We start from the raw sequence: 230,686 nt of genomic DNA on the forward strand, positions 1-230,686 counted from the left end.
AAAACACCGTCAACAGGAATTATTGTAATCGGTTTCATTTCATTACTTGGTATTGCGCTGACACTCGACCAAGTCATTAAGTTTATTAACTTTGGAGCACTTATTGCCTTTGCGTCCGTTAACTTGTCTGTCATTGCTCATTATTTTATTCGGAATCGTAAGTGGTCCACTTTCACCGAATACATGCGTTATCTGGTTATGCCACTAATTGGAGCAGGATTTACGCTTTGGCTATGGTCTCACTTAGAGTTGGATGCATTGATTCTTGGAGGCATCTGGATGGCAATTGGCATGGGGTATTTAATTTATATGACAAAGTTTTTCAGACAGGGATTGCCTGAATTCAGTTTCGATAAGGAGATTATTCCTGAAAATGTTCTTATAGAAGACATAAAAATGTAAAGGCTTACATGGAATGATTATCGTGTTATTTCGCAGGTAGGAAAGGCAATTGAAAGGGGTGAGGCGATTCGAAAAGGCTGAATTTGGAAAATGGGTACAGCTTTTTTGGAAAAAAGAAAGATCGTAAGCTTTGAAAATGATATGACGAAACGATTATTTTGGGGAATGTAGTTCTTTGACAATTAATCGGAATAGAGACGTCATGCAATTCCTCCCACTTATAGGTGAGGCTAAATATGAATTTAATAAAATATGGATAATAAATTAGGGGGTTTTTAGAATGCTAAACTTGAAAATGTTAGATTTGAAAATGTTTATTAATGGTAAATGGTCGGATTCTGTGAACATGGAAAAACGTAATATTATCAATCCAGCGAATAACGAAGTGATTGCAGAGGCTCCGAGAGCAAGTGTAGAAGAAACGCGAAATGCCATTGATGCAGCGCGAAATGCATTTGATTCAGGAATTTGGTCAAACTTGCCGGCTTCAGAAAGAGCCTCCTATTTATTCAAAATTGCAGATAAACTTGAGGAAAAAGCATCAGAGCTGGGTGAACTTGAAATGTTGAATACAGGAAAGCCCCTTAAAGAAGCAGAGTTCGATATTGGGGATGCTGTGAGTTGCTTCCGTTATTATGGTGGCCTTGTCACAAAACCAAACGGTCAAACATATCCAGTTGCCGATCCAGTACAGGGGCTTATTGTTCGTGAGCCTGTAGGTGTATGTGGTCTGATCGCACCTTGGAATTTCCCATTATTGACAGGAGCGTGGAAAATTGCGCCTGCACTTGCAGCAGGAAATACGATTGTGTTCAAGCCATCGGAGTTAACACCAATTACTACTTTTAAGCTCTTCGAAATTCTTGAAGAAGTAGGGGTTCCAGCGGGCGTTGCGAATTTGGTAACCGGAGGAGGTTCGACTGTCGGTAATGAATTGGCTGAAAGCGATAAAGTCGATATGGTTTCCTTCACTGGCAGTACAACAGTAGGTAGATCAATTATGAAAGCAGCATCAGGAAATATTAAGAAAATTGCACTCGAATTAGGTGGTAAATCGCCGAATATCGTCTTCGCTGATGCAGATTTTGAAACAGCAGTCGACTATGCGCTTTTTGGAATATTTATGAACGCGGGTCAAGTATGTAATTCAGGTTCACGTTTACTTCTTGAAGAAAGTATTCATGACAAGTTCGTTGAAAGCCTGATTAGTAAAGCGAAAAAAATTCGTGTAGGTCGTGGTGATGATCCGTCAACTCAAATGGGTGCCCTTGTCGGTGAAGATCATATGAACTCAGTGCTAGATTATATTCAAATCGGCATCGATGAAGGAGCAAAATTAGTTTGTGGCGGTAAACGGATTACAAGTGGTGGGCTTGAACATGGCTGTTTTGTTGAGCCGACAATCTTTGTAGATACAACGCCTGACATGAGAATTGTTCAAGAAGAAATATTCGGCCCTGTGCTAGTTGTCCAAAAGTTCAAAGATGAAGCGGAGGCTATCGAGCTTGCAAATGATACGCCGTACGGTCTTGCAGCTGGAGTATTCTCTCAAGATGGGGCTAAAGCTTTACGCGTTATTAAAAAAATTAGAGCAGGTATTACTTCAATTAATGCATACAATCTTGCTTACAACGAAGCTCCATGGGGAGGATACAAGCAAAGTGGACTCGGTCGTGGGTTAGGCACGTTCGGTTTGGATGAATTTTCGGAAGTGAAGCAAATCAATATCAATTTAGAAGTTAGTCCGACGAATTGGTTTGAAAATTAACATCTCGTGAAAGAAGTTCGCTGAGGTAAGATCATGAAAAAAGGAAAGGGGAAATGATTTATGATTTGGGATTTCAATTTCAATTTACCGACTTCTATTGAGTTTGGTAACGGGACAGTAAACAATGTAGGGAAAAGAGCGAAAGAGTTGGGCGGCAATAAAGTACTAATCATTACGGATAAAGGGCTGGCACAAACAGGGATTATAAAAAGGGTAACAGATTCATTGGAACAAGAAGGGGTTTCTTTCCTTGTTTATGATGAAATTACTCCGAATCCGAAAGATGTAGACTGCGTAAAAGCCTACGAAAAATTCAAAGACGAAAATATCGACTTGTTATTGGGCCTTGGTGGTGGAAGTTCAATGGACACTGCTAAAGCAATTGGGGTACTTTTTACACATGAAGGGGAGCTTAAAGATCGCTATGGTTTCAATCTGCTGGAGCGCGATATTACACCTCTTATTTGTATCCCTACCACATCGGGTACAGGTAGTGAGGTGACGACGGGATCTGTCATCACAGATACAATCACTAAACAGAAAGAAGCAATCCTTGATATAAAATTAGCGCCGAAACTAGCAATAGTAGATCCTGAATTGACCCTAACTTTGCCTAAATCGATTACGGCTGCTACTGGAATGGATGCATTGACGCATGCAATCGAAGCTTATACGAGCAATATTGCTGAACCGATTTCTGATGCACTCAGTCTTTATGCTATTGAAATTATTGCTAAGTATCTTCCACTCGCTGTAGAAAACGGCAACAATTTAGAAGCAAGACAAAATATGCTTGTAGGAAGTTTGATTGCAGGTATGGCATTTACGCACGCCGACCTGGGTGCGGTGCATGCAATGGCTGAACCGCTTGGAGGGCTATATGACACACCACATGGAGTGGCAAATTCCATCTTCCTTCCTCATGTATTTGAATATAATATTCCTTCCAATCCGGAAAAACATGCGACGGTTGCTGTGAAGCTTGGCGCGAAAGCGGAAGGGAAGACAGTAGAGGAAATTGCTCAAGAAGGTGTTGTATTGCTACATGAACTCGCAAGTAAAATTGGCATTCCAAAATTCCGAGATTTAGATAATGTTGACCCTGAAGATTTTGAATTCCTTGCTGAAGGGGCATTCAAACATTTATGTACAATTACAAATTCTCGTAAATTATCGAAAGATGACTACTTGAAATTGTTTCAAATTACTTATGAGATGAAAATGCAACATTCATCTTAATCACCTCACGATACACTGGGGGCTCCCGTGTACATAACGTGAGGATCAAGAATAGTAGGGGGAAATAATATGGTTAGTCGCGATGAGAAACAATTTTTGAATTTACCATTTACAGGGATATGTACGTTTGGGAAATATCCGATTTGCTCAGATTTGGACCAGCTGGATGCGGATGTAGCGGTTATTGGGGTTCCGAATGACATGGGTACCCAATGGAAATCAGGTGCCAGAATGGGACCGCGGGGAATCAGGGAAGGTTCAACACTTTACAGTTTTGGATTAGATGGTGCGTATGACATCGAAAATGATATTACGTATCTCGGCCCAGATTGGAAAGTAGTGGATTGCGGCGATGTCGACATGGTACATGGAGACCTCATGCAATGTCATGAAAATACAGAAGAGGCAATCCGCAAAATTGTTTCTAAAGGAGCTATGCCAGTAGTGCTAGGTGGAGATCATTCTATCACGGCTGCAGTAGGAAAAGGACTGGAAGAATTGGGTCCATTTCATGTTATTCAGATTGATGCGCATCTAGATTGGGCGGATCACCGCTCAGGAATGCGGTATGGCCATGGGAACTGTATCCGCCGTTTATCGGAGCTAGATCATGTACAGCAAATATTCCAATTAGGTATTCGTGGTATTAGCAGTAGTAAGAAAGAGGATGTTGATGCAGCAAGAGATTATGGTAGCGTCATTTTATCCCCACGCCAAATGAGAAAAATGGGAATTGAAGAAGTGCTAGAACAAATCCCAGCAGGAGAAAGATATTATGTGACGATTGATATTGATGGATTGGATCCATCAATCGCACCAGGGACTGGTACTCCTTCCCCAGGCGGCCTTCTTTATGATGAAGTAAACGAATTATTGGAAGGTATCGCAAAACGGGGAGATGTGATTGGATTCGACTTAGTCGAAGTGGCGCCTCCTTATGATCCTACCGGTATAACACAGCAAGTAGCGGCTCGCATCATGCTAGATTTGCTCAGCTATGTTTTAAAGGAGAAAGAGACTAGAGGACTAGCAAAAAAGGAAAATAGTACGCAAAACACGATGGTTGCTGAATTGAAGTAAAGTATAGCTGTTTAACCGTTTGGAAGCGCTTCTGAGTATTGAAAGAACTTCCATGAAAACGTGAAAGCTTTACTTGGGCTTTTATCTAATAGCGGAGATGGGGATCGGAATTGTACTTGACAAATAGTCAGAAAAGATTGCATATTTTGAATTAGGGACTCGCTGAAAATTCAATCCACCTGTAAAAGGGTTCTATGAGGTTTTGCAGGAATTGAATTAGACAGGAAAATAATTGAGGATACAACTTATCACTTGTTTTTTGAAGTTTATTGTATGTATGCCAACTTTAGATTGGGTGAGTTTTTAAATTCCTACTATAAACAAATGTAGCAGTCCTTAAATTTTGTAGGAGGTATGCTGATTGAAAGAAAAACTGACAATCGGTGAAATGGCAAAACTGCGAGGGGTGACTTCGGAGACATTACGCCACTATGACCGGATCGACTTGTTCAAGCCACAATTTATCGATCCTCATTCAGGGTATCGATACTATTCCATTTTCCAATATGAAATTCTAGGTACCATAAAAGAACTAAGGCAACTTAGGATGACTACAGATGAAATAAAGGAATATCTTAATGAACGTAATTTCAGTAAATCATTGGATATTATGAGAACCAAACACGAAGAACTCGTTTCAAATCTGAAAGAATTGAATGAGATGGAAGAAAATATCAGGGAAAAGATCGCCTACTTGGAACAGGTGGAAAAAGAAAATGAACTTCAGAAAGTCATATTCCGTGAAATGAAAAGTAGGCGATTACTTACTCTGCATGAGAAAATTAATGATAACTTTGAACTCTGTTATGGTGTGTTGAATTTAGAGAATATGCTTACAGATAAGACACCTATTCTAGCTACCAATAGACTGGGCATTATTATCGAAGAGACGAATCTTAAATTGGAACGTTTTGAAGAACCTTCTACAATTTTTATTGTCGCAAAGAATAAGGATGTTATTCCAAATACATATCAATTGACGATTCCAGGGGGATTATTCGCCTGTATCAGATACAATGGAGAATTGTTGTCGAGTCGCAGCGAAAGTTTAAAAAAAATACTTCATCATCTTAAAACAAACAACTATGAAATTACTGGTGATGCATTGCAAATCATGCATCTAGATATCACGATTTCGGATAAACCAAATGAGATCACCTTTGAAATTCAAGTTCCCGTTCGAAAACAGTGATTTAAGCCATTTTGGTTTTGGATTTTTTTGATTGGAGGAGTGTCCTTCAGTTCGTTAAGAGGATGTTATATCGAGGGGAGTAAAATTTATTAACACGTAAACGATCGTAAGTGGCCTAACAGCAAGTCTTACCATAGCGCAAATTTCCAATTGTTATAAAAGGGACAGGGGTGTCTAGGGGATTGCTACCAGATAATTGCCACGGTGACAGTAAAATCGGGTGGACCATTTCCTTTATTTTGAAAAGATAGGAGAAAGAAGACGGTAGTTAAACTGTTTTCCTATTGTTACCATGAAAGCAATGAACCCCAGTACGAGAATTACCTCAATACTGGGGGTTGCGTTCAAGTCCAGTTTTAGTCAGCCTGTATCTCTTCGACCGTTTGCTCAACCTCTGCACGTGACATTTTTTCACGACCATCTTGCATTGCTTTTAATGTTTTATGAGCAAGTGCAAGTGGAAGTCTGCAAAATAATAGTACAGTACGCTTATTAATATCTTTCATATAAAGATCAGCTTTCGCAAGGTTTTCCTCCGCGTAAGCAAATAAATCCTCACGTGTCCAGCCGTCTGGTACAAAACTCACACCACGTTCATCCATATCCTCATGTTGATTACGTAAAATATTAACTGCTTGGAGACCTCGACCATAGCCAATAGCTAAATCACGATCAGTTTGAATATCTGCACCCCACGCCCAAAGCTCGGACAGCATTGTCCCAACAAGCCCTGCCACATAGTATGTATAATCATCTAAATCCTCACGTGTATGCACTTGCCAATTTGCCTTAGCCCACTTGCCCATTCCATAAGCCATTTCACTCGTTGAAGATTGGACAATTTTACGTGAACCTTCAGGGCAAAATGTTAACCAATCTGCTAAGCGAAGTGAAACCTCAGGTAGCTGATCTGCATAAGGAGCTAATAATGCTTCGTATGCTTCAACATTAAATGTATCTTTTAATAATTCGCTTGTTGCATTTAGTAAATCATATTTTACATCGTTTGAAAGCTCTTCATGATCTTCAATTTCATCTATAGCACGCATTGCTAAATATGCGGCTGCCACTGACAATTTTAAATCATTTTTTAAAAAAGTAATCGGTATATAAAAAGTGCGGCTTGTTTCCTTTAAAACTTGCATCGCTTCTTTATAAAGTTTCTTTTGATCTCTCACTTGTATTCCTCCGTTCAAATGGTAACACATCTATAGTATATCGTATCGTAAAAGTGCCGAAAGATAAAATAGATTGTTCAATTTTAAATCATATTATTTGAAAGTGTGTAAATAAAAGATTATAGTTTAATAGTAAACTATTTAAAGCTATACTATTTTAGGTGTAGTATTTGTAAAGAGAAGGAGTTTTTTTGATGGGACGTTTAAGTAACAAGATTGCAATTATTACAGGTGGTGCATCCGGGATGGGCGCAGCTATGGCAAAAGTGTTTGCGAAAGAAGGGGCTACTGTAATTGCGGCTGACATTAACGAAGAAAACCTAGCAAAAATTTCTGAGCTAGAAAATGTTGAGGGAATGAAATTAGATGTTTCTTCGGATGACAACTGGGCGGTAGTAACGAAAGCAGTGGCTGATAAGTATGGGCGGATTGATATATTAATAAATAATGCAGGTATTTCATCTGAAAAAGATCCAGACCAAATTTCTCTAGCGGATTGGACAATTATGCATAATATCAATGCTTTTGGTCCATTCTTAGGCATTAAACATACTTCAAAATATATGAAAGAAGCTGGAAAAGGCTCAATTGTTAATACGTCTTCATATACAGCTATCATTGGTGCGGGCTTAAATGCTTATACAGCTTCGAAAGGATCATTACGCGCAATCGCTCGAGCAGCCGCTACTGAATTAGGAGCTTACAATATCCGTGTAAATACCGTCTTCCCAGGTGTTATCGAAACGCCAATGACAGCAAAATTGTCCGAAGCAAAAGAAACAATGAATAGGCTAGTACGAGCTACACCAATGGGAAGACTTGGGCAACCAGAAGAAGTTGCAAATGCTATATTGTTCTTAGCATCAGATGAAGCTTCTTATATTACTGGTGCTGAACTAGTGATCGATGGTGGTTATTCAGCTCGTTAATTGATAAAGAAGTGAAAATGCATTGAATGTCAGTGCATTTCACTTCTTTTGTTTTTTTAGTAGAATAATGTTAAAGTTATAAAAATGCGTTGATAATCGTGTGAATAATAGAAAAATTTTGATATTTTTTGCGTTTTTTTCATGAAAGTTTGCTAAGTTATTGCACAATCATTTCAACAGCGGTAAAGTTTAGGAAGAGCAAATATACAACTACATTTTTCGAGTAATTGTAGCCGACGCTTCGCTTTCGCGCAGAAAATATTTGTAGCTGTTGATTAGCTTTTAGTACTAAATACAATATGTCGGATTTAGGCACAATAACTCCTTGCAAAATCCGTGACATCTGTGGAGACATGAACTTTATTCAACTGGTATTTAAACGCCTCTTGAATAAAGCAAAATCTAGTATATATCTCATCATCAGAAAATAGAGATTGTACGTTAATTCAAAGGAGAATGGTATGCCAAAGGCTATAGGTATTGATGCAGGCGGCACATTGACAAAAATTGCTTATTTAGATGAGCATAATGAGCTTATTTTAACAACTTTTCCGTCAAATGATTTGCTGGCTGTTAAAAATTGGATTATTAATCATCCAGATATTGAGGACATTGGTGTTACGGGGGGGCGTACAGAACAATTACTGGATGTCATTAAAACAATGAAATCGATTCATTATATAGTAGAATTTGAAGCTACATTGAAGGGCGTTCGATTTTTGTTGCATAAAGAAGGATACTTTTTCGAACGTAGTATGATTACGAACATTGGTACGGGTACTTCGATTCATTATATGGAAGGTAATACGAATATTCGTGTTGGTGGGACAGGCGTTGGTGGTGGAACATTGATTGGATTGTCAGCGCTTACAACGGGAATTACGGATTATAATGAAATACGAGACATGGCTTCTAAGGGCAATCGAGAGGGTATTGATTTACTGGTTAGGGATATTTACCAAGGAATGGATACACCGATTGATGGACATTTGACTGCCAGTAATTTTGGGAAAGTCGGTATTACGGAGTTTGTCAAACACCCAGCTGAAGATATTATTGCCACTGTACAAGGGCTTGTCGGTGAGGTTATTACTACACTTAGTATTCAATATGCTGAGGAAAAAAATGCCCAACATATCGTGTATATCGGCTCAACCTTAAGCAATAATGATCATCTTGCACGGGTGATTGCTAATTACACACGCACAAAAAAACATACACCGATCTTTATTAATGACCACGGTTTTTCAGGTGCAGTTGGTGCATTACTTAATATAACTGAATATACAATTGTCTAAAGGACAAATAAAAATGTACATTACTAATTTTATTGGTGATGTACATTTTTTTGGTAATGTCTGCCCTAATCTCCAAAGCATAAATCGTTCTATCCTGAGCACATTACAATTAGGAGGTGAATATCCGTGGGCAATAGAAACACCAATAAAAACAACAAAAATAACAATAAAACAATGAATGTTAGAACGCATAATCCTTTTGATACCTACAAAAAAATAGACCTCGATCAATCAAATAGCAATAACAATAACCCGAATGACAATCTAAATGAAGAATTCGCTGCAGAATTTGATGCGAAAGCGAAAAATAAAGATAATAAAACGAACCATGCGAAAAATCAGCAGTCCAATAAAAAGAATTAATCTAAATTTTGGAGGTGTCGATAATGGCTAAGAAAGGGAAAACAAGTTTCAAAAAGAAAAAGAAAAAAGATACACATAAAAGAAATGATCGTGAAGAATACTCAGCAGAGTTTAATCAAGTGATTCATAATAATCCTCAACAACCAAAACAATAATGACGAAAACTGCTTCTGAAGTAAAGAATACTTAGGGAGCACTTATTATTTGTTGTTTTGACGACTTTATGCAAAAAGAGTGCGAGAGGTGGATACATTTGCAAAAATTTTTTGTAATACTAGGAACTTTTCTCGTATTTCTTACTGCGCTGTTACATGTACCAACAATTACTTATGCTCAACAAGAAGTGCCTGCGTATGCTAAATGGGGAAAGTTAGCGGTAAAAGAGACACAGGCCAAATATCCTGAAGCAAAAATTCTAGATTATTTGCATGTGGGAAGCGAGGTTCATGAAGAGTCCACTATTGAAAAATTTAAGCTTTGGCTAAAACAAAGTGATAAAGAATTCGGTCTACATGTAAGAATCAAATATGTAACGAATACGAACAAAGTGGTAAATATTGAATTTAAAGAAACAAGTTCATAATAGAAGAGGATGCCTAATCTATGGCATCCTCTTTCTGTTAGCTCTCTAACTTCTGAATAAATTCGCGCATTAATCCAGGTAAGTCTGGCCATGCATGACCACTAATTAAATTGTCATCTGTATGAAGATTAGCATCAATATACGTTGCTCCTGCTACTTGAACTTCTGGCTTGCAGGCAATATAGGCCGTTAGCTCACGTCCATTAAGTACCTCAGGAATGGTCGCGAAAATTTGAGCTGCGTGACATACAGCAGCAATTGGTTTATTTGTTTCAAAGAAATGGCTCACTAGTGTTGGAACATGCTCATTTAAACGAATGTATTCCGGCGCTCGCCCACCAGGAATCATGAGTCCGTCAAATTGTGCTGGATCTACATCTGCAAATGAAGAGTGTGCTTCTAAGCCATATGCTGTTCGTTCGATATATGTATCGACTCCATCAACAAAATCGTGTAGTACCGTTTGTAATTTCTTTGCTGATGGTGCTGCAATCGTCACATCATAGCCCGCCTCTAGACAACGGTAATAAGGATAAAAAATTTCTAAAGCCTCAACGGCATCTCCTGCAAGTATTAAAACCTTTTTCCCCATGATTCCATCTCCCTTTTATTGTAATCTAGTAGCTTAATTCGACACTTTCAAAAAATTTCCTTCTGATATTTTTGAAAAGCTGATAGAAGTAGAGAAATCGCTGATAGACTCAGGAGGATCGCTGATAAAAGTGAAGAAATCGCTGATAAAGCCAGGAGAATCGCTGATAAAAGTGAAGAAATCGCTGATAAAGCCAGGAGGATCGCTGATAAAAGTGAAGAAATCGCTGATAAAGCCAGGAGAATCGCTGATAAAAGTGAAGAAATCGCTGATAAAGCCAGGAGGATCGCTGATAAAAGTGAAGAAATCGCTGATAAAGCCAGGAGGATCGCTGATAAAAGTGAAGAAATCGCTGATAAAGCCAAGAAAATAGCTGATAACCGCATGAAGATTGCTGATAGCCTGACGACTTTGAATAATCGCCACTAAATGCTTCATCAAAACTTCAAACAACGTACTTTACATTGAAAAAAATGAAGCGTATAGTAATTATTTAACTAGGTAAATAAATTTGAGGAGAGATAAAATGAATCCTATATTTCATGCTTTATTCCAAAAAAGTCGTTATTTAACGAATTCTTTAAATGAAGTACTGAAACAGCATAATTTGTATAGCTCACAATGGGCTATTTTATACTGCTTACATAAGCACGGTCCAATGACGTTAACGCAAATCTGGAAGTATTTAAATGTGGAGGCACCAAGTATAACAAGAGCAATTACTCGACTCGAGTCTTTAGGATGGGTACTAAGAATGGATGGTGAAGATAAGAGGGAAAAAATTGTTGCCTTATCTCTATATGCAGAGGAACAATTGCCAACTATTACTGAAACCATTTTCGCTTTTGAAGAAGAAATGGTAGGGACATTGACTGTCGAGGAACAGCAGCAATTTATGATTTTACTGGAAAAAATGAAAGGTTGATTACATGCAACAAGAAGAAAATACAAAAATTTGGACGAAACGGTTTATGAGTCTCTTTTTAACAAATATTTCGGTATTTTTTGTTTTCTATGGGTTGGTAACGACTTTACCACTATATGCGATAGGTGAGCTGCACCAAACAGATAAGGAAGCTGGATTGTTACTGTCGGTATTTTTATTATCAGCCATTATCGTTCGTCCGTTTTCAGGTAAACTATTAGATGTCTTTGGGAAGAAAAAACTTCTAGTTATTTCGATTGCCGGCTATTTTTTATGTACGGTTTTATATTTATTCATTCATCCTTTTGGATTTTTACTAGGCTTACGTTTTATTCAGGGGATCTTCTTTAGTATTATTACAACAGCAGCTGGCTCTTTAGCTGCAGATATTGTGCCAGCAAACCGTAAAGGTGCCGGCCTTGGTTATTTTACAATGTCTACTAACTTAGCAGTAGTTATTGGGCCATTTATAGGCTTACTGCTTATTCAATATAGTAGCTTCAATGTACTTTTTATTGTTATGAGTATTTGTATATTAGCAGGAGGTATACTAGCTGTAACGGTGAATACCGATGATTTGCCCAAGCCAGCATATCAAGGGAAATTGACCTTTAAATTTGATGATTTATTGGAACGTAAAGCACTTCCAGTAGCTGCTATCGCTAGTTTAGTAGCTTTTTCATATGCGAGTGTATTATCGTTTTTATCAGTGTACGCACAGCAAAAAGATCTAATGGCTGTAGCGAGTCTATTTTATGCAGTTTTTGCAGCAGCTATGCTTATTACACGTCCATATACAGGCAAACTTTATGATACAAGAGGACCGCAATTTGTTATTATTCCTGGTATTATTTCCTTTGCCATTGGGCTTGTTATGCTCGCATTTGTCTCAGGCCCGGCATTATTTTTATTTGCCGCCATTTTTATTGGATTTGGCTATGGAGCAGTGACGACAAGCTTACAAGCACTAGCTGTACAATCTACTGTACACACGCGCAGTGGTTATGCAACTGCAACGTACTTTACGATGTTTGATCTTGGGATTGCTCTCGGTTCTTATTTGTTAGGGATAGTGGCAGTGAAAGCGGGCTATTCTGCTGTTTATCTAACGGGTGCAGGTTTACTGATCGTTGTTTTCTTCATTTATTTAGCACGATTAGCCAAAATAAAAACAAAAAAAGTAGTACACGTTTAAGCATAAAAAAACAGTTGGGTCAGATCAGATTGATCAAAACGCCAACTGTTTTTTCTTTCACTATATACGACCATACCCAACAAAGTGCTTCTTCCAATAAGAGCTATTGATGCTGGCGATATTAACACCACTATTACTCGCATTAATCATTTGATTATTTCCAATATAAATGCCTACATGTGAGATACCTGCTTTATATGTATTGGCAAAAAACACTAAATCACCCACTTTAGGTGTGCTAACTTTTTTAGATGTATTGTAAAAACCTGCTGCTGTTTTACGAGCTGTCGGAATACCGGCTTTATTAAAAACGTAAGTGACATAGCCTGAACAATCAAAACCTGTGCCCGGTGTATTTCCACCGAATGTGTATTTAACACCTACATATTGTTTAGCAATTTGTACTAGGTTAGTTGTTGGTTTAGGTGTAGACACCGGGGTATTGAGGTTTAACTTTTGTCCAACGTGAATTGTTGGAGAAGATAAGTTATTCCATTTCATCAATGTTTGATAAGAAACACCCTGTTGATTAGCAATCTTCCATAAAGAATCACCAGATTTTACTGTGTAAGTTGCCGCTGATGCTGTTTCAATCGTTGAAAAAAGTACAGATGTACTTAATGCCAATGTAGCTAATTTCAAACCCCATCGGTACTTTTTATTTTTTTTCATTATATGTATCCTCCTAAAAACTTTAAAGATTATCAATTGGTATATAAATGATATTAACATTGTAATATTACAGTTATATGTCAATAAAATAACATTAAGGATACAATTTATACGGATAATAATTAGAAAATTACTACACATTATAGCATTCATTGGTTGAATACATTTTTTTGAAATTACTCGTTCATATAAAAAAATAGAGTTAAAAATAACATATTGGGGGATAGTAAGTATCTGAACGGATTGAAGGGACTGACACTTGATGTAGGCAAGGGACAGTCCTCATAAGGTGGTTTATTTTTTTCCTTTTTGAATTGCGTTACGTGCAAGTGCATCTGCAGCTTTATTTTGCGTATCTGGAACCCATTTGATGAAAAATAAATCGAAGCTACGTGCAAGTGTAAGTGCCTGCTCAAGATAAGGTTTAAATTCCTCATTTTTGACATATTCTTTTTCCATAGAGGCTACAACAATTTTTGAATCAGAACGTACTGAGACAATGTTTGAACCGATTTTTTGTGCTTCTTCAAGACCACGTACTAAGGCAGTAAACTCAGCAATATGGTTATTGGTTTGCCCTATATACTCACTGATTTGTATATGTTGGCCTTCTCCTTTAATAAATATTCCAATACCACTAGGGCCTGGATTTCCTGCACTGGCGGCATCTATGTTTACTTCTAACATAAAATCCCTACTTTTTAATTTAGATTTTACTTTAATTGTACATCAATAGTGTTTTTACACAATATCTTAATGAGATGAAGATCAACAAAAAAAATAGTTGCTTGATCAAAACGTTCACTTCATAATAGTAAGAAGTGAAATTTGGACGTGAAAGGAGCAAGAGTTCAAAATGGATAAAGTGACGGTTATGAAAGATATTGATGAACTGCATGATACGTATTGCGCTGATTGCCTAGTGATAAAGCAATTACGAAAAGAGCGTGGTAAGCCTGGAGCTCATCGTTTCTGTATTGAAGCTTGCTCAGTAGGGGAGAGACTACAGTTTCTAGGAGAAGAGCTTCTAAAGGTTTATAGTAGGTAAATGTCTGCGGATTTTAAAGGCTTTAACAAAGTAATCATAAGTACTAAATCGAGTACGTTAAAATAATAGTGATAAAAGTTTTATTTTTGCATAAAAAATAATCATATTTACTAAATACAATGCATAAATAACAATATGTTCGGAAATAATGGAATTGGTTGGTTACCATAGAAAAAGCTACTTTGTGATAGGTCCTTACTTATTACAAAAGTAGCTTTTTTCTGTTTATACACAAAGAGCCGTACACTTTAAGTAAAAAGGTGTACGGCGTCTTTTTATTTTTATGCATTATTTAGTTGCAACATAGTTACTTAAGTCTTGGTAATATTTTGTCAGAGAGGAAGCTGAAATATCAAACGTTGCTGCGATTTCTTTTACTGTCATTGATAGCGACTCGAACAACTCTTTTTCCTGACCATATCGAATCGCACCAGCAGCAATGGCAGCCTCTTTACGCGCAGCTGGTTGTCCTTCAATTAAATAGTCCTCTAAAAGCTCTAACATAGGAGCTGTTTCACGATCATTTTGCTCAAGGAAATCTTTAACTTGTGTAAGTACATTGCTCTCAAAGTTAGTGAATTCCTCGCCTTTATAACCATTTGTAACAAGTAACTCCCAGAAGGATAAATGTTCTTCTTTTAAGAACGCTCCAACCTTCTTGTCAGAAGCCTCAAAATTTTTCTTGAATTGCTCAAATACTTTTGCATGATCTTCTGGGAAGAAAATCAGCGTTGAAACAGCTAAATAGTACTCTGATTTTTTTGTACCATCTGGTAAAATGAATGCAAAAACATGCATGCCTTCAGGAATTGGCTTGTCATTTTCTCGACGAATATAAATTTCTTCATTTGTTAACACATGAATAGCCTTGAAATATTTTTCTTCTACAACTGACACCGAACCAATAAATAAATTCGGTTGTGACCAGCCTTCTAGTACTTTTAACGTAGAAGGTCTTACCGCTTTTTTCTTCGTTTTCTTTAAGTAACCTTTCCAAATAGATGGCTCTTGATGGAAGAAGAAGTCGTCTAACGCGATTGCCTCAATTAGCTCTCTTTGTAGTACGCTCTCTAATTTAGGCTGCCATGTGCCTACATGTTCGATATAGGCACGAACATCTTTGCGTTCAGGGTATTCTAAGTAAAATGTTTGTAGTACACGCTCTAATTCTTCGATTGCTACAGTTTCTACTGTAACCTGCTGTTTACCTTCACAACATTTTTTATATTTTTTGCCGCTACCGCATGGGCATGGATCATTACGTTTTACCATAATTAGAAACACTTCCTTTGAAAATTGTTAGTCGAATTTTGCTAAATAAATTGCTTACACTTAATAATAACGGTACATTTGTACGAAGAAAAATGATAGTCTATTTAGAAATATCTAAAAAAGGTAGAGGGACGCCCTGATTCTAGTATATGTACATATTTTCTAACTTAGAACTAAAAAAAGAAACCATCTACGCCTTGAAAGCGTTGGATGGTTCTTGTTAAGTAGAGTAGGGTTGATTATCCTTTAATAGCTTCAATTCCCATTGTTAATCGTTCAAGCTCATCAACGAGGTGACCGATATAAGAAATCGTATCTCGAAGCGGCTGCTCTGTTGTAATATCAACACCTGCCATTTGAGCTAGCTCTACAGGTGATTTCGTGCCACCAGCTTGGAGGACAGCTAACCATTCATCTACCGCTGTACTGCCTTCCTTTAGTATACGCTGAGATACTTGTGTAGAAATCGTTAAGCCTGCACTATATGTGTAAGGGTATAAGCCCATATAATAGTGTGGTTGACGCATCCAAGTAAGCTCTGCACCTTCAGAAATATCGACAGTATCGCCCCAGAAATCTTCAAGGACAGAACGTTTTAATTGATTTAAAACGGTAGCATTAACAGCTTCACCAGCGTCAATTAATTCATATACTTTTCGTTGATAGGCTGCTTCTAGTAAGTGTGTCACGAAGTTATGGTAATACGTTTTGGACACAATATTAGAAATAACCCAGCGTTTGAAACGAAGGTCATCGTTATGAGTTAATAAATAATTAGCTAGTAGCATTTCATTCATTGTGGATGGTGCCTCAATAAAGTATAACGAAGGACGACTGTTAAAATAAGATTGATGTGCATGCGCATTTGCAAAATGACCTGCGTGTCCTAACTCGTGGATCAGAGTGAATACCTCATTCATACGTTCATTCCATGACATTAAAATATATGGATGACTGCCATATGGACTCGAACAGAACGCACCCGTAGATTTTCCTTTGTTTGGTGCATAATCAATCCAACGCTCGTTAAAAGCCTTCTCAATTAAGTTCTTGTATTCTTCACCCATAACTGCTAACGATTTTTCTACATAACCCTTTGCTTCAGCCATTGTTATTTTAGGATCGTAATCTGGATCAAGTGCTATCTTTAAGTCAGCAAATGTCATTTTCTCGATGCCATTCGCTTGTTGAATAAGCTTTGCGTAACGGCGCATATGAGGCGCAAGCTCTTTTGTAATAAGATCTATTTGACGATTATATAGCGATCGATCAACATCCTGATCAAACAGTAAATAGTCAATGACAGAGTCAAAGCCTCGTAAATCAGCCATTGTTTTTTCTTGTTGGATATGTGTGTTATAGATTTTGGCAGTTGTGTGCTGATAATCGCGTAATTTACTAGAAAATGCTTCAAATGCAGCGCGGCGTACATTTGTATTAGCCTCAAACTCCCAGTTATTTTCGAATAATACAAAGCTTAGTGGATGCGTTTCACCATTTGCCTCAAACTGTCCAAAATGCATATCAACTAGCTTTGCCGTATTATACGTTTCATATGGTGCCTTAAAAGTTGAACTGAATGAAGCTAATGCTTTTTCCACTTCTGGATGTAGCTGATGAGGCTTTTGCTTTAACAATTCTTCTAAGTAAATCTTGTAAATAGGGCTAGACTTCGCAGCTTCTTGTAAAATCACTTCATCTAATGCTAGTAATTCACTGCGTACAAATGATAGTGCACTACTAATTTTTCCGACGGCTGTACTGAATTTTGCAGAACGCATTTGGGCTACATCATCCGTACGATCTGCTTGAATATTTAAGTTTGCATAAGCGCCAATAGGAACAATGCTTGCTTGTAATGCTTCAAAAGCTGTTAATACAGCAATCACCTGTTGGGCATCTGTAATCGTACCTTGATACTTGCGTTCAAAGTTTAGTGCATCCTCTACAAGCTGAGCTAAAGCAGGCTCAAAATCCGCATCATTTTCAAGTAAACCCTTTAAATCCCAAGTTTCTTCTACTGGTACATCTTTTCGTAATGGTAAATCCATCAATTAACACCCCTTTTTATGTAACTGTCTCCATTATAACGAAACTATTTCGGAAAGTGAAATAATTATAGAGAATAGTTTTAATATTCTTAAATAAAAAACAATAAGATTGTAGAAACTTATGTTCGTGTTAGCTATAATGGTTTTAAGATACGAGGGGGAATGAAATGATAATGCCATTAGTTTTGGAGAAACCAGACGTGTATAAGGTTAACCAGTTGAATCAAGATAATCTATGGAAAAAAATAATTGCGGATTTGTTTGAAGATTTTTTGTTGTTCTTTTTGCCAGAGTTACATGCAGAATAAGCGAGTGGAATTTTTACAGCAGGAGCTTTTCAAAGAAATTATTGAGTATCGTCAAGGACGCAAAATAGCCGATCAAATAGCGAAGGTCCATCTCAAAGATGGAAAAGAGCAATGGATCCTCGTTCATACGGAAGTACAAGCTATAGATGAAGTACATTTTGCGAAGCGCATGTTTGAGTACTTCTATCGTATAAATGATCGGTATGGTAAGAAGGTTGTTGCTATTGCAATTTTTACCAATAAGAGTACTAAAAGCACGAACCAGTACCATGATAAATAGTACGGTACGGAAATAAAGTACACTTTAACTTCTTTCAGCGAATGTTCAAACATTTGCTGAAAGAAGTTAAAGCCTCCGGCGGATGTCACGGAATCGGAAAGGAGTTCTTTGTGCACAAAGCCGATTCCGGACGCAATTATGCCGAGGCATAATTGATTCAGTTTGCTGTGTCAGATTTTGATGAAGAAGCATTGAAAAAATCACCTAAGCTGTTTAGTAAAGCGTTACTAGCTTCTATTTATTTGAATCGTACTAAAAATAAAATGAGCTTGCGTACTGCATATAAAAGAGCTCTCCTAAGAGAAGTGTGGTTATTAAATAATATTGAACGAACAGAAATAAGAGCGCTTCTTTACTTTATTGATTACTTATTGAAACTACCAAAATCTATGTCAGAGCAGCTTGTAAAAGATATTAAAGATGAGATTAGTGGGGAGGAAGAAATGTTGAATCTATATAAAGAGGATTTACCACCAACACTTGCTGGTGTTTTAGAATTAGAGAGACAGGAAGGCTTTAAGCAAGGTATCGAACAAGGCATTAAACAAATAATTATTGGTTTGATTGGAAAGGGTGCTGAAGATGAGTGGATTGCTGAAGTTGCAAAGCTTCCACTAGCAAAAGTACAAGAAATTCGTAAGGAGCTTAAATCCTGTTAATGAAAAAAATGTGCGTATAGCCAACATGCATTGTTACACATACTAAGAGTGACATAATTGGAGGAGAAATAATGACGCAAAACTTAAACAAACAATTGAATAAACTTGTCGCTACATGCTCGGTACTTTATACAAAATTGCACAATTATCATTGGTATGTAACAGGTAACGCCTTCTTTACACTACATGCAAAATTTGAAGAATTATATAATGAAACAACATTAAATCTAGATGAAATTGCAGAGCGCATTCTTTCGAAAGATGGCAGGCCTGTAGCGACTTTAAAAGAGCATCTTGAACTATCATATGTTGAGGAAGCGACAGGAAATGAGACAACCGAGGAAATGGTAGTTACAACTATTTCAGATTTCCAAAAGCTAATGAAAGCTTTAAACTCAACAATGGAGCTTGCGGCTGAAGAAGGAGACGACCGTACAGAGGATTTACTTAATGCTATGTTTCAGTCCCTTGAAAAGCATACTTGGATGTTAAAAGCATTCCTAGGTGGCTAATAACCAAAAAGTAAATAGTAAAAGAGGCAATCACTTTTGAGTAAGTCATTGCCTCTTTTTTCATTTAATAAAAACGCCAAACCATTGTAACAAGACGTGAATAGGTAGCAAAATGTTTTTTTCTTGAAAAATAGGGTAAATACCTAGTAAGCCATATAAATTAGGAGGAATTGAACATGATGAATGAACAAAACTCACAAATTGAAGTGGCCCATTCAAGGGAAGAAATGCTTCATATTTTAGAAAGTATGCGATTAAAAGCATTTCAAATAGAGGACATTCACATTATTGCCAAGGATCCATGCAAATTAGAGGATGTAAAATGGGATACTGACGTTAAAACACATGAGGTAGGGAATTGGGTGGATCAATTTAAATCATGGTTTACTGGTGAATCAGCTGTAACAGAAGGATTAAAGAGATTTGATCTTACTGAGGGACAAACAGCATACTATGCTCAACTCGTAGAACTAGGTGCTATTGTATTATTAACTGAGTGTGGGACTTAACTGAGTCTATGATGACATCAACTATTTCGAAAGATAATCATTATCATCATGATTCGCTTAGTCCTCGTCGAACTGTACCAGAATCTACTTTTGATAATGTAGAAACTCCTGAATATTACGAGGAGCGTATGTATGAATGAGGCTGAACAAATTTGAAGATATCTATAAATACAAAAAACAGAGTGAATGTACAGCATCACTCTGTTTTTTGTATTGTGTGGATTCAATTCAATATTAATGTATAGCTTTCTCATGTTCTTGTTTTTTAATAAAGCGTAAAACATGAAGATGCTCTAATTGTGCAACAAGGTTACCGATTAGAATAAAGCTACCACCAATTAATAATTTTATCGTTATTCCTTCGCCGATAAACATCATAGCAAACATCGCTGCAAAAATCGGCTCTAAAGAAAAAATAAGTCCTGTATGTGTAGCAGAAGTATACTGTTGTGCAACAGTTTGCCCTACGAAGCAAAATGCACTACAAATGACACCTAGCCCGATAATGGCAATCCATGCAGTCGTGGTACTTGGAAGTGTTGGTGTTTCAAAAATGAATGTTAAGATAAGTGCATAAAGTCCAGCAAAACCGAGCTGGTAAATGCCATAGGAGATTGATTCAACGTTTTTTGTAAATGAACTATTTAATAATAAGTAAATTGAATAACACAGTGCTGCGATGGCTACTACAATATCCCCTTTTTGAAAGGAAACTGAGCCATGAGTAGTTAAAATTGTAATGCCAATCATTGTGCAAACGATCGCAAAGCTAACTGCTTTTGAAGGTAATTTTTTTTCAATAAAACTGCTGAAAATAGGTACTAAGACAACTGTTAAACTTAAAATAAATCCAGCATTGGATACAGAAGTTGTTTCTAGTCCGATTAAGCTAAGAGCGAACACAATAAATAACAGAAACCCTTGAATAGCTGCATACTTTAATGTTTTTGCATCGACCTTAATTATTCGTTTATAAAAGATAATACCTGCTGCCAAAAATGCGATGATACAACGCAATGCCACCACATTATAAACTGCCATTGTTTCAAGTCCCATTACCATAAAGGTATAAGATAATCCCCAAAACATTGTCACAATAACCATCAATAAATTTGCTTTCCCCTGAATCCCCATTGTGCTCACCTACAATCTGTGTACTAAAACAGTTTTCATTCTAAAAATTACTATATATCTTGTATTGTGATTAGTAAAACGAATGTTTATAATGATTAGTATTAAAAAAATTCATGTATATAGAGGGACAGACAATGAGTTTAGTGAAATATGAGATTTTGAATAAAGTGGCTGAGGTAGCAAGCTTTACAAAAGCAGCAGATGCTTTAGGTTTAACTCAATCCGCTGTAAGCCATGCTGTTTCGAGTTTAGAAAAGGAGTTCGGCTTTGCACTCATTCATAGAAGCCGCGCGGGTGTCACGTTAACGAGCGAAGGGGATACAATGTTAAGAGCAATGAGACATGTCCTTGATGCAGAGGAATTACTACAACAGGAAGCTGCACACATACTTGGTGTTACTCGTGGAAAAGTGCGAATTGGCGTTATTTCAAGTATTTCCTCAAACTGGATGCCTGAAATTGTTCGTATTATGGACAATCAATTTCCTGGCATACAAGTCGAATTGCGAGAGGGAGACTATTATGAAATTGAACAATGGCTTCTGAGTGGGGAGGTTGATGCTGGATTTTTAAATGGTCAAAAGTCTGGGCAATTTCAATATATCGAACTCCAGCAGGATCCATTGTTGTGTATTGTCTCCGATAAAAGTCTACTTTATGATAAAACAGAAATTGATATAGTGGAACTAGAAGACATGCCATTTATCATGACTTCTTATAAAGGGACAAATGATGTAAAAGTACTTTTAGAGCAATATCACGTAAAGCCAAATATTCGTTTTGAACTATCAGAAGAGGTAGGGATAATTTCGATGATATCTCACCAGCTTGGCATTAGTATTTTACCGAAATTAGTTACGAATAACTTGCCTACTACGATAAAAGCTATACCTTTAAAACAAGGTGGCTATCGTACAATTGGAATAGCGATGAAACACCAGGCATCACCAGTGACTAAAAAATTTGCGGAAATATTAAAAACCTGGTTGAAAGAACAAAATATGGAATAATTTTAGCTCATCACCGAAAGTTGTACCCAGTCGGAACGGAAATCAACTACATGTTATGGTGATGATCCAAAAATTTTGAGCTAACTTATAGAGAAGAGCAATATGCCCTATAAAAACAACATTGAAGCTTAACATAGCATTACGTTAAAATAGTATTTGTATATTTATCTTCATTCAACAGATGTTTTTTGTAGCGGAAGCAGAGCGTCAGCTACACATGTTTTCTGCGAGAAAGCGAAGCGTCAGCGGCAATTATGCCAGGCGAAATTGATTAGAAAAAGGTGAGTGTATGGGGACATTACGAGGTAAGACCGTACTCATTACAAGTGGGGGAACGCTTGAAAAATGGGATCGTGTGCGAGGGCATACGAATTTATCAAAAGGCTCGATGGGCTGTTATTTAGCTGAGGCGGCACTAGCGGCTGGAGCTAACGTCTTATATTTGCATGGTTATTTCGCACAACTTCCGACAAACAAAGATAAAATGCGTACCATTCGATTTGAAGGTATAGAGGATTTAGGCGAGAAAGTTCGACACGCTGTTCAACAAGAACAGGTGGATATCGTTATTATGGCGGCAGCTGGTTCAGATTGGCTCATTGACAAAGTATATGACCAATCCGGAAATTTAATGGAGGAAGCAGGTAAAATGCCATCTGACGAGCCACCTATCATTCACTTTAAAAAGGCACCTAAAGTATTAGGTCAGATAAAAGAGTGGCAACCGAATGTTACTTTAGTGGGCTTTAAGCTCGAGGCAACAGATGATGAGGAATTTTTACTATCCCGCGCACGTCTACGGATGGAATCGGCTAACGCTCAGTTTATGGTAGCAAATAGCTCGCAGTCATTATATGGTGGAGATGAGCCACATTGGATTGTACCGGCTAAAGGCGAACCAACAAAGGTAATGGGCAAGCAACAAACAGCGAAAGCATTAATAGATTTTTTACAAAATACGTAAAGTGAAAACTGTGTAGAGAAAAAGTGATCTGCACAGTTTTTTTGTTTTGTTTAAATTACTATTTAGTGAATATTTAAAAAGTAGTTGTATGCGTTAGGTTTGTGAAAATGCATTTCATTCTGTAATAAGTGAATGGTGGGAGTAATACTGCCTTTTAATACCGAATAAAATAACTTGTGTATGTTTAGCTTCAAGGAAAATAAACGTCTTCACTAAAATATTCGAACTTTACGTAATCCTTTTTACTTAATTACAAAGTATTCAACTAGGATTTGTAATGTTTATGTTGACAATAGTTTTTCTGAATTATAGAATTATTCCCAAGAAACATAATACTCTTATCAAGAGAGGTGGAGGGACTTGGCCCTATGAAGCCTCGGCAACCAATAGTGTAGGTGCCAAATCCAACAGGGCTATCTGAGAGATAAGGGGGCTATAAATCAATTTGATGCGTTGGCCTCTTATGTACAAAAAGTATGTAAAAAGAAGGGGTGTATCGGATGACTCAACAGGCAAAGATCGATGACAAAAAGCTAGAGGCAATTGCAAAGGCCATTCAGAATTTAGAATATGGAGAAGTGAACATTACGATTCAAGACGGTGTCATTGTTCAGATTAACAGACTCGAAAAGCAGAGATTTCCACAGAAAAAGTAAATAATAGGATGATAGTTGGCTAGATATTTGAAAGTCACAAAGAAAGCAGGGATTATTTTCTTTGCTTATTTGTGGCTTTTTTTTAGAAGTTAGCCAAAGGTGCTGGATTTAGAGGTTCTGCTGTGCTGGATTTCCGTTAAAATTGAACAATCTTCTTTTAAGACATTGACGTTAATAGCGTTTCAGAATATGGCTCAATCTTCTTACAAAAAACAGGATGGATCACGATGAACCAGCCTGTTTTCGGATGTAGTCAATTCTAATTGCTTATGAAGATAGTATCTTAGCTATAAAAACTTTTAGGGATTTCCCCAATATGTCTACGATGATAGAGTAGGGGCTCCTTTTGTGCATGATCAATTGCTAGGACCTGGCCAATAAATATCGTATGGTCTCCTGCATCGATTTGTCGAAAGGTTGTGCATTGTAAAGTGGCCACAGTATCGTGTAAAATCGGTAGACCGTGAACGGAAGTTGACCACTGTGCCTGAGCAAAACGATCTGGGATTTTACTTGAGAATAGTGTACATAAATGTTCTTGATTGCTCGCTAAAATATTCACAGCGAACTTTTCAGCTGCTGTAAAATATGGATGAAGCTGTGATTTTTTGTCGAGCGACCATAAAATAAGCAGTGGATCTATGGAAACTGACGCAAAGGAATTGACAGTTAAGCCAATAGGTTCATCAGCGTCATTACAAGCTGTGACAACCGTAACGCCTGTTGGATAATTACCCAATGCTAGTTTAAAAGCAGCTACTTTGTCTGTCATTCTAATCACCTCTTGTTATTTTATGTGAATATAACATCGATTTACCTAAAATGAAAAACTTTTTTCTTTGATGCTCAGCAAATAGTAATTTCCTTACTGAGCATCTTGAAATAGTTAGCATAAAATATAGCAACTTCTTAACAAATTGAATATTCTTAATTTTATTTTAAACCAACAAAACTAACAGGTAAAGTATATAATAGTGGGAGAAAAAAGGGGGGTAGTCATGACTTTATATTTTGACCATCTAGTTCATCAAGTTCCATCACCAGACAATGCAAAGGTTTTTTTAAACAAACGTAATATCCATACAGTTAACGGCGGTCAACACACAATGTGGGGGACATATAATGCGCTAAGCTACTTTGGATTAAACTATATTGAGCAAATAGCAATTTATGATCGTCATTTATTTGAAAATGCAGCGAAATTGCCTTATTCCCTACACTATACGTTTAAGCGGGCGCAGGAGCATTATGGATTTTCACGAATTGCATTACGTACAAAAAATATTGAAGAAGAGGGACAACGTTTGCGTGCACTTGGTTTTGAGGTGTATGGTCCTGATGCTTGCAGTCGAACAAGACCAGATGGCTCCGTCGTAGAATGGAAGCTATTGCATTTTGGGAAGTCAGGGCAGGCAATTGATTTTCCTTTTTTAATCGAGTGGGCTGCTGATGATGAGGACCGTTTTGCACAATTACAGGCAAGTGGAGCAATCCATCCAAAACAATCGATCACAATGGAATCGGTGCAATTTTATGTAAAGGATGTGCGAGCTACCGTGAAATTATGGCAGGAGGTATTGCAATTACCAGAGCCTGAGCAACATTCACAGTATATGTCCTTGCGCTTTCCGAATATTCGTTTAGATTTTTATGAAAAAGATGCTGCAACAGCGATGACACTTGGTCATTTAAGTGAGGGACCATTTGGGGTGACGCTTCAAGATCCTCATAAAATGAAAGAAACATTAGTATTTCCAGGAGCTTTTTATTGGATTAATCGTTGAAGTAGAAGTCAATAGATAACAAAACATCCAACATTAAAAAAGGAGCTGTTCAACAATCGAACAGCTCCTTTACGCTTATAATTTCACAACATTTGACGCCTGTGGTCCACGATTTCCTTCCACTACATCAAATGTTACCTTTTGACCTTCATCAAGTGTACGGAAGCCTTCCTCTTGGATCCCCGTAAAATGTACAAATACATCTTCTCCATCATCACATTCAATAAAGCCATAACCTTTTTCATTGTTGAACCACTTTACGATTCCTTGCTGCATAAGCATTCGCCTCCATTGCGCTTGAATGTAAAACCCATCAATCAAGTCGTGATATAATTGAGAAAATGTGAAAAAATGCATTTTCACTTAGAACATACATGAATTGAGCAAAGTTGTCAATTGATTGTCGAAATGCTTGTATAACTAATTATGATTTCTTGTACAATAAAGTCTATAATGGAATTTAACAACATAGAAAGTAGGTATGCCATATGACAACGAAAAATCAACCGTTAACAGATTTAGAAATTGCTAGTCAGGCGGTTATGAAGCCTATTACTGAAATTGCAAAAGCAGCAGGTATTTCAGAGGATGCACTTGAACAGTATGGTCGCTACAAAGCGAAAATTGATCCTTCAAAAATAACAGCACGTGGTGATGATGCGAAGGTTGTTTTAGTAACAGCCATTAGCCCAACTCCAGCAGGTGAAGGGAAATCAACTGTAACTGTCGGACTTGCTGATGCACTTCATCAATGTAATAAAAATGTTGTTGTAGCTTTACGTGAGCCGTCACTCGGTCCTGTAATGGGTGTAAAAGGTGGCGCAACTGGTGGTGGATATGCACAAGTTGTACCAATGGAAGATATTAATTTGCATTTCACTGGAGATCTTCATGCAATTACGACGGCGAATAATGCATTATCAGCCTTTATTGATAATCATATCCACCAAGGAAATGCTTTAAACATTGACCCTCGTCGTATCATTTGGAAGCGTGTAATGGATTTAAATGATCGTGCTCTTCGTAAAGTAGTTGTAGGTCTCGGTGGTCCTGTGCAAGGGATGCCACGCGAGGACGGCTTTGACATTACCGTTGCATCAGAAATAATGGCAGTCTTTTGTTTAGCGACAAGCATGGATGATTTACGTGAACGTATAGCAAACATTGTGTTCGGTTATACATTTGATCGTGAGCCTGTATTCGTACGTGATCTTCAAGTAGAAGGGGCATTAACATTATTATTAAAAGATGCCTTTAAACCAAATTTAGTACAAACACTTGAAGGGACGCCTGCTATTATTCACGGTGGACCATTTGCCAATATCGCACACGGCTGTAACTCCATAATGGCGACACAAACGGCTCGTAAGCTAGCGGATATCGTTGTGACAGAAGCGGGCTTTGGTTCAGATTTAGGTGCTGAAAAATTTATGAACATTAAAGCTCGCAAAGCAGGCTTTAAACCTAGTGCAGTTGTGATCGTCGCAACAATTCGTGCGTTAAAAATGCATGGCGGTGTAGCGAAAACAGCACTAGTTGGCGAAAATGTAGATGCACTTTTACAAGGAATTGAAAACCTAGAGAAGCACGTTGAAACAGTTCGTACATTTGGGGTTGAACCAATTATCGCGTTAAATCGCTTTATTACAGATACAGAGGCTGAACTTGAAGCGGTATTAAACTGGTGTCAAGAGAAACATGTACGTATTGCTCGAACAAATGTCTGGGAAGAAGGCGGAAAAGGTGGCCTAGCCCTAGCAGAACAGGTGCTAACTGTACTTGAGGAAGAAAATAATTTCTTACCATTATATGAAGTAACAGAATCCATTGAAGAAAAGGTACGTACGATCGTGCAAAAAGTGTATGGTGGGAAAGATGTTCAATTTACCGACCAAGCGAAAAAGCAAATCGCTCAAATCGAAAAATTCGGCTGGGACTCTATGCCGATTTGTATGGCCAAAACGCAATATTCGTTATCTGACCAACCAAGTTTACTTGGTCGTCCAGAAGGATTTACAATCACAATCCGTGAAGTCATTCCAAAACTAGGTGCCGGCTTCTTAGTTTGCTTAACTGGTGACATTATGACGATGCCAGGTTTACCAAAAGCACCAGCAGCATTGCGTATGGATGTTGATCATGAAGGACATGCGGTAGGATTGTTCTAAATAGAGTTTGAATTTATCATTAATTAATAGAAGATATTGAAAATAAATGTACGAAAGCTGCTCTTTTTATCTGAGAAAGGGCAGCTTTTAGCTTATTTTAGCAGAATTCTCCCACTGAAACACATTATTTTGAAGAAATTTCACTTTTGCACTAGACATTTACGATTTTGCATTATATAATAAATGTAATAAAATCGTTTACAAAGAAAACAATGAATTCACATATTACAAAGAGTAATCGTGTTTTATTAGATGCTTTTTGTAATATGTGAATTTTTTTTCTTGTAAAAATGATATTTATTTAATACAATTAATGGAGGTCATTAAAATGACACAAGGTACAGTAAAATGGTTTAACTCAGAAAAAGGTTTTGGATTCATCGAAGTAGAAGGCGGAAACGACGTATTCGCTCACTTCTCAGCTATCCAAGGTGACGGCTTCAAAACACTTGAAGAAGGTCAAAAAGTTGAATTCTCGGTAGAAGAAGGCCCACGTGGACCACAAGCTACAAACATCGTAAAACTTTAATTTTAATGATGTACCCATAATAAAGAGGCATCCTTATATGAGGATGCCTCTTTTATAGTGTCGACAAAGCCGTTTTTAGACTTTGTCGACATTTTTTATATGTGTAGTAGCTTTTTTGTAAATAAAGAGTTCAGCTTTTTGGTCACGAAGGCGTTATTACAGGACGTGATGCTCTTAGCCTTCACTCCAATCAACTTATATACCAACCATATAAGATGGTCAAGTAAATTATGCACCATAAGAAATAAGTAGAAAACTAGCTAACCATAAAAAAATCGCAATTCGAATGATTAAATACATTGTATATTCAAAGGAAGAAAGTTTTCTTTCACGCTTTAAATTTCTTAGAAGTCTAACGGAAATAACAGAACACATGAGTAGGACTGCCATAGATAATTGATATACGTTTTCTAATAGGTCTTTCACATAATCATCCTCCCATACTGAAGATATGAGCTGTCATTTCTTATTATGCTGGCCCTTTAGTTGATTGAGAGAGGACTGTTGCCGATTTTAAGTTAGTTGCAAGCTCTTTCGTTTTAGGACTGTGGTGAATAGCCAGAGTCTATTTTTATGCTCTTATAAAGAAAAAGGAAGAACTTCAATACAAGGAGTTTTATTGAAAGTACTTGTCGTGGATATCCACCTGGAGTTAGTTTCTTGAATTTACATGAACAGATGGGCAGCTTTTACAGTTTCTTCGGCAGGGGGATTACAAATTCATTCCTATAATACCTCAACAGCAGCATTGTGTATTAACGTGGATAACGATGGTCATGTATTAGGGCTATTAGAATTATTTTTAATAAACTACAGAAGGCTTGTTTTTTATTTCTTGAAGTTGGTCCTACAATTGAAGCATGTTAAAATAATATAAAATATGAAGATGTATGACCAAACTTTAATTGAATGGGGTGATAGTTGTGATTGAAAAGGCTTTACGTAGAATTCCGCTAACGAAATTGATGGATTTGAAAGTAGACTATGCATTTAAACAAATGTTTGGTAGTGAAAAAAATAAACATATAACCGTTGTTTTTCTGAATGCGATTTTAAATCGAACTGGTCGAAATACCATCCAAGAAGTGGCTTTTATGAAACAAGAATTTGGTGGCGAATATAAGGATGATAAGCAGTCAAGATTAGATATTTTGGTGAAAACGCAGGATCAGCAAATGATTAATATTGAAATTCAATTGTCTAATCAGCACGATATGTTTAAGCGTACATTATTTTACTGGGCTCAACTATATACATCACAATTGCAAAAAGGTATGGGTTATCATAAATTGCTAACGACTATTACCATTAATATATGTAATTTCACCGTATTTCCTCAAAGTGCATATTATCACAGTACCTTCTATTTATATGAGGATAAAACATTAAAGCGTTTAGTTATACAGGATGATGCTTTGGAAGTGCACTTTATTGAAATGAATAAATTCCTTGAACAATGGCATAGGGGAGTTCTTAAGCCACTGGATGATATTTTAGCACGTTGGTTATTGTTATTAGGAATGGTCGATGCACGAAAGAAAAAGGTTTATGAAAAAATTTATCATGAATTGGAGGAACTAGCGATGAAGGACGAGCATCTATTACAGGCATTCAATGTCTGGGAAGAGCTAAGTTTATCACAGGAGGATGTGATTGCCTATCAATCACGCTTAAAGTATATCCTTGATGAAGAGGCGAAGCTAGACGATGTGAAGCATATGGCAGAGCAAAAGGGTATGCAAAAGGGTATGCAAAAAGGTATGCAAAAAGGTATGCAAAAAGGTATGCAAAAGGGTAGAGAAGAAGGGAAAAAAGAAGGAAAAAAAGAAGGAAAAAATGAAGCAAAAGAAGAAATTGCCAACGATCTTTTAAGGAATAATATGGATATTGATTTTATAAGTAAAATAACAGGCTTATCAATGGAGCGTATTGAAGAAATTAAGAAAGGGCTAATCCAAAATAATGACGATCAACTACGATAAGGTAAACAAGGCTGTGAATTTCTGGATGGAACTAAATTTATCACAGGAAGAAGTGATTGCCTATTTGTCACGCATAAAGTATATCCTTGATGAAGAGGCGAAGCTAGATGATGTGAAGCATATGGCAGAGCAAAAGGGTAAAGAAGAAGCAAAAGAAGAAATTGTCAACAATCTTTTAGTGAATAATATGGATATTGATTTTATTAGTAAGATAACAGGCTTATCAATGGAGCGTATTGAAGAAATTAAGGAAGGGTTAATCCAAAATAATGACGATCAACTACGATAAGGTAAACAAGGCTGTGAATTTCTGGATGGAACTAAATTTATCACAGGAAGAAATGATTGCCTATCTGTCACGCATAAAGTATATCCTTGATGAAGAGGCGAAGCTAGACGATGTGAAGCATATGGCAGAGCAAAAAGGTATGCAAAAAGGTATGCAAAAGGCTATAGAAGAAAGGAAAAAAGAAGGGAAGAATGAAGAAAGGGAAGAAATTGCTAACAAACTTTTGGTAAATAATATGGATATTGATTTTATTAGTAAAATAACAGGCTTATCAATGGAGCGTATTGAAGAAATTAAGGAAGGGTTAATCCAAAATAATGACAATCAACAACGTTAGGGTTAACGAAGTTATAATTTCTGAGAAGAGCTAATGCATGGAATGTAGAGTGGTAAGAGCAACAGGAGAATCTGCTTTAATTAACAAGCTTATTACCACGAGAGTTATTAACTTCTAGGCGAATATATCATGGTCTACTTAGGAACATGTGAAAAAAAGAAACAGAGAAAAGTGAGATTGGATAAGTGTCTTTAAAATGGAAATTGAAGAAACAATAAAAGCTGCCATCATCTACATTTAGTAAATGGGCAGCTTTTATTGTTTCTTCAGCGGGTGGGTATTACATAACATAACGATCGTTCCTACTTCCTTCATAACTTATTACTTCATTTACGGCTTAAATGAAATTCGGAAAAAATGTTGCCTAAAAAAGAATGATCTAGTTTTGTTAGCACGACTCTGATGATTCAGCTTTTCGCACTATGTTAGCAAATTGGTGTTCTCTTTGCCATTAATGGGAGGAGTTACGTTCACATTATACTCAAAGTAATAGAAGAAGGTAACATCAATTAATGATAAAAAATGACACGCTTGCAACAGTTGGTCAAAGCATTTTTGGTCGTGAAAACTGGCTAACTGTTTGTTCACTCATCTCATCATGTACATTTACTATGCGGGTTAAAACAAAGAATTTATTAAGGGAAAGTGTTCACTTTTATTTGTTTTCTTAGATGATTGATTTACACTATACGAACGTCATCTTTCAACAAAATATTCAATTGTAAGCCCGCTGAAGTTGTTTAATCTGTCAAAGCATAGTTCTTGTACACTAATGAAATAGTGAGCTTACAGAACATAATTAGCTGTTCTGTATGTTTATCTTACAATATTCAGAAAAATTAGTCAATTGAAATATGCTTATAATTTTAATTTTTTTCTAAAAGTGAGGTTACTTCGTTACCAACTCCTTTAAGCTATACAGTATAATCGTAAAGGAAAGGACTGACTTAAAAATATGAACAATTTAATGAATAAAGTACGTGGGATTTATGAACAGTTTGATGCTAGCCATGATTTTCAACATATTGAACGTGTTTATCAAAATGCTTTAGCGATTTTACATACAGAGCCAAAAGCTGATGCAGAGGTCGTGAAAATTGCTGTGCTTTTGCATGATGTAAGTGATAAAAAGTATACCGATAGTAAAGAGCAAGAAAATAAGTTAATTGCTGAGCTGTCTTTAAACGAGGAGAAAAAGCAACATATCCGAGATTGCATTGCACAAGTATCGTTTAATGGTGGGAATGAGCTAGAGGCAACTTCTCTTGAAGCAAAAATAGTAAGAGATGCAGATCGCTTAGATGCTATAGGAGCGATTGGTATTGCACGCACATTTGCTTACGGCGGTGCGAAAGGTCGAAAGCTTTACGATGAAACGGAAGAAGCACGTATGAATATGACAGAGGAGGCATATCGCAATAAAAATACTGCCTCTGTCACACACTTCTATGAGAAGCTTTTATTATTAAAAGATTTAATGGTAACAGAGAAAGGCAAGCAAATGGCTAAAGAACGCCATCAATTTATGGTACTGTTTTTAGAGCAATTAAAAAATGAAATAGGAAAGTAAATGTACATTCCTCTAAGTAGCTGTAAATGCAATCTTTAAAACTTTAACTTCTTTCAACAAGATAAAAAGGTATAAGCGCCGCTGGTTTAATAGCGAGCTTATACCTTTCTTTATATTGTCCTTCTTTGTACTTGATACCTAAAAAAATTCTTTACTCTTCGAACGTAGTTTCAATCAGAATAGATGGCCTTCACTAAGAGGTTGTTCCACGTTTTGTATGGTAGTGCCTATATAATATATCTATTTCTTTTATTCTCCAATGGCTAAAGGCAGCAAGTTAATGGGGAAGAGCGTATTTTTTGATAGGGAAGCTCAGTTTGTTGTCCTTTGTTTACCTGTCATTTGATGTTATGATAAAAATGGATATCAATAATAAACTACATATTAAAAGTAGTACGGACACTAACAACACCTAAATGAAAGAGATGGACAAGTGTAATGAGTCATTTAATAGTACAAAATTTAACGAAAACAGTGGGCGATAAAACGCTCTTTCAAAATATTGAATTTACCATTTATGAGGGAGAGCGTGCGGGGCTAATTGGTATTAATGGTACTGGTAAATCCACGCTGCTTTCTATTATAGCAGGTGAAATCGAAGCGGATTCAATGAATGTTGACCGCCCAAATAAATACCGTGTAGCATATTTACCACAGGAGCCTACTTTTGAAAGCGGAGAAACGGTGTTACAGGCAGTGTTTGCAGGGGATTCACCGATTTTAAAACTTAATCGTGAATATGAGGAAACGGTTGCTGCGCTTGCGTTAAATCCAACTTCAGAAAGTTTACAAAAAACGTTATTTAGCATACAGCATCGCATGGATGAGGAGCAGGCATGGGATGTTAATGCACTTGCTAAGACAGCACTTACAAAGCTTGGCATTGAAATGTTTGATAAAGAAGTATTAACACTGTCAGGTGGTCAACAAAAGCGCGTCGCATTAGCTAAAGTATTAATAGAGCCAGCAGATCTTTATTTATTGGACGAGCCGACCAACCATTTAGACGTGCAGTCAACGGAGTGGTTGCAAGAAATGGTGTTACGATTAAAGGGAGCCGTTATATTTATTACCCATGATCGTTATTTCTTAGATGAGCTGTCTACTCATATTTACGAGCTAGCTGATCAAACATTATACCGACATACTGGGAATTATGGGGATTATTTAGAAGCACGTGCGATTCGTGAGGAAATGAAAGCAGCCTCTGCACAAAAAGACCGCAACCGCTATCGCTCAGAGTTAAAATGGATTCGTCGTGGAGCGAAGGCGCGTTCGACGAAGCAAAAGGCACGTATCCAACGCTTCGAACAGCTAGAGGATAACCTAGAGCGTAAATCAGAGGATGTTTCGCTTGAAATGGGGCTAGCTACAACGCGTCTCGGTCGAAAGGTTTTAGAGTCAGAAAATATTTCAAAGGCTTTTGGCCAACAAAAAATCCTTGAAGACTTTTCATTTTTACTACAACAGGGCGATCGTATTGGTATTATCGGAGCTAATGGTGTAGGAAAATCAACATTATTGAACATGCTAGCAGGTGAACTTACACCGGATATAGGTGAAATTCATGTTGGCTCGACAGTGAAATTAGCGCATTTCAAACAAACATTACCGAAAATGAATGAAAATGAGCGTATGATTGAATATATTCGAGAAGCTTCAAATGATATAACAGATGCAGAGGGTGTGCGCTATTCGGCGGCTCAAATGCTGGAGCGTTTCTTATTCCCACTTCATGGACATGGTACACCGATCGGTAAATTATCGGGTGGCGAGCGTAAACGTCTACATTTATTACGTTTATTAATGGAGCAACCAAACGTATTGTTACTAGATGAGCCTACGAATGATTTAGATATTGAAACATTAGGTGTGCTGGAAGATTTCATTGAGCATTTCCCTGGGGTCGTTATGACGATATCCCACGATCGCTTTTTCTTAGATCGTATTGCGAAAAAGTTATGGATTTTAGATGGTCTTGGACATGTTGAGGAGACGCTTGATATTTACAGTGATTATTTACAAAAGCGTGAACAGGAAGCTACTGTAAAGGTAGAGGCGCCAAAGGTAGAAAAACCGAAAACCGAAAAGCCTAAGTCGGACAAGAAAAAATTATCCTTTAAAGAGCAAAAAGAATGGGAAACAATTGCTGACGAAATAGAAAAGACAGAGACAGCAATTATGGAGACAGAAGAAGGTATTGCTCACGCGGGTGCTGATTTTACAAAATTACAGGAATTAACGGCGAAGCTTGATGAGCTGAATGCACATTATGAACATCTTATTGAGAGATGGTCGTATTTAGATGAAATTGTAAACGGGTAAGGAGCGATATGCGTGAAGATTATTACAATTGAACCGACACCAAGTCCTAATTCAATGAAAATTGTCGTCGATACAGAGTTACCTTTTGGCAAAAGCTATAATTTTACAAAGGATAATAAAGATCAAGCAACTGGTGAAGCTGCAGCGATTTTAGCAATTGAAGGTGTCAAGGGAGTTTATCATGTAGCAGATTTCTTCGCTGTAGAGCGTAACGCAAAATATGCATGGGAAGGTATTTTAGCAAGTATTCGTCAAGTATTAGGTGAAGAAGTACAAGAAGAAAATGAAACGCAAGTTGCCAGTGAATTTTATGGTGAAGTGTACGTTCATGTGCAGTTTTATAAGCAGGTGCCACTACAAGTAAAAGTATTTGATAATCAACGTGAGCACCGTGTGAGCTGTGGCGAGCGATTTGTGGAGACTTTCAATAAAATTATTGATACAGCAGTTGATGAAAATTATATTTTCCAACGTAAGTGGATTGACTATGGCGTTCGTTATGGAGAGCTTGAGGAAATTGCGGAAGCCGTGAAGCAGGAAATCAATGTGACATATTCTGAGGAGCGTTTAGCAGAAATTGTCTCAATGACTAATGATTCTGAGAAAACAATAGTGAAACCTGCTAAGCTAAAAGTGACTGTTGAACAGTTCACACAACCTGAATGGGAAAAGCGTTTCCAATTACTTGACCAAATGGCGGATCCAGAATTAGATGATTTACCACTTTTAGATTTAGCGTTACAAGATGAACAAATGTCTATCCGCCGACTGGCAACAGTGTATTTAGGAATGATTGAAGATGTTGCAGTTGTTCCCTATTTAGAAAAGGCATTACAAGACAAAAGTGCAGCTGTACGACGAACTGCTGGCGATTGTATGAGTGACCTTGGCTTAGTGGAATTTGAAGAAGCGATGCAGCGAGCATTACAGGATAAGAATAAGCTTGTTCGATGGCGTGCAGCTATGTACTTATATGAAGTCGGTACTGAAAAGTCATTAGTGGCATTAAAGGCTGCTGAAGAAGATAAAGAATTCGAAGTGAAACTACAAGTAAAAATGGCGGTTGCCCGCATCGAACAGGGTGAAGAAGCAAAAGGCTCTGTTTGGAAGCAAATGACAGAATCACGCAAGCAATAAAATGAATAAACCAGCATCTATTTTAGCTATTTAAAATGGATGCTGGTTTTTTATCTTCATTCAGCAAATTTTTTTGAAAGCGCCCAATCAGAACGGAAATCAGCCCCACATTTTAGTAATAATCCAATCTTTTTTTATCGAAAATTAACATAAAATAGATTGTTTTGTTCTTTTCTAACTTTTTACTACTAAACAAAAAGTTAATAGCATTATATGTTTTATTAACAAATTGTCTAATGCTTATCTAAAAGGACAATGTTAAAATAATCTGAATTCGGAATATTCTATTAAATCAAGGGGGCCTTTAGATGACAGTAATAAATTTAAAGACAACAGAATCTTATTTGCGTGACCGAGAAGTAGTTATTGAGCTTACTCAAAAGCTAGTTCGTATTGAGAGTGTTTATCGAGAAAATGATCCAAATGGCAATGAACAAGAAGTGGCAAATTTTGTTGCTCAATATTTACGTGATATCGGGATTGAAACATATGTGGAGGAAGTTGTGCCAGGCAGACCGAATGTGGTTGGTATTATTGATTCGGGTAAACCAGGGAAAACGCTACTCTTTGAAGGACATACAGATGTTGTGACTGAAGGTAATCGTGAAGCATGGACGTACGATCCATTCGGTGCAGAAATTATTGATGGTCGAATGTATGGCCGTGGTACAAATGATACAAAAGGAAATCTTGCATGTATGATTACAGCTTGCCAGTCGTTGTTACTGGATCAGGAGGAATTTACAGGCAAGATTATTTTATGTATTCCTTGTGATGAAGAAGGATTGATGCTTGGTATTAAACATTTTATAAAAAATGGTTGGGCAGATGGTGTAGATGGGGCCATTATATGCGAACCGCAGGAAAATAATGTCAGTATTGCGCAGCGTGGAGCGATACGTTTGAAGGTAGATATTTTTGGTAAGATGGCGCACGGTGCAATTTCTTGGAGCGGCATTAACCCGAACTGGCGTATGGCCCGTTTTATCGTGGAGCTAGAAAAATTAGAAAAAGAAGAGCAAGCACGTTTGGGACGAGATCCCATGCTTAATTGGCCATCTATTACACCGACTATTTTGCAAGCACCAGTCAAAGGGGATGCACAAATTAATGTGATTCCGGATCATTGTATGACGACGCTTGATATTCGTACGGTACCTGCTCAGGATCATGATGAGCTTCTCGGCAAAATTGATGCGATTATTAAACGTCTGCAAGCAGATGACCCTGATTTTAAGGTAGAACTAACGGTGCTTGACAACCGACCAGCCACAGCTACTGCAAAGGAGGATCCTGTAGTACAAGCCATTTATGAGGCAGTTGCTGAAGTAACGGAGAAAGAGCCAAAATATAACGGTGTCCCAGGGGCTACAGATGGAACATTCCTTCATGTGCACGGTGTCCCAATTGTGACGATTGGTGCAGGTGATCGTGATATTCCCCACCAAATTGACGAATATGTCGATATCGAAGAATTGGCAGAAACAACAGCTATATATCGTTTGGCAGCACTTAAGTTTTTAGCAGGTGATACTCAATGACTCACACAAAAATCGCAGTCATTCCAGGTGATGGTATTGGAAAGGAAGTTATGGAGGAAGCGCTAAAGGTACTAAATTTTCTTCAGGAACATGATTCGTCTTTCCGAATAGAAACAACCATTTTTCCTTGGAGCTCCGATTATTATCTCAAGCACGGTCGTATGATGCCTGAAAATGCACTAGACATTTTAAAAGAGTTTGATGCGATTTTATTCGGGGCTATTGGAGATGCTCGCGTTCCAGACGACGTTACGGTATGGGAATTAATTATGCCGATACGAAAAAACTTCCAGCAATATGTGAATTTCCGTCCGATTAAATCGCTACCTGGCATAGCCTCACCGCTTGCCAACGAGCGTGATATTGATTTCGTTATCTTTCGAGAAAATGCGGAGGGGGAATATTCCGATAGTGGTGGTCGAATGTATCATAATCAGCTACAGGAAATGACGATTCAAAATACGATTATGACACGGATCGGTATTGAAAAAATTGTACAAGCCGCCTGTGAATATGCCTATAAATATGGCAAAACAAAAATTACGAGTGCAACAAAATCGAATGCTATTATCCATTCGATGAAGTTCTGGGATGAGCATACGAAAAGAATTCTTGCTCAAAGTTTACCAACGCTAGAACTAGAATCTATTTATATCGACGCATTAGTAGCTTACTTTGTGGAGCGACCACAGAATTTCCAAGTTATTGTTGCCTCCAATTTATTCGGGGACATTTTGTCTGATTTAGGGTCAGCTATTGTCGGCGGTCTAGGATTATCACCATCAGCCAATTTGAATCCAGAAAAGGAATTCCCCTCTATGTTTGAGCCTGTGCATGGTTCAGCGCCAGATATTGCAGGAAAGGGAATCGCAAATCCAATCGCTCAAATTTGGTCACTCGCTTTATTGCTTGGACATATTGGAAGACCTGATTTAGAGGAGCTCATAGTTCATGCGATTGAGGCGGTGCTACGAGAAGGAATTGTGAAAACGGCTGATATTGGTGGACAGGCGTCAACAGCGCAAATGGGTGATGCTATTTGTCAGGAGATTGTCAAAATGAAATTAGCAGCAGGGGGTGTATAGCATGGCAGCAGAACGACAGGTCATTATTGTCACAGGTGCTGGCGGCGGTATGGGGAAAGCCATTATTCAGGAGCAGCTTGAGAGGGGCAATATTGTAGTAGGGCTCGATCTTTCGGTAGCATCACTAACAGACTTAGCACAGGATACCTTGCAATGTTTTGAAGTCAATGTTTTACAGGAGGAACGTGTGAACGACATATGCAAACAGGTTTTTGAAAAGTATGGCCGGATTGATGGACTTGTCAATGCACTTGGTATAGCGCAGGCCGCAACACCGATTGAGCAAGTCACGATGGATGAGTGGAATCGGTTAATGGATGTCAATGTGAAAACTTTATTTATAACAACAAAGGCGGTCGTTTCTTATATGAAGGAACGGCAAAAGGGCTCAATTGTAACAATCGCCTCGATTTCTGCTGTCCGCCCGAGACCTGGTTTACAAGCGTATATTGCTTCTAAAGGGGCGGCAGAGAGCTTTGCACGTGGAATGGCTATTGAATTAGCGCCGTTCCAAATACGTGTCAATACGATTCATCCAGGACCAGCGGATACACAGATGCTAGGGCAGTTTGCCGCACAAGGAGCAGATATCGAGCAAACAAAGCAAAGTGTCTTTGTTCAATCAGTCCCCCTTGGGCGTTTAGTGAATCCGTCAGACATTGCAGGTGCAGTAAGTTATTTACTTTCAAATGAAGCGAGTATGGTGACAGGAACGACATTACATGTAGACGGTGGTCGCGGACTTTAGGAGGGATCAGGTGAAAAAAATTCCAATGTTTATAAATGGTGAATGGGTTCATACTGGTTCGGAGGAATTATTGGATGTCATGAATCCCTCTACCGGTGAAATGATTGCCCAAATTACGAATGCGAATAAAGCGCATGTCGATGAAGCTGTTCGTGCTGCAAGAATAGCGTTTGAAAGTGAAGAATGGCGGAAAATAAAGGCGCATGAACGGGGACAACTACTTGTTGAATTCGCACACTATATCCGCAAGCATGCAGAGGAATGGAGCTTATTAGAATGTCGTGATGTTGGCAAGCCGTTATCCCAGGCAAGAGCAGATATTGAGGCGGCAGCTCGCTATTTTGAGTTTTACGGGGGAGCAGCTGATAAAGTGATGGGGGATACAATTCCAATTGAAGATGGTATTTTAAATGCGGTAGTGTTAGAGCCTGTTGGGATTACCGTACATATCGTGCCCTGGAATTATCCTATTCAAATAACGGCGAGAAGTGTAGCAGCTGCCATTGCAACGGGCAATGCAGTGATTGTCAAAAGTGCTGAAGATACACCATTGACAACACATGCCATAACTGAATGGTTTGCAGATAAACTGCCAAAAGGTATTTTTCAGCATATTACAGGTTTAGGTCGTGAAGTCGGTCCATATTTAACAGCACATCCTGATATCAATCACATTACGTTTACGGGCTCTGTCCCAACAGGCATAGCTGTTATGAAATCTGCAGCTGAAAATGTAGTACCTGTGACATTAGAGCTTGGTGGGAAATCGCCTAATATTGTTTTTTCGGATGCAAACATGGAGCAAGCGCTTGATGGAGTAGTTCGTGCGATTATTCAGAATGCAGGACAAACATGCTCGGCTGGGGCAAGATTGCTGGTAGAAGAGTGTGTGAAGGAAACATTTATCGCGCAACTAGTACGAAAATTCCAAGCATTAAAAGTTGGTCCAGGTGAAGCAGATGTTGATATGGGTCCATTGTTAAATGAACGACAATATACGAAGATCTCAACACTATTGCATAAAGCGAAGGAAGATGGCTATGTGGTCACGGGTGGCGAAACATTGACGATTGAAGGCTATGAAAAAGGCTATTATATACAACCGACCATACTAGATGGCGTAGATGTGAACGATCCGCTAGCACAAGAGGAAATTTTCGGACCAGTGTTGACTGTTTTTACGTTTACAACTGTCGAAGAAGCGATTGCCTTAGCGAATAGTACAGACTACGGTTTAGTTGCAGGCGTTTGGTCAAAGGATATAGATACTGCTCATTATGTCGCAAGCCGAGTACAGGCCGGGCAAGTGTTTGTCAATAACTACGGGGCAGCAGGTGGTATACAAATGCCTTTTGGTGGCTATAAAAAGAGCGGCATTGGGCGAGAAAAAGGCTTTGTCGCGTTAAGGAATTATACGCAAATGAAAAATATCGCCATACGCTATGCACCACCTAATCAGTAAGATGGAGGGATGCATTTGGAAGAAAATCAAGTGCTACTAGAGGTAAATCATTTAAAAATAAGTTTTCATTTAAAAAATGGCAAACAGGCAAAAGTTGTTGATGATGTGAGCTTTACGATTCGTAAAGGCGAAACAGTTGCACTTGTAGGTGAATCTGGTAGCGGAAAAAGCATTACATCGTTATCCATTATGCGTTTACTACCAATACCACCAGGAGAAATTACAGCGGGTACCATTAAATTGAATGGCAAAAATCTACTAGACTATAAAAATAAAGAGATGAGCCATATAAGAGGCAATGAAATTAGTATGATCTTTCAAGAGCCCATGACCTCTTTAGATCCTGTTTTTACAATCGGCAATCAAATGATGGAAGGAATACGCAGGCACCAAAAGATGTCTAAAAAAGAGGCGTGGGAGAAATCTTTACAGTTATTAAAAGAAGTCGGTATTGCTAATGCAGAAAAGGTTATGACAGAATATCCGCATCAATTATCAGGCGGTATGCGGCAGCGTGTCATGATTGCGATCGTCATGTCCAATAATCCTCAGTTGTTAATTGCAGATGAGCCAACAACAGCACTTGATGTAACCGTACAGGCACAAATATTAAAGCTCATGATGAAGATGAAGGAAGAGCATCATTCGGCTATATTATTTATTACGCACGATATGAGCGTTGTTGCACAAACGGCAGATCGTGTCATGGTCATGTATGCAGGGCAAATCGTAGAGGAAGCCCCAGTGCAGGAGCTTTTTCTAAATCCAAAGCATCCGTATACGACTGCCCTTTTAAAAACAATGCCGAGTCTTGAGACGGATGTTAAAAGATTACCTTCCATTCCAGGCACCGTCCCGCCAGCTTATGCGTTACCAGAAGGCTGCCGATTTGCACCACGCTGTCCATTTGCGATGGAACAATGCCGTGTCACTCAGCCAGAGGTCATCCATATTCAAGGTGAGCATAAAGTGTCCTGCCATCTATTCACAGAGGAAGGGGAGCCTGTTTATGACGAAAAAAGAAGTTTTGCTTGAAATTAATCATTTAAAAGCCTACTTCCCTGTGAAACGTAAGTCGATGAAGGAAGAGAAAAAAGTCATTAAAGCAGTCGACGATATTTCCATTGAGATTTTCCGTGGCGAGACGCTTGGCATAGTAGGCGAATCTGGCTCTGGGAAATCAACGTTTGGACGGACAATTTTGAAGCTTGTTGAACCGACTTCGGGAGAAATTTTGTATAAAGGTCAGCCTATCCAGCAATTAAAAGGCAACAAGCTACAAACCTATCGCAATCAAATGCAAATGATTTTTCAGGATCCTTTTGCATCTCTGAATCCTCGTATGCGAATAGGTGCCATTATTGAAGAACCGATGAAGCTGCAATTAACATTAACGAAGGAGCAACGCAAAGAACGGGTGAAGGAGCTTTTACACAAGGTAGGTCTATCAGAGGATGCGATGCAAAAATTTCCGCATGAATTTTCTGGAGGTCAACGGCAACGAATCGGTATTGCACGGGCTCTTGCTATTCATCCAGAGTTCATCATTGCGGACGAGCCTGTATCTGCACTAGATGTATCAGTGCAGTCACAAGTCTTGAACTTAATGATGGATTTACAGGATGAATTTCATTTGACCTATTTATTTATCTCACATGATTTAAGTGTTGTGAAACATATAAGTGATCGAGTGGCGGTGCTGTATTTAGGGAGAGTGGTGGAAATTGGCACGAAGAAAGAATTATTTGCTAATCCTCTACATCCATATACACAAGCATTACTGTCAGCGATTCCAGTAGTAAATTTTGATAAGCCGAAACAGGAAATACCGTTACAAGGTGAATTGCCGAACCCGATGAATCCACCTATTGGCTGTGTGTTCCATACACGTTGTCCTTTTGTGATGGAAAGGTGTCATCAGGAACGACCTGTACTTCAAGAGAAAAATAAAGATCAACGAGTAGCCTGCTTATTATATGATTAATAATCTGAATATTAAGTCTTTTCAAAAGTGAGGTGTATAGTATGTTTGGCAATATTACAGATGTGCCCGGAGTTAAGGTTGGGCATGCAGAAAATAATGAAGGCATTACAGGCTGTACAGTAATCTTAGTCGAAAATGGTGCAGTTTGCGGTGTCGACGTAAGAGGTTCTGCACCGGGCACTCGAGAGACTGATGCACTTGATCCTATAAATGAAATAGATCGAGTACATGGGATTTGCTTGTCTGGAGGAAGTGCATTTGGATTAGATGCAGCAACAGGGGTTATGCAATATTTAGAGGAGCAGGGTGTTGGTGTGGATGCGGGTGTTACGACAATACCAATTGTCCCTAGTGCTGTGCTTTTTGATTTATTTATCGGTGATCCAAAGACTAGACCTACAGCTAAAATGGGTTATGAAGCGGCCCAAAGTGCGATTGTTGGGCCATTCGCAAATGGTAATACAGGTGCTGGTTATGGTGCGACTGTAGGCAAATTGGCAGGACCTCAATTTTGTATGAAAGGGGGGCTTGGTAGCGCCGCTATCGCTGGCAAAAATGATCTTGTTGTTGGTGCAATTGTTGCTGTCAATGCTGTTGGGGATATAAAAGACCCAAATACAAGACAAATACTAGCAGGTGCGAGGAATCCAAAAACAGGGGAATGGTTGGATTGTTGTGCTTATTTAGAGGAACATGTGCAATCAGAAGCGCTGCCTGGTACGAATACGACAATTGGTGTCATTGCAGTAAATGCCAAACTAACAAAAGCAGAGGCGAAAAAAATAGCGCAGCTGACACAAAATGCCCTCGCACGCACTATTTATCCTGTTCACACAATGCTAGATGGAGATACGGTTTTCGTGCTAGGTACAGGAGATAAAACATATTCAGTCGACTATTTGGGACATTTGGCTACAGCGGTTATGGAGGAAGCGATAGTAGTGGGTGTGAAAGAGGCTGAAAGATTAGCAGAAGTAGAGAGCTATAAAAGCATTCAAATAAAGAGCATTGAGGGAACAGGGGGGAATTGTCATGAGGCTGAATAAAAATTGGTTGATGCTGTTGTTGGTATTGATAGTAGGCTTACTAATAAGTGCATGCTCAAGTGATGATGGGAAAGAAGCCAGTTCAGGTGAAAAGTCAGTAGAAGAGTTACCTCAAGAAATTGTAGTCCGTATAAATGATGACCCAGACTTTTTAGATCCACATAAAGCAACTGCATCGATATCATTCCAAATGATTCTCAATATTTTTGAAGGACTAATGGCACCAGAAACCGATGGATCTTTAAAAGAAGGGCTAGCAGAAAGTTATGAAATATCTAAGGATGGCTTAACATATACCTTCAAAATTCGCCCAGGTGTGAAGTTTCATAATGGTGAGGATTTAACGATTGAGGATATTCAGTATTCATTTGATCGTTTAATGGGGAAAAACGGTGGAGAAAAGATGTCAAACAGCTTTGATAATGTTGCGTCAACAGAAGCACCAGATGCTAATACATTTGTTATAAAGCTGAAAGAGCCAAATTCTAATTTCCTCTATTCATTAACTGCTCGACAATCAGCGATCGTACCAAAAAGCAATGATGGCAAGCATAATGAAAATCCAATAGGTACTGGACCATTTGCTTATGTAAAATATTCTCCTGGTACAAATTTAGAGCTAAAGAAAAACGAAAACTACTGGAAGGAAGGTCTTCCATACTTAAATAAAGTGACGTTTACATTCCAATCAGATGATCAAGCAGCAATAATGAGTTTAATGGCCAATGAAGTAGACTTAACAAGTGTTCCTTGGCATCGTGTAAGTGAAGTGAAGGGGAACTATAATGTATCGCATCAAAATAATAACTCATCGTTAATCATTACATTTAACGAAACAAAAGCACCATTTGATAATGTCAAGGTCCGTCAGGCAATTAACTACGCAATAAGTAAGTCCGATATTATTGACTCCGTGTTTGCTGGCTATGCTGTACCACTTGGTTCAAATATGAGTCCTGCGATGGGAGACTATCAAAAGAAAGGCCTAGAAAGCATGTATACGCGAGATGTGAAAAAGGCAAAAGCATTATTAGCGGAAGCGGGTTACCCTGATGGCTTTAAAACAAAAATTACAGTGTCTTCGCATAACGATATGTATTCGAATATCGCTCAAATCGTTGTAGATAATTTAAAGGAAATCGGTATTGACGTGGAAATTGAAGTTGTAGAATGGGGAATTTGGCTAGACCGAGTTTATTTTGGCCGCGACTATCAAATGACAACGATTGATTTAACAGGTCGAGCATCTGCCTACGAAGTATTAAATGATTACATTTCAACGAATGAGAGTGAAAACTTCTTTTTATTTAAAAATGATGAGTATGACAAAATGATGACAGATGTTTTGAAGGAAGCAGATCAGGCAAAGCAAATGGACTATTACCATCGTGCACAGGAAATTTTAGCTGAGCAGGCAGCAGCGGTTTACATCGCGGATTACCAAATTGTTTGGGGCTCCGACAAGCAAGTTACAGGATTAAAGAACTACCCATTCTGGTTCCACGACATGTCTGAAGTGAAATTTTCTAACTAGAAAGGGATGAGTGTCCAATGATGTATATGATACGTCGATTCATTCTGTTAATAACAACCATCCTTTTAGTGTCGATTATTACATTTGCTGTTTTTCAAATTTTACCCGGTGATCCGGTTCGGACAATGTTGGGGACTGAAGCTGACCCCACACAAATTGAAAATTTGCGATCAGAGCTTGGCTTGAATCGCCCCCTTTATGAGCAATACACGGATTGGATGAAGGGATTATTGACAGGGGAATTAGGAAATTCTATTCGTTTTTCAATGCCAGTAAAAGACTTATTATTTGAACGACTTCCTGTAACGATGTCATTGGCTGGGCTCACACTCATAATTGTGTTATGCATTTCCTTACCACTAGGGATGTTTGCGGCGAGAAGACAAAATAAGTTAAGTGATGTGTCATTATCGACAGTGACACAAGTGGGTATGGCCGTTCCCTCTTTCTGGCTTGGCATGATGCTTATTTTATATATTGGCATGCAATTTAGCTTTTTTAAAATTAGTGGATATATTCCGTGGACGCAAAGTGTAACAGGAGCGCTAAGCACGCTTGTTCTCCCTGCATTAACCATTGCGATTCCGCAAATTGCGGTTAATTTTCGCTATGTTCGTACTGCTATTTTAGAGCAAGTTCAGCTCGATTACGTGCGTACGATTCGCAGTAAAGGGATGTCAGAGCACAATGTTATGTATAAACATGTTTTAAAAAATTCGATGATTCCAATATTAACGGTCTTTGGACTGATTATGGCAGAGGTCGTGGCTGGAACAATTATTGTGGAACAAGTATTTTCATTGCCAGGTGTTGGTCAACTGCTAATCACAGCTATTAGCAATCGAGATTTTCCATTAGTGCAAGGAATCGTCATGTATATTACTGTAGCGGTTGTTATGATTAATTTTATGGTCGATATTTTATATTCTGTGATAGATCCTAGAATCCGATTACGATGAGGGGTGGATACGATGAAAAATATACAAAGGTACACGAAAAATATCAATTTAATCATTGGTCTACTAGTCATTGTCGGTTTTCTAATCGTGATGATTGTCAGCTTTTTTTATACGCCACATGATGTGAACGCTATGAATATACCTCAAAAGTTACGCAGCCCAAGTAGTAATTATCTTTTTGGTACGGATGAATTTGGTCGTGATATTTTTAGCCGTATTATGAAAGGAACACAAACTGCCTTTGCCGTCGGTTTACTGACAGTATGTATAGGAACAATTTTTGGTATTTTAATTGGAGGTATAGCGGGCTATGTAGGTGGCTGGATCGATGAAATTTTTATGCGCATGATGGATGCATTAATGGCCTTTCCAGGAATTATTTTAGCTTTAATGCTCGTTGCCGTATTTGGACCAGGGATCGTCAATACTGCTATAGCATTAGGAATTATTGCCATACCGGCCATTGCCAGAATTGCACGTAGTGGCTTTGTTCAACATCGTGACGCAGAATATGTATTAGCTGCAAAGTTAATTGGCGTAAAGCCCTATAGCATCATGTTCCGCCATATATTACCGAATATTTCATCACAGATTATTGTCGCAGCAACTGTGACCTTTGCAACGGCAATGCTTGCAGAGGCGGCACTGAGTTACTTAGGGCTTGGCGTGCAGCCACCAAACCCTAGTTGGGGGCGAATGTTAAAAGACTCACAAGCCTATTTAGTTGGGGCCCCTTGGTATACTTATGCGCCAGGTGGAGCTATTACAGTACTTGTGCTAGGCTTATATATGCTTAGCAATGCGTTACGTGATTTTATGGACCCACGTTCAAAAGCGTAGGATATCGGGTGCAGTTTTTTCACTGCTATTTCTATATTTTAAAGGTGGTCCTACCGGCGGAAAAGGCGGTATTAGCGGCGGAACAAAGGATCTTGCCGGTGGAAAAGGTGGTATTAGCGGCGGAAAAAGAGATCTTACCGGCGCAAACGACGATTTTAGCGGCGGAAACAAAGTTTTACTGGTGAGACTTTTTATAGAGGCGCAAAAAGTTTAGAGGGAATAGCTCCTGATCAATAGCAAACTAGGTAAGAGGCTAGTTTGCTATTTTATTTTACTGTAATAGCTCTTTGATTTTTTCCCATAATGGTTTAATTTCTTCTTGATCTGGCGCGTTGTCGAATATCCAACTTGATTCATAGTGGAAAGCGTTCACTAATTTCTTTACGGCTATCCCATGTGTTAAAAGGCTCGTATAATTCATAATATCGACGATCTCATTTAATGGGTTAGGAGGTAACGAATGATGTAACGTTTTAAGTCCAAGTGATGCCCGTTCAGGACAATATTTATGGAGTAGTACTTTGGCGAAATGTTCTAAACTATGCCGCAGTAATTGAACGCACCAAATGTCATTTCCACGCGAAGCACTCTTATAATATTGATACAAATACCAAACCGTATCATCTACAGCATCTTGAAATTCAAGTGGATTTAATGACAAAGTTGTATTTCTCTGTTTAGATGTAAGAATTTCATTTGGATCAAATAATACTTTTATTGCATCTTTATTACTTATTCCATTAGGGGTTACAGTGAATAAATCGATATGAACCATATCTTCATATACGACTAAGAGCTGAGGTGCGATTATATAGATGTCATCAACAAATAATGTTTTCTTATAAGCATTAATATGTTTAATCCGATTGGGCAAAAATGCCTCGATATGTTCTTCCTTCACAACACAATACATATCAATATCTGAAAATTCATCATGCTCATCTCTAGCGATTGACCCTCTTAAAAATACAGCTTCGATATATTCATCATCTTTTAAACTCTTAAGTAAAACATTAACAACATGATCCAATTTCAATTGTAAATTTCCTCCCTAATTGCTCAATATATTAAAACAGGCTACTCAAAAATGATCTTTGAGCAGCCTTATTTTCTAGACTTCCTTTACAACTGTACCTGAAAAGTTGTCGTGAGGAAGAAGTTGACCGTTTTGTTGTGCAAACGCTTTGGGATTTTTTAAGTAATCAAAGGTGCTAACTGTATCTCGATAAGCCATCCGTTTAATAATTTGAGGGGTTGTTAGCTTTGACCCATTTTCATTTGCAAGTTCGAGTCCCATTGTTTTATAGCCAACGGTTTGTCCATTTTTACGTAATTGTGCAAATTCAAGAGACCACATAACGACTGTTGGTGTGATCATTGCATGGATTGCCTCGTTTTTCACTTTTTTTCGCAGGACATATTCTACACCAGCTCCGACAACTGTTGATATTGCCAAATCAATGAAAAATGCTTTCGTACGCTTTTTCGTAATAGATTTCACCTGAGCTCCTCCTCTTATTCAACGTGTCTCTACCTAATACGAATGACAATAGAATAAGTTCCGAAATATTCAAAAAATAATATCGTTTTTAAGTGACAGTTCATGCTTGGTAAGATAAGATGCAATGGCACCATGTTTTTCTGTCGATGCTCCTGCATAATGGTTCGCGAATGTCAGGAGAGGGATAGCCTGCTGTTTACAAAAGTCGATTAGATTGATGGCTGTAATCTGCTTGCTAAGGAGAATGGTTAACACAGCTCCAATAAAGGCATCGCCCGCTCCAGTTGTATCCATCGCATGAACCTTGTCAGCTGGCACTTTCATATGGTGCTTAGTAGTATAAAGACTTGCTCCTTCTGCTCCACGTGTAATGATGAGTACTTGCACTTTCCCCTGAAACAATGATTGGACTGCTGATTCTTCATCCTCAATCGCCGTTAAAAACAAAAGCTCTTCCTCAGACAATTTAACGAGATGGGCTTTTGGTAAAAATTCTAAAATGGTTTGACGACAGGCCTTCTCATCGTTCCATAGAGGCAATCGAACATTAGGGTCAAAAGATACAAGACTACCTGCCTGATGAGCCTGTTCGATCAAAGCTATATGTGCATGCTTCATTGGACTTTCCACTAAATTAACTGAACAAAAATGAAGAATATCATTACCTGTTAATATATTTGGTGGTAGTTGCTCTTTGTTGTAAAGTAAATCTGCTGCGTGGCGACGATAAAATAAGAAATCACGGTCCGCGTCATTTGTCAGTGACACAAAGGCTAAGCTTGTTTCACCTTGATCCGTTTGACTAATATAGCTCGTATCGACACCAGCCTGCCATAACGTGTCTACAAGAAAATCTCCAAAAGCATCCTGACCTACTTGTGTGATGAGAGCTGATTGTTGCCCAAGCTTTGCACAAACAGCTGCAACATTGGCAGGGGCCCCACCAGCATTTTTAGTAAATTGCTCTACTGTAGCAAGGGAGGCATTTTGTTCAGTAGGCGTAAAATCAATTAATAATTCACCAATTGCATAAAGTTTACTCACGGAATAATCTCCTTTACATCAGTCTGAGGCACACGCTTTTTCTTTGGAACGTAAATTGTGTAAAAAATGCCACCGAAAATTAATACAATACCAAGTGTTTGCATGAAGCTTGGCATAAAATCAAGTAATAGCATATCGAGCAATATAGCAACAACAGGGTCAACAAATACTAATACTGAAACTAGAATTGTAGAGAGACTACGAATGCTATCAAAAAATAAATAGTAAACAAATCCTGTATGAATAAAACCTGTCCCTAAAATATAAAGCCAGTTTGTGGTCGTTAAGCCTTCAAATAGTGAAAAATCAACAAATGGTAATAGTATGACAATTCCAACTGTTGTTTGGATATATGTTAATGCATAGGAGCTAAGGTTTGTGATCGTTTTACTTGTGAGCATCGTAAATGCATAAAATAGTGCAGACAGTAATGCCCAAATAAAACCTGATTTCATAAATTCAGAGAGTGTCAAAAAATTATTTAAGCCGATAATGAACATACTACCGATAAAACAAGTTACTGTTGCTAGCAATGCTTGAATAGTCATCTTCTCTTTTAAGAACAATGCGCCAAAAATTAATACAAATATAGGGGCTAAATTATAGATAGAAATAGCAATGGAAATCGACATTTCTTCAAAGGCTTTAAATAAAAATACCCAGTTTAAGACAATAAAGACACCACAAAGAAGTGTTTGTAATATTTCTTTTTTATCCCATTTCTCTGTTTTATGCCCGCCTGTAATGAGCCACATTCCTCCTAGAAAGAGGGTAGCGCAAATACATCTGACAAATACTAGCTCGATAGCAGGTACGCCCGTATGAACAGTAAAAAAACCAATGGAGCCGAAAAGAGCCATGGAAACCGTTAATTTTATGATCGCTGAAATGTTCATTCTAAACCTTCTTTCTATTAAAAGTATTTTGAATTTTAGTTCTAAAATAGGACAGACGATGATGTATACTAAAACCGCTCAACCAGCAGCTCAAGACACTCTACTCAAACCACTATAATCCATCTGTCCGCTTTAAAAAGTAAAGAAAGCCGACAGAGGAGTAAGACAACAACTGCCGGCTTTTACTTAATAGTTCTACCTTTATTCTCGGATTTGTCCGTTACCGTGAATGAAATACTTTGTAGATGTTAATGCAGGTAAACCCATTGGTCCACGAGCGTGTAATTTTTGCGTACTAATACCAATTTCTGCACCGTAGCCAAATTCAAAGCCGTCCGTAAAACGAGTTGAAGCATTATGATAAACAGCTGCAGCATCCACGCTATTTAAGAAGATGTCCGCTACTAGTTGATCTTCTGTAATAATGGCTTCAGAGTGGTTCGTACCATATTTATTAATATGTTCGATCGCTTCATAAACGTTTTCCACAATTTTAACACTGATCTTTAAATCTAAATATTCAGTGGCATAATCTTCTTCGGCTGCTGGATGAGCAAAATCAAGTTTTTGACAAACGATTTCATCACCGATAATTGTCACACCTGCCTGATGCAAAGCACTTAGTAGCTGTTTGCCATGCTCATTAAACCAATCAGGATGAATAAGTAAGCTTTCTGCCGCATTACAAACAGAAGGGCGCTGTGTTTTCGCATTTAGACAAATTTTTTCTGACTTTATGTAATCAGCAGTCTGGTCCACATAAATATGGCAGTTGCCAGCACCTGTTTCTAGTACTGGAACAGTGGCCTCATTTACGACTAAGTCAATAAGTGCCTTTCCACCGCGAGGGATTAAGACATCTAAGTAATCTTTTAAATGGAATAATTCTTTTGCTGTTTCTCGATTCGTATCCTCAATTAATTGAATCGCGTCTACAGGGATTGCTGTTTTTTCAAGTGCCCGATGGATAGTTGCTACAAGGGCTACGTTTGAAAATTTTGCTGAAGAACTACCACGTAAAATAACAGCATTTCCTGTTTTTAATGATAATGTTGCAGCATCTACTGTTACATTAGGACGCGCCTCGTAAATCATCCCAATCACACCTATTGGCACCATCCGCTTTTCAATCAATAATCCATTATCTTTTTCAATTCGCTCTAGAAGGCTGCCGACTGGGTCATCTAATTTTACGAGTAAATGAATGGCATTTGCCATAGCCTCTACTCGTTCTTTGTTGAGCATGATACGATCAAGTGTAGAAGCAGGCATTCCTTGTTGCTCACCATGAGCTAAATCTTTTGCATTTTCAGCAATAATAGTATCTTGGTCGATTATCAACTGCTCAGCAATTTTTGTAAGTGCATTATTTTTTTCACAAGTCGTTTTAATGTTTAAAATATAGCTTGCGGCTTTTGCCAGTTTTCCTTTTTGTTGAACTTCACTTGTCATGTAAATTCCTCCTTAATTTGTTTGAATTTTTAGCCATTTATCTCGGTGAATAACCTCAATTGGATAGTTCGCTAACTCATTTGTACGTTTTCCCATTGCATGTGCTAACTCAAGGGAAGAATATAAGACCTCACCCCGGCCAAGTAGCCTATTGTCACTATAGACCTCGACTACGTCGCCATTTACGAAATCACCTTCGACACGACATACACCAGCAGGCAACAAGCTTTTTCCATTTGCCAATAGCGCATGTTCAGCACCGCTATCTATAAAAATTTTACCAGATACTTCCGTGAGTGCAATCCACTGTTTATTATTTGTTAAAACAGCAAGAGCCTCATGCTCAACATAGGTACCATCACCGCGTCCTTCCATAATATCGACAAGCTTATTCGCGCCGTGACCAGTTCCGATAAATACCTTAACGCCTGCATTTAAAGCTGCTCGAGCTGCCAGCAATTTGGATTCCATACCACCTGTACCTACCTTAGAGCCTGCACCATCTGCAAAACCAAGCATTTCATCGGTTACCTCTGTTAAACGATCAATACGTTTGGCATGTGGGTCTTTATTTGGATTTGCGTTATAAAGCCCATTTATATCTGTTAAAATAATGAGCTGATCTGCATGAACAAGTCCACTTACAAGTGCCGATAGCATGTCGTTATCCCCAAACGTTAATTCGCTGACAGATACCGTATCATTTTCGTTAATAATTGGAAGCATAGAGCGCTCTAGTAATTCCTCAAATGTAGCGTATGCGTTTTTATAGCGCTCCTTTTTTGAGAAATCAGTACGTGTTAGTAAAATTTGTGCAGGCACAATATCATAAATGCTAAATAAAGCGTTGTAGATTTGGATAAGTAAGCTTTGCCCAACAGCTGCCGCAGCCTGTTTACCTTTGACCGTGATTGGACGAGTAGGGTAGCCTAGCTGCTTAAAACCTGCTGCAACTGCACCTGATGAAACAAGTAACACTTCATGGCCACATTTTTTTAATTCAGCAATCGCTTGAACATGGTCCATTAAACGTATTTTATCAATTTCACCTTTTGCATTTGTTAAGGAGCTACTTCCAATTTTAACGACGATTCTTTTTCTTTCCATCACAATTCCTCCAATTCGTCATTTCATTAGCATTATTAGTTACACTTTAGCAGCCGCTAAGATTTCGCTACTAGATTTTTTCAAAATAAAAAACCTTTTCATCCTAACAATTAGGACGAAAAGGTTTGCTTTCCGTGGTACCACCTACATTGAACGTCATTGACATTCCACTTTGCTCATAACGCTTGAGACTGCGCCTAGTTTAGCTAGGACGTTTTACGAAGTAGGTTCTTTAGTCTTTCTTGTACAATGCCTTACAGCCGATGGGCATCGCTCTCTGCTCAAGCAGTTTCTAGGTACTAGTCTTCGTACGTTTTTATTGTATAATTCAACATCATTTTTATAGGGGCTCTTTAGGTTGATGCCTCAAACCTTAAAAAGTAATTGAATAAAGAATGCACTACTTCAGCGTGTCTGTCAAGCTGATTAGAAAAGTTGATAGAAAGTTTTGAGTAAATAAGTAGGTAATGCCGAACACACGAGGGGAAAGAGTGAAGGGGAACAAATCATTGTTTACTTGAACCACCAAATTGCCATTACTAGTGGGAGCATCGCCATGACAATGACGAAGAAACCCCATATTATTTGTTTTCCAGAAGACATATTTTTAGGTTTGATACTCATTTGTTCATATAGTTTGTTAATGGCACCTTGTTCTTTCGAATAAAGCATGGCTTGAAATTCATCGTAATCTTGAATATAACTTGAGGGCGGACGTGGACTGAAACGCAAATTTCGAATATCGTCCGTAATCTCTTTTTCACCCATCCAATAAGTAATAACAGGCGCTAAACCGGATGTTTGCGTAGCCTGTACTTCGATATCATGTGTTTTCATTTTATAATAGACATTTCCTTGCTCGTCTTCATATTGCTTGACAATATCACTTACTGCCATCGACAAACACCTCTTTCTCCAAAACTATACGACTTACATTTATTATAAGGTATTAAAAGAGAAAAGTATTGTAATTACGAGCATAATTGGTTGGTGAATTTTTCTAGCAAAGTTCAGGGGAACATATGGTCATGTAGTATAATAGGACTAAAATCATTTTATAATGGTTCTTTTTTAAAGAAGTGGCTCCTTACCAAACCGTGTGCCCAAGTAGTCGCCCAGCCGGAACGGAAATCAACTACACGTTATGGTGATGAATAAACCTCTTAAAATTTCCTAAAACGATTTAAACATATAACAAAAGCGAGTAGCAATTACGTAGAAGTAAAATTGTTACTCGCTTTTTCATTAGTTCAACAGGAGCTCTCAATTATTTTTTTTCGTAAAAGTCGAATACAAACTGCTGAAATTGTCTTGCTGATGGTGGAAGATATCGATTTTCTATCCAAGCCATACCTATTATACGTTCACAAACCATATCCTCCACACGAATTTTAGCCAATTTATTTGGATTCAAGTCTTCGTCAACAGGCAGTATCGATACGCCAAGTCCAGCACCTACAAAACCAGCAACTGTTGATACCTCATCACCTTCAAAGGTAATCTTCGGCTTGATTCCTGCAGCATTCAATAATCGATCAGCGGTCCGTCGCAATGCGTAACCTTTTTTCATCAGAACAAAATTTTCATGTTCAAGTTCCTTCATTTTAATACTTTTACGTGTGGCGAGGGGATGGTCGATCGGCACCATAATATAAAGCTCATCACGCCATAGCTCCTTCCAGCAAACAGGGGGCTCCGTGTCAATCGCTGCAAGTAAACAAAGGTCTAACTCTCCCGCGAGCAATTGCTTCAGCTGGGAGTGTGAGTAATTTTGTGTAAAGTGAAAGCGTATATGCGGATGGTTCTGACGGAAAGCGCGGATTAAATCAGGTACGATGCTAGTCCCCAGAGTATGTAAAAAGCCGAGTGACACATCACCAAGCTCTGGGTTATTCAGCTCCTGTAATTCAATAACTGCTTTTTCATATTCCTTGCGCATGCGTAGGACACGATACAAAAAAAGCTCGCCATATCGGTTGAGCATAATCGAACGTCCTTGTCTGTCGAACAAGGGTACTCCTAATTCCTCTTCAAGCTTTGAAATCGAGCGACTTAATGCTGGCTGAGAAATCGCTAATGCTTCTGCAGCACGTGTCATATGCTCAAGCTTTGCGACCGTGACAAAATATTCTAATTGCTGCCACTCCATGTTCTCACCCCCGTTTCTATTAATTTTGAGTTATCTGCATTATAACGATAAAAGGGTAGGAAGTATAGACGCCATAAAAAATTTTTAAAAGACGGAGAACTAAAAAGAAGAATTCAAAAATTAAAGTCGCAGAAAGTGTGATATGACAGCTATTAACCTCACATCATTCATGCATGAAATACATTAATATGATAAAAACTATAAATTGTACATTATGAATAAAGGGTGTTAAGATAGACACATAAAATACACAATTACGAAATTTCCGTGAAGGGGATATTATAAAATGAAGTTTGCAAAGCCACAACCTCTAACAATCGAGGGAGGCAATAAAGCCGTACTATTACTGCATGGATTTACAGGAAGCACAAAAGATGTGAAAAAGCTAGGAGAATTTCTAGCTCAACGAGGATATACTGTTCATGCACCGATTTATAGTGGGCACGGCGTAGAACCAGAAGCATTACTTGAAACAAAACCAGAAGATTGGTGGAACGATGTCGTGGAAGGTTATAACTTCCTGCAGAGTAAGGGTTATGAAGAAATCGCTGTAGTTGGGATTTCACTTGGCGGCGTATTCTCGCTAAAAGTAGCAGAGAAGTTTCCTGTTAAAGCATGTGTTGCAATGTGTGCACCAATCACACGAGACAATTCTAAAGGCTTATTTACTCGCTTATATCACTATGCTCGTTTATATAAACACTTTGAAAATAAATCAAAAGATCAAATTATTTCAGAGTTACATGAACTTCGTATTACACCAAAGGATTCATTAGATGGTGTTACACGTTTAACTACAGAAACACGCGATGAATTATCAACAATTAAAGCACCTACTTTAGTAATGCAAGGTTCTCTAGATGACGATCTTTATCAAGAAAGTGCTCCTTTCATTCTAAATACTGTAGAAACAGATGATAAAGAGATTATCTGGTATGAAAACTCTGGTCATATTATTACATTAGACAAAGAACGTGAAAAAGTGTATGAGGACGTATACAAATTTTTAGATCATATAGAGTGGTCTGTAGCAAACTAAGAGCTGTCTGCTGACAGCTCTTTTCTTTTTGCCTAGGTTTAGGCGATTAAAGCTTGGAACGGAACAATTAACAATTTTCAAAGAAAAAACTATTGTTTTTATAATAAATGCCTGATACCATAGTGGAATTGTAGTGAGAAAATCCATTCGATTTAAACTATTTGCAAAAGTTAAATACATCTAAGGAGTACATCAAAATGCAACAAAAAATACCTTTTTCAACATATGCAGTCATTGGCACGATGCTTTTCGGACTGTTTTTTGGAGCAGGGAATCTTATTTTTCCAATTCAGCTTGGACAATTAGCAGGGACCAATTTTTGGTTTGGACTAATTGGATTTTTAATAACAGCTATCGGTTTACCGTTTCTAGGTATTTTAGCTATTGGTTTATCAGGTAGTAACGGTTTGCGTGACTTAGCGAGCCGTGTTCATCCATTATTCGGCGTCATCTTTTCATTAGCGCTCTATTTAACGATCGGTCCTTTTTTTGCGATTCCTCGTACAGCGACAGTTCCGTTTGTTGTTGGCTTTGAACCATATATTCAAGCAGAGCATACAACACTTCTACTTGCTTTATTTAGCTTTGTATTTTTTGCCATCGTTTATTATTTCTCATTGAATCCTGCGAAAATTATGGATTATATCGGTAAATATTTAACACCAGCTTTTTTGATTATGTTATTTATTTTAATTATTATTAGTATTTTAAAGCCGATGGGACATTTCCAGCAGCCAATGGGAGACTATATTGATTCAGCATTTATGACGGGCTTTAAAGAAGGCTATAACACAATGGATGCGCTAGCGTCATTAGCTTTTGGTATTGTCGTTATTAACGCGATTAAAAGCGCAGGAATTTCTGATAGAAAAGAAATTGCTAAGGCAACGTGGAAATCTGGTATTTTTGCCATGGCATTAATGATGCTAATATATGGTTTAATAACATATATGGGGGCATCGAGTATTGAGGCTGTTGGTACATTTGATAACGGTGGTTTAATATTTGCTGCTGTTGCTGAACACTATTTCGGATCCTTTGGTGCAATTTTATTGGCATTTATTATTGTCCTTGCTTGTTTAAAGACAAGTATTGGCTTAATCACATCTTGTAGTGAATTTTTCCACGAAGTGTTCCCGAAAATAAGCTATAAGTGGTTTGTATTTATATTGTGTCTTGTGTCATTTACAATTGCGAACTTCGGATTAAATAATATCATTAAATTCGCCATTCCAGTACTAATGTTCTTATATCCTCTAGCGATTGTTTTAATTCTACTGGCTTTAAGCTCATCGCTATTTAACAATAAGCAATCGGTTTATGTAATAGCGATGATTTTTACATTTTTTATTAGTTTAATTGATGGCTATAAAGCATTAGTGAGTAGCATTCCAGCGGCGAAATTAAGTATTTTTGATGCGGTTGAGAAAGTTTATTCAGACTTTTTACCTTTCTATGACATAGGTTTAGGATGGATACTACCAGCGTTAATTGGTGCTATTATAGGATGCATATTCCCCGCGAAAAAGGCGTAATATAATTAATTTATTAGAAAAATAAGCACGCACATGAAATTATATTCTGTGCGTGCTTATTTATTTTTAGTAAGCCGTCCAGCCTCCATCAACAGCAATGACTTGGCCGTTGACAAAGCTTGCTTCATCTGAGCCAAGGAAAATAGCTAGTTGAGCGATTTCCTCTGGTTGTCCAGCACGTGGATTAATGGACATACCTAGTGCTTGGCGAGCTGCACCTGTTTGACTCATATTTGTCATGGAAGAAGCAATGTTTGTCATAACTGCCCCTGGAGCAATACCGTTACATCGAATATTTTTATCTGCATACATAAACGCTGTGTTTTTTGTTAAACCAACGACAGCATGCTTAGAAGCAGTATAGGCAGCCCCAGCACGAGCACCATATAGACCGCCAGCGGAAATGTTGTTAACAAAGACACCGTGACCTTGAGCAAGGAAAATCTCTGTCGCCATACGCATCGAACGCATAACAGCAGTCGTGTTTACCGCAAATACTTTATCCCAACGTTCATCAGAAATTTCACCAACTGGCTCCATACCATCCATAATGCCAGCATTATTGACTAAAATATCTAATTGACTATAAGCATTTTTTGTCTCATCAAATAAGCGTTGTAAGTCTTCTGTTGATGCGACATTTGTTTGAATTGCGATCGCTGAGCCACCAGCTGCTTTTATACCCTCAACAACAGCTTGTGCACCTTCTAAATTCAAATCAGAAACTACAACCTTTGCGCCTTCTTTTGCATAACCTTCTGCAATTGCTTTTCCCATACCTGACGCTGCACCTGTTACGATTGCTACTTTACCTTCTAATCTCATCACAAGGACCTCCTATTATTTATGTTGTTTCACCGTGTAGAACATTTCACGGATATATTAAGTAAGATATTGAACATGTGTTCATTAAAATCTTATAATAATAGTGTAAGCGATTTCAATATGCAAAAAACTAAGAACTGTTCAGTAATCAACACATATACAAAATCTGTTTAGTAAGGGGATGAAAAGTTTGTGTGCGAACGATTTAAGAATTGTCAAAACAAAGCAAGCATTACATAATGCGCTGTTAACTTTATTGAGTGAGAAACCTTTAGAGAATATTTCGATTGCAGAAATTTGTCGGGTGGCAAAGGTGAACAGAGGTACCTTCTACTTGCATTATGAGCAAAAAGAAGGGCTATTTGAGGAGTACTTTCAGGAAATTATGGAGGATTTATATAATTCCTATGAGGAACCATATCGTGCAGTAACAACATTGGATAAGAATCAATTAGATCCAAATACGATTCGTATTTTTCATCATATAGAGCGTTTTAAAATGTTTTATCGCATTGTATTTTCAAAAAATGTGCCTTTGACCTACTATTACATGTTATTTGATGGAATTCATGCGCTGATGAAAAGAGACCTAACCACTCACTATAATATGCATGATGAAATATCTATTGAATATTATAGTGCTTATCAAGCAAACGCAATCATCGGTCTAATCATCCAATGGTATCGCCAGGATTTTGAGGATAGCGTTAATACATTGAATAAGCAACTTGCGGCTATTTTGCGAATTGGCGAAAAGTAATGAAGAAGCGGATAGAAGAGTGGAACAAAATAGGCGAATTAATGAGCGATGCACTAACTTGTCATTAGTACATCGCTTTTTTGACCATATTATTGAACAGAAGCAGTGACGATTTGCTTGCTTTCGCTTTTTACTTTTTCTCTTTTTAAAGCAACGACCATAGTAGAAATGGCCAAAGTTACAGCAATGATAATTCCTAACGAGCTACTATTGCTTATTAGATTGTCAGCGCTTCCTCCAAAAATAATTGTGTAATAGCCATCTGCCCCATACGTTGCTGGAAGAAGAGAAGCTAGTTTATTGTAAAAATCAGATAGCATTGCTTGTGGAACAAGAACGCCTGATGTAACAAGCTGTATCGAAAGGGCACAAATATTAAAAATCATACCGAGATTACCAAACATGATGACAAAGGATTGTGCCAAGCAGAGGAAAGCCCAGAACATTAATGCTTGAAAAAGATAGATGGAGAAAAAGCTTTGTTCACTTGAAATATTAAAAAGATGCATTAAACCAATTGTTAATAATGGGAGCGTAAAGGCTACACCAACATTAATAATCTGCCTTGCCAGGAACAGTTGCCATTTTGAAATGGTATCTTGCACTAGATGTGCAGCCTGTTGATGTTGCATAATCATGACCATTGCACCAACAAACGACGAAATAATGATCATTAATGGCACAAAATTTGCAGCAAACTCGTCAACATTATTCGTTTTAACAATAGTAGAATCTATTGCACGATCCTTTACACTCATAATCGTAGTAGCGACGGTTTCATTAATTTGTTGTGCCGTATTTGGTTCCATTGGGAGCTGTGAGAACTTTTGAGAAAATACCTCAACGGTCTTGCCCTGTTGTTTAGGATAAATATTGTGGTTAACTTCCTCTGTTAGTTGTTTGGCTACTCCTTCCATCATATTTTTTGTGATGCTTGCACTTGCTTGATTAATAGAGTAAATGATTTCTGCTTCTTGCCCTGCTTGTAATTGACTCGTAAAGTCGTTTGGAATATGAAGAATCATTTGGATCTCACGCTCATTTAACTTCTGTTCGGCTTCGTTTAGTGAGGTGAATTTTTCTATTGTAAAAGGTAATGTTGCTTGTATTTCGTTTGCTACTTGTTGCCCGATCTCCGTATCTTCACTAATTAGTCCAATCTTTAAATGGTCTGCTCTGTCATTTACACCATCATACGCAGTCATCCATACGGAGAAGAAGATTAGTTGAAATGCAACTGTGACGGCGATGCCGATATATGTTTCTCGGATTTTAAATAAAGCTTGTAAACCTTTCATATATAAACCTCCTATATAAGTAAGTACTTACTTGCATTGAAAGGAAAAATTTTTTCTAGGGAGCTAATCCCCTAGAAAAAATTGAAACACTCGTTTTTAACAATTCTTCATTTGGCATATTTGAGACAAATGTTCCTAAGCGAGCTCGTGACATAAAATGCCCAAAATTAATAGCAATTAGTGATAACGCGGCTGCTTCCATATCAATTTCTCTAATTTTCCCTCTATCATGCATTTCCTGAAAATAATGTATTAGCTCAGTTTTAATATGAAGTGGGATATTGGCAATCTCTTCATTAATTTCAGGAAACTGCATCGCTTCTTTAAAGCCAATCATGACAAAATCCTTAATAGACATTAAAAAGTTAAAATGCTTAATAGAGAAATTTAATAAATCTGTTTCCAAATCCCATGTTACGTTTTTATTGAGCTCTTGCTGTAAAAGAGGATAATAGGAAAATTGCTCAATAATAGCTTTCAAAATCCCACGTTTGTTGCCAAAATGGCGAAAAATTGTTACTTCATTGACTCCTGCTAATTCAGCAATTGCTTTAGTTGTTGCCGCAGTATAACCTTTCTCGCTGACAAGATGTAAAGCTGCTTCAATGATCTTTTCTGCAGTTCCTTTCGATGACAAAACAATACTTCCTTTCATGCAAGTAATTACTTACATGCTAGCATAGAGTAATTTCTTGTGCAACAAAAAATATTGGCGAACAGGTGAGACGGATGGCCCTATGAACTGCTCATGTGCGGTCACGAACAGCTTGGGTATCAGTTGAAGCCGTTGCATAGTCTTATAGGTAGATACATTGGTATCATTCGAAAAATAAACAAAGATTCTTGTTTAAATAAAGAAGCCTTTTGAAAAGCTTGTAATGTGAAGAACAGAATTGACAACTATATCGACTGTTGATATATTTTATATATATCGTTGGTCGATATATTGTTAGGCGATATAGAGGGGGATGTTGTATGACACAGGAGCACCCGCCGTTAACAGAGGGCGTTTATTATATTTTATTGGCATTATTTGAGGCAAGGCATGGTTATGGCATTATGCAATTTGTAGAGGAAATGAGCAATGGCCGAGTTCGACTTGGAGCGGGAACAATTTATGGGGCGATCAAAACATTACTCGAGCGAGGGTGGATTGAGGCACTAGATGATGATGGGCGAAAAAAGGAATACATTATAACAGCGAGTGGAAAAAAAGTTATGGAATACGAAATTTTGAGATTAAGGGAACTTTTTGACAATGGCATCCGTATAACAAAGGAGGATGGAACAAATGCATAAATATCGATTAGTCGTCAACCCGTATGATATTGAGAAATGGGTTAATGAAATGGCTAGCCAAGGCTGGTATTTGCAAAAATTCACTTGGATTCGTTTTACATTCGAACGTGGTGAACCAGGTAGCTATATTTACCGCCATGATGAATTGGAGAGATTTGGTGCCTCCTATGAAGACGAATACTTAGAATTTCTGAAGTCCTCGGGAATAGAGCAGGTAGACCGATCTGGCAATTTTGTGTTTTTTAGAAAGCCAGCATACGAAGGGCCATTTGAACTTTACACGGATAAAAAAACAAAAATCAGTAATCTTTCCAAAAAAGTAACGGTACTATTTTGGGTTATCTTACTTAACTTAATGGTCGGCATCATTGGGCTCAGTGGGGATTTTTCAGAGTACGAAGTAGACTGGTTTGGATTGTCCCTAAATATAGCGAACCTCTTAGTAGTTTTGATATTTTCTATACCATTGTTCAAACTCATTCGTTTACGGAAACATTTAAAAAGAGACTTAGATGTATTTACAGATTAAAAGGAAAGATACATTTAAGAATAATCGACCGCAATTATGCGTTTAGAAAATTCTGTTTTTTAATATTGTAGTTTTGGTGAATCTATTTATTACAAAGAAATTGTGTTAAAACGAAAGAATATTAAAATATTTTTGGTGTAGGGATACTTTAAGAAAAGAAGGAAATACCAATAATTTATTTTCCGGGAAATTAGAAAATTTAAAATATTTTAAAAATAAAATTATCTTTATGTGAAGTTAAATGTTTGTTCACCCGTTTAACCAACTATGTCGATAAATTTTCTGGAGTTATTTCTGAAAATCTTAAATTCATTTCTTTCAGACTAAGTGAGGAGATTACATGAAAAAAAGAGTCTATCGCATTTTTCTAGATTATGAAAAAGAAGAGGCATGGGTCAACGACATGGCGGCACATGGATGGAATCTTAAGAAAACAATTTTAGGTTACTTTGTATTTGAAAAAGGGGAACCTGGTCAATACATTTATCGCAACGAATTAGTAAAAGGTAAGAACAAAGATTATTTTAAATTTTTAGATATGATGAATATAGAGTGTGTTTCCAAGTTTGCAGGCTGGGCCTATTATCGTAAAAAGGCATCAGAAGGACCGTTTGAGTTATTTTCAGACAATTCTTCAAAAATACATTATTTACAATCACTAAACCGACTCTTTATTCCTCTAGCATTATTCAATCTTGTTATGAGCATTACTAATTTTTCACTTGGATTAACAGTTAATCTCTTAAATTCAGCGATGGGATTTATAAACTTTTTAGTAGCGATAACGATGTGCATACTTATTTTGAAAATTGAAAAGAGAAAAAAAGGATTACAACATGAATTACATATATTTGAAGGGTAGGGAGGAAATAAGATGACATTACAATTACAACATGTCACGAAGAAGTATAAAGATTTTACAGCAGTCAATGATTTAAATTTCACCATTGAGAAAGGTGAAATTTTTGGATTGATTGGACAAAATGGTGCGGGTAAAACAACAACGTTCCGCATGATTTTAGATTTACAGGAAACAACAGCCGGCACAATTACATGGGATGGCAAGTCGGTGAATGCTATAAATCGTGATGTACTCGGTTATTTACCAGAGGAACGAGGGATTTTCCCAACTATGAAGGTAGAAGATCAGCTTTACTTTTTTGGCGAGCTGCGCGGCATGAAAAAAGCTGAGCTGAAAAAAGAAATTGATTTTTGGATCAGTCGTTTCGAGCTAGAAGAAAAGCGAAAAGATAAAGCCGAGACATTATCAAAAGGAAATCAACAAAAAGTACAATTAATAGCAAGCTTTATTCATAAGCCGCAATTCTTGATTTTAGACGAGCCGTTTAGTGGTCTTGATCCGGTAAATAAAGATTTACTAAAGGATGCAATTCTACTGTTAAAGGAACAAGGTACTACCATTTTGTTCTCTAGTCACCAAATGGATAATGTTGAAGAGCTTTGTGATCATCTTTGTTTACTAAAACGCGGTGTTTCTCTTTTTTCAGGTAGTTTACTAGATTTAAAGAAACAATACGGCAAAATTAAGCTAGCGGTACGTACAGACTGGTCGACAACACAATTGCTGGCACTTGAAGGAGTTAAAGATGTTCGTGTAGAGAAAGAGCAAACGGTGCTGACTTTAGAAGACGAAAGTTTTGCACAGAGCATTTTTGATCAGCTTGCAAATGGGAAGTACATTGAAAAATTCAGCTTAGATTATTTAACACTAGATGAAATCTTTAAAGATAAGGTAGGTGGCAACGTTGTCGAAGTTTAATTTATTAATGACACAATTATACAAATCAAAAATAAAATCTAGATCCTTTGTCTTAATGACATTACTGTACGTGGCCATTATGTCCGTCGCCGTTTTTTGGTCGGATATTAAGGAGCTTTTTACAGGCGATGAAGAGGCACAGAAAATCGCCATTGTGAATGAAACATCAGCGGATTTTAGTGAGATCTTTGTGTCAAACGGGGACATGGAGTTTATTCAGGACGAAACGAATAATAAAGTATTAGAGCAAAAGGTTAAAGATGAGAAGCTCGCAGCAACTATTACAATAAGTGATGAAAATGGTCAATTACATGCTGAAATTGCAACTTTTACTCCTTTAAAATTAAATGATCAAACAACGATTTCTTCATTATTGCAATATGCAGGTAAAAATTATGCTGTTCAGCAGCTGTCGTTATCATCAGAGCAGGCTGCGCAAATTATGGATACACAAACCGTTATTTCGAATAAAAATTTAAATGAAGAAACAGTAGGCGGTAAAAGTGAGGAAGAAAAACAATCAGGGTTAGTAGTATCATATGCTGTCGGAATTTTAATCTACTTCTTTATTTCTACTTTCCTATCAATGATTACAACTGAAATTGCCTCTGAAAAAGGTTCTCGAGCAATGGAAATGCTTCTAGTAAGTGTCAAGCCAGCAACCCATTTTAAAGCAAAAATTGCGGGAGTATTACTACTCGCTTTAACACAGATGGGCTTTATTGCAGTGGTATTCCTTGTCTACGCGAAATTTGTGAAAGGTGGAGCTGTTTGGGATATGGCAGCCGGTATTGTTAAAGAACTTTCGGTTGGCTATGTCATATATGCTATAGTATTCCTACTGTTAACAATTATCCTTTATTTAATTATTGGCGCATTATTCGGCTCGTTAGTTTCAAAAGTAGAGGAAGCTGGTCAAGTTTTAATGCCTGCCATTATTATTACAATGATGGGATTCTATGTAATGCTTTCAGGAATGGGCAATCCAGATACGATTTTAATCAAAGTTTTCTCTTATATACCGTTAACTTCTGGTATGATCATGCCGATGCGAATTGGTGCAACAGATGTTGGCGTGATGGTACCACTTATATCTTTAGGTATTTTAGTGGCGACAATTATCGTGGCTTACGTATTTAGTTTATCGTTCTATAAACGCAGCGTGCTAACATATAGTACAGGTGGCGTTATTCAGAAAATAAAAACCGTGTTAAAAGTAACAACATGATATTAAAGCAGCTACATAGGTGGCTGCTTTTTTGTCCAAATAAGGCTCATCAGGCATACATCTTCATAAATGTCTCCCACATTTTTGCTGATTGGGCCCAAATATGCTAAAACTAGAAAACAAAGCATAGTAATTCGCGTATTCAGTCGAATTTTCTAATGAAACAAGCTATAATTTATAAATGGGATTGAAGCTATGTGATCTCAAGCAAAGATTGAAGCTTTGAGTGAAGAATTGCTAGAAATCTTAAATAGCCGTGAGCGCATAACACTTTTTGTCGATAGATTTGATCCAGCTCATTATTGCTTTCAACTACAGAATCATGAGAGTGCATATTTAGTAAGTGACTCTTATTTTACAATGCTTGAATAAACGAAACTTTTTCGACTTGAAATCGTATGTAATAGAAGAGATAAATCGCAGGGGGTAAAACTTTATGTCTGAATTCGACAACGACCTATTAAAATCAAAAGATCCATTTGCATCAGAAAATCCATTATTACAGCCTAATCCATTATTACAGGTGGAGCAAGAGCAAAAACAAAAACCTGTACTTGTTTCTGAGCAAGAGCTATCACAAATTGCTCAAAATCAACGTGCATTAAAGCAAAATCCTGAAATCCATGCACTAGCACAAAAAATTGATGTAAAAGACCAAATTGCCATGTTAGAGCTTGGAAAAGAAACAGCGAATGGTATTTCTACTTTTTCAGATAAAATGCTAGCAACGATGAAAACAAGTAAACTTGAGGAATCGAGTGTATTATTAAATAATTTAAATAGAATTATGGATAAATTTGATCCTCAAGATTTTGCAGAGGATAAAAAAGGTGGCTTCCTGACAAAGCTGTTTAGCAAAGGGAAAGAACAATTAGAAAGGTTCTTATCCAAATATGATAGTATGAATAAGGAAGTAGATGTTATTCACCGTGAGATTCAAAAGTACGAAGGTGAAATGAAACGTAATACAATCGATCTTGAAAACCTATATGATCAAAACTTACATTACTTCCAAACTTTAAGTAAGTTTATTGCGGCAATTGAAGTGAAAACAGATGAGGTTCGAGCGTCATTACCAGCACTTGAACAAAAAGCACAAACTGGTGATCAATTAGCGGCAATGGAATATGAAACGATGCTACGTGCAGTGGATTTATTGGAACAACGTCGTTATGATTTGGAAATGGCGCAGCAAGTTTCGTTCCAGTCTGCACCACAAATTCGTTTAATGCAGCAAGGCAACAACCATTTAATTGCAAAAATTAACTCTGCGTTTGTTACGACAATTCCTATATTTAAGCAAGGACTTATTCATGCAGTAACGTTAAAACGCCAAAAGCTTATTTCTGATTCCATGAGTGAACTAGACCGTCGTACGAATGAAATGCTTGTACGAAATGCAGAAAATATTAGTAAAAATAGTGTTAATATTGCACGTGTGGCAGGTAGTCCAAGCATTAAAATTGAAACAATTGAAACGACATGGCAAACAATTATGACCGGTATTCAAGAAACGAAGCAAATTCAAGCAGAAACGGCGAGAAACCGTGAGGAAGGACGTAAACGCATAGAACGTTTGCAGCTTGAATACGAAAAACTGAAAAAGATGTAATCGTGAAGCTTCTTGCATTCTCTCTTACGCAAGAAGCTTTTTTTGAGCTCTATATTATTTATAGGTCCCGAAAAACCGCCTAAAGTGATGTGTTTCGGGAAGAATCACAGCATACTTAACCCGAACATCGGAATAGGAGCTTATTTATTTTGACAAAATAATAAATACTCATTATGATGATTTAAATGAGAATGGTTATCAAACGTAAAGGAAGAAGAACGATGTTAAAGAAAGCAATACCATTACACGAATTACTTAGTAATGGAGTGGAGAAAAGACGATGAAGAAAATGAATTTAACTACATTATCGTGTGAGCATTTAAAAGATGGAACGCTTGCCATAGATATGACAGAAACGCTTATGCTAGTATCGCAAAGTCGCTATCAGGAATTAATGCATATCGAAGAACTTTACAATGCTATGCATAAAGATTTAGATGAAAAGCATCATGTTTTGGAGCAGGAGCGAAAAACTTTAAAGAAACAAAATGTCCAGCTTGTAGAAGAAATGCAAAAAATGAAGCAGCAAAATGCGATCTTGCAAAAAAAGCTAACGGAATATAATTGTGTTGTAAATGAACTAAAGGAGCTTCGTCAACAAAATACAGAGCTATTAATTGAACTAAGTAAACATACAGCTTTGTCGAGGGAGTCATTATCGGGGCCGTTAAAATCTATGATACGCGATATGCGAGAACAGGGTGTAGGTATTAAGGAAATTCATATTCGAATAAAACGTCAAATTAATCCAGATATTAGTTATAGTATGGTGCGTAAATATATTTCTGAGCTAGAATCTGAAAACAAAGAGTAACGACATTGTTGCCTTAATTCAAATTTGGCATTTACAGTTACAAAGCAAAGTCCTATAATTAGTCTATTCTTTAAGATGTAAATTGTTAAAATTATGCATAGTCGTAATGGATACAAACAAGAGTAGGAGAGTTAAAGGCAATGTCAAATGAGAAAAAAGGTGTTTTGTCAGCATTTTTAGCCTATGCTTTTTGGGGTGCATTTCCTCTTTATTGGAAATTACTTGAGCATGTGCCGAGCATGGAAATTTTATTATCACGTGTCATTTGGTCCTTTGTCTTTACAGTACTAGCAGTAATAGTATTTGGAATGCGTAAGGATCTAATCGCAGATTTAAAATATTTATGGTCACACCAAAAGCATTTCTGGCAGCTTGCTGGAGCTTCATTCGTTATTTCGATGAACTGGTATTTATATATTTGGGCAGTTAACCATAACCACTTAATTGAAACGAGCTTAGGTTATTATATTAATCCTTTGCTGTCAGTTATTTTGGGGGTTATTTTCTTTAAGGAAACGCTTAGCCGAGCACAATGGATAGCTACTGGAATTGCCTTTATCGCTGTAATTATTTTAACGGTTAATTATGGTTCAGTCCCATGGGTAGCTTTACTAATTGCCGTATCATTCGCAATTTACGGTGTACTAAAAAAGAAAATTTCACTTGATGCGACAAGAGGTCTAGCCATAGAAACGTTATTTATTCTACCGTTTGCTTTAGGCTATTATGTTTACCTCTTTACAACGAATCATGCCTCATTTTTACATGTTGATGTCAAAACAGACATCCTCATGATTGTAAGTGGTATCGTGACAGCAGTACCGTTAATTTTATTTGCGAAAGGTGCACAAAATATTCCACTCTATTTATTAGGCTTTATTCAATACGTATCGCCAACGATTACGTTAGTTATAGGAATCGTGCTTTACAAAGAACCATTTAGTCAAGTAGAGCTATTGGCATTCAGCATTATTTGGGCAGCCTTACTACTGTTTTCAGGCTCGAAAATCATTGAAACGAGAAGGGCCCATCATAAATCAGCTTAAAGTTATTATTAATAATGTTGATAAAAAATCCTGTTAATGCAGGATTTTTTCATTTATCAATATAATTAAAGGCTAACGAAATAGGGTTCTATAATATTTGTTGGGGTATCCATACAATTTGAAGATGGAGGTGTAGTCGCCGAAATGTTTGTGAAAGCACCCCATTATGGCTCACCTCAATATTGAGTAGGAAACTTTACTTTTCTTCCAGCATATAGTAATATGGTGGCAGTCAATTAGATAACAATGATTATACATTATAATAAATGAGAGGTGCTTTTTGTGAGTGCGGTAGGTTCTAAATAGGAACAACTTAATGAAATAAATTTAATGACGATAGGGGATTTTTGTCATAAAGTCACCCCTTATTTAGTCGTGGATTTATTTCAACACCTATGAAGATACCTACAATACTTTATAAAGCGTGTAATGCACTGACTAAACTTCATGTAGATGAAGTCTTTTTCACGATGCTTTTTACACATGCCTTGTAATGTAAAAGCTGTGGGATCCCCACAGCTTTTTTGTTTTATTTTTGAAAATAAAGGTTCCATACTATTTGTTGAGGTGCCCCAATAAAGGGGAGGGCAATCGCCGTAGCCTTTGTGAAACTTCACATAGTGCTTCACTCTAACCTTTGATGTAGAGCCAATAAAAAATCATTGCTATCTAATAAGTAGGTATCTTCATGAATGATGATGAAAAAATCATAGTGAGGAGAATCAATAATAATGAATCAAGCTACTCTTGAGAAGTTACAATACAATGAATTAAAGGATATCGTAAAATCATACTGTGTCAGTGGATTAGGTAAACAGTTATTAGATAAATTAACACCGAGCCCCAATTTAACAGTTGTTAAAAATCGTTTGAATGAAACGACAGAGGCACGAGCAATTTTAGATGCGGAAGGCCATGTCCCATTTTTAGGCGTTTCGAATATTGACAATACGATTAAAAAGCTAGAGAAGGGTATCATCTTAGACCCAAATGAATTGGTGAGCATCTCAGACTTTTTACGAGGCTGTAGAATAATTAAAAAATTTATGCTGGAAAAGGAATTTTTTGCGCCAGTACTTGCATCCTATGCCAATTCGATGGCTGAATTTAAAAGTGTAGAAGAGGAAATCAATTTTGCTATTAAAGCAAATCGAGTTGATTCGGCAGCTAGTAGAGAACTAAAACGTATCCGAAATCATATCGAAACAACTGAGGGAAAAATTAAAGACCGTTTAACTAAATTTTTAAATAGTAGTGTCAATAAAACATATATCCAGGAATTCTTTATTAGTAAAAAGGATGATCGATACACAATCCCTATTAAGGCTTCTTATAAAAATCATGTGCAAGGGACGGTAGTAGAGGTTTCATCTAAAGGTGCAACGGTCTTTATGGAACCAAGTGCAGTAGCTAAATTAAATGTAGAGTTGAGTATTCTAAAAGCAGAGGAAGCGGTCGAGGAATATCAAATTTTGGCGACATTATCAGGGCTCTTGATGGAAAATATCCGTGAAATCAACATTAACATGGAGTTGATTAGTCAATATGATATGGTGTTTGCCAAAGCCAAGTTTAGCAAGCATATTGGAGGCGTCGAACCGAGCTTAAATGATGTTGGCTATATTAAGCTCGTCAATTGTAAGCATCCATTGTTAACAGGTGAGGCAGTGCCACTTTATTTTGAAATTGGCCAAGATTATCGCAGCTTAATCATTACAGGGCCTAATGCTGGCGGAAAAACCGTTGTGTTAAAAACAATTGGCCTGCTATCATTGGCGACAATGTCGGGCTTCCATATTGTTGCGGATAAAGGTACTGAAATAGCTGTATTTACGAATGTTTTTGTCGACATTGGTGATAATCAAAGTATCGAAAATGCACTTAGTACATTTTCATCGCATATAAAAAATCTTTCAGATATTATGAGGGCATCCAATAATAATACGCTTTTACTATTTGATGAAATCGGCAGTGGTACTGAACCAAATGAAGGGGCTGCATTAGCCATTTCCATTCTAGAGGAATTCTATCATATGGGTTGCATAACAGTGGCAACTACTCATTATGGTGAAATTAAACGTTTTTCTGAAATGCATAGTGATTTTATGAATGCGGCTATGCGCTTTAATAGTGACACATTAGAACCGTTGTATCAATTAATCATCGGAACGTCTGGGGAAAGTAATGCGCTGTGGATTTCCAAAAAGATGAATATACACGACACAGTTTTACAAAGAGCGAAAGGCTATATTGACAATAAGGATTATCATCTTGAACGAGTAAATGACAGTAAAATCAGGAAGCCAAAAATTGAGCAAGAGAAAACAAAAGTAAAGTATGAATTTAAAAAGGGCGACCGTGTGAGGCTGTTGGATCATGATGACGTTGGAATTGTTTATGAAGAAATGGATAATTTCTATAATGTTGTCGTGTTCTATGAGAGAGAATTCATAAAGGTAAATGTTAGGCGACTAGCATTAGAGCTACCAGCAACTGAATTATACCCAGAAGGATATGACGTAGAGACATTGTTTGTGGACTATAAAGAACGAAAGCTACAGCATGATATTGAGCGTGGTTCAAAAAAAGCACTACGAAAAATTCAGAAGGAAATAAGAAAAGATAAATTGAGCTAAAAACAGGGATTGCACATAAGTGTTAAATGTGCAATCCCTTTAATTTATTGAAGCGAATTAATTTGTGCTTTAATGGCAAAATACGTTTCCTCAATTTTTTGTTTATAAGGAAGATCGATTAAATCCTGAGAATCCAAATAGGCCATTTTGGCAATTTCATAGGCAGTTGTTAACTCACCGAAATGTGCATAGCAAAGTGCTTTATAGGAAAAGCACTCATTTAAACTTAATATGTCAAATGGATGTAAGATGAACGGAGGAGCGTTTGTAAAATGTTCAAATGCTTCTTTCGCTTCTTCATATCGACCGAGCAAATATAAGGATTTCCCTTTTTCTGAATAATAAAGGTTTTTTTCGAGTGTAATCGAGTCGTCATGCTTAATCGCAGCAAAACGTTCTATTTCCACTATTGCTTGCTGATAATCGTGAGTGTAATTGTTATAATAATGCGCTCTTAATACGAAAGTAAAAGCATCCACACTCACTTGTTCGGCAAAAATCCGATACTGCTCAAGCTTCTTCAACATATGCTCTACTTGCTCGAAATCATGGTCAATCATGGCACAAAACGCCCCAATACGGTACATATCATCTATATAAGAGTAAAATTGATTTTTATGTGCATTGGTAATGGTCTCGTTAATGAGCTGTTTACCTGCTTCAAGTTCGCCAATTGCTACCTGAAAAACGCAAATATAATAAGCCATTTTCACTTCATCCCGCGAATCTAATTGAAAATTTTCCTGCTCTGCCTCTTCTTTCGCCTGTGAAATACAGGCATAAGCCGTTTTGTATTTTCGATTTTCTGATAATATACCCAACTGTAATATATAGGTTTCAAACCAGTGGCTTAGTAAATTAATTTCTTTAAACATCATACGTGACTCTTGAAGCGGTGACTCCCATGTCGTTAATCCCGCAAAATATTGTGCTGCAGCGTATATATACAGTAAACGACCTCCTTCATAACTAAGGGGAAGCTCTTCTACATAAGGTTTAATCATCTCGACGATTTGCTGCGCATTATCCGTATCACTAGGTTTTAATTCCGCATACAAAATTTCTAACTGCTCTAATAGTTGACGTAGCGAAGAGGGTGTTACTTGTTCTAGTAATTCACTGGCCTTTACGCCTAAACGTTCTGCTATATATTCAAGACTTTCCATCGAGGGCTTGGCCTTATCATTTTCAATTTGACTTAGCATACCTTTTGTTAGACGATCACCGGCAAGTGCCTCTAATGTTAATTTTCGTTCTTTTCTTAATTTGCGAATTCGTGTGCCTAAAGAGTCCACTGCCTCGTCTCCTTTTTATTATAAGTAAATACAACTATTTTGTTTAATTATATTAAACTTTTTCTTGCGTGAAAAGTGGGAGCTGTGTTATATTTTGTTTAATATAATTAAACTTTTTAATTTAGTTAAAAATACGGAGGGGTTTTGGATGACTGAAGCGGAAAAATATAAAAAGGCGACGTATCATTTATGGACATTTACAGCTAGTAAAATGATTTCTATGCTTGGGGCACATGTGCTGGCATTTGGGTTCAGTTTGTATATTTTAGCTATGACGGGGACAGCAACGAGCTTTGCGACGAATATGATTTGTTCTATTTTACCACGAGCACTGCTAGCACCAGTGGCTGGTTATGTAGCGGATCATTATTCGAAAAAGCGTACGATTCTAATGGCACAAGCTGGTACCATTTTGACAGTAGGGGGCTTACTTCTTTATACAGAAACAGTTGGAATGTCAGTTTATGCTATTTATGTGACAACAATATTCAATACGATTTGCTCTGCCTTTTCAGGTGTAACGTTTTCATCTTCCATTGCAACTTTGGTTAACCCAGAACGGTTACAAAAAGCAATGTCATTTAATCAATTGTCTACGTCTGTGGCTATGATTGGTGGACCGGTAATTGGGGGAATGTTGTACGGATTTTTCCCAATGGAAGTATTTTTAATCATTAATATGGTAGCATACGCGCTTGCTTTTTGCTTAGAATCGACAATGAATTTTAATCTGTATAGTACAAGAGGGGAAGAGGTGGAAAAGGAAAAAATTTGGGCAGGGCTTGTTAGTGGTTTTCATTATATTAAGCAACAAAAAGTCATTAAAACAGTCATGTGGATTTCACTATGGATTAATTTGTTTTTCTCCGCCATCGTTGTTGGAGGGACGTATATTATTATTGAATTACTAAAAGTAAAATCAACTCATTTTGGTTTTATTGAGGCATCAGGTGCAGTTGGTATGTTAGTTGCCTCCCTTTACTTCTCTACACGGGCAGAGGTTAAAGTGCCACTACGTTTCTCTAAAATCAGCTTAATACTGTTGGCTAGTAGTTTAGGTTTGGCTGTTGTTCCATTGGTTTCAAATTTTTCTTATTTAGGAGTTGTTACTTTTTACATTGTGATTTATTTTATATTCGCTATTTTTGAAATGGGGATTAACATGCCTATTGGCGTTTATATGCAAAAGCTGATCACAGAAGAATATCGTGGACGTGTATTTGGACTGATGGAAACAATGGCAATGTCCATGATGCCGATTGGTATGATGATTTTTGGCTTCTTGTACGATACATTACCAGCAACGGTTATTTTACTTGTCACGAGTGCAATTATCGTGACGATAGCGTTAGTTATGCTGCGAACATCTGTCTTAAAAGAAGCTCATCCAGAATTTTATGAACAAAAGATAGGAACGGAGAGTGTAGCAAATTAATATCCTGCGTTGAAGGTAAAGGGGGTCACCACGTTTGTGAGGCTTTTCAGCGATTATTGAAAGTTTATCAGCGATTCGGAACCATCCATCAACGAGATGATTCGTTTTTATCTTATTAAGATAACGAAACCAGGCATTTCTTCAACGTGAAGTATGCCTGGTTTATCTTCATTTAGTAAAACTTCCACCTCTGAAAAGGGTAAGATCAATGCAAATATGGTTCCTATTGGTGTGTGCTCAATGCTGAAATAGAGGATAAGAACGCCGAGTCCTGTGGCAATTTACCTGAGCGACAGGGGTAATGACGCCAAGGCGAAATTGATTTACCGATCCTCAATCACAATATAAGTTGCTTTAATTGGTCCATGTACACCTATGACTGGAATCATTTCGATATCCGCCGAGTTACTTGGACCTGTTATAAAGTTGATGCAGGAGGCAATTTGCTCGCCATTTCTTATTTTTTCACTAATGAACCGAGCGGCTTGGGTCATTCGTGGAACAATTGTACTTTTCGGAATCAAAATAATAGAGTTTTCTGGTAAAAAGCTGACTGATCTACCTTTATCCTTGCTACTAAACAGTACAGCAGTTCCTGATTCTGCTAATGTTATTTCACTAATCGTGATGCCAATGTTAGCTTTTTCAGCCTGGCGGATATTTTCCTCTGGTTGGGCAGAGTCCCATTCGTACAGTTGAATATTCGCTTGTGGCCACTGCTCAGTCATTAATGATGAAAGTCCATAGCTTTGAAAACGCTCGTCCTTCCACGTTATAACAGAATGACCCCCATAATTTTTAACTACTTTTTGTAATGCATCTGAAAGATTAGCTGTATTTGTTTTAAGGATTTCCGTATCAATGTATTGGCATTGATTAACTAACACCTTTACTAATTCATCTTGTGTTGCACCTTTTAGGACGCGATCTTGTGGTTGATATTGCCATGTTGGTCGTGTAAGTTCTGTTTTTGGGGCGTGCCCAAGCTGTTGCGCGATTTTTGATAAAAATAGATCTCTATTTTGAATGCTACCTGCCATTATTCCTCGCCTCCTTTTTCACGGTGTTTAAACCAGTCACGGAAACGATCTTTATTTGGAGCGGGAAAATCTCTTGCTTCCGTCCATGCTTTTAGTGGACCTGGACCATTTGAAATTTTATGATCTTTTGTAAATGGGGACATTGCTGGTGATGCCATTTTTGTCGCCATTTTATATAAGGTAGGGGAGGAAGCACCTAAACCAAAGGCCTTCATTAATAGCTTTTCCGATATAGGCGCTTTTCCTTCGTTTTCAACAATTACTTGGCGATGTCTAAGTATAAGCTGATGTAATGGAATTTTGACAGGACAAGCATCGGTACAAGCTCCACATAAAGTGGAAGCATACGGAAGCTCCTTAAAATCATCATAGCCCCCTAATAACGGTGAAAGAACGATACCTACTGGCCCTGAATAGATAGAGCCATACGTATGCCCGCCAATATGACGATAAACAGGACAGACGTTGACACAAGCTGCGCAGCGAATACATTGTAAAATAGGCTGGAATTCACTGCCTAAAATATCCGAGCGTCCATTGTCAACGATTACTAAATGGAATTCCTCTGGTCCATCAGTGTCACCTTCATCTCTGATTCCTGTTAATGTTGTAATATAGCTTGTTAGCTTTTGCCCCACGGCGCTTCTTGTTAATAAACCTACTAGCACTTCCATCTCTTCGAAGGTGGGAACGATTCTTTCCATTCCCATTACGGTAATTTGTGTTTTAGGCAAAGCTGTTACTAAATCTGCGTTCCCTTCATTGGTAACGAGTGTAATTGAGCCGCTTTCTGCAATAGCAAAGTTACAACCTGTAACGCCAATATCTGCTGTTAAATATTCGTTCCTTAATTTTTCACGTACATAAAGGGCTAGTTCCTCAGGTTTTTCTGTTTTCTCATAACCTTGCTTTTCTTTAAAAACGTCACGAATCTGCTCCTTATTTTTATGCAATGCCGGAACAACGATATGAGATGGCGGCTCGTGATCGTCTACTTGCAAAATGTATTCACCAAGATCTGTTTCAATGACTTCACACCCTAGCTGTTGTAAAGCGGCGTTTAAATTAATTTCCTCCGTGACCATGGATTTCGATTTCACGATTTTAGTAGCATTTTTCTTTTTTGCGATACGTTGAATATAGTCTGTCGCTTCTTTCGCTGTTTGCGCAAAGTAAACATGCCCACCTCTTTTAGAGACATTTTCACTCAACTGATATAAGTAATAATCTAAGTTGGCAAGCACATGCTTTCGAATTTCCTCTCCATGTGATCGCCATTCTTCCCAATGACCTAGCTCTTCAGCTTGTTTTAGCCTACGTGTTTGAAAGCGTTCTTGTGCGCTTGACACAGCTCCACGCATAAAGGTATTTTCTAATTCTTTCGTTAATCGATGTTGAAAGTCTTCATCACTTGTTTTCATTGACAACTCTTTTACCCCCTTTTAGCGGCAGTTTAATACTTCCGCAATATGCATGACTCTAATAGGCTTTCCTAGTCGATTCAGTCGCCCACCAATATTGATTAAGCAGCCAGCGTCAGCACCGATTAGAATGTCTGCCCCTGTTTCGTCAACATTCTGTACTTTTTCATTGACCATTTCTCCTGAGATATCGCCCATTTTTACCGAAAATGTTCCACCAAATCCACAGCATCGTTCTTTCCCTGGAAGTTCTACATACTGTAATCCTTCGACATGATTTAATAGTTTAAATGGTGCTTCCGTAACACCGAGCAGTCGTGTCATATGACAGGAGGTATGATAAGTAGCTTTGCCCTCTAAACGCGCGCCTACATCCTCGATCTTTAATACATCTACAATAAACTCTGTAAACTCATATGTTTTATCCGCTAATGCTTGGGCTTTCGGCTCCCAAACAGGATCTCCCTTAAATACTTCTGCATATTCCTTAAACATAAAAGCACAGGAACCAGAAGGGGAGACAACATATTCGGCATGTTCAAAGGCTGTGATCATTTTTTTCATGGCGTTTTTAGATTCTTTTACATAGCCACTATTGTAGGCAGGCTGTCCACAGCAAATTTGATTTTCTGGAAAGTCAAGGTCACAGCCGAGTCTTTCAAGAACTTTGACAACAGCTTTTCCTACATCTCCTTGAAACATATCAACTAAACAAGTTGCAAATAGAGTTACTTTCATAATAATCGCTCCTTCGTGTTTCCATTTCCGTTATAAACAACGAATCAACAGGTCATCAGATGACTTAGTGGGTAATATATTGCTACTACATCTTATGAATTTCATAAAAGGCAATGCTCCTATTATAAAAACTAGGCAGTTGCTGTAATTTTATCCTGTAAAAAATCAGTGGGAATGAAGTAACCCCACTGATTAAAGCTTCACTTTATAGATTCGGTCGTTTCAAAAACCTTCTCCATTACATAAATGCGAAGCCATCGCATGCTTTGCTAGCTCCTCATTTTGCTGTTTAATTGCGAGGAAAATTTGTCGATGTTCATCATACAGTTTTGCACTTGTTGTATTTTTAGAGTATAACCAAATTCGGCGTGTTTCTTTCATTGTTTCGATCATGAAGTTAGAGACCTGGTCTACTATTGTTGAATTCGGATGAGTATGAAAAATGGTTAAACGTCAGTGTGTACTATTCAACTAAAAGCTACAAAAAACCTTACTGCATGAACGGTGGGAGTAGTCACATAAAATGATATGTAGAATTATGGTGAATTTTGTTGACAGATAATACGAGGGGGGCGCATAATGCATAAGTACATTAACAAATACACCTTGGTGTAATGGCGTTTGAAAATTATATTGGGTATGATAGTATGCTGGAACTTCACTTTTTCAACACCTTTTTGTCAAGAAACGTTCACAAACAGAGAGGGAGCAATTTACAGTGATTTTTGGTACGATGAAGGCAGTAACTGTAAGGAGCGAATGAAAAATATGGAAACTGATATTAACGTATTTTTAGCTTTCGGTGCAGGGTTTTTAAGCTTTATTTCACCGTGTACCCTTCCACTGTATCCAGCATTTTTATCATACATAACAGGTATGACATTAGATGAGCTAAAATCGGAACGAGGCATGATGCAAAAGCGTGCTATTTTGCATACATTATTCTTTTTATTAGGATTTTCAATTATTTTTATAATAATTGGACTAGGTGCATCATATGCAGCAGAGTTTTTCCTAAATTATCAAACATTATTACGTCAGGTTGGTGCCATTTTAATCGTTGTATTTGGTTTAATGATTGTGGGATTACTACAAATTGACTTTTTAATGAAGGATCGAAAATTCCAATTTAAAAATAGACCATCTGGTTATTTTGGATCAATATTAATCGGTATAGCTTTTGCGGCGGGCTGGACACCATGTACAGGTCCAATATTAGCGTCGATTATTTCTTTAGCAAGTGCAAATCCAAGCTCAGGCTTTAGCTATATGTTAGCTTACTATCTAGGCTTTGCGATTCCATTCTTCGTGTTATCTTTCTTTATTTCACGAATGACGTGGATTCGTACACACAGCCAAAAAATTGTGAAAATCGGCGGTTATATTATGATTGTCGTTGGGGTATTGTTATTCTTTGATGGATTAACGTATATAACACGCGTTTTACAGCCTATTTTTGGTGGATTCTCGGGCTTTTAATCTACTAAACTAAAGAGACATACCGTACTTTAACGTGGAGGGAGATGAACATGTGCCTACAGTTCTAGTAGTAGATGATACGCTATTTATGCGTGTTGCAATAAGTAATATGTTAACCGAATGGGGTTATGAGGTAGTCGGTCAGGCTGCCAATGGTAAAGAAGCTGTAGCTATGTATCGTGAGTTACAACCAGATCTTGTAACGATGGATGTAACAATGCCCGTTATGACAGGTATCGCAGCAGTAAAAGAAATCATCCCTGAATTTCCAAATGCAAAAATAATTATGATTACGGCTTTAGGACAACAGAAGTTAATCGTGGAAGCGATTGAAAGTGGTGCGAAGGATTTTATCACAAAGCCTTTCGAGCCAGCAAGATTAAAAGCTGTAGTTGATCAATTAATTGGATAAAATTATTAATTTGACATTAGAGGAGGAATTTTTATGTTTAGCAATATCCCTTCTCAATATTATGTTATAGGTTCAACTATAATGGCTATTGTTATGGGTAGCTTTGTCATGGTTTTACGTATGCGCGCATCCAAGAAACCAACAAATGAGAAGAAAATTATCATTCCACCTATTGCAATGTCTTCAGGTGCGGTAATGTTTTTATTTGAACAATTTCGAGTGTCGCCTATGGAGATTCTGGAGGCGTCAGCAGTCGGTATTTTGTTCTCGACAATCTTAATTGCCACTTCTAAATTTGAAGTAAAAGGGCAAGACATTTATTTAAAACGTTCAAAAGCATTCGCTTTTATCCTAATAGGGTTATTAATATTCCGTATTATTGCAAAAATGATATTAAGTAGCTCCATTGACGTTGGCGAATTAGCAGGAATGTTCTGGATTTTGGCATTTGCCATGTTAGTCCCTTGGCGAATCGCAATGCTGATCCAGTTTAAAAGAATTAAAAAGACCATTCCACTGAAGGATTGATAATAGAAAACTACACTAGAGGTTTAGTCTAGTGTAGTTTTTTTGTTTAGAGTTAGTTTTTTATTAGAATCGCGTGAAAGAAAGGGGCTAAACTCTTAACTATCCAATTCTATCAGGATGAATATTGAAAAACTTTTTGTATGATGAAACTTCACGAAGGATAGTAAAAACGCTGCACAGATTTTTGTGCAGCGTTCCCTTAATTAAATAGATGTTCATATGGAGCGATGTCAATTTGCATTTCATCTAATTTTTTACGTAAAAATTTATGGTCGCGCTTAGGCGTTGCTTGAATATAGCCACGAATAATCAAATCATGATTAATGGCAGATGCTTTTTCTTCTAAAGCAAGCTCGCCAATTTTTCCTGCTATTTTTTCCTTTGCTACTTGTCTAAATAGCTCAGGTACAGGGCTTACAAGTTCATATAAAAGCTCTTTCTCAGGTTGTCCCCATAAATGAATGGTCTTATCTAAATAATACTCTTGCCAATCTAAATCAGATTTACCGTCTTGCTTCGGTAAAGCCTTTAAAAATTTGCGGAACATAAAAAATCCGCCTATCCCCATAAACGTAATGAGCACAACTACCCAAAATAGGATAAACCATAAAAACCAACCTTCTAACAAATCGTTCACCTCTTTGTCTTCTCTCACTCTATTATAAAAGCTTAAATAAAAAAATTCATCCTTAATGTCCCTTTTTTAGCAATAAGTCTGTATATATTGTGTAAGAAAGGAGGTGATCCTCATGGCAAATGTCAATTTCTTAGGTGCAACTTTTCGTTTAAAGTATGTCACTGGACACAATGATCAAAATGAGCCAATGTTCACAACTCAAACGTACCGTAATTTAAACGGCTCGCATACGGCAGAGGAATTAGTAGCGGTAGCTTCTGGAATTGCTAGTCTTTCCTCGTACACACTAGATAGTATTGTAAAACAAGAAACAACAGATTTATCCTAAAGGAGGGAAAAGCTATGACACAAGTTTTAGAGCTGCAATTTGAAACAGCAACAGGGAAGACAGCAACGATAGTGATTGATGCACCGAAACCGAAAGTAACAGCGGCAGAAATTCAAAAGGTAATGCAAACGATCATTACTAAAAATGTTTTTGGTGGACAAGCTGGTGCTCTGGTTGCCATAAGCCGGGCACGAATCGTTGATCGACAAGTGACGGAATTTAAATTAGAAGTAGAATAATCAAGAATGGTCTTTGCAGAATGTTCTGCGGAGACCATTTTTAGCAAAAGTAGAGGAGGAATTCACATGGAACAGTGGTTAAACATGATATCGGATGTCGGCTTTCCTATCTTAGTGTCGTTTTATCTACTACACCGGGTAGAAGTTAAACTGGATGCTATTCATGATGCACTTGTCTCCTTAAAGTGATATGGATTTGTGGAGGACAAAGCGCATAGAGAACGTCCCGTGCATTTCTATAATTGGATAAATGAGCGTGATGGCCTTCCACAATCAATAGGTAGTAGACCATCAATTTGATAACTGGTTGGAATGGTGATTTTTTATATACCTGATTGAATGCTGGATGAGACCAGGAACAGGAACAGGATGAAAGTGAGGTGAAAACGATGGCATTTGAATACTTAGCAACTTATAAAACATTTGAAACAGTAGCAGATATGGATAAGAGTGTGGAGGACCATATGGCGGCACATTATTATGACCTTACAGAATCAGAACGTGCCATCGTTTTCAAGTTAGCTTCACACAGTTTGGAACATCCAGGAGTGTGCCACTTAAAAGCAAGTACCATTGCTACAGCATTAGAGATCAGTACAAAGACAGTTTATCGAGCTATTTCAAAATTGGAATCGCTAGGCATCGTAAAAAAAGAAACGACTGTAAGAAGTAAAGGTGGTCAAGGTGCAAGCATTTATATCATTTTGCCTTACAATGTCTCACCGTCAATGTCCGACCATGAAAATGCTGAAAACCCTTGTGAGAGTAACGTTTGTCCTTCACAATCTGAAAACCAATCTTTAAACTCTTTTAATCTTTTAAGTTCTAAACAAGCAAATAATAATGTATGTGAATTAGAAAATGAATTGGCTTTGCAAGCTGAAAAGAAAAAAGAATACATGAACGAGTACCAGGAGATGCTATTTGATTTCATGAATAGCTTGCCATTAGCGGATAACTTAAAAGATGAATTGTATAAATGCGTATTGGCTACTCAGGTTCAAAGTGCAACTGACTTCATTCAAGCTAAAAATGTTCTATTCAAAATCGCTATGGATATTAAAGAGGGTGTACTAACTGTTTCTAGTACATTAAGAGCCGTGTTTGTAGGGGCTTACTGTAAGGCTGTAAAGCGTTTAAATAGTAAGACGATTAATCCATTAGCCGGGGAGGACAAAGTGCATAGAGAACGTCCAGTGCCATTCTATAATTGGTTAAATGAACGTGATAGCCTTCCACAATCAATGAATATTAGACCAACGATAGATAATTGGTTGGAATGGTAGAAAGGGGAATAATTTATGAGTCATTTTGAATACATGAAACAACAGGAGCAACTAACTATATTTGATTTTCTTTCTTCCGTGAATCGGACCATGGACTGATTGTGGACCGAAAGCCTTCCACATTTGTTAGTAAAGCTGTTGAAAAGAAGAAGACTAAAGGAGCAAGTAAGAGGGGTTACATTGTACGAAAAATATCATTACGAGCCTCTATCATATGGAGAATAATTATATTTTTTGAAACAATTTCAAATCATTTACGTATAAATAGGTAATACATAATGAAAGGTTTGATAGATTTTATGTTAGTTGAAATAAAAGAGGCTTTCCTTTTCATATTGGACATCTATAAAGGAAATTTACCTCAACCTGATTTATATTTACTTGGAGTAACTATGGTTATTCTGTCTCTTGCTGAAATTATTCAAGAAATAAGAACAAAACCAAGTGAAAGTAAAAAATGGGGTATTGTATATTTAAAATGGATTCCCATCTCATTCTTAATTTGTTCTATCTATTTATCTGGTTTTTATTTTATTGTAAATATGTTTAATAATGTATTTTCGACACCTGAAGTTTTTCATCAGCAACAAAGTTTACGCTCAATTGCGATAATGTCTTTAACTATGGCGAGCGTTGCTTCTTTAATTGTTTCCGTTTGGAAATTAAACACCTGGTTTAAAGCTAAAAATGTCTTATTTCCCTTTATTATTAATTCATTGTTTATAGTTATCGGTATGTACATAATAAATATTACTTGGTATGAAATTATTAAATTACCATTATGGTGTTATGGATTAATTGGAGTGATAAATACAATATTTATGTACTTTTTATTATGGGAAGAGGAAGAAGAATTGGAGCAAATGCAAAGTAACAATATACAATAATTCGCATAATCAAACTGTGTATATGATAACCATAAAATGACCACTCCGTGTGCTGGGATAAGAAAGGGGTTAATCCCTAATCATTGTTTAATGACTTTTAGGATAACCCCCAATTTTTACTGGTTAATGCTGTGGAAGATAGTCTTGGCCGTTTATCGTTACTTTAGAAGCTGATATAAGAATTTCTTTATTTGCTTCAAAATATGGGTCTAAAATATTGTAAAATGCTTCCCATTTTGCTTCAGTTTTTTCTTGTTCTTTTTCATCAAGAGCTAAGATTTCTTCATAAAGCTGTTTTAATTGCTTGCTATCAACTTCACTCACTTCAAATTCAAAGTCAGCCATGTATTCTTCAAATGTTTGAGGCTTTTCGAATTGTTTTAAAAGTCCATAGAATTCTTCGTGTAGTTTATCATACATCTCATCATTTTCAACTTTTAATGCTTTTTGTAAATCCTCATGAAGAGTTTTTAGTTTGGCTAAAGTTTCAGCGGGGATATCTAATAATTCCGTGACTTCCATATAGCTATCCATAAATTCTTCAAATGTTTCTGGCGGATTTAGTTCTTCTAAATATGGTTGTAGGATTTTATAAAATTCATCAAGTTTTTCATTAGCTTTTTCTTCATCACCATTTTTTTCAAGCTTTACCCATTCGGTATAAATAGCTTTAAGCTGTGTAGTATCGTTTTCTTTAATAACGATATTTTTCTCATTAAATCCGTAATCCTGTATAAATTCTTCGAAAGATTGTGGTTGCCAAGCAGCTAAATAATATGGCTTTGTAATTTTATACATTTCTTCGTGAATTGTTTCTATTTCTTCATATTTCTTTTCAATCTCTTCTTCAGTCGCTTCTTTTTCTATTTCAGCTGACACCTCTTTTTTTAGCTGTTTGATTTCATTAAACATTTTTTCTAATTTTGTTAAATCTTCTTCTGTTACCTCTTTAGGTAAGCCTTTTTTAAATACGTCAAACGTGTAAAAGTCGGAATAATTCTCTACTAAGCTACCTTCTATAGAAATTTCTTGTCCTTCTACTAAATTCATTTTTTCTAATTGCTCATCTGAAAATTTAAATAAACTGATGAAGTAATTTTTACCATCTCTCCCCTTAAGGATCATTCCATCGCTCTCGCTGTAGATGTCTTTAATAGTTCCTGTAATTTTTTGTTCAAGTTGAACGGTAATACTGCTATGATCTGTTGTTTCTACTGATGCAGCTCCTGCTTGAAGTGGTGTCAGAACAGCCATTCCTATTGTAAGTGCAGAGGCAACCATCCAAGTTTTTTTAATCGGTTTTTTCATATGTATTTCTCCTTTTTTAAAAAAAAATAGTTTTTACCAATAAATGGACGATTTGCCATCTAAAAAGTTCGTAGTTTTATAAATAAATTAGTTTTTTTAATTAAATAACCAGAAAAAAGACCACTCCGAATGGGTGGTCAAAAGAATAAAACACTAAATAGCAGCCTTAGTTATAACGAAGTTGATTTACTTTTTTTCGCATTTCTAACGTCTCCAGGTGGGCGAGTGGGTTCAGTATGTTCATCACGCACATTAGGTTTTTTAATATTTGATTGTTTTGTTGACTCGTCTGTTGCAAATTCTGTATCTTTTTTATCCCTTTTCATTTCGACACCTCCTAAAGATATTATTTAACTTAACTAATAAAATATACTTTGTTTATGAGTGGTCTAAAAACGAGGTAAACAAAAGGTATATAGTCATAAACCGTTGATATATCAATGTTTTAGTATGTCCTCCTGAGACGGATCAAGGTTCAAATAGAACAAGTTTGAACCAACTGAAAAGCGCTTCAAATCCTTTAATATCAAGGATTTGGGGTACTTTTCCTTTTTTGAGAATACGTAAATAGGGTTCCTAGAAAGGGCAGTTTCACGATGAAAATTCATAATGTAGGTTTATATAAAAGTTTGATTAAAATCATCTCACCTCTTGTATACGGATAATAAAGTTGTTTAATTTACAATAAAGTCGTTTGAAAAATAATAAATGGATTTAAAAATGTGAGTTAATTAATTCAACAAACGGGACATATTCTTGAATAAAGGTTAAAATAAGCAGGTCTTAGGGGGTGTTAATATCCTAAAACATTAAAAAATTTAATTTAAAATTAAAGACCCGATTTAGATATTGAATATTTAAAACTGAATATTCATACTAAAAAAAGACAGTTACTATTACTAATAACGTAGGTTGTAAATTATAGTATTACAAGGTGGGGCAACAACCAATTTAATAAGCCCGGAGGAATAGAATATGAAACAATTGGGGACTCTATACTTTTTCTGTGGAAAAATGGGAGCAGGAAAATCAACTAAATCAAAACAATTGGCTATAGAAAAACATGCGGTACTGTTATCTGAGGATGAATGGCTTTCATCTCTTTATCCCAATCAAATCACATCATTTGAGGATTATCTAAAATTTTCAGCGCAGCTCAAGCCGATGGTGAAAAAGCTTGTCCAAAACATATTAAGTGTTGGTACAGATGTAGTGATGGATTTTCCAGGTAACACTCAAAAACAGCGAAAGTGGTTTTTGGATATAGCATCAGAGGTCAATGCAAACCATCAACTAATTTTCCTTAATATAAATAACGAGCAATGCTTAAGTCAAATTGCACAAAGGCGTAACGAACAACCCGAAAGAGCAGCTTTTGACACGGAGGCGATGTTTATTCATGTTACTAAATTTTTTGAAGCACCAGAAGCATCCGAGGGTTTAAATGTTTTAGAGTTTAATAGAAAAGAATAACAAGGAGTTCAACATAGCGTTATAGTACCAGAAAAATAATTTGCTGAACTAACCCGCCAATAGAAACCCCTTTGGAATTCGACAATCAGCTAATAGAAGCTAACTGTTATTTAGTTATCGGGCGCGTTTATTTAGGAACGCGTCTTTTTCTTTTAAAGGGCCATATTATTTGAATAATACATGTTAATGAAATACGGTTAGTGTTTATACTTGAAACCGTTCCCACAATTTTTTATATTTGAAAAATATAATGCAATGGACTCTACTAATCTTTATTGGAATTTAACACTACATACTTCGAAATAAAGTATCTACTGTAATAAAATTAATATTGTATTATACTATTTTAAATAGGTTAACAATGTTAATTTATGTTTTATTCAAAGATCTCTAGAACGATCAGTAAAAAAATAGTACGAGGAGTCCTAAAATGAAAAAGAAAATAAACTATTTAATCTTACTTTTAACTGCCATCTTTACAGTTGGTTGTACTAACGTAGAAGATGTATCGAATACTGATGGGAAAGCTGATTCACAAGAAGTAACTACAAAAAATAGTGAAAAAGAAAAAACTACGACTGAAAAACAAGTAGTAGAGGAAACATCAACTCAATCAAAAGATCAACTGTTCAAAGGTTACAAACTAATTGAAGTTGATGGTGGTGATTTGTCTGGACATCGCGAACCTAACGTCGTCGTTGACATTGGTTTTGGGGACCGAGAGTATTGGTCCTTTACGAATGAACACGGGCAATTAGTCCGTGTCATTGCTAACGAAATCGTTCTACAAGATGATCGTACCGAACCTGTAACATCGTCTGGCAGATACTACGCTGATGAAGCAAAAGTTCCTGGTGTCGAAAGAGCAGATTTAGATGAAGGACATATTATTGCAGATTCTCTTGGTGGGGTATCAAATGCTTATAATATTACGCCACAAGATAGTACGCTTAACCGACATGGTGATCAAGCGTATATGGAAGACGCTATTCGTAAAGCTGGTGGAGCTACTAATTTTGAAGCAATAATCACATATCCTAATACGGAAACGCAGATTCCTTCTCATTACAAGTACACTTACACTTTAAAAGGGAATAAAATTGTAGATGAGTATGATAACGGCAACCCTGATGAAATAAATAAATCTCTAGGATTAACTGAAAGTAAATCAACTAACTCAAATAAGTCAACAAGTTCTAATAAGTCCAATGCTTTGAATGGCACTGAAGATATTTCTAGCGTGGATACAGATGGAAATGGTCAAGTAACGATTAAAGAAGCAAAAGCAGCAGGTTATAGCATGCCAATATCGAGTGATCACTGGTTATACCCATATATGCAAGATAATGATAACGACGGTATGGTAGGGGAATAAGCACCTAGAACTCCAGGCAAAGTAAATGAATGAAATAAACGGATGACTTTAAAGAAACAATCCGGCGCGATTGTGGTAGAACCATGATGAGTGGCACAGATGAATCTTTACGCCCCCAAAAAAGTCGTATTACGATTTTTGATGAGCCTATTATTTGTAATTTTTGTACACATGATGTGTTTATTCCTTATGAAATATATGTAAATGTTGAACAGCCAGGTATTGGTGTACGTCATGTTCGATACATAGCAATTTGTCAGCATTGTGGTCAAGCGAAAAATTTTAGCGACCCTAGCTATTACGATGCCGAAAATGATACTTTCATTTGGGCATTGAATCAGTATTTAATTTCCGTTAGAGAATATAAGATTAAAATTATATTTTATATCGGGAAAAGAAGTGATGATAAATTAACGGCTTTTCTAAATAAGCTTATTGAACAAAATATAGAGGTAGAAAATGTTCATCGAGTAAAAACTGAAGTAATAGTACTAGCAACAATATCTAGCCTAAATGAAATACAAACGGTTAGATCTACAATAATGAATTCTGCGATGCGATTAAATGTAACGATTAAGAACTTAATCATTAAATAAGATTCTAATAGGTCTTGATAAATTATAGAAACTTATAAGGTAATTATACAATTCAATTCAAAATAACCTCCCATTCAAAATTGAATGAGGGGGTTATTTTGGCTACTAATGATTGTTATGTTCCCTAATGAAGCTTGGGAACAACTCAAACAGCGACAAACACTGTTAAATCACTGTTTGTCGCTGTTTTTTATAGAAAATAACACTCTGAGACGCTGCGAAAAATAATTTTAAAGAAGACTGTTCGATCCACTTGTTCTGAATGGCGATAACCTATAAATAGAATCTCAATGAAATGTACCCAAAGGACGCTTTTGGAATGTTAAACTTTAATTACACGAGGGGGCGAAAAAATGGATTATACTAAAATCTATAATGAGGAACTGATTGCCTTAGTAAAAGAGAAAATAAAGTCAGTCGGTGAAATTAAAGCTGTGAAATTTTTGAGAGAGCAAACAGGTATGTCCTTAATACAGGCAAAAAAATTTGTAGATTTTTGTAAAGAATAGACATAAAAATTAGAGTCATACAATTGGGCGCAATTCTTGAAGGTGAATTGTGCCTTTTCAGCAACTGGTCCAGATTCTTGAACAACTAAAGGAGGGAAAATAATGTCCTATGAAGTAGGAACAAGAAAAATAATTTTAGATTTAGCTGTTTCCCTAGACGGATTTATTGAAGGGAAAAATGGTGAAGTTGATTGGTGCATAATGGACCCTGAAATGGAGTTTACTAATTTCCTAAATCAAATTGATACAATTTTGTATGGAAGAAAAAGTTACGATTTATGGGGACAATATACTCCAACAACTGGGGCTCCTGATGACGAAAAAGAAATGTGGGAGTTGGTTCACGGCAAGGAAAAATATGTGTTTTCTAGAACGCAAAAAGGGTCTGACAGTAAAGCAATATTTGTAAATAAAAATATTCCCGAGGAAGTAAATAAATTAAAGAATAATCCTGGTAAAGACATATGGTTATACGGTGGGGCAAGTCTCATCACGACTTTTATTGATTTAGGGCTTGTCGATGAGTTTAGATTATCTGTTCATCCTGTAGTATTGGGAGAGGGAAGACCGTTATTTGTTGATATAAAACAAAGATTGAATTTAAATTTGATGAATACAAGGACTTTTTCCTCCGGAGTTGTTCAACTAATCTACCATTCAAACAGAATTTAAATATCATTTGGGGATACCAGACTATAAATTTCATTACTACAGCAAACGGGCGCAATTCTTGAAGATGAATTGTGCCTTTTCAGCAATAGGGCCATTTTCTAGGGATACTTTCGCTATTCGGCATTGTATTTGCCGTACTATCAAAGAAATGGTTGTCAGGAATATTGGGTGTTTTATTAAATGGCGGAGTCTTAGTTTTTGTATATTTCCTAGTACTAGCTAGGGGAATTGCTGGTTAGATTCTCCATGGATGTATTCAACAAAAAGAGTATTAATCCAACAAGGATTTATAAAGTATACAAAATAAACCTAATAAACGTTTCCAAATAAAAGCTTGGTCACATTTCAAACAGCGACAAACACTGATTTAACAGTGTTTGTCGCTGTTTTTATTAGAAAATAACACTCTAAGGCGCTGCGAAAAATAATTTTAAAGAAGACTGTTCGATCCACTTGTTCTGAATGGCGGAAACAATCTCAATGAAATGTTACCAAAGGACGCTTTGGGAGCTTTATTTATTAAAAGTTGTAACTTAAACTATTTTAAAAAAGGCAATTTCAATAAGAGGGGAGATTTATGAAAAAACTACTTGGTTTAGCAATTGCATTGAGTTTCCTAATAGTTGGTTGTGGACAAGAAGAAACAAATTTGGAACATCAAGAAGGCATTATTGTGGGTATAAAAGAGATAGAGAATCAAGATGGGTGGAGCCAAATATTGGTCGTACCAAATATCAGTGAAGGAGATATTTCCAATAAGAAGGATGTTGAGTTAATAAAAATAGCTCAAGAAAAAGAAGGAGCATATTATGGTTTCGAAACTGGTAAGCACGAAGATTTAGAAGTAGGAGCCCACGTAATTGTATATTGGAATGGGCAACAATTAGATTCGAATCCCCCTCAACGTAGAATAGAAAAGGTAGATATAATATCAAAATAACCTACATTTCTATTTTTATTAAATTTAAAAGCACCTTAGCTCGCTTAAGATTATATAGTATGCAAACAAATTTTAAATAACGTTCCCAAATGAAAGTTAGGAAACATACCAAAAAGCCATGAATGTTGTTACATCAACCTTTCGTTGCTTTTCTTATGAAGATTATTTATACAGCTTTTTATGCATTTTTGTTAAAAGTCAGTCATAGCAGTGGTGTGCGGGCATTTAGCATAAGGTTGCACTATCGGCTTTGATGAATAAAATTGTGCATATTCTTAACGTTGTAAATCCGCATTTTTCTGACAAGACCCCCAACCATTTTGGAGGGCACTGAAAAAGTCCAAAATTTAATTTAAGCAGTGAAAAGTTCGATTGTATCGAACTTTCCACTGCTTTTTGTTTTATACTAAGGTTATCAATGTATGTAGGTGGTATTTAAAATGATTTCAAACCAAGAAACGCTGAAACTCAGCCCTTTTATGGCGATCTATGATATCGTCGTACCCAAAAATAATATGCTTCGCCAAATCAATGAACTTGTCGATTTCTCATTTATTTTAGATGAGTTGAAAACTAAATATTGTCTCGATAATGGTCGCAATGCTGTGCCTCCTATTCGTATGTTCAAATATTTATTATTAAAAGCGATTTATGATGTATCCGATGAAGATCTTGTTGAACGCTCGAAATACGACATGTCCTTCAAATACTTCTTAGATATGACGCCTGAAGAAGATGTCATTCATTCAAGTTCATTAACGAAATTTCGCCGACTCCGTCTTCAAGATATGGGTTTATTAGATTTGTTGATTGGAAAAACGGTAGAGATTGCGTTAGAGAAGAACATCATTTCGAGTAAAACAATTATTGTTGATGCCACACATACAAATGCACGTTACAATCAAAAATCACCAAAGGAATTTTTACAGGAAAAATCAAAAAACGTCCGTAAAGCTGTCCCAAAACCACTTCTAATGAAGTAAAGGATGAACTCGATTATTGCCGTCAAGTTGTAGAAATCGTGGAAGCACAACACAAAATAGCGAGTATCCCTGCTGTCACAGAAAAATTAAATGTTTTAAAAGAAGTAGTCGAAGATTTTGAAGTACAACTTAGTTATTCCGCAGACCCAGACGCACGTGTTGGTCACAAATCAGTGGACTCTTCTTTCTTTGGCTTTAAAACGCATATTGCTATGAGCGACGAACGCATCATTACAGCCGCTGTCGTGACAACAGGTGAGAAAATTGATGGAAAATACTTAAAAGAATTAATAGAAAAAAGTAAAACAACGGGTATAGAAATTGACACAGTAATCGGTGATGCAGCTTATTCAGAGAAAGATAATCTCCAATTAGCTAAAACAGAAGAATTTCAACTTGTATCAAAACTAAATCCGCAGATTACACAAGATGGACGTACGAAAGAAGAAGAATTTGAGTTTAATAAAGATGCTGGTATGTATGTGTGTAAAGCAGGACATATGGCAATTCGCACAGCACGTACGAATAAAAAGAATGTCGGAAAGAATCAACGTCAAACCTATTATTTTGACATAGAAAAATGTAAAGTGTGTCCTTTGCGTGAAGGTTGTTATAAAGAAGATGCTAAAAGTAAGACCTATTCGGTGACCATAAAATCGATGGAACACGCAGAACAGGAAGTCTTTCAGAACACAGATGATTTCAAAGGACTGGCGCGTTCACGTTATAAAATTGAAGCCAAAAACAGTGAGTTAAAGAACGGACACGGGTATGATGTAGCATCATCTGCGGGTCTATTTGGCATGGAAATGCAAGGAGCCACAACTATATTCGTCGTCAATTTGAAACGGATACTCACGTTATTGAAAGAAAAAGAGTAAAATAACCGAAAGAAATAGGCGACTTCCTGTTCAAAGTTGAACAAGAAGTCGCCTATTTTTATCTGAAATGAACCTACAAATTTAAAAACGTAAGTTTTTCAGTACCCTCGAAATATTCTAGAGGCTTTTACTCCTTTTCAATATTGTTCCAAAACCCAAAGGAAATACAATATTTTTGAACTGAGAGTAAGGTAATTATTTTTAAGAAGAAACAGCAAAGGTAACCTTAGTTGATCCATTAACGGCGCGATTGTTTAATAAGTGTCGCTGTTATTCTTCAACTAAACGGGTACTTTACTTGAAGAAATAAATTTGAATTGGGGTGGAATATGAAGTACATTGTCATTTTGTTCTCAATAATAGTACTTATGCTAACTTTAATAAGTTGTAATGAGGAAGATAATGATTTGGTAGGTCCTAGTGTGACAGCTGATGAAGCTGAGAAAATAGCTAAGGAAAACTTTAATATAACCACAATCAATAGTGTTGCGTTAAGGCACTTAAGCGATGAGGAACTTGACGCTATACCCTATGAAGAAGCAAAAGATATAACACCAGTTTATTTTATAATTAAAGGGATTGATAAAAACCAAGAAGAGATAATTGTATTCGTAAATTCAAATGAAAAAAGATTTAATTATATCAACCATTAAGTGGGTAGTTTTACGAACGAGTGCTTTACTCTAATAAGGAGTAGACCATTTTCTTCTTAGACTAACGGTGCAGGTTAGTTGAATAGCGTTGTTTAACTTGTGTTCAACAATCGGACCATATTGTGGAGTAAATAAATAATTTATGTAATGCAATTGAGAGTGAAGGATTAAACTTAAACAAAATGGGCTGGTTAACTGAATAAATAGACTAAGGTATAAATGATGTTTGTAATAAAAAACTGATTATTGCTAAAATTATTAAATTAAAATACAATAATAATAGTTATACAGGTGACATAAGTGAGATAACTTGTGTTGGTGTCCTTAATGGTTAAAAACAGTAATGTTGCACAGTGCCTCCAATCATATTGGGGGCATTTTTTATTTTCTAAGGAGAGTGAAAAAATTGATTTTAAAGAACGAGAATAATTATACAAACTTATTTGAAGATGTACGTACTCATGTAATGGAAAGTGCTGAAAAGTTGGGTTCTAGTGGTGGTGCAATTTTTATTATCCGTAACGACAAAATCCTAACAGAGTCGTATTTTGGTAAACAGTCTAATGCAAAACACGCTCGAGATGTTCAAGTAGACACTCAATTCCACATTGCCTCTGTAAGAAAGGCTTATATAGGTTTTGCTGCGGCTTACACTATATACAATGGCTACTTTTCTATTGATGATCCAGTTCAACAGTTTGTAGAAGATTCACATCTGTCCGCGTATGAAGGGGTAACCATTCGTCACTTATTAACTCACACGCATGGGCTAAAAATTAATGATGTTAATAAACTAGTAAGTGAATATAAACCTGGTGAATCATGGGCATATAGAGGTCCAAGTATTGATCTGTTAACAATGATTATCAAAAAAACAACGGGACTGTCTGTTGCTGAAATTATTAAATCGCAAGTTATTGAACCACTAGGCTTTCAATCGACAGAATGGATTAGGATGAGTAAGCCTCATTCAAAAATTGCAGACGCTATTCGAGATGCAGATAACCCTTTTTGGACTGAGACGGATGTAGTAGATGGTTCTGGAATGAATATGTATGTGTCTGCAAAAGAGCTTGCTTTATTGGGTTACATTCATTTAACAGAAGGGAAATGGGGAGGAAAACAGCTAATTCCTAGAGAAATCATTCAAATGGCTACATCCATTCAAACTCCTAACCCAACACTTCCTATTCAGAAGAATGGATTTTTATGGTTTGTAAAAGATACAAACCATAGTTTTAACCAAATAGGCGATACAGTTCCAAAAGGTTCCTATCAATTACTAGGCTACACCAATGTAGCTCTGCTCGTCATTCCAGAGGAAAACCTAGTAGCAGTAAGAATGCTCAACCGTTATGGTTCATCTGAAGGATACGCTTATCTAAGCGACATTCGATCTTTTGGAGATACTGTTTATAAATGTTCTATAAAATCAACAATACAATAACAGTAATGTTTGAAAGGTGTTGCAGAGCTACTCAAATGCATATGTTATTCAACAATCGGGCGCGATTGTTTAATAAGTGTCGCTGTTCTTATTCAACTAACGGAGTGCTATACTTGAAGATCATTGAGCTGTTTTAGACAGCTCTTTTTTCTTATTGTACTCCCATGAAAGAACGTAATAATCTTTCATTTTCTGTGGTGTAGCGTTGATTTTACGCGACATGGATGGCTAACGGTGCAGATTAGTGGAAGAGCGTTGTTTAACTTTTGTTCAACAATCGGGCCGTATTGTTGAATAATATTGTTGAATAACATTCTTTTTTGGAATTGGATATTTATGTTAAGATTTTACAGAAGTAATGTTTCAAAGGGGGATTTTCAGAAAAAAATAGAAAGCAATTTCAAACGGAGTTTAAAAAACATTCACTTACTTATATAAAAATGACAGAGAATGGCTTGAAGTCAATTTTCCTACACAACGTGATACCTTGCGCACACAAAGGCATCCAATTGTTACTGTAAATGATGCAAGATAAATTTGAAATTTAGAGAGGGGGATGTTACTTGAAAAGAAGCGTGTTATATATTGAAGATAATGAGAAAATAGGCAGTTGGGTAAAAGGAGAATTGGAACAGCGAGGATTTTCAGTTCAGTGGCTGCTTTCTGGCGAAGGAGCTGAAAAAGAAGTAAATCAGCATGAAATAGTTATCTTAGATATCATGTTACCCGGTTTAGACGGATTTACTGTGGGAAAACGTTTAAAAAAGGCAGCTCCTGCTGTTCCAATATTGCTGTTATCTGCTAGAACATCAATAGATGATAAGGTAGATGGTTTACAATTTGCTGATGACTATTTAACGAAACCATTCCATACGGATGAATTAGTTGCAAGATTAGAAGTATTAATCCGTCGAAGTGGTGGTATACATTCCGAACGAATTGCATTAGGAAATCATATTGAAGTAGATCCAGAAGTCCAAATGGTATATGACAAGTACACAGGAGAAGAAATTATATTGACAGGGAAGCAACATCAAATTTTAATGTATTTCTTACGCCACCCTAATCAAGTGTTACCAAAAGAGCAAATTTATGAAGCGATATGGAACGAAACTTACATAACTGGTGATAAAACAATAATGGTGCATATCCATCGATTGCGTCAAAAGTTGGAACGTCATCCAGATTCCCCAGAAATTATTGAAACGTTGAAGGGAATAGGTTATCGGGTGAAACTATGAAACAGAATCGATCATTATTTCGTCGTTTTCTAAAAGTGCATTTTCTATTTATCTTTTTTCCTCTTCTTGTGCTTATTTTCTTCACTGCGTTCGTTCCTGTTAGCAATGAAAAAGAAATGAATATGTTAAATCTGTTTTACTTTACCGTACTTTTGTTTGGTTTTATTATTGTCGCATTTGTTGTAATATCTTGGCTGTTCTTCTTGAGACTTCGTAAACGTCTCACCCGCTTACAGGAAGTCATGTCATTTTCAGCTAATAATAATTCATTTCCCAAACCAATATCTGTTCAAACGGATCGTATGGATGAAATAGACCAGTTAGGAAGTTCTTTTAATTGGATGATTCAGCAGCTTGAAGACAGTCGCAAGCGAGAATATGAAGAGGAATTATTACGCCATCGACTCATTGCGAATTTATCTCACGACTTACGAACGCCACTTACCATTTTGAGCGGACATATCACCAGATTAAATAAAGGATCAATGAGTTTTGAAGGGCAAGACTCATTAGCAGAAATGAACCATACGATTACAAGAGTCGGAGATCTAATGGATGATTTACTTTCCTATACATTGCTTACATCAGGGAAACATCCTTTTCATCCCACTTCAACAGATATTGTACGATTAGTAAGAGCATCTGTCGCTGAGTGGTATCCTGCATTTGAAGAAAAAGAAATTCAGTTAGATGTTGATTTACCGACAGAGAAGACTTTTTATTGGGAAGCAGATCCTAAATGGATGACACGAGTTCTGGATAATTTATTTCAGAATATTCTTCGCCATGCAGCAGAGGGAAAATATACAAACATTGTGGTTGATGTAGAAAAAGAACTGATCATTGTTGCAGACAGAGGTCCAGGTATGGATAACTTTTCCTATGAGGGTGGGGCGGGGATTGGTTTAACGGCTTCAAATTATATGTTGAAAAAAATGAAGCTGAAAGCTAACTTTACATCAAATAAAAATGGTACAAGAGTAGCGATTGGTAGAGCTTAACCTAAAGTTAACCCAGAAGTAAACAGCAAGATAACCGAGATTTAACTTTGCTTTTTTATAATTAGAACCATAACAGAAAGGGAGTGTTGTGGTTGCTTACGATTAATAACTTAGTCAAACATCGCGGAACTCAAGAAATCTTATCAGGTATCAGTTTTAAAGCTAGACCAGGTAGAGTAACTGGTTTTTTAGGTCCGAATGGCGCAGGTAAAAGTTCTACACTTCGCATCCTGCTTGGATTAGATCGTGCCACCTCAGGGAGTGCACTAATTAATGGAAAGCCATTCGCAGAATTACATAATCCTCTAGCAACAGTGGGTGCCGCACTTGATGGATTTGGAGCTCATCGTATGCGAACAGGACGAGCACATTTGCGTTGGATTGCTCGTGCCTCAGGATTATCTCGCTCACGTGTCGAGGAAGTTCTGGAAATAGTAGGTCTTACGAATGTAGCTGGTAAAAGAATTGGAAATTATTCCTTGGGTATGGGGAGAAGACTTGGAATGGCAGCTGCACTAATTGGTGATCCAAAAATATTGGTTTTAGATGAACCTGTAAACGGGCTCGACCCAGAAGGAATTCGTTGGATTCGGACATTTTTACGTGAACGCGCTGAGTCTGGAAACACGGTGTTACTATCCAGTCATCTAATGGTAGAGCTTGAAGAGACTGTTGATGATGTGGTGATTATTAATCATGGAAAAATCGTTGCAAATGGAACATTGAAAGAAGTAATAGGTAATCATTCCACGCTGGAGGAAGCCTTTTTTGCCCTGACATCTGAAAATGCAGGTGATGTTGTATGAGAGCATTTAACGCGGAACTATCTAAATTGTTCTCCCTGCCGGGTATTTGGCTTGCCTTTCTTATTGGAGCATTTGCCCCAGCGGTCATTGCTGCCTTGGACAGTACAGCACAAAAAGAGAAAATTATAGCTGGAGTTAGCACACGTCTATCGGAAGTTGGCTATATTGGTTTAGGTCTTGGTGTGCAAGGTGTCATTATTCTTGGTGTGCTTGCTGTCAGCAGTGAGTATTTGACAGAGAGCAGTGAATCTGGTGGAGGGAATCAGATTACAACGAGTTTAACCGTTGTTTCATCCCGTTTCCACTTTTTGCTGGCAAAAGCAAGTGCAGTGACAGTGATCAGCATACTGCTTTCCGTTGTTGCTATTCTAACAACTGTGTCAGCAACAAATCTTATTCTTGGTGAATACGCCCCTGCATTTGAAGCATCTAGACTGATCGGCGCGGTTTGTTACTGGATATTTACTGCTCTTTTAGCATTTGGGATTACGGTTCTAACTAAGAATGGCATTATCCCGCTTGCTGTGCTCATGATAAATTCATCTGTTGTGACTGTCTCTTACCTCCTTACTAAGGTTACAAAATTAGCGTTTTACTTACCAGATAAGGCTGGCTTTGATATGTTTATGTTTACGAGCGACAGTTTTCACACCCCATTCACAGGTGGTTTAATCATGTTTGCTTGGGTAGCTGTTCTTTTCATTGTCGCAGCCATTGTATTCCATAGGAGGGACGTTACATCATGAGTGTCTTTTCTAGTAGAAAGATAACACTAATCCTTGGTGCTGAACTGGAAAAATTAGTTACATTACCATTGGTATGGCTCACTCTTATGGGGACATTCATTCTAAATTTAGCTTTAGCAGCAGCTTTTACTTCTGCTGGTCTACAAGGGGCAGCAGGAACGCAAAGTATACTGAAAATAGGACTTGCTTCTATGGGATATCTTCAAGCAGGGTTCATTATTCTAGGTATCTTAGCTACTTGTTCAGAGTATACGGATGGACAGATTCGAACTACTTTAACTACGATCCCTTGGCGAGGGTTTCAACTATCCACGAAGCATTTAGCTTTGGCAATTGTAACTATTCCTATGGCGTTTATTATTGCTGCATCAGGTGTACTATATGCTTTTATTATGATGAGAGACACAGCATTAGTGATTGAATTAGACGCTATGATAAAAACTTTAGTAGGTGCAACCGGCTATCTAACATTAACCACCCTTCTCAGTGCAGCTATAGGTGTTCTACTCAGACGAACCACTCCTGCTTTAGTGGTACTGCTTGGTCATTATTTCATTGTCAGTCCATTATTGAGAGATTTTTTACCCAGTATTAAAAATTATTTTCCGGATACGGCAGGATATTATATGTATATGCCGCCTTCCTCTGATGAAATAAATTTCCTTACACCAATGCAAGGGACAGGTGTTTCAATGTTATGGACACTGATCTTTATTACAGTAGCTATTGTATTTTACCGTAAACGAGATGCCTAAGTTTAGGTTTTACCATTTATACAAAATAAGGAAATTGATTTATAGAGATGGAGAAAGAATCATTCCTTCATTACCTGTTGTTGAGTAATAATATAGTTCTTTAATTATAACGTTCCTAAATGCAAGCTTGGTAAATATTCAAAAATAGGGAATAACTCATTAATGGAGGTAGAAATGGAATCGCAATTAAGTGTTGAAAGTAAAGTGAAAAATAATGATGTAAAAACAATGATAGGGTTTCTACTCATATTTTATTTGGTATGGACAATTAAAGAATTATGGTTAATTGACTACATTTATTCGTTCGGTGAAATAATCTCCCCATTATTAGAGGCGTTGGTTAAGGGGTTCGTATGGATTGTTCCAACTTGGTTATACATAAAATATTATTTACATACTAACCCATTTGACTACTTAAGAGTGAACGTTAATGTTAAAAAAGGTTTATTTTGGGGAGTAGTTCTTTCACTGTTAGTTGGCTTATATTTTGCTTTTGAAACATATATCATTAATCAGCAATCATTTCAATTTTCATTATCCATTGATGATTACCTTAATGGTTTTCTTATGGCAGGGCTAGCCGAAGAAATTGTTTTCAGGGGATTAATTTTACAAGAAATCAATAAAAAAATGGCTTTTTGGAAAGCAAATATTGTAACTGCTTTACTATTTTTGGTCATTCACTACCCAATTTGGATTTACAATGCTGGATTCTATGATTTCTTTATAGATGGGACCCATATATATGTTTTTGCAATAGGTTTACTTTTTGGTTTTGTCTATAAAAAGACTGGTTCATTATGGTCGGTTGTGTTGTTGCACGCATTTCATAATTTTTTCGTTACTATTATTTAGTGAAAAAATATATTATTAATTAACTAAAGTGGTGCTTTAGTGCAACAAGGATTTATAATGTATACATCCGTTCCCAAACGCAAGTAGGGAATACCCCCCATTCAATTGAATGAGGGGGTATTTTGGCTGCTAATGATTGTTATGTTCCCTAATGAGACTTTGGTGACTCTACAAAGAAAGCTTTCCAAACGACGCTTTGGGGACTTTATTATTTACAAAAAAGAGAGAATAAATTAAAATTAAACCAAATATTGTAAACTTTGATTAGGAGTAGTAAGGAACAATTATTGTTTAGAGAGCTGTTGGTTGGTGCAAAACAGTCAATAAATTCCCTAACTCGTCCAGGAGTATGTATACTGAACTTAAGTAAGTATGAACGGCAGCTACCGTTATAGTCTAAGTGGATTAATGTAGAATTAATCAATTAGAGTGGTACTGCGAATCGAACTTCGTTTCTTTATCGAGACGGAGTTTTTTTATTTTAGGAGGAGAAAATATATGGAATTAAAAAATGATAAATCTATTTACAAGGTCGGTATCTATGCTTTGCTAGGTTCAGCAGTTTAACATTTGTTAGTCAAGTGTGGGACTACATCAAGCCTTTCGACTTACACCTCGTATCCGAGACTGGAATTTAAAAGAGAAAAGCATTTTATGGGTGGTCTTAAAATTTGTAATTATGGAGTCATTTAATTGGCTGGAATAGAAAAGAAATCAATGTACCAATAAATGTTAATTTAAGTTAATATTAATCTGAAAGAAGTAGGTGATAGTGTTTGAAGTAGATTTAAAGGGGGCTATATTTTGAATAAGAAAATTAGTTTGATAATTACATTTCTACTATGTTGCGGTTTATTAATTACATGTAACTCAAATAGGAAAGTTGAAGCAACTTTTATAGGGGTGATTGAAGAAATGATAAATGATCGGGAAGCTTTTGTTTATGTAACTAAAACTGAAGGTAGTCCAGTTTATGGAATAATTAATATAAACATTTCAGGTTGGTAATAAGGTAAAAGTTGGTTATAATGGTACAGTTCAAGATACAGCACCACTTACGATTACTACACTTACTGTAGAATTAGTTGAGTAATTTCTAATATAGTAGTTGTATAATGTAGAGTTGCTCTTTGGATAAAAAAGATCACTCCCTGATGGGCTATTTTTTTGTCTAAGGGAAGATAAATATAATAGAAGAAAGACCACCTATATGGGCGGTCTTTTGTTGTTTTCTGTACACTATAATTCTCATGGGTTTGCAGCAGAGGAATTAGTAGCAGTAGCTTCTGGAATTGTAAGTCTTTCCTCACACACACTAGATAGTATTGTAAAACAAGAAACAACAGATTTATCCTAAAGGAGGAAAAAGCTATGACACACGCTTTTTAGCTGCAATTTGAAACAGCAACAGGGAAAACAGCAACCATAGCGATTGATGCACCGAAACCGAAAGTAACAGCGGCAGAAATTGTGTCAGCTTTCCTATCTTAGTATCGTTTTATTTACTACACCGAGTAGTGGTTAAACTAGATGATATTCATGATGCACTTGTCTACTTAAAGTGAAATGGATTTCACAAAGATGTACGAAAGATGTCACGTAGGTTCCTTGTCAACGTTGATATCGTGCGATAGGATGAGGGTAGTGTATGTAGGTTGTAGGGAGAGTGTTTAAAATGAGAAATAAAATAATTGGGCTTGTTTTACTTTTTGCACTAACAGCTGTGCTCAGTGCATGTGGAAATACAAAGTTTAAAGCAGATTATAATTTGGAATTACCAGATTTTGAACATGTCAATCAACGCGGAGAAAAGGTTTCTTTAGAGAGTTTAAAAGGAAAACCTTGGATTGGGATGTATATTTTCACGAATTGTAACTCAATTTGCCCACCAATGTCCTTTAATATGACACAAGTTCAAGAAAAGCTAAAGAAAAAAGGTGTCGAAGATTATAACATTGTTGCGTTTTCAATTGACCCTGATGTTGATAAGCCTGAAGTATTAGCTGATTATTTAAGCAAATATAATGTTCCTGATGAATCTAAATGGAATCTTCTTACGGGCTATTCACAAAAATATATTGAGCAGTTTGCTGTAAAATCAACAAAAATAATGGTAAAAGATGATCCGAACAGCGACCAAGTGATACACGGAAACCAATTTTTCTTAGTTGATAAAGATGGCGTTTTAGTAAAAATGTATAGTGGCTATGCTGCGAATGCTGAAGATGTACCGATCGATACAATTGCTTCAGATATAGAAACATACATTGATGAAAATTTATAATGGATACAAGGGAACCGTCTCGACAATCAAGAGACGGTTTATTATATTGGCAAAAATAATCTTAAGCACTATTAGCCTGGTTTATAGTATAGAAGGACAGAGAAATTTTGTCTGATGCTTATATTTTTTAAATAATTAAGAGTTAAAATTAGATTAAATGATTTAAAAGGTGCAATAAATCCATTGGTTAGGATTTATTGCCCTTTATTTTTTTGAAACTATTACTTAATATGGAAAGTGTGTTGAAGATATATTACATAGTCAATTTGAAAGAAATACACCACATCTTATTTATCCGATAAATAGCACGAAATATGATGGCGATACACGAGAATATTGGAATATAAAAAATACTTTCTAGAAGAGGTAGAAAGAATATGCATGATGTGAATATTTTGCGAAATAAATATAGAACTTTATACGATATTGATGGTATTTCTAAAGAGTACTTGGATAGAATTGAACAAGAACTTCAAATAAAACTACCTAATGACTTTCGTGAAATATCTAGTTTCTACAGTGGAGGAGATGTTGGGGGGATAGATATTCATTCTTTTTTATTATCTGATCCGACTAATTTTATAGGTGAAACTTTAAGAATCCGAGAGGCGGTTGGTTTACCGAATAGATTTGTTGTTATTGCTGAACAATCTGAAAGTATTATTGTTATGGATACTGAAAACAAACCATCGATGATATGGCTTGATTCTGTAGAAGTCACTAAATTAGAAAAGCAAGATTTTATTTCGAAGCCAGATGTATGGGAGGATTTTTCTGACTTTCTTAATTACTTACTAGATGAAGAAGAGGAAGAACGTAAATATTAAAATAAAGAAATAGTATTTCTTATAGTCAATTCCATAAGGATTACAATGTTTTGATTGGATGATTTTAGATGGGACCAAGCAATTGAGAACTTGTAACTAGAAATAACATAGAGCACCAGAACAAGTACAATCAAACCTTCATCTACCCAACAGGATGGATTTAAAAAACTCAATAAAGGATGTTTTGGATGAATATAAATATGAATTTAGTTAGTATTAGGGATGTTTTGCTGTTTCCAGAAAAAAATCCTGATACGTGGTTTTATCTCCCACCCAATCGAGCTGAATGGAGTTTGGATACAGAAGGAGTATTCTCACTAGATAGTTCTGATTTTTCACCTGATTCAGATGCTTATTTGCCAGAACAGGTTAGAGAAAATGGCTGGATAGAAACATTAGATGGTGCAAGTATTGAAGATGTATTAGAAAATGTAAGGGCTCAGTTGGGCAAACCATCATTAGACCAGTTGCTAAGTGCATTTATTTTTTACTATGAAAATGATGCGTTTCTAGAATTTTAATACAGGCTTCTTCATGATTTATCGTAGGTGATGTTTTAACTCAGGAAGTGTGAAGATAGAAGGAATAATATAAGGTAAGAAAGGAGTGAAAAAATGGGGTTAAATTCAAATGCAAAAAATAACATTGAAGATATTCAATTAGAAGAATTAACCTTCTTAAGGGAGCAGTTTAATTTATATAAAAAAATGTATAACCATTTGAAAGTTAATTATGAAACTCAAGAATTACAGTGGGAATGGTCGAAGGGAGGATTTTATTATAATTTTACTCCTTTTGAAATTGAAAGTTCAGGATATAAAAAAAGGAAGTTATTGAAAAAAGAACCTAAAAAAAGGACCGAATTATAGCATATGGTAAGTTAGATAATGATATTGTTAACATTAAATTATATTCAAATGATGAGTATATATATTCTGAAAATTTCCTTCTTAAAGAAGGAAATTCATTAATTGAAGTTAGATATTCTGATGGAATTGAAATGAAAAGCCTCGATAAAATATCAATTTTAGTTTTGAATAATGAAGGATATCCACAAAAATATATAACTTACGAACATGAAATAGACAATGATGAAGAGGGTAATGAAGAAGAGTATACGCTCGCTAAGGAACTATATAAATATAAAGACTCGAAGATAATAAAAATAAGTGTTAGAGGCTATATTCAAAATAGTATAAGTCAAATAGTAATTGATAGGGACTATAACATGGTATACGATTTGTCTGATCACTTATCAGAAATTTTTTGCCAAGATAATAATCTTGCAGGCAGTCAACTATCGATTACAAAAATATTTTCTGAGTCGGATTAATTTCATGTGTAAGTATTATTAGACAAACATTCTAAGACAAAAAATAATAGTTTAAATCGAGCAAATATGGATATTTCGTTCGATTATTCAAACAAATGTAAAGAAGAAGTAATAAGCCCTTTTTTTACATTTGTTTTTTAGTTAATAACGGAACTATTTTTGTATTTATTTTCCATCTTCGTTGGGAGAGGATTTTTTGACACAAAAAACCTAATCTGCAAGTAATTTTGATATTAAAAATGTTTATGGATCACTATTGAAAATGATTGTAAATGTAAATAAAAATGGGGAAATGATATGTCTAAAGTAAATTATGAAGTGGAAATTTTAAGGATAATTAAAGATTTAGAGGCATTACCAGAAAATGCGCTTTCGTTAGTAAAAAAAGTGTATAAGGAAACATGTGCTGAAATCGGTGTTGATAGTATAACTTTTTTTTCTAATCCTGCTGTATTGGAAAAATTAATAGAAATTGCATACAAATATGAAACGGATGAAAAAATTTTAGAATTGTTTGTTAGAACGCTAGTGATGATTTCTGAGAGGTTCAAGGTAAATACTCAAAGTTTGTATAGCTTTTTAATGAGACATGCTGGGTCTAAAAATAAATGGATTAAATTTGTCGTAGCCTCACGAGTTGCCTTTTTACCGCAATTCGATAATTATGAAAATAAATGGGTATATATTCTTTCGATTCCAAAGATACCGCCTAAAAAGGATTCTATGCGTATATTTCGTCTAGTTATCAAACAAAGAATTGATGAAGTACCAGATGATTTAAAAGAAGAAGTAATTAATATAATGAGAAAATTTATTGATAAAGAAAATTTAGTTGAAGATACCCACAATCTATTTCTAGATATTATAGAACAATTGAATAACAGTAAGAAGAATTAGAAATAGACTCCACAACTTGGTAGTCCGGATACAAATCTAACTGATTTTTAGAAAGTCAAACAAAGTTGGATATCGGGTCGTAGCAAATAGTCCGCAAATCAAAAACTTAGTAGCAGGTTAGCGAGGTTGATTGTTAATGAACGAGGATATTAAAAAAATGGTTGATTGCTTAAAAGAAAGTTTAAAAGAAGATCCTTCAAATATTGTTTTTGGAAAATTAAATGATGGTATCGAGGGAGATCATGAAGTTAATTCTTTAAAGTTGGGAAAATATTTCGACTTATTAAATTTAACAAACGGAGCACGTTGTGGTGATATTGATTTATGGAGTTATAGTGAATTAGAAAGAAATCAATATGTCCTCTCAAATATACAAGATGAAAAAGAATCATGGTTATCAATAGGCCAAATTCTTTATGAACCATTGATAATGAACAAGTTTGATGGGAATGTTTATAGATTCATCACGGATGAAGATGATACTCTGATGAATTGTTTTGGAGAATTAGATTTCTTTTTAAAAAATTATGTTTTTGGATCTGGATATTGTAAAGCTATCCCGAATTTTGAAGAGGATGATTGGTTCTTGTTCTTGAAAAAGAAAGGAATTATTTCTGATTAACTTAATGTTCTTTCATTCTAACAGCTAAGAAGGTTGAAGAACATAAGAGTAGGGTCAGTCTAGGAAAGCAACTAGTAATTTCATAAGCAACTTTCAATGCTTTACAGGGAGCAAGTACTAAGCGAGAGGCAAGAAAAATAATAATAGGGCAGTATTATAGAAAATATATGAAAGTGAGTTGTAAAAAGTAATGGATATGTCTAAAGTGCATGTTTGGGTAGGGATAAATAATGTTGATGATGAAACTTTTGAGAAGTACTTCGAATTAGACTATGACGATCCAGATCTGGATATGGATGATCCTCTTTATAAAGTGTGTCGATTCTGCCTTGATATAAATGAAAAATGGTACGATGAAGACTGTATTGGCGTTTATAAGGAAGATAATATTGTAGATGTTCGTGTTTTATTGGAAGAGTTATCGGTATCACAGGATACACTGATGGAAATACAGAACATTTGTGAAAAAAAGGGATTAGAAAATGTTAATTCTATGTTTTTTTATATAGATTCAGAAATAGTTGTAGCAGATCTAAACAAACTTTATAACGAATTAACTTACATCGGAAAATTCGATACGAATTTACATCAATAAATTTTGTATTATAAACACTTACATATCGGCAGCACTGATTATTAAAAAAGATACAGGTTTTTAAATCCCTCTGAAGCTAAAAAAAGAATTAAATATAAAGGAAAAGGAGGATGTGAAGCTGAAATGAATATCAATTCTAAAGATAATACTAATAAATTTCTGAATAGCGATACTTTATTTGAGAATTCTTGGAAGAAAATTTCGGTTTCCAAAATAAATGACATTGTATCGGATGAGTTTCCAGGAAAAAAAGATTTTATAGAGTTTTACCTAGCTAATAATGGAGGGGTATTTACTAAAGGGGCATATATTTACCCTGGTAACTTTTATGAAATAACAAATAAGGATTATTTCTCGATTGAAATCGGGAGTTTTTTTCATATTCAGTTAATAGAAGATGAGGATGATTCTTATTACACAATGTCTATTGAAAGAGCCAAAGATAGAAGGATAGATTATTCTGAGGACTTCGAGAACTTTGTATTATTTCATATCCCTTTTGCTGATAATCATGCGGATAATGATTTTTGGATTGATATCCAAACTGGGGAAATAAAATATATGGATTACGAAGAAAGTTACGACCCTGATGATGCAATCGTTATAGCACCTTCATTCTTAGAAATTTGCAAGCATATTCAGGCAAAACTTAAGTAGACTGTAATGTAAAAAAGAAAATTGGCACTTACAAGTGAATTTATTCCTAATCTAATATTGGGAAGGTGATATTTTGAATTATGAAAGTAAAACTATAAAACTTGCTATGAATGAAGGAAAAATATTTGATGGTATTTTGAAACTATATGAGGAATCTCCAGATGATGAAGAAATGGTTTTAATAGAACTATTAATATTAGGTGACACAATAAGTTTCAAACATGAAAACTTTTTCCTAGCACTTCAAAGACTGAGACAACATCTAGAGGATAAACATATACAGGTTATGTGTAATGGGGCTGCGTTAAATGTTTATCCATCTACAATGCAGCTATCGATGGGTACCGGACGTTTAGCATATAAAGTAAAATTTGGAGAACCAGCGAAATTAAAAGATGTAGTTGACATATTTGAGTTTGACAATAGTTTGAGGTTCGTAAAAATCGAAGAACAGTTCAACTACCATATTAGGTGGTCAAAAAGTTTAAAAGGTTAGGTTTATTAGTTAAAGTAGAATTTTGTATCTCTAAATAACGGATATTTCTTTCTATAAAGTAACTGAGAAATATTGTTGTTTCTGATTTAACTTTCGTTTGGGGTGTGGAACGTACGATTTAAGATAAGGTTACTGGTGTCAAAATAGATCTTAAAAAGCAATTTTCTCATTGCTGAATGGACTCGGAAAGGAGTGGAAGAATGCGTACTAATAAATATTGGAAGTACTTTAATCGAGTGATGAAAGAGTACAAAAAAAGAGTAATTTCAGATGAAGAAGTGAAAGAAATACTAGATGATCGAATGAAAGAAATGAAGGACTTAATTCAAAAAAATGAACGAAATTGTTTAGCTGAGAGCTTAGGTTTATTAATAGGTGTACATCTTGAAATGAATGCAAAAAATAGAATACTAAATGGGGAACCAACGGCATGGATATTATTAGAGCAGCAACTTTTTTGGTTGAATCAAATGATCAAAAGCAATCCAAGAGAAAGAAATGTATCGGATAGGGAGATAGGAGGACTGATTGGGCTTTCTTTATTATGGGGTTATGAAGATATTGCTGAGCTAACATACAAATATGCAACTAATATGTTCATGAAAGATCGAGATTTTTATTCTGAGAATAAGACTCATCATGTTTTTATGACATGCCTATATCATTATTGGAAAACTGGCGAAATGCCTGAATTGTTTAATATTTTACCAGAAGATCATGTCTACCGAAAATTAATGCGTAGTTGGAACGATACAAATAATTTTGGAGAGCATCTTTATGAGCTATGTGATTTTCACATCTATAGTTTAAGCGACACGCCAGATAAATCAAGTGAAATTCTATCGTTCGACTGTATACCCTACGATTATTATTGTATTCAGTTAATAAGAGAAAAAGAGGGACTAGCCACACCTAATTTAGAGCATCCGTTGCTTCAAACACCTCTGGCTGAAATGCCAAAGGATAAACCAGGGTATAAACTTGATGAGGATGAGATATTGCAATTCGTCATTCAAAATGAAAAAGTGCCGGATGCACAACGCCTTATACGTTAAAGTCACTTTTGTGAAAATTAAAAGAATGAGATACCTTCGACGGTTAGGTTGAATTAGATAACAATTGATTTGAATTTAAATGCGGCAATAAATCCATTATTTAGGGTTGATTGCTTTTTTTATAACCTTGTTAATGATTTACTTAATATGGAAAGTGTTCTAGGAGGGTGTTGTCTGTGGATGCAAGTCTTATTAGAAGAATTGAATTTTTTTTGAACAAAAGTGAGTTTGAAGGGCTAAAAGGAGAACCAGCGACTGACGAAGACATTTTGAATGCTGAACAAGTTTTGAATGTAAAATTTAACGAAGAGTATATTCAATTCATTAAATTATTTGGGGGTGCTTTTGGAGGGTTTGCTATACATGCATTTAAAAACGGAAGTTCATTGGGAAAAGCCACTGTAGTTGAGCTTACTCATCGGTTTAGAAAAGGTGGAGAAGATATGATTTCACAAGAATTGAAAGAGGCTTATGTGATTTCAGATGATGGTTCAGGGAATCCTGTTTTAATGAATAAAGAAGGAAAGATATTTATTTTTTGGCATGATTCATGGGAAGTAGAATTACTACACAACTCGCTACAGGAAATGTTATTGGAGTATTTTCCGCAATCAGGAGGTTATTACGTATAATCGGCGATAGAAGTAATATTACATTTTATATGAGAAAAATTAATACAAGGTGTTTATACATACAACAACCTTTTCAAATGATTTCATTGAACTAACAGGGATATTGAGTGGGTTCATATGGAATAGGCTAAGGGGGATGCTTGTAAATTAATAGATTTTATAGATAAAAATATGTGAAGAATCTAAAAAGTAAGATATAATAAAAATTGGATGAAATTATGAAAATGTTTAGTGCAGCACCAGAGGGTAACGAAGCTGCAGAGCTAGAAAGCATGCTGTAAATTGAACTGGGTAATCATGTAATTTAAAGTGTTATGAGAATGTACCATGTATTCAGTGATAGCGTGACGTTACGATGTGTAAAAAAATTTTATTTTGCAGGAGGATTAAGATGAATATTATAGATGATAAACAGAAAATAGCTCCGTTTTTTTGGGTGGATCATGATGGAGGTTCTGCGTCCTTGTGTTTAAATGTTGGTGACTATAAGCACGAGCTTTTTGATACGCGATCGGATGAGGGATTTGAAGGGAATGGCTATGATTGGAATTCTTTGGCAATAGTTTTTCTTGAAGAAAAAATGCCCGAATTAAAAAGTATTGTCAATTTTGATCCCGAAGCCGATATGTTTTGTGCATATTCTTCTGATAAAAAAGCATTAGAGAAGTTTGCTATTTCATTTAAAAATACATGTGAAGATGATTCTACCATCAAGGATTTATTTTCTCGGGCCGAATTGGACTGAATTTAATATTAAAATTTCACTCAGGCGAAATATTGGTATCAAGAGGATTATACGCCAGTACAAATAGATAAATATATATTCATTTCAGTAGAGGTAGCATGTGAGATGACTTGTCTTAGAGTTCTAAAATATTTAATACTTGCAACAAATCTTTATATTCTTCAAATGATTTGAAGTTTGATTTGAAACGGCAATAAATCCATGAATTATGGTTTATTGCCGTTTTTTAACTTTGTTACTGATCTACTAGTATAGATTTAAAAATTGATTTTCATGAATAATTGTCCTAGAAGAGTTGATATATAGAGTTGTAACCAGTTTCGTATTATTCCCTTATTAAAATTAAATTTAAAACGGCAATAAATCTATGAATTAGGGAGAAAGATCAGTCAAAATATCATAAAATTTATCATCCGGACGACTTAGGCGAAAGAAACGAATGAGGAGGTGGAACATTATGTCGGAGAAAATAAATAGAGAGCCAATATTACCAATTAGACAGATAGGGGAAGACAATTGGATTGAAAAGCTGTCATCCTTTCTTAAGGATCATGATGTAGAAGTGATTTCATTAGAAGGTGAAAAAATTTTTCAAAAGACAGAGCAATATCTAGATTGGATAATTCCGTCTCAAACAAAAGACTATTTCTTAAATTTTGGTGGTATTGAAAGTTCTGATTTCATGTACAACCTTAAAAAAATTGATGAGTGGGAAGTATTGACAAATTCTATTTGGGAGTTTGTATCATTAAATTTTAAACAGGAAGAAACAGATGAATATATTGTTTTTTCTGAAAGTCCTAGCAATGATCCTATTTGCTTTAAAAGGGACACTGGGCAGGTATATTTGTTTTCTCATGATCCCATTAAAAGAGCTAAAGTATATAAAGATTTCAATGACTATTTATTAAATGAAATGATTGATATCCAAAAATTGTACACAGAAGTTACTTTTGATTGTTCTAAGGAAGAAATAGAGTATAAAGCAAATTTGCTGGATGGCGATGGTATTGATTTTAATTTCCGTTATTTAAAACTTTAAGTTCAAATAGCAACAGAGAAAATGTTATTTAATACACATATTAAGAAGCTGTTTTACATGTTTTTTTGTATTTACTACTCAGCTTCATCCGATACTAGATTTTTTAAATACGAGAAACGAAAATAGCTGGAAGTCTTGATATTAGGGTATTTGTGGCTCATTGTTGAATTGAAACACTGTCGCTCCACACACAGAAAAAAAGCTATTTTATGCAATTTTCATTAATAATAATAATTGTTAAATAAGAAACTAAATTTGAGACCTCCTAAAAGACTAGATCTTTCAAAGGTCAAATTGCCACCAGAAGGGACTGCAAAACAGCCTAAAGTTGTATGAGTTGTATGTCAAAAATGATCGTAATAGTAAATAAGGAGTTTAAAAATTGTGGGGGGTGTAAGTTATGGAAGAAGTAAAAAAATTAAAATTGATGTTATTTGCTCCCGGGTTAGTAATGTTCGATCCTTTAACTTTAAATAACTTCTTAGAGAAAAATAACATTGTTGAAACCGATTTGTTAAAATTCTTTAGTAACAATGAAAAAATAGACCAGGAGGTTATTTCTCAAGGTTGCATTATTCCGATTTACGAGATTCCTGAACTTGATGATTACTATCAAATAATAATTAATCCTGAACAGGGTAATGCTTTGATACCTGAAGAAAATCACATCTTTATTACAAATCCTTTTCCTCTACACGTTTCTAGTGGAAATCTTATTATCTCGGATATCTCGGCTATAATTGATTGGGATAAAAAATATTACTTACACTATGAAGGTATAAAAGATAATAGTTACGACAATTGTAGCAGTGTGCAGATGTCAAAGAACAATTACTCAGTTAGAATAACAGGTTACTGTGGGGAAAATGTGAAATCTAATATAGAGTTTGGCTATATTTTTAATTTTAGTGCTACTGAAAAACTACCAAGCTTTGATTTTACAAAGCGTATCGATGAGTATAATTTTGTAGTTGATCCTGAAAATCGAAGGAATGAATGATACTACCTTTTTGATTAGAACAAAACAGTAACATATACGAAGACGACATAAGTCTTTCTTTATATGTGTTTTTTTGTATTCAAATGGTATTATATGGTATAACTAATTATTATCCTCATTTGGGACAATTTTTTTATATGTTTTTCTTTTATATTGAAATACGAAAATCTAATCGCATCATAAGAATTTAGTTGTGAAAGAAGTGATTGTCATAATAAAGAAAAGAAACTTTGATGAAATTATTGATAGCTTGGTACATCGAAATAGAATTCCTAATATTAGTGAGTTTACGAGGGAGGATTGTTTATTCTTATATGAGAAACTTGCCGAAAATAAAATTGAGGCAGATCACGTTTTTTTATCTTATGAAAAAGCAAGAAACTATAATAAAGAGTATCACGAAGATTTTAGTGAATTTAAAGAAAGCCATTGGATATTCGCCGAAACTGGTAGAGGTGATTTTTGGATAATTGATCTTGATGATATTAAATCATCGCCAACTATATTTTTTTATGATCATGATCTTGAGGATTTTAGTCCTGAAAATATGTTGAATATGTCAATGAATATATTAGAGTGGTTTGAGTTAGCGGATTTAATTTCTCAACTTCATAACAAAAATTATTATGATGAACATTTTAGATTAAAGGAGCATTGGAAACAAAAAGCCATTGAAGAAATTGAAAAGATTAAAAAAGGACTTTCAAAAACATCCCCTTTTCAATTATTTTGAACAAAATATTCTTGTAAAGGAAAATCAGATCTGTTGAAAGTTAAAAGGGGGCTAAATATCAGTGAAACAGTATGTAGAATCCGAGAGTAGCTTAATATACTACAAATGTAATAATGTTGATTTTGCAAAAGATAACGGACAATTATTTACAGAATTTGAAAATGGAATTGCAACTAGGCAAATTAACATAATCAATAATGATGTGTATATTTCTTCATCGTTGAAAGATTGGAACGAAAATATTGGATTTTTATTGTACGATGGACATGTTGATAGTTTAGATTTAAGCGATAGTGTACCTATTACTAGAGTAGAATTTGAAAGTAAGTGGAAGAAGGCTATATTAGATCCTGTTAACAAATCTCAAATAAACTACTTAAAAGGTGATGCTTCTCTTCCCTTAGAAGAAAATACACTAATCATTCATGTTGTTAACATATTAGGATTATGGGGAAAAGGTTTTGTTCTATCTCTATCAAAGCAATTCCCTGTTGCAAAGAAGGAATATTTAACATGGTCTAAAGACAAAGATGCATTTAGGTTAGGAGAAGTTCAGTTTGTATGTCTTGGGCAACAGAAAAATACTTTTATTGCAAATATGCTTGCACAAAAAGGTGTAAGGAAAAATTACAAAGATAGTACAAAGTATATTGATTATGATGCACTTCGTTTATGTTTAAAAAAAGTTGCAAGATTTTCATTGAAAAATAGATTATCGATACAGATGCCCAAAATTGGTTCAGGATTAGCAGGTGGGGACTGGACAGAGATTGAAAAAATAATAAATGAGGAATTGATTTATTATAAAATTAAATGTAGTGTTCTTGAATTATGAAAACAGTAAATAAAGAGTAGGATAGTGGTAATGAACAATTAAAAGGGATTATGATGATTTATTTTTTGTATTTTAGTAATAATTAACTAAATTTTTAGCGGAAAAATTCGATAAATTCTACCTCATCGACCATCATTACATGTAGTGGGTGGAGTTTTTACATAGATAGTTTATTGATTTGTAAAATAAAGGGATTTTATCTCCTGTTTATCATTATTGTAGAAAATAAGTATGACAAAGGAGTTAATAATGGCTGAGAGAAAATTGAATAGAGAAGAGCTTATCGTGCTTGTAACTCGAATAATGAATGCTGAAATTAAGACCGAGGCGGAGGATGACCAGTTATTAGAAGAATTTCTTGATAACGTAATTGATCCAGAAGCTGTTAATTACATTTTTTATGATAATTTACTCCCTGAGGAAGTGGTTGATAAAGCTTTGAGCTATAAACCCGTCCGACTATAATAACTATCTGACAAACGTTATCGTGATTTAAGTTAGGGAAGTGGCTGTAAATTACCAACAGCCCAAATCATATGTTAAATGCGTAAGTATTAGGAGAACATTATGAGAAAAATAAAATTCATTAATAGATATCATAAACGAGCAGTGTTAGAGGATGATTTTGTTAAGTTAGAAAAAGCTCTAGAAAAAAAGTTGCCAGATTCTTATATCGAATTTTATAAATTATCAAATGGTGGGGTACCAGAAGAAAATACTATCTATGACGAGGATGAGGAAGTATTTAATATCAGCTTTTTATATCCATTATTGGCAAAAGAAACAGAAAGTACAATTTCGGAAAATGTATTTTTTATGATTAAGCAGCATGTTTTAGGAAATAGGTTATATCTTCCTTTTGGAGAGGATGGATCAGGTAACATATTATATTTGGATTTTAATTTCAATGAACCCACAGTTTGTGCATGTTTTTTTGATGAGCCGGATGAAGAAACTGGTTTGCCATATACTCACATTGAGATTGCTGAAAATCTATTCGAGTTTCTTGAAATACTAGAAGAATACAGGGAAGAGTAGTATAAATTTAAACGGTTGCACGGGATTTTCTTTTCATCCAGAGAAGAGGCATTACTCTCATAAAAGAGACACTATAAACAATCTCCTAAAAAACAAGAGCTAAGCCAAAAAGATTTTAACATGTTCCAAATACTTATTTGATATAAAGGAAGTAAGAGGCAAAAGATTTATAAAAAACAATACAAGGCCAATTACGAGGTGGAAGTTTATGGTGAATGAAGTTGAGGATTATATTTATGAATTAGAAAAATTAATAGCTCTAGCTGATCAGGAAAAAGATAAATATTTATTCATAGACCCAGCATATGAAATAATCGATGAGATTGAAGAGTTAGGTAATGCATTTGATTTTGTAGAGCCTATATTCTTATTAGTTGAAAGAAGCCCTGATATTGATTTTGGTGGTCCAGGGCCATTGGGTAGTTTTTTAGAAAAGTTTTATCACAATGGTTATGAGGATATATTAGTAAAATCATTACAACGTAAACCTAAAGAATATACGATTTATTTATTAGAACGTCTTTGTAATGATGAAAATAATCCAAAAAGAAAAGAATATTGCACCTTACTAGATTCGTTAAAATAGAAAAGTTATCGTAGACTCAAAAAATTTAATGATGAACCATGAGGTGAGTAAAGTGGAATTTGAAATAATAATCAACCCCAATTTTAGGATTGGAATACGTGATCCAGAAGATACAACGATATCCGAAGCACTAGATAATAGGCATGTTAATAGCCAATATTTTACAATGAATTGGTGTGATATGTCATTAAGAATTAACTATGGATTACAAATAGCTGATGGCATAAGCGATGTTATTAAAATGTTAGAGGCAATAAAAAAAAGAGAGGAACGGTTTGTCGTCACTTTCCCAAGTCAAGCATTTTTCGAGACATGGATATGTAAAATTGAAAAATGTGATATTAAAATTAATTGGGATAGTCGTGATAACTATCGAAGTATCACGATGAATATTGAATTATTTATAAAAGAGTGGCTCAAGCTATTGCATCAACTACGACAGGTCTTGGTGGAAACTGGATATAATGATGCAAATCTAATGGATTTTTATTTACTTAAAAACCTTGAAAGATTTCATTCTTAATAAAATAAAATTTAGTATTTAACGTTCTAGGAGAAGGTTCATTGCGAGTACCGCAAACAATATAGATAGATCATTTAGCTGGTGAGATTATTATCCACTCTCTAAGTTTATGGGGAAAATTTTTATTAATTTTTGACTAGCCCTTATTATAAAACAACTGTGCGTCATTGGAGGTATTAAAAACGCTATGCCATTATGGAATGATTTTATAGCTGCCGAAATTCCAAATGCAGGAAGCGGTAAATGGTTACAAATAATAAACAATTCAAAGCAGTATTGTGTTGGAATAAAAAATGAAGAATTAGTGATTTCCAGATATCATGAAAAGCACAGTATACAATATGAATATCTTGATTTAAAAATAATTGGCACAGATTATGGAGAATGGGGAGGAGAATTAAAAGTAATTAATGCTGACTCGACTGAAATATTATTAAAAAAATGCAATGTAAAATCAATATTTGAGTATAAAGGGGATCTATATTTTCTAGAAGGGTTAGAACATATGTTTCTGAATGAAGGTAGTTTGTATAAATTAGTTTACGATGGTACTAGCATTTCTTTTGGAAAGTGCCTTGATTTAAAAGAGTGTCCAATTGCTTTATATATATTCAATGAAAACTTATATGTAATATCTAGCGAAAATTTATTTACAATATCTAATGAAGATGGAACATATAAAAAAAATATTGTATTCAAACACTTTCCATTTAGTGCATTTGTACCGAACTCACTAGTTGTGTATAAAGGAGATTTTATTATAGGGATGAGAGGAGGATTAGGGCGAATAGAATATTCAAATACTGATAATGTGCAGTATATGCGATTGAAAAAATGAAGAGGAACACAGACAAAAATACATATTGTATGAGTATGTCATGATCCGTTTGGATTAACGAGAGGTCATGGTCATAGTCAATCATTCACTGAGAATAAAGGTCAATAATCAGAGGCTCAACTCATTACACAAAAACGATTGCTATAAGGAAGAAAATGGATATTACCTTAGAAGCATTACTGGAGCATCAGCAAATAGTGCAAAAGAACTTAGGTAAGAATCCGAAAGTAAAAAATGTAGAATATAAGGATGGAGTCGAAAAAATGTCAGTTGAAATTATTTTTAAAGATGTTGAAAATGAATCTATTAAACCTCGACTTGGCGGATATAGCTTTTTGCCTGAAAATATTGATTGGCCATTAAATCCAAATGGCGATAAATTAACACTTGTACTAAGTTTACCAACGAATTTTCTTAATAAAACGCTGAATTTAAACTTACCACAAGAACACGTGCTATCCGTTTTTACTACGTATAAAAAAGATGATTATTTTTTAGATTTAATTACTTTTCATGGAGATAAAGAAGAATTAAAAAACATAAAAAATGGATTTACAAAAGTTTTATTACACGAAGCTGGTAATATTCGAAATGAATCAGATTACTTAATACCAGCACAAGAGTTCGTTTTTGGGGAGGAATTGAATTTAGATTTAGAAGCGGTAGATGATGAAGATTTGGATGAAATAGAGATTTACTGCGGTTCATTGATTGGCAATATACCATCTCTGTTACAAATAGAAAACTTGGGTTTGGATGATTATCAATTTTGTCTACAAATTTATGGCGGTGATTTTCCTGAAGGATTTCATGATTTATTTAGCCTAAGTGACTCGATCGGATATTTGTTTATAAATAAAAATTATGATCATGATGCAGGTGTTTTTTTTACACAATGTACATAGAAAAATGACTTTCAACACACCAGGTGAAATAATAATCTGAAAATGAATGGGAAGATAATAATAATTTATTTAAAAGTAGGAATGCTCAATGAAGTTTTCATATATTAAAGATAATCCTCGTTTTCAGTTTGGCCCAATAAAAAGTGGTGAAGTTGAACAAGTGGAAGATGAACTAGGCATTGTTTTTCCAAAAGAATTAAAGCTTTTTTTCACGGAAATCGGTTATGGGTCTTTTATTGGCGAGGATGCACTAGACGAAAATTGTGTGTTAAGTCCAGCATACATTAGAGATTTTCGATTAAGACAAGGTTTTTTTGATGCTTACCCTAACTACGATGAAGAAAATAAATTAGTCTTCTTTATTGGATGGGAATCAGTACCTTTTTTAATTGAATTAACAGATGGAGAACAAAATGCTGTCTATGATAACGAAAAGAAGATTGCAAACTCTCTTGAAGAATTTTTATTGAAGATCATCGAAGATCCTGAATACTTTCAGCAGGATTAGTCCGTGAGGTATCAAGGTCAGAATGAGATGATTACATATGATACGGACAGTGATTACCATTAAATGGGATTAACGAAAAATGAGAGGCTGTAATGGAAATAATAGAGGAGTTGATTTTTCCTTAATATTGGTGTTAGTTGTCTTTTTTTCTGATATTTAATCGTTCAGGAGTAATACAGTGAATAATAGAAAAAGATTTTAACGTTTCTTTCCCTTCGAAAATAAAGAAGACGATATATAGCAGAAGGTCAAGAAAACAGATATAATTATTGAACTTATTTATAGATATAATGATTCTAGTGAACTTTTATTTCATGAAATGAGGGGGCGTTTACGTATGAACATTGGGGAGACTTATTTAGAAATTGTTCAAAAAAGATTTAAAAGTGTGAAAGAGTTAGGGGATCAAACACTCTCACAATTGGATAATGAACAACTGCACTGGGCTATTAATGAAGAATCCAATAGCATTGCCGTTATTGTAAAACATGTTAGTGGAAATATGATATCGAGATGGACAGACTTTTTGACGACGGATGGTGAAAAAGCAACTAGAAATCGTGATGATGAATTTACTGATAGCCTGCAAACAAAAGAAGAGATCATGACAGTATGGGAACAGGGCTGGCAAGTATTTTTACATGCTTTACAAGGATTAACGGAAGCTGATTTACAAGGGTTTGTAACGATAAGGGGAGAACAGCATTCCGTGATAGATGCTATTGAAAGACAAATGTCCCATTACTCACTGCATGTTGGACAGATCGTGTATATTGCTAAGCAACTAAAGGGCACAGAGTGGCAAACTTTAAGTATTGCAAGGGGACAATCTCAGGCTTTTACAGAGTCAATGATAAAAAAACATCACCAATAATAAGAAAATCGTAGCACATGGGTTGCTACGATTTTTTGCTGATTTGTCTTCTATGCAAAATAAAGTTGATACATTGAGGTTACTGGTGGCGTCTGATACAGAGCCTCTACAGATTTGGCAAAAATGGCGATTGACTTATAGGAAACGATTTAGATAAATAGAACCCCTTTGCATCATGGCTAAAGTATGATACATAGGGGTTCTATGTTTAGTTTCATGACAGAAGAACGAAAATAGAAAAATTATGATTCGAAGATCAAAAAAATGAAAAAATAGGTTTGAATTTATCTATTTCGTCCGATAAAAGAAGGGTAGGGAAGCGGCATTCTTTTCGAGTTTTTATCATCGAGTATAGTGCAAGTAAAAGAAAACACAAATTTATACAAAAACACACATCTTAAGAATTAATGTAGACAAGAGGGGAAATGTTGCATGAAAAAATTATTTGGAAGTTTTAAGGGCAAGCTTTACACATTATTTGCTCTTATCTTGTTAGTTCCAGTTATTACTGTTGGAAGTATTGCGTATCTTTCAGCAAAAGATTCGATAAAAGAAGAAATATTATTTAGTGCAAATGAAAGTGTCAATATGTTAAATACGGTTATCGATAAAACCATAAGTGAAAAAGTAAACGACATTAAGGTTCTTGGCGATGAAATAGATGCTTCTATGTATGAACAGAAGAAGGCTGCAATATTAAGAGAATTCCATGAATATATGGAGATGAATCCAAATGTTTTAAGCGTTTATATTGGAACGAATGATGGAGAAGTAATTTTAGAACCACAATCGAATAGCGCGGATTACAATGTTTTAGAAAGAGATTGGTATAAAGAGGCTACGGCTTTAAAGGGCGAAACTTTAATAACAAATCCTTATGTTGATGCAGGAACTGGAGATATGGTCGTTACCATAGCTCGCCAAGTAAAAGATCAATCTGGCGTAGTGGCTATTGATATTAAATTAACAGATATTCAAAAAGTCGCAGATTCAATTAGTATCGGAAAAAATGGATATCCTTCTATTTTTGATAAAAATAGAATGGTCATTTCACATCCTACTTTAGAAGTAGGTACGGAATTAAAAGACAACTTCATCGATAAGATGTACGAAAGTGAATCTGGCACGTATGAATATGTCTTTGACGGTGATGACCGTATTCTGTTCTTTGCAACGAATGAATTGACGAATTGGAAACTTACAGGAACGATTTTTGCGGAGGAAATTGATAAATCAGCATCTCCGATTTTATATACTACGTTGCTTGTCCTAATTGCTGCGATTGTCATAAGTTCCATTGTTATTTACTTTGTCATGAAGAGTATCATAAAACCGATTCAATCACTAAAGGATAGTGCTGTTACTATTAGTAAAGGTGATTTAACAGAGAAAGTGACAATTACCTCTAAAGATGAGATTGGACAGCTTGGCGAAGCCTTTAACGATATGCAAGACAGTTTAAGAACGCTTATTCAAAAAATAGAACAAAATGCTGAGGAGGTAGCATCGTCGGCAGAGGAGCTTACAGCCAATGCCAATCACACGAGCATTGCCACAGAGAAGGTTGCGATTTCGATTCAAGATGTTGCGACGAGTGCAGACACGCAAACGATGAGTGCCAACAAGAATGCAGAATCTTTACATGAACTGTCTAAGGCCATTCTTCATATAGCGGAAATCTCTTCTACTGTGACGGATCTTTCGCAGCACGCGACGTTACAAGCGGATGAAGGTGGAAAGGCAGTACAAGATACAAAGAATCAAATGCAATCGATCCATTTATCAGTAACAGATTCAAACATTAAAATTCAAACATTACACGAACGCTCACAGCAAATTACGTCCATTTTAGATGTCATTACAAGCATTGCAGATCAAACAAACTTACTGGCTCTGAATGCAGCGATTGAGGCGGCAAGAGCAGGGGAGCATGGAAAAGGCTTTGCAGTTGTAGCCGATGAAGTAAGAAAGTTGGCGGAGCAATCACAGGAATCTGCTAAACAAATTTTTGAACTAATCCATGGCATCCAGATAGAAACAGAACAATCTGTCAACATCATGGCTAAAGTAACAGAGGATGTTCAAAATGGTCTACATGTATCTGATGAAGCGATCTCGAAATTCCAAGTGATTAAGGCAAGCATGGATAAAATTACTCCTCAAATGGAAGAGGTATCCTCTGCCTCTGAAGAAATGTCAGCGGGTGTACAAGAGGTAGCAGCTATTACGGAGGATTTGGCATTCTCAGCGAAAGGAAATTCAGCTGCTTCAGAGGACGTAGCGGCGTCTACAGAGGAACAATTAGCTTCGATGGAAGAAATTAATGCTTCAGCACAAGCTCTAGCACATATGGCAGATGAGTTAAAACAGCTAATTAGTCAATTTAAATATTAGGAGAATAAGACATACGAATAAACGAGGCTAGGACATAACTAGCTGATATGAAAGAAAAAGAGAAATCGAACAGTATCGATTTCTCTTTTTTCTTGTTTGACCAAGTCGTTTTATTTTCTTTACCTTATTTCTCTGTTAATAATGTCAGTGTATTTGTGGAGATTTAATACCATCAATGCAAAGCCCATTTCGTTTTCAATTTTTGATGATCCATGGACAGAAAATAGGGTGAAACGCAAATGGGCCTTCTAGAATCCAAAACAGGTTCTATATCGATTTTTCATTGGTCGATAGATGGCACCTTTTTTTCTTCCCATTTTTATGTTTTCTGGACGAAAGCGAAGCGACAGCAATCATCATATCTAAAGAGATATACTATGTTGTTTAGTTAGACGATGAAAAAGTGCGAAATATTTATGTTAGTTAAACAAAAAAATGAAAAAAGGGGTTTGAAATGAATTATTTCTTCCGATAAAAGCCTAGGGTGAAATTTCATCGATAAAAGAAGGGTAGGTTGTGAGTAGAGAAGGGAAGCGGCATTCTTTTTGAGTCTAAATCATTGAGTATAGTGCCAGTAAAATAGAATACAAAAATACATATCTTAAGAACTAATTGAGACAAAAGGAGAACTGATGCATGAAAAAATTATTTGGAAGCTTTAAGGGCAAGCTTTATACATTATTTGCTCTTATCTTGCTAGTTCCAGTTATTAGTGTTGGGAGTTTTTCGTATCTTTCGGCGAAAAATTCGATAAAAGAAGAAATATTATTTAGTGCAAATGAAAGTGTAACTATGTTAAATTCAACTATTGATAAAACCATTAGTGAAAAAATAAACGACATTAATGTTTTTAGCGAGGAAATAGAGTCTTCTAAGTATAAACAGAATGGCGCAGCAATTTTAACGAATTTTCAACAATATATGAAGATGAATCCAAATGTTTTAAGTATTTATCTTGGAACAAATGAGGGAGCATTATTTCTAGAACCAAAAATGGATCTTAAGGATTACAACGTTTTAGAAAGGGAATGGTATAAAAAGGCTACTGCTTTAAAGGGTGAAACTTTAATTACGAATCCTTATATTGATGCATTTACTGGAGAGATGGTTGTAACAGTGGCTCGTCAGCTAAAGGATAAATCTGGGGTAGTAGCAGTTGATTTAAAATTAGGAGAGCTTCAAAAAACCGCAAGCTCAATTAAAATTGGAAAAAATGGATATCCTTCTATTTTTGATGAAAATAAACTGGTTATCTCACATCCTACTTTAGAAGCAGGTAGCGAATTAACAGAGAGCTTCGCAGATAAGATGTATGAAAGCAAATCTGGCACGTATGAATATGTCTTTGACGGTAATGACCGCATTATGTTCTTTACTACAAATGAATTAACGAATTGGAAAATTACTGGCACAATTTTTTCGAAGGAAATTGATAAATCAGCATCATCCATTTTAAAACACACGTTAATCGTGCTAATTATTGCGATTGTCATAAGTACGATTGTGTTTTATTTTGTCATGAAGGGAATTATAAAACCAATTAGATTGCTTAAGGATAGTGCCGTAACCATTAGTAAAGGTGATTTAACTGAGAAAGTGACAATTACCTCTAAAGATGAGATTGGACAGCTCGGCGAAGCCTTTAACGAGATGCAAGACAGTTTAAGAACTTTAATTCAAAAAATAGAACAAAATGCTGAGGAGGTAGCATCGTCGGCAGAGGAGCTTACAGCCAATGCCAATCAAACGAGCATTGCCACGGAGAAGGTTGCGATTTCGATTCAAGATGTTGCGACGAGTGCAGACACGCAAACGACGAGTGCTAATAAGAATGCAGAATCGTTACATGAACTTTCAAAGGCAATTATGCATATCGCGGACATCTCTTCTGCTGTGACGGATCTTTCACAGCACGCGACGCTACAAGCAAATGAAGGTGGACAGGTAGTACAAGAGACGAAGAATCAAATGCAATCGATCCATTCATCAGTAACGGATTCAAATATGAAAATTCAGACATTACATGAACGCTCACAGCAAATTACGTCCATTTTAGATGTTATTACAAGCATTGCAGATCAAACAAACTTACTGGCTCTGAATGCAGCGATTGAGGCAGCAAGAGCAGGGGAGCATGGAAAAGGCTTTGCTGTGGTAGCCGATGAAGTAAGAAAGTTGGCGGAGCAATCTCAGGAATCTGCCAAACAAATTTTCGAGCTCATTCGTGGAATCCAAACAGAAACAGAACAATCTGTCAACATTATGGCAAAAGTTTCAGATGATGTTCAAAATGGTTTACGAGTAACAGATGAAGCGATTGCTAAGTTCCAAGTAATTATGACAAGCATGAATGAAATTACACCAAGGATGGAAGAGGTGTCTTCCGCTTCTGAGCAAATGTCAGCGAGTGTACAAGAAGTGACAGCTGTGACGGAGGATTTAGCTTTCTCAGCAAAAGGCAATGCAGCTGCTTCCGAGGATGTAGCGGCATCTACAGAGGAACAATTAGCTTCGATGGAAGAAATCAATGCTTCAGCACAAGCTCTAGCACATATGGCAGATGAGCTAAAACAACTAGTTAGTCAATTTAAATATTAAAAGAATCTAACGTAAAAAAACGCCATTCCTCTTTTGAGGATGGCGTTTTTGTATCATTATCGATCTTCTTCCCAACAATCGGTATTTTTCAATGTTGGAATTGATTTTGCATAAAATACAGGGTTTTTGCCTGCATTCCGTTGCTCTGTAAAGTCGTCTAAAACAAGGAACGCTATTTTGCCAAGTAACATGATGATGGCAATATTGATCAAAGCCATTAGTCCCATGAACAGATCTGCTAAGTTCCAGACAAGTTGTACTTGCGCGACAGAACCAAACATCACCATAGCAAGCACTAAAATACGGTAGCCGAACATCCAACCTTTATGAGCATTGATAAACTCTATGTTAGATTCACCGTAATAGTAATTTCCGACAATGGAACTAAATGCAAAGAAAATAATAGCAATAGCAATAAAGTAAGGAGCCCAATCACCTACATGTACAGCTAAGGAATTTTGTGTAAGAATAATTCCATTACTTTCACCAGTATTATATAGATCCGCTAAAATAATGATAAACGCTGTTGCTGAACAAATCATGATTGTATCAAAAAAGACCCCTAAACTTTGCACAAGCCCTTGCTTAGCAGGGTGTGAAGTATTAGCTGTAGCGGCAGCGTTAGGCACACTACCCATCCCAGCCTCATTGGAGAATAGGCCACGTCGAACACCTTGACTAATTGCAGCACCAATCGCGCCACCTGCAGCTTCCTGAAGACCAAACGCTTGAGTGATAATCAGCTCGAAAACAGCAGGAATTTCAGATAGATTCGTCACGACAACGTAAAATGCCACAGCTAAATAGAAAACAGCCATTACAGGTACAAGTACTTGCGTAACTTTTACAATTCTATGTACGCCACCAAAAATAATCAAAGCCGTTAACACAACGAGAATAATCCCAATGACTGCAGGTTTTATATCAAATGCTTCACCTACAGAAGTAGCAATCGTATTAGATTGTACAGCGTTAAAAATAAAGCCAAAACTTAACGTTAAAAGAATACTAAAAATGATTCCTAATTTTCGTTGACCTAACGCTTTTTCCATATAATAGGCTGGTCCACCACGAAACGTATCGCCATCCTTGACCTTGTACACCTGTGCAAGTGTACTTTCAATAAAGGCAGTCGCCATTCCTAATATGGCAATCATCCACATCCAAAATACAGCTCCAGGTCCACCTACTCCGATTGCTAATGCAACACCTGTAATATTTCCAGTACCTACACGTGAGGCTGCGCTAATCGTAAAAGCTTGGAACGGGGAAACACCTGACTCCCCTTCTCTTTTTTCAACTATTAAACGGAACATTTCAGGAAAAAGACGAATTTGTACAAACTTTGTGCCAAATGAAAAATATAATCCTGCAACTAATAACAATGCAATAAGGATATATGTCCATAAAATATTATTCATATCATTTACAATATTCGATATCCATTCCATCAGCTTTCCTCCTTTCACAACTCGTTTTAGTCTACACTTTTTTTTTATAAAAAAGCAACTTTTAGAAAATAAAAATTATTAAAAATATGTTTTGTTCACTTATTGTTTGTTTTTTTGAAATATTTTTACTATTATAATGTCCATTTTAGGATATTATAAACATTTATTTTGAATAAATTTCCATAAAGTTCTCTGCTAAATTAGTTTCAATCAAATAATTCCCCTTATCCAATATAAAGTTAAATTTTGAAAATTCTCTTATTTAAGGTAAATTAATAGTAGAGTAAAAGGAGGAGATTTTATGGATACGATTGGCATGATTGGTGGAATGAGTTGGGAGTCTTCTGCGGAGTATTACCGGCTTATGAATGAAGAAGTAAAACGACAACTAGGAGGCTTGCATTCAGCAAAATGTATTTTGTATAGTGTTGATTTTCAAGAAATCGAGCATGATCAGGCAAGGGGAGATTGGGATAAGGCTGGACAAGTACTTGGCGAAGCGGCGCGATCTTTAGAGAAAGCAGGGGCAGATTTTATTATTATCTGCACTAATACGATGCATAAGGTTATTGATATCATTCAGGAGAAGATTTCAATCCCAATTCTACATATAGCAGACGCCACAGCACATCAAATCACGGAGGCTGGTTTACAAAAAATTGCTCTTCTTGGGACAAAGTATACGATGGAGCAGGATTTCTATAAAGCTAGAATAGAAGGATTTGGCATTGATGTCCTTGTGCCGCAGACTGAGGAGCGTACGGAGATCAATCGTATCATCTATGAAGAATTATGCTTGGGTCAAATTGAGACAACATCGAAAGAATATTATGTGCAGGTCATTGAGGATCTTGTCAATTCAGGAGCACAAGGAATTATACTAGGCTGTACAGAGATTGGATTACTCATTAAGCAGGAAGATGTTCACGTACCTGTTTTTGATACAACTGCGATACATGCACGAGCTGCCGTAAATAAGGCGATTCGTAAGGGGGAGTAACATGCCGGGAAAAGTACGAGAAAAGGGAATCTTCATCGGAACGTTATCGACGGGTGAGAAAAATTGTATTACCGATGTAGCTGGAGTGCGTGTAGGCCATGTAACGCTTGATGAGAAAATTAATCAAGAAGGTGCTTATGCATGCACAGGCGTAACAGCAATTTTGCCACATGAGGGCAATTTGTTTCAGCACAAGGTTACGGCTGCAAGCTATGTCTTAAATGGCTTTGGTAAAACGACAGGGCTTGTGCAGGTGAATGAACTCGGGGTTATTGAATCACCCATTATGCTAACGAATACATTTGCTGTTCCAGCTGTAACACAGGGGACGCTGCAATATATGCTCGATACGAATAGTGAGATAGGTCAATCGACAGGAACGATTAATATTGTTGTTGGGGAATGTAATGATAGCTTTTTAAATTCCATTCGAGAATGTCCTGTCACACCAGAGCATGCGAATGAGGCGATTCGTAAGGCGTCAAATGAAACTGCAGAGGAAGGAGCAGTTGGGGCAGGTAAAGGGATGATGTGCTTTGGCTACAAAGGTGGAATTGGCTCATCTTCCCGACTTGTGACACATGAATCAACGAACTATACGATAGGATGTATGGTCCTTAGTAATTTCGGGCATAGCTCAGAGTTTTTAGCACATCGATATCTTGTTTCAAAAGATCAACATGAATCGACAATATCACCTACAGATGGCTCCATTATCATTATACTTGCCACAGATGCGCCACTTAGCAGTCGTCAACTAACACGGGTCATTAAACGCTGTGGTATTGGACTAGGGCGTACTGGCAGTCATTTTTCACATGGTAGTGGAGATATTGTTATTGGTTTCACAACAGCACATCGTATTGCCCATACATCTGATCAGCTTGTCGAAACACGCACGCAGCTACGAGAGGATCATCCTATCATGAATCAATTATTTGCAGCAGCTGCAGAAGCAACTGAGGAAGCCATTGTAAATTCACTATCACAAGCGCAGACTACAATTGGTCGAAATGGACATAAGGTTGAAGCTTATCAATTTTAATAGGGATGTGAAAATATCATTACAGATAAATTATTAGATGAAATGGCAGAGCATATTAATTTTAGCCCTTTATTACCGAATGATAAACAAATGCAAAATAGCTATAATTTTTCATTGCGTACAGAAACAAAAGATCATCGTAGTTCAATTTACTTCTATGCAAAACTTCAGAATGGAATTATTCGAGTAAAACAATTTTTTTATGATTGGGCATTCCCTTTTATTTATGCAGATACCAATCTAATTGAGCAAGGCCGCCCTTTTATAATAAATAATAGGGTTGGCTTTATTGGCGTGGATTACAAAAATAATAAGGCTTTAAGCTATTCTGTAGGATTTACAACTGTGGAGATATCCGTTTTTGATGGAGATGTGACGGATGATGAGTTCATTGCATATCTTTCAAGTTTAAAAAGCATCAACCCTGATTTGTCCAAAAAATCATTTGCTACCGTAAGTTATACAGCTAGATATGATCAAGGAAAATGGGGAGAAGATGAAGTAACTAGAGTAAAATGGTTTAAACCAGAAACAATTGATTTGAATAATATTTTCTCAGAGACATTATTAGATTATAAGCTAGATTCTGTTGGGATTGGAAAAGAAACGAATGAAGTTCAATTACTATATCGACAAAAAGAAAACCTTACAGATGGCTGTTGGATTTCAATAGCACCGCATACTTTAGAGCAAGATTTACCAAAAGTTTTAGGAAGAAACATTGGAACTCGTCAAAAATGGAGATTTAGGTTATTGAAAATTTCATATAAAACTAGAAAAATTGAAGTATATTATGGAGTTCAAGAAACAAAATATCCTGCAAGATGGGTTTGGTTTAGTTTTGATGAAAAAATTGTCCAATGCCATATCCGCTCTTCTGTGAATGAAACGTCATCATTAGTACGGGAAATATTAATAAAAATATTATCTAGTTAGCCTGTTTGATGGAATAAATAGGAGTGTTTGCCTTCGTTATAGTTAATATCAAAATGGAGTTTTTTAATCTAAGTAAAGAAGGGGATCTTCTATCTGAATAACATCAACAACTGGAGTTTTATAAAAAAGATTGATCATGAATCCTGTATCAAAGCAGGATTTTTTCTTATTCCACGAACGGGCGGGTTAGTTAATGAAGACATACTTACAATTACACTCATTTCATTGTTTATCGGATATGTAGCTTCTTGGTATTATACGAGTTTACTCATTGAAACAGTCGCTTTTGAGCGCATTTTTCAAAGTGTAGTGATCTACAGCATATGGTTAGTTTTTGTTGTTACATTGACGCTCTTTTTTAGTACGATAATGAAAGGAAATGGCAGTGTCGCTTTTGTTACAATTTTTGTGGTCTTTGCCATTTCGACGGTTACATCCATTCTAGGAAAGTATATGAAATGGAGTCCGGCTACGATGGCTGAGCACACAGGACAAGTCTTGTTGTCAGGGGAACTAGATTCTAGTTTCTTGCTAGCATTTATTACAACTATTGCTAGTATCATTGTCGTTCTCATCTCGTCCATACAAATCTTCAAGAAAAAAGAGTTATTGGAATAAAAAGGTATACTACCGTGTGATTCTTTTATATAATGTTTATGAAACACTGATAGCCTTAAATCCATTCTTTATGGAAAAGCGACGAAATCAATACGGCTTCTACAAAAAAGTTTATAAACATAAGTATTACAAGAGATAAAAATTGTGGAGCTCCACTCATTTCATATGGTACTGACGAAAGGCAGCTTCCACAAATTTTACCATCTGTTTACTTTATTTTTTCTTTGATTTGGTTTTGTTTATGTATACTGCTAAACAAGGACCACAATAAGCAATGAAATCGATCACTTATCTAAGGGGGCAGTACTTTTATGAAAAATAAACTATCTGCGGTATTAGCCGCTACATTAGCGTTAACGATGAGCCTACCAACAGGGGCTATGGCGCTTTCTAGCAGTCAAACTACGGTTGTGGCTAGCCAAGAATTAGCTAGTCAAGAACTGAAAAAAATCGCGGCAGAGAAAGCTACTTTACTCACAAAATCCTATGAGACGACTAGCGTGCAGTATGCGCTAATTGATAATGGTAAACTTATTTTATCGGGTCAGACAGGCAAGAACGATATGAAAGGGAAACAGCCGCTAACCAAAGATACCCTATACGGGATTGGTTCAGTCAGTAAAATGTATGCAACGGCGGCTGTGATGAAATTGGTCGACGAAGGAAAAGTAGATTTGGATACTCCTGTTGTCCACTATGTTCCTGATTTCAAAATGAAAGACGAACGTTACAAAAGCATTACGCCACGTATGCTGTTGAACCACTCCTCCGGCTTACAAGGTAGTACGCTTAGTAATTCATTTTTATTTAATGATAATGATACCTATGCCCATGATAACTTGTTGCAGCAATTGGCCAACCAGCGATTGAAGGCAGATCCTGGTGCGTTCTCTGTATACTGCAACGACGGTTTTACGCTAGCCGAGATTATGGTGGAAAGAGTCAGCGGTATGAGCTTTACCGAATTTATACATCAACGGTTTACAAAACCCTTAAAGCTAAGTCATACGAAAACGCCGCAGGACAAATGGGCAGACGATAAGCGAGCTGGTCTTTATTTTCCAACGTTCCAAGGGCAGCTTCCTACTGAATCGGTGAATGTGATTGGTACGGGAGGGATCTCTTCCACAGCAGAAGATATGGTGCGATTCTCACAAATATTTATGGGGCAGGAAAAAGGAATCCTCTCTGATAAGGCAGTCAAGGCGATGGAGCAAGAGGAATATAAAAAAGGAATGTGGCCAGGGGATGGAGATAATATAGTCAACTATGGTCTTGGCTGGGATAGTGTGAAACTATATCCATTCAGTGAATATGGGATAAAGGGCTTGGCTAAAGGCGGCGACACGGCACTGCAACATGCTTCACTGGTCGTACTTCCTGAACAGAAGATGGCAGTGGCTGTGTTGTCCTCCGGCGGTAGCAGCACTACAAATCAACTGATGGCGACTGATATACTGCTCGCCGCGCTTAAAGAGAAGGGCATAATTAAGGATATCAAGCCGAACAAATCCTTTGGCAAGCCGGTCAAGGCCAAGATGCCTCAAGATGTAGTAAAGCAAGCAGGTTTTTACGGCAATAGTTTCAGTCAATACAAAATAGAAATTACGAAGAATGGAGAACTGTTCTTACCATCTAATCCAGAAGAAAAATATGTATATACTGCGGATGGAAGCTTTATTAATGCGGAAGGTACCTCCAAGTTCAACTTCGTCACAGAGAAGAATAGACGAACATATTTGAGGCAGAGCACATTTATATCGCTGCCAGGCTTAGGGCAAGCAGTGATTACTCAATATGCAGCCGAGAAACTAGAAGACAATGTGCTATCGAAGGAAACCACTGCCGCATGGGCAAAGCGGGAAGGCGTCAACTTCTATCTTGTGAGCGAGAAATTTAGTTCTATGCAATATTTAATGATGCCTATCAACCAAATTAATAGCAAGGAAGGCATGGAGGGCTATTGGGAAAGCAGAAAAATTACAGGCCCTAACACGGCGATGCATCAGTTCCAAATACCTGTGATGGGTGGCCGGGATATGTCGGAAGCCCGTTTCTATACAGAAGGCGGCGATGAATATTTAGAGATGTCCGGATATTTATACGTAAGTGAATCCAACGTAAAACCGCTGGATGCAGGCCAATCATCCAAAGTTACGCTGCAAGCAAATGGGCATGCGAAATGGTTTACGATCCCGCAAGAGGCGACAGGGAAAACGATGACCGTGGCGTTGCCATCAAAGAGTTCGTTCGCGGTGTATGATGAGGAGGGGGTATGCGTCAATTTTACTGTTGTGAGCGGCAATAACAAAGTAAAACTGCCGAAGAACGGAACAGTTGTATTTGCTGGCGCGCCGAATTCGGAATTTGCAATCAAGTTGAACTAACGACATTTGAAGATGTACTTCAACTAAACCAGTACGACACCGAAAAGGTGTTTTGCTGGTTTTGTTTGTATTTACGCATGATCTTTACGAAGAGGCTTACCGAACTCTTAGCATTTCCCCCATAAACAAAACGGCTTTGCTTTAAACTGTATTAAAACAAACAATTAATTCGTTCAATTTATTTATGCATGTTTTTTACTTTTTTATGCCAAGCAAGTGCTTTTTTCTCCATTGCTGAAACAAATGCTTTTTTAGCAGGGCTATAATCACGAGTTGACTCATATTTATTCGCTAAAGCTTCTTTAAATTGACTATATCTACTAGCTTCTTCTGGATTTGTAAGAAGATAATCTCGAAAAACTATGTGACGCTTAATCTGTGGGTTATCAGATTGATAAAAATGAATATGGTGTGTCCTGTTTTCTCCACCTTTACGGAATAACCTTCTCCCCTCAATTCCCCATTCACCAGCAACATCATACTGCATTAATTTCATTTGTTCGTTGTATGAATCTATTTTTTCGATTTCATTTACTATACACATCATATCTATTACAGGCTTTGCTTTCATACCCGGAATGGAAGTGCTACCAAAATGCTCAAAAGATGTTATTTCATTACCAAAAATAGCTTTTAATATTTTTACTTCTTCTTCAAACATCACTTTCCAATCTCCAGTGTAATCTGATAATCTAACTTTCATTAAGCATTCTCCTCAACTTCTATTTAGAATTATTGGTTTTTTAATCTTTTCACCAAATCCAATGCTTGTTTAGTAGAATCAATTAAAGCAGGATCACCTTTAAATTCTCTTAGCTTGAATGCTTGTATAAAGCATTTTTCAGCTTCAATAAACTTTCCCAATTCCATCAGAGATTTTCCCTTATGTTGTAAAGCAAAATCTAAGTACGCGTCAATCTTATTGGCTTTACATTTATCGAGAGCTTCATCAAAACACTCTAACGCTTCATTATGTTTCATATCATATTTTAACGCTTCTCCAAGTCGTATTAATGTAACGATTTCATTTCGTATGTTTCCTTTTTCTAATGCGTAACTCAGGCAATGGTTTAAATAATAAATTCCTTTTTGAGGCTCCCCGCAAATTCTATACAAATTACCTATTGTTCCATAAAGAAAATATTTATCTTCTTCATTATTAATTTTTAATAAATTTTCAGCTTCTGCGATAACTTGTTTTAACTTCAAAGGATTCGAGGTCTTTTCTCGTAGATAATCGTTATTATCAAAATAAATAAACTTGCTTAAGTCAGAAATCCTTTTTTTAAAATCTACAATGCTCATCTCTTACCACCTCATATTATAGATTATCATCTTCAACAAACCTACTCTGATGTTTCAATAAAAAATTCAATTTTAATTATTTACCAATTAAATATAAGGGACTACTTTTATAAGGTCTAGAAAAATTTAAAGTGGTATATTGAACGCTTCGAATGACTCGTCTAAATTGGCAGCTATTATATCAGCAAAGCTCCTGCTTTTCCAAACAGGTAGTGAAAGTGGATAGCCTTCTTCGTCTTCAAATAGCAACAAGTCCCCATTTTCGTCTTGTAGTAACAAACCGTGTTTTAAAATAATCTAATACAAAAAGTTCACCTCCATTTTGATTGATGTTTTTCAAAATGGAGGTTTTAGTTTTTTATATAGAATTTTAGAACTACGTGAGGATGGACCAAGCATCATTCGTCATTTTTTGTGCTATTTCAGTAATCTTCGATTCGATCCATGAATAAAATTCTTAAATAAGTGGAAAAACAACGCTTTTCGACTTTAATGACTTACTTTGTAAAAAAAGAAGAAAATAGCCATTGTTTTGTAATATTTCTTTTTTTATCTAGTCAATAAATTTAAGGTGTGATACATTCAATGAAAACTGAATTATCTAAAAATTTTATCGAAACCTGAAATTGGAGGTGGGTACTATATATGACGCCGTTTTTCGACCTATTGAGGAAAATATAACTTCAATGAGGGAATCAACGCCAGCAATTTATGAAAATGGCGAGCCATTAATTCAAATTGGAGAAGAACATTCTAGGATTTTTATTGAACCAATTTACTATCATCAAAAAATACCAAACAGTTTACAAGCGATTTATTTACGTAAGAGTGTGTATGAACGATTAACACAAGCGCTGTTATTATTGTCTAAAAATTATAGCCTGATCTTATATGATGGCTATCGTCCGTTCCAAGTGCAGCAATATTTGTTTACGAGTTTTTCAAAGCAAATTGCAAAACGATCTCCACATTTTACTGAACAAGAGATTGTTAGAGAAACGCGGAAGTATGTTGCGTTTCCTAGCATTGATCATGCTCATCTTGCTCCCCATTTAACAGGTGGAGCGATTGATGTGACGCTAGGCGATTTAGATGGCAATGCTTTAAATTTAGGTACAGCATTTGATGAAATCAGTGAAAAGTCTGCGACACGCTATTTTGAACAACATCCAGAGGAAGATTGGGAAGCTTGTGTACATCGACGTCTTCTGTATAACTGTTTGACAATGGTTGGTTTTTCGAATTATTCAGAGGAATGGTGGCATTTTGATTTCAATAATGCTTCATGGGCAAGGCGTGTAGGGTCGCAAGAAGCTAGTTATGGAGCTGTGGAGGCAATTATCCAAGACAATAAAGTAAAGGAGTTTCGATTTCTATGAAGGTCTATATTAGTGCAGATATTGAAGGAATTACAGGGACAACAGCTTGGAGTGAAACGGAGCTAAATGCGCCAGATTATCAATTTTTCCAAAAGCAAATGACAAAGGAAGTAGAAGCAGCTATAGAGGGGGCTATTCTTGGCGGAGCAACTGAAATTTTATTAAAGGATGCTCATGATTCGGCACGTAATCTAGATATTTCTAATTTGCCAGTAAACTGCAAGGTCATTCGGGGTTGGACGTATGATCCGATGTGTATGGTTGCGGGACTTGATAAGAGCTTTGATCGCGCCATTTTTATTGGCTATCACAGTAAAGGTGGAAGTGCAAGGAATCCATTAGCACATACGCTTTGTGTTTTTGCTGATGTGAAAATTAATGGTGAGTATGCGAGTGAATTTTTAATTAATACGTACGCGGCTGCCTTACATGGTGTACCAGTGTCATTTGTAAGTGGGGATGTGGGGTTAACTGAAGAAATTCACTCCATCAATGACAGCATTATTACATTTGCTACAAAAGAAGGGATAGGAAATGCGACGATTAGCGTCAGTCCACAGCTGACAATTATGGAAACGAAACGACTTGTTGAGGATTCGATGAAGGTGTCACGTGAAGATTTACAAGTGACATTGCCTGAGCGCTTTGTAGTGGAAATCATTTATCGGGATCATACGCGAGCATATCGAAATTCATTCTATCCGAACGCTACGTTTAAACCACATAATACTGTGGAATTCGTAACGGATGATTTTTATGAGGTGCTTCGACTTTTACAGTTCTTAACATAAGTAAACAAACGGTAGGTGAATGGATGAAAATAAAACAGATTGTTGTCGGGAAGGTAGAGGCACCGCTTATAACACCGTTTAAAACAGCACTAAGAACCGTGCATAGCATTCACAATATTGGCGTCTATGTCCACACGGATGATGGGCATATAGGTATCGGTGAAGCAGCACCAACTGCAGCTATTACTGGTGAAACATTGGGGTCTATTTCACACGCTATAGAAGCGTATATAAAGCCAGCCATTATCGGGATGGATATTGAGGACATGACAGAAATTATGACGCGAATCGACAACAGTATTTATCAAAACACCAGTGCTAAAGCCGCTGTAGATATGGCGATTTATGATTTATTTGCGAAACACTATCAAACACCTCTGTATAAATTATTAGGGGGCTATCGCAAAGAATTAGTAACGGATATTACGATTAGTGTCAATGATACTGAAGAAATGGTGAAGGATAGTATAGCCGCGGTGCAGCGGGGGTTTCACATTTTAAAAATCAAGGTTGGGAAAGATCCAGTAGGTGATGTGGCACGAGTTGTGGCCATTCGTGATGCAGTTGGACACGCCATCACATTGCGAGTTGATGCGAATCAGGGCTGGACACCGAAGCAAGCTGTACAAATTATTCGTGCACTTGAAGATGCAGGTGCGAATGTCGAATTGGTTGAGCAGCCTGTTCATTGTCATGATCTTGCAGGAATGCAATTCGTGACGGCCCATACTTTGACAAATATTTTGGCAGATGAAAGTGTGTTCTCCGCAAAAGACGCCTATACCATTATTGAAAAGCGAGCTGCGGATTTGATTAATATTAAACTCATGAAAACAGGGGGCATTTATCAAGCGCAGAAAATTTGTCACATTGCAGAAGCAAACGACATACCTTGCATGATTGGCTGTATGCTAGAGTCCAAAATTAGTGTCAGTGCCGCTGCACATTTTGCCGCATCGCAGAAAAATATCACGATGGTAGATTTAGACGGACCAAGTTTATGTTTGAAAGATCCTATTGCAGGGGGTCCAATATTTGAAAATGATCGAATTAGGATGACGGATGCAGTTGGAATAGGATTTTCATAATAAAGTGAAACTACAATCTATTGGGTTTCCTTATCCCCGTAGATTGTTAGTCTTCATCAATCGGGCATTTACGGGCAGTTGATCGCCCATCTATATTTTTTGCTTCTGAAAGGCGTTTTTTGTACCTGACGCTTCGCTTTTGGTACAGATAAATACTGCCCGTTAATGCTGGATAAAAAGATTACTAGGGGGGTTGTTTATTATGAAAAAGTATTGGTTGCTTTTCGTGTGTCTTGTTGTAATGCTTTGTGCAGCATGTAGTGATGATTCTTCAAATGAAAAAAAATCAGAGTATCGCGTTGTTTATTCGGGGGAAATAAAAACGTTAAATTACTTAAAGACCTCTGAAACGAATGAGTTTGCTGTGGCTGCAAACTTAGTCGATGGATTGATTGAATATGATCAGTATGGTGTCGTACAACCAGGCTTAGCCAAAGAATGGTCATCAAATGACGATGCTACAGTTTGGACATTCAAGCTTCGTGAAGATGCAAAATGGGTTACCCATGATGGTAAAGAGTACGCAGATGTTGTCGCTCAAGATTTCGTAGATGGCTTACATTATGTGCTGGATGCCAAGAATGAATCATCGACAGCTTGGATTGCTACAGTTGTAAAAAATGGGAATGCCTTCTTTAACGGTGAGATGACAGACTTTACGAAGGTCGGCATAAAGGCGATTGATAAACATACGGTAGAATATACTTTAGAAACGCCTACACCTTATTTTCTTTCTATGTTGAACTATGTCTGTTTCTTCCCGGTTAATGGTCAGTTTATAGAAGAAAAAGGAGATAGCTTTGGTACAACTCGTGAAAATTTCCTTTATAACGGATCCTTTATTTTAGATAAATTTGAACCGCAAAATGAGCGCGTACTTGTGAAAAATGATAAGTATTGGGATAAAGACAATGTACTGATTGATCGTATTCGCTATAAATACAATAAAGAAGCGGCTACAGTGGCACCAGAACTATTTTTACGAGGAGAAATCGATTCAGCGAGTATTCCAACATCGATCATTGATGAGTGGTTTAAAGATGAAAAGAAAAAATCTCAAATTCGTCAAACACAAAATAACTTCTATACGTATTTCTATGCACTAAACTTTAACCCGCAATTTGATGCAGAATACGAGCCTGAAAATTGGAAAGTCGCGGTCAACAATAAAGATTTCCGAAAATCACTATTCCATGCGCTTGACCGTGAATCTGCCATGCTAACTTTAGAACCTTATAATCCAAAAGATTTGCTGAGCAACACAATCACGCCTAAAAACTTTGTGAATGTAGAGGGGGTTGACTATACACAATTAGCGCCATTCGCTGATATTTCAAATAATGACACCTTTAACAAGGATATGGCATTACAATACAAGGAAAAAGCGAAGACAGCTTTAGCAGGAAAAGCAACTTTCCCAGTAAAAGTGTTAATGCCTTATAATTCTGGCAGTCCAGATTGGGCAAATCGTTCACAAGTAGTTGAACAGCAGATTGAAAAATTATTAGGTACTGATTATGTAGACATTATTATTGAGGCAGGACCATCAACAGGCTTTTTATCAGAAGTTCGTAAACCTGGTAAATTTGCATTACTTGAAGCAAACTGGGGTCCAGACTATGCCGATCCATCAACCTATACGGATCCATTCACTGTCGATGGTACTTATAATAAACCAGAGCTAGCTGAAGGTTATGCAGAAGCAAATGGACAATCAAAATATCAAAACCTAGTGGACGAAGCAAAGGCAACGATTGATCCAGCAAAACGTTACGAGCTGTTTGCCAAAGCAGAAGCCTTCTTAATTGAAGAGGCATTTGTCATTCCTTATTCAGTAGGGGGTAGCGGCTATGTTGCTTCTAAATTAAATCCATTTGAGGCTCAATACTCTCCATTTGGTGTGACTGCGGAGAAATTTAAAGGGCAACGTATTTTAGAAAAACCAATGAGTAATGAAGAGTTTAAAGAAGCTTTAGCGAAGTGGGAGCAGGAACGTGCGGATGCATTAGCTAAAGCAGCGAAATAATGGGAACATAGATCATTGCTACATTCAAGATAAAGCGGTGTAAGTAATTATCTTCATTCAGCAAATGTTTTCTGTAGCGAAAGCAAAGCGGCAGCTACCATTACGCCAAGGCGAAATTGATTCGAGGAGATACCGAAATAGAATAATCGGCATCTCCTTTAGTCTTTCTGAGAAACGGAGGGATGATAGGATGCTGTGGTATATAGGAAAACGATTATTACAATCCATTTTCACACTTTTTATTATAATCACGATTGTTTTTTCTTTATTACGTTTAATGCCAGAAGAAGGTTATTTAGGGTCAGCAGCGGATAAAATGTCACCTGCACAACAAGAGGTATATTTAACGAATTTAGGTTTACGTGATCCTTTGCTTGTGCAATTGGGAAATTTTTATACTGATCTGTTTCAAGGTGATTTAGGTAAATCCGTTACATATCGGACAGATGTACCAGTCGTCACGATTATTGCAGATAAGATGATGTATTCGGTGTTATTTGGTTTAGGTGCAGTTGCGCTATCTCTTCTTATCGGGGTCCCGCTTGGCATACTAATGGCTCAGATGAAGGGACGTTGGTTGGACCGCTTAGGGACGGGCTATATAGTCGTTGTTGTTGCAGTGCCAGCTGCCGTTTACTATTTAGTCATTCAAATGTATATTACAGAAATTTTTCATTTACCAATGCTTTTTGATGAGTATAATCCCGTTACTTGGATTTTACCGCTATTTTCAATGGCGTTAGCACCGACTGCCTCCTATGCCATGTGGATGCGACGTTACATGGTAGATGAACTAAACAAAGATTATATTAAGCTTGCACGAGCAAAAGGAGTGAAAGAACGTACATTAATGTTTAAACATGTACTTCGAAACGCTTTTATTCCGATGGCACAATATTTACCCGCAACTATTCTTTTTACCATTACAGGTTCCATCTACATTGAATCCTTATATTCCATTCCTGGGATGGGGGGCTTACTCGTAGATGCTATACAGCGACAGGATAATACGATTGTACAAGGCTTAGTGCTTGTGTTCTCTTCGCTTGGAATTATCGGACTCATTTTAGGTGATATAGCAATGGCCGTTGTTGATCCAAGGATTAAATTAGGGAAAGGGGAGAGTGTACGTTAATGGGGATGTATTCAGAAGAAATTAACAATATTTCAAACAAATCACGTGAAGCATTGTTCGAATTTGCGGAAGTAGATGAACGTCAAGCTGAAGAAACTGCCTATTCGAATTACTCCTATTGGCGTTCAACATGGAAATCCTTTTTAAAAAATCGCATCGCTGTCTTTTTATTAGTAGGCGTGCTTATTATCGTTACCTTTACCATTTTACAGCCGTATTTACCAGCACAAAAATCGCCTACTGAAATATATATTGATGAGCAGACAGGTCTCCAAGCACGTAATATTGCACCGAACGCTGAATTTTGGTTTGGGACAAACTCTATTGGACAAGATTTATGGTCACGTATTTGGGCAGGGACAAGGACCTCGTTATTTATTGGCTGTGTCGTTGCTTTAGTAGAAGCTATCGTTGGTATTACAATCGGTACACTTTGGGGCTTTTCACGCAAATTAGAGGTGCCTATCACACAGCTATATAACGTCGTGGATAATATACCGACAACCATTGTACTTATTTTAATGTCCTATATTTTGAGACCGAGTATTTCAACCATTATTATTGCCATGTGTATTACTGGTTGGGTAGAAATGGCAAGGTTTATCCGCAATCAAATTGTTATTTTACGTGATCGTGAATATAACTTAGCTTCAAAATGTTTAGGGACACCTGATTACCGCATTATTTTAAAAAATCTATTACCCTATTTAATTTCTGTCATTATGTTACGAATGAGTCTGGCTATACCATTTGCAATAGGCGCCGAAGTTTTTTTAACATATATCGGATTAGGACTACCGATTAGTGAACCGTCTTTAGGGAATTTAATTAATGAAGGGCGGGTACTCATGATGTCTCCCGATTTACGATATCAGCTCATTTTCCCAAGTATTGTATTAAGTGTCATTACGATTGCATTTTATATTATAGGAAATTCATTTGCAGATGCAGCAGATCCGAAAAATCACGTATAAGGGGGATGTTGGATGTGATACAAACTAAATCACATATTTTAACGATTCAAAACCTAGTCATTAAATTCACACTTCGTGGCAGAGTGCTAACGGCCATTCGTACTATTTCCCTTGATTTATACAAAGGTGAAAGCCTTGCTATCGTTGGCGAATCGGGTTCAGGAAAGTCTGTGCTGATGAAATCAATCATGGGCTTACTCGATAAAAATGGCTACATTGATCAGGGGAAAATCATCTACAACGACCGGGATTTAGCACAGTTTAAAACCGAGCAGGAGTGGCTGAGCATTCGTGGAAAAGAAGTGGCAATGGTTACACAGGATCCAATGACATCCTTAAATCCACTTAAAACGATTGGCAAGCAAATTGAGGAATGTGTTGTTTTACATCAGAATGTAAAGGGCAAAGCCGCATACGAAGAAACGTTGAAATTGTTAAAAGATGTTGGTATTCACGATGTGGAAAAGCGCTATAAGCAATATCCTCACGAATTTTCGGGTGGCATGCGTCAACGAATTGTGATAGCTATTGCACTAGCTTGTAAGCCTAAAATTTTAATTTGTGATGAGCCAACAACTGCATTAGACGTAACTATCCAAGCGCAAATTTTGCAGCTTTTAAAAAATCTCCAGCAAAAATATGGACTAACAACTGTTTATATAACGCATGATTTAGGCGTTGTAGCGAAGGTTGCTGACCGTATTGCTGTCATGTATGCAGGTGATGTCATTGAAGTAGGAAAGACGCATGAAATTTTCTTTAATGGCAAGCATCCCTATACATGGGCACTCATTTCTTCATTACCGCAACTAGGCTCAAAAGGAGAGCAGCTTTATTCGATCAAGGGTACTCCACCAAATCTTTTTCAGGAAATTAAAGGGGATGCTTTTGCACCTCGCAATCAATATGCATTAAAGATTGATTTTGTAGAACGTCCGCCATTTTTCCAGGTGAGTGACACACATTATGCTCGGACATGGCTATTAGATCCACTCGCTCCTAAAGTAGAGCCTCCTGAAGCGCTACAAGCATTTTTCGAAGAAGGGAGACGATACGCATATGAGCCATAAAGAAGTGTTACTTGAGGTAAAAAATTTAAAGGTCGTTTTTGGTAAAGGCAAAAATAAATTTATAGCGATTGATGATGTCAGCTTCGATATTTTTAAAGGTGAAACATTTGGCTTAGTCGGTGAATCAGGCTCAGGAAAAACAACGATTGGCAGAGCTATTATGCGTATCAATGAAGTGACTGAAGGCCAAATACTGTATCACGGTAAGAAAGTAAATGGCAAAATCTCGAAAGAGTGGGATCGAGAAATTACACAGAAGATCCAAATGATTTTTCAAGATCCTATGGCATCTCTAAATGAACGCGCCAAGGTTGACTATATTATTTCTGAGGGGCTTATGAATACTAAAAATTTCAAAAATGAGGCTGATCGCGAACAGAAGGTACGTAATGCCCTATTAAATGTAGGATTATTACCGGAGTTTTCTAGTCGCTTTCCGCATGAATTTTCAGGAGGACAGCGACAGCGTATTGGCATTGCACGAGCATTAGTAATGGAGCCAGAATTTATTATTGCGGATGAACCGATTTCAGCATTAGACGTTTCTATTCGTGCACAAGTATTAAACTTACTAGCAAATCTCCAACAGCAAAATGATTTAACCTATTTATTCATTGCACATGACTTATCTGTAGTACGTTTCATTACTGATCGAACAGCTGTTATTTATAAAGGTAAAATTGTCGAGCTAGCAGAGACTGAAAAACTGTTTTCTAATCCGATCCATCCATATACAAGGGCATTATTATCGGCAGTACCGGAGCCGAATCCTTATAAGGAACGTGATAAAGTCGTAGAATTCTATGATCCGTCACAGCACCGTTATGACATTCAGCCACCGTCATTTATCGAAATGGAGGAAGGTCATTTTGTATTAGCCAATGAAGAGGAATTGGAAAGATACCGAACTTCACTAAAAATGGAGGTAAGCAAATGATTCGTCCAAAGGCATTGAAAAAAGGTGACACAATTGGTCTTATAAGTGCTTCGGGTGCCACGCCGCCTGATAAATTTCTTCCTGCTATAGAAAGTATCGAGAAGCTAGGCTTTAAAGTTGTTGCAGGGGAGACGTGTCGAGCAAGGCATGGCTACTTAGCGGGCTCTGATGAACTACGTGCCTCTGAAGTGAATGAGATGTTTAGGGATTCCAATATTGACGGCATCTTCTGTATACGTGGAGGGTACGGAGCAACGAAAATTTTACCCCTTTTGGATTTCGAGATGATCAAGGCAAATCCCAAAGTATTTGCTGGCTATAGCGATGTGACAGCACTACATATCGCCTTTAACCAACAATGTGGCTTTGTTACGTATCATACACCAATGCCTTCTACAGAGTTTATTCAGGAAAAGATGGATGAATATACATGGAATTCTTTTCTTGAGAGCGTGACAGCCACAGACCGAAGTGATTACTATCTTGAAAATGCACCTGGCTGTAATATGACAACCCTTGCAGCTGGCAACGCAACAGGTCAGCTGATTGGAGGGAATTTGACACTCGTTACAGCATCTCTTGGGACACCTTATGAAATTGATACAAAAGGAAAAATATTATTTTTGGAGGATATAGACGAGAATGAGCAGCGAGTAGACCGGATGCTTACCCAATTAAAATTGGCAGGTAAGCTAGATGATGTAGCCGGTTTACTATTAGGGGCTTGGACAAATTGTGGTCCTGAAAATCCTAAGCGTCCTGAACATAGTCTATCCCTACGAACAGTTTTTCAAGAAATAATGGGTTCACTTAAAAAACCTATTATCATGGATATCACTTGCGGTCACTGTTTACCTACGATGTCACTGCCTTTAGGGCGAACAATAACAATGGACACGGTAAATCAGACGATTAAAGTTGTAGAGTAGGTGAAATATGGAGCGGACAATCAAACAAATGCTACAAGAAACTACTTATAAAGTGCATATGTTTGTGAAAGAACCGAAGACAGAACAATTTTTCATGAACGAAAGGCTAGAAGAGGTGTTCCAAAGTGCTAGCTTAATAAAGGTACCCATACTGCTTGCTGTGCTGAACAATTTAGAAAGCAATAATAAATCCTTAGAGCAAGAAATGAAGATAGCACCAGAAGAATGGGTTGACTTTAGTGTTATTAGTGAGCAGCACCTAGAGCAAAGCACCATCTATGAGCTTTTAGTGTGGATGATTATTACAAGTGATAATACAGCAACAAATGTCCTGATTGATTTTCTAGGGATGGATGTACTCAATCAATATTTTCGTGAAATTGGGCTTCTGCATACAACAATCCAACGCAAGATGATGGATTTTGAAAGGCTTGCAAAAGGCTTTGATAATACGACATCTGCACGTGATATGGCACATCTATTTTTGCGAATTTATCGCAGAGATCTGTTATCACCAGCATTTAGTGAGCTTACGCTAGATATTTTAAGCCGTCAACGTGTACACGAATCATTAAAGCGTTATTTAGTAGATGATGTGAAACTTGCTCATAAAACAGGAGGTCTTGATACGGTAGATCATGATGTTGGGATTGTATACAGCAACTTTGGAGATTATCTTATCGGTGTATTCATTACCGAGGTTACGAATAATGATCAGGCAAGACAGTTAATCGGTCGGATTTCCAAAGTTGTTTATGATGATGTGGTGAAGCGGAAGGGGATGATTAAATGAATGCCATTGTGACGTCGATGCTTGCAAATTTACATGCAAAGCCAGATGTAGCTTCAGAATTAGTGGATGAGGTACTATACGGAATGACGGTTCAAATCATGGAAGACATTGATGAGAGCTGGGTTCGTATACAAACCGCTTATCGCTATGAAGGGTATTGCCAGAAGGCTAACTTACTAGTGGATGAAGCAAAAATGGATACTTGGCTACAAGAAGCAAACCATTTTATTTCCCAAAGCTTCGCCGATGTTTTGCAGCAGCCTCGAATTCAAAGCACGAAAATGATGACGCTTGTTAAAGGCTCAATCATCTGTTCTTCTGCTGTTGAAGAGCTAGATCCAGAATGGGCAGCAGTGCAATTAGTGTCAGGTGAGATCGGTTATGTACGTAGGAAATGGCTACAAGAAAAAATACTAGTAAACAGCTTATTCGACCAACAATTACGAGAAAATGTTATAAAAACAGCGCTTAGCTATTTAGCAACACCCTATCGTTGGGGAGGAAAATCACCACTAGGAATTGACTGCTCAGGTCTATGTTCTATGGCATATATGCTAAACGGGGTATATATTTATCGCGATGCCAAAATCGTTGAAGGTTTTCCTATCAAGGAAATCTCTCTAAAGCACATACAAAAGGGAGACTTATTATACTTCCCAGGACATATTGCTTTATATATAGGAGATAACCTTTATGTACACTCTTCGCTTGGTGGGAACGAGGTTACTATAAATAGTCTGGACGACCAGCATCCGCAATATCGAAAAGATTTGGCAACATCTATTACCGCTGTTGGTAGTTTATTTAAATAAGAAGTAATGAAAAAACCTCCATGTTGAAAATTGTACATGGAGATTTTTTCCGTTAATATTTATAAATGTTTAATTGTTGGCCTGCTTCAATTCTATCAGATCGAAGTTGATTCCATTGTTTAATGGACGTCACGTTCACGTTATGAGCCTCCGCAATATGCATAAGGGAGTCACCGTCGGCTACGGTAATCGTCTTTTTATCTTTAACAGGACTGTCATATTGTTGTAAGTCATATTTTGCAATTACTGCATTAAGCTTTTCATTGTATTTAGAATCTGTTGCATAGGAGCCTGTTAAAAACTTCGTAGCATCTGTATAGGACTTCGTATTGCTTTTAAAAACACCTGCATAGAAATCTTTGTTCCAGGAAACACCATTGCGCATTAATTTAACATAATCTTGTAGGGATGCCTCGTAAGAAGGATACTTGCGGAATTCAGCCATTACCGTTGTCATATTACCCGAACCATCATCCTCAGATGTTTCCAATGTTACGGAGTTATTTTGGTAACTACCTTTCATGCCAAACAAATTGTTATTAGGAGAAGAGCCAAGGCCACTTTGCCCATGATCACTTTCTAAAACGGCTTGCGCAATAATAACCGATGCGTATAAGTCATTGTCAGCACCAAGTTTCCGAGCAGTTTCTGCTATGGAGCCGATAAACTCTTCAACACTAGGATTATCATCGACAACTACAGGTTCTTCTGTGTTGTCATTCGTATTGAACACCTGCGTCACCATAAAAAACGAAATACAGATAACTACGATTGTAATCATAAGACCTTTAAAAAAATTTATTACGTATTTCATTGTTTCATTGATGTTGGTAGATTACAACATCTCCCTCCTTTCGTATAAAGTTAATATATTTATAATTATTACAGAGTCATAAATAGAAATAAAGTCATGTTTATATTTTATAGAGTACATATTCATAAAACGAAAAAAAACTTAATTAGTTTCCTCCATTACCAGCATATTTTAGAAATGAAATGACCGTTACATATAGTGGGGATAGTTCCTTGTGAAAACAAATAATGGTATTATGAACTTTTAAAAAGCTATTAATTTCTTAAAAAATAGTAATTTCATGTTACTTATTCGATTTTCTATTCATCATGCCTATTAGACTGTTTTTATTTGGGAGAACATCTGGTAAGAAAAGTGAGCCATTCTCGTGTTTTTTTGGATCCTTCCTATTTATAACTCAATCCCAACATTGGATGTAGAATCAAAAAAAGTTTGAAAGGATTTTAGTTTGTGAATTATATAGAAGAAAAAGGATGTTTCTTTAAAAATAATGCTAGTTCTAGATCTACTATGTTTACCGTATATGAAAATGAAGAAGAAAAATAGTGTACGTAAAAGCATAACCAAAGGAGCATATACAATGATAACATTTGAAAATGTCACAAAAAAATATGTAAATGACCAAGTCGCAGTAAAGGCTATTAATTTGGAGATCAAGAAGGGAGAATTTTTTGTTCTTATTGGACCGAGTGGCTGTGGAAAAACAACATTATTAAAGATGATTAATCGTTTAATTCCTTTAACGGAAGGGACCATTCGAATTAATGAAAAAAGAATAAGTGATTATAACATACATGAATTACGCTGGAATATTGGCTATGTGCTTCAGCAGATTGCCCTTTTTCCTCATATGACCATAGAAGAAAATATCGCAGTAGTCCCTGAATTAAAGAAATGGAGTAAACAGCAAATCCAAAAGCGAGTGTATGAATTATTGGAGATGGTCGGACTTGAACCAGACAAATATAGTCAGCGTAAGCCAAAAGAACTCTCTGGTGGTGAACAACAAAGAGTGGGCGTTGTTCGAGCATTAGCAGCTGATCCCGAGATTATTTTAATGGATGAGCCATTCAGTGCATTAGATCCGATTAGTCGTACGAAGTTGCAAGATGACCTTCTTGAGCTTCAACGAGCCATACAAAAAACAATCGTCTTTGTGTCGCATGATATGCAAGAGGCTTTAAAATTAGGTGATCGCATTTGTATGATGAGGGATGTGGAAATTGTACAAGTAGGAACGCCGCAAGAAATTATACAAAATCCTGTTAATGATTTTGTGAGAGAATTTATTGGGGTAAATAAAATGAATCCATTCCATCTTGAAGCTGTAATGAAACCAATTACGGATGAAGATAGTGAAAGAAATTGTAAAGAAAGCATTTCATCTAACGATTCTTTACAAACGATTCTGCAAAAATTAGCTCAATTTGAATGTTTAGGTGTCGTCGATAACGGAGAACTAATTGGCATGGTCACAAGAGCATCGATGCTGCAGTATTTAGCGCAGGATTCCTTAGAAAGAGGTAATGCAAATGACTAATTTTTTTGAAGTATTTAGCGAACGAAAAGGCCAGCTATTGGCTTCCTTATTAGAGCATATTCAAATTTCCTTTATAGCGCTATTTTTTGCAGTAGTCATTGCTATACCTCTAGGAATCTATTTAACGAATAAAAAGAAAATAGCGGAAAGTATTATTGGGATTAGTGCGGTTTTACAAACGATTCCTTCATTAGCACTATTAGGGTTATTGATTCCTCTGTTTGGCATCGGGAAAGTCCCTGCTATTATTGCCTTAGTTGTTTATGCTCTTCTTCCTATTTTACGTAATACATTTACGGGAATAAACGAAGTGGATCCTTCTTTAAAAGAGGCAGCAATGGCTATGGGGATGAACAAGCGCAAGCGGTTGGTGAAGGTAGAATTACCGCTCGCTATGCCAGTGATCATGGCAGGAATTAGAACAGCTATGGTATTAATCGTTGGAACGGCAACTTTAGCAGCATTAATTGGAGCAGGAGGATTAGGGGATATCATTTTGCTTGGTATTGACCGAAATAATACAGCACTAATTATTTTAGGAGCTGTTCCTGCGGCGATTTTAGCATTAGTGTTCGACTTCTTGCTAAAAAAGCTAGAATCACTGTCCTTTAGAAAAACGATGACAGCATTGAGCATGATTAGCATTGTAGCATTATCACTAATGATCCTGCCGCTACTAAACTTCAAAGAGCAAGAAGAAATTGTCATTGCAGGTAAGCTTGGCTCTGAGCCTGAGATTCTTATCAATATGTATAAATTGCTTATTGAAAATGAAACGGACTTAACGGTGCAATTAAAACCTGGCCTTGGTAAAACTTCCTTTGTATTTAATGCACTTAAATCTGGCAGTATCGATATTTATCCAGAATTTACTGGAACGGCAATTTCTGAGTTTTTAAAAGAGGAAGCCATCAATAATAATCAGGAAGATGTTTATCATCAAGCACAAGAAGGAATGATGAATAAATTTGGCATGGTGATGCTAAGTCCGATGAAATATAACAATACGTATGCATTGGCTGTATCAAAGGAAATGGCTGAAACGTATGATTTGCAATCAATTTCTGACATTAAGCCTCTTCAAGAAACGATAAAAGCTGGCTTCACATTGGAATTTAATGATCGAGAAGATGGTTATTTGGGCATTCAAAACCGTTATGGTATTACACTGTCTAATATAACAACAATGGAGCCCAAGCTTAGATATCAGGCGATCGAAACAGGAAATATCGATTTATTAGATGCATATTCAACAGATAGTGAAATACGTCAATACAATTTGAAGGTTTTGGCAGATGATCAGCAACTATTTCCACCTTATCAAGGAGCCCCTTTACTAAGGAAAGAGACGGTAGATAAATATCCAGAGATCGAAACAGCTTTAAATAAGCTGGCAAATCGGATAACAGATGATGAGATGCGTGAAATGAATTATCAAGTAAATGTAGAAGGTAAAAATGTAGAAGATGTGGCACGTGAATATTTAATGAAAGCTGGACTGTTGTAACACGATCATCATATGAAACAAGTAGAGGCTGGGACATAATTATATATTCTAAGCAAAATTAAAAACCTTTGCATCAGAAAAGCGCGAGAAATCAACGTTTCTAAAATTGATTTCTCACGCTTTTTAAGGTTTTAACCAGTTATGTCCTTGCCTCTTTTTTGTTAGTTTTAGGATGGAGTTGCATCAAAGTGAAGGGACAGCCGCCATTACGTTAAGGTGAAAATACGTGATTTCACATGTATCTATGTTCTTAGGTATATTATCCTTATTTTCTGAAAGTTATAGAATATACTCTTTTTTTAGTACATTTATAATTATTATTCAAAGAAAATAGTTTAAAAAAGCTTGAATATGCAAATTAATGGAAATTGAAAAATAAGATTGAATTATTAAAAAAACAATATTTGGATTGTCATTGCTTCGATAGTATAATTTCTTCCAATGTACGTTGTTTTGGAACCAAATGTGGATTAAAATGGGTATCAGCTCAAAAAATTGCTTTTATTAGTATAAATTGTTTTTTAATTGAGCTTAAAAAATGATAAAGATACATCTGGAGGAAGAAATGAAAAAGAGTTTATTTTTAATGTCTTCGCTAATTTTATCCACTTCAATTATTCTAGGTGGCTGTGGAAACAATGAAGATGAAGCAAAAAAAGATGAAAATTCAAAGAACACACAGGAAGAAAAAGGACAAGAACAAGATAAAATTAAAAAAGACGAGCCTAAAAAAGAAAAAGAAACTACTGAAGGTTCAGCTGACTTTGCTTCTTTAATTTCTTATATGGAGAAGGAAACTCAAGGGAAAACGAAAGTTCTATTTGAAAACAATGAACCCCAAGTACATAAAATGGAGAATGTTTCGATTTCACTGGATGCATATTCGGTAGTAGAATTGAAGGATTTCCATACTGATTTTAATATTCCATTTAACGAGGAAACAAATGGTGGTGTTATTTTAGCTAAATATACAGTGAAAAATGACATGGATAAAGATGTTTATTATATGCCTAGCTTAGATATCACATTTACGGGTGCAGATAAATATTATACGAACTATAAAGAGTTAATTCCTGAAGAAGATCAATTACCAACAAAGCTAAGCTACTCAACAGATTATTTGCTAAAAAAGGGTGAAGAGGTAACAGGATATGTTGCTTATCCATTCGGTGCAACAGATTTAGCAAAAATTAATGAACTGGGCACTGTAGCAGTAATGATTCCACTACCGCTTACTGAAAAAGAAAAATATGATTCTACGATCGGTTCGGAAGGAAGATTTAATCTAGCTTTAAATGCTGCTGGTTCGGAAAAAGTATCAAGTAACTCATCATTCTATCAAGATAAAGCAACGATGGAAAATATGGGTGAAAAGAAGATGCTGAAGGAAAAAAGCGACATCAATGAAAGCAAAAAAATTGGTGATGTCAATGCTACTTTAGAAGGGTATCAGTTTACAGCATTTACACCAAATGAGGTGGAAGCTCCTCGTTTCTCCAATTTCACAAATGGTGTTACGTTATTAACAGTGAAATTTAAGTTAGACAATAAAGCTGCTAATGAAATTGGCTTATCTTCTATGTCTTCAAAATTAACGGTTAATGATGGCTCACAATATTTATTGAGCGAAGGTATGTTATTAAATTACAGTTATAATGACATTATTAAAGCTGGAGAAGCTGGCGAGCTATTGCAAGTATTCGTATTAGACCAAGAGCAATATGAAAAAATTTGGAAAGACAAAGCCTTTGAACTTGAATTAGGTCCAATTCGAGATAAAGATGCAAAGGATACGTCTAAAGGCCATACAGTCACGTTTACATTACCAAAATAAATTGTAAGAGCCCTCTCAAGCTAATTTGAGAGGGCTTCATTTTTTCGTTGTTGGGGATTCATACAAGATGAGTATTTTGTCCTCACCTCAACACTTTAAAGTACCGCTATATATTTACCACCCTCTCAACCCTAATCCTTTTCGATGAGACGTTTCTAGTAGAGCAAGTTTTTCCACCCAGTCATCACATTTTTTCTCCCAATAGTGTAAAGAATTATTTTCTGAACAAAGTATAGTAGAATCAATTTTTCGTAACTTCGTCCTTAATTGATGAGGAATTGCTAATATTTCATCACTAAACTTCATTTCCTCTTGATCTCGAAAATCGTTATAGTATTTAGTAATTTTATTGACGTACCGTTTATAGATCGCTAGCGAATGACAAAAAGTCTCTATTGATGAATTGACATAGATGCGTTCTTTGTTTTCAATATGGCTATAGTCTAATAAAACAATTTCATCATTAAGTCGATTGAGTACAAAGTATTCATGATTGCTATGCTCTTTAATCAGATAAAAGTTCTTAAAATTTAAATAAGTCGGTAGTTTATTGATAATATCAGCAAAGTACCAGTCATTTTCAAGTTTCGTTAAAGGTGCCTCCTCACCAGACTGCGCTAATTTTAATACTTCGGTTTTTAATTCCATTTCCTTTAGTGAGGAGTAGCTTCTTAAAAATCCTTTTGAAATAGATAAAAATTTATATTTTCTGCGAAACTTTTCAAAGTCATCCCCAATATGTTCAACTAAAAAATCAATTGAAGCTGGAGAGATTCCTTTTTGGTCCATTTGCAAAATGGCTCTGTATGTATTTAAAGAATCCAATTATATATCCTCTCTTTCTGTCTTTTGTAATAGTATACAGAATTTTATTGGAACGGTTAAAATGAAGTGTATAATGAACAAAGTATATTCAATATACAAAAATCGTGTCAACGTTAAATGTGATATGCAAGGCATTTAAAATTCAAATTAGGCAAAAAGATCATTTATACGGTTAACGATTGCTGAATTGTATTATGCAAAACGATTAAATATCGCACCGATTACGGATGAAGCAGTAGAGGGTGTTTTGAACGATTCATGCAAATGACAAGGAAGGACTAACATAGATGAGTGCTTTTGGTTTTTTATTCATTTCAATTATCTCAGAAGTTTTTGCAAGCTCCATGCTGAAACTTACAAATGGCTTTAAACGAATACTACCGTCAATTGGTGTAGTAGTTGGATACGGGACTGCCTTTTATTTCCTATCCTTAACCCTACAATCTTTAGCAATTGGCACAGTCTACGCGATCTGGGCGGGAGTAGGAACGGCACTAACAGCGATAGTGGGCGTAGTGTTTTATAAGGAATTATTCAATGTAAAAAAATTGATTGGTATTCTGTTCATTATTGTCGGTGTGGTTTTTCTTAACCTTGCTGGTGGTGGACATTAAGGAGGAAGTTGCTAATGAAAGGTTATCTATTTTTAACGTTATCCATTGTTAGCGAAGTATTTGCCACAACGATGCTCAAGCTTTCAGAAGGATTTACAATTTTTGGTCCATCCATTGCTGTCGTATTTGGATATGGCATTTCGTTTTATTCATTATCTTTATGTTTAAAAACGTTACCATTAAGCCTTGCATACGCCATTTGGTCTGGAATAGGCACTGCATTAACAGTCATTGTGGGAATCGTTATATGGGGAGATATTTTTAATCTTTACTCAGCCATCGGAATTACATTCATTATTGGTGGTGTTCTTCTTCTAAATCAAGGAGACCGACATAATGCGACAACATAGCGTTCATAACAAGAAAACGTCTAAATTTTAAATGATGGACGTTTTCTTTTTTTGTAGAATTCTTTCATGAACTTCCCCTAAAAGATCGATGGATGAAGACAAAATCAGTGGGGGATGGAGAGCATCCTCACTCATTAGTAGTCTTCACTTCATACGGTTTCTTTCACGAAAAAAGTCGTCATATTCCTAAGTTCTACATATTATAACAAGAAGGTGTTAAACATGTTGAAATGGGTTCATTGATAATAGATGTCTCACAAGACTTGGGAGGGGCTGGGGAAATGAATAATGAAAACAGAAGAAATCATTTTTTATGTGAAGCACTCTACGACATAAAAACACTCCAGGATGTGATGAATGATTTTCATTCTAAATACTTTGGACAGCTACTTGTGAATATAATCGGAAGTGATACGATACCCTTTTTTTTAGTAACACATAAAGGTGCTCGTTTAAAACTATTGGATACAGTAAAGAAATTTGAAACAGAGTTTTTTCGTATAGAGGATATTGATCGGGAACATTGTCGTGGAACTATTTCGCTTTTACGTGCCTATGATTATGAAGGGCACGATACGAATTTGATTACAGAGGTTGTGAGGTTAGAGAAAACATCCACAAAAAAATCTATTGAATTAAGTGGTATTTCGGCCATTCAATTATTAAAGCCTGATATGTTAAAAGGGAAATACATCATTGAGCCCAAATGGTGATGATCATGTTTTTACTATTTAAATGAATCAATACTAAAATCTGTTCTTGATATAAAAAAGCAGGAGTGCCGTCAAGTACATATTTTGGTGAGGAGTCACTAAAATAACAGAATGATTAGAGAATCTGTCTGTATGCACGCTGGATTGATTGAATTTATTAGAAAGAGAGTTATAGGAAAGGAAGAGATTACTGCATGATAATTATTGGGATGTTACATCACCGTTTAGATCCTAGAACTGTTATTAAATCGTATGCATATGCAGCTGTGGCAAAAGCAGAAGGAGCTCAATTTTTTTATTTTACACCAAGAAGCGTGAATTTTAATACACGTTCCATAGATGGGAAAGTATATGAAGATGGCGAATGGCACGACAGGAAAATGCCCTTTCCAGATGTAATATACAATGCAGGAAGTCCTGAAAAATTGTCGGTATCAAGGAGAATTATCAATAGATTAAAAAAAGAAATACCATTTACAACACATTCAATCGGAAATAAGTGGAACGTTATGGAACGTCTTAGGGAAGCTAAGAAATTTGACAAGTATTTAATCCCAACAAAGATTGTGAAAAGTATTGATTTGTTCCACAAGTTTATGGGTACCTATCCAAAAGTAGTGTTTAAACCAATAGATGGTCGAAAGGGAAAAGGGATCTATTTTATTTCGAAAGCAGGGAGTACTAATTTTGAGGTAAGGAAGGATAGCGAAAAGAGTGTTTATTCGAAGCCCCAGTTAGATAAATTACTAGCTGATCAACTTTCTACTGGAACCTTTATCATGCAGCCCTATATTCAATCAGTAACAAAATCAGGGCAAGTTTATGATTTTCGTCTGCATGTGCAAAAAAACGGGGAAGGCAAATGGATTATTACGACAATCTATCCGCGCATTGCCCCAAATGGCTCGATTATACCTAATATTAACAATGGTGGTTTTACAAATTATTTAGAACCTTTTTTGGAGCAGGAATTTGAAGAAGATAGCTATAATATCCGGCGCATGCTAGAGCATTTTTCTTTGTCATTAGCCCATCATTTAGATGACATTCAAATGGTGCAATTTGGTGAGGTAATTGATGAAATTGGCATTGATATTGGCTTAGATGAAAATCAAAAAATTTGGATGTATGAGGTAAACTGGCGGCCGGGTTGCCCACCTGCCTTTTATTTAGAATTAGATGTGGTGATCCATTCTATTAAATATGCAATGTATCTTGCAAAGAACAAGAAACAACTTCAAAGTGAAATTACTCAACAGAAAAATAAACATTTAACTGAAAAGCAAAAGTTACCAATTATCGCGATTACCGGTAGTGCTGGAAAAACGACTTCTAAAGCATTTCTTGCCTCTATCTTATCGGTAAAATGGAAAATCTTTGAGTCGAAAGATTATTGGAATACGACAGAGCATACAAAAAAACACGCCGAAGAAATCAATGCTTCACATGAAGCGGTCGTACTTGAGTACGGAATGGCCTATCCTGGAATCATAACAAATCATTGTAGCATTATTCAACCGAATATTAGTATCATCACAAATATCGGTTTGGCTCATGTCGGTAATTTTGATGGAGATATTAGAGGGGTGGCAAAGGCAAAATCAGAGTTAATACATGGAATGACTCAAGACGGTTTACTAGTATTAAATAAAGATGATGACAATTCTAAGCTTTTAGAAACACAGAAGTTTAAAGGAAAGGTTTTAACAGTTGGCATTCATGGCCCAGCAGACTATAAAGCCTATGATATTCAATATAAAGATATTGGTATGACTTTTAAAATAAAGCTGCAGGGACAAGAAACTGAAATGTATATCCCGATTTTAGGGGAACATCATGTTTATAATGCGCTCAATGCGATTGCAGTGGCCGATCATTTAGGATTTAGCCCATCAGATATTAAAGCGGGACTAAATTTCAAAAAACCGCCAAGAAGGTTAACGATTTATAATTGTCGCGATGAAATCACCGTCATAGACGATACTGTTCATTCTCATCCTCAAGGTGTACGGGCTGCAATTGATGTTCTTAAGAATATTGCAAAGCAACGGAAAGTAGCAATCATAGGTCAGATGCGAGAACTAGGGGATTTAAGGGAAGAGGAATATCGTAAAGTTGGCGAGTACATTCAAGAGCAAGAGATAGATTTACTCATTACTTACGGATTTAGAACTGAGGAAATGGGAAATGCTGCAATAGCTAAAGGGATGAATCCTTCCAAAGTTTATCACTTTATTAATAAGGAACAACTGCATGTACTATTAGAGAAAATCATAAAACCTAATGACACCATTTTAGTAAAGGGTGCAAGTAAAACGAATATGTTTGAAACGGTAAAATTTTTAGACCAAACTTTTAAAGAATAATTTATAAGCCCGAGTAACTGTCCACTGGAACGTGACAAGTACTCGGGCAATTTTTTTTGAAATATATTCTTTTTTTGAAAATTTATTTTACACTTTTAGAATAAATTTTATCTCTTTTGCTGCGGTTGTCGCATTATTTCTAGCTTCGGCTAATGTTTTACCTTCTGCAATGACATATGCATAGCGATGACCCATTGATAAAGGTGGGGTTAGTAATGTTCCTCTTTTCGGCTTGACATATACCTCTACAATACCTGGTGATTTAGTTGCTCTATTTTTTCCAATTACCCTTTCTAAAATACCTTTACTGTCAACAATGATGTATTTTGTATAAACAGATTTTCTATGCCTCGGTTTGACATTAGGGGCTTCACCTAAAAATAACTTAAGCGTTTCTTCCACTAAACTAAATCCAAAAGCAGCTTGTAGCATATTGTTCATGGCGCCGCCTGAAATTCTAGGATTAATCTCGATCAGCTTCCAACCATTTTGTGTTAAACGTAGCTCTAAATGAAGGGCACCATTCTCAATATTAAACGCCTTAACAATGGAATGGAGTACTTCTTCGATCCCAGTTTGAATGTTCGCAGGAGCTTTGACGACTACGCCATAACCGGTAATGATAAAACGTTTCCCCTTTGTGATTTCTTGTTCAATAATGCCTATTACATGAGCTTGGTGTTGAAAAACGATGGCTTCCACTAAATATTGTGGGCCATCAAGGTATTCTTCAATCATAATTGTCTCATTTGGATTCTTACTACGAAGAGATTTGAGGTGATTATTAAGCTGAGCTGAATTTTTTGCTAACAACACATCTTTGGAGCCCGTTGATTTTGGAGACTTCACAATCAATGGAAAACCCATATTATTAGAAATGGTTTCGTCTGGTTTAATTAGGGCAAATTGAGGTGAATAACTTTGGTCCCTTAAATGATGTCTTGTTTTCTCTTTATCTTCCATTATTTCGATGGCGGATGAAGATGTATAGTTTTGACAAAATTCATCACACAAAATAGAAGCAATATGGACAAATGGATCAACAAAACTAACAACACTTTTAATCTCAAATCCATTTCTAGATAATTTATTAATTTCTTCTTTCATTTTTTCAATGTTCAAAGTGTCAATAAGAATCATTTTATGAATGTCGGGGTAGGCTTTTCGCTGTTGAAGTTGTTTTTCATTGTTGGTGAAAAGTATTGTAAAGTAGCCCAATCTTTCTGCTGCTCTTGTTGCTTCGCGACTTGACCCGGATTTATTTGTACCGATAAATACAATGGCTTTCAGATATATCACTCCTTCTATTGGTACTTAGTTACTTAATCATCTATATATATATGCAAACACATAGTTTTCTTCTAGTTATGTATCATGTCTACATCCAAGCAACTTTATGCGTGCTACATATACTAGAAAAAGAAAGGAGGGAGAGAAAATATGAAGCCTCTTTCGGTGAAGAATTTAACCATGATTACTGCAGGTAAACTAGTGCATGGGTCAGAGAAAGTGCTCATTCAGTATGGTGCTTATCGACTAAAGCAAGTGAAAAACACAAATACAGCCCTTTTTACGGATAAACATATTGTTAATTGGAAAAGTCTAGAGTCACTTTTTCCTCTAGTGCTAGTAACGGATTGGTCTTATAGTCCAAAAGAGATTCCTAGTCAAGTAATCATTATTAACGTAGCAAATGTAGATGAGGCCTATTGGAAATTTGTACATTTTTATCGAAGTCAGTTTAATATCCCAATCGTTGCGATTACAGGCACTTCAGGAAAAACAACGACAAAAGAAATGATTAAACATATTCTTTCTGCTGAAAAAAAAGTGACAGCCACTACGCTAAGCAGCAATTCTAGAACAGCTTCTTTACAATATTTACTGAGCATTGATGATGAAACTGAAGCGGCTGTTTTTGAAACTGCTGTTGGAACACCAGGGGATGTCAGAAAAGCAGGAAAATATTTTAAGCCATCTATTGGTGTTATTACCAATATAGGAGCCCATCATTTAAATTATTGTAAAACGTTGGAGGGTTATATTGAGGCAAAGGGAGAAATGCTGGACATTATTGATCCCGCAGGCTCATTAATCCTTAATGCTGAGGATGTCAACACACGCAAAATAGATTTATCGAGGTTTCGCGGAAAAATCATTAAAGTAGGTAAGCATAAATCCAGTGATTTTCGAGCAAGTGATATTCGCTACCACAAAAATGGTATGTTGTTTAACGTTCATCATAAAAAGATGAGCTATGAAATCTTTGTACCAGGATTTGGTGAGCATCAAGTATATAATGCGCTTGCAGCCATTGCAGCCGTTTATGAAATAGGTATTCCTATTCCTATGGCAGCTGAACAACTGCAATCATTCCGACATTTGAATAAGCAGCTTCAGCTTTTTGAGGGCATTAATCATTCCGTGTTATTAGATGATACATGGAGTATTACGACCACTTCTTTGGAAGCCGCATTAAAGGTTTTGAATGAGCTTGGAGTAGGTAAGAAAAAGATTGCAATAATTGGAACGATTACAGATTTAGGCTCTTGGGGATATACTATTCACGAGCAGGCGGGAGAGTTAATTAATCGGATTGGGGTCGATGTACTCATTACAATAGGGGAGCATGCACGCATTATGGCGGACCATGCCATTGAGTTAGGATTTAGTTCACATGTTTATACATTTAGAAATAGTACGTTCGTCTATAAATTATTACAAAAACTTATTGATGAAAATACGATTGTTCTCATTAAAGGAGATATGTATAGTAAACAAATTTTTGAATTAGCTGCAAAATTAAAGGTAAAAACTGTACCCCCAGCTGAATAGTCTCAACTAATCGTGTGGGATCATGACTGTGCCATACAGAGTGTTTCTCTACTAATATATTGTATTCTGCTAGAAAGGAGCGCTCTGGAAAGAAGATAAAAAGGAATAAAACAGAAGTCCATACGAGAAATGTTGGAAAATTGGCCAAAAAACAGGTTCATCACCAAAAGTTGTGGATGACATTTGATAAAACGTTTGCCATCTATATAGGTTGAGTAGAGTAGAGGCTGGGCGACTACCTGGGGCTCATCGGACGCCCCTAGGAAGCTCTGCTCTGTGCGACAGCAACAAATGTTTTAACTGTGCGAAAGCGAAGCGACAGCAACAAATGTTTTAACTGTGCGAAAGCGAAGCGACAGCAACAAATGTTTTAACTGTGCGAAAGCGAAGCGCGTCAGCAACAAAGCGCCCGGTCAGAACAGAAATCAACCACTCTTTATGGTGATGAGCCAAACAATACCCAGTTGATTAGAGAGATATTGGATAAAGAGAGGGGGAATAGTCCTTGCAACATATAAGTGTGAGTGATATTAGGAAATTACTACAGGGGGAATTGATAAGCGGTTCTGAAAATTGGTCTGTCAAACATGCCATCTATTATAATCGACACGATTTGACGCAAAGTCATACACTAATGTTTGTTAGTAAAAATGATAAAATAAACTGGCAAGAGATCAATCGTATGGGTCCGTCTCTAGTGTTATCAAATAAATCAACAACAGAGCTGAAAAACGCACTAGAGAATACAACTGTTATACAGGTTAAAAGTATTGTGCAGGCATACTGGAAGTTTATCGAATATTACAGAGGTCTGTTCAAAATTCCTGTGGTTGCTTTGACAGGTACATGTGGAAAAACAACGACAAAAGAAATGATTAAACATATAGCAAGTAGAGAATGGAATGTTCAAGCATCTATAAGTAGTAAAAACGAACCTCGGCAATCATTACCTTATTTGACAGGTATCGATGACACAACGAAAGCAGCAATATTTGAGTTAGGTTTAGGAAATACAGGGAATATTAAGCATCAGTGTATGATTTATCAGCCGACTATTGGCATCATTACAAATATTGGTGTGCATCATTTAGATGGCTGTAGAAACCTTGAAGGCTATATTAAAGCGAAGGCAGAAATTATAGATGGAATAAGGAATAACGGCATCTTGATTATCAATGGCGATGATGAAAATATCAAGAAGATCCCTTTGCATACTTTTAAGGGAAAGATTATTACTGTCGGATTACATGAACAAGCAGATTACAAAGCGTCTAAAATACAATTTCAAGATAACGGCATGAGGTTTGTTTTACAGGTCTCCGATGCAAAGTACAATGTATTTGTCCCTGGCTACGGTGAACACCAAGTATATAACGCATTAGCTGCTATCGCGGCCATAAAAGAAATGGGACTGTCCATTCGTCATGCCATTTCAAGTTTGCGATCATATAAACCGATGGCAAGGCATTTAGAACTTTCGACAGGTATTGGTGATAGTACGATAGTAGATGATACGTGGACAAATAACCCGACATCTGTTGAAGCAGCTTTAAAAGTTATAGATACGATAGGAAAAGATAAAAAAGTCATCCTTATTTTAGGAGATATTAAGCGATTAGGTAATTACGAAGAAAAATATCATCGTGAAATAGGCTCCATGGTCGCCCAAAGAAAAATTGATACACTGATTACGATTGGCAAAAGAGCAGAGACTATTGCAGAACAAGTGCTAAAGGAAGGAACAAGCGCAGAAGTTCATAAGTTTCAAGATGTTACAGGCGTTTTAGATATTTTGAAACCAAAGCTTGATCAAGATACGATAGTGCTTATCAAGGGACCGATGTCTAGTAGATCCATGATTGAATTTGCCAATAACCTAAAAAATATATAAATAGAAAAAGAAGCTTCTGAGGTTACCCCTGTCAAGTAGACAGCTTTATAAGAGACTAAGCAACCATCTGGTGTCGATATTCTATCGGTGCCAGATGGTTGAGTTGTTTTTGGAAGCGAAAAGAATAGATTTTCTTCAACTACTTGTATCACTTCATCCTATAGGTAATATTTTTGAAAAGCCTGAGGTTAAATCTAGATTGGAAATGATTGATGAACATTAGATTCATTTTTAAAGAAATAAAAGATATATTATTAGTGTTTGAAATTTTTGATTGAACTTATTTTGCGCTTATTGCTTCGTATAAAATATTTAAAGAGATGAATGGAGATTATATGAAGATTTTTATATTTATTCTTATTACAATTACAACATTATGTAGTTGGTTCAAATATAGAAAAGAAATAAAAATAGCTGAAAGTAATGAAGAAATTAGACATGCATTTGTGCGATTCATGCTGATGGTATTTTTATTTTTAATTTTTATAGTTAGTGTCGGTTTCTATTAAAGTTCATCCGACAAACTTAAAATGGTTTATTTTATCTATTTGGCAAATTTAAATAATAAAATGCAAATAAAAAAGCTTCTACTGTAATACGAATTATTTTTTCTAGGCATAGAAAAATCCCCTTAAGTAGAATGTTAATGACAGATTACTGTAGCTCTTTTAACATTTTCTACTTGAAGGGGATAATATCATTCATCCTAAAGGAATGCTTTTTTACTTCTATTTAAACTAAAAACGACGTTAATAGGAGAGAAATTCCGGTCCACTCCACTGTTTAGGTAGTAGAAATGATCAGCAGTTAGAGTTGAACTTTTTTAAAACACACGTTTTGCTGTAATAAAGTGGTCTTTATAATAGTCAACCAATAGTACTCTTGTCATAACACCATCAGAATTTGGAATGATGATACGATGATCACCAGCATAGATAGCTACCATTGAAGGGGTTTTAGAGCCTGTTGTACTATTGAAGAACACCAAATCGCCCTTTTTTAAATTGGCACGTGAAACTGTTGTTCCGACGTTCATTTGTTGTTGTAAATTGGTTGTACCAAGATTAACGCCACTCTTACGATAAATAAACTCTACGTATCCTGGTGCTGTAAAACGTAGATTCTTTTCATTATTCGTTGAGCTAATTGTTACTTTATTTTTATAATTTAAGGCGTTTTCAACAATTTTATCGCCTTTCGTTGCAGGGTTAGCTGACAGTAAGGTAGGTAAGACTCTGCGAGCAGAGACATAATTTTCTGTGTAATATGGCTTGCTATTTAAATCAGAAATAATAATATTTTGTTTAGAATCAGCCATGTGGATCATTTTATTATTTCCGATATACATACCTACGTGATCAGGGTCTGTTCCTGTCTTTTTACTCTTAAAGAATAGTAAATCGCCTTTTTGTAATTGATTTCTCGCTACATATGTTCCTTGTTGAATCATATAATTTTCATTGTAAGTGCCTAGGTCAACACCGTTTTGCTCGAAAATGTACATTAAAAATGAAGCGCATGAAAATTTATAAGGATACGTAGGCTTATATACGGAATTACTGTATGTTGCCTTACCAATTAAGCTTTTACCGGTTTGAATTAATTGATCTGCTTTCGCAGAAACGGCCTGTGCGTTATTTTGGGCATTTGTTGTTGCAGCCTCTACTTCTATTGGATGAACAGTAGGTTGTACCATCCCCACTGTGCTAAAACCGATCGTCAATGCTAATGTTGTAGTTAAAAATCGTTTATTCATGTTGTTAATTCCTCCTGAAGCTTATTTAGGATAAATCCTGTTTTGGCTTGCCATTGGAATTAATCGTAGCATGAAAAAGTAGGGCTTCTTTGAGGTAATTGTTACCACGCCTTTTTGAAATAGGCTTTCAACGCTTGATATAAAAGGCTTCATCGCGAGAGTTTACAGTTTCATTACAAATGTTTCAGTAGGATGTATTATTTGTAGATTGCATGAAATCATAAACTGCTCCAACGATGTTAGAGGACTTCCTAACATCGTTGGAGCAGTACAAAAAGGGCTTTTTAATTTTCCTGAATCATCTCAACTCTATTACCAAATGGGTCTCTAAATTCAAAACGTTCAAAATGAGGAATAGGCACTGAATCGTAAATTTCTACATGATGTTCGACTAATACTTGTTTCCAGTAGTCTATATTTTCAACTTGGTAGGCAATATGAGCCTTCGTCGTTAATCGATCGAAGCCATCCTCGGTTCCTATATGTACCTCTTTATTGCCGACTTGTAACCAAAATCCGCCTCGTCCTTTAAGAGAATCTGGTTTTTCAATCTCATTTAGCCCTAATATCGTACAATAAAAATGTTTGGCCTGATCTTCCTGGCCTTTTGGAATAGTAATTTGAACATGGTGTAAGCCAATAATCATTTTTCTTCCCCCTTAAATGATTGATTCTATACTTAATTCTAGAATGATGTTTTTAAACCCTTCCAAGTCTGGTCTTTTTTGGCTCATCATCAAAAGTTGTGGATGACATTTTTTAAAATATATGCCCTGTATATTAGTTGATTGGAGTGGAGACTTGGCGACTCCTTGGGGGTTAGCGTCACAGATGAGACCCTGGAGCGAGCAGGTAGAGGAACGAAGGCTAAAAGCATCACGTCCTGTGATAACGCCTTCGTGACCAACATCCTTTTGGCCCAAGCGGCTCATCGGACGCCCCCAGGAAGCTTTGCTCTGTGCGAAAGCGTAGTGCTAACGTAGCGGCAGCAACAAAGCGCCTAGTCGGAACGGAAATCAACCTTACGTTATGGTATGAGTCTGTTTTTTGTTTTATAAGAAACTTTCATAAAACCAGTAAGAACAATGAGGGAATAGGCCCATAACAGCCATGAAGCAAAATAGCGATCTACGTCAGCTGGTAAATTCGTGAAAATAGTATCAAAAAATAATAATACGACTGCATCGATGAGCATCCCAGGTAATGCGATGCAAATGGCTGCTTGAAGTTGCTTTGAGTCAGATAACTTTTTCAAAGAATAGACGGGGATAGTTACTATCCAGATAATCGGAATAACTAAAATGTAAGCACTAATCATGAATAAAGGTTCGTCAGGAATAAAAAAGTAATGCCCCATTAATCGGAATACAGCACTTGCTACAAGCCAAATCACAAACCCCCAACATAAAAAGAATGGCATTGTGGTTCCTCCTAACGTTATTTTCCGAGATGATGCAGTGTCTGTAAGATTTTTTCTAATTGTTGATAGAATGTATCTACGTCAAAGTCATCCCGCATCATAACTTGTATAGCTAAACCATCAATAAGGGCATTGAAAAAAATACTCCAAGTTTCCAGCGACACTCCTTCAATTGGTGATGTATCCCATAATTTCTTTAAACCATTACATAAATGTTCATTTTCTGTCGCTAAAATTTGTCCAATTTGCTGTCTAATTGACGGATTCGTAAAGCCAAAGACGATTAAGGTGAAAAATAATTTATGGTAAAAGGCATCATGATCATAACGGCTCTTTGCGGAGATAAGCGCGGATTGAATCATCTGCTGATCGAATGCCAAAATCTCATTCCAAGAATTTTCACAGATGTCTTGGACAATTTCGAGAATTATTTGTTCTTTTTTTTTGAAATGATAATAAATAGTTCCTTGTGTCACACCAGCTTGCTCGGCAACAGCCTTTAAGGTGAATTTTTCAATTCCTTTGTCAACTAAACATTGCTTGGCAGCAGTTAATAAATCTGACTTTTCGATACCAGTAGGTTTTGCCATTTATTTTCCTCCTTAGTATTAGTTAGTTGGATAACTAACTTTAAAATAACAAAAAATTCCTATGTTGACAAGGGGATGTTAGCAACAGACGGATCCATTGAACGGTTTCTGTTATGTCAAAAAAACGTTGATATAACAAGGGGTTAATTTTTATGATTACCTTCAGCAACAACGTAGTAGTAATCAGAGGATTCTAATTAATTTAAGTGGATAAAAATGGCTAATCAACACACGTACTATTAGATTTTATTATAAAAAATTTAGACACAAGAGAAGAGTTAACGGAAAACCTTTTAAGTAAAATCAACTAATAGAATATATAATTAAAGTACTGTATCACTTTAGGTGTGGTTCTTACTTCTTTTGTCGATAGAAAAGTTAACCTTTCTTGATACTACGCCAATATATGCTATAATTCTCCTAAATAAACCCTATCAATCTCTAATATAATAGTAGTAGTATCCATTCTACTTTATTGGAGGTGATAGAATGTGAAAGAAAGGGATGATAAAGATATGTTAGAAGTTCTAAAAGAAGAAAAATTCGATACAAAAGAAAAGATTCCTAAAAGGTATGATCTTGATAGTAAACGAATTAAGGAACTTGTAGCAAGTAAAGAAACTGTAATAGTCAAGAATGGAGTCATGCAAATTAATCCTTCTCATCCTGATTATGACTTTTGGATGGAGGATTGATTGATTTATGAAAGTAAGAGAAATATACAAACTTAACCATCCTTAAGAAGGACATGGTGATAAAGTTCGCCCTGTCCTTGTTTTTGTTTTGACTCAACGCCTCATGAATTCCTCGCATTAAAAATAACTACAAAACCGAGACCTCAAAATCGAGTAGAAATTAGATATTGGCAAGAAGCTAATTTAGATTGTGAGTCATATGTTCAATGTGACCGATATACATCTTTCATTTTAGATGGAGAAGCGGAATTTATTAGGACGCTAGAATAAAGTGATTCCGATAGAGTTGTCTTGAAATTTAATGAATTTTACCCTATCTTAAATATGCAAAAAGATTATGAGGAAAGTTTAAAACGTACATAGCATTTAACTAACTAAGAAAAACTTTAATATACCTAACTCTCTCATTTTATACTGTGATGGGAGGGTTTTATTATTTCTCAAACCAATTAAATATTTCAAAAGAAGAAGGTAAGCGAATTTTGGTACGCTCTTTTTTGTTTGTAAAAAATAGTGAAAAAGTTACAACAAACAAAAAAATCCTTTATCGCTCAATGATATACCATTTTTTCTAAATCAACACGCCTGTAAAATGACTTTAAAAATTGACTTCCATACAGTATGGAATAATAATTAAAACGGGATAATAAGATAGAGGTACAGATCATAAAATCATGACTACATTGATTCGTAATGATGATCAACATAGTATGCCATGTTTTTGTCATAGTAGACATCTTTTTAAAGAGGAGGAGTGTTTCACATGAATCCACAAGTAATTGAGTATTATGAAAGTCTGTTGAAATTTGAAATCATGCAAAAGCAATATACAAACGCTTCTCAAACATTAAGGGAGCTAGTTGAACAGTATGTAGGGCAGGATGCTGTTCATAAAAATGACATATTTACTGCTTATTCGAATGTGATGAAAGAACTAATTGGATAAAGTAACAGTTTAATTCAGTGGGGGTTTTCTTCATCCCCACTGATTATTTATTTGTCTTCACGAAACTCCGTGCAGGTCTCGTCTGTCTCGCTTTCCACGGTCGAGTAGCCCTAAGCTACAATCAGTTAAAATGGGCATATATTCAATAGCCAAAAAAAAATCCTATTATCGCTCATTAATAAACCCTATTTTTCCCCTAATCAACACGCCTGATAATTTATGGTAATTAAATTTTTCTGATACTATAAATAAAATCAGTAGAGTAGGAGCTTTAATACTACTAACGACCTCTTAATATTGAGGTTTTTTATTTTGCCATTCTTTTAATGTCCCAACAGTAGTATAATTTGATTTTTGACACTCTGGAGCGAAGCGGCTCATCAGACGCCCCATGGAAAATACCAAGTCGGAACGAAAATTAATCATACATTAAACCTATCGAAGACATAAAATTTTTACTAGGACTTCATTCTTATTTCACTTTTTCTTTATATAATAATTCTGCACTTATCTTCATTCAGTAAAGACATTTTGAATGAAGCTAATGCCTCCGGCGGATGTCACGGATTTTGAAAGGAATGAATTATGCGGGCACAATTCATTCCTTTCAAAATCCGGACTCATTGTTTATCTGTAGCGACAGCAACAAATGTTTATCAGTGCGAAAGCGAAGCGACAGCTACAAATGTTTTCTGTAGCGAAAGCAAAGCGTCAGCTACAATTACGCCAAGGCGAAATTGTATTTTATAGATTGGAGAACTAGACATGAAAAACCCGCTTTATCAGAGTTTTTGGCGAATGCACTTTTATGCCGCTTTATTTATTACTCCACTACTTATTTCGCTAACACTCAGTGGTATAGGTTATTTATTTTATACCGATGTTGAAGATCATTTATATGATAACTACTTTTTTGGTGAAAGTGGAAAAACCGAAGTACTATCCATTGACGAGGCTGTTAAACTTGCAGAAGAATCATATGCTGGCTTTAAAACAACTAAAATTATAGAGTTAGAAGAGCCATACAATACACGTTTAACGATGAAAAATGCAGATGGTGACGAAAGATATGTGTTCTTAGATGATCATAACCAAATTATTGGTGGTCAAGATGCTGGTTACACCTTTGCAAATATTATGAGAAATCTGCATAGTTCTTTATTTATTGGGGGAACTTTTGTTAATTATTTAGTAGAATTAGCTTCGTGCTGGGCTGTTTTTTTACTGCTTTCAGGTGTATATATGACATTTAAAGCAAAACTACTAAAGAAAACAAAGCAGACAAACAAACGTCAAAAAAGTAGAAAATTTCATGCGCTTATTGGGACAATTATTACGATCCCTATGCTTGTTATTATTTTCACAGGCTTACCATGGTCTGCAGTGATGGGGAACTATATTTACCAAGCTTCACAAGATTATCCTTCTTTCGGCACGCCGTTATTACAGCAGCAGCCTCCTACATCGGATATAAGTGAGATTCCTTGGGCTACTCGACAAGAAATCCCTCCAACGTCAGATTCAGGACATGCAGCACATCATGGTATGGAAGCCAATACGGGCTGTGGTGTTAACCCGTACCAACTAAGCGTAGAAAAGCTACAACATGAAATTGATGCAATGAATATATCAAAACCTTACGCGATTATCTATCCTACTAGTGAAGTCGGTGTCTATACAGTTGCAAAATCAAGTAACACAGGTATAACAGGACTTGATGTTAGTCCGGATGATGAAACAACGATGTATTTTGATCAGTATAGCGGGAAGTTTATTGACAAGGTTGGATATGAGGACTATGGTATTCTTGCCAAATGGTTCACGTGGGGAATTCCTTTACATGAAGGTCACTTGTTTGGCTGGCCAAATAAATTAATAAATTTATTAGTATGTCTAGCATTTTTAGTTGTTATTGCTTGGGGAATTAGAACATGGGTACTACGAAAGAAGAAAGATCATCTTTCTGCACCACCTAAAATCTCTCAAAAGGTATCCATTCCTTTTATCATTTTCATGATAATTTTAGGTATACTGATGCCACTATTCGGACTTTCTTTAATTGCTGTTGTACTGATAGAAATAATAATAAATTTGGTATCTAAGAATAAAAAAGAAGTCAATTAAAATACTAAGCGATACTGTATCCTTTCTAGATGAGGAATGCAGTATCGCTTTTCTTTTTTTAAAGCCAGCCTTTTTCACTGGCAACTTGGGCTGCTTGTTGTCTAGATTCGACATGTAGCTTTTGAATGGAGGTTGATAAATAGTTTCGAATGGTACCTTTTGTTAAAAATAATTTTTTACTAATCTCATTCGTTGTGAGCCCTTCTTTTACAAGCTGAAGAACAGCAATTTCACGGTCATTTAATGGATTTTGTTCCTTCATAAATAAGGTAGCAGCTAAATCTCTGCTGACAACCTTTTCACCATTCATTACTTTTCGGATGGTTTCAATTAAATAATCGATCGGCTCATCCTTTAGTAAATAACCGTGTACCTCACAGTCCATTGCTTTCTGTAAGTAGCCAGGACGTGCAAAGGTTGTGACAATCATCACCTTGCATGGTAAATTTGCTTGCCTTATTTTTTCTGCAAGCTCAAGTCCAGTAAGGTTCGGCATTTCGATGTCCAATACACAAACATCGGGTAGCTCTTGTTGAATAGATTCCCACGCTGTTTGACCGTCTGAAACTTCTGCAATCACTTTGATATCTGGCTCAAACGATAACAAGGAAGTTAAGGCGCCGCGTAACATTTGTTGATCCTCTGCTAGTAATACTCGTATCATGTAGTTGGCTCCTTTCTGTAGTGTTGGATAGGGAGTGTTAACGTCACAATTGTTCCATTCGTCGATACATTTTCAATGGAAGCACTTCCGTGTAGGGCAGTCATTCTTTCTTTCATTGATGTTAGTCCATTTCCGAGCCCTTGGTTATGTAAGCCCACACCATCATCCACGATGTTTAACGTCAAAATGCCATCAATATCATTCATTTCAATTCGACATTTTTTCGCTTGACTATGTTTAATAATATTTGTAGTTGCTTCTCGAAGACATAAAGACAGCATCGTTTCTTCCACACTGGCTAGTAGTAGTTTTGGGCAGTTGTTTTTCATTTTTATGGAAATATTCGCTGTTTGTAAATGCTGTTTACAATGTGTGAGCTCACTTTCTAGAGAAATAAAATTCATATCAGAGACTAATTCTCTTACTTGCTTTAATGCCGTCCGCGTTGTTGCTAAAATATCACTTAATTCATCTTTTACACGCATCGTATCTTTATCGACTAATTTTGATGTTAGTTCTGTTTTTATTTTAATCATTGTCAATGTATGACCAAGCGTATCGTGGAGGTCTCTGGCAATACGTTGTCTTTCTTCTTGCTGAACTAACTGCGTATTGACCTCTGTTAATTCCGATTGTAATTTTTTGGATTTTTCCACATAATAGATTAACATTGGAAATAGTAGCTGAATGATCATTATAGGTATTAAAGCTTCGGTCTCTAATTGGAAAGATGTTTCGGATTCAAACAAAATAACGATTAAAAACATAAGGGCAATTGCCATCATGCCTACTGCAATATGCCACTTCGTTTTAGCTCTTCCAAGTAAATCAGCAAATGTAAATCCAAAAATCAACATAGAAGATCCTTCATAAATACCTAGTATGATAATAAGAGTAAAGCCTATTAAAGAAGCTACAAGTAAACGCCAATCTTTAAACCATAAAGCAATATAGAACGCTACTAAAAATAACAGTAGGATTATTGTTTTAGCCAATAATGGTAATTGAGAATTTGACCCTAATACCATGGTGAATAAAAAAATGAGCGATACTACATCGATAATTAGATAATGCTTTGCTTGATCTCTTGGGTAAATTTTTATATGCTACACCAGCCCTTTTGATTATTTACGTGTAATAGCTTGAATAGTATTTTTACGAATCCATTCTAATGGTCCAAAATGAAAGTGTTTTATGCACAGTTTGGCGATAAAAATTTGTAGCAGGGAAATCGTCATCCAAATGGCAATAATCTCAATGCTATTTAGCTTTCCTCCTAAACCTAAACCCCAGCCGTAGAAAATGATCGATGCCATTATATTTTGAAGGACATAGCAGCTTAAGGACATTTTACCGACGTCTCCAAGCTTCTTCCATAACCAATCTACCTTCTTGTATTCTATCAGTTTACCTAAAATACCAATATAACCAATTGATAGGATTGGTGCAAATAAATAGCGAACTGGAAAATCAAAAGTTCCTCCTGGAATAAAAATAAGAAGATTCAATGGTATCCCCATATAAATCCCAATTAATAAAAGCTTTTTTCGTACCTTGCGACCCTGCTCACTTTGAGAAAAGACACCGTTACGCATAAATTTCACACCAAGTAAAAATAAAAAGATGTTCATTGGAATAATAAAGATTGCTTCCGTTCTATAGTAGAGAAAATTTGCTAAGCGATATTGTATTTGTTCAAACCAAGTACCGTGTTGATAAAGCGAAACAACTGAATCGCTTTCATAAAGTGCATTGGCACCTTGCAATGTACTGTATAAAAGTAAAAGAATCATCATGGCATGAAAGCCGCCGAACACATATAAACAACGATTAATCGCTTTATCACCAATTTTGACGATAAAGGCAACGATGACCCCTGTCACAGCATAGCTCATTAAAATATCGTATTCCATGACTAAGGTAAAGTGGATAAGCCCTTCCGTAAATAAAAATAACAGTGTCCAAATATACATACCTGGCCAAGCATTTCCTTGTCGCATGGATTGCTGATATTTTAATTCCAGACCAACCCCAAACATAATTGTTAACAAACCAAGTAGCTTGCCGTTTACTAAAAATAAAACGAACATTCGTAAAAAGTCATTAAATGACCACCAGCCTGAATAATTACTGGTCATAATAGATGATGGATCCCCAAGGTAAGCAAAAATCCAAATATTTGTACCAAGCGTCCCTAATACAGCAAAACCTCGTAATATATCGATTAATGGTAGTCTTTGATTATTTTGCATGTTTCAAATCACTCTTTCTTTGTTTTCTTACTACAATCATATGGAAAATCAAAGGAAAAAAACATTCACACGAGTCAAAGGTTCTTTATGACAGGTGTCATTTTATGGTGTGCTCGATAAGAAAAAAACCAGCAATTGGCTGCTGGTTTTGTACATTTATTTGTTTAACTATTTGGTACATGAATAAATTCTATAGTCTAAAATCCCTTCATACTTTAAGTTCATATCCATATGTTTATCCATTACCTCATAAAGTTCAGGTTCAATATCCTCCGAGTAATGAAATTCAGGTACCGATGAGATAGATTTGTTTTTTTGAATACGAATATTTTTAAAGCCAGCTTGTTGAAACAAAGCGATCCAATCCTTTTTCATTGAGAAAGAATCAAATCCATAAAACTGTTGGATTTCCTTTTCAACCTTCGCTTCAAGTGGTTGAGTAATAGTAAATTCAATGGCGATAAAACGACCGCCATTCTTTAATACACGAAAGATTTCTTTTAAGGCACTAGGTTTATTGACAAAAGAAAGAACTGATTCGGAAATAATGACATCAAATGTATGATCCGGAAAAGGCATTTGTTCTATAGAACATGGGTATATTTCTACTGGTAGGCGTTTTTTTTTCATTCTCCTTTTTGCTTTTGCAACCATTATGGAATTGCTATCTATACCAGTTACTTTTGATTTATATTTGTCAGCCAAATAGGCAGCGGTTTGACCTGTACCACACCCTACATCTAAAATGTGAGAAGTTTTACTAATGTTCTCAGTCTTGAATATTTCCTTTGTTAGATTAATACCACCAGGATGCGCACCACCAACACCAAATTTGGACAGAAACTCTAGATATTTAGAATTTTGAATAGGAATCCCTTCTTTAATCGTCTTTTTCTATAATATGAAATAAAAAATAGTATGGTTCCTGTAAGAGATCAAATCCGCTTGCCAGTGCGCTATTTTAGGCTCCGAGAGATAGAATAAATTACTAGATTTCGGGGCTTTTTAATGTCATATATAGGATGTTCTTTTCACAAACATCTGTGAAAGTCTAAGTATCGAAAAAATACCAACATATACTATTTAAAAGTTATTTGTTAGGGGGTGAATGAATGCCGTATTTTCCGCCAAATCCTAGAAGGGGACCAATCCAACCAAGATATCGACAAGGCTATGGCCCTTCTCAAGGTAGATTCGTGCAGCCCTTTTATTATCCATATCAACAACCTCAAACCTCTAGAGTAGGAAGATTACCACAGCATCTCAATACGCTTATGGGCCATGCCGGAACCATAACAAACGGAGTAAATATGATCAGGCAAATGGGATATTTTTTAAGTTTATTTAGGTAGTTTTTCTAGATTATAGACGAATAGTAATAAAGAGGCCGGGACAGAACTCGATTATTTTGAAAAATAGAGAAAACAGATAATAACTTTTTCGCTTCAATGAGTAGAGTGTTCCTTCCTAAATCAAAAAAATGTTAGACCGATGCAATCAGTCTAACATTTTTTCTTTTTGTCCCAGCCTCTTCTTTAGATTGAAAGAAGACAGCAACCTAATTTGCTACTAGCGCAAAGGTTTTTGTGTTTATTTTACTTGTATAAGGTGCTTTTCAATAATAGAGCGATTTTTCTCTTTAAATGCCTCGTTATGTGATGAAACGATGCCATGGCGATAGGCAGTAGGCTCTAAAAATGTTTTGATGGAGTTCACGGCATTGGCTGCATCTTGGAAGGTTCCTAGGAGAAGATGAATTTTCCCTTCAAATGCTAAAATATCACCTGCTGCAAAAATTCCAGGCTGTGCGGTTTCTCCTGTAGCTGTGCCTTCGAAATAGTAATCATCTTTTTTAGGAATGGTGATCGCTTGATCAAATTCTAATGATGCTTCGCGGTTATAACCATGACTTACAATGACTTCATCAATTTGACGTGTATAGCTTTGCTTCGTTTTTGAGTTTTCGCACGTTACTAATTGAATAGCCGTTTTGTCAGCATTCGCAGTTAGTTTCGTAATAGTTGTATTGCATTCAATTTGGACACCGGCATCCAAAGCTTCTTGAATTGTGGCTTCGTGGGCAGATAACTTATCTTTGCGATAAACAACAGTAACGTTTTTAGCGATACGATTAAGCTCAACTGCCCAGTCAATCGCCGCATTTCCGCCTCCCGAAATAATAACTTCCTTGTCCACAAAACGTTGATAGGATTGCACGGTATAATGCAAATTGGTCATTTCGTATTTTTCTGCGCCATCCAGAGTAAGCTTTTGAGGGTTGATGATTCCACCACCAACGGCTATAAGAACAGTTTTAGAGTAATGCTGATCACCTTGGGCACTATGAAGTATAAAAATATCGTCTTGACGCTCTATGAAATCGATTTTTGTGTCTGTTAAAATAGTTGGATCAAACGTTTTAGCTTGCGCAATTAATTGTTGTACAAATTGTTCGCCTAACACAGGAGGGTGACCACCAATATCCCAAATTAGCTTTTCTGGATAAAGCAATACTTTACCTCCAAGCTGTTGTTGACTCTCGATTAATTTCGTTTTTAATCCTCGTAAACCACTATAAAAGGCACTATATAGACCAGCAGGCCCACCACCAATAATTGTCACATCATATATATGTTGCATTTTCTCGCCACATCCTTAGAAAAATAATAAAAAAGTATTTGACAAAACTTGATCTGATTACTAGACTAATCTAGTGATAATGATTATCATTGTTAGTTGTGAGTATCATAGCATGGAAAGAAGTAAAAAGAAAGTGAGGTTACATTTTGCGTTTACAAGTTGAATCGATTCGTATTGGCTATGAGAACAAAACGATTGTGCATGATTTGTCGCTGGAAATTCCAGACGGTAAAATTACAACGATAATCGGCTCTAATGGCTGTGGTAAATCTACACTTTTAAAAGCTATTACAAGAATTTTGAAGCATGAGAGTGGACAAGTCATTTTAGACGGTCAAAATATTTCCAAGATGAAAACGAAGGAATTAGCGAAAGAGCTTGCTATATTGCCACAAAGTCCAGAAAGTGCGCATGGTTTAACAGTGGAAGAACTTGTATCTTACGGTCGATTTCCATATCAAAAAGGCTTCGGCAATTTATCACAAAAGGATAAAGACGTGATTGACTGGGCCTTAAAGGTAACTAAAACGGATGACTTTCGGTTAAATACAGTTGATGCCTTATCTGGTGGACAGCGTCAACGAGTGTGGATTGCGATGGCATTAGCACAGGAGACCGCTATCATTTTTTTAGATGAGCCAACAACCTATTTAGATATGGCCCATCAGTTAGAAGTTTTAGAACTACTTTACAAGTTAAACGAAGAAGAAGGACGCACAATTGTCATGGTGCTACATGATTTAAATCAAGCAGCTCGTTTTTCAGATTATATTGTTGCTCTTTCGCAAGGAAAGCTTGTGAAGTTTGGTACGGCAGAGGAAGTGATTGTACCAGAAGTATTAGAAAAAGTGTTTAATATTGATGCAGTCATTGGCAAGGATCCACGAACAGACAAGCCAATGTGCATTACATATAACTTACTAGAAACGGTGTAGAAGGAGAATGAATTAATGAAAAAGTGGTTATTACCAATGTTTATGATGGTTGTACTAGTGCTTGCAGCGTGCGGCAATAAAGAAGAGAAGACAGATGAGGGCTCTAAAGAAGCATCATCAGCAGAAACGATTACGTATCAATCTGAAACAGGTCCCATTGAAGTACCTGCTAACCCTAAACGTGTCGTTGTGTTATCTTCTTTTGTTGGGGATTTATTACAACTTGGAGTAAATGTCGTTGGCGTTGATTCATGGGCTGCGAAAAATCCAAACTTCCAAGATGATATTAAAGATGCAGTGGTTGTTGAGAATACAGATATTGAAAAAATTCTTGAGCTAGAGCCGGATTTAATTATTGGTTTAAGCGGTATTGAAAATGCGGATAAATTAGCAGAAATTGCTCCAACTGTATTATTTACTTACGGAAAAGTTGACTATTTACAACAATTCATTGAAATCGGTAAGGTTGTTAACAAAGAAAAAGAAGCTACTGAGTGGGTTGAGGATTTTAAAACGCGTGCTGCAGAAACAGGTACGAAAATTAAAGAAAAAATTGGTGAAGATGCAACCGTTACTGTTGCAGAAAGCTTTAATAAGCAATTGTATGTTTATGGTGATAACTGGGGTCGTGGAACAGAAATTTTATATCAAGCAATGGGCTTAAATATGCCTGAAAAAGTGAAACAAGATGCTTTGAAGCCAGGTTATTTTGCAATTTCACAAGAAGTTTTAGGTGAATATGCAGGAGACTATGTGATTTTTAGTATGTTCCAGGATCAAGATAATTCATTTACAGATGCTGCGTGGTTTAAAGATTTAGAAGCGGTGAAAAAAGGACAATTATTTGAAGTGAATGCCAACGCATTTTACTTTAATGATCCGATTACTTTAGAGTATCAATTAGATTTCTTTGAAGAGAAGTTTTTACAATAATTTTTAGTAGAGAGTAGCGAAGGCAAATGACAAAGTTTCGACAATTCCCATTTTGGCTTCAGGCGCTGTTTGCACTGATCTTATTAGCAGTGACAGTGACGATCTCGCTTTGTGTTGGCGCGGCTAATACTAGCATTCAAGATGTTTATGAAGCTATTGTCGGACAAAGCGGTGGCAAACATTATACGATTTTACGTGAAATTCGATTTCCACGTATCATTGCGGCTATTTTTGTAGGCAGTGCACTTGCGGTTGCTGGTGCTATTATGCAAGGAGTTACAAGAAATCCATTAGCAGATCCTGGGCTCCTCGGTCTAACAGCGGGTGCCAATGCTGTACTTGCTTTAACAATGGCTTTTATCCCCAATGCCTCTTATATGATGCTTATTTTTGCCTGTTTCGTAGGTGCTGGGATCGGGATGATGATTGTATATGGTATTGGTGCTTCTACAAAGAATGGCTTTTCTCCATTAAAGCTTGTCTTAGCAGGTGCAGCTGTATCTGCTCTTTTACAAGCAATTGCAGATGGTACGGGAATATTATTTCAAATTTCAAAAGATGTATCGATGTGGACGAGTGGTGGTTTAATTGGCACAACATGGCAAGCGCTAATGATTGTTCCTTTTATTATAATAGGCTTAATAGTAGCGTTTATATTTAGTCGTCAGCTAACCATTTTAAGTTTAAACGAAGAAGTTGCTGTAGGGTTAGGACAAAATACAACAGTAATTAAAGGAATTATGATGTTTGTAGTTGTTGTACTGGCAGGCTCTGCAGTTGCCCTTGTTGGGAATCTTGCATTTGTTGGTTTGATGGTGCCGCATATTGTGCGTGCTATTGTTGGAACAGACTATCGATTGGTCTTACCAATGAGTGCTATTATCGGTGGTTGGTTTATGGTAACAGCGGATTTCGCAGGTAGAATGATTAATGCTCCATATGAAACACCGGTAGTTGCAATTATCTCCATTATCGGCCTTCCATTCTTCTTACTTCTTGTTCGGAAGGGAGGTCGTCAGCTTGTTTAATGACGGGCGAAAAAAACAACGTAAATGGTTAATTGTATGGATATTGTTGACAATCGTTATTTTTGTGATGGGCATATGCATGGGAGCTGCTTCGGTTTCTATTGACCGCATCATACCGATCTTGTTGGGAGACGGCAGCTTTAAAGAATCATTCGTATTGTTTTCTGTTCGTTTGCCACGATTGTTTGTATTGGCAGCAGCAGGGATGGCATTAGCATTAGCGGGTGCCGTGTTGCAGGGAGTGACCCGAAATGACTTAGCGGACCCCGGTATTATTGGGATTAATGCTGGGGCGGGTGTTGGGATTACGCTTTTTTATCTCCTTGTAGATGGTAATCTTCCTAACTTTGCATATGTATTACCACTTGTCGGATTTGGTAGTGCTTTATTAACAGCATTGTGTATCTACTTTTTCGCCTATAAGCGCAATATGGGTGTACAGCCAGTCCAACTAATTTTAGTCGGAGTGGGAGTAGCCTCTGCCTTATCTGGATTGATGATGATGTTAATTTCTTCAGCGGAGCGTAGTGATGTGCAATTTATCGCGCAATGGCTCGCGGGCAATGTGTGGGGAACGGATTGGCCGTTTTTCTGGGCGTTATTGCCTTGGCTGGTGCTAGGCATTCCATTTATTTTTTATAAGGCCAATGTGTTAAATGTACTGGCGATGAACGAACAAACGGCAGTTGGTTTAGGCATGAATATTGCTCGCGAGCGCTTGCAATTATTAGTGGTCGCTGTTGCATTAGCTGCGGCTGCTGTTTCAATTACAGGGGGAATTGCCTTTATCGGTCTAATGGCTCCACATATTGCGAAACAGCTTGTCGGACCACGCTTCCAGTTCTTTTTACCGCTTACCTTGTTTATAGGTGCAAGTTTATTAATGCTGGCGGATACGATTGGCCGCGTAGCGATTGCCAGTGCGACAGTGCCAGCTGGTATTGTCGTAGCATGTATCGGTGCTCCTTATTTTTTATATTTATTACGAAAAAACGACTGAATGGCTTTGGCTGTTCGGTTGTTTTTTTATTTTGAAAGGCTTTTTCGGAATATTTATTGAATATGATAAATAAGGAGTGATGGTACATGAAGAAATTATTAATCGTCTTATTATGTTCAATAATTGTATTGTCAGCATGTAATTCAACATTAGCAATTACTAAAGTAAAATCTGTACCAAAGGATTTACAAGAAACTTTAAATGACCTTGGAATGGAAGATTATGCCCTAATGATAAATAATGGTGAAAAGCGCTCGTATATTGTGATAAATACAAAGAAAACTGTTACAGTCAGCGTGAAGAGTAAGGAAGATACGATTGTAATAAACATTGACGAAATTGAAAATCAAAACGACGAAGTTATGAAACAGCATATTTATAAACTAACGAAAGATGCTAATTATGAATATATTTATTTATATAAAAATGGCGAACAGATTCCGTTTAATACAGTTGCGGCTTTTTAGTTAAAAGGAGTGGCGGAAAGAATAGCGACAACGACGGAAAGAAAAGGCAAGGAGACGGATAGAAATAGAGTCGACGGAAACAATGGAGCGATCGACGGAAAGAAGTCTCAGAGCGACGGAAAGAACGCCGGCATCGACGGAAAGAAAAGGCAAGGAGACGGATAGAAATAGAGGCGACGGAAACAATGGAGCGATCGACGGAAAGAAGTCTTAGAGCGACGGAGAGAACGCCAGCACCGACGGAAAGAAAAGGCAAGGAGACGGATAGAAATAGGGTCGAAGGAAACAATGGAGTGATCGCCGGAAAGAAGTCTAAGAGCGACGGAAAGAACGCCGGCCCCGACGGATAAAAACCTCAAGGAGACGGATAGAAATTGAGGCGACGGAAACAATGGAGCGATCGCCGGAAAGAAGTCTCAGAACGACGGAAAGAACCTTGGCCCCGACGGATAAAAATCTCAAGGAGACGGATAGAAATAGAGGCGACGGAAACAATGGAGCGATCGCCGGAAAGAAGTCTCAGAGCGACGGAAAGAACGCCGGCCCCGACGGATAGCGAGCAAAAAGTTACTAGCGAGAGCCGAATTGAGGGGATTTTCCCGTTCTTTCTATCTAAAAAAGTTGTTGAAAGAATTAATTTGTACTATATGTATTTCAAGTTTTTTGGAACCTCTTTTTATAAGGTTCTTTTTTTATAAAATAGTTATAGGAGGTGATAAAACAATGATTTTATTAGACCGTCATGAATCGGAGCAGCACAAAATTTTAGAAGCCTTGGTACGAAGATTACCTAGAACGCATATTGAATACATGAATTATTTTGAGAAGTTGAGGCGCATACACGCGGGCTTTGCTGGGGAGCAGAAAGTAGATGCCGAATGGCTTGAAATTAATTTACCTCATCGGCATTATTTTCTTCATGATTTACAAATACTTAATCAATTTGGTACTACTCATCAAATAGACACTGTTTTACTATGTCCTCAATTTATATTGATCCTCGAGATTAAAAATGTAACAGGCTTTCTGGATTTCGATGAATCTTTTTATCAATTTACGCGAACTACAGCAGAAGGTGATGTAGAAGGAATGACGAATCCACTTCATCAAAGTAGAAGACATAAGGAGTGGATGATGGGTATGTTACAACAGTCGCGGCTTGAGATTCCCGTTCATTATGCTGTCGTTTTGGCAACGAAAAATGCTATTTTATCGAAGAGTTTAAGGGGACAACCAATTTTTCATGTTTCAGGTTTACGTTATCACGTGCGAGAATTGCATCAACAGTATAAAGAGACAGTGGTGGATGAGGAAAAGCTTTTTCAATTTGCTTCTAAATTATTGTCCATGCATAGGCCAATCAAAAGAGAAATAGCAGTGCCTGTCAGGGATTTAATAAAGGGTGTGCTTTGTGAAAGGTGTTTAAATGGACAGCCAATGAACTATCGTTACCCAAAATGGTATTGTCAACGCTGCGGAGCAGTTGATCAAGAGGCCGTTTATAAAACGCTTGAAGATTATCGATTACTAGTAGGCGAAACGTTAACAAATAAAAGTTTTTGTGAATTTTTTGCAATAGATTCGCCGAATACAGCTTATAAATTACTACAAAAGTTACCATTGAAAGCTAAGGGAACAAAAAGTAATAGGAAGTATTGGATTGAAAATTAAAGAGCAAAGATTCAAGCGGTCTGAATTTTTGCTAGATAAGTTGTAGACGGAAAGAAGTCTTGGAGCGACGGAAAGACCAGCGACAACGACGGAAGGAAATGCCAAAGAGACGGATAGAAATACAGGCGACGGAAACAATGGAGCGATCGACGGAAAGAAGTCTCAGAGCGACGGAAAGAACGCCGGCCCCGACGGATAAAAATCTCAAAGAGACGGATAGAAATAGAGGCGACGGAAACAATGGAGTGATCGACGGAAAGAAGTCTCAGAGCGACGGAAAGAACGCCGGCACCGACGGATAAAAATCTCAAAGAGACGGATAGAAATAGAGGCGACGGAAACAATGGAGTGATCGACGGAAAGAAGTCTCAGAGCGACGGAAAGAACCCTGGCCCCGACGGATAAAAATCTCAAGGAGACGGATAGAAATACAGGCGACGGAAACAATGGAGTGATCGACGGAAAGAAGTCTCAGAACGACGGAAAGAACCCCGGCCCCGACGGATAAAAATCTCAAAGAGACGGATAGAAAAGGGGCGACGGAAACAATGGAGCGACCGACGGAAAGAACCCTCAGAACGACGGAAAGAACCCCGGCACCGACGGATAAAAGTCTCGAAGCGACGAAAAGACCAACGACAACGATAGCGGCTCTAAACTAAAGGAATCCTCGCTAATTTCCTACTAGACAAATCGCTATTTCAGGTATATAGTTACCTAGGCTAACTAATTTATAAGGAGTGGTAACTGTGACGGTTGAACAGGATTTTTTTAATCAGTATCGCTTAATGTACAGACCTTTTATCAATCAAGTGAATGTGCAATTAGAGAAATATCAACTATATAGCTCGCAATGGGCTGTTCTTCGATTACTTAATGATAAGGGGCGACATTCATTCGTGGAGATTGCGAATTATATGTCAATTGAAAAGCCAAGTGTCACAAGGTTTGTTCACAAGCTTGTAGAACTTGGCTATGTGGAAACGGTAGCGGGTAGGGATAAGCGCGAAAAGCTTGTACAATTAACGGCTTATGGTGAAGAACTTGTGCTAGAAATAAAGGCGCATTTAAAACCGTTGTTTGAACAGGCACTTGCAGGCGTATCAAAGCAGGAGATTGAGATTGCGACACAAGTTTTAGCGAAAATTTGTGCAAACATAAATCGGTAGGAGAGATGGAAGTGGAAACAACTAGAGATAGACTATGGACAAAAGACTTCTTAATCGTCTCACTTATTAACTTTACCATTACTTTGATCTTTTTTTTATTGATGGTAACGATTGCAGGCTATGCGGTTGAGCACTTTGGAGCTTCAACTAGTACGGCAGGGCTTGTATCGAGTATTTTTATTATAGGTACATTATTCGGGCGTCTTGGGGCAGGACGAATCATTGGGGATTGGGGTAGTAAAAAAACATTATTTTGTGGATTATTATTGTTTATGCTATCAACGATGTCATATTTTTTTGCGGTAAATTTGACACTTCTTATGCTCAATCGTTTAGTACAAGGAATTGCACTTGGCGTGGCGAGTACGGCAACTGGAACAATTATTGCACAAATTTTACCGTCTAATCGACGTGGTGAAGGTATTGGTTATTACAGTTTAAGTGCCATCTTAGCAACTGCTATTGGACCGTTTGTAGGTATTCTTTTAACACAACTGTTTGAAGATTTTCGTATGATTTTTGCAGTCGATTCAGTATTAGCTATAATTTGCTTTTTGATGTATTTTATCGTGACAGTTCCTGACGTACCGAAGAAAGCGAAAGAAATGGTAGAAAAAACTAGCTTTAAGCTAAGCAATTTTATCGAAATGCGTGCTGTGCCAATTGCTTTTGTGGGGTTAGTTATCGGTTTTGCTTACTCAGGGGTTATGTCATTTATGACGTTTTATGCGAAAGAGCTTGATTTGGTCTCAGCGGGAAGTTATTTCTTTATTATTTATGCAATAGTGATTCTAGCGACACGTCCATTTACAGGAAAGCTTCTAGACTCAAGGGGCGCGAATATTGTTGTTTATCCGTGTTTAGTTATTTTTGCAATCGGTATGTATGCCTTTAGCTCGGCTACAAGTAGTGTTGTATTTTTACTAGCTGCTGCTTGCATCGGTATTGGTTATGGTAACTTCAATTCTGTAGCGCAAGCAATAGCTATTAAGGTTACACCAAATGAGCGATTAGGACTTGCGACATCGACCTATTTTATTTTATATGATTTAGGTTTAGGTGTTGGTCCTTATTTCTTAGGGTTCTTCGTTCCAACGATGGGATACAGTGCGATTTTCTTTGCGATGGTATTCGTAATTTTACTGTCAATTTTCCTTTATTATTTCTTATATGGAAAATATGAAAATAACAAAAATTTCGTAGATTAGAATCGTTATATTGTGGGAAATACGTTATTTTTCTAGTTATATTAATATATAAACTAGAAAATGACGTTTTTTTCTTTAAATAAAAATACTTCTTGCAATAGAGTATGATAATCATTATCATTCTCAATATAAACTATTTCGGAAGTAGGTACTTAGCATGAAAAAAACATCAATATTGTCAGTATTAGTTGCAGGTGGCATTCTAATGACTGGCTGTGGTAATACAGAAGAAACAAAAAAAGAAGATAAGCCCGCAACGGAGCAAGCAGATAAAGCGGAACAAACAAAAGAGGCTGATCTTACAGCGGAACTAGCAGCCTATAAACAATTTGCTTTAGAACAAATGGATCAATTTTTACTAGAAACAGAGAAATTTGTAAACCTAGTTAAAGCTGGCGATATTGAAGGGGCAAAAGCAGCCTATGCACCTGCTCGTATGTATTTTGAGCGTTCAGAGCCAATCGCAGAAAGCTTTGGAGACCTTGACCCACGTATTGACGGTCGTTTAGCCGATATCCAAGAAGAAGGTAAGGGCGAGGAAGAGTGGACAGGTTATCATAAGCTTGAACATGCACTTTGGGTTGAAAATAAAACTGCAGGTTACGAGAAGGTAGCAGATCAACTATTAGCCGATGCAAAAGAACTTCACGCATTAGTTCAAACTGTTGAAGTAACACCAGATTTAATGATTACAGGTGCTGTTGATTTATTAAATGAAGTATCAACATCTAAAATCACTGGTGAAGAGGAAATCTATTCTCACACTGACCTTTATGACTTTAAAGCAAATATTGAAGGTGCAGAAAAAATCTTTGAAATCTTACGTCCGAAATTAGAAGCAAAAGATAAAGAATTAGTCGCAACATTAGATGAAAAATTCAAAGCAGTGGATGATTTATTGGCACAGCACGCAACAGCTGAAGGTGGATATGTTTCTTACGAGGAATTAACGGAAGAAAACACAAAAGCACTTGCAGCAGCAGTTAATCAACTAGGAGAACCATTAAGTCAAATGGGGATTATTTTGGAGTGATAATAAATGACAGAGTCAAATGATGGAAAATGGATCAATAAAAAAATATCTAGACGTGACATGTTAAAGCTAACTGGCATCGGGGCAGCAGGTGTAGCGATCGGTGCTTCAGGCTTAGGTGGTGTTATGAAAGCAATGGGCTATGATGTGTTTGAGCCTGTTGCGGATAGCACGACAGCACGTAATAAAGTTGATTTCTATGGAAAACATCAATCTGGCATTGTTACACCCGTTCAAACGAATATTTATTTTGCTTCTTTAGATGTTTTATTCACATCAAAGAAGGAACTACAAGAGTTGTTCAAACAATGGACACCTCTTGTTGTACGTTTAATGAATGGTGAATTAATGGTAGATTTAACAACAAATACTAGAGTTCCAACAGGAGATACGGGTGAAGCTGAAGGATTAAACGCCTCAAATCTCTCCATAACTATAGGGGTTGGTCCATCTCTTTTCGAAAAGCTTGGTATCCAGCACTTAAAGCCAGCTGAATTAAATGATTTACCACATTTCCCAAAAGATCAGCTACAAAAAGAATACACAGGTGGAGATATTTGTATTCAAGCATGTGCAGATGACCCACAAGTGGCGTTTCATGCAGTACGTAATTTAGTACGTGCAGCTTCTGGTAAAGTAGAGATTAAATGGTCACAGGCAGGATTCAACTCTTTCCCAACTGGCGGAGGAACACCTCGAAATTTATTTGCGTTCAAGGACGGTACGGGCAATCCTACTGATGAAAAAGATCTAAATAAAGTGGTTTGGGTCGATAAAGGTTGGTTAAAAGGTGGCTCTTATTTAGTTGCTCGTAAAGTTCAAATGCATCTTGAAACATGGGATCGCACATCTTTAAAAGATCAGGAAGCAACATTTGGTCGTTATCGCGATAGTGGGGCACCGTTTGGTAAAAAGAAAGAGTTTGATGATTTCGACGTAGAAGCGAAGGATAGTAATGGCGAGTATATTATGCCAGATACATCTCATGTGCATTTGGCTCGTAAATCGGGTGCGCGTATGTTACGTCGCTCATACTCTTATGCATCCGGTGTGATGACGAATACTGGCGCGCATGATGCGGGGCTTATGTTCATATCTTTTCAAAAAGACCCGGCCCAATTTACAACAGTGCAAAATAGTTTAGGGCGTATGGATAAAATGAATGAGTACATTACCCATCGAGGCAGTGCAGTGTTTGCTTGCTTCCCTGGTGTACAAAAGGGGAGTTATTTAGGTGAAGCACTTTTTAACGCGCTGTAGTTTAATATTATGCTTGTTATTTGCACTTGCTGTACCAGTGCAGGCAGCGCAATCTTATAGTCATTTGTACATCTCGATTAGTGATGCACTGATGAATACGAAGCAAGACAAAGAAGCCGAAGCAAAACAGGCACTTGAACAGTTTACTAAAGATTGGTCATCCGTGACATCTGAACAGACAGAAGCAAAAGAAAAAGTGGATGAACTTCTTGCACAAGCAGTTGAAGCTACTTCAAAGGATGAACGTTTAGAGGCACTTTCCGCTTTGTCAAATGCTTTACGTGCCCTCGAAGAGCTTGAAAACCCTGTGGATGAAGCGGCGCAACGTGCAGAATTTGGACAAAAGTTTAAACCCGTCATGGCGGACTTTGAAAAAGCATTAGCCAGTGGGGACATTGCTGCCATCGATGAAGCCTATAAAGACTTTAATATCAAATGGAATAAAAATGAAAGACCTGTGCGTGAGCAAAGTATTGCGATGTACGGGCAAATTGAAACACAAATGGCGTTTTTACGCATTTCCATTTCCGCTGAAGAGCCTGATGTAGCTCTTATGAAGTCCCAATTTGCAGAGTTAAAACAAACAATTGAGGATTTTGTAGCTGGTAAGGAAACAGCGAAAGCGGTCGAAGGAGAATATTCGTTATCTACATTAATTGCCTATATTGATGAGGCGAACGATTTTATCGATGCAGGTGATTATAAAGCTGCCTCTGATAAAATTCTTGAATTCATTACAATATGGCCAAGTGTAGAAATTGAGATTTCGACTCGTAACGGTAGCCTATATACTAAAATTGAAAGTGATATGCCGATTATCGCTAGTGATTTATTAAAATCAACAGTCGATAAAGAAGCTATTAAAAGTAAATTAGATAATTTCCGCACTGAAATAGAGTTAATTCAAGCTGATTCAGATTATACTTTTTGGGATTCAGCGCTTATCTTATTGCGTGAAGGCTTGGAGGCATTGCTAATTATTTTGGCATTAGTTTCATTCTTAGAGAAATCAGGACAAAAGCCAATGCGCAAATGGATCTATATCGGTGCATTTGTAGGGATTCTGTTATCAGCGGTAGCGGCTATATTAATGTCGACAATTTTAAATTCTCCGACAGTTGATACAAACCGAGAGCTGATGGAAGGCTATATTGGCTTACTAGCTGCTGCAATGATGGTAGGAGTTGGGATTTGGCTCCACAGTAAATCAAGTGTGGCAAGCTGGAATCGCTATATTTCTAAACAAATGGGCAATGCGATCTCCAGTGGTTCAGTGTTTGCCATGGCCGCAATTAGCTTCCTATCTGTCTTCCGTGAAGGGGCAGAAACACTTGTCTTCTATGCAGGAATTGCACCTAAAATGGAGACATCGCAATTTGTACTAGGTATCGTAGTAGCACTCCTAGTATTAACGATTTTTGCATTTGTGTTATTTAAAGCAAGTGGAAAAATACCAGTTCATAAATTTTTCGCAGTGGCAACGGTGTTAATTTATGTACTGGCCTTTAAAATTATTGGTGTCAGTCTGCATACGTTGCAGCTGAGGGATGCAGTTTCAACAACAGTTGTAGATGGCTTACCGGTTATCAGCTTCATTGGTTTTTACCCAACTGTAGAGACAATGATTGGACAAGCGATTTTACTTGTACTAGTTGTAGTTACGATCATCTTTAAAAAGAAACAAAAATAAATAGAAGGGCAGATGAAGGTATTTTCATCTGCCCTGTTTTTATTAGTGATCCCAATGAGACGGACGTTTCAGGTGGGAGGGTAATTTTGTTTGATGATTGCCTTGAGCTGAATTAAGTTGCATTTGGGTTAAAAACATACTTGTTGAAAGGTCTGCGCCACGTAAATTGGCATCACGTAAATCCGCACCAATAAAATCAACACCTCTTAAATCTGCATTTTCAAAATTAGCAGCAATTAAATAAGCTCCTCTAAGATTAGTTGCTCTTAAATCCTTCCTCTTTAAATTCTTCCCCATCCAATCGACCCCTCTATTGTCATACTTGCGAGCGTTTTTCTCCTTCATCTTTACGATAAGACTTTGGCGAATTTGCTCACTTGTTTCTAATAGTAAAATGTTCACCGGCAGTCGATAATTAGGAATATCTATTGCTAATAATGCATCTGCTTCCAGCTCTGTTGCACGCTGTAGTTGTTCTAATTGCAAACGTAGCTTGTTAAATAGAGATGAATCAACCTTGTGGGATAAAGCCTCTGCTACATACGCAATCATTTCATATAACTGCTCCATAATAGGAAAGACATGAAACATTTTCTCAGAAATTTCAGGGGATTGTCGCCAGTCTTGCCCATGGAATGTAGTTTGTGAAACCTTTTGACCTGCTCCTAAACAATCAAAAACTGTACATCCTTTAAACCCTTGATCTCTAAGTTTACTATGAATTTGACAGCTAAAATCCGATTGTAGATTCGGGCATGGTGTCCCAGCTGCCTTATTAATCGCGAAGTCGCTAGAGGCAGCAATATTTAAAGCCGTGCAACAAAGGCCGAAACAGCTTTGGCAATCCGCCTGTAAACTTTCGCGTATCTTTTTTCCCATTGTGTAATCTATTTTTTTTACTTCTGACATCATTGATTTCCCCTCTTAACGATAAACTTACATATGATTCTATCACTAATTATCTATGAAAGGAGATTTTTACCTTCGTTTTTCATTAAAGACGAAAGCGAAGCGGCGGCCACCTTACTTGAATTAGAGTTTGTAATTCATCTTTTACAAAAATTAGCATATTGTATTGACAATTAATTGTAAAATGTTATGATTTTTATAGACAGACAGTCGGTCTATAAGGAGGGCTAAAAATGAGAAAAGAGGCGCAAGAACGTAGGAATGAGATACTTGATGCAGCGGATGAGCTGTTCGGTCAGAAGGGCTTTGATGGCACAAGTACTAACGATATTCTCGAAAAGGTAGGTATTGCACGGGGAACGTTGTATTATCACTTCAAGTCGAAAGAGGATATTATGGACTCGCTTATTGAGCGGTATAATGCCCAAATTTTAGGTGCTGCAAAGGAAATTGCGGTAAATAAGAACATACCCGTTAACGAGCGTATTATCCGTGTTGTAATGGCGTTAAACATAAGTAGTGGAAATGGCAAGGAAATTATTGACCATATACATAAGCCTCAGAACGCGCTTATGCATCAGAAAATACAAAAGGTTATTATTAACGGCCTTCCTCCGATTCTGACGGAAATAATCCGTGAGGGTATTGAGCAAGGGTTATTTAGTACGCCGTATCCGTATGAATGTATGGAAATGGTTGTTGCCTATACGAATACCGTTTTTGATGATGATCTGGTTGAAATGTCCAAGGAAGAGCGTGCTTCACGTATTCCTGCTTTTGTATTCAACGTAGAAAGACTGCTCGGTGTTGAAAGCGGAAGTCTTATGTACATGATGAAGATGTTTGGCAGCGGAGATGAGAGTGGAAGAATTGGAAATGAAGATGGTTAATTAAAAGAGATTATTCTTTCTGCTACGGTCAGGACAGCAGATTTCAGCAATAGGAAGCAAGGTTCCGTCGTTTTGGCTAGATATTTTGTTAAGTGTTACTTCAAATGCTGTACATCTTAAAATCGGTTAATAGTTTGAAAATAGGGGTGACTTATGTATTACAGAATAATCCGTAATGATATGTCGAACAGTAAATTGATAACGTTGACAACAACGATATTTGTCGCTGTGGCGGCTATGCTTGTTTCATTATCAGCGATACTTATCGTCAATCTTTCAGGTGCAATCGATACACTGATGAATCAGGCGAAAACTCCGCATTTTATGCAAATGCATTCGGGTAATCTTGATACTGCACGGCTTACGAATTTCGCAGAGCAGAACAGCAATGTCGATGAATTTCAAGTGCTAGAGTTTCTCAATATGGACGGTGCGCAACTTATTTTAGGTGAGCGTTCACTTGCGAATAATGTTCAAGATAACGGGTTCAGCATACAGAGTGAAAAATTTGATTATCTACTTGATCTTGACGGAAACATCATAAACGTATCCGATGGCGAGCTTTATGTGCCAATTAACTATATGAAGGAGAACAATTTACAGGTCGGTGACAAGGCAGTAATAGGAGGGAAGGAATTTACTGTTGCGGGATTTCTCCGAGATTCACAGATGAATTCCATGCTGTCCTCCTCCAAAAGATTTCTTGTCAGTGAAAATGATTTCGCTGAAATTAAAAGCCTCGGAAGTACGGAATATTTGATTGAGTTTAGATTAAAGGATTTGTCGGCACTCGGCGCATTTGAAACTGCCTATGCCTCCGCAGGACTTGAAGCGAATGGACCAACGATTACATATCCACTTTTCAAAACACTTAACGCACTTTCTGATGGAATGATGATTGCAGTCATACTTCTTGTCAGCGTACTTGTCGTTGCGATCGCATTTATGTGCATCCGCTTTACGCTGCTAGCGAAAATTGAAGATGACTACCGTGAAATTGGCGTTATGAAGGCAATAGGGCTACGTCTTTCCGACATTAAAAAGATTTATCTTGCGAAGTACACAGCTATTGCGGCGGGAGGAAGTATTCTTGGTTTTGCACTTTCGTTGTTGTTTAAAGACGTGCTTCTTAAAAATATACGGCTTTATATGGGGGAAAGTGAAAACGCTTCTTTTGCGTCGTTATTAGGAATAACTGGCGTATTGCTTGTATTCCTGGCGATGATTGCCTATGTAAACGGAGTGCTGAGACGTTTTAGAAAAATATCAGCTGCAGAGGCAATACGCTTTGGCACGTCACAGGAAAAAAACACAGGCGCAAAGAGTTTTTGCCTAAACAGAAATAAGCTGCTTAACACGAATGTTTTTCTCGGTATTAAAGATGTTCTAGCAAGGAAAAGACTTTACGCCACAATGCTTGCAGTGATTGTGATCTCAGTATTTATCATTATTGTTCCTCAGAATCTATACAACACGATTTCCTCAACAAGCTTCATTAAATATATGGGTATTGGAAACTACGATATACGCATTGATATACAGCAGACTGATCATATCTCTAAAAAAGGCGCTGAAGTTTTAAAGTCTATGAGCAGTGACAGTTCCATTTCGAAATATGCCATTCTTACAACAAAAACATTCAAAACAAAAACAGAAGACGGATTGGAGGAAAATATAAAAATTGAACTCGGCGACCATTCAATATTCCCTATCGAATATTCCGAGGGTAGGGCACCAACCGTAGAGGATGAAATTGCACTTTCGACTTTGAATGCCGATGAGATGGGCAAAAAGGTTGGTGATGTCATAACGATTGTGATGAAAGGGAAGGAGAGAGAGCTCACGGTAAGTGGCATTTATTCCGACATTACGAATGGTGGAAAAACCGCAAAGGCTGTTTTTACCGACAATTCGGCAGACATCATGTGGAGTGTTATTTGTGCGAGCCTTTCAAATCAATCTCTTGTCGATGAAAAAATTTCGGAATATACGGATAGATTTGCTTTTGCGAAGATTTCCAACATTGAACAATTTGTTACACAAACATTCGGCGCGACAATAAAATCGGTCGGCAAGGCTTCCATTGCCGCAATTGTCGTTGCGCTCGTGATAATAATACTGGTTACATTATTATTTATGAAGATGCTTGTCGCAAAAGACAGATATTCCATTGCCGTAATGAAAGCGTTAGGTTTTACAAACTCGGATATAACAGTGCAATATGGTTCGCGATCGGTATTCATTTTAATAATCGGAATCGTTATCGGTACGCTTCTGGCAAACACTCTTGGAGAGGGACTTGCGGGTGCAGTAATCACCTCGTTTGGGGCGTCGTCGTTTAAGTTTTCGGTCAATCTACTTTCGGCATATGTGCTTTGTCCACTCATGATGGTATGCTCGGTGCTTATCGCAACAATCATCGGCACATCGGGTGCAGGAAAAATAAAAATATCCGAAAATATAAAGGAGTAGCTTATGAAGAACATTATTATTGGAGAACATATTGTAAAATCTTTTGGCGAAGGTTATGAAAAGCACAATGTTCTCGACGGAGCGTCCGTTGAAATAAGCGAAGGTGAGTTTATTGCGGTAATGGGACCATCTGGCTCGGGAAAATCAACACTAATGTTTGCCCTAAGCGGCATGGATAGCGTTGATGGCGGAAAGATTGTTTTTGATGGTAGTGATTTATCGTTAGTGGGAGAGATTGAGCTTTCGGATATACGACGAACAAAAATGGGCTTCGTTTTTCAACAGCCAACTATGTTGAAAACCCTGAATATTCTTGATAATATTATTCTTCCTATAATGCGCGACAACAGAAAGAACGTTGCAAGAATTTCAGAAAAAGCACGAGTACTTATGAAGAGGGTAGGCATTGCGGAACTTGAACAACGCGATATTACACAAGTTTCGGGTGGACAGCTACAGCGTGCGGGTATCTGTCGAGCACTTTTGAATAGCCCGAAAATCATCTTCGGTGATGAGCCTACGGGTGCACTTAACTCCAAATCAGCACAGGAGATTATGGACATATTTTCCGAAATCAACGCAGACGGTACGGCGATTATGCTTGTCACTCACGACGCAAAGGTTGCAGCAAGGGCGGAGCGTATAATGTTTATGCGCGACGGAAAAATCGTCAGTGAGCTGAAGCTACCGAAATTTAATGGGACGGGTATAGATAGCAGAGTCGAAAAAGTAACGGAGAAAATGTGGGAAATAGGAATATGATTGGTTTGTCACTGTTACGATTTTTACAAATGACACTCAAAACTAGTGACTTTCTTGCAGCGATTTGTATTTGAGTTGAAATGTTACCAACCTTCATTTGGGGACATTTCTTTGCTTAATGTTGTAAATCCGCATAAATCTGGCGAGATCCCATATTGTTTATCCTCTTTATTAATTTCTCCAAGTCAAAATCGAAGTTTTTGGGGAGTACCCATACTGCCGTTGCTTGCCTCACCACATGGCCAACATCGCAGCATGAATAAAAGCCTCTAGAGCATTTCTAGATGTTCTTACTTGTTTAAAAGAGTTTAAAACTTTCTTCCAATATCATAAACTTATAAAAAATCAAAGGGATGGAGTTGTATAAATCCAATGAAAAAAATACTTATCACCATTGGTGTTATCATGGTAGTAGGAATTGCATTTTCAATCTTTCAATACAACAAATATAAAGAAAAATCAGTTACCGATATCCTAACCACTTTAGATTACAATGCAGTTGATTCTATAAGAGTAAAAGATGTAGATGACACAAAACTTGAATACACTTTTGAAAAAGAAGACAAAGACACTATCGTGCAAGCATTAAAGAATTTAAAATTACATCGCACTTCAAAAAAAGATTTACCATTTGATTCTGGATATTTGCTAACAACATCAACGAAAGATGATATTTATAACTTATATTTAAACGGCAACGGCAAAACAACCATTTTTACCACTAAAGATGAAGATGTAGGATATTACATTAACTACGAAATGAGTAATAGCGATTTCTACAAACTTATAGAAAGTTTGATAAAAAAAGAGAAAGATAATAAATAATAGAAATGCCCCCCTTTAAGTGTGAAGGTAAAAGAGGGGCATTTTTTAAATCATATTATTATTTATAAGACTTTTTGACAAGACCTTCACCTGCGATAAAAGTGAAATACGTTTTACCTGTCGGATTGTCATACAACTCGTAATAAGGCATTTCAACGTCAACCTTTTTCCACCCTTTAACTCTCATGTCTTCTCGTAAGATAATCATATAATCTGTACCATCTACAAGACGTGGTAGAATAGATGCCTTAAGTGTCGAAGTAAGAGAAAGAATAACTGAAGCGATACCAGCTGCTACACTAAATTTTGTAGCCACTGTAAATACTAATCCAAGGATACCTGCTACAGACGATAGACTTGCTTGTATTGCGTTTGAATCAGCATCCTCTTTGCGGATATGCTCTTTAGCTACTGTTTGTGCTGTAAACATTTTATCCAAATCATCTCGTGTTACTGTAATAACCTTTGTTAAATATCGATATTGTGTCATATTAATTTCCCCCGTTTGTTTTTATTTTTTATACAGTGTTAGCCAACACTATATAAAGAACTTTTCATCTTCTTTTTAACAACCACTTTTCGAAAAATAATTTAAATAAGTAAATGAACGTTAACCTCACCATGAGGCGCAACAAAAAGCACATCCTATCGTGGATGTGCTTTTTGTATTGAAACTTCCTATTGGATATTTTATTGGTTTCAAATCCTTCTGCATTTTAAAGTGCACTACTTTCAGTTCTTCAATACTCAGTTCCCAACAAATATAGCTACTTATTTTGCAAAAATAAGTAGCTATATATTTGTAAAGGTCGTAGGAATCTCCTACCAAGCCAAAACTCTAGTTTTGGAGTTTGCCCGGGCAAACCCGTTGCTTACCCTCCATTTTTTTCAGGGCAAACAGTTTGCCAAAAGACCATATTTTGGGAGTGAATTGTTTGTCCTTTGCGAAATTTTTTGTACCCATAAAAACACTAGGCTTTGACTAGTCCCACAACGAGGAGGTTAGCTTGAATGAGCCGCCTGTTTATTGAATGGACTAGTAACATTCCGAATGCTAGATCAAAGATTTTATAAAATGAACTTAATCAAGGAAGGGTCCTTTATGAAAAAGGATCTTCCTTTTTTTGCATTTAATACTTGCAAACTTAAAAGTTATAGTGTAATATTCAACTAGTACACTATAACACGAGGTGTTTGCATTGAAAAAATTGGCAGGGTTATTCAAAAAAGAATGGGTGCTTTTTAGGACATGGCTATTTGTTGCGATTTTTGCAGGAATTATGTTGTCATTGGTGCTTCCATATTTAATAAAGCGATTTGTTGATGGCTTGACAATGCCGGAAAATCAGCTATCTTTTGCACTCACAATGCTAGTGATTGTATTAGGCGGATTTTATTCGATATTACAATTTTTAGCTAGTATACGACACGATTTAAAGGTCAAAGAAATATGGCTACACTCCACTAGCTCGATTACACAGCTTGTGGGTGTAAAAGTTATTTTTTCACTATTTGGATATGCTATCTTCAATTTATTTTTTATTAGTATAGCCATGTACAATGTAAAAGATGAATTTGTAGCCAATTTTGGACAAATAGTATTATCACTAATACTTTCTGTAGGAATTTTAGTCATTTTCCAATGGATAATGTTTGTCATACTGCTACTATTTTTAGCATTTTATCTCCAAATGAAGCATTTTATAGGTCGCTTTGCCATTGTTATTATGATGGGTGCTTTTTTCTTCAGTATGAATTTATGGTATAAATTTACTGAAAGCCAGCTATATGCTTCTATTTTTCATCATATTGAAATTCCATTAGATTGGTTGGCACACTATTTACCAAAGGCAAAAGTATCGACTATTGAGATTATCTATAATCCGCTTTATGTTGTGGAGGAAGTAGTGATGATAATTTTGATCGTCATTCTATTTATCGTAGCGACGAAGTGGCTTGAAAAGGTGGTTTTACGATGACAATCGACTTTTCACGTGATAAGCCCATATATAGCCAACTTGTAGATCGGATATGTGGAGATATTTTGAAAGGCAATTTAGAGCTAGGGGATCGACTTCCTTCTGTTCGAGAATATGCAGTTGAAACAGGTGTTAATGTAAATACCGTACAACGCGTGTACAAGGAGTTAGAAGCCATGAATATAACGGAAACGAAACGAGGTCAAGGTACATTTATTACAACCAACGAAGAGCGGATTGTACTTTTACGAGAAGATATGAAAAACCAATTAGCTGAAAATTTTTTAACATCTATTGAAGCACTGGGATTTTCCAAGGAAGAGATGCTTGTCGTGTTAACAAAAAATCGTGAGGTGAAATAAATGTTACAGCTATCAAATGTTTCTTTTCGTTATATGAAAAAGCCGATTTTGCAAGATGTGTCTTTTTCCATTCCGGTTGGCCGAATCATTGGGCTTGTTGGAGAAAATGGCAGTGGCAAGTCGACACTTTTAAAAGTATTGGCAGGCTTATTACATCCATCTAGTGGTGAGGTCTTGCTAAATGGAACGCCTGTAACACGCAGAAATGCTGATCAGATTGCTTATTTACCAGATATTGATTTATTTTTTGATTTTTACACAGGTGAGCAGCTTTTTCAGCACTATGCCTCTCAATTCGAAGATTTTTCGTATGATAAGGCATGTATCGTTGCAGAGTTTTTAAACGTTGATAAAAATATGAAGCTACGGGAATTATCAAAGGGGAACCGTGGTCGGATGAAAATGGCCGCAACTCTTGGGCGAGAAGTACCCTTTTATTTAATGGATGAGCCATTTTCTGGTTTAGATCCAATTGTTCGTGAACAGCTTATTAAAGGCTTAATTCAATTTACAGATATTGAAAACCAAACAATATTGTTATCAACGCATGAGTTATATGAGGTAGAACCTATTTTAGATCAAATTATTTTACTGCAAAATGGTTCGATTATTGCACATGAGGAAGTAGAGACGATTCGAGATGTTACGAATAAAGATGCTGTGCAATGGATGAAAACTTATTATAAGAAAGGATGAAATTAATGACAACACAACCAATAGTTCAATTGCAAAATTTATCAAAAACCATTCGTGGTAAGCAATTAATTCAGCAACTGAATATCGATTTATATCCAGGTCAAATTACTGGATTTTTAGGACCAAATGGTGCCGGGAAAACGACGACAATTCGTATGATGACAGGGCTTATGCATCCAACAGAGGGGAAAGTCATTGTAGATGGCCTTTCCTTACAGGAGAATTATGAAGAAGCGATTAGTAAGATTGGCGTAATTGTAGAAAACCCGGAAATGTATAAATTTATGACGGGCTATAAAAACTTACTGCATTTTGCGCGTATGCATAAAAACGTCACAAAAGAGCGTATTGAAGAGGTAGTTAGACAGGTCGGTCTAGAGAAACGCATTCATGAAAAGGTATCGACGTATTCACTTGGGATGCGTCAGCGTTTAGGACTTGCTCAGGCACTACTTCATCGACCAAAATTTCTAATTTTAGATGAACCAACAAATGGTTTAGATCCAGCGGGCATTCGTGAGTTCCGTATGTATTTGCGTAAAATTGCGGCTGAGGATGGCGTATCTGTTTTTGTTTCTAGCCATTTATTATCCGAAATTGAGTTAATGTGTGATCGAGTAGCGGTTATACAAAATGGTAAACTCATCGATATTCGTGATATTAACATTGAAACTTCTTCATTTTATTATATTGAAGCTGCACCAAAAGATGATGTTGCCATTCATCTGCAAAAGTTCGATTATAACTTTACTGTAGAAAATAATGGTTTCGTGGTGGAAATAAAGAAAGAAGATATACCGAAACTGATTACGCAATTTGTGAACGCAGAAATCCAATTATTCGCCGTACAACCACATCAAAAAACGTTAGAGGATCAATTCTTAGAAATGACAGGAGGTGGCCAAATTGCTGAAGCTAATGCAAAATGAATGGATGAAATTGTGGCATAAAAAAGGAACTTGGGCAATGGTCGCACTATTAATCCTCGCTATTGTTGGTCCTGGTATTATGATGAAATACTATGAAACAAAGACTGCAGAGGATATAACGTGGCAGGAAAATGAACAACAGGTTATTAATAATTATAAAGACATGTTGAAGGGTGACAATGTTTCAGAAGTAGATAAAAAATACTTTGAAGAGCAAATTGCTATTTCTGAGTATCGATTAGCAAATGACGTGCCTTCTCAAACAGAGGGAAGCCTAGCAAGCTTTATGACATTTGCAAGTAATATGCTAACTTTAATCACATTGTTCACAGTGATTTTAGCAGCGAGTATCGTATCAAGTGAGTTTTCAACAGGCACGATTAAAATGTTGTTAACACGTCCTATGTCTCGGGCAAAAATATTAACTTCAAAATTACTGACAACTTTCATATTTGGGCTCTTTTTAATTGCTGTCAATGTAGTGGTTAGCGCTCTAGTAGGGTTCATATTATTTGGTGGTGCAACGGGCGTTGAGTTAGAGATGGTCAATGGTCAGGTAGTTGAAAAAGCAGTGTGGAATGATTTGGCATATCACTATTTACTTTCTGGCGGAGATTTCGTGATGTCGACATTATTTGCTTTCTTAGTGGGCTCAGTATTCCGTTCAAGCTCTTTAGCCATTGGTTTAACGATGTTCTTATCTTTTATGGGCGGAATGATTGTGATGTTCTTAAGCCGATATGAATTTGTTAAATATATTTGGATAACACATTCAAATTTAACACAGTATGAAAGTGGTAATTTAATGATAGAAGGTATTACAATGCCATTCTCTCTTACAATTCTCGCAATCTATGCAGTTTTATTCTTAGCAATAAGCTATCTGTCATTCATGAAACGTGATGTGACAGCATAAAAAAGACACGGTATGAAATCGACTTTCATACCGTGTTTTTCTAATTCTTAGATTCATTAAAGGCTACAAATGTTTAGCGATAATTTGCTGTAGCTTTGCTTGAATAGTTGGTAAGTCCTGTGTCGTAATCGTTGTTCTAACATTGCTTTCGTCCATATCTAAAGCTTCAGAGAAGAAGCTACCAATACCTCTTACTTTTCGATCAATTTGCATGAGTAATTCTACTGAATGATTAGTTTGAGATAAAAAGACGATTTCAAGCTCATCTAAATGTCCTCTAAATTGCCCAGTTGGCACAAATTCAAACTCTTGGATGAAGGGATAGTATCCACGGAATCGAGCTGGCGCCTGTTCACATTCAGCTTCGCGTAAACGGAATCCAAGTCCATTAATGGCATCGAGAATATGTGCTGCGAGGTCTGTAGGCTGGACACGAATATAATCTTTATCATGAGGGTCTACTGCGTTTTTAATATCAAGCCCTGTTTGAATCCAAACTTGTGTTTTGCCCGCTGTAATAGGTGTCTCAAATGGCAATGTTAAAGAAAAGGGAATTACTTTCTTTTCACCAGCAGCAATCACAAAAGGCTCCGTTACTTTAACTTTTTGTAGCGCTACGACTTCCGTATATTTATGGTCATTAGATTCTCGAATATAAGTAGTGTTCACCGATAAAAAAATGGTATCGATTTGCTGCTCAACATTCCCACCTTGCACAACGATTTCACCACGCATAACTTCTCCCGCCTGGTATGTAGACTTTTCTAGCATTGTATCGACTGTTGTCGAGCCAATCCCAATACTTGCAAGTGCTTTGTTAAAAAAAGACATTTGTATTCCTCCTATTAACTTTAATAATTATACATACGAAAATTTTTGGAAAAGGTTTCAAGATGAAAAAAAGTTTCGTCTTCATAACTAAAAACAAGAGAGGCATATTTATCCGTCACCATAAAAAATACCGAAAAGGCACTAGAAGTAGATTCTATCGACGTTTACAAGATGAATTATACAAGGGGAGGATATTGAAAATTCAGAAAAACATTTATTTTTCGCAGGATGAAGACTATAATAGACAGTAAATTAATTGGTATAGACAACTATACCAAAGGGAGGCGTAGATACTGTCAACTTAGATGGTGAAGGATTTGAAACGTTGGTTATAGATGGTCAAGTCATTCAATGCGGCGAACCGTTATTACTAGTAGACTTAGAGAATATTAAAGACAAAGTGCCTTCTATCATTACACCAGTTGTTTTCACAAGTTTAGTTGGACAAGAAGTAACACTTAACAAATCAGGTTTCCAACGAGCAGGTTCTACTAATTTTATTTCGATTAATAAATAGCAAACAGCCTATACGAGGGGGAATAAAGAATTGAAATTGGAACGTTTTTCTTTTAAAGAAGATTTATACACACGTGCAATAGATATGATAGTACAAGCTAAAAAAAGCGGTGCTACAACGTTCGGGCTAGCTACAGGTGGTACGATGGAACCGCTGTATGCTAAAATCCGTGAAATCGATGTTGATTTTTCCAATTGTATTAGCTTTAATTTAGACGAATATGTTGGACTAGGTGCTAAACATGAACAAAGCTATGCATGTTATATGGATCAACATTTATTTCGGAATAAACCATTTAAAGAATCCTATTTACCGAATGGTTTAGCGGATCATCCAGCAGAGGAAGCGGCACGCTATGAATCTTTATTACAGCAGCATACATTAGATTTTCAATTGCTTGGCATCGGACAAAACGGTCATATCGGTTTCAATGAACCAGGAACGCCATTTGATTCTTTCACACATCTTGTGACGCTTGCACAATCAACTCGCCAAGCAAATGCACGCTTCTTTGAATCAATCGATGAAGTTCCAACCCAAGCATTGACGATGGGGATTCAATCCATTATGCGCGCAAAGTGTATTTTGTTAATCGCTGTCGGAGAAGCAAAGCGTGATGTATTAGAACGTGTGCTTGCGTCTGAGTATACTGAAGATGTACCAGCAAGTGTTTTATCGCAACATCCAAATGTTATTATTCTAACAGATTTGCAAGTAGAGGAGCATTCACACAAGTAGCTGTTAACTAAACGTTTTTGACGATGAAATAAGATAAAAAAGTAGTTGGAGATACAAGTAAATGTAGACCTTCAACTACTTTTTTTGCTTAGATTTTCTGATATAAATAAAATAAATCGACAAACGAACGGTTAATGCTTTGTTGAAAAAAGACATAAAAAGGTTTCAAGACGTAAATAGATTTCGATATAATGAATGAAAAACTAGAGAGGCCTATTTATGGAAACAGAATGGTTACGAACTTTTATTGTTGCTGCGAAAACAGAGAATTTTCGTGAGACGGCAGAACAACGTTTTATTACGCAATCGACAGTATCGAAGCATATGCAGCATCTAGAAAAAGAACTTCAAACAACACTTTTTGAAAGACAGGGTAAGCACGTGAAATTAAATCGTATTGGTGCCCATTTTTTACTACAAGCAGAGAAAATGATTGCGACAATTGATGAAGGATTACAAAATACTGCGTCCTTTATGGATGGGTATACGTCTCAGTTAACAATTGGTGCTGCACCTCAAATCGCCAATTCCACATTACCAGTAATCATTCACGTATTTCAGCAGCAAAGACCTTCCATTCAAATCACGATCGAACTGTTAAAATCCAATGAAATCGGAGAAGCGGTATACGCAGGCGTAGTAGATATCGGTTTATCAAAATTGACATCGACTCGAGACATTCTAGCAGTCCAACTCGCGCAGGAACCACTTCAATTAATTGCTCCGATGTCAAAAAGAGCGACAGATGCACTGACTCTTTTACAGCAGGAAATTATTTTAACACATGAATACGCACCTTACTGGCAAGACATACAGCAAGTATTGCAACAATTCCCAAGCTATAAAAGCATGCATATCAATCAAACAGAGGTCATCAAAAACTTCGTCAAACAAGGATTAGGTATCGCTTTTTTACCAAAGAGTGTGATCGAGGCGGAATTTCAGCAGCAATTGCTTCATAGCTATTCGGTACAGGAGTTTTCCCATATTGTATCGAACACTTATTTTTTATCAAAATATTTGTCAGCGGATATTGAGGCCTTCTTAGCCGTTTGCCATTCCGTCTACAATGGGGCGGCTTTAGACTAGCGTGTCTAAATTTTTAATGAGCTTTTTTACTTAGACATCATTTGGTCAACGTTTTTCTACAATCAACATTGTAAAGCAAATCTGCATCATTTATTCATATATTCCTTTTATAATAGATCAATCGGTGAGTTATACAATTAAAAATAGAAGGTGTTTCTAGATGTATAGTATGATGTCGAAAATAAGTCAGTTTATAAGCGGACCTATTTCAATATTTTTAAATTCCTATGAACATTCTCCGTTCATTATGGCCATTCTACTTGGATTAATAGGCGCATTAGCACCTTGTCAGTTAACGGGGAATATAAGTGCTATCACTTTTTATGGGAATCGAGCAATTCAAATGAAAAGTAATTGGCAAGAAATTATGTTTTTTATACTGGGGAAAGTCGTGGTATTTAGTTTTATCGGCTTTTTCGCTTGGTTATTTGGACAGTCCTTTGAAACGAAGATAACTAAGTATTTTCCTATTTTTCGCCAAGTAATTGGTCCGATACTGCTGATCACAGGACTCGTGTTGATTGGCATTTTAAAACTAAAATTCCTGAATCGAATTCCTTCGTTTATTCCGTCCGTGTTAAAAGAGGGGAAACTTGGCTCCTTTCTGATGGGCGCTAGTTTTTCCATTGCCTTCTGTCCTACGATGTTTGTGTTATTTTTCGTGTGGTTAATGCCAACAGTCGCAACCTCTTCGTATGGTTTCGCTTTGCCAGCCATTTTTGGTTTAGCAACCTCTGTGCCACTTCTGGTAATGCTAGGGCTTATTCATTTATTTGATGCAAAAAGGCTCATTATGCGGACAAGCATGAAAATGGGGAGAGTGATTCAGATCGTTGCGGGTATTATTCTGATCATTTTAGGTATAACCGATACGATTACATACTGGGGATTGTACTGAAGAGGGAGGAGTTAAAAAACGCTGTCAAATTTGAATAGATTATCATAGAGCTCAAAATATAAATGTAGAAAGTGTGAAAAAAATGATGAGTGCAACATTATTATTTATCCTCGCAGGAATAGGCGAAATTGGAGGTGGCTATTTAATATGGCTTTGGTTAAGAGAAGGTAAACCATTTTATTGGGGGATTATAGGTGGTATTGTGTTGGCTTTATACGGGGTTGTCGCAACTTTTCAATCCTTCCCGACCTTTGGAAGGGTTTATGCAGCCTACGGAGGTGTCTTTATTGTTCTTTCTATTTTATGGGGTTGGGGAATAGACGGCAAAAAACCCGATGTCTTGGATTGGGTTGGGGCAGGCATTTGTTTAATTGGCGTAATGGTTATTTTATTACCTCGGTCATAACTTGGAAAAATATTATCTTATAAAATTTCTTTTGATTAATAATTTCTCTGTACCTTCACAATTTGAGTAAAATCATGATTGTGAAGGAATTTTTATTTTAAAATAAAAATTTAATGGAAAAAATAAAAATTTTTGTAACGAATCCTATTTAATATCTATATATAAGTGTCACCGTTAAAAGTCTAGTGAGAGGAGGAAGGAAAGTGGAGAATTTAAGTGAAATATACAAATCTTATGCAGATGAAGTAAAACGGTTTCTTATTTGTTTAACAACTAATGTCGATTTAGCTGAGGAACTGACGCAAGAAACCTTTTATCAAGCTGTAAAGTCAATTGAGCGATATAACGGTGAATGTAAGATGTCTGTTTGGTTATGTCAGATTGCAAAGCATACATACTATAATCATTTAAAAAAGGAAAAACGTCAAAGCCATATGAGTGTGGAACAAATGATGGAAATGGGGTTGGATGTTCCATCTAATGTGGAATCACCAGACGTGAAACTTGCCAAACGTAATACATTTATTTCATTACATAGAGAAATTCATCTATTAAAAGAACCGTATCGTGAAATATTTTTACTTAGAACTTCCGTCAATCTTAGCTTCAAAGAAATTGGAGAGATATTCGATAAAAGTGAGAACTGGGCAAGGGTAACATATTATCGAGCCAAATTAGAATTGGTAGAAAGGATCCGAGGTGATCAGAATGAACTGTAATATTATAAAGGATTTATTACCCTCTTATATTGATGGTATTTGTAGTGAAGATACTACAAAAGTTGTCGAGGAACATTTACAACATTGTGAAGAGTGTCGTTTGTATCTAGAATTAATGGAGCAGCCAACAAATGATATGCTGCCAGAAGAAGTAATGGTAGCAAAAGCGCCATTTAAAAAAATTAATAAAAAGCGTCGTATACAAGTTTTAGTTACCATTTTGATTACTTTTATTTTCACAACTATAGGCTATAGTGTTGTTCAAAATGTGGGAGCTGTACATCAAATCTTTTTTCCAATGAGCACTGCTACTGTAAATTTAGATGATGATAAAAAAGAGTGGACTACATTATATTTTGACGACAAAGATTATTTAAAATTTGATAGTATTTTTTGGAACAAGGAAATCGTTAATGATGCAAATAGTAATAGTGATGTAATTTTAAGAATAAAAGATGAAAATGGCCATGTTGTAGTAGATGAATTTAAGATATCCCCTGGGAAAAGCGTGAAATTGGATGGACTAAAGAAAAATATAAAATATTCTTTCGAAATGAAGGCTAAAAAAGGACAGTTTTTCATTAACGTAGTTTGAAACCTAGAAAGTTGCTTTAAAAAGAGAGATATTTAAAGCCTTTAAATTCTCAAAAAATAGAAAGAACGTAAAAATTCTCAATTGAAAATATACGTTCTTTTTACAGGCGTGTTGATTAAGAAAAAATAGGTTTATTATTGAGCGATAAAAAGATTTTTTTGTTGCTATTTTGCTTATATATCCCCATTTTTAACTGATTGTAGCGTAGGGCTACTTGACTCCCGCGGGAAAGCGAGTAGCCCGTAACGGAAATCAGAGCCTTCATATTAATGCAGGTGGATAAAAATGGTTAATTAACACACCTGTTCTTTTTGTTTACTTTTATTTTCACTGTATCGTTTTTATTGATACTTTCACAGAACAACAGTAATTTACTTTTTAATTGCAACAAATCGTAATCGCCTATAATCAGCAATCCATTGATTATCCTGATAAGACATAGGCTTTAATAATTCTTCACACTTTGCATAGATCTGTTCTTTTTCAGCTTCTGATAAATGCTGGAGCATATTATTGCTGAACATCACTAGCCAATTACGTAGCCCATCGTCACCTTGAAGTGAGGTTGGACGTTCATATAGCGTAATCATTTCAACCGTAAAACCAGCATCTTCTAATTTCGACTGGTATTCTTCTAAAGTAGGGAAGTACCATGGGAAATATTCCTCTATATAAGACAGATTTAATGCCTCCATACTTTTTTGTAGTGCCCATACAATAGAAGCGATATTACCGTATCCACCCATTTCAGCAACGAACCGGCCACCTTGTTTAAGTGCAGTGTAAATATTTTGAATGACTTCATCCGGCTGCTTCATCCAATGGAGTGCAGCGTTTGAGAAGACTGCATTAAATTGATTTGTCATATGAAGTGCGGCAGCATCCATTGTGTAAAACGTAATGTCTGGGTATTTTTGCTGTGCAGCGATAATCATGTCGTGGGAGGCATCGATCCCTTGCACATTGGCACCAAGTCCTGCAATATCACGTGCTAAATCACCTGTGCCACAACCAACATCTAAAACTTCTTCATTTTCTTGAGGGGCAAGTAAGTCCACTAAGCTTCCTCCAAATTTTGAAACAAAGTCATGCTTTTGATCATATAAATTGGCATTCCATGTTGTTGTCATTTCTCTTCATCTCCTTTGTTTGAGCATAACAGAGAGTGTAGGTGAACAGAAATGCGGAAAATGATCAGTTTTGATTCCACATTGGAATATAGAAGGGGGCAGGCTATGTACGGTAGCGCCATGATCGTTTACCTGCATTAGCGATAACGGCTCCTTCATTAAATAGTCAATTCGGTTTTAAGAAAAGTTACTATATCATTCCAATCTTCTATTGGAGCATTTTTTTCATATTTAAAAGTGCCAAAATTCACATGAGCATCTGGTTCATCTTCATAAAGTGAAAATTCTCGTATTAACTTGCCATTTTCTATTACTATTAGTTCTGCATTAAAATCCTCATCGTAGTATGCATAAGTAACAGAATGATCCATTGCAAGTTCCAGCCAAGATTCATTTGTTAAACCAAAGAACGCTTCTCCTTCTATGTCTACAAAATATGTCCATTCATCTTCATGTTCTGCAATATGTCCTGATTGATCAATTTCCTCATCTATCCAATGGCAATATCTTTTTTTGGCTTCTTCTAACGGTAAATTCATTTTAAAACAACATGTTCTCATTTCTATTTACACCTCTATGTAATGACGATTATTAATTGACAGTTTAACATGGAAGATACTCAACAAAAAAGGTAGCTGACGTTTTCATCAGCTACCAATCTTATTTTTCAAGCTTCGTTAATGTTTTACCACTCCAACCAAAGATGATTGTTAAAATTGGTCCGAGTAGACAGAAGAAGGTATATGGCAGGTAAGAAGTTGTTGGTATATCTAGTACACTAGCAATAAAAATACCACAAACACTCCACGGAACAAGAGGGTTAACTACAGTACCTGCGTCCTCCATGACACGAGATAGATTTTTAGGGGCAAGTCCAACCTTCTCAAATTGAGCTTTAAATGCTTCCCCAGTAAGAAGGATGGATAAATATTGCTCACCAATTAATGTGTTGACACCAATTCCTGTAATGGCAGCGCCTGTAATAACAGAGCCAGCACTTTTAAAGAAACCTTCCACCTTCGATAAAATACTTTGAATAATGCCGAGCGTAAATAATAGACCACCCATTGTTAATGCTAATAAAACTAAGGCAATTGTAAATAGCATACTGTTCATACCACCACGTGTCAGTAATGCATCTACGTCTTTATTACCAGTATTAGAGACATAGCCATCAAAAAGCATTTTGAATACATTCGACAGTGCAATCGGTTCTTGTATGTAGGCAATTCCAATACCAATAATTGAAACGACTGCAAGTGTAATTAGTGCGGGTGCTTTATAAAATGTCATAATAACAAGAACAACAATTGGTAATAATGTATACCAATGAACAAGCCCAGTTGACAGTAATCCCTCTTTAAATTGCTCAACTGTTTCAAATGAAGTATCTGCTCCTGTTGGCGATAAAATTGCATAAAGAACAAATGATATTAAGAAAGCTGGAATCGTTGTCCAACCCATATTTTTAATATGCTCGAAAAGGTCTACGCCAACTGTACCTGAGGCAAGATTTGTTGTATCTGATAGCGGAGACATTTTATCTCCAAAGAAAGCTCCGGACACAATCGCACCGGCTGTTATAGCTAAAGAGATGTCCATTGCACCTGCAATCCCCATAAAAGCAACGCCCACAGTCGCAACTGTTGTTAATGAACTACCAACAGAAATACCAACGATACTACAAATCAAAAATACGATGGCAAAGAAAAAGCTTGGTGAAACCGTTAAGAAACCGTAGTAGATAAGCGTTGGGATTGTGCCACCCATAATCCAACTTGAAATTAAAATACCAATAAAGAAGAAAATAAAAACAGCTCCAAGACCAGCACTGGCACCTGCCACCATACCAGCTTCAAGCTCACGAAAAGGAACTTTTTTTAGTAATCCATAGGCAATTAAAAGCGAAATGACAAGTAAAATAGGTATATGGGGTGTCGCTTGTAAATACCCAATACTGAACGCCATCGTGGCAATAATTAATAATATAATGAAGCTTGCCTCGATAAATCGAGGGTTACTTTTTGCTTCAATTCGAAACATGCTAATCCTCCTAACAATCACTTCTTCGCTTCAATGCGGTGAAGCCCAAAAGTATTATAGCATGCACATAAATTTTGTCAATTGATTGAAAATTACGTCAGTTCAATTAGTATAGTCCCAAACTTTCTTGAAAACCGTATAAGTTGCAACTAGGAAGAGCATAACAAGCGTCAGAGGCTTTAAAATAGCTGGTGAAACAAGGTGTATGGTGTATGCACCAATGAACGAGTAAAAAAAGAATTATTTTCGCAATCTTTTTAAAGTCAACCATGTTAGCCATTATTTGTCATAACGCGAGAAATGGCAATAAGTAACAATGAACACTAGACATATTTATGTAAAAATCGTTTACAATTCCTTAACATTTGTAACGGTGAAAAAATTGAAGAGAAAAAAGTTTTTTCAAGTATTTTTATTAAAATAAAAGAAAAAACGGTAATATTTAAAGAAAATATGGTGATTTTTATCGTTAGATTACCAACGTTTTCAACTTGGAAAAGTACTAAAAAATAAATGTGGCAATTTTTATATTACATTTTTGTAAATTCAACTCGTTTATGTTTAAAAAAATGTAGAATTGTGTAAAAGTTTTGTTATGATGATTGCAGAAATCCACTATATTCTTTCAACAGGAGGAACAATATGTTCAACTCAAACAAGCAAGATCCATTTTTTAAGGCGTTATTAAACATTTCTAAAAATGTTAATGAAGGCATTTACTATGCACATAATGCACGTATTCAAGATATAGATGCGCTGAAAGAAATCGCAGATACAATGAAACAATATGAAAAAAGTGGAGATAAATTGATTCATGAGCTGATCGTCATGCTGAATAAATCATTTATGACGCCTATCGAGCGCGAGGATATTTTAGCGCTTGCCAATAAATTAGATGATGTTATTGACGGCATGGAAGGCTGTATTGCTCACTTTGATATGTATAATTTAACTGAAGTGACAGAGCCGATGCGTCAATTCCTAACATATATTGCAAAAAGTACAGATGAAATGGTACAAGCAATGGAACTATTAAATAATAAAAAGCTTGTGGAAATGCGTAAACATGCGATTCAAATTAAAGATTATGAGCGTGAATGTGATGAAATTTTCCGTTCTTCAATGAAGCAATTATTTATCCAGGAAAAAGATCCAATGCGTATCATCGTGTTCAAAGATATTTACGAACAATTTGAAGATATTGCAGACTACTGTCAAACAGTAGCAAATACAATTGAAACAATAATTATGCGTAACGCGTAAGATGGAGTGTACGAAATGGATACGATATTACTAATAACAATATTAATCGTTATATTCGCACTTGTGTTCGATTTTATTAACGGTTTCCATGATACAGCCAACGCGATCGCAACTTCTGTATCAACAAGAGCTTTGAAGCCGCGAACAGCAGTATATATGGCAGCGGGTATGAACTTCATCGGGGCTATTACATTTGTTGGGGTAGCGAAAGCATTGACAAAGGATATTGTTGACCCATACAGCTTGAATGCTTTTGATGGAGATACTACAGGTTCTGTCGTTATTTTAGCGGCATTATTTTCAGCGATCACATGGAATTTAGTAACGTGGTACTTTGGAATTCCGTCTAGTTCATCGCATACATTGATTGGTTCTGTGGCAGGGGCGGCTATTGCAGCGGCAGGTTTTGACGCTTTGAATTACAGCGGCTTTATAAAAATCCTTCAAGCGCTTATCTTCTCACCATTACTTGCGTTTGCAGCTGGTTTCTTAATGATGTCTTTATTTAAAGTTATATTCAAGGATATGAATTTATATCGAACGAATAAAGGTTTCCGTACGATGCAAATTGGTACAGCAGCTTTACAATCATTTACTCACGGTACTAACGATGCGCAAAAGGCGATGGGGATTATTACGCTCGCTTTAATTGCAGGAGGCTTACATCAAGGTGACGATATTCCTTTCTGGGTACGTTTTGCAGCAGCATGTGCGATGGGTCTTGGTACATCAGTAGGTGGTTATAAAATCATCAAAACAGTTGGTGGTAAGATCATGAAAATTCGTCCAGTAAATGGGGTTGCAGCTGACCTTGCTTCTGCATCTATCATTTTTGGAGCGACATTAATTCACTTACCAGTTTCTACAACACATGTTATTTCTTCATCCATCATGGGGGTAGGAACAGCACATCGTGTTAAAGGTGTTAAATGGGGCATGGCACGAAAAATTGTGACAACATGGGTGATCACAATGCCAATTTCTGCAGTCATGGCAGGAGCTATTTATTACTTATTAAGTTTATTTTTCTAACATAATGAGAGGGAATGCACAATTTACGTGCATTCCCTTTTTTGATTTGATTAATTGATAGCGACGAGCAGAGTGACCGGAAGATAGGGCGAAGTGACGGAAAGGCTGAGCAGAACGAAAGAAGGCGACGGAAAGGCCAGGTAGAACGACGGAAAGAAAGGGCGAAGCGACGGATAGCTCGAGCATAGCGACGGATAGAAAAGAAGGCGACGGAAAGAAAGGGCAGAGTGACGGAAAGAAAACCCGAAGCGACGGATAGCTTGAGCAGAACGACGGATAGAAAAGAAGGCGACGGAAAGTTCAGGCAGAACGACGGAAAGAAAGGCCGAAGCGACGGATAGCTCGAGCAGAACGACGGATAGAAAAGAAGGCGACGGAAAGTTCAGGCAGAACGACGGAAAGAAAGGGCGAAGCGACGGATAGCTTGAGCATAGCGACGGATAGAAAAGAAGGCGACGGAAAGAAAGGACAGAGTGACGGAAAGAAAGGGCGAAGCGACGGATAGCTCGAACAGAACGCCGGATAGAAAAGAAGGCGACGGAAAGTTCAGGTAGAACGACGGAAAGAAAGGACAGAGTGACGGAAAGAAAGGGCGAAGCGACGGATAGCTCGAGCAGAACGACGGATAGAAAAGAAGGCGACGGAAAGTTCAGGCAGAACGACGGAAAGAAAGGGCAGAGTGACGGAAAGAAAGGGCGAAGCGACGGATAGCTCGAACAGAACGACGGATAGAAAAGAAGGCGACGGAAAGTTCAGGCAGAACGACGGAAAGAAAGGGCGAAGCGACGGATAGCTCGAGCAGAACGACGGATAGAAAAGAAGGCGACGGAAAGTTCAGGCAGAACGACGGAAAGAAAGGCCAAAGCGACGGATAGCTCGAGCAGAACGACGGAAAGAAAAGAAGGCGACGGAAAGGCCAGGTAGAACGACGGAAAGAAAGGGCAGAGTGACGGAAAGAAAGGCCGAAGCGACGGATAGCTCGAACATATCGACGGATAGAAAAGAAGGCGACGGAAAGGTCAGGTAGAACGACGGAAAGAAAGGACCGAGTGACTGAAAGAAAACCCGAAGCGACGGATAGAAAAGAAGGCGACGGAAAGTTCAGGCAGAACGACGGAAAGAAAGGCCGAAGCGACGGATAGCTTGAGCATAGCGACGGATAGAAAAGAAGGCGACGGAAAGGCCAGGTAGAACGACGGAAAGAAAGGGCAGAACGACGGAAAGAAAGGACCGAGTGACTGAAAGAAAACCCGAAGCGACGGATAGCTCGAGCAGAACGACGGATAGAAAAGAAGGCGACGGAAAGTTCAGGCAGAACGACGGAAAGAAAGGCCGAAGCGACGGATAGCTCGAACATATCGACGGATAGAAAAGAAGGCGACGGAAAGTTCAGGCAGAACGACGGAAAGAAAGGACCGAGTGACGGAAAGAAAGGCCGAAGCGACGGATAGCTCGAGCAGAACGACGGAAAGAAAAGAAGGCGACGGAAAGGCCAGGCAGAACGACGGAAAGAAAGGGCAGAGTGACGGAAAGAAAACCCGAAGCGACGGATAGCTCGAGCAGAACGACGGATAGAAAAGAAGGCGACGGAAAGTTCAGGCAGAACGACGGAAAGAAAGGCCGAAGCGACGGATAGCTCGAGCAGAACGACGGATAGAAAAGAAGGCGACGGAAAGTTCAGGCAGAACGACGGAAAGAAAGGACCGAGTGACGGAAAGAAAGGCCGAAGCGACGGATAGCTCGCCCTGCTCTCCGGATAGCTCGAGCAGAACGACGGAAAGGCCGCCCTGCTCGACGGATAGCCAGATTGAATCGACGGATAGCAAAATCTATGGTAATTATAAAGAAAGTGTAAAGTTCAGATAAAAAGATTTTTTACATAGTAAGGTTAGTACAGGAGGAAAACAGATGAGAGAAAAGCTATTACTGATTGAGGATGATATGGCGATTGGACGTATTGTAAAGGATACGCTTGAACAAGAGGGTTACCTAGTTACTTGGGCAACGACAGGGCTTGAAGGACTAGCAGATTTTCAAGCAAATACATTCGATTTAGTATTAGTCGATTGGATGTTACCTGAGATGGATGGCCTAACTGTTTGCCAAAATATTCGCTGGCAAAGTGATCTGCCAATTTTAATGATGAGTGCGCGTAAGGAAGAGGCAGATAAGGTTGAGGGCTTGCAGGGCGCTGATGATTATATAGCAAAACCGTTTAGCTTAGAGGAGTTAAAGGCACGTGTAGCCTCTCACTTACGTCGCTGGAAACGTTATAACAAAAAGGAAATATCAGAAGATGTTACATCCTTTACACACGGCTTAAAGATTGATTGGCAAAAGGAAACAGTGCGCCTTGATGAAGAAGAGCTTGCCTTAACACAGAAGGAATTTGCACTATTAAAACTACTGGCGAAAAATCCAAGCCAAACTTTTTCAAAAGAAGAGCTCTATCAGCATATTTGGCAACAGGCAAGCGTAGTTGAAACACATACAGTCACTGTACATATAAAGGCGCTACGAGAAAAGCTAAAAGACCCAGTCAAAACGCCGTATTATATACAAACGGTATGGGGCAAGGGCTACTGCTTTATTGGGGAACCGCTATAAAAATTAAAACTTGGTTACTCATCACTTTTTTTATCGTGATGATTTTACCTATAGCTGGTGCATATGGCCTTTATGTGTGGATTAACGCCTATTATCAAGATAAAAACTTTAGTGAGTATATCGAAAAGTGGACAGAACTTAATCAGGTAAAATCTGTACTCAACAATCCTGTGTATTATAAAAAAAATGCAGATATAAAAGATATTGAAGTACTAACCAATGATCAGTTAGCCATTACACTGTATTTGAATTCTGGCTATGTTTTGTATTCCTCAAATCCATTGAATTCGGGATTTGTATCGAAAGATCGTATGTTTAAAGATTTATACGATTTAAAGCAAAGGTACAATGCCTTTACGTATAAAGAACCTGTTTATCAAGATGGGAAATTTCTTGGGGTATATGAAATTCAATTAGTTAGGACGGATTGGGTAAAAGGCGTAGAAAGTCGTTCTTGGCTTGTAATAGCTGGCTCTATATTATTATTTCTCCTAATTTATTTTGCAGTAATGATGCTGCTTAACCGTAAATTAAATCGGCCGTTGCATGAATTGATGCGGCAAATGCGAGCTTTTGCAAAGGGGGAGCATGCGGAATCGAATTTAGGGGTAAGAAAAGATGAAATTGGGGAGCTTGCTCAAACCTTTCTTGCTATGCAGGATGAAATAGAAACTGCGCGTGGTCACTTAAAAGCTGAACAACAGCAAAAGGAACTAATGATTGCTAGCATTTCCCATGATTTAAAAACACCGCTTACAGCTATTCAAGCATATGCAGAATCTTTGCAAAGCGAGGCGTTATTAGAAGAACAGCAAGTCGAGTACCGACAGATTATTTTAACGAAGGCTGACATAATGAAGCAGATGTTAGAGGATTTACTAATGTACACTTTATTTCAATCTACAAGCTATCATTTAGAGCTAGTTGAAGTAGATGGGGAAGAATTTTTTGAAATGGCACTGTCGGATTACGAGCATCTATGTGAGAATGAAGGATTTACGCTTTCAGTTACTTGTGACATAGAGGGGATCTATGCAGTACATCCGAAGCAGCTTCAACGTGTGATCGACAATTTAATAAGTAATGCTTGGCGCTATGGGGAAATAGGTACAACGATAGGTTTAGCAGCTGTAAATGTAGGGAAATGTCCTATATGGTGCTTTGATTTTGTAGTACCAGCACTGGCAAAGCAAGATGGCATGTATATTATTGTGCAAAATAGCGGGCAAGGTGTAAATAAAGAAAATATTGAGAAGTTATTTGAACCGATGTACCAAGCAGATACAGCGCGAACTAAGGCTGGAGAGCGAGGCACTGGGCTAGGTTTAAATATTGCAAAACAAATAATAGAAAAGCATGGTGGGACAGTAGAGCTTATATCTAAAGAAGGCTATGGCACAGCTGTATTATGCTGGTTGCCACCATTTAAAGGAGAAATATGATCATGAATTGGAAAAAATCATTACGTGCAGCAGGTTTAGTTGCCGTACTAACATTTAGCTTGGTAGGTTGTAACACCGAGGCATCGTATTCACCACAGGAAATTATTGATCAAGCGTTGCAGGAAACGAAAGAACCACTTACTTACTACGGTGAATACACAATGGATATGGGCGAGGCTGGTGGAAAAGCTCAAATCAAAGAGTGGACTAAAGATGGGAAACGACGTATTGAGATCATAGGTGAAAATGGAGAGAACAGCATTGCAGTCAACGATGGTTCACAAATTATTACGTATGATGTCAAAGCAAATAAAGCTTTAAAGATGGATATTTCTAAGGATGCATTGAACGCGTTTCCGTCACCTAGAGAACAGGCAGAGACATTGTTTAATTTAGTAAAAGATACGCATGATATATCGATTGCAGGCGAAGAGAAAATTGCTGGAAGAGATACTTACAAACTTGTAGCGAAAGTCAAAAAAGATGATACTTTATTTGGCGATATGGAAGTTTGGGTTGATAAAAAAACATGGCTGACATTAAAAATGACAATGAACAGCGCAGGCAATAAAACAACGACTGAATATACAAAAATGAATGAAAGTGCAAAAATTGATGATACACAATTTACAATTGATTTACCAAAGGATGTAAAAGTGGAAGAAATAACTGTCGAAGAACCTGAATCAGTGACACTGGATGTAGTGAAAGAACAGCTAGGTGAATTTTTAATGGTGCCAGAAGAAAATGGTATTACTTTAGAGGAGATTTTATTAGATAAAGGGCTAGAAGATCGACCAGAGTACACTTTCAATTATGTAAAGAATGGTCAACAAGAAATTTCAGTAACGGTTTTTAAAGCGAATAGTAGTGTTACTGAGGAAGAGCCTATTTTTGGTGAAAAAGAAATGGACATCCGAGGTCAAAAAGGTACTGTCATGGACGAGAGTAAATTCCGTTATATTGGCTGGCAAGAAAAGGGCTATCAATATGGCATTATGATGGTAAACCCAGAGCTAACAATTGAAGACCTTGCCGCTTATGCAAAACAAATGACCGTTGTAAAGTGAGGTGAATTGTATGGAGAGGAATGAATTTATAAAATGTCTCGCGTTGTTTTTATTTAGTACAGCTTTTTTATATGGTGTAGGTGAAACATATGACGTTGCATGGCTGCAATTTCATTTCTTTGGACAATACAATGAAGCAGGATTTTATTTTAGCTTTAGTTCTTTAATCCCTATACTTGGTGGTATACTGATTGTTGCATTATATGAAACGATGATTAAGCGACTTATTTAACTCCTTTTAGCGGGTGTCCAAACATCCGCTGAGCCTCCGGACGCAATTATACCGAGGCATAATTGATGACGATTAGAAAATCCATACAAGTGTGGATTTTCTTTTTTTATGTTTATTTAAATTAATGTTATAATATGTAAAAAACTTCAAGGGAGGGTTGTAAATGGCTTGTGAGAGAGTAGAAACCGAATATTTTACTTTGCATACTTTAGATGCCGGTGTATTTGCCGCCATTGCTAAACCAGGTAAAGGTGCTTGGAGTAATGCAGGAATAGTTGATTTAGGTGAGGAGCTTCTTGTTTTTGACTCATTAAGTACTCCCTCTGCTGGGAAAGAGTTAAGACGCCAAGCAGAAAGTTTAACTGGTAAGAAGGTAAAGTACTTGATTAATAGTCATTATCATGGAGATCACGTTTTTGGGAATCAAGTATTTTTGGATACAACGATTATTTCAACATATGAAACACAGAAATTGTGTAAAGAAAAAAATAGTATGGAGGATTTAGAGAATGAAGAGAAGGAAATGAAACAATATCTTCTTCAGCTAAAAAATCAAATTGATTCAACAAAAGACAACATTTTACAAGCAAGCCTAATCAACCAATATCAAGAAATGTCGAAAGTGTTGGATGACTTATCGCAATTACAAATTGTGTTACCATCCTTGTTGTTTAAAGAAAAATTGACCATCAATGGTGCCGATCGATCGGTGGAATTATACTGTTTAGGCGGGGGACATTCACCAAGTGATACATTTATGTACCTACCAAAAGAAAAGATAGCATTTATGGGTGATATAGCGACAGAAGACTTGCATGTACCGATTGATAACCCTGTGGAATTTTTGTCTATTTTACAGCAAGTTAAACAAATGGATATAGATACAATTGTACCTGGTCATGGAAGCGTTACTAATTTGGCTTTGTGTAATACATTAATCGATTATTTATCTTTTTTGACTCAAAGCTCAAAAGAGGCAATTCAACGAAAATTGCCAGTGGAAGACTTTATTTCTGCATTTGAAATCCCTAAAAAGTATAAAGAATGGAAGGGTGTAAACGGGATTAAAATGAATCTTAAAACAATCTACACGTACCTTCAAAAAAACTAAAAAATCCACTGATAAAAAAGTGGATTTTTTAGCGTCAGCGGAATAAACCCGCTTGCATCGCTGATAAACCCGCTTACATCGCTGATAAAAGTACCAAAATCGCTGATAAACCCGCTTACATCGCTGATAAAAGTACCAAAATCGCTGATAAACCCGCTCACATCGCTGATAAAAGTACCAAAATCGCTGATAAACCCGCTCGCATCGCTGATAAAAGTACCAAAATCGCTGATAAACCCGCTTACATCGCTGATAAAAGTACCAAAATCGCTGATAAACCCGCTCACATCGCTGATAAAAGTACCAAAATCGCTGATAAACCCGCTTACATCGCTGATAAATCTATCAAAACCGCTGATTTAAGCGATTTGCTGTAAATGAGTTTTAGTAAAGGCTTCATCATATTTTAATCCATAGCCTAGTGCACGATCTAAAAAGATATGTGCCAACCAAATAATAGAGCCCATTAGTAGTGGTGTAGATATAGTGACGAAGCCAATAATCAGGAGAAGGGCTGGTAGCATGAAACTATGACCAATATTGTAAAATAAAGCGCCAACTTTTGTGTTGATCATGTAGCCTAACATGCTTACATCAGGTAGTAATAAAAACAAGACAAAATATACGAACGAAAATTCAAAATGCCAGTAGAAAAATACAGTTACTAAAAACGCTATTACATATTCTATAGAAATAATTTTACGTAGTTTCATAATGACCACGACCTTCCTGTAATTTTTTATACATATCCTCGATAAGTGAGCCGATCACCAGTTTATTTTCCGCATATTTTCCTTCAGCTAATAATGTTCGAGTGAGCTGTAAGGATTGTAATGCCTGCTGATAAAACAGTAATTGTTGTTCAATGTGAGTGATCTTGCTAGAGAAGAGCTGTACTGTTTCTTGATTGCAGGAATCTGAAACAGGCTTTTGCTCTAGAGAGAGTAGTTGTTTGATTTCTTGTAATGTAAAGCCAAGCTGCCTTAATACTAGAATAAATTTAATTGTATGTTCACAAGTGACATCATACACTCGATAGCCATTGTCCTGTTTATTGGGATGTAGTAATCCTTCTTTTTCATAGTAACGCACGGTATCAGTGGATACATGATACTTAGTGGCAAACTGCTTGATTTGCATATGAACACCTCCTAAATTTATCCTAACATTGGAGTATGCTCCAAGGTCAAGGCTATATTTTAAATTTTTTGAAAAGAAGTGAAACGGTCGTTTAATGGAAGCGTGGAAGGTGATAGTAGGTATTGAAGAATCTTTGCAAGTCTCTAAAAGAAGGGGCTTGTTTTTATATGTCAGGAAATTTTAGTTTTTATACGGTCATAAAAATACGAGTCTATTTACATAGGCTAAAAAATTTTTATCGGGAGAAATTAATCCTTATATCTTATTTTTAGGTAAAATTTGCTTATTAAATTGAAAATAATGTGCCAGAAGAATTGTAATATTTTACACATGAAGATAGTATTAAAGAAGTGAGGGTTAATATGAGGGGGCGCAGTATGAACACACAAGAATTTGAAGAATTATGGATTACGCTAAATGAATTATATAATGCGAATCGCTTTTTAGAATATATAGAATTAAGTAGCGCCGCAATTGAAAGTGCCATTGAGCTTGGTATGTATAAAAAAGCAATCCTTTTATTACGCTATCGCTGTGCAAGCTATTTTCAAACAGGTGATTTGCAAGTTTCCATTAGTGTACTTGAGCAATATCGTGAATTAACCTTTCAATATGGTGATGATATTGATTTAATCCATCATTATATTTTAGCGTCTATCTATTGGGGGACATTTGGTCATTTAAAGAAATCTGAAGAGTTTATGATCAAGGGACTAAATATTGCCGAGCGTATTCAGCATGTAGAAAGCATGGGGAAAATTTATAATAATTTAAGTGATTTAGAAATTACATCAGGGAATTATCATAAGGCAAAAGAGTTTGCTTTAATGAGCCTAAACTACGCCAATGCTATAGAAACGAAGGATAATAAGCCTTATACAGGAATTATTCATCCCAAATTAAACTTAGCAGTTGCTAAAATTTGGTTGGGAGAATTTTATGAAGCATATGAAATACTGCAAGAGTTACTGATGAAGATTCAGAAACCACCGTATTCCAAGGTTCAATTGGAGGTTATGAATGCCTATGCTTTACTTTGTGAAAAACAAGGACGTTTTGGCGAGGCAATTGATTGGTATCAAAAATCGAAGTATTATGCCTTAGAGAATAATGATTTATCTTTGCTTCAAACGATCTACAACTCATTAGTGAGACTAATAGAAGAGCAAGGTAATAAAATTGTTTTATGCTCGATACAAAAGGAATATATTAACATTTTACTGGAAATACAAAGGGAGAATTATACACATGGGTTATTTGAGATGGAGTACAATGACCAGAAGAAGCAATTTGAAAAAACTTCTTATATTGATCCATTAACGAATATTTATAATCGTCGTTATTTTGATGAGAATGCAGAAAAAATGGTGGAAAAAGCTTCATTAGATAATCAGCAACTAGCGCTATTGATGATTGATTTAGACCATTTTAAAGTAATTAATGATACAAATGGTCATTTATGTGGGGATGATGCATTGACCATTACCGCGGCGACATTAAAGGAATTTTTTCATCCGTTTGAGTCGATTGTCGCTCGCTTTGGAGGAGATGAGTTTATTGTCCTTATCGAATTAAAGAAGAACGAATCTGTTCAAACGATGGCAGAAAATCTTTATCAAACATTGACTTCTTTGTCCTTAATAATGAATGGTGAGGTCGTTCATTTGGAATTTAGTATCGGTGTAAGTACAAATAATAAAGGGCAGATTACTGAGGTTGGGGAACTAATTCATAATGCAGATCTAGCACTCTATACGTCAAAGCGAAATGGACGAAACCAAATTACAATTAATAATCATTATAGTGAAGTGGGGAATAGTTGATAATAGAAAAGGGGGTACCTAATATGGTACTGAACCCCAAAAGTTAGACGTAAATTGGAGGGGAAAAAAACTCTCCAATTTTTTATTTAATTATTTCGATTACTGCATCAAAATATTGCTCCATAAAACTAACTTGTTCCCAAATTTCCTCAACTGAAAATTCTTCATTTGGTAAAGCAACTACCCATTTATCCTCGATATCATCATTTCTATGAATGATGGCGACTAAATTTCCAGTGAATGATTCGAGTGGTTCTTGCTTTTTTTTTGAGATGATATATGCATCTTGTTCTTCACCATCACCACCTATCAGATCAGGGATATAACCATAATTAATTGGGTAAACATTGTTATAATGATCAACGTATCCAATCGGCCTATCTACCGTTACGATTAATTCAATAGACTTCATTTTAAGCAATCATCCTTTCGCGATATTCTAAAGGACTACAACTATTGGGCTTTGATTGTATCCTTCTTGATTATAGCACTCAAAATCATCTTGATAATATCATCAAAAGAACGGCTCGATGTTCGCCGCAAGAACAGAGTTGCTATAGCGAAAAGCGTCGGATTTATCACTAAAAGTTAGGGCTGACTATTTGTTAAAACGTATGTCATGTATATAAGTTGTTTGAAGTGAAGAATGGAGCCCCTAGGAAAGTGCTCAGTCGAAACGGAAATCAGCCCCACGTTATGGTGATGAGTCTCTAATTAATAAAAGTAGTTAAAAATGGTTAATCGACACACTTGATGAGATTTATGCAAACGATAATAATGTCGCTGAAATAAATAAAAAATTATTGTTAATCGATAAATAATATGTTAAATTCAAATTGACAATAAATAGATGAGGTGCTTTTATGAAACGGGAAACACTCTTATTAAAGACGGCTGTTTTTCTTATTGGAATTCCGGTTCTTGCTTTGTGTATATTTTGGTTGCCTTGGTTCGCTAATGAAACAGCAGAACATTATCCAAAGTTAGCTTATTTGCAATATCCCACTTTAATTGGTGTATATGTGACAGCGATAGCGTTTTTCGTTGCATTATATATGACTTTAAGACTTTTAAGCTATATTGACAAGAATGAAGCTTTTTCGGATTTGTCTGTTAGAGCTTTAAAAAATATAAAATTTTGTGCAATCATTATTAGTGGTATGTATGTGATAGGCATGCCTGTATTTTATTTCATGGCGGATCTAGACGACGCTCCAGGAATTATTGTAATCGGAATGGTCATTATTTTTGCTTCCTTTGTAATTGCAGTCTTTGCGGCTGTTCTTCAAAAGCTCTTGAAAAATGCCATCGATATAAAATCAGAAAATGATTTAACGGTCTGAGGTGAATAACATGCCAATGATAATTAATATTGATGTGATGCTAGCTAAAAGAAAAATGAGCGTAACAGAGCTTTCGGAGAGGGTTGGAATTACGATGGCTAACCTTTCTATATTGAAAAATGGAAAGGCAAAAGCGATTCGTTTTTCAACTTTAGAGGCAATTTGTGAAGCCTTAGAATGTCAGCCAGGAGATATTTTGGAATATAAAAGAAACGAAGACACACAAGAATCATAAAACTGATTAAAAAACATAATTAAGAATCTGCTTTATTTCAGCGAATCATCGTTGGGATTTTGCAGATTCTTTTCTTTAAAAAATTTTTTTAAAAAAGTGAATCGGAAATGAAGTGACGTCCGTCCGTAGTGTAGAAAGAAGGTGAGGACAACCATGAATATCGAAAAAATTATTGCTGAGCACGGTGACTATTTACTAAAGGTTGCTTATTTATATGTGAAAAATGAAGCAACAGCTGAGGACATTGTGCAGGATGTGTTTATCGCCTTTTATCAAAAGCAGGAACAATTTCGGCAAGAATCATCATTACGTACATATTTAGTAAAAATGACAGTCAATCGAAGTCATGATTATTTACGGAGCTGGAAAAGTAAACGACTGACACTATTTGAGAAAATTACAGGACGTACGACGGCAGTCACGCCTGAAAAAGAATTTCTTGCTAAATCCACCAAACGAGAGCTAGTGGAAGCTTTGTTTACATTATCTGTGGCATATAGGGAAGTGCTAATTCTCTATTATTTTGAGGATATGACAACCGTGGAAATTGCACAGCTCGTATGTTGTCCAGAGGCAACGATACGCACAAGATTACAACGTGCTAGAAAGCAACTTGCAACAGCAATTGGTGATTATGATTGGGAGGTGTTACGCCATGAATCAATTTAAAGAAGAGGTGCTAAAAGAACTTCAAGATGTAAAACTCACAAAAGCGCGAAAACAAGTGATTGCCGATAAAGCTCGAAGTAAAAATAAACGAAAAACGAGTAGTCCATGGCAATATCGTGTGGTGCTAGCAACGTTTACGCTTTTTGTGGTTGGTTTTAGTTATTTATTATCACAGAATAAAGACCAACATACTGGAAGTCATCAGGCAGCTAGCTTACAGCAAGAAGCGGATACATGGAGCATTTGGACATTTTTACAATACGATTTAGTAAAAGGTATATTGCTTTTTAGCTTTTTGGTAGGGATTGCCTTTATTGTTAAACGTGTGTTAATCAAGAAAGGATATGGCCTACCGGTGTGTATTGAGTGTGGAGAAACTTGGACAGAGAAGCAAGCTCGAAAAATGTACCGGAAAAATGGACAACTCGAATGTCCTCATTGTGGGAAAAAACAATATCGCACAAAAAAATCTATGCAAATGGGTGGTATTTTAACATTTCCGATTCCCCTTATGATTTTGATGCAACATTTTTTTGAAAATATTTCGATTGGGACCATCTTCTTTTTAGCAGGTATTTTTATTTATTACCGTCAGTTAGCACCATATGTATTTGATTTACAAGAACATGATCCTATGAACGATCCACTTTGGTAATCAATCTATTTTAAATTATCCAATCGTTATATAAGGTGCTTCTTTAAATGAATAAAGGATATGAAAAGCCCCTCCTAATTACTCGGCTATCGAGCGATTAGGAGGGGTTTGATTATTCCTATTTTTCAAACAATTCAATAACCACATCCGCGAACCGTTTAGCGGTTAGTACTCTTACGAATTAACCTTGCTGCGGTCACTTTCCTGGTCCTGTGCCGGTTGCTCTGACTGTGCTAGCTGTTCCGGTTGTGTCGGCTGTTCCTCTGACTGCTCTTTCTTTGATCCGATTTTTTTGCGAATAAAGCCAAAAATCGCGCCGCCTACTATCACAAACACGATCATAAACTTCTTCAATAGAGGGATAAGTACAGCAAACAATCCCGCTTTTTTGGCAACTGCTAGACCCGCGCCTCCAAGAATTAATCCAGTCAAGCCGAATTCAGCTTCCTTATCGGTTTTGCTGTCAAAATCCTCATACCGCTGACCCTGCTTTAGTTGAAACTGCGATAGGATCATGTCGTTAAACACTTTACGGTCCGCCTCCAAATTCGCTGGATCTGAGACAAGTATTGCCGAGATATTGCCTTCGCGCGTTAGAATCCGCACGTTGTAGTTAATAACATCGTTGTTCTGATAATCATGTGCCAATAAAGACCACGACAAACTGTGTAAGTCGTTGTCGTAGAACGGAGCAACATCCCATTTGTCAACGAATAACTGATTTTCAGGACTTACCTCTTTATTCATTTCTTCTGTGCCTTCTTTGTAGCTTTTCAGCAAGGCGTCAGCATCGATTTCCGCTTTCTCGTCGTCTTTTATATGTCCAGATTCTTCATATTCGAAATAAACGGTCCAACTCTGTGCTTCATCCTTTGGGAAAACCACACCGATTTCTAACCCGCTCGCTTCCATTCCGTTCTGCGTAATGTACTTTTTCGTATTTTCTTCATCAAGAAAAAGAAATTCGCTACCTAACTGCAGTTCCGCTAAATTGGTTCCCACGTCGACTTTCTGTCCACCTTCTATCCATTTTAGCTCCTCTTCGGCGAATGCGGGAACCGCACACACCATCATCATAAAAGTTATAATAGTTACTGATTTTAATAGTTTTGCAATTAACGATTTCAAAAATAGCTTCCTCCCAAACCATGTTTTCTTACGCTGCGGACGACTTGTCCTTCTTTGCTTTAAATAAATGAACGCCTATTAGAACGGCGCCGATACATGCAAGCGCAATTTCGGCATAGGTTTCGCCTCCGCCAAAAATCTTACCAAAAACGGTGAATAATTTGAATTGTAGTCCGAATAGCGGTAGTATGAATGCCCCTAACCCCAAAACTAAAAATAAGATACCAAGATTTTTCATAATTAACCTCCTTAATAATGGAAAAAATACTTCTGTAGATTATCATATTACCCAAAATATAACAACCCATTTTTTTCTAGAAATGAAAACATAATGGTTCAATTTTTGGCGCTTGCTCACGTTGGAGACTGAGGCAACCATTCTTCGTATTCTGGATACGGTTCTTTTTCCGAACAACTTTCAATCTAAAAAGGACTAATTATTATTTAAACACGAACACTAATTGAAGATTGTTAACGAATCGTACATTCAATATGTATATCAACCAAACAAATAAGGGGGTTATCTGGCACATCACCAATAGTTGTGGATGACAATTGTTAAAACGTATGCCATGTATATAAGTTGATTGGAGTGGAGGCTGGGCGACTCCTTGGGGATCAGCGATAGGGGAACGAAGGCTAAGAGCATCACGTCCTGTGATAACGCCTTCGTGACCAACATCGGTGCTGCTGCCGCTACGTTAGCACTACGCTTTCGCGCAAAAAACATCTGTTGGCCCGAGACCCTGGAGCGAGCAAATAGAGGAACGAAGGCTAACAACATCACGTCCTGTGATAACGCCTTCGTGACCTACATCGTGTAGGCCCAAGCGGCTCATCGGACGCCCCCAGGAAGCTCTGCTCTGTGCGAAAGCGAAGCGACAGCAACAACAAAGCGCCCAGTCGGAACGGAAATCAACCACACGTTATGGTATTAAAAGCGGACGATCCTATGAATACACCATTTTGGTAATGGATTTTATGAAAAGAAATTGCTAGTTCACTATAGTAATTTCTTTTTTTATAGCAATTTTTCGAAATAGATTGACAACAGTTTTCATTTGCTTTATCGTTGTGTTAACTTATTTACATTTAGAGTTAACGCACAAAGGGAGGGAATTTAGGTTGAAAAAGAGCAGTACATATAATTATGTGTTGGCGGCATTTGGTGCAGCGATTATCGCCGTGTTAGCACAAGTAAGCATTCCATTACCTTTTTCACCTGTACCGATTACAGGGCAAACATTAGCAGTAGGCTTAATCGTAACAATTTTAGGGACAAGACTTGGTACGTTTTCAGTACTGATATATATTTTACTTGGCGCAGTAGGTCTTCCAGTATTTAGTGGTATGTCAGGAGGATTTGCAATTTTGGTTGGGCCAACAGGTGGCTATATTGTAGGCTTCCTCGTTACGGCAGTTATTATGGGCTTATACTTAGATAAATTTGGCATTACAATCTTCCACGCTATTATTGCGAACCTGATTGGGATGGTTGTGACATTAGCATTTGGAACGGCTTGGTTAAAAGTTGCAGCAGACTTAAGTTGGACTGCAGCATTTATGGGTGGTGTAGCACCATTTATCGTTGTCGGTATTCTGAAAGCTGTTCTAGCAGCATGGGTTGGCGTAATTGTTCGTCGACGTTTAGAAAGTGCTCATTTAATTTCTTTCAGCGGGTTACAAACACCTGCTGAAAGAAATTAAAGCCTCCGGCGGATGTCACGGAATCGGAAAGGAGTTCTTTGTGCTAGCACAAAGCCGATTCAGGACGCAATTATGCCGAGGCACAATTGATTAGAAGTGATTGCATAGGAGGAGAATTGTTTTGGCAACGTTATGGACAGGTGGAACAATTTACACGATGGCGCAAGTTGGCGAAACAGTTGAAGCAGTCCTTGTAGAAGATGGAAAAATTGTGGCGACAGGCTCAGTAGATAGCCTGTCGCCACATGCTACTTCTATTCAAGATTTGCAAGGGAATGTGATGTACCCAGGCTTTGTTGATAGTCATTTACATATTATTGGCTACGGGGAAAAATTAAAGCATATTGATGTATCAAACGTTAGAAGTAAGGACGAGCTACTTGCAATTATTCGTGAACGGATGGCAGACGTTCGCGCTGATCAATGGGTCATCGCAATAGGGCTTAATGAGACACAATTTGAAGCTCCTATGTTCCCAACATTGGCGGAGCTTGACGTTCTGAGTGAAGCGCATCTCATAATTAAGCGGAGTTGTCACCATTTAATCTTAGCAAATTCTAAGGCATTAGCATTTGCAGGCATTACAAATGATACCCCTTCACCAGAGGGGGGCGTGATCGATAAGGTGAATGGACAGCTAACAGGTGTATTAAAGGATGCTGCTTTGTATATGATTGTTAACCATATGCCCCATATTACGCCTGAATATATTGAAGATGCTCTCGAGAAGTCAGTAGTATCACTGCAATCATACGGCTTAGTTGGTGGTCATTCTGAAGATTTAAGCTATTATGGGCCACCGATTCAACCAATAAAAGCTTTTCGAAAAATCGTCGAGGCACAGCAATCATTTAAAGTTCATTTATTGCAACATCATACAGTATTTGAAGAAATTGCTCAGATGCAGGAAACAGCTTCTCCATATTTGGAATTTGGTGCAATGAAGATCTTTATCGATGGTGCCTTTGGAGGACGTACTGCTGCATTACGTCAACCTTATTGTGATGAGTTAGACAATTGCGGTATGCTTGTACATTCAACAGAACAATTACAGGAATATGTTCAACTTGCTCGTCAGTATGGACAAACAGTAGCAGTGCATGCCATTGGAGACTTAGCCATTGAAACGATATTAAAAGTATTTGCCACCTATCCGCCTCGAGAGGGTCAAGTAGATCGGGTTATTCATTGTAGTTTGGTTGATGAAGATCTCTTAGAAAAACTTGCTTCATTACCGGTTGCAGTGGATATGCAACCGCAGTTTGTACAGGGAGAATATGCAGCAGAACTAGCTAGACTAGGGGAGGAACGAGCACAAGGCTTGCATCCGTTAAAATCGCTGCTTGATCGTGGGCTAGTTGTTGCAGGTGGCAGTGATGCCCCGATTGAAGTGCCTAATCCCTTGTACGGTATCTATGCTGCAGTGACAAGGAGAAATTTTGGAGAGACGCATGATGGCTACAACCCACAGGAGAAAATTTCACGCTTTGAGGCAGTAAAGCTTTATACAGTAGGAGCTGCACAAATAATAGCTCAAGATCATGTTCGAGGTAAGATTGAAAAGGGCTATACAGCAGACTTTACAGTACTAGAAGAAGATCTTTTTTCAATAAATATCGAAAACATTCCACAAGTTAAAGTCACATATACGGTTGTTGATGGCCGTATCGTTTATAAAAATCGCTGTAAAGAATAAACTTTACAGCGATTTTTTTGTGATGTTAGACCAAAAAGAAAGGGATAGACTTTAAAGGCTTTTCCCACTAGCCTCTTTCTGATAAATCTTTCACTTGTTGCTCTAGTCTTTTAACTTGTAATGTTAAATCTTCAACTTTTTGCTGAATTGTTTGCTGAGGAGGTAAGGGAGCTGTAGACTTCATTTTTTTAATCATATTAATCATCACGAAAAAAATGGAGAGGAAAATAACAAAAAGTACGGTTGTACTAATGATATCTCCGAAGTTATAGATTATTTGTCTCATAATGGTTTCTCCCCCTTCAAATAGTGTCAATTATATTATCTACTGAGTTACATGCAAAAAAGTTTCAAAAAAATGTTTGGAGCCACCATAAATACATAAATCTTATTCATCATCCTCGCATATTATATGGGACAAATTGTATTTCTATAGATAAAGGTAATTTAAAATAAGCAGATTATCATATCTTATAAAAAGCGTAAACATGCTGAAGTTGAAGTGCGACAGCTACGGACTGGGGTGAATGAATGCATAAAGCCGGACAAGTAATGCGACAAGCCATCTACAATATTTATAAGTATCGCATTGATTATATACAGGTTTTCGCACTGATTAGGTTATTTCAGTTTTTATTAATAATGCCGGTGACAACGATCGTATTTAAGGTAATGCTACAAATAACAGGCTATACACATATTACTGAGCAAAATATTCAAAGCTTTATGGCGCATCCTTTTGTGATCTCGATGATTATTCTTTTGATCATGGTCATTTTGTTATGTACTTATTATGAAATGGGCTTTCTTTTTTTAATGGCCTTTCACCAACAAAAAGGTAATCGTTATCGATTTTTACACATATGGCAGCAGCTCAATCGTAAGGTCCTTTCTTTTTTTAGTGTGCAAGTTATTTTTTTAGTTGTCTATGTAGCTCTTTTACTCCCATTAGTTTCATGGATCCTACCGCAAACAATATCTCAAACAATTTCACTTCCACATTTTTTAACAGATGGAATAATGAACAGTCGCTCTGGCAGGTTACTCTATGCTGCTGTTGTAAGTGTCTTACTAATAGTAGGTATTCGTAGTTTTTTGACCTTGCCGATTTTTACAATCCAACCAAAGATATCGATCCTTCGATCCTTGATACAAAGTTGGCGTTTTTCAAGACGTAGTCTAGTTTTACTCCTTATAGTATTAGCCGTGCTTTTAGTGGGTCATTTACTCGTAATGCTAGGAATTACAGTGATAAGCACGTTGCCATTATATTTGTTGGAGCGTTTTATGCCGAGTGCAGCACTTGCTACAGCGGGGATGACGCTCGCTTTTTTAGAAATGGTTTTCGTAGTGCTATTTAGTTTACTGCAAGCAACATTTTCACAAGTAATGGTAGCTATTACTTATAATACACTTATTTTAAGTAAGTTTAGGTTTACACCGAAGTTTAAAAAAAGGCGCTATAAGCCATTATCCATCATTATTTTGATTGTATTCATCGTATTAAGTGTCATGAACACTATTTCACTTGAGAAAAGTGTCTATGCACCAGATACAAAAATTATTGCTCATCGGGGTTATACGACAGGTAATGTGGAAAATACGATTAGTGGTCTTGTAAGTGCCGCGAGTGCTGGGGCAGACTTAATCGAGATTGATATTCAGCAAACAGCAGATGGAGAATTCGTTGTCTTCCACGATCGAACATTAAGAAGATTGACAGGTAAAAATGGTGTCATAGCCAATATGACGCTTGGTGAATTAAAGACGCTGACAATCCATGCGAATGGCTTTCACGATAAAATTTCATCTTTAGATGATTTTATTGAAGTAGCAAAGGCTCTAGACGTTGCTTTGCTGATTGAATTGAAAGTGCATGGTAAAGAAACGGAAGATGTATTGCCAAAGTTAGTAGAAAAGCTAAAAGTTTATAAGGTACTCGATACACACTATGTGCAGTCATCAGATCTACAAATGATGGCACAACTAAAAAAATTGGCACCCAACTTACGTGTGGGTATTGTGTATGCATTAAATATCGGACCTATGGTAGAAACTGTAGATTTTATTTCACTTGAGGAATCTTGGATAACAGATCAGCTAATCGCAGAGCTGAAGCAACAAAAGATGGATTTGTTTGTATGGACATTGAATAAAGATCATTCATTACAAGAATTTATCGAGAAAAATGTCAACGGAGTCATTACCGATCTTCCAGATGTTGCATTGGATATCCGAACAAAGCAAAGTGAGCATCAATATTTTTTACAACGTGTTTTAAATAGGCTTCAATCTATATTTTAAAAAAGACGCTTTTAATCGGAGCAATCCACGGAAAAAGTGAATATCGGTGCGGATCAGGAGAATATCCGCGGAAGCAAGGTAAATACCCGCGCGAAGGAGTGGAATATCCGCGGAAGCGAGGTAAATACCCGCGCGAAGGGGTAGAATATCCGCGGAAGCGAGGTAAATACCCGCGCGAAGGAGGAGAATTTCCGCGAAAGCGAGGTGAATCCCCGCGCAAAGGAGTGGAATATCCGCGCGAAGGAGTAGAATATCCGCGGAAGCAAGGTAAATACCCGCGAAAGCAAGAAAATACCACGGAAGCGAATCCCCACGAACCGAACAAAACACCCGTCCAAACAGCAAAAGTAAAAAAGCCGTGATTCTTCATCATAAAAAGAATCACGGTTTTTTTGAGTCACTATAAAAAATGTTGGTAATGTTGTAACCTTTTTCATTTATAACCGACTACTACTATGAATTTGTAAAATGAGGGAGATGCTTTATTATGAAAATGAAGAAAGTTGTACCATTTGCTATGACAGCATTATTAATTGGAGGTGCTATAGTAGCTCCATCCGCATCAGCAAACGAAGGAAATGCAGGTGTTACAAATACTACTGATAATAAGGAGCAAAATCCTCAGGTTGAGCCGGTTTTTATTAAAGTAGCTGGAACAGTTGACAATGTTGAAAATAGTAAAAATGCAACGTATTATACTGTTAAAGAGGGCGAAGATACAAATGTTTTAGTCGTAAATGACGATACACGTGTATTCGATAATACGGGTAAAGAAGTAAAACTACAAAAAGGTGATAAAGTAACAGCATATACATATGCAAATAAACCAATGCTTGCGATTTATCCACCACAATATAACCCAGAAGTAATCATTGTCGAAACAAAAGAAATGGGAACTGTTGAAGTAGACTTATTTAATAAAGAATTAGTGAATACGGATAACACGTTAAAACTAAATGTTGGTGAAGAAACTGAATTACTTAGCCTATCTGGCAAAGAAGTAAAGGCTGAAGATCTAGCAGAACAACATTTACTAGTGTTCTATACAATCGCAACTATGAGCATCCCAGCACAAACACCGCCTTCAAAAGTAGTCGTTTTAGATACGATTGCGGAAGAGTCGGGTGAGGTGGATCCATCTGAATCGGCTATACAAGAAATCATTAACAATGACTTTTATGAAGTTGAAGGTACAAAAATGGTACCACTACGATCAATTGCCGAAGAGTTGGGCTATAAAGTAGAATCAACAGGAAAAGGCGCAATTATCTCTAAAGATGCAGTATCTTACACAATTACACGTGGTCAAAAAGAATACGGCTATAATAAAGCAATTCGTCACTTTAAAGTAGCGCCAGCTTTATTAGAACCAACGAAAACATATGTACCAGTTGAATTTGTTGAGGAATTAATGAAATAAAATGTTGTTTACCCCTTCATAGCATTATCTATGAAGGGGTTTTATTGTGATTCGATTGAAATGTGTGGTTTTATATGTATTTAAGTATGATTAGTCATTATTTTAAAATTGTTAGGTAAAGCTTTGGGTAGAGAAACGATGTTTTAAGTATGAAAATAGGATGGTAGCATTTATTATGCCCAGCAGCATTTATCGTCAAGATGATTGAAGCCATAAACGAAGAGTTATGCCAGTGAGTGCCTTTTTGCAGGGGGAGTATCGTCTTTATTTAATAATAAAGACAACTGAAATGTCATTGATTTAGGTTGGGGCGTAGGAAGAAATATTGGATAGTTCTTCAATTGATTGTTCAATAGAGTTACCGCTTTTTCACGAACGAACAGTTTTGTTGAATAAGATTTAGTAAATGGAAAGGAGAGGAATAATTTATGTTATTTTTACTTTGGCTTGTCGTACCTTTATTAGGAGTTTTATGGTTTTTAAATTTTACTACTTTTTTGAAGAACTTAAAGAATGGAAAAAACACTCATAACCAAAATGTTTTAGGAGCAGTCTTAACTTTTCATCAGACGTCATGCTGAAAGCGCCTAGGTAAAAAGGGAACCTTCCTCATTTCTCGAAATTCTCTTTAAATGGAAAATAAATTTCTGTACAATAAGATAATTAAAGTCAGATTCTTGAAGGAGAATGAGATGAAGCAGGCATTAATTATTATAGATATGCAAGAAGCCTTCTTTTTGGATGACCAAAACTACTTATTTGATGATGAAAAAGTGGTAGAAAATATTAATACGTTAATAACTTCGGCACGACATAGCGAAGTCCCAATCATTTTTATCCAGCATACGGATTCTAATGAAGACGACGATTTTGCGTTTGGCAAGCCCGGCTGGGATCTATATCACGGGCTTTTACGAAAACCAGAGGATAAAGTCATACAAAAAACAACGTGGGATGCATTTTATCAAACGGAATTGGCGCAATATTTACAAGAACAAAAAATTGAGCAGCTTATTTTTGCAGGAGCTCAAACAGAATTTTGTCTTGATACGACCATCCGAAATGCCTATAGTCGTGGATACCATCAAAACATTTTAGTTGAAGGGGCGCATACCACACTAGATAGTACCGTATTAAATGCCCAGCAAATTATAAAGCACCACGAGTCCGTTTGGAACAATCGATTCGTGAACATTCAGCCGAGTACGTTTTTTATAAATAAGTAGTAGAAAGGGTTTCACAATGCTAATAGACAGCCAAGAATTTTATGTAAATGAACTCCATTATACAATTAGATCCGCCAAAATAGAAGATGCAGAAGCATTATCTGCAATAAGATTACAGCTTGATGGTGAAACGGAAAACTTCGATAGAGAACAAGGGGAAGCTGTTATCGATACAAAAGGTTTCGAGCAGATCATTAAAGTTGACACAGAAAGTCCTAGGAATTTGTGTTTAGTAGCAGTGGTCGATAATCGTATCGTCGGATTTTCTAGATGTGAGGGATCGCCATTAAAAAGATTTGCTCATAAAGTAGATTTCGGTGTAGGTGTATTAAAGGAGTTTTGGCGTTATGGGATAGGTAAAAACTTCTTAAAAACATCGGTAGAATGGGCTGACGCTAATGACATTAAAAAAATGGCCTTGCATGTTATAGAGACAAATGATAAAGCGATTTTACTCTATAAAAAGCTTGGCTTTGAAGTTGAAGGCGTCTTAAAAAATGATAAAGTCCTTTCAGATGGCAACTATTATCATACGATTGTCATGGGAAGAATTAAGGCATAATTTTAAAATAAATCCAGCTTCAGCTAAGCAAATAGGTATTGTTAAAAATGTCACACATTATATATATAAATTTAAAGGATAGAAGAGCTAAAATGAATTCGCTCTATCTATCCTCTTTTTTTACCCCAGATGATCCTAATTGCTACAACAATTATATCAATCTAATGTTGCAGTAATTTAAAAGGAGATCATATCAATTAGTTGTACATTAAAGCCTATTTCTTAAACTTCTAAATACTCGGCAATATAGTGAAAATAATCATATTTTTTTATATAGTTTTTTTCTGCATAACAACAAATGCAATATATTCACGAATTTTTGCGTTTGGGCCAAAAATATCCTAAGTAATCTCTTTCTTTAACTCTTTCACAATTGAATGTGAAGGTGTTCTACCATGCAGTAAATAATAAACACCAATTCCGATTATTATAAGGAAAGAACAATAAAAATATAATGATCCATGATCAATTTTAGCTGCGGCAATACCAAAGATAAATGAGCCAATGCCGAACCCAAAATCATATATAGAAAGGAATGTGGCCGTAGCCAATGCCCTCTTTTTAGGAGGTGCTACTTGAATGGCAATGGTTTGAAAACTAGGAAACATGGTTCCCCACCCCAATCCTATAAGGGCTGCTGATGTAAGAAATAACAAGGACGTATTCGATATACTCAATAAGAATGTACCGACTCCAAAGCATACAATAGCAGGATAAATTATAATATTTGCCCCTAATAAATCATACCATTTTCCAGTAAACGGTCGGGAAATTAAAAGGACCACTGCGTACACAACAAAAAAATAACCAGCAGCTTCCACTAAACTTTGCTCTTTAGCATATATGGATACAAAAGAGATAATCCCAGAGTAGATCAGTCCAAAGAAAGCGGAGACCAATGATACAGGAATGGCAGAAATTTCTGAAAAATCCCCAATTTTCATACTTCTTTTTCGTTCCATTACCCGTTCTGGCATAAAAGCTACCTTAGGTAATTTTACAAATAATCCTGCAACAAGTGCAAAGAGGGCACAAAATACATTTATGATAAACATTACATTTGCCTCTGTTTGTTGCATAACAGTCAAACCCAAAAAGGGACCAATAGCCATGGCAAGATTTAGCGTTAGTCCATAGTACCCCATACCTTCTCCTTTACGGGATTCCGGGATGAGATCGGCCACAATTGCTCCAGTG

General features: G+C 36.6%; 248 protein-coding genes, 4 pseudogenes, 1 riboswitch and 1 other annotated feature (2 of these 254 running past the window's edge). Of the genes and pseudogenes, 185 read left to right on the forward strand and 67 right to left on the reverse strand.

Annotated elements, in window-relative coordinates:
- The 5 genes from AB9L17_RS08255 to AB9L17_RS08275 form a co-directional block, all read left to right on the forward strand.
- Positions 1-402 carry the 3' end of an APC family permease gene (locus tag AB9L17_RS08255; RefSeq protein WP_375200372.1) on the forward strand. It extends 972 nt beyond the left edge of the window, so the window shows 402 of its 1,374 coding nt (coding positions 973-1,374); its start codon lies beyond the left edge, outside the window; it ends in the stop codon at positions 400-402.
- A 295-nt stretch (positions 403-697) separates the two neighbouring features.
- Positions 698-2,170 carry an aldehyde dehydrogenase family protein gene (locus tag AB9L17_RS08260; protein WP_223555100.1) on the forward strand — a complete coding sequence of 491 codons (1,473 nt, stop codon included), beginning with the start codon at positions 698-700 and terminating at the stop codon, positions 2,168-2,170.
- A 60-nt stretch (positions 2,171-2,230) separates the two neighbouring features.
- Positions 2,231-3,409: an iron-containing alcohol dehydrogenase gene (locus tag AB9L17_RS08265; RefSeq protein ID WP_223555017.1), complete on the forward strand. Its 1,179-nt coding sequence runs from the start codon at positions 2,231-2,233 to the stop codon at positions 3,407-3,409.
- 69 nt (positions 3,410-3,478) lie between these two features.
- On the forward strand, positions 3,479-4,489 hold the full coding sequence (speB, locus tag AB9L17_RS08270; protein ID WP_223555019.1) for an agmatinase: 1,011 nt from the start codon (positions 3,479-3,481) through the stop codon (positions 4,487-4,489).
- A gap of 361 nt (positions 4,490-4,850) precedes the next feature.
- Positions 4,851-5,681 (forward strand): MerR family transcriptional regulator, encoded by an 831-nt coding sequence (locus AB9L17_RS08275; protein WP_375200373.1) that lies wholly within the window; start codon positions 4,851-4,853, stop codon positions 5,679-5,681.
- Positions 5,682-6,037: 356 nt separating this feature from the next.
- On the opposite strand, the gene AB9L17_RS08280 is transcribed toward AB9L17_RS08275, so the two are convergent.
- The gene (locus AB9L17_RS08280; protein ID WP_223555022.1) at positions 6,038-6,859 is read right to left on the reverse strand and encodes a squalene/phytoene synthase family protein; all 822 of its coding nucleotides are present in this window, start codon (positions 6,857-6,859) and stop codon (positions 6,038-6,040) included.
- 194 nt (positions 6,860-7,053) lie between these two features.
- Between AB9L17_RS08280 and AB9L17_RS08285 the strand changes: the two genes are divergently transcribed.
- From AB9L17_RS08285 to AB9L17_RS08305, 5 genes are all read left to right on the forward strand, one after another.
- Positions 7,054-7,788, forward strand: a complete 735-nt coding sequence (locus tag AB9L17_RS08285) for an SDR family NAD(P)-dependent oxidoreductase (protein WP_223555024.1) — start codon at positions 7,054-7,056, stop codon at positions 7,786-7,788.
- Between the two features lie 461 nt (positions 7,789-8,249).
- On the forward strand, positions 8,250-9,086 hold the full coding sequence (gene coaW / locus AB9L17_RS08290) for a type II pantothenate kinase (protein ID WP_068982691.1): 837 nt from the start codon (positions 8,250-8,252) through the stop codon (positions 9,084-9,086).
- Between the two features lie 126 nt (positions 9,087-9,212).
- A complete protein-coding gene (locus AB9L17_RS08295; protein ID WP_375200374.1) occupies positions 9,213-9,449 on the forward strand; it encodes a hypothetical protein in 237 nt (78 codons plus the stop codon).
- Positions 9,450-9,472: 23 nt separating this feature from the next.
- On the forward strand, positions 9,473-9,604 hold the full coding sequence (locus AB9L17_RS08300; RefSeq protein ID WP_263297540.1) for a hypothetical protein: 132 nt from the start codon (positions 9,473-9,475) through the stop codon (positions 9,602-9,604).
- Between the two features lie 98 nt (positions 9,605-9,702).
- A complete protein-coding gene (locus AB9L17_RS08305; protein ID WP_223555027.1) occupies positions 9,703-10,032 on the forward strand; it encodes a DUF3889 domain-containing protein in 330 nt (109 codons plus the stop codon).
- 37 nt (positions 10,033-10,069) lie between these two features.
- Here the strand turns inward: AB9L17_RS08305 and AB9L17_RS08310 are convergent, their stop codons facing one another.
- The gene (locus tag AB9L17_RS08310) at positions 10,070-10,624 is read right to left on the reverse strand and encodes a DJ-1/PfpI family protein (RefSeq protein WP_375200375.1); all 555 of its coding nucleotides are present in this window, start codon (positions 10,622-10,624) and stop codon (positions 10,070-10,072) included.
- 33 nt (positions 10,625-10,657) lie between these two features.
- Positions 10,658-11,050 carry a hypothetical protein gene (locus tag AB9L17_RS08315; RefSeq protein WP_375200376.1) on the reverse strand — a complete coding sequence of 131 codons (393 nt, stop codon included), beginning with the start codon at positions 11,048-11,050 and terminating at the stop codon, positions 10,658-10,660.
- 100 nt (positions 11,051-11,150) lie between these two features.
- Between AB9L17_RS08315 and AB9L17_RS08320 the strand changes: the two genes are divergently transcribed.
- Both AB9L17_RS08320 and AB9L17_RS08325 read left to right on the forward strand, forming a co-directional pair.
- Positions 11,151-11,549, forward strand: coding sequence for a MarR family winged helix-turn-helix transcriptional regulator (locus AB9L17_RS08320; RefSeq protein WP_068982688.1), 399 nt, complete (start codon positions 11,151-11,153; stop codon positions 11,547-11,549).
- Between the two features lie 4 nt (positions 11,550-11,553).
- Positions 11,554-12,744: an MFS transporter gene (locus AB9L17_RS08325; RefSeq protein ID WP_068982687.1), complete on the forward strand. Its 1,191-nt coding sequence runs from the start codon at positions 11,554-11,556 to the stop codon at positions 12,742-12,744.
- A 60-nt stretch (positions 12,745-12,804) separates the two neighbouring features.
- Here AB9L17_RS08325 and AB9L17_RS08330 read toward each other — a convergent pair whose 3' ends face one another.
- Positions 12,805-13,416, reverse strand: coding sequence for a C40 family peptidase (locus tag AB9L17_RS08330; RefSeq protein ID WP_223555032.1), 612 nt, complete (start codon positions 13,414-13,416; stop codon positions 12,805-12,807).
- A 294-nt stretch (positions 13,417-13,710) separates the two neighbouring features.
- Positions 13,711-14,103 carry a ribonuclease HI family protein gene (locus AB9L17_RS08335; protein ID WP_068982685.1) on the reverse strand — a complete coding sequence of 131 codons (393 nt, stop codon included), beginning with the start codon at positions 14,101-14,103 and terminating at the stop codon, positions 13,711-13,713.
- A 169-nt stretch (positions 14,104-14,272) separates the two neighbouring features.
- Between AB9L17_RS08335 and AB9L17_RS08340 the strand changes: the two genes are divergently transcribed.
- Positions 14,273-14,464: a zinc-finger domain-containing protein gene (locus AB9L17_RS08340; RefSeq protein ID WP_068982684.1), complete on the forward strand. Its 192-nt coding sequence runs from the start codon at positions 14,273-14,275 to the stop codon at positions 14,462-14,464.
- A gap of 288 nt (positions 14,465-14,752) precedes the next feature.
- Here AB9L17_RS08340 and AB9L17_RS08345 read toward each other — a convergent pair whose 3' ends face one another.
- Positions 14,753-15,736: an SEC-C domain-containing protein gene (locus tag AB9L17_RS08345; protein WP_068982683.1), complete on the reverse strand. Its 984-nt coding sequence runs from the start codon at positions 15,734-15,736 to the stop codon at positions 14,753-14,755.
- Between the two features lie 239 nt (positions 15,737-15,975).
- Entirely contained in the window at positions 15,976-17,787 is a 1,812-nt protein-coding gene (pepF, locus tag AB9L17_RS08350) for an oligoendopeptidase F (protein ID WP_068982682.1), read from the reverse strand.
- Between the two features lie 167 nt (positions 17,788-17,954).
- On the opposite strand from pepF, the gene AB9L17_RS08355 reads away from it, so the two are divergent.
- From AB9L17_RS08355 to AB9L17_RS08375, 5 genes are all read left to right on the forward strand, one after another.
- Positions 17,955-18,095, forward strand: coding sequence for a hypothetical protein (locus tag AB9L17_RS08355; protein WP_175401648.1), 141 nt, complete (start codon positions 17,955-17,957; stop codon positions 18,093-18,095).
- Positions 18,085-18,375 carry a hypothetical protein gene (locus AB9L17_RS08360; protein WP_068982681.1) on the forward strand — a complete coding sequence of 97 codons (291 nt, stop codon included), beginning with the start codon at positions 18,085-18,087 and terminating at the stop codon, positions 18,373-18,375. The genes AB9L17_RS08355 and AB9L17_RS08360 overlap by 11 nt, the downstream gene beginning before the upstream one ends.
- A gap of 152 nt (positions 18,376-18,527) precedes the next feature.
- Positions 18,528-19,034, forward strand: a complete 507-nt coding sequence (locus AB9L17_RS08365; RefSeq protein WP_375200377.1) for a hypothetical protein — start codon at positions 18,528-18,530, stop codon at positions 19,032-19,034.
- 71 nt (positions 19,035-19,105) lie between these two features.
- Positions 19,106-19,546, forward strand: a complete 441-nt coding sequence (locus tag AB9L17_RS08370; protein ID WP_068982679.1) for a Dps family protein — start codon at positions 19,106-19,108, stop codon at positions 19,544-19,546.
- Positions 19,547-19,722: 176 nt separating this feature from the next.
- Positions 19,723-20,055, forward strand: a complete 333-nt coding sequence (locus AB9L17_RS08375) for a general stress protein (RefSeq protein WP_083226860.1) — start codon at positions 19,723-19,725, stop codon at positions 20,053-20,055.
- Between the two features lie 234 nt (positions 20,056-20,289).
- Here the strand turns inward: AB9L17_RS08375 and AB9L17_RS08380 are convergent, their stop codons facing one another.
- Positions 20,290-21,189 (reverse strand): DMT family transporter, encoded by a 900-nt coding sequence (locus AB9L17_RS08380; protein WP_068982678.1) that lies wholly within the window; start codon positions 21,187-21,189, stop codon positions 20,290-20,292.
- A gap of 134 nt (positions 21,190-21,323) precedes the next feature.
- On the opposite strand from AB9L17_RS08380, the gene AB9L17_RS08385 reads away from it, so the two are divergent.
- From AB9L17_RS08385 to AB9L17_RS08395, 3 genes are all read left to right on the forward strand, one after another.
- A complete protein-coding gene (locus AB9L17_RS08385; RefSeq protein WP_068982677.1) occupies positions 21,324-22,199 on the forward strand; it encodes a LysR family transcriptional regulator in 876 nt (291 codons plus the stop codon).
- A 289-nt stretch (positions 22,200-22,488) separates the two neighbouring features.
- A complete protein-coding gene (locus tag AB9L17_RS08390) occupies positions 22,489-23,163 on the forward strand; it encodes a phosphopantothenoylcysteine decarboxylase (RefSeq protein ID WP_375200378.1) in 675 nt (224 codons plus the stop codon).
- 335 nt (positions 23,164-23,498) lie between these two features.
- A riboswitch (SAM riboswitch) is annotated at positions 23,499-23,594 on the forward strand.
- A gap of 69 nt (positions 23,595-23,663) precedes the next feature.
- Complete coding sequence (locus AB9L17_RS08395) at positions 23,664-23,819, forward strand: YezD family protein (RefSeq protein WP_083226859.1); 156 nt, start codon at positions 23,664-23,666, stop codon at positions 23,817-23,819.
- Between the two features lie 283 nt (positions 23,820-24,102).
- Here AB9L17_RS08395 and AB9L17_RS08400 read toward each other — a convergent pair whose 3' ends face one another.
- Positions 24,103-24,591, reverse strand: coding sequence for a flavin reductase family protein (locus tag AB9L17_RS08400; RefSeq protein WP_068982674.1), 489 nt, complete (start codon positions 24,589-24,591; stop codon positions 24,103-24,105).
- 226 nt (positions 24,592-24,817) lie between these two features.
- Here AB9L17_RS08400 and AB9L17_RS08405 point away from each other — a divergent pair, with 226 nt between their 5' ends.
- Positions 24,818-25,603 (forward strand): VOC family protein, encoded by a 786-nt coding sequence (locus tag AB9L17_RS08405; protein ID WP_068982673.1) that lies wholly within the window; start codon positions 24,818-24,820, stop codon positions 25,601-25,603.
- 75 nt (positions 25,604-25,678) lie between these two features.
- Here AB9L17_RS08405 and AB9L17_RS08410 read toward each other — a convergent pair whose 3' ends face one another.
- On the reverse strand, positions 25,679-25,879 hold the full coding sequence (locus AB9L17_RS08410; protein WP_068982672.1) for a cold-shock protein: 201 nt from the start codon (positions 25,877-25,879) through the stop codon (positions 25,679-25,681).
- Positions 25,880-26,091: 212 nt separating this feature from the next.
- Here AB9L17_RS08410 and AB9L17_RS08415 point away from each other — a divergent pair, with 212 nt between their 5' ends.
- Positions 26,092-27,771 carry a formate--tetrahydrofolate ligase gene (locus AB9L17_RS08415; RefSeq protein WP_068982671.1) on the forward strand — a complete coding sequence of 560 codons (1,680 nt, stop codon included), beginning with the start codon at positions 26,092-26,094 and terminating at the stop codon, positions 27,769-27,771.
- Positions 27,772-28,099: 328 nt separating this feature from the next.
- Positions 28,100-28,300, forward strand: coding sequence for a cold-shock protein (locus tag AB9L17_RS08420; RefSeq protein WP_068982670.1), 201 nt, complete (start codon positions 28,100-28,102; stop codon positions 28,298-28,300).
- Positions 28,301-28,528: 228 nt separating this feature from the next.
- Here AB9L17_RS08420 and AB9L17_RS08425 read toward each other — a convergent pair whose 3' ends face one another.
- On the reverse strand, positions 28,529-28,726 hold the full coding sequence (locus AB9L17_RS08425; RefSeq protein WP_375200835.1) for a hypothetical protein: 198 nt from the start codon (positions 28,724-28,726) through the stop codon (positions 28,529-28,531).
- Positions 28,727-29,223: 497 nt separating this feature from the next.
- On the opposite strand from AB9L17_RS08425, the gene AB9L17_RS08430 reads away from it, so the two are divergent.
- From AB9L17_RS08430 to AB9L17_RS08505, 16 genes are all read left to right on the forward strand, one after another.
- Positions 29,224-30,282, forward strand: coding sequence for an Rpn family recombination-promoting nuclease/putative transposase (locus AB9L17_RS08430; RefSeq protein ID WP_375200379.1), 1,059 nt, complete (start codon positions 29,224-29,226; stop codon positions 30,280-30,282).
- Positions 30,263-30,571, forward strand: a complete 309-nt coding sequence (locus AB9L17_RS08435) for a hypothetical protein (RefSeq protein WP_375200380.1) — start codon at positions 30,263-30,265, stop codon at positions 30,569-30,571. The genes AB9L17_RS08430 and AB9L17_RS08435 overlap by 20 nt, the downstream gene beginning before the upstream one ends.
- Positions 30,552-30,908, forward strand: coding sequence for a hypothetical protein (locus AB9L17_RS08440; protein WP_375200381.1), 357 nt, complete (start codon positions 30,552-30,554; stop codon positions 30,906-30,908). Before AB9L17_RS08435 ends, AB9L17_RS08440 begins: the two co-directional genes overlap by 20 nt.
- A 955-nt stretch (positions 30,909-31,863) precedes the next feature.
- On the forward strand, positions 31,864-32,478 hold the full coding sequence (locus tag AB9L17_RS08445) for an HD domain-containing protein (protein ID WP_375200382.1): 615 nt from the start codon (positions 31,864-31,866) through the stop codon (positions 32,476-32,478).
- 438 nt (positions 32,479-32,916) lie between these two features.
- Positions 32,917-34,803, forward strand: coding sequence for an ABC-F family ATP-binding cassette domain-containing protein (locus AB9L17_RS08450; protein ID WP_375200383.1), 1,887 nt, complete (start codon positions 32,917-32,919; stop codon positions 34,801-34,803).
- Between the two features lie 12 nt (positions 34,804-34,815).
- Positions 34,816-35,940 carry a conserved virulence factor C family protein gene (locus tag AB9L17_RS08455; protein ID WP_375200384.1) on the forward strand — a complete coding sequence of 375 codons (1,125 nt, stop codon included), beginning with the start codon at positions 34,816-34,818 and terminating at the stop codon, positions 35,938-35,940.
- Between the two features lie 308 nt (positions 35,941-36,248).
- Entirely contained in the window at positions 36,249-37,481 is a 1,233-nt protein-coding gene (locus AB9L17_RS08460) for a M20 family metallopeptidase (RefSeq protein WP_375200385.1), read from the forward strand.
- The gene (locus tag AB9L17_RS08465) at positions 37,478-38,566 is read left to right on the forward strand and encodes a tartrate dehydrogenase (RefSeq protein ID WP_375200386.1); all 1,089 of its coding nucleotides are present in this window, start codon (positions 37,478-37,480) and stop codon (positions 38,564-38,566) included. The genes AB9L17_RS08460 and AB9L17_RS08465 overlap by 4 nt, the downstream gene beginning before the upstream one ends.
- A gap of 1 nt (position 38,567) precedes the next feature.
- Positions 38,568-39,314 carry an SDR family NAD(P)-dependent oxidoreductase gene (locus tag AB9L17_RS08470; protein WP_375200387.1) on the forward strand — a complete coding sequence of 249 codons (747 nt, stop codon included), beginning with the start codon at positions 38,568-38,570 and terminating at the stop codon, positions 39,312-39,314.
- A gap of 10 nt (positions 39,315-39,324) precedes the next feature.
- On the forward strand, positions 39,325-40,776 hold the full coding sequence (locus tag AB9L17_RS08475) for an aldehyde dehydrogenase family protein (protein ID WP_375200388.1): 1,452 nt from the start codon (positions 39,325-39,327) through the stop codon (positions 40,774-40,776).
- Between the two features lie 9 nt (positions 40,777-40,785).
- A complete protein-coding gene (locus AB9L17_RS08480) occupies positions 40,786-41,811 on the forward strand; it encodes an ABC transporter ATP-binding protein (RefSeq protein WP_375200389.1) in 1,026 nt (341 codons plus the stop codon).
- A complete protein-coding gene (locus AB9L17_RS08485; RefSeq protein ID WP_375200390.1) occupies positions 41,786-42,760 on the forward strand; it encodes an ABC transporter ATP-binding protein in 975 nt (324 codons plus the stop codon). The genes AB9L17_RS08480 and AB9L17_RS08485 overlap by 26 nt, the downstream gene beginning before the upstream one ends.
- Before the next feature lie 41 nt (positions 42,761-42,801).
- Positions 42,802-43,806 (forward strand): P1 family peptidase, encoded by a 1,005-nt coding sequence (locus tag AB9L17_RS08490; RefSeq protein ID WP_375200391.1) that lies wholly within the window; start codon positions 42,802-42,804, stop codon positions 43,804-43,806.
- A complete protein-coding gene (locus tag AB9L17_RS08495; protein ID WP_375200392.1) occupies positions 43,793-45,340 on the forward strand; it encodes an ABC transporter substrate-binding protein in 1,548 nt (515 codons plus the stop codon). The genes AB9L17_RS08490 and AB9L17_RS08495 overlap by 14 nt, the downstream gene beginning before the upstream one ends.
- Positions 45,341-45,357: 17 nt before the next feature.
- Positions 45,358-46,299, forward strand: a complete 942-nt coding sequence (locus tag AB9L17_RS08500) for an ABC transporter permease (RefSeq protein WP_223555068.1) — start codon at positions 45,358-45,360, stop codon at positions 46,297-46,299.
- Positions 46,300-46,311: 12 nt separating this feature from the next.
- Positions 46,312-47,139, forward strand: a complete 828-nt coding sequence (locus tag AB9L17_RS08505) for an ABC transporter permease (RefSeq protein WP_368637447.1) — start codon at positions 46,312-46,314, stop codon at positions 47,137-47,139.
- 271 nt (positions 47,140-47,410) lie between these two features.
- Here AB9L17_RS08505 and AB9L17_RS08510 read toward each other — a convergent pair whose 3' ends face one another.
- The 8 genes from AB9L17_RS08510 to AB9L17_RS08545 form a co-directional block, all read right to left on the reverse strand.
- A complete protein-coding gene (locus tag AB9L17_RS08510) occupies positions 47,411-48,175 on the reverse strand; it encodes a nucleotidyltransferase domain-containing protein (protein ID WP_223555073.1) in 765 nt (254 codons plus the stop codon).
- 75 nt (positions 48,176-48,250) lie between these two features.
- Positions 48,251-48,640 carry an RDD family protein gene (locus AB9L17_RS08515; protein ID WP_375200393.1) on the reverse strand — a complete coding sequence of 130 codons (390 nt, stop codon included), beginning with the start codon at positions 48,638-48,640 and terminating at the stop codon, positions 48,251-48,253.
- A 69-nt stretch (positions 48,641-48,709) separates the two neighbouring features.
- Positions 48,710-49,684 carry a carbohydrate kinase family protein gene (locus AB9L17_RS08520; RefSeq protein ID WP_375200394.1) on the reverse strand — a complete coding sequence of 325 codons (975 nt, stop codon included), beginning with the start codon at positions 49,682-49,684 and terminating at the stop codon, positions 48,710-48,712.
- Positions 49,681-50,580, reverse strand: coding sequence for a DMT family transporter (locus AB9L17_RS08525; protein WP_375200395.1), 900 nt, complete (start codon positions 50,578-50,580; stop codon positions 49,681-49,683). The genes AB9L17_RS08520 and AB9L17_RS08525 overlap by 4 nt, the downstream gene beginning before the upstream one ends.
- 201 nt (positions 50,581-50,781) lie before the next feature.
- Positions 50,782-52,032, reverse strand: coding sequence for a glutamate-5-semialdehyde dehydrogenase (locus AB9L17_RS08530; RefSeq protein WP_223555076.1), 1,251 nt, complete (start codon positions 52,030-52,032; stop codon positions 50,782-50,784).
- Positions 52,033-52,044: 12 nt separating this feature from the next.
- Positions 52,045-53,139: a glutamate 5-kinase gene (proB, locus tag AB9L17_RS08535; protein ID WP_068982647.1), complete on the reverse strand. Its 1,095-nt coding sequence runs from the start codon at positions 53,137-53,139 to the stop codon at positions 52,045-52,047.
- Positions 53,140-53,652: 513 nt separating this feature from the next.
- Complete coding sequence (locus tag AB9L17_RS08540; RefSeq protein ID WP_068982646.1) at positions 53,653-54,036, reverse strand: sodium:proton antiporter; 384 nt, start codon at positions 54,034-54,036, stop codon at positions 53,653-53,655.
- A 370-nt stretch (positions 54,037-54,406) separates the two neighbouring features.
- Positions 54,407-55,288, reverse strand: coding sequence for a LysR family transcriptional regulator (locus AB9L17_RS08545; RefSeq protein ID WP_223555078.1), 882 nt, complete (start codon positions 55,286-55,288; stop codon positions 54,407-54,409).
- A 286-nt stretch (positions 55,289-55,574) separates the two neighbouring features.
- On the opposite strand from AB9L17_RS08545, the gene AB9L17_RS08550 reads away from it, so the two are divergent.
- Together AB9L17_RS08550 and brnQ are read left to right on the forward strand one after the other, a co-directional pair.
- The gene (locus AB9L17_RS08550; RefSeq protein WP_068982644.1) at positions 55,575-56,327 is read left to right on the forward strand and encodes an alpha/beta hydrolase; all 753 of its coding nucleotides are present in this window, start codon (positions 55,575-55,577) and stop codon (positions 56,325-56,327) included.
- 197 nt (positions 56,328-56,524) lie between these two features.
- Entirely contained in the window at positions 56,525-57,862 is a 1,338-nt protein-coding gene (gene brnQ, locus AB9L17_RS08555; protein WP_068982643.1) for a branched-chain amino acid transport system II carrier protein, read from the forward strand.
- Positions 57,863-57,928: 66 nt separating this feature from the next.
- Here the strand turns inward: brnQ and AB9L17_RS08560 are convergent, their stop codons facing one another.
- A complete protein-coding gene (locus AB9L17_RS08560; RefSeq protein ID WP_223555082.1) occupies positions 57,929-58,687 on the reverse strand; it encodes an SDR family oxidoreductase in 759 nt (252 codons plus the stop codon).
- 190 nt (positions 58,688-58,877) lie between these two features.
- Here AB9L17_RS08560 and AB9L17_RS08565 point away from each other — a divergent pair, with 190 nt between their 5' ends.
- A complete protein-coding gene (locus AB9L17_RS08565; RefSeq protein ID WP_375200396.1) occupies positions 58,878-59,447 on the forward strand; it encodes a TetR/AcrR family transcriptional regulator in 570 nt (189 codons plus the stop codon).
- An 89-nt stretch (positions 59,448-59,536) separates the two neighbouring features.
- On the opposite strand, the gene AB9L17_RS08570 is transcribed toward AB9L17_RS08565, so the two are convergent.
- Both AB9L17_RS08570 and AB9L17_RS08575 read right to left on the reverse strand, forming a co-directional pair.
- Positions 59,537-60,745 carry a YhgE/Pip domain-containing protein gene (locus tag AB9L17_RS08570; protein ID WP_375200397.1) on the reverse strand — a complete coding sequence of 403 codons (1,209 nt, stop codon included), beginning with the start codon at positions 60,743-60,745 and terminating at the stop codon, positions 59,537-59,539.
- A gap of 55 nt (positions 60,746-60,800) precedes the next feature.
- On the reverse strand, positions 60,801-61,382 hold the full coding sequence (locus tag AB9L17_RS08575; RefSeq protein WP_068982639.1) for a TetR/AcrR family transcriptional regulator: 582 nt from the start codon (positions 61,380-61,382) through the stop codon (positions 60,801-60,803).
- A 338-nt stretch (positions 61,383-61,720) separates the two neighbouring features.
- Between AB9L17_RS08575 and AB9L17_RS08580 the strand changes: the two genes are divergently transcribed.
- The 9 genes from AB9L17_RS08580 (at position 61,721) to AB9L17_RS08620 (ending at position 71,689) form a co-directional block, all read left to right on the forward strand.
- A complete protein-coding gene (locus AB9L17_RS08580; RefSeq protein ID WP_375200398.1) occupies positions 61,721-62,044 on the forward strand; it encodes a PadR family transcriptional regulator in 324 nt (107 codons plus the stop codon).
- On the forward strand, positions 62,037-62,573 hold the full coding sequence (locus AB9L17_RS08585) for a DUF2812 domain-containing protein (RefSeq protein ID WP_375200399.1): 537 nt from the start codon (positions 62,037-62,039) through the stop codon (positions 62,571-62,573). Before AB9L17_RS08580 ends, AB9L17_RS08585 begins: the two co-directional genes overlap by 8 nt.
- A gap of 340 nt (positions 62,574-62,913) precedes the next feature.
- Positions 62,914-63,435, forward strand: coding sequence for a DUF2812 domain-containing protein (locus AB9L17_RS08590; protein WP_375200400.1), 522 nt, complete (start codon positions 62,914-62,916; stop codon positions 63,433-63,435).
- A 12-nt stretch (positions 63,436-63,447) separates the two neighbouring features.
- Positions 63,448-64,353 carry an ABC transporter ATP-binding protein gene (locus AB9L17_RS08595; protein ID WP_223555092.1) on the forward strand — a complete coding sequence of 302 codons (906 nt, stop codon included), beginning with the start codon at positions 63,448-63,450 and terminating at the stop codon, positions 64,351-64,353.
- Positions 64,331-65,581: an ABC transporter permease gene (locus tag AB9L17_RS08600; protein WP_375200401.1), complete on the forward strand. Its 1,251-nt coding sequence runs from the start codon at positions 64,331-64,333 to the stop codon at positions 65,579-65,581. Before AB9L17_RS08595 ends, AB9L17_RS08600 begins: the two co-directional genes overlap by 23 nt.
- Before the next feature lie 436 nt (positions 65,582-66,017).
- Positions 66,018-67,193, forward strand: a complete 1,176-nt coding sequence (locus AB9L17_RS08605; RefSeq protein WP_068982634.1) for a toxic anion resistance protein — start codon at positions 66,018-66,020, stop codon at positions 67,191-67,193.
- Positions 67,194-67,473: 280 nt separating this feature from the next.
- Positions 67,474-68,007, forward strand: coding sequence for a hypothetical protein (locus tag AB9L17_RS08610; RefSeq protein WP_375200402.1), 534 nt, complete (start codon positions 67,474-67,476; stop codon positions 68,005-68,007).
- 140 nt (positions 68,008-68,147) lie between these two features.
- A complete protein-coding gene (gene rarD, locus AB9L17_RS08615; RefSeq protein ID WP_068982632.1) occupies positions 68,148-69,053 on the forward strand; it encodes an EamA family transporter RarD in 906 nt (301 codons plus the stop codon).
- A 731-nt stretch (positions 69,054-69,784) separates the two neighbouring features.
- Positions 69,785-71,689 (forward strand): endonuclease MutS2, encoded by a 1,905-nt coding sequence (locus tag AB9L17_RS08620; RefSeq protein WP_375200403.1) that lies wholly within the window; start codon positions 69,785-69,787, stop codon positions 71,687-71,689.
- A gap of 44 nt (positions 71,690-71,733) precedes the next feature.
- Here AB9L17_RS08620 and AB9L17_RS08625 read toward each other — a convergent pair whose 3' ends face one another.
- On the reverse strand, positions 71,734-72,984 hold the full coding sequence (locus tag AB9L17_RS08625) for a helix-turn-helix domain-containing protein (RefSeq protein ID WP_375200404.1): 1,251 nt from the start codon (positions 72,982-72,984) through the stop codon (positions 71,734-71,736).
- A 148-nt stretch (positions 72,985-73,132) separates the two neighbouring features.
- On the opposite strand from AB9L17_RS08625, the gene AB9L17_RS08630 reads away from it, so the two are divergent.
- A complete protein-coding gene (locus AB9L17_RS08630) occupies positions 73,133-74,419 on the forward strand; it encodes an MFS transporter (RefSeq protein WP_375200405.1) in 1,287 nt (428 codons plus the stop codon).
- A 323-nt stretch (positions 74,420-74,742) separates the two neighbouring features.
- On the opposite strand, the gene AB9L17_RS08635 is transcribed toward AB9L17_RS08630, so the two are convergent.
- The 4 genes from AB9L17_RS08635 to AB9L17_RS08650 all read right to left on the reverse strand — a co-directional run bounded on the left by AB9L17_RS08635 (position 74,743) and on the right by AB9L17_RS08650 (position 78,011).
- Entirely contained in the window at positions 74,743-75,459 is a 717-nt protein-coding gene (locus AB9L17_RS08635; RefSeq protein ID WP_375200406.1) for a LutC/YkgG family protein, read from the reverse strand.
- Positions 75,459-76,880, reverse strand: coding sequence for a LutB/LldF family L-lactate oxidation iron-sulfur protein (locus tag AB9L17_RS08640; RefSeq protein ID WP_375200773.1), 1,422 nt, complete (start codon positions 76,878-76,880; stop codon positions 75,459-75,461). Before AB9L17_RS08640 ends, AB9L17_RS08635 begins: the two co-directional genes overlap by 1 nt.
- A 21-nt stretch (positions 76,881-76,901) precedes the next feature.
- Entirely contained in the window at positions 76,902-77,618 is a 717-nt protein-coding gene (locus AB9L17_RS08645; RefSeq protein ID WP_068982626.1) for a (Fe-S)-binding protein, read from the reverse strand.
- Between the two features lie 222 nt (positions 77,619-77,840).
- Positions 77,841-78,011: an FCD domain-containing protein gene (locus tag AB9L17_RS08650; RefSeq protein WP_223557009.1), complete on the reverse strand. Its 171-nt coding sequence runs from the start codon at positions 78,009-78,011 to the stop codon at positions 77,841-77,843.
- A gap of 375 nt (positions 78,012-78,386) precedes the next feature.
- On the opposite strand from AB9L17_RS08650, the gene AB9L17_RS08655 reads away from it, so the two are divergent.
- From AB9L17_RS08655 to AB9L17_RS08665, 3 genes are read left to right on the forward strand one after another with little or no spacing between them, the layout of a single operon-like run.
- Positions 78,387-79,097 (forward strand): cytochrome c biogenesis CcdA family protein, encoded by a 711-nt coding sequence (locus AB9L17_RS08655; protein ID WP_068983465.1) that lies wholly within the window; start codon positions 78,387-78,389, stop codon positions 79,095-79,097.
- Between the two features lie 52 nt (positions 79,098-79,149).
- Positions 79,150-79,509 (forward strand): response regulator, encoded by a 360-nt coding sequence (locus tag AB9L17_RS08660; RefSeq protein WP_302621776.1) that lies wholly within the window; start codon positions 79,150-79,152, stop codon positions 79,507-79,509.
- A gap of 33 nt (positions 79,510-79,542) precedes the next feature.
- Positions 79,543-80,037: a CcdC family protein gene (locus tag AB9L17_RS08665; RefSeq protein WP_068982625.1), complete on the forward strand. Its 495-nt coding sequence runs from the start codon at positions 79,543-79,545 to the stop codon at positions 80,035-80,037.
- A 199-nt stretch (positions 80,038-80,236) separates the two neighbouring features.
- On the opposite strand, the gene AB9L17_RS08670 is transcribed toward AB9L17_RS08665, so the two are convergent.
- Positions 80,237-80,665 carry a DUF2621 domain-containing protein gene (locus AB9L17_RS08670; protein ID WP_223557026.1) on the reverse strand — a complete coding sequence of 143 codons (429 nt, stop codon included), beginning with the start codon at positions 80,663-80,665 and terminating at the stop codon, positions 80,237-80,239.
- Positions 80,666-80,786: 121 nt separating this feature from the next.
- Here AB9L17_RS08670 and AB9L17_RS08675 point away from each other — a divergent pair, with 121 nt between their 5' ends.
- From AB9L17_RS08675 to AB9L17_RS08695, 5 genes are all read left to right on the forward strand, one after another.
- Complete coding sequence (locus AB9L17_RS08675) at positions 80,787-81,002, forward strand: DUF1659 domain-containing protein (RefSeq protein WP_223557014.1); 216 nt, start codon at positions 80,787-80,789, stop codon at positions 81,000-81,002.
- A 14-nt stretch (positions 81,003-81,016) separates the two neighbouring features.
- The gene (locus tag AB9L17_RS08680) at positions 81,017-81,241 is read left to right on the forward strand and encodes a DUF2922 domain-containing protein (RefSeq protein ID WP_068982622.1); all 225 of its coding nucleotides are present in this window, start codon (positions 81,017-81,019) and stop codon (positions 81,239-81,241) included.
- A 66-nt stretch (positions 81,242-81,307) separates the two neighbouring features.
- Entirely contained in the window at positions 81,308-81,430 is a 123-nt protein-coding gene (locus AB9L17_RS08685) for a YvrJ family protein (protein WP_083226856.1), read from the forward strand.
- A gap of 200 nt (positions 81,431-81,630) precedes the next feature.
- Positions 81,631-82,527, forward strand: coding sequence for a helix-turn-helix domain-containing protein (locus AB9L17_RS08690; protein ID WP_375200774.1), 897 nt, complete (start codon positions 81,631-81,633; stop codon positions 82,525-82,527).
- 278 nt (positions 82,528-82,805) lie between these two features.
- Positions 82,806-83,414, forward strand: coding sequence for a hypothetical protein (locus AB9L17_RS08695; RefSeq protein WP_223557016.1), 609 nt, complete (start codon positions 82,806-82,808; stop codon positions 83,412-83,414).
- Positions 83,415-83,537: 123 nt separating this feature from the next.
- Here AB9L17_RS08695 and AB9L17_RS08700 read toward each other — a convergent pair whose 3' ends face one another.
- The gene (locus tag AB9L17_RS08700; protein ID WP_223557018.1) at positions 83,538-84,722 is read right to left on the reverse strand and encodes a hypothetical protein; all 1,185 of its coding nucleotides are present in this window, start codon (positions 84,720-84,722) and stop codon (positions 83,538-83,540) included.
- Between the two features lie 170 nt (positions 84,723-84,892).
- A complete protein-coding gene (locus AB9L17_RS08705; protein ID WP_175401645.1) occupies positions 84,893-85,048 on the reverse strand; it encodes a hypothetical protein in 156 nt (51 codons plus the stop codon).
- 649 nt (positions 85,049-85,697) lie between these two features.
- Between AB9L17_RS08705 and AB9L17_RS08710 the strand changes: the two genes are divergently transcribed.
- From AB9L17_RS08710 to AB9L17_RS08945, 48 genes and pseudogenes are all read left to right on the forward strand, one after another.
- Positions 85,698-86,195: an AAA family ATPase gene (locus AB9L17_RS08710; RefSeq protein ID WP_223557020.1), complete on the forward strand. Its 498-nt coding sequence runs from the start codon at positions 85,698-85,700 to the stop codon at positions 86,193-86,195.
- A gap of 430 nt (positions 86,196-86,625) precedes the next feature.
- Positions 86,626-87,570, forward strand: a complete 945-nt coding sequence (locus AB9L17_RS08715; protein ID WP_068982618.1) for a DNA/RNA non-specific endonuclease — start codon at positions 86,626-86,628, stop codon at positions 87,568-87,570.
- Between the two features lie 83 nt (positions 87,571-87,653).
- The gene (locus tag AB9L17_RS08720) at positions 87,654-88,166 is read left to right on the forward strand and encodes a hypothetical protein (protein WP_223557022.1); all 513 of its coding nucleotides are present in this window, start codon (positions 87,654-87,656) and stop codon (positions 88,164-88,166) included.
- Positions 88,167-88,519: 353 nt separating this feature from the next.
- On the forward strand, positions 88,520-88,675 hold the full coding sequence (locus AB9L17_RS08725; protein WP_169786300.1) for a hypothetical protein: 156 nt from the start codon (positions 88,520-88,522) through the stop codon (positions 88,673-88,675).
- 102 nt (positions 88,676-88,777) lie between these two features.
- Entirely contained in the window at positions 88,778-89,347 is a 570-nt protein-coding gene (locus AB9L17_RS08730; RefSeq protein WP_223557024.1) for a dihydrofolate reductase family protein, read from the forward strand.
- Between the two features lie 577 nt (positions 89,348-89,924).
- On the forward strand, positions 89,925-90,287 hold the full coding sequence (locus AB9L17_RS08735; RefSeq protein ID WP_323654472.1) for a DUF3221 domain-containing protein: 363 nt from the start codon (positions 89,925-89,927) through the stop codon (positions 90,285-90,287).
- 440 nt (positions 90,288-90,727) lie between these two features.
- Positions 90,728-92,151: pseudogene (locus tag AB9L17_RS08740) on the forward strand (IS1182 family transposase).
- A 329-nt stretch (positions 92,152-92,480) separates the two neighbouring features.
- A complete protein-coding gene (locus AB9L17_RS08745) occupies positions 92,481-92,804 on the forward strand; it encodes a hypothetical protein (RefSeq protein WP_375200407.1) in 324 nt (107 codons plus the stop codon).
- A gap of 406 nt (positions 92,805-93,210) precedes the next feature.
- A complete protein-coding gene (locus AB9L17_RS08750; RefSeq protein ID WP_375200408.1) occupies positions 93,211-94,251 on the forward strand; it encodes a serine hydrolase domain-containing protein in 1,041 nt (346 codons plus the stop codon).
- Between the two features lie 563 nt (positions 94,252-94,814).
- Positions 94,815-95,492: a response regulator transcription factor gene (locus tag AB9L17_RS08755; RefSeq protein WP_374967274.1), complete on the forward strand. Its 678-nt coding sequence runs from the start codon at positions 94,815-94,817 to the stop codon at positions 95,490-95,492.
- A complete protein-coding gene (locus AB9L17_RS08760; protein WP_375200409.1) occupies positions 95,489-96,493 on the forward strand; it encodes a sensor histidine kinase in 1,005 nt (334 codons plus the stop codon). The genes AB9L17_RS08755 and AB9L17_RS08760 overlap by 4 nt, the downstream gene beginning before the upstream one ends.
- A gap of 92 nt (positions 96,494-96,585) precedes the next feature.
- On the forward strand, positions 96,586-97,299 hold the full coding sequence (locus tag AB9L17_RS08765; protein WP_375200410.1) for an ABC transporter ATP-binding protein: 714 nt from the start codon (positions 96,586-96,588) through the stop codon (positions 97,297-97,299).
- On the forward strand, positions 97,296-98,045 hold the full coding sequence (locus AB9L17_RS08770) for an ABC transporter permease (protein WP_375200411.1): 750 nt from the start codon (positions 97,296-97,298) through the stop codon (positions 98,043-98,045). The genes AB9L17_RS08765 and AB9L17_RS08770 overlap by 4 nt, the downstream gene beginning before the upstream one ends.
- Complete coding sequence (locus AB9L17_RS08775) at positions 98,042-98,800, forward strand: ABC transporter permease (RefSeq protein ID WP_374967270.1); 759 nt, start codon at positions 98,042-98,044, stop codon at positions 98,798-98,800. The genes AB9L17_RS08770 and AB9L17_RS08775 overlap by 4 nt, the downstream gene beginning before the upstream one ends.
- A gap of 174 nt (positions 98,801-98,974) precedes the next feature.
- On the forward strand, positions 98,975-99,655 hold the full coding sequence (locus AB9L17_RS08780) for a CPBP family intramembrane glutamic endopeptidase (protein WP_375200412.1): 681 nt from the start codon (positions 98,975-98,977) through the stop codon (positions 99,653-99,655).
- Between the two features lie 251 nt (positions 99,656-99,906).
- Positions 99,907-100,115: a binding site (T-box leader), on the forward strand.
- A gap of 344 nt (positions 100,116-100,459) precedes the next feature.
- The gene (locus AB9L17_RS08785; RefSeq protein WP_375200413.1) at positions 100,460-100,663 is read left to right on the forward strand and encodes a hypothetical protein; all 204 of its coding nucleotides are present in this window, start codon (positions 100,460-100,462) and stop codon (positions 100,661-100,663) included.
- 217 nt (positions 100,664-100,880) lie between these two features.
- On the forward strand, positions 100,881-101,012 hold the full coding sequence (locus tag AB9L17_RS08790; protein WP_302621805.1) for a hypothetical protein: 132 nt from the start codon (positions 100,881-100,883) through the stop codon (positions 101,010-101,012).
- A 74-nt stretch (positions 101,013-101,086) separates the two neighbouring features.
- Positions 101,087-101,146: a hypothetical protein gene (locus tag AB9L17_RS08795; protein ID WP_375200775.1), complete on the forward strand. Its 60-nt coding sequence runs from the start codon at positions 101,087-101,089 to the stop codon at positions 101,144-101,146.
- Positions 101,128-101,220: pseudogene (locus tag AB9L17_RS08800) on the forward strand (YvrJ family protein); the annotation flags it as partial. The gene AB9L17_RS08795 and the pseudogene AB9L17_RS08800, both read left to right, overlap by 19 nt.
- 110 nt (positions 101,221-101,330) lie before the next feature.
- Positions 101,331-101,939: an SCO family protein gene (locus AB9L17_RS08805; RefSeq protein WP_068985694.1), complete on the forward strand. Its 609-nt coding sequence runs from the start codon at positions 101,331-101,333 to the stop codon at positions 101,937-101,939.
- 377 nt (positions 101,940-102,316) lie between these two features.
- Positions 102,317-102,766 carry an SMI1/KNR4 family protein gene (locus AB9L17_RS08810; RefSeq protein ID WP_068985693.1) on the forward strand — a complete coding sequence of 150 codons (450 nt, stop codon included), beginning with the start codon at positions 102,317-102,319 and terminating at the stop codon, positions 102,764-102,766.
- Between the two features lie 188 nt (positions 102,767-102,954).
- A complete protein-coding gene (locus tag AB9L17_RS08815; protein WP_375200414.1) occupies positions 102,955-103,287 on the forward strand; it encodes a DUF7716 domain-containing protein in 333 nt (110 codons plus the stop codon).
- 93 nt (positions 103,288-103,380) lie between these two features.
- Positions 103,381-103,635: a hypothetical protein gene (locus AB9L17_RS08820; RefSeq protein WP_375200415.1), complete on the forward strand. Its 255-nt coding sequence runs from the start codon at positions 103,381-103,383 to the stop codon at positions 103,633-103,635.
- A 131-nt stretch (positions 103,636-103,766) separates the two neighbouring features.
- Positions 103,767-104,099, forward strand: coding sequence for a hypothetical protein (locus tag AB9L17_RS08825; protein ID WP_375200416.1), 333 nt, complete (start codon positions 103,767-103,769; stop codon positions 104,097-104,099).
- Between the two features lie 297 nt (positions 104,100-104,396).
- The gene (locus AB9L17_RS08830) at positions 104,397-104,996 is read left to right on the forward strand and encodes a hypothetical protein (protein WP_375200417.1); all 600 of its coding nucleotides are present in this window, start codon (positions 104,397-104,399) and stop codon (positions 104,994-104,996) included.
- 136 nt (positions 104,997-105,132) lie between these two features.
- Positions 105,133-105,618, forward strand: a complete 486-nt coding sequence (locus tag AB9L17_RS08835) for a hypothetical protein (RefSeq protein WP_375200418.1) — start codon at positions 105,133-105,135, stop codon at positions 105,616-105,618.
- Between the two features lie 190 nt (positions 105,619-105,808).
- A complete protein-coding gene (locus AB9L17_RS08840; RefSeq protein ID WP_223557107.1) occupies positions 105,809-106,213 on the forward strand; it encodes an immunity 22 family protein in 405 nt (134 codons plus the stop codon).
- A 123-nt stretch (positions 106,214-106,336) separates the two neighbouring features.
- Positions 106,337-106,870: an SMI1/KNR4 family protein gene (locus AB9L17_RS08845; RefSeq protein ID WP_375200419.1), complete on the forward strand. Its 534-nt coding sequence runs from the start codon at positions 106,337-106,339 to the stop codon at positions 106,868-106,870.
- A 73-nt stretch (positions 106,871-106,943) separates the two neighbouring features.
- On the forward strand, positions 106,944-107,366 hold the full coding sequence (locus tag AB9L17_RS08850) for a hypothetical protein (protein ID WP_375200420.1): 423 nt from the start codon (positions 106,944-106,946) through the stop codon (positions 107,364-107,366).
- A gap of 200 nt (positions 107,367-107,566) precedes the next feature.
- Entirely contained in the window at positions 107,567-108,421 is an 855-nt protein-coding gene (locus tag AB9L17_RS08855; protein WP_375200421.1) for a hypothetical protein, read from the forward strand.
- A 176-nt stretch (positions 108,422-108,597) separates the two neighbouring features.
- Positions 108,598-109,053 (forward strand): SMI1/KNR4 family protein, encoded by a 456-nt coding sequence (locus AB9L17_RS08860; protein ID WP_223554986.1) that lies wholly within the window; start codon positions 108,598-108,600, stop codon positions 109,051-109,053.
- 391 nt (positions 109,054-109,444) lie between these two features.
- Positions 109,445-109,798 (forward strand): immunity 51 family protein, encoded by a 354-nt coding sequence (locus AB9L17_RS08865; protein WP_068985689.1) that lies wholly within the window; start codon positions 109,445-109,447, stop codon positions 109,796-109,798.
- Positions 109,799-110,255: 457 nt separating this feature from the next.
- Positions 110,256-110,840, forward strand: a complete 585-nt coding sequence (locus AB9L17_RS08870) for an SMI1/KNR4 family protein (RefSeq protein ID WP_223554985.1) — start codon at positions 110,256-110,258, stop codon at positions 110,838-110,840.
- A 400-nt stretch (positions 110,841-111,240) separates the two neighbouring features.
- Positions 111,241-111,840, forward strand: coding sequence for a hypothetical protein (locus AB9L17_RS08875; RefSeq protein ID WP_375200422.1), 600 nt, complete (start codon positions 111,241-111,243; stop codon positions 111,838-111,840).
- A 193-nt stretch (positions 111,841-112,033) separates the two neighbouring features.
- The gene (locus AB9L17_RS08880; protein WP_375200423.1) at positions 112,034-112,573 is read left to right on the forward strand and encodes a hypothetical protein; all 540 of its coding nucleotides are present in this window, start codon (positions 112,034-112,036) and stop codon (positions 112,571-112,573) included.
- Positions 112,574-112,634: 61 nt separating this feature from the next.
- The gene (locus AB9L17_RS08885; protein WP_375200424.1) at positions 112,635-113,408 is read left to right on the forward strand and encodes a macro domain-containing protein; all 774 of its coding nucleotides are present in this window, start codon (positions 112,635-112,637) and stop codon (positions 113,406-113,408) included.
- Positions 113,409-113,657: 249 nt separating this feature from the next.
- Positions 113,658-113,873 (forward strand): hypothetical protein, encoded by a 216-nt coding sequence (locus AB9L17_RS08890; protein ID WP_375200425.1) that lies wholly within the window; start codon positions 113,658-113,660, stop codon positions 113,871-113,873.
- A 102-nt stretch (positions 113,874-113,975) separates the two neighbouring features.
- On the forward strand, positions 113,976-114,446 hold the full coding sequence (locus tag AB9L17_RS08895; protein ID WP_375200426.1) for an SMI1/KNR4 family protein: 471 nt from the start codon (positions 113,976-113,978) through the stop codon (positions 114,444-114,446).
- Positions 114,447-114,654: 208 nt separating this feature from the next.
- Positions 114,655-115,032, forward strand: coding sequence for a hypothetical protein (locus AB9L17_RS08900; protein ID WP_375200427.1), 378 nt, complete (start codon positions 114,655-114,657; stop codon positions 115,030-115,032).
- A 52-nt stretch (positions 115,033-115,084) separates the two neighbouring features.
- Positions 115,085-115,555 carry a hypothetical protein gene (locus AB9L17_RS08905; RefSeq protein ID WP_223554973.1) on the forward strand — a complete coding sequence of 157 codons (471 nt, stop codon included), beginning with the start codon at positions 115,085-115,087 and terminating at the stop codon, positions 115,553-115,555.
- Between the two features lie 187 nt (positions 115,556-115,742).
- Complete coding sequence (locus tag AB9L17_RS08910; RefSeq protein ID WP_223554971.1) at positions 115,743-116,393, forward strand: hypothetical protein; 651 nt, start codon at positions 115,743-115,745, stop codon at positions 116,391-116,393.
- Positions 116,394-116,548: 155 nt separating this feature from the next.
- Positions 116,549-117,298, forward strand: a complete 750-nt coding sequence (locus tag AB9L17_RS08915; RefSeq protein ID WP_375200428.1) for a DUF1963 domain-containing protein — start codon at positions 116,549-116,551, stop codon at positions 117,296-117,298.
- A gap of 88 nt (positions 117,299-117,386) precedes the next feature.
- Complete coding sequence (locus AB9L17_RS08920; RefSeq protein WP_068985682.1) at positions 117,387-117,806, forward strand: SMI1/KNR4 family protein; 420 nt, start codon at positions 117,387-117,389, stop codon at positions 117,804-117,806.
- A 337-nt stretch (positions 117,807-118,143) separates the two neighbouring features.
- Entirely contained in the window at positions 118,144-118,680 is a 537-nt protein-coding gene (locus tag AB9L17_RS08925) for a DUF1572 family protein (protein WP_068985681.1), read from the forward strand.
- A 432-nt stretch (positions 118,681-119,112) separates the two neighbouring features.
- Positions 119,113-120,135, forward strand: a pseudogene (locus AB9L17_RS08930) (HAMP domain-containing protein); the annotation flags it as partial.
- On the forward strand, positions 120,127-121,074 hold the full coding sequence (locus AB9L17_RS08935; RefSeq protein ID WP_375200776.1) for a methyl-accepting chemotaxis protein: 948 nt from the start codon (positions 120,127-120,129) through the stop codon (positions 121,072-121,074). The pseudogene AB9L17_RS08930 and the gene AB9L17_RS08935, both read left to right, overlap by 9 nt.
- Positions 121,075-121,710: 636 nt before the next feature.
- A pseudogene (locus AB9L17_RS08940) lies at positions 121,711-122,733 on the forward strand (cache domain-containing protein); the annotation flags it as partial.
- The gene (locus AB9L17_RS08945) at positions 122,725-123,672 is read left to right on the forward strand and encodes a methyl-accepting chemotaxis protein (RefSeq protein WP_375200777.1); all 948 of its coding nucleotides are present in this window, start codon (positions 122,725-122,727) and stop codon (positions 123,670-123,672) included. The pseudogene AB9L17_RS08940 and the gene AB9L17_RS08945, both read left to right, overlap by 9 nt.
- A 56-nt stretch (positions 123,673-123,728) precedes the next feature.
- Here AB9L17_RS08945 and AB9L17_RS08950 read toward each other — a convergent pair whose 3' ends face one another.
- Complete coding sequence (locus AB9L17_RS08950; protein ID WP_068985678.1) at positions 123,729-125,123, reverse strand: alanine/glycine:cation symporter family protein; 1,395 nt, start codon at positions 125,121-125,123, stop codon at positions 123,729-123,731.
- A gap of 301 nt (positions 125,124-125,424) precedes the next feature.
- Between AB9L17_RS08950 and AB9L17_RS08955 the strand changes: the two genes are divergently transcribed.
- From AB9L17_RS08955 to AB9L17_RS08975, 5 genes are all read left to right on the forward strand, one after another.
- Positions 125,425-126,123, forward strand: a complete 699-nt coding sequence (locus AB9L17_RS08955; RefSeq protein WP_068985677.1) for an aspartate/glutamate racemase family protein — start codon at positions 125,425-125,427, stop codon at positions 126,121-126,123.
- 1 nt (position 126,124) lies between these two features.
- Complete coding sequence (locus tag AB9L17_RS08960) at positions 126,125-127,168, forward strand: P1 family peptidase (protein WP_223554963.1); 1,044 nt, start codon at positions 126,125-126,127, stop codon at positions 127,166-127,168.
- 42 nt (positions 127,169-127,210) lie between these two features.
- The gene (locus tag AB9L17_RS08965; protein WP_068985675.1) at positions 127,211-128,104 is read left to right on the forward strand and encodes a hypothetical protein; all 894 of its coding nucleotides are present in this window, start codon (positions 127,211-127,213) and stop codon (positions 128,102-128,104) included.
- Positions 128,105-128,578: 474 nt separating this feature from the next.
- Positions 128,579-128,722: a hypothetical protein gene (locus tag AB9L17_RS08970; RefSeq protein ID WP_175401780.1), complete on the forward strand. Its 144-nt coding sequence runs from the start codon at positions 128,579-128,581 to the stop codon at positions 128,720-128,722.
- Positions 128,723-129,033: 311 nt separating this feature from the next.
- Positions 129,034-131,109, forward strand: coding sequence for a serine hydrolase domain-containing protein (locus AB9L17_RS08975; protein WP_375200429.1), 2,076 nt, complete (start codon positions 129,034-129,036; stop codon positions 131,107-131,109).
- A gap of 178 nt (positions 131,110-131,287) precedes the next feature.
- Here the strand turns inward: AB9L17_RS08975 and AB9L17_RS08980 are convergent, their stop codons facing one another.
- From AB9L17_RS08980 to AB9L17_RS08990, 3 genes are all read right to left on the reverse strand, one after another.
- Positions 131,288-131,812, reverse strand: coding sequence for a GrpB family protein (locus tag AB9L17_RS08980; protein WP_223554959.1), 525 nt, complete (start codon positions 131,810-131,812; stop codon positions 131,288-131,290).
- 29 nt (positions 131,813-131,841) lie between these two features.
- Complete coding sequence (locus AB9L17_RS08985; RefSeq protein ID WP_375200430.1) at positions 131,842-132,414, reverse strand: hypothetical protein; 573 nt, start codon at positions 132,412-132,414, stop codon at positions 131,842-131,844.
- A 126-nt stretch (positions 132,415-132,540) separates the two neighbouring features.
- Complete coding sequence (locus tag AB9L17_RS08990) at positions 132,541-132,663, reverse strand: hypothetical protein (RefSeq protein WP_263297530.1); 123 nt, start codon at positions 132,661-132,663, stop codon at positions 132,541-132,543.
- A gap of 437 nt (positions 132,664-133,100) precedes the next feature.
- Here AB9L17_RS08990 and AB9L17_RS08995 point away from each other — a divergent pair, with 437 nt between their 5' ends.
- The 11 genes from AB9L17_RS08995 to AB9L17_RS09045 all read left to right on the forward strand — a co-directional run bounded on the left by AB9L17_RS08995 (position 133,101) and on the right by AB9L17_RS09045 (position 144,348).
- Positions 133,101-133,793 (forward strand): M15 family metallopeptidase, encoded by a 693-nt coding sequence (locus tag AB9L17_RS08995; protein ID WP_375200431.1) that lies wholly within the window; start codon positions 133,101-133,103, stop codon positions 133,791-133,793.
- Positions 133,790-134,584: a M55 family metallopeptidase gene (locus AB9L17_RS09000; RefSeq protein ID WP_375200432.1), complete on the forward strand. Its 795-nt coding sequence runs from the start codon at positions 133,790-133,792 to the stop codon at positions 134,582-134,584. The genes AB9L17_RS08995 and AB9L17_RS09000 overlap by 4 nt, the downstream gene beginning before the upstream one ends.
- 23 nt (positions 134,585-134,607) lie before the next feature.
- Entirely contained in the window at positions 134,608-135,672 is a 1,065-nt protein-coding gene (locus tag AB9L17_RS09005; protein ID WP_068985669.1) for a dipeptide epimerase, read from the forward strand.
- A 202-nt stretch (positions 135,673-135,874) separates the two neighbouring features.
- On the forward strand, positions 135,875-137,698 hold the full coding sequence (locus AB9L17_RS09010) for a peptide ABC transporter substrate-binding protein (protein ID WP_375200433.1): 1,824 nt from the start codon (positions 135,875-135,877) through the stop codon (positions 137,696-137,698).
- 190 nt (positions 137,699-137,888) lie between these two features.
- Complete coding sequence (locus AB9L17_RS09015) at positions 137,889-138,833, forward strand: ABC transporter permease (protein WP_068985667.1); 945 nt, start codon at positions 137,889-137,891, stop codon at positions 138,831-138,833.
- Positions 138,833-139,807 carry an ABC transporter permease gene (locus AB9L17_RS09020; RefSeq protein ID WP_375200434.1) on the forward strand — a complete coding sequence of 325 codons (975 nt, stop codon included), beginning with the start codon at positions 138,833-138,835 and terminating at the stop codon, positions 139,805-139,807. The genes AB9L17_RS09015 and AB9L17_RS09020 overlap by 1 nt, the downstream gene beginning before the upstream one ends.
- A 14-nt stretch (positions 139,808-139,821) precedes the next feature.
- Complete coding sequence (locus AB9L17_RS09025) at positions 139,822-140,877, forward strand: ABC transporter ATP-binding protein (protein WP_375200435.1); 1,056 nt, start codon at positions 139,822-139,824, stop codon at positions 140,875-140,877.
- Positions 140,867-141,814 carry an ATP-binding cassette domain-containing protein gene (locus tag AB9L17_RS09030; RefSeq protein WP_068985664.1) on the forward strand — a complete coding sequence of 316 codons (948 nt, stop codon included), beginning with the start codon at positions 140,867-140,869 and terminating at the stop codon, positions 141,812-141,814. The genes AB9L17_RS09025 and AB9L17_RS09030 overlap by 11 nt, the downstream gene beginning before the upstream one ends.
- Positions 141,811-142,743 (forward strand): S66 peptidase family protein, encoded by a 933-nt coding sequence (locus AB9L17_RS09035; RefSeq protein WP_068985663.1) that lies wholly within the window; start codon positions 141,811-141,813, stop codon positions 142,741-142,743. Before AB9L17_RS09030 ends, AB9L17_RS09035 begins: the two co-directional genes overlap by 4 nt.
- A gap of 7 nt (positions 142,744-142,750) precedes the next feature.
- Positions 142,751-143,536 carry a serine hydrolase gene (locus tag AB9L17_RS09040; protein ID WP_068985662.1) on the forward strand — a complete coding sequence of 262 codons (786 nt, stop codon included), beginning with the start codon at positions 142,751-142,753 and terminating at the stop codon, positions 143,534-143,536.
- The gene (locus AB9L17_RS09045) at positions 143,533-144,348 is read left to right on the forward strand and encodes an SH3 domain-containing C40 family peptidase (RefSeq protein WP_068985661.1); all 816 of its coding nucleotides are present in this window, start codon (positions 143,533-143,535) and stop codon (positions 144,346-144,348) included. The genes AB9L17_RS09040 and AB9L17_RS09045 overlap by 4 nt, the downstream gene beginning before the upstream one ends.
- Before the next feature lie 52 nt (positions 144,349-144,400).
- Here AB9L17_RS09045 and AB9L17_RS09050 read toward each other — a convergent pair whose 3' ends face one another.
- Positions 144,401-145,081, reverse strand: coding sequence for a glucosaminidase domain-containing protein (locus tag AB9L17_RS09050; protein ID WP_223554949.1), 681 nt, complete (start codon positions 145,079-145,081; stop codon positions 144,401-144,403).
- Between the two features lie 661 nt (positions 145,082-145,742).
- On the opposite strand from AB9L17_RS09050, the gene AB9L17_RS09055 reads away from it, so the two are divergent.
- The 3 genes from AB9L17_RS09055 (at position 145,743) to AB9L17_RS09065 (ending at position 150,043) form a co-directional block, all read left to right on the forward strand.
- The gene (locus tag AB9L17_RS09055; RefSeq protein WP_375200436.1) at positions 145,743-146,702 is read left to right on the forward strand and encodes an ABC transporter ATP-binding protein; all 960 of its coding nucleotides are present in this window, start codon (positions 145,743-145,745) and stop codon (positions 146,700-146,702) included.
- Complete coding sequence (gene opuFB / locus AB9L17_RS09060; RefSeq protein ID WP_068985658.1) at positions 146,695-148,209, forward strand: osmoprotectant update ABC transporter permease/substrate-binding subunit OpuFB; 1,515 nt, start codon at positions 146,695-146,697, stop codon at positions 148,207-148,209. The genes AB9L17_RS09055 and opuFB overlap by 8 nt, the downstream gene beginning before the upstream one ends.
- Before the next feature lie 565 nt (positions 148,210-148,774).
- The gene (locus tag AB9L17_RS09065; RefSeq protein WP_375200437.1) at positions 148,775-150,043 is read left to right on the forward strand and encodes a DUF5068 domain-containing protein; all 1,269 of its coding nucleotides are present in this window, start codon (positions 148,775-148,777) and stop codon (positions 150,041-150,043) included.
- A 114-nt stretch (positions 150,044-150,157) separates the two neighbouring features.
- Here AB9L17_RS09065 and AB9L17_RS09070 read toward each other — a convergent pair whose 3' ends face one another.
- Positions 150,158-150,868 (reverse strand): SUKH-4 family immunity protein, encoded by a 711-nt coding sequence (locus AB9L17_RS09070; RefSeq protein WP_068985656.1) that lies wholly within the window; start codon positions 150,866-150,868, stop codon positions 150,158-150,160.
- A 287-nt stretch (positions 150,869-151,155) separates the two neighbouring features.
- On the opposite strand from AB9L17_RS09070, the gene AB9L17_RS09075 reads away from it, so the two are divergent.
- From AB9L17_RS09075 to AB9L17_RS09090, 4 genes are all read left to right on the forward strand, one after another.
- Positions 151,156-151,482: a DMT family transporter gene (locus AB9L17_RS09075; RefSeq protein WP_068985655.1), complete on the forward strand. Its 327-nt coding sequence runs from the start codon at positions 151,156-151,158 to the stop codon at positions 151,480-151,482.
- A gap of 14 nt (positions 151,483-151,496) precedes the next feature.
- The gene (locus AB9L17_RS09080; protein WP_068985654.1) at positions 151,497-151,832 is read left to right on the forward strand and encodes a DMT family transporter; all 336 of its coding nucleotides are present in this window, start codon (positions 151,497-151,499) and stop codon (positions 151,830-151,832) included.
- Between the two features lie 281 nt (positions 151,833-152,113).
- Positions 152,114-152,545, forward strand: a complete 432-nt coding sequence (locus AB9L17_RS09085; protein ID WP_068985653.1) for a hypothetical protein — start codon at positions 152,114-152,116, stop codon at positions 152,543-152,545.
- 194 nt (positions 152,546-152,739) lie between these two features.
- Positions 152,740-154,911 (forward strand): YheC/YheD family protein, encoded by a 2,172-nt coding sequence (locus tag AB9L17_RS09090; RefSeq protein ID WP_083227075.1) that lies wholly within the window; start codon positions 152,740-152,742, stop codon positions 154,909-154,911.
- Between the two features lie 87 nt (positions 154,912-154,998).
- On the opposite strand, the gene AB9L17_RS09095 is transcribed toward AB9L17_RS09090, so the two are convergent.
- Entirely contained in the window at positions 154,999-156,201 is a 1,203-nt protein-coding gene (locus AB9L17_RS09095; protein ID WP_375200778.1) for an ATP-grasp domain-containing protein, read from the reverse strand.
- 150 nt (positions 156,202-156,351) lie between these two features.
- On the opposite strand from AB9L17_RS09095, the gene AB9L17_RS09100 reads away from it, so the two are divergent.
- From AB9L17_RS09100 to AB9L17_RS09110, 3 genes are all read left to right on the forward strand, one after another.
- Positions 156,352-157,746, forward strand: a complete 1,395-nt coding sequence (locus AB9L17_RS09100) for a Mur ligase family protein (RefSeq protein WP_068985651.1) — start codon at positions 156,352-156,354, stop codon at positions 157,744-157,746.
- A 211-nt stretch (positions 157,747-157,957) separates the two neighbouring features.
- Positions 157,958-158,083 (forward strand): hypothetical protein, encoded by a 126-nt coding sequence (locus tag AB9L17_RS09105; protein WP_375200438.1) that lies wholly within the window; start codon positions 157,958-157,960, stop codon positions 158,081-158,083.
- Positions 158,084-158,251: 168 nt separating this feature from the next.
- Complete coding sequence (locus AB9L17_RS09110) at positions 158,252-159,637, forward strand: UDP-N-acetylmuramoyl-tripeptide--D-alanyl-D-alanine ligase (protein WP_375200439.1); 1,386 nt, start codon at positions 158,252-158,254, stop codon at positions 159,635-159,637.
- Positions 159,638-160,460: 823 nt separating this feature from the next.
- On the opposite strand, the gene AB9L17_RS09115 is transcribed toward AB9L17_RS09110, so the two are convergent.
- Positions 160,461-161,393, reverse strand: coding sequence for a C40 family peptidase (locus AB9L17_RS09115; RefSeq protein ID WP_083227074.1), 933 nt, complete (start codon positions 161,391-161,393; stop codon positions 160,461-160,463).
- Positions 161,394-161,677: 284 nt separating this feature from the next.
- On the reverse strand, positions 161,678-162,040 hold the full coding sequence (locus AB9L17_RS09120; protein ID WP_068985649.1) for a VOC family protein: 363 nt from the start codon (positions 162,038-162,040) through the stop codon (positions 161,678-161,680).
- A 165-nt stretch (positions 162,041-162,205) separates the two neighbouring features.
- Between AB9L17_RS09120 and AB9L17_RS09125 the strand changes: the two genes are divergently transcribed.
- Positions 162,206-162,376, forward strand: a complete 171-nt coding sequence (locus AB9L17_RS09125; protein WP_223554931.1) for a hypothetical protein — start codon at positions 162,206-162,208, stop codon at positions 162,374-162,376.
- 44 nt (positions 162,377-162,420) lie between these two features.
- Here AB9L17_RS09125 and AB9L17_RS09130 read toward each other — a convergent pair whose 3' ends face one another.
- A complete protein-coding gene (locus tag AB9L17_RS09130; RefSeq protein WP_068985647.1) occupies positions 162,421-162,813 on the reverse strand; it encodes a DUF5367 domain-containing protein in 393 nt (130 codons plus the stop codon).
- A 17-nt stretch (positions 162,814-162,830) separates the two neighbouring features.
- On the reverse strand, positions 162,831-163,403 hold the full coding sequence (locus tag AB9L17_RS09135; RefSeq protein ID WP_375200440.1) for a TetR/AcrR family transcriptional regulator: 573 nt from the start codon (positions 163,401-163,403) through the stop codon (positions 162,831-162,833).
- Between the two features lie 491 nt (positions 163,404-163,894).
- Between AB9L17_RS09135 and AB9L17_RS09140 the strand changes: the two genes are divergently transcribed.
- From AB9L17_RS09140 to AB9L17_RS09155, 4 genes are all read left to right on the forward strand, one after another.
- Positions 163,895-164,098, forward strand: a complete 204-nt coding sequence (locus AB9L17_RS09140) for a hypothetical protein (RefSeq protein WP_068985645.1) — start codon at positions 163,895-163,897, stop codon at positions 164,096-164,098.
- Between the two features lie 763 nt (positions 164,099-164,861).
- The gene (locus AB9L17_RS09145) at positions 164,862-165,044 is read left to right on the forward strand and encodes a hypothetical protein (RefSeq protein WP_068985644.1); all 183 of its coding nucleotides are present in this window, start codon (positions 164,862-164,864) and stop codon (positions 165,042-165,044) included.
- Positions 165,045-165,629: 585 nt separating this feature from the next.
- Positions 165,630-165,794 carry a hypothetical protein gene (locus AB9L17_RS09150; RefSeq protein ID WP_375200441.1) on the forward strand — a complete coding sequence of 55 codons (165 nt, stop codon included), beginning with the start codon at positions 165,630-165,632 and terminating at the stop codon, positions 165,792-165,794.
- A 15-nt stretch (positions 165,795-165,809) separates the two neighbouring features.
- Positions 165,810-167,168: a PepSY-associated TM helix domain-containing protein gene (locus tag AB9L17_RS09155; RefSeq protein ID WP_068985643.1), complete on the forward strand. Its 1,359-nt coding sequence runs from the start codon at positions 165,810-165,812 to the stop codon at positions 167,166-167,168.
- A 58-nt stretch (positions 167,169-167,226) separates the two neighbouring features.
- Here AB9L17_RS09155 and AB9L17_RS09160 read toward each other — a convergent pair whose 3' ends face one another.
- The 5 genes from AB9L17_RS09160 to AB9L17_RS09180 form a co-directional block, all read right to left on the reverse strand.
- Complete coding sequence (locus AB9L17_RS09160) at positions 167,227-167,832, reverse strand: response regulator transcription factor (protein WP_068985642.1); 606 nt, start codon at positions 167,830-167,832, stop codon at positions 167,227-167,229.
- The gene (locus tag AB9L17_RS09165; RefSeq protein WP_375200442.1) at positions 167,829-168,827 is read right to left on the reverse strand and encodes a sensor histidine kinase; all 999 of its coding nucleotides are present in this window, start codon (positions 168,825-168,827) and stop codon (positions 167,829-167,831) included. Before AB9L17_RS09165 ends, AB9L17_RS09160 begins: the two co-directional genes overlap by 4 nt.
- A 129-nt stretch (positions 168,828-168,956) precedes the next feature.
- Positions 168,957-170,084: a DUF418 domain-containing protein gene (locus AB9L17_RS09170; RefSeq protein WP_068985640.1), complete on the reverse strand. Its 1,128-nt coding sequence runs from the start codon at positions 170,082-170,084 to the stop codon at positions 168,957-168,959.
- Between the two features lie 168 nt (positions 170,085-170,252).
- Positions 170,253-170,969 (reverse strand): class I SAM-dependent methyltransferase, encoded by a 717-nt coding sequence (locus AB9L17_RS09175; protein ID WP_175401784.1) that lies wholly within the window; start codon positions 170,967-170,969, stop codon positions 170,253-170,255.
- Positions 170,970-171,674: 705 nt separating this feature from the next.
- On the reverse strand, positions 171,675-172,724 hold the full coding sequence (locus AB9L17_RS09180; RefSeq protein ID WP_223554922.1) for an NAD(P)/FAD-dependent oxidoreductase: 1,050 nt from the start codon (positions 172,722-172,724) through the stop codon (positions 171,675-171,677).
- A 146-nt stretch (positions 172,725-172,870) separates the two neighbouring features.
- On the opposite strand from AB9L17_RS09180, the gene AB9L17_RS09185 reads away from it, so the two are divergent.
- The 5 genes from AB9L17_RS09185 (at position 172,871) to AB9L17_RS09205 (ending at position 177,087) form a co-directional block, all read left to right on the forward strand.
- A complete protein-coding gene (locus AB9L17_RS09185) occupies positions 172,871-173,659 on the forward strand; it encodes an ABC transporter ATP-binding protein (RefSeq protein ID WP_263297529.1) in 789 nt (262 codons plus the stop codon).
- 15 nt (positions 173,660-173,674) lie between these two features.
- On the forward strand, positions 173,675-174,592 hold the full coding sequence (locus AB9L17_RS09190; protein WP_068985636.1) for an iron-hydroxamate ABC transporter substrate-binding protein: 918 nt from the start codon (positions 173,675-173,677) through the stop codon (positions 174,590-174,592).
- Between the two features lie 26 nt (positions 174,593-174,618).
- A complete protein-coding gene (locus AB9L17_RS09195) occupies positions 174,619-175,620 on the forward strand; it encodes a FecCD family ABC transporter permease (protein WP_375200443.1) in 1,002 nt (333 codons plus the stop codon).
- On the forward strand, positions 175,613-176,620 hold the full coding sequence (locus AB9L17_RS09200) for a FecCD family ABC transporter permease (protein WP_375200444.1): 1,008 nt from the start codon (positions 175,613-175,615) through the stop codon (positions 176,618-176,620). Before AB9L17_RS09195 ends, AB9L17_RS09200 begins: the two co-directional genes overlap by 8 nt.
- An 86-nt stretch (positions 176,621-176,706) precedes the next feature.
- Positions 176,707-177,087 (forward strand): hypothetical protein, encoded by a 381-nt coding sequence (locus tag AB9L17_RS09205; RefSeq protein ID WP_375200445.1) that lies wholly within the window; start codon positions 176,707-176,709, stop codon positions 177,085-177,087.
- Here AB9L17_RS09205 and AB9L17_RS09210 read toward each other — a convergent pair.
- On the reverse strand, positions 177,065-177,376 hold the full coding sequence (locus tag AB9L17_RS09210) for a hypothetical protein (protein WP_375200446.1): 312 nt from the start codon (positions 177,374-177,376) through the stop codon (positions 177,065-177,067). The genes AB9L17_RS09205 and AB9L17_RS09210 overlap by 23 nt on opposite strands.
- 434 nt (positions 177,377-177,810) lie before the next feature.
- Here AB9L17_RS09210 and AB9L17_RS09215 point away from each other — a divergent pair, with 434 nt between their 5' ends.
- Entirely contained in the window at positions 177,811-178,758 is a 948-nt protein-coding gene (locus AB9L17_RS09215) for a nuclease-related domain-containing protein (protein ID WP_375200447.1), read from the forward strand.
- A gap of 11 nt (positions 178,759-178,769) precedes the next feature.
- On the opposite strand, the gene AB9L17_RS09220 is transcribed toward AB9L17_RS09215, so the two are convergent.
- Together AB9L17_RS09220 and AB9L17_RS09225 are read right to left on the reverse strand one after the other, a co-directional pair.
- Positions 178,770-179,069, reverse strand: coding sequence for a hypothetical protein (locus tag AB9L17_RS09220; protein ID WP_375200448.1), 300 nt, complete (start codon positions 179,067-179,069; stop codon positions 178,770-178,772).
- Positions 179,066-179,275, reverse strand: a complete 210-nt coding sequence (locus AB9L17_RS09225) for a hypothetical protein (protein ID WP_375200449.1) — start codon at positions 179,273-179,275, stop codon at positions 179,066-179,068. Before AB9L17_RS09225 ends, AB9L17_RS09220 begins: the two co-directional genes overlap by 4 nt.
- Positions 179,276-179,507: 232 nt before the next feature.
- On the opposite strand from AB9L17_RS09225, the gene AB9L17_RS09230 reads away from it, so the two are divergent.
- From AB9L17_RS09230 to AB9L17_RS09250, 5 genes are all read left to right on the forward strand, one after another.
- A complete protein-coding gene (locus tag AB9L17_RS09230; protein WP_068985631.1) occupies positions 179,508-179,927 on the forward strand; it encodes a MarR family winged helix-turn-helix transcriptional regulator in 420 nt (139 codons plus the stop codon).
- Positions 179,928-179,932: 5 nt separating this feature from the next.
- The gene (locus tag AB9L17_RS09235; protein ID WP_375200450.1) at positions 179,933-181,135 is read left to right on the forward strand and encodes an MFS transporter; all 1,203 of its coding nucleotides are present in this window, start codon (positions 179,933-179,935) and stop codon (positions 181,133-181,135) included.
- Positions 181,136-181,292: 157 nt separating this feature from the next.
- The gene (gene efeO, locus AB9L17_RS09240; RefSeq protein WP_068985629.1) at positions 181,293-182,168 is read left to right on the forward strand and encodes an iron uptake system protein EfeO; all 876 of its coding nucleotides are present in this window, start codon (positions 181,293-181,295) and stop codon (positions 182,166-182,168) included.
- Between the two features lie 6 nt (positions 182,169-182,174).
- A complete protein-coding gene (gene efeB / locus AB9L17_RS09245) occupies positions 182,175-183,428 on the forward strand; it encodes an iron uptake transporter deferrochelatase/peroxidase subunit (RefSeq protein WP_068985628.1) in 1,254 nt (417 codons plus the stop codon).
- Complete coding sequence (locus tag AB9L17_RS09250) at positions 183,403-185,118, forward strand: FTR1 family iron permease (protein WP_068985627.1); 1,716 nt, start codon at positions 183,403-183,405, stop codon at positions 185,116-185,118. Before efeB ends, AB9L17_RS09250 begins: the two co-directional genes overlap by 26 nt.
- Positions 185,119-185,160: 42 nt before the next feature.
- On the opposite strand, the gene AB9L17_RS09255 is transcribed toward AB9L17_RS09250, so the two are convergent.
- A complete protein-coding gene (locus tag AB9L17_RS09255; RefSeq protein WP_068985703.1) occupies positions 185,161-186,027 on the reverse strand; it encodes a pentapeptide repeat-containing protein in 867 nt (288 codons plus the stop codon).
- Positions 186,028-186,260: 233 nt separating this feature from the next.
- Between AB9L17_RS09255 and AB9L17_RS09260 the strand changes: the two genes are divergently transcribed.
- From AB9L17_RS09260 to AB9L17_RS09275, 4 genes are all read left to right on the forward strand, one after another.
- Positions 186,261-186,917 carry a TetR/AcrR family transcriptional regulator gene (locus AB9L17_RS09260; RefSeq protein WP_375200451.1) on the forward strand — a complete coding sequence of 219 codons (657 nt, stop codon included), beginning with the start codon at positions 186,261-186,263 and terminating at the stop codon, positions 186,915-186,917.
- 153 nt (positions 186,918-187,070) lie between these two features.
- Positions 187,071-189,389: an ABC transporter permease gene (locus tag AB9L17_RS09265; protein WP_068985625.1), complete on the forward strand. Its 2,319-nt coding sequence runs from the start codon at positions 187,071-187,073 to the stop codon at positions 189,387-189,389.
- A gap of 3 nt (positions 189,390-189,392) precedes the next feature.
- The gene (locus AB9L17_RS09270; protein WP_068985624.1) at positions 189,393-190,151 is read left to right on the forward strand and encodes an ABC transporter ATP-binding protein; all 759 of its coding nucleotides are present in this window, start codon (positions 189,393-189,395) and stop codon (positions 190,149-190,151) included.
- A 372-nt stretch (positions 190,152-190,523) separates the two neighbouring features.
- The gene (locus tag AB9L17_RS09275) at positions 190,524-190,976 is read left to right on the forward strand and encodes a hypothetical protein (RefSeq protein WP_375200452.1); all 453 of its coding nucleotides are present in this window, start codon (positions 190,524-190,526) and stop codon (positions 190,974-190,976) included.
- A gap of 58 nt (positions 190,977-191,034) precedes the next feature.
- Here AB9L17_RS09275 and AB9L17_RS09280 read toward each other — a convergent pair whose 3' ends face one another.
- Positions 191,035-191,466 (reverse strand): hypothetical protein, encoded by a 432-nt coding sequence (locus tag AB9L17_RS09280; protein ID WP_068985622.1) that lies wholly within the window; start codon positions 191,464-191,466, stop codon positions 191,035-191,037.
- 700 nt (positions 191,467-192,166) lie between these two features.
- Here AB9L17_RS09280 and AB9L17_RS09285 point away from each other — a divergent pair.
- Genes AB9L17_RS09285 through AB9L17_RS09305 form a run of 5 tightly spaced genes read left to right on the forward strand, consistent with a single transcriptional unit; the run spans position 192,167 to position 195,858 of the window.
- Positions 192,167-192,955, forward strand: a complete 789-nt coding sequence (locus AB9L17_RS09285; protein WP_375200453.1) for a hypothetical protein — start codon at positions 192,167-192,169, stop codon at positions 192,953-192,955.
- Positions 192,952-193,317, forward strand: a complete 366-nt coding sequence (locus AB9L17_RS09290; RefSeq protein WP_068985620.1) for a GntR family transcriptional regulator — start codon at positions 192,952-192,954, stop codon at positions 193,315-193,317. The genes AB9L17_RS09285 and AB9L17_RS09290 overlap by 4 nt, the downstream gene beginning before the upstream one ends.
- The gene (locus AB9L17_RS09295; protein ID WP_068985619.1) at positions 193,318-194,013 is read left to right on the forward strand and encodes an ATP-binding cassette domain-containing protein; all 696 of its coding nucleotides are present in this window, start codon (positions 193,318-193,320) and stop codon (positions 194,011-194,013) included.
- Positions 194,014-194,018: 5 nt separating this feature from the next.
- Positions 194,019-194,942, forward strand: a complete 924-nt coding sequence (locus AB9L17_RS09300) for an ABC transporter ATP-binding protein (protein ID WP_068985618.1) — start codon at positions 194,019-194,021, stop codon at positions 194,940-194,942.
- Positions 194,911-195,858 (forward strand): ABC transporter permease, encoded by a 948-nt coding sequence (locus AB9L17_RS09305; protein WP_375200454.1) that lies wholly within the window; start codon positions 194,911-194,913, stop codon positions 195,856-195,858. The genes AB9L17_RS09300 and AB9L17_RS09305 overlap by 32 nt, the downstream gene beginning before the upstream one ends.
- Before the next feature lie 63 nt (positions 195,859-195,921).
- Here AB9L17_RS09305 and AB9L17_RS09310 read toward each other — a convergent pair whose 3' ends face one another.
- Positions 195,922-196,689, reverse strand: a complete 768-nt coding sequence (locus AB9L17_RS09310; RefSeq protein ID WP_068985617.1) for a sporulation protein — start codon at positions 196,687-196,689, stop codon at positions 195,922-195,924.
- Positions 196,690-196,960: 271 nt separating this feature from the next.
- Here AB9L17_RS09310 and AB9L17_RS09315 point away from each other — a divergent pair, with 271 nt between their 5' ends.
- From AB9L17_RS09315 to AB9L17_RS09345, 7 genes are all read left to right on the forward strand, one after another.
- Complete coding sequence (locus tag AB9L17_RS09315) at positions 196,961-197,206, forward strand: PTS glucose transporter subunit IIA (RefSeq protein WP_375200779.1); 246 nt, start codon at positions 196,961-196,963, stop codon at positions 197,204-197,206.
- Positions 197,207-197,236: 30 nt separating this feature from the next.
- Positions 197,237-197,944, forward strand: coding sequence for a glucosamine-6-phosphate deaminase (locus tag AB9L17_RS09320; RefSeq protein WP_375200455.1), 708 nt, complete (start codon positions 197,237-197,239; stop codon positions 197,942-197,944).
- Positions 197,945-198,163: 219 nt separating this feature from the next.
- On the forward strand, positions 198,164-199,033 hold the full coding sequence (locus AB9L17_RS09325) for a LysR family transcriptional regulator (protein WP_375200456.1): 870 nt from the start codon (positions 198,164-198,166) through the stop codon (positions 199,031-199,033).
- A gap of 160 nt (positions 199,034-199,193) precedes the next feature.
- The gene (locus AB9L17_RS09330; RefSeq protein WP_375200457.1) at positions 199,194-199,931 is read left to right on the forward strand and encodes a sulfite exporter TauE/SafE family protein; all 738 of its coding nucleotides are present in this window, start codon (positions 199,194-199,196) and stop codon (positions 199,929-199,931) included.
- An 85-nt stretch (positions 199,932-200,016) separates the two neighbouring features.
- Positions 200,017-200,337 (forward strand): YnfA family protein, encoded by a 321-nt coding sequence (locus AB9L17_RS09335; protein ID WP_223554988.1) that lies wholly within the window; start codon positions 200,017-200,019, stop codon positions 200,335-200,337.
- Between the two features lie 203 nt (positions 200,338-200,540).
- A complete protein-coding gene (locus AB9L17_RS09340; RefSeq protein ID WP_375200458.1) occupies positions 200,541-201,056 on the forward strand; it encodes an RNA polymerase sigma factor in 516 nt (171 codons plus the stop codon).
- Positions 201,046-201,651 carry a zf-HC2 domain-containing protein gene (locus AB9L17_RS09345; RefSeq protein WP_375200459.1) on the forward strand — a complete coding sequence of 202 codons (606 nt, stop codon included), beginning with the start codon at positions 201,046-201,048 and terminating at the stop codon, positions 201,649-201,651. Before AB9L17_RS09340 ends, AB9L17_RS09345 begins: the two co-directional genes overlap by 11 nt.
- Before the next feature lie 371 nt (positions 201,652-202,022).
- Here the strand turns inward: AB9L17_RS09345 and AB9L17_RS09350 are convergent, their stop codons facing one another.
- From AB9L17_RS09350 to nhaC, 3 genes are all read right to left on the reverse strand, one after another.
- On the reverse strand, positions 202,023-202,781 hold the full coding sequence (locus AB9L17_RS09350; protein WP_375200460.1) for a class I SAM-dependent methyltransferase: 759 nt from the start codon (positions 202,779-202,781) through the stop codon (positions 202,023-202,025).
- Positions 202,782-202,939: 158 nt separating this feature from the next.
- Positions 202,940-203,341, reverse strand: coding sequence for a hypothetical protein (locus AB9L17_RS09355; protein WP_375200461.1), 402 nt, complete (start codon positions 203,339-203,341; stop codon positions 202,940-202,942).
- 100 nt (positions 203,342-203,441) lie between these two features.
- On the reverse strand, positions 203,442-204,824 hold the full coding sequence (gene nhaC, locus AB9L17_RS09360) for a Na+/H+ antiporter NhaC (protein ID WP_223554886.1): 1,383 nt from the start codon (positions 204,822-204,824) through the stop codon (positions 203,442-203,444).
- A gap of 642 nt (positions 204,825-205,466) precedes the next feature.
- Between nhaC and AB9L17_RS09365 the strand changes: the two genes are divergently transcribed.
- Together AB9L17_RS09365 and AB9L17_RS09370 are read left to right on the forward strand one after the other, a co-directional pair.
- Positions 205,467-206,087: a DUF47 domain-containing protein gene (locus AB9L17_RS09365; protein WP_068985607.1), complete on the forward strand. Its 621-nt coding sequence runs from the start codon at positions 205,467-205,469 to the stop codon at positions 206,085-206,087.
- Between the two features lie 15 nt (positions 206,088-206,102).
- A complete protein-coding gene (locus AB9L17_RS09370; RefSeq protein ID WP_068985606.1) occupies positions 206,103-207,119 on the forward strand; it encodes an inorganic phosphate transporter in 1,017 nt (338 codons plus the stop codon).
- Between the two features lie 300 nt (positions 207,120-207,419).
- Here the strand turns inward: AB9L17_RS09370 and AB9L17_RS09375 are convergent, their stop codons facing one another.
- The 3 genes from AB9L17_RS09375 to AB9L17_RS09385 all read right to left on the reverse strand — a co-directional run bounded on the left by AB9L17_RS09375 (position 207,420) and on the right by AB9L17_RS09385 (position 208,945).
- Positions 207,420-207,551, reverse strand: coding sequence for a hypothetical protein (locus AB9L17_RS09375; protein WP_375200462.1), 132 nt, complete (start codon positions 207,549-207,551; stop codon positions 207,420-207,422).
- Positions 207,552-207,768: 217 nt separating this feature from the next.
- On the reverse strand, positions 207,769-208,476 hold the full coding sequence (locus AB9L17_RS09380; protein ID WP_375200463.1) for a hypothetical protein: 708 nt from the start codon (positions 208,474-208,476) through the stop codon (positions 207,769-207,771).
- 238 nt (positions 208,477-208,714) lie between these two features.
- Positions 208,715-208,945: a hypothetical protein gene (locus tag AB9L17_RS09385; protein WP_375200464.1), complete on the reverse strand. Its 231-nt coding sequence runs from the start codon at positions 208,943-208,945 to the stop codon at positions 208,715-208,717.
- An 82-nt stretch (positions 208,946-209,027) separates the two neighbouring features.
- On the opposite strand from AB9L17_RS09385, the gene AB9L17_RS09390 reads away from it, so the two are divergent.
- The 5 genes from AB9L17_RS09390 (at position 209,028) to AB9L17_RS09410 (ending at position 213,581) form a co-directional block, all read left to right on the forward strand.
- On the forward strand, positions 209,028-209,726 hold the full coding sequence (locus AB9L17_RS09390; RefSeq protein ID WP_068985605.1) for a response regulator transcription factor: 699 nt from the start codon (positions 209,028-209,030) through the stop codon (positions 209,724-209,726).
- The gene (locus tag AB9L17_RS09395) at positions 209,687-211,168 is read left to right on the forward strand and encodes a HAMP domain-containing sensor histidine kinase (protein ID WP_375200465.1); all 1,482 of its coding nucleotides are present in this window, start codon (positions 209,687-209,689) and stop codon (positions 211,166-211,168) included. Before AB9L17_RS09390 ends, AB9L17_RS09395 begins: the two co-directional genes overlap by 40 nt.
- Before the next feature lie 2 nt (positions 211,169-211,170).
- A complete protein-coding gene (locus AB9L17_RS09400; RefSeq protein WP_375200466.1) occupies positions 211,171-212,238 on the forward strand; it encodes a LolA family protein in 1,068 nt (355 codons plus the stop codon).
- 10 nt (positions 212,239-212,248) lie between these two features.
- A complete protein-coding gene (locus AB9L17_RS09405) occupies positions 212,249-212,470 on the forward strand; it encodes a hypothetical protein (RefSeq protein ID WP_068985602.1) in 222 nt (73 codons plus the stop codon).
- 163 nt (positions 212,471-212,633) lie between these two features.
- Positions 212,634-213,581, forward strand: coding sequence for an MBL fold metallo-hydrolase (locus AB9L17_RS09410; RefSeq protein WP_223554881.1), 948 nt, complete (start codon positions 212,634-212,636; stop codon positions 213,579-213,581).
- On the opposite strand, the gene AB9L17_RS09415 is transcribed toward AB9L17_RS09410, so the two are convergent.
- From AB9L17_RS09415 to AB9L17_RS09425, 3 genes are all read right to left on the reverse strand, one after another.
- Entirely contained in the window at positions 213,578-213,868 is a 291-nt protein-coding gene (locus tag AB9L17_RS09415; RefSeq protein ID WP_375200467.1) for a hypothetical protein, read from the reverse strand. The genes AB9L17_RS09410 and AB9L17_RS09415 overlap by 4 nt on opposite strands.
- A 72-nt stretch (positions 213,869-213,940) precedes the next feature.
- Entirely contained in the window at positions 213,941-214,294 is a 354-nt protein-coding gene (locus AB9L17_RS09420; RefSeq protein WP_223554877.1) for a DUF4260 domain-containing protein, read from the reverse strand.
- Complete coding sequence (locus tag AB9L17_RS09425) at positions 214,281-214,721, reverse strand: MerR family transcriptional regulator (RefSeq protein WP_068985599.1); 441 nt, start codon at positions 214,719-214,721, stop codon at positions 214,281-214,283. The genes AB9L17_RS09420 and AB9L17_RS09425 overlap by 14 nt, the downstream gene beginning before the upstream one ends.
- Positions 214,722-215,098: 377 nt before the next feature.
- Between AB9L17_RS09425 and AB9L17_RS09430 the strand changes: the two genes are divergently transcribed.
- The gene (locus AB9L17_RS09430) at positions 215,099-216,544 is read left to right on the forward strand and encodes a tetratricopeptide repeat-containing diguanylate cyclase (RefSeq protein WP_068985598.1); all 1,446 of its coding nucleotides are present in this window, start codon (positions 215,099-215,101) and stop codon (positions 216,542-216,544) included.
- Positions 216,545-216,626: 82 nt separating this feature from the next.
- Here AB9L17_RS09430 and AB9L17_RS09435 read toward each other — a convergent pair whose 3' ends face one another.
- Entirely contained in the window at positions 216,627-216,956 is a 330-nt protein-coding gene (locus AB9L17_RS09435) for an inorganic diphosphatase (protein ID WP_068985597.1), read from the reverse strand.
- 451 nt (positions 216,957-217,407) lie between these two features.
- Here AB9L17_RS09435 and AB9L17_RS09440 point away from each other — a divergent pair, with 451 nt between their 5' ends.
- The 4 genes from AB9L17_RS09440 to AB9L17_RS09455 all read left to right on the forward strand — a co-directional run bounded on the left by AB9L17_RS09440 (position 217,408) and on the right by AB9L17_RS09455 (position 219,446).
- Positions 217,408-217,887 (forward strand): DUF2975 domain-containing protein, encoded by a 480-nt coding sequence (locus tag AB9L17_RS09440; RefSeq protein ID WP_375200468.1) that lies wholly within the window; start codon positions 217,408-217,410, stop codon positions 217,885-217,887.
- 10 nt (positions 217,888-217,897) lie between these two features.
- On the forward strand, positions 217,898-218,122 hold the full coding sequence (locus AB9L17_RS09445; RefSeq protein ID WP_068985595.1) for a helix-turn-helix domain-containing protein: 225 nt from the start codon (positions 217,898-217,900) through the stop codon (positions 218,120-218,122).
- Between the two features lie 153 nt (positions 218,123-218,275).
- The gene (locus AB9L17_RS09450) at positions 218,276-218,791 is read left to right on the forward strand and encodes a sigma-70 family RNA polymerase sigma factor (RefSeq protein ID WP_068985594.1); all 516 of its coding nucleotides are present in this window, start codon (positions 218,276-218,278) and stop codon (positions 218,789-218,791) included.
- Complete coding sequence (locus tag AB9L17_RS09455; RefSeq protein ID WP_375200469.1) at positions 218,778-219,446, forward strand: TIGR04104 family putative zinc finger protein; 669 nt, start codon at positions 218,778-218,780, stop codon at positions 219,444-219,446. Before AB9L17_RS09450 ends, AB9L17_RS09455 begins: the two co-directional genes overlap by 14 nt.
- Before the next feature lie 174 nt (positions 219,447-219,620).
- Here the strand turns inward: AB9L17_RS09455 and AB9L17_RS09460 are convergent, their stop codons facing one another.
- The 3 genes from AB9L17_RS09460 to AB9L17_RS09470 form a co-directional block, all read right to left on the reverse strand.
- Positions 219,621-220,574 (reverse strand): DUF2167 domain-containing protein, encoded by a 954-nt coding sequence (locus AB9L17_RS09460; protein ID WP_375200470.1) that lies wholly within the window; start codon positions 220,572-220,574, stop codon positions 219,621-219,623.
- Positions 220,575-220,602: 28 nt separating this feature from the next.
- Positions 220,603-220,812 carry a hypothetical protein gene (locus AB9L17_RS09465; protein ID WP_068985592.1) on the reverse strand — a complete coding sequence of 70 codons (210 nt, stop codon included), beginning with the start codon at positions 220,810-220,812 and terminating at the stop codon, positions 220,603-220,605.
- A gap of 469 nt (positions 220,813-221,281) precedes the next feature.
- The gene (locus tag AB9L17_RS09470) at positions 221,282-221,413 is read right to left on the reverse strand and encodes a hypothetical protein (RefSeq protein ID WP_375200471.1); all 132 of its coding nucleotides are present in this window, start codon (positions 221,411-221,413) and stop codon (positions 221,282-221,284) included.
- Positions 221,414-221,699: 286 nt separating this feature from the next.
- Here AB9L17_RS09470 and AB9L17_RS09475 point away from each other — a divergent pair, with 286 nt between their 5' ends.
- Together AB9L17_RS09475 and AB9L17_RS09480 are read left to right on the forward strand one after the other, a co-directional pair.
- Entirely contained in the window at positions 221,700-222,281 is a 582-nt protein-coding gene (locus tag AB9L17_RS09475; RefSeq protein ID WP_068985591.1) for a biotin transporter BioY, read from the forward strand.
- 121 nt (positions 222,282-222,402) lie between these two features.
- Positions 222,403-223,977, forward strand: a complete 1,575-nt coding sequence (locus tag AB9L17_RS09480) for an amidohydrolase (RefSeq protein ID WP_375200472.1) — start codon at positions 222,403-222,405, stop codon at positions 223,975-223,977.
- 67 nt (positions 223,978-224,044) lie between these two features.
- On the opposite strand, the gene AB9L17_RS09485 is transcribed toward AB9L17_RS09480, so the two are convergent.
- Complete coding sequence (locus AB9L17_RS09485) at positions 224,045-224,263, reverse strand: hypothetical protein (RefSeq protein ID WP_223554869.1); 219 nt, start codon at positions 224,261-224,263, stop codon at positions 224,045-224,047.
- Between the two features lie 245 nt (positions 224,264-224,508).
- Between AB9L17_RS09485 and AB9L17_RS09490 the strand changes: the two genes are divergently transcribed.
- The 4 genes from AB9L17_RS09490 to AB9L17_RS09505 all read left to right on the forward strand — a co-directional run bounded on the left by AB9L17_RS09490 (position 224,509) and on the right by AB9L17_RS09505 (position 229,489).
- Complete coding sequence (locus AB9L17_RS09490) at positions 224,509-226,281, forward strand: glycerophosphoryl diester phosphodiesterase membrane domain-containing protein (protein ID WP_375200473.1); 1,773 nt, start codon at positions 224,509-224,511, stop codon at positions 226,279-226,281.
- Positions 226,282-226,768: 487 nt separating this feature from the next.
- Positions 226,769-227,701: a stalk domain-containing protein gene (locus AB9L17_RS09495; RefSeq protein ID WP_375200474.1), complete on the forward strand. Its 933-nt coding sequence runs from the start codon at positions 226,769-226,771 to the stop codon at positions 227,699-227,701.
- Positions 227,702-228,393: 692 nt separating this feature from the next.
- On the forward strand, positions 228,394-228,927 hold the full coding sequence (locus AB9L17_RS09500; RefSeq protein WP_068985588.1) for a cysteine hydrolase family protein: 534 nt from the start codon (positions 228,394-228,396) through the stop codon (positions 228,925-228,927).
- Between the two features lie 16 nt (positions 228,928-228,943).
- Positions 228,944-229,489 carry a GNAT family N-acetyltransferase gene (locus AB9L17_RS09505; RefSeq protein ID WP_375200475.1) on the forward strand — a complete coding sequence of 182 codons (546 nt, stop codon included), beginning with the start codon at positions 228,944-228,946 and terminating at the stop codon, positions 229,487-229,489.
- Positions 229,490-229,830: 341 nt separating this feature from the next.
- On the opposite strand, the gene AB9L17_RS09510 is transcribed toward AB9L17_RS09505, so the two are convergent.
- Positions 229,831-230,686: the 3' portion of an MFS transporter gene (locus AB9L17_RS09510; protein ID WP_375200476.1), read on the reverse strand. 251 nt of this gene lie beyond the right edge of the window; only the last 856 of its 1,107 coding nucleotides appear in the window; its start codon lies beyond the right edge, outside the window; its stop codon occupies positions 229,831-229,833.

It is taken from the genome of Lysinibacillus sp. RS11, assembly GCF_042019215.1.
GTDB lineage: Bacteria > Bacillota > Bacilli > Bacillales_A > Planococcaceae > Lysinibacillus > Lysinibacillus xylanilyticus_A.

Coding starts and splice junctions, on each gene's coding strand:
- AB9L17_RS08595 (WP_223555092.1), top strand. CDS start 63,448: ATGACATTACAATTACAACATGTCACGAAGAAGTATAAAGATTTTACA.
- AB9L17_RS08650 (WP_223557009.1), bottom strand. CDS start 78,011: ATGATCGAAACAATGAAAGAAACACGCCGAATTTGGTTATACTCTAAA.
- nhaC (WP_223554886.1), bottom strand. CDS start 204,824: ATGTTTCGAATTGAAGCAAAAAGTAACCCTCGATTTATCGAGGCAAGC.
- AB9L17_RS08825 (WP_375200416.1), top strand. CDS start 103,767: ATGAAAAGCCTCGATAAAATATCAATTTTAGTTTTGAATAATGAAGGA.
- AB9L17_RS08610 (WP_375200402.1), top strand. CDS start 67,474: ATGAAGAAAATGAATTTAACTACATTATCGTGTGAGCATTTAAAAGAT.
- AB9L17_RS08820 (WP_375200415.1), top strand. CDS start 103,381: ATGGGGTTAAATTCAAATGCAAAAAATAACATTGAAGATATTCAATTA.
- AB9L17_RS08585 (WP_375200399.1), top strand. CDS start 62,037: ATGCATAAATATCGATTAGTCGTCAACCCGTATGATATTGAGAAATGG.
- AB9L17_RS08310 (WP_375200375.1), bottom strand. CDS start 10,624: ATGGGGAAAAAGGTTTTAATACTTGCAGGAGATGCCGTTGAGGCTTTA.
- AB9L17_RS08570 (WP_375200397.1), bottom strand. CDS start 60,745: ATGAAAGGTTTACAAGCTTTATTTAAAATCCGAGAAACATATATCGGC.
- AB9L17_RS08995 (WP_375200431.1), top strand. CDS start 133,101: ATGAGGGAATCAACGCCAGCAATTTATGAAAATGGCGAGCCATTAATT.
- AB9L17_RS08550 (WP_068982644.1), top strand. CDS start 55,575: ATGAAGTTTGCAAAGCCACAACCTCTAACAATCGAGGGAGGCAATAAA.
- AB9L17_RS08835 (WP_375200418.1), top strand. CDS start 105,133: ATGAACGAGGATATTAAAAAAATGGTTGATTGCTTAAAAGAAAGTTTA.
- AB9L17_RS08325 (WP_068982687.1), top strand. CDS start 11,554: ATGCAACAAGAAGAAAATACAAAAATTTGGACGAAACGGTTTATGAGT.
- AB9L17_RS09120 (WP_068985649.1), bottom strand. CDS start 162,040: ATGATTATTGGCTTACACCATGTTCAAATTACTATTCCAAAAGGCCAG.
- AB9L17_RS09215 (WP_375200447.1), top strand. CDS start 177,811: ATGATTTTATTAGACCGTCATGAATCGGAGCAGCACAAAATTTTAGAA.
- AB9L17_RS09065 (WP_375200437.1), top strand. CDS start 148,775: ATGAAAAAGAGTTTATTTTTAATGTCTTCGCTAATTTTATCCACTTCA.
- AB9L17_RS09290 (WP_068985620.1), top strand. CDS start 192,952: ATGACAATCGACTTTTCACGTGATAAGCCCATATATAGCCAACTTGTA.
- AB9L17_RS08320 (WP_068982688.1), top strand. CDS start 11,151: ATGAATCCTATATTTCATGCTTTATTCCAAAAAAGTCGTTATTTAACG.
- AB9L17_RS08655 (WP_068983465.1), top strand. CDS start 78,387: ATGGAAACTGATATTAACGTATTTTTAGCTTTCGGTGCAGGGTTTTTA.
- AB9L17_RS08545 (WP_223555078.1), bottom strand. CDS start 55,288: ATGGAGTGGCAGCAATTAGAATATTTTGTCACGGTCGCAAAGCTTGAG.
- AB9L17_RS09330 (WP_375200457.1), top strand. CDS start 199,194: ATGTATAGTATGATGTCGAAAATAAGTCAGTTTATAAGCGGACCTATT.
- AB9L17_RS08460 (WP_375200385.1), top strand. CDS start 36,249: ATGACAGTAATAAATTTAAAGACAACAGAATCTTATTTGCGTGACCGA.
- AB9L17_RS08810 (WP_068985693.1), top strand. CDS start 102,317: ATGCATGATGTGAATATTTTGCGAAATAAATATAGAACTTTATACGAT.
- AB9L17_RS09400 (WP_375200466.1), top strand. CDS start 211,171: ATGAATTGGAAAAAATCATTACGTGCAGCAGGTTTAGTTGCCGTACTA.
- pepF (WP_068982682.1), bottom strand. CDS start 17,787: ATGGATTTACCATTACGAAAAGATGTACCAGTAGAAGAAACTTGGGAT.
- AB9L17_RS08775 (WP_374967270.1), top strand. CDS start 98,042: ATGAGTGTCTTTTCTAGTAGAAAGATAACACTAATCCTTGGTGCTGAA.
- AB9L17_RS09470 (WP_375200471.1), bottom strand. CDS start 221,413: ATGAGCCGCTTGGGCCTACACGATGTAGGTCACGAAGGCGTTATCACA.
- AB9L17_RS08490 (WP_375200391.1), top strand. CDS start 42,802: ATGTTTGGCAATATTACAGATGTGCCCGGAGTTAAGGTTGGGCATGCA.
- AB9L17_RS08540 (WP_068982646.1), bottom strand. CDS start 54,036: ATGGCAGTAAGTGATATTGTCAAGCAATATGAAGACGAGCAAGGAAAT.
- AB9L17_RS08895 (WP_375200426.1), top strand. CDS start 113,976: ATGAGAAAAATAAAATTCATTAATAGATATCATAAACGAGCAGTGTTA.
- AB9L17_RS08720 (WP_223557022.1), top strand. CDS start 87,654: ATGATGAGTGGCACAGATGAATCTTTACGCCCCCAAAAAAGTCGTATT.
- AB9L17_RS08945 (WP_375200777.1), top strand. CDS start 122,725: ATGCAAGACAGTTTAAGAACTTTAATTCAAAAAATAGAACAAAATGCT.
- AB9L17_RS09195 (WP_375200443.1), top strand. CDS start 174,619: ATGACAAAGTTTCGACAATTCCCATTTTGGCTTCAGGCGCTGTTTGCA.
- AB9L17_RS08875 (WP_375200422.1), top strand. CDS start 111,241: ATGGAAGAAGTAAAAAAATTAAAATTGATGTTATTTGCTCCCGGGTTA.
- AB9L17_RS08385 (WP_068982677.1), top strand. CDS start 21,324: ATGAGTTTAGTGAAATATGAGATTTTGAATAAAGTGGCTGAGGTAGCA.
- AB9L17_RS09190 (WP_068985636.1), top strand. CDS start 173,675: ATGAAAAAGTGGTTATTACCAATGTTTATGATGGTTGTACTAGTGCTT.
- AB9L17_RS09055 (WP_375200436.1), top strand. CDS start 145,743: ATGATAACATTTGAAAATGTCACAAAAAAATATGTAAATGACCAAGTC.
- AB9L17_RS09255 (WP_068985703.1), bottom strand. CDS start 186,027: ATGTCAGAAGTAAAAAAAATAGATTACACAATGGGAAAAAAGATACGC.
- AB9L17_RS08605 (WP_068982634.1), top strand. CDS start 66,018: ATGTCTGAATTCGACAACGACCTATTAAAATCAAAAGATCCATTTGCA.
- AB9L17_RS09015 (WP_068985667.1), top strand. CDS start 137,889: ATGCTGTGGTATATAGGAAAACGATTATTACAATCCATTTTCACACTT.
- AB9L17_RS09135 (WP_375200440.1), bottom strand. CDS start 163,403: ATGGCAAAACCTACTGGTATCGAAAAGTCAGATTTATTAACTGCTGCC.
- AB9L17_RS09130 (WP_068985647.1), bottom strand. CDS start 162,813: ATGCCATTCTTTTTATGTTGGGGGTTTGTGATTTGGCTTGTAGCAAGT.
- AB9L17_RS08335 (WP_068982685.1), bottom strand. CDS start 14,103: ATGTTAGAAGTAAACATAGATGCCGCCAGTGCAGGAAATCCAGGCCCT.
- AB9L17_RS08705 (WP_175401645.1), bottom strand. CDS start 85,048: ATGAAAAGGGATAAAAAAGATACAGAATTTGCAACAGACGAGTCAACA.
- AB9L17_RS08390 (WP_375200378.1), top strand. CDS start 22,489: ATGGGGACATTACGAGGTAAGACCGTACTCATTACAAGTGGGGGAACG.
- AB9L17_RS08375 (WP_083226860.1), top strand. CDS start 19,723: ATGATGAATGAACAAAACTCACAAATTGAAGTGGCCCATTCAAGGGAA.
- AB9L17_RS09500 (WP_068985588.1), top strand. CDS start 228,394: ATGAAGCAGGCATTAATTATTATAGATATGCAAGAAGCCTTCTTTTTG.
- AB9L17_RS09345 (WP_375200459.1), top strand. CDS start 201,046: ATGAACTGTAATATTATAAAGGATTTATTACCCTCTTATATTGATGGT.
- AB9L17_RS08935 (WP_375200776.1), top strand. CDS start 120,127: ATGCAAGACAGTTTAAGAACGCTTATTCAAAAAATAGAACAAAATGCT.
- AB9L17_RS09180 (WP_223554922.1), bottom strand. CDS start 172,724: ATGCAACATATATATGATGTGACAATTATTGGTGGTGGGCCTGCTGGT.
- AB9L17_RS08495 (WP_375200392.1), top strand. CDS start 43,793: ATGAGGCTGAATAAAAATTGGTTGATGCTGTTGTTGGTATTGATAGTA.
- AB9L17_RS08450 (WP_375200383.1), top strand. CDS start 32,917: ATGAGTCATTTAATAGTACAAAATTTAACGAAAACAGTGGGCGATAAA.
- AB9L17_RS08360 (WP_068982681.1), top strand. CDS start 18,085: ATGCAGAATAAGCGAGTGGAATTTTTACAGCAGGAGCTTTTCAAAGAA.
- AB9L17_RS08960 (WP_223554963.1), top strand. CDS start 126,125: ATGCCGGGAAAAGTACGAGAAAAGGGAATCTTCATCGGAACGTTATCG.
- AB9L17_RS08695 (WP_223557016.1), top strand. CDS start 82,806: ATGAAAGGTTTGATAGATTTTATGTTAGTTGAAATAAAAGAGGCTTTC.
- AB9L17_RS08770 (WP_375200411.1), top strand. CDS start 97,296: ATGAGAGCATTTAACGCGGAACTATCTAAATTGTTCTCCCTGCCGGGT.
- AB9L17_RS09365 (WP_068985607.1), top strand. CDS start 205,467: ATGTTCAACTCAAACAAGCAAGATCCATTTTTTAAGGCGTTATTAAAC.
- proB (WP_068982647.1), bottom strand. CDS start 53,139: ATGGAAAGAAAAAGAATCGTCGTTAAAATTGGAAGTAGCTCCTTAACA.
- AB9L17_RS09000 (WP_375200432.1), top strand. CDS start 133,790: ATGAAGGTCTATATTAGTGCAGATATTGAAGGAATTACAGGGACAACA.
- AB9L17_RS09375 (WP_375200462.1), bottom strand. CDS start 207,551: ATGCTCAAGCTATCCGTCGCTTCGCCCTTTCTTTCCGTCGTTCTGCCT.
- AB9L17_RS08910 (WP_223554971.1), top strand. CDS start 115,743: ATGCCATTATGGAATGATTTTATAGCTGCCGAAATTCCAAATGCAGGA.
- AB9L17_RS08965 (WP_068985675.1), top strand. CDS start 127,211: ATGGCAGAGCATATTAATTTTAGCCCTTTATTACCGAATGATAAACAA.
- AB9L17_RS09490 (WP_375200473.1), top strand. CDS start 224,509: ATGCATAAAGCCGGACAAGTAATGCGACAAGCCATCTACAATATTTAT.
- AB9L17_RS08870 (WP_223554985.1), top strand. CDS start 110,256: ATGTCGGAGAAAATAAATAGAGAGCCAATATTACCAATTAGACAGATA.
- AB9L17_RS09410 (WP_223554881.1), top strand. CDS start 212,634: ATGGCTTGTGAGAGAGTAGAAACCGAATATTTTACTTTGCATACTTTA.
- AB9L17_RS09100 (WP_068985651.1), top strand. CDS start 156,352: ATGAAGCCTCTTTCGGTGAAGAATTTAACCATGATTACTGCAGGTAAA.
- AB9L17_RS08345 (WP_068982683.1), bottom strand. CDS start 15,736: ATGGTAAAACGTAATGATCCATGCCCATGCGGTAGCGGCAAAAAATAT.
- AB9L17_RS08380 (WP_068982678.1), bottom strand. CDS start 21,189: ATGGGGATTCAGGGGAAAGCAAATTTATTGATGGTTATTGTGACAATG.
- AB9L17_RS08340 (WP_068982684.1), top strand. CDS start 14,273: ATGGATAAAGTGACGGTTATGAAAGATATTGATGAACTGCATGATACG.
- AB9L17_RS08690 (WP_375200774.1), top strand. CDS start 81,631: ATGGCATTTGAATACTTAGCAACTTATAAAACATTTGAAACAGTAGCA.
- AB9L17_RS08675 (WP_223557014.1), top strand. CDS start 80,787: ATGGCAAATGTCAATTTCTTAGGTGCAACTTTTCGTTTAAAGTATGTC.
- AB9L17_RS08735 (WP_323654472.1), top strand. CDS start 89,925: ATGAAAAAACTACTTGGTTTAGCAATTGCATTGAGTTTCCTAATAGTT.
- AB9L17_RS08445 (WP_375200382.1), top strand. CDS start 31,864: ATGAACAATTTAATGAATAAAGTACGTGGGATTTATGAACAGTTTGAT.
- AB9L17_RS09450 (WP_068985594.1), top strand. CDS start 218,276: ATGAATATCGAAAAAATTATTGCTGAGCACGGTGACTATTTACTAAAG.
- AB9L17_RS08300 (WP_263297540.1), top strand. CDS start 9,473: ATGGCTAAGAAAGGGAAAACAAGTTTCAAAAAGAAAAAGAAAAAAGAT.
- AB9L17_RS09390 (WP_068985605.1), top strand. CDS start 209,028: ATGAGAGAAAAGCTATTACTGATTGAGGATGATATGGCGATTGGACGT.
- AB9L17_RS08645 (WP_068982626.1), bottom strand. CDS start 77,618: ATGAAAGTAACTCTATTTGCAACTTGTTTAGTTGATATGTTTCAAGGA.
- AB9L17_RS08855 (WP_375200421.1), top strand. CDS start 107,567: ATGCGTACTAATAAATATTGGAAGTACTTTAATCGAGTGATGAAAGAG.
- AB9L17_RS09430 (WP_068985598.1), top strand. CDS start 215,099: ATGAACACACAAGAATTTGAAGAATTATGGATTACGCTAAATGAATTA.
- AB9L17_RS09455 (WP_375200469.1), top strand. CDS start 218,778: ATGAATCAATTTAAAGAAGAGGTGCTAAAAGAACTTCAAGATGTAAAA.
- AB9L17_RS09075 (WP_068985655.1), top strand. CDS start 151,156: ATGAGTGCTTTTGGTTTTTTATTCATTTCAATTATCTCAGAAGTTTTT.
- AB9L17_RS08900 (WP_375200427.1), top strand. CDS start 114,655: ATGGTGAATGAAGTTGAGGATTATATTTATGAATTAGAAAAATTAATA.
- AB9L17_RS08620 (WP_375200403.1), top strand. CDS start 69,785: ATGAATCAAGCTACTCTTGAGAAGTTACAATACAATGAATTAAAGGAT.
- AB9L17_RS08465 (WP_375200386.1), top strand. CDS start 37,478: ATGACTCACACAAAAATCGCAGTCATTCCAGGTGATGGTATTGGAAAG.
- rarD (WP_068982632.1), top strand. CDS start 68,148: ATGTCAAATGAGAAAAAAGGTGTTTTGTCAGCATTTTTAGCCTATGCT.
- AB9L17_RS09495 (WP_375200474.1), top strand. CDS start 226,769: ATGAAAATGAAGAAAGTTGTACCATTTGCTATGACAGCATTATTAATT.
- AB9L17_RS09465 (WP_068985592.1), bottom strand. CDS start 220,812: ATGAAAAATCTTGGTATCTTATTTTTAGTTTTGGGGTTAGGGGCATTC.
- AB9L17_RS08330 (WP_223555032.1), bottom strand. CDS start 13,416: ATGAAAAAAAATAAAAAGTACCGATGGGGTTTGAAATTAGCTACATTG.
- AB9L17_RS08480 (WP_375200389.1), top strand. CDS start 40,786: ATGCATTTGGAAGAAAATCAAGTGCTACTAGAGGTAAATCATTTAAAA.
- AB9L17_RS09325 (WP_375200456.1), top strand. CDS start 198,164: ATGGAAACAGAATGGTTACGAACTTTTATTGTTGCTGCGAAAACAGAG.
- AB9L17_RS08580 (WP_375200398.1), top strand. CDS start 61,721: ATGACACAGGAGCACCCGCCGTTAACAGAGGGCGTTTATTATATTTTA.
- AB9L17_RS09010 (WP_375200433.1), top strand. CDS start 135,875: ATGAAAAAGTATTGGTTGCTTTTCGTGTGTCTTGTTGTAATGCTTTGT.
- AB9L17_RS09335 (WP_223554988.1), top strand. CDS start 200,017: ATGAGTGCAACATTATTATTTATCCTCGCAGGAATAGGCGAAATTGGA.
- AB9L17_RS09445 (WP_068985595.1), top strand. CDS start 217,898: ATGCCAATGATAATTAATATTGATGTGATGCTAGCTAAAAGAAAAATG.
- AB9L17_RS08680 (WP_068982622.1), top strand. CDS start 81,017: ATGACACAAGTTTTAGAGCTGCAATTTGAAACAGCAACAGGGAAGACA.
- AB9L17_RS09265 (WP_068985625.1), top strand. CDS start 187,071: ATGTATTACAGAATAATCCGTAATGATATGTCGAACAGTAAATTGATA.
- AB9L17_RS08640 (WP_375200773.1), bottom strand. CDS start 76,880: ATGAAAACAAGTGATGAAGACTTTCAACATCGATTAACGAAAGAATTA.
- AB9L17_RS08285 (WP_223555024.1), top strand. CDS start 7,054: ATGGGACGTTTAAGTAACAAGATTGCAATTATTACAGGTGGTGCATCC.
- AB9L17_RS08710 (WP_223557020.1), top strand. CDS start 85,698: ATGAAACAATTGGGGACTCTATACTTTTTCTGTGGAAAAATGGGAGCA.
- AB9L17_RS09085 (WP_068985653.1), top strand. CDS start 152,114: ATGAATAATGAAAACAGAAGAAATCATTTTTTATGTGAAGCACTCTAC.
- AB9L17_RS08590 (WP_375200400.1), top strand. CDS start 62,914: ATGAAAAAAAGAGTCTATCGCATTTTTCTAGATTATGAAAAAGAAGAG.
- AB9L17_RS08485 (WP_375200390.1), top strand. CDS start 41,786: ATGACGAAAAAAGAAGTTTTGCTTGAAATTAATCATTTAAAAGCCTAC.
- AB9L17_RS08560 (WP_223555082.1), bottom strand. CDS start 58,687: ATGAGATTAGAAGGTAAAGTAGCAATCGTAACAGGTGCAGCGTCAGGT.
- AB9L17_RS09395 (WP_375200465.1), top strand. CDS start 209,687: ATGGGGCAAGGGCTACTGCTTTATTGGGGAACCGCTATAAAAATTAAA.
- AB9L17_RS09145 (WP_068985644.1), top strand. CDS start 164,862: ATGAATCCACAAGTAATTGAGTATTATGAAAGTCTGTTGAAATTTGAA.
- AB9L17_RS08985 (WP_375200430.1), bottom strand. CDS start 132,414: ATGAGCATTGTAGATTTTAAAAAAAGGATTTCTGACTTAAGCAAGTTT.
- AB9L17_RS08815 (WP_375200414.1), top strand. CDS start 102,955: ATGAATATAAATATGAATTTAGTTAGTATTAGGGATGTTTTGCTGTTT.
- AB9L17_RS09485 (WP_223554869.1), bottom strand. CDS start 224,263: ATGAGACAAATAATCTATAACTTCGGAGATATCATTAGTACAACCGTA.
- AB9L17_RS08400 (WP_068982674.1), bottom strand. CDS start 24,591: ATGACAGACAAAGTAGCTGCTTTTAAACTAGCATTGGGTAATTATCCA.
- opuFB (WP_068985658.1), top strand. CDS start 146,695: ATGACTAATTTTTTTGAAGTATTTAGCGAACGAAAAGGCCAGCTATTG.
- AB9L17_RS08925 (WP_068985681.1), top strand. CDS start 118,144: ATGAACATTGGGGAGACTTATTTAGAAATTGTTCAAAAAAGATTTAAA.
- AB9L17_RS08920 (WP_068985682.1), top strand. CDS start 117,387: ATGAAGTTTTCATATATTAAAGATAATCCTCGTTTTCAGTTTGGCCCA.
- AB9L17_RS09035 (WP_068985663.1), top strand. CDS start 141,811: ATGATTCGTCCAAAGGCATTGAAAAAAGGTGACACAATTGGTCTTATA.
- AB9L17_RS09235 (WP_375200450.1), top strand. CDS start 179,933: ATGGAAGTGGAAACAACTAGAGATAGACTATGGACAAAAGACTTCTTA.
- AB9L17_RS09115 (WP_083227074.1), bottom strand. CDS start 161,393: ATGAATAAACGATTTTTAACTACAACATTAGCATTGACGATCGGTTTT.
- AB9L17_RS08260 (WP_223555100.1), top strand. CDS start 698: ATGTTAGATTTGAAAATGTTTATTAATGGTAAATGGTCGGATTCTGTG.
- AB9L17_RS08805 (WP_068985694.1), top strand. CDS start 101,331: ATGAGAAATAAAATAATTGGGCTTGTTTTACTTTTTGCACTAACAGCT.
- AB9L17_RS08265 (WP_223555017.1), top strand. CDS start 2,231: ATGATTTGGGATTTCAATTTCAATTTACCGACTTCTATTGAGTTTGGT.
- AB9L17_RS08950 (WP_068985678.1), bottom strand. CDS start 125,123: ATGGAATGGATATCGAATATTGTAAATGATATGAATAATATTTTATGG.
- AB9L17_RS08700 (WP_223557018.1), bottom strand. CDS start 84,722: ATGAAAAAACCGATTAAAAAAACTTGGATGGTTGCCTCTGCACTTACA.
- AB9L17_RS09440 (WP_375200468.1), top strand. CDS start 217,408: ATGAAACGGGAAACACTCTTATTAAAGACGGCTGTTTTTCTTATTGGA.
- AB9L17_RS08420 (WP_068982670.1), top strand. CDS start 28,100: ATGACACAAGGTACAGTAAAATGGTTTAACTCAGAAAAAGGTTTTGGA.
- AB9L17_RS08410 (WP_068982672.1), bottom strand. CDS start 25,879: ATGCAGCAAGGAATCGTAAAGTGGTTCAACAATGAAAAAGGTTATGGC.
- AB9L17_RS09260 (WP_375200451.1), top strand. CDS start 186,261: ATGAGAAAAGAGGCGCAAGAACGTAGGAATGAGATACTTGATGCAGCG.
- speB (WP_223555019.1), top strand. CDS start 3,479: ATGGTTAGTCGCGATGAGAAACAATTTTTGAATTTACCATTTACAGGG.
- AB9L17_RS08840 (WP_223557107.1), top strand. CDS start 105,809: ATGGATATGTCTAAAGTGCATGTTTGGGTAGGGATAAATAATGTTGAT.
- AB9L17_RS09170 (WP_068985640.1), bottom strand. CDS start 170,084: ATGCAAAATAATCAAAGACTACCATTAATCGATATATTACGAGGTTTT.
- AB9L17_RS08715 (WP_068982618.1), top strand. CDS start 86,626: ATGAAAAAGAAAATAAACTATTTAATCTTACTTTTAACTGCCATCTTT.
- AB9L17_RS08470 (WP_375200387.1), top strand. CDS start 38,568: ATGGCAGCAGAACGACAGGTCATTATTGTCACAGGTGCTGGCGGCGGT.
- AB9L17_RS09295 (WP_068985619.1), top strand. CDS start 193,318: ATGTTACAGCTATCAAATGTTTCTTTTCGTTATATGAAAAAGCCGATT.
- AB9L17_RS09270 (WP_068985624.1), top strand. CDS start 189,393: ATGAAGAACATTATTATTGGAGAACATATTGTAAAATCTTTTGGCGAA.
- AB9L17_RS08830 (WP_375200417.1), top strand. CDS start 104,397: ATGTCTAAAGTAAATTATGAAGTGGAAATTTTAAGGATAATTAAAGAT.
- AB9L17_RS08395 (WP_083226859.1), top strand. CDS start 23,664: ATGACTCAACAGGCAAAGATCGATGACAAAAAGCTAGAGGCAATTGCA.
- AB9L17_RS08730 (WP_223557024.1), top strand. CDS start 88,778: ATGTCCTATGAAGTAGGAACAAGAAAAATAATTTTAGATTTAGCTGTT.
- AB9L17_RS08725 (WP_169786300.1), top strand. CDS start 88,520: ATGGATTATACTAAAATCTATAATGAGGAACTGATTGCCTTAGTAAAA.
- AB9L17_RS08630 (WP_375200405.1), top strand. CDS start 73,133: ATGACTGAAGCGGAAAAATATAAAAAGGCGACGTATCATTTATGGACA.
- AB9L17_RS09005 (WP_068985669.1), top strand. CDS start 134,608: ATGAAAATAAAACAGATTGTTGTCGGGAAGGTAGAGGCACCGCTTATA.
- AB9L17_RS08915 (WP_375200428.1), top strand. CDS start 116,549: ATGGATATTACCTTAGAAGCATTACTGGAGCATCAGCAAATAGTGCAA.
- AB9L17_RS09020 (WP_375200434.1), top strand. CDS start 138,833: ATGGGGATGTATTCAGAAGAAATTAACAATATTTCAAACAAATCACGT.
- AB9L17_RS08780 (WP_375200412.1), top strand. CDS start 98,975: ATGGAATCGCAATTAAGTGTTGAAAGTAAAGTGAAAAATAATGATGTA.
- AB9L17_RS09040 (WP_068985662.1), top strand. CDS start 142,751: ATGGAGCGGACAATCAAACAAATGCTACAAGAAACTACTTATAAAGTG.
- AB9L17_RS09280 (WP_068985622.1), bottom strand. CDS start 191,466: ATGACACAATATCGATATTTAACAAAGGTTATTACAGTAACACGAGAT.
- AB9L17_RS09405 (WP_068985602.1), top strand. CDS start 212,249: ATGGAGAGGAATGAATTTATAAAATGTCTCGCGTTGTTTTTATTTAGT.
- AB9L17_RS09155 (WP_068985643.1), top strand. CDS start 165,810: ATGAAAAACCCGCTTTATCAGAGTTTTTGGCGAATGCACTTTTATGCC.
- AB9L17_RS08865 (WP_068985689.1), top strand. CDS start 109,445: ATGAATATTATAGATGATAAACAGAAAATAGCTCCGTTTTTTTGGGTG.
- AB9L17_RS08355 (WP_175401648.1), top strand. CDS start 17,955: ATGATAATGCCATTAGTTTTGGAGAAACCAGACGTGTATAAGGTTAAC.
- AB9L17_RS08635 (WP_375200406.1), bottom strand. CDS start 75,459: ATGGCAGGTAGCATTCAAAATAGAGATCTATTTTTATCAAAAATCGCG.
- AB9L17_RS09435 (WP_068985597.1), bottom strand. CDS start 216,956: ATGAAGTCTATTGAATTAATCGTAACGGTAGATAGGCCGATTGGATAC.
- AB9L17_RS09090 (WP_083227075.1), top strand. CDS start 152,740: ATGATAATTATTGGGATGTTACATCACCGTTTAGATCCTAGAACTGTT.
- AB9L17_RS09505 (WP_375200475.1), top strand. CDS start 228,944: ATGCTAATAGACAGCCAAGAATTTTATGTAAATGAACTCCATTATACA.
- efeB (WP_068985628.1), top strand. CDS start 182,175: ATGACAGAGTCAAATGATGGAAAATGGATCAATAAAAAAATATCTAGA.
- AB9L17_RS09030 (WP_068985664.1), top strand. CDS start 140,867: ATGAGCCATAAAGAAGTGTTACTTGAGGTAAAAAATTTAAAGGTCGTT.
- AB9L17_RS08370 (WP_068982679.1), top strand. CDS start 19,106: ATGACGCAAAACTTAAACAAACAATTGAATAAACTTGTCGCTACATGC.
- AB9L17_RS09370 (WP_068985606.1), top strand. CDS start 206,103: ATGGATACGATATTACTAATAACAATATTAATCGTTATATTCGCACTT.
- AB9L17_RS08975 (WP_375200429.1), top strand. CDS start 129,034: ATGAAAAATAAACTATCTGCGGTATTAGCCGCTACATTAGCGTTAACG.
- AB9L17_RS08435 (WP_375200380.1), top strand. CDS start 30,263: ATGACGATCAACTACGATAAGGTAAACAAGGCTGTGAATTTCTGGATG.
- AB9L17_RS09205 (WP_375200445.1), top strand. CDS start 176,707: ATGAAGAAATTATTAATCGTCTTATTATGTTCAATAATTGTATTGTCA.
- AB9L17_RS08415 (WP_068982671.1), top strand. CDS start 26,092: ATGACAACGAAAAATCAACCGTTAACAGATTTAGAAATTGCTAGTCAG.
- AB9L17_RS08505 (WP_368637447.1), top strand. CDS start 46,312: ATGAAAAATATACAAAGGTACACGAAAAATATCAATTTAATCATTGGT.
- AB9L17_RS08665 (WP_068982625.1), top strand. CDS start 79,543: ATGTTTAGCAATATCCCTTCTCAATATTATGTTATAGGTTCAACTATA.
- AB9L17_RS09150 (WP_375200441.1), top strand. CDS start 165,630: ATGCGGGCACAATTCATTCCTTTCAAAATCCGGACTCATTGTTTATCT.
- AB9L17_RS09310 (WP_068985617.1), bottom strand. CDS start 196,689: ATGTCTTTTTTTAACAAAGCACTTGCAAGTATTGGGATTGGCTCGACA.
- AB9L17_RS09425 (WP_068985599.1), bottom strand. CDS start 214,721: ATGCAAATCAAGCAGTTTGCCACTAAGTATCATGTATCCACTGATACC.
- AB9L17_RS08500 (WP_223555068.1), top strand. CDS start 45,358: ATGATGTATATGATACGTCGATTCATTCTGTTAATAACAACCATCCTT.
- AB9L17_RS09045 (WP_068985661.1), top strand. CDS start 143,533: ATGAATGCCATTGTGACGTCGATGCTTGCAAATTTACATGCAAAGCCA.
- AB9L17_RS09275 (WP_375200452.1), top strand. CDS start 190,524: ATGAAAAAAATACTTATCACCATTGGTGTTATCATGGTAGTAGGAATT.
- AB9L17_RS09420 (WP_223554877.1), bottom strand. CDS start 214,294: ATGAAACTACGTAAAATTATTTCTATAGAATATGTAATAGCGTTTTTA.
- AB9L17_RS08890 (WP_375200425.1), top strand. CDS start 113,658: ATGGCTGAGAGAAAATTGAATAGAGAAGAGCTTATCGTGCTTGTAACT.
- AB9L17_RS08685 (WP_083226856.1), top strand. CDS start 81,308: ATGGAACAGTGGTTAAACATGATATCGGATGTCGGCTTTCCTATCTTA.
- AB9L17_RS08970 (WP_175401780.1), top strand. CDS start 128,579: ATGGCTGAGCACACAGGACAAGTCTTGTTGTCAGGGGAACTAGATTCT.
- AB9L17_RS09350 (WP_375200460.1), bottom strand. CDS start 202,781: ATGACAACAACATGGAATGCCAATTTATATGATCAAAAGCATGACTTT.
- coaW (WP_068982691.1), top strand. CDS start 8,250: ATGCCAAAGGCTATAGGTATTGATGCAGGCGGCACATTGACAAAAATT.
- efeO (WP_068985629.1), top strand. CDS start 181,293: ATGAAAAAAACATCAATATTGTCAGTATTAGTTGCAGGTGGCATTCTA.
- AB9L17_RS08845 (WP_375200419.1), top strand. CDS start 106,337: ATGAATATCAATTCTAAAGATAATACTAATAAATTTCTGAATAGCGAT.
- AB9L17_RS09380 (WP_375200463.1), bottom strand. CDS start 208,476: ATGTTCGAGCTATCCGTCGCTTCGGCCTTTCTTTCCGTCGTTCTGCCT.
- AB9L17_RS09080 (WP_068985654.1), top strand. CDS start 151,497: ATGAAAGGTTATCTATTTTTAACGTTATCCATTGTTAGCGAAGTATTT.
- AB9L17_RS08525 (WP_375200395.1), bottom strand. CDS start 50,580: ATGAACATTTCAGCGATCATAAAATTAACGGTTTCCATGGCTCTTTTC.
- AB9L17_RS09300 (WP_068985618.1), top strand. CDS start 194,019: ATGACAACACAACCAATAGTTCAATTGCAAAATTTATCAAAAACCATT.
- AB9L17_RS08745 (WP_375200407.1), top strand. CDS start 92,481: ATGAAGTACATTGTCATTTTGTTCTCAATAATAGTACTTATGCTAACT.
- AB9L17_RS09160 (WP_068985642.1), bottom strand. CDS start 167,832: ATGATACGAGTATTACTAGCAGAGGATCAACAAATGTTACGCGGCGCC.
- AB9L17_RS09355 (WP_375200461.1), bottom strand. CDS start 203,341: ATGAGAACATGTTGTTTTAAAATGAATTTACCGTTAGAAGAAGCCAAA.
- AB9L17_RS08405 (WP_068982673.1), top strand. CDS start 24,818: ATGACTTTATATTTTGACCATCTAGTTCATCAAGTTCCATCACCAGAC.
- AB9L17_RS08980 (WP_223554959.1), bottom strand. CDS start 131,812: ATGAAAGTTAGATTATCAGATTACACTGGAGATTGGAAAGTGATGTTT.
- AB9L17_RS08440 (WP_375200381.1), top strand. CDS start 30,552: ATGACGATCAACTACGATAAGGTAAACAAGGCTGTGAATTTCTGGATG.
- AB9L17_RS08530 (WP_223555076.1), bottom strand. CDS start 52,032: ATGACAAGTGAAGTTCAACAAAAAGGAAAACTGGCAAAAGCCGCAAGC.
- AB9L17_RS08760 (WP_375200409.1), top strand. CDS start 95,489: ATGAAACAGAATCGATCATTATTTCGTCGTTTTCTAAAAGTGCATTTT.
- AB9L17_RS08955 (WP_068985677.1), top strand. CDS start 125,425: ATGGATACGATTGGCATGATTGGTGGAATGAGTTGGGAGTCTTCTGCG.
- brnQ (WP_068982643.1), top strand. CDS start 56,525: ATGCAACAAAAAATACCTTTTTCAACATATGCAGTCATTGGCACGATG.